Source organism: Pseudomonas sp. PDM28 (genome assembly GCF_019219115.1).
Lineage (GTDB): Bacteria > Pseudomonadota > Gammaproteobacteria > Pseudomonadales > Pseudomonadaceae > Aquipseudomonas > Aquipseudomonas laurylsulfatiphila.
Genome location: NZ_JAHUWG010000002.1, coordinates 1 through 230,686, shown reverse-complemented (window position 1 = coordinate 230,686; position 230,686 = coordinate 1). Strand labels below are relative to the sequence as shown.

General features: G+C 56.8%; 189 protein-coding genes and 8 pseudogenes (1 of these 197 cut by a window edge). 117 read left to right on the top strand and 80 right to left on the bottom strand.

Annotated features, from left to right (window positions below):
• Together KW841_RS04345 and KW841_RS04340 are read left to right on the top strand one after the other, a co-directional pair.
• A protein-coding gene (locus KW841_RS04345; protein ID WP_218474560.1) for an MFS transporter crosses the window boundary here: on the top strand, positions 1-442 show its end. Its footprint begins 686 nt before the window's first position; only the last 442 of its 1,128 coding nucleotides appear in the window; its start codon lies beyond the left edge, outside the window; it ends in the stop codon at positions 440-442.
• A 61-nt stretch (positions 443-503) separates the two neighbouring features.
• Positions 504-1,598, top strand: a complete 1,095-nt coding sequence (locus KW841_RS04340; protein ID WP_218474557.1) for a LacI family DNA-binding transcriptional regulator — start codon at positions 504-506, stop codon at positions 1,596-1,598.
• Between the two features lie 67 nt (positions 1,599-1,665).
• On the opposite strand, the gene KW841_RS04335 is transcribed toward KW841_RS04340, so the two are convergent.
• Genes KW841_RS04335 through KW841_RS04325 form a run of 3 tightly spaced genes read right to left on the bottom strand, consistent with a single transcriptional unit; the run spans position 1,666 to position 5,803 of the window.
• Positions 1,666-3,276 carry an FAD-dependent oxidoreductase gene (locus tag KW841_RS04335; RefSeq protein WP_218473870.1) on the bottom strand — a complete coding sequence of 537 codons (1,611 nt, stop codon included), beginning with the start codon at positions 3,274-3,276 and terminating at the stop codon, positions 1,666-1,668.
• Positions 3,277-3,293: 17 nt separating this feature from the next.
• Complete coding sequence (locus tag KW841_RS04330) at positions 3,294-5,081, bottom strand: thiamine pyrophosphate-binding protein (protein ID WP_218473868.1); 1,788 nt, start codon at positions 5,079-5,081, stop codon at positions 3,294-3,296.
• On the bottom strand, positions 5,078-5,803 hold the full coding sequence (locus KW841_RS04325) for a ThuA domain-containing protein (RefSeq protein WP_218473866.1): 726 nt from the start codon (positions 5,801-5,803) through the stop codon (positions 5,078-5,080). Before KW841_RS04325 ends, KW841_RS04330 begins: the two co-directional genes overlap by 4 nt.
• Before the next feature lie 397 nt (positions 5,804-6,200).
• On the opposite strand from KW841_RS04325, the gene hisD reads away from it, so the two are divergent.
• Complete coding sequence (hisD, locus tag KW841_RS04320; protein ID WP_102699585.1) at positions 6,201-7,484, top strand: histidinol dehydrogenase; 1,284 nt, start codon at positions 6,201-6,203, stop codon at positions 7,482-7,484.
• Between the two features lie 501 nt (positions 7,485-7,985).
• Here the strand turns inward: hisD and KW841_RS04315 are convergent.
• The 5 genes from KW841_RS04315 to KW841_RS04295 all read right to left on the bottom strand — a co-directional run bounded on the left by KW841_RS04315 (position 7,986) and on the right by KW841_RS04295 (position 13,827).
• Positions 7,986-9,581, bottom strand: coding sequence for a GMC family oxidoreductase (locus KW841_RS04315; RefSeq protein ID WP_218473863.1), 1,596 nt, complete (start codon positions 9,579-9,581; stop codon positions 7,986-7,988).
• Positions 9,582-9,708: 127 nt separating this feature from the next.
• Positions 9,709-10,788 carry an ABC transporter ATP-binding protein gene (locus tag KW841_RS04310; RefSeq protein ID WP_007974792.1) on the bottom strand — a complete coding sequence of 360 codons (1,080 nt, stop codon included), beginning with the start codon at positions 10,786-10,788 and terminating at the stop codon, positions 9,709-9,711.
• 5 nt (positions 10,789-10,793) lie between these two features.
• Positions 10,794-11,585 carry an ABC transporter permease gene (locus tag KW841_RS04305; protein ID WP_007974790.1) on the bottom strand — a complete coding sequence of 264 codons (792 nt, stop codon included), beginning with the start codon at positions 11,583-11,585 and terminating at the stop codon, positions 10,794-10,796.
• Between the two features lie 28 nt (positions 11,586-11,613).
• Complete coding sequence (locus KW841_RS04300; protein ID WP_218473861.1) at positions 11,614-12,549, bottom strand: ABC transporter permease; 936 nt, start codon at positions 12,547-12,549, stop codon at positions 11,614-11,616.
• Between the two features lie 117 nt (positions 12,550-12,666).
• The gene (locus tag KW841_RS04295; protein ID WP_007974786.1) at positions 12,667-13,827 is read right to left on the bottom strand and encodes a PotD/PotF family extracellular solute-binding protein; all 1,161 of its coding nucleotides are present in this window, start codon (positions 13,825-13,827) and stop codon (positions 12,667-12,669) included.
• A gap of 565 nt (positions 13,828-14,392) precedes the next feature.
• On the opposite strand from KW841_RS04295, the gene KW841_RS04290 reads away from it, so the two are divergent.
• Positions 14,393-15,529 carry a thiamine pyrophosphate-dependent enzyme gene (locus KW841_RS04290; protein ID WP_256357702.1) on the top strand — a complete coding sequence of 379 codons (1,137 nt, stop codon included), beginning with the start codon at positions 14,393-14,395 and terminating at the stop codon, positions 15,527-15,529.
• Positions 15,530-15,625: 96 nt separating this feature from the next.
• On the opposite strand, the gene KW841_RS04285 is transcribed toward KW841_RS04290, so the two are convergent.
• The gene (locus KW841_RS04285) at positions 15,626-16,492 is read right to left on the bottom strand and encodes a helix-turn-helix domain-containing protein (RefSeq protein ID WP_218473859.1); all 867 of its coding nucleotides are present in this window, start codon (positions 16,490-16,492) and stop codon (positions 15,626-15,628) included.
• Positions 16,493-17,036: 544 nt separating this feature from the next.
• Here KW841_RS04285 and KW841_RS04280 point away from each other — a divergent pair.
• From KW841_RS04280 to KW841_RS04260, 5 genes are all read left to right on the top strand, one after another.
• Positions 17,037-18,206 (top strand): Gfo/Idh/MocA family protein, encoded by a 1,170-nt coding sequence (locus KW841_RS04280; protein WP_218473857.1) that lies wholly within the window; start codon positions 17,037-17,039, stop codon positions 18,204-18,206.
• Between the two features lie 210 nt (positions 18,207-18,416).
• Entirely contained in the window at positions 18,417-19,307 is an 891-nt protein-coding gene (locus KW841_RS04275) for a glycoside hydrolase family 3 N-terminal domain-containing protein (RefSeq protein WP_256357701.1), read from the top strand.
• Positions 19,308-19,519: 212 nt separating this feature from the next.
• Positions 19,520-20,404, top strand: a complete 885-nt coding sequence (locus KW841_RS04270; protein ID WP_218473852.1) for a sugar phosphate isomerase/epimerase — start codon at positions 19,520-19,522, stop codon at positions 20,402-20,404.
• A 153-nt stretch (positions 20,405-20,557) separates the two neighbouring features.
• Positions 20,558-22,144: a GMC family oxidoreductase gene (locus tag KW841_RS04265; RefSeq protein WP_218473850.1), complete on the top strand. Its 1,587-nt coding sequence runs from the start codon at positions 20,558-20,560 to the stop codon at positions 22,142-22,144.
• 424 nt (positions 22,145-22,568) lie between these two features.
• Positions 22,569-23,477, top strand: coding sequence for a LysR substrate-binding domain-containing protein (locus tag KW841_RS04260; RefSeq protein WP_218473848.1), 909 nt, complete (start codon positions 22,569-22,571; stop codon positions 23,475-23,477).
• Between the two features lie 100 nt (positions 23,478-23,577).
• Here the strand turns inward: KW841_RS04260 and KW841_RS04255 are convergent, their stop codons facing one another.
• Entirely contained in the window at positions 23,578-25,278 is a 1,701-nt protein-coding gene (locus KW841_RS04255; protein ID WP_218473846.1) for a BCCT family transporter, read from the bottom strand.
• A gap of 406 nt (positions 25,279-25,684) precedes the next feature.
• Between KW841_RS04255 and KW841_RS04250 the strand changes: the two genes are divergently transcribed.
• The 7 genes and pseudogenes from KW841_RS04250 (at position 25,685) to KW841_RS04225 (ending at position 32,609) form a co-directional block, all read left to right on the top strand.
• On the top strand, positions 25,685-26,875 hold the full coding sequence (locus KW841_RS04250; RefSeq protein WP_218473843.1) for an aromatic ring-hydroxylating dioxygenase subunit alpha: 1,191 nt from the start codon (positions 25,685-25,687) through the stop codon (positions 26,873-26,875).
• A 10-nt stretch (positions 26,876-26,885) separates the two neighbouring features.
• Positions 26,886-28,331, top strand: a complete 1,446-nt coding sequence (locus KW841_RS04245) for an aldehyde dehydrogenase family protein (protein WP_218473841.1) — start codon at positions 26,886-26,888, stop codon at positions 28,329-28,331.
• A 12-nt stretch (positions 28,332-28,343) separates the two neighbouring features.
• A pseudogene (locus tag KW841_RS29570) lies at positions 28,344-28,505 on the top strand (rubredoxin); the annotation flags it as partial.
• Entirely contained in the window at positions 28,494-29,729 is a 1,236-nt protein-coding gene (locus KW841_RS04240; RefSeq protein ID WP_371319496.1) for an FAD-dependent oxidoreductase, read from the top strand. The pseudogene KW841_RS29570 and the gene KW841_RS04240, both read left to right, overlap by 12 nt.
• Positions 29,730-29,739: 10 nt before the next feature.
• The gene (locus KW841_RS04235; RefSeq protein WP_256357700.1) at positions 29,740-31,068 is read left to right on the top strand and encodes an FAD-binding oxidoreductase; all 1,329 of its coding nucleotides are present in this window, start codon (positions 29,740-29,742) and stop codon (positions 31,066-31,068) included.
• Positions 31,065-31,436 carry an ethanolamine utilization protein EutQ gene (locus KW841_RS04230; RefSeq protein ID WP_218473837.1) on the top strand — a complete coding sequence of 124 codons (372 nt, stop codon included), beginning with the start codon at positions 31,065-31,067 and terminating at the stop codon, positions 31,434-31,436. Before KW841_RS04235 ends, KW841_RS04230 begins: the two co-directional genes overlap by 4 nt.
• Positions 31,437-31,451: 15 nt before the next feature.
• Positions 31,452-32,609: an MFS transporter gene (locus KW841_RS04225; protein ID WP_218473835.1), complete on the top strand. Its 1,158-nt coding sequence runs from the start codon at positions 31,452-31,454 to the stop codon at positions 32,607-32,609.
• A 266-nt stretch (positions 32,610-32,875) separates the two neighbouring features.
• Here the strand turns inward: KW841_RS04225 and KW841_RS04220 are convergent, their stop codons facing one another.
• The gene (locus tag KW841_RS04220) at positions 32,876-33,352 is read right to left on the bottom strand and encodes a hemerythrin domain-containing protein (protein ID WP_218473833.1); all 477 of its coding nucleotides are present in this window, start codon (positions 33,350-33,352) and stop codon (positions 32,876-32,878) included.
• 398 nt (positions 33,353-33,750) lie between these two features.
• On the opposite strand from KW841_RS04220, the gene KW841_RS04215 reads away from it, so the two are divergent.
• Positions 33,751-34,725: a quinone oxidoreductase gene (locus KW841_RS04215; protein WP_218474550.1), complete on the top strand. Its 975-nt coding sequence runs from the start codon at positions 33,751-33,753 to the stop codon at positions 34,723-34,725.
• Positions 34,722-35,648: a LysR family transcriptional regulator gene (locus KW841_RS04210; RefSeq protein WP_218473831.1), complete on the top strand. Its 927-nt coding sequence runs from the start codon at positions 34,722-34,724 to the stop codon at positions 35,646-35,648. Before KW841_RS04215 ends, KW841_RS04210 begins: the two co-directional genes overlap by 4 nt.
• A gap of 179 nt (positions 35,649-35,827) precedes the next feature.
• Here the strand turns inward: KW841_RS04210 and KW841_RS04200 are convergent, their stop codons facing one another.
• The 5 genes from KW841_RS04200 to KW841_RS04180 all read right to left on the bottom strand — a co-directional run bounded on the left by KW841_RS04200 (position 35,828) and on the right by KW841_RS04180 (position 41,261).
• Entirely contained in the window at positions 35,828-36,736 is a 909-nt protein-coding gene (locus KW841_RS04200) for an AraC family transcriptional regulator (RefSeq protein WP_218473829.1), read from the bottom strand.
• 122 nt (positions 36,737-36,858) lie between these two features.
• Complete coding sequence (locus tag KW841_RS04195; protein ID WP_218473827.1) at positions 36,859-37,122, bottom strand: hypothetical protein; 264 nt, start codon at positions 37,120-37,122, stop codon at positions 36,859-36,861.
• Positions 37,123-37,540: 418 nt separating this feature from the next.
• Entirely contained in the window at positions 37,541-38,956 is a 1,416-nt protein-coding gene (locus KW841_RS04190; protein ID WP_218473825.1) for an amino acid permease, read from the bottom strand.
• Between the two features lie 164 nt (positions 38,957-39,120).
• Entirely contained in the window at positions 39,121-40,176 is a 1,056-nt protein-coding gene (locus tag KW841_RS04185) for an ornithine cyclodeaminase (protein ID WP_218473822.1), read from the bottom strand.
• A gap of 50 nt (positions 40,177-40,226) precedes the next feature.
• Positions 40,227-41,261 (bottom strand): histone deacetylase family protein, encoded by a 1,035-nt coding sequence (locus KW841_RS04180; protein WP_218473820.1) that lies wholly within the window; start codon positions 41,259-41,261, stop codon positions 40,227-40,229.
• A 119-nt stretch (positions 41,262-41,380) separates the two neighbouring features.
• Between KW841_RS04180 and KW841_RS04175 the strand changes: the two genes are divergently transcribed.
• From KW841_RS04175 to KW841_RS04135, 9 genes and pseudogenes are all read left to right on the top strand, one after another.
• Positions 41,381-41,881, top strand: a complete 501-nt coding sequence (locus tag KW841_RS04175; RefSeq protein ID WP_007974741.1) for an Lrp/AsnC family transcriptional regulator — start codon at positions 41,381-41,383, stop codon at positions 41,879-41,881.
• 236 nt (positions 41,882-42,117) lie between these two features.
• Positions 42,118-43,386, top strand: coding sequence for a cystathionine gamma-synthase family protein (locus tag KW841_RS04170; RefSeq protein WP_218473818.1), 1,269 nt, complete (start codon positions 42,118-42,120; stop codon positions 43,384-43,386).
• 136 nt (positions 43,387-43,522) lie between these two features.
• Entirely contained in the window at positions 43,523-44,959 is a 1,437-nt protein-coding gene (locus KW841_RS04165; RefSeq protein WP_218473816.1) for an amino acid permease, read from the top strand.
• A gap of 51 nt (positions 44,960-45,010) precedes the next feature.
• Positions 45,011-45,901, top strand: coding sequence for a LysR substrate-binding domain-containing protein (locus KW841_RS04160; RefSeq protein WP_218473813.1), 891 nt, complete (start codon positions 45,011-45,013; stop codon positions 45,899-45,901).
• Between the two features lie 18 nt (positions 45,902-45,919).
• Positions 45,920-47,308, top strand: a complete 1,389-nt coding sequence (gene thrC / locus KW841_RS04155) for a threonine synthase (RefSeq protein ID WP_218474547.1) — start codon at positions 45,920-45,922, stop codon at positions 47,306-47,308.
• Positions 47,305-47,742, top strand: coding sequence for an Lrp/AsnC family transcriptional regulator (locus KW841_RS04150; RefSeq protein WP_104448105.1), 438 nt, complete (start codon positions 47,305-47,307; stop codon positions 47,740-47,742). Before thrC ends, KW841_RS04150 begins: the two co-directional genes overlap by 4 nt.
• A 115-nt stretch (positions 47,743-47,857) precedes the next feature.
• Entirely contained in the window at positions 47,858-48,898 is a 1,041-nt protein-coding gene (locus KW841_RS04145; protein ID WP_218473811.1) for a homoserine dehydrogenase, read from the top strand.
• A 12-nt stretch (positions 48,899-48,910) separates the two neighbouring features.
• Complete coding sequence (locus tag KW841_RS04140) at positions 48,911-50,329, top strand: aldehyde dehydrogenase family protein (RefSeq protein ID WP_218473809.1); 1,419 nt, start codon at positions 48,911-48,913, stop codon at positions 50,327-50,329.
• Between the two features lie 200 nt (positions 50,330-50,529).
• Positions 50,530-51,029 (top strand): annotated as a pseudogene (locus tag KW841_RS04135) (LysR substrate-binding domain-containing protein); the annotation flags it as partial.
• Positions 51,030-51,070: 41 nt separating this feature from the next.
• Here KW841_RS04135 and KW841_RS04130 read toward each other — a convergent pair.
• Together KW841_RS04130 and KW841_RS04125 are read right to left on the bottom strand one after the other, a co-directional pair.
• On the bottom strand, positions 51,071-52,729 hold the full coding sequence (locus KW841_RS04130; RefSeq protein WP_218473806.1) for an arylsulfatase: 1,659 nt from the start codon (positions 52,727-52,729) through the stop codon (positions 51,071-51,073).
• 223 nt (positions 52,730-52,952) lie between these two features.
• Positions 52,953-54,032 (bottom strand): HAD family phosphatase, encoded by a 1,080-nt coding sequence (locus tag KW841_RS04125; protein ID WP_007971549.1) that lies wholly within the window; start codon positions 54,030-54,032, stop codon positions 52,953-52,955.
• 264 nt (positions 54,033-54,296) lie between these two features.
• Between KW841_RS04125 and KW841_RS04120 the strand changes: the two genes are divergently transcribed.
• Positions 54,297-54,743: a hypothetical protein gene (locus tag KW841_RS04120; RefSeq protein WP_218473803.1), complete on the top strand. Its 447-nt coding sequence runs from the start codon at positions 54,297-54,299 to the stop codon at positions 54,741-54,743.
• An 88-nt stretch (positions 54,744-54,831) separates the two neighbouring features.
• On the opposite strand, the gene menE is transcribed toward KW841_RS04120, so the two are convergent.
• Together menE and KW841_RS04110 are read right to left on the bottom strand one after the other, a co-directional pair.
• Positions 54,832-56,334 (bottom strand): o-succinylbenzoate--CoA ligase, encoded by a 1,503-nt coding sequence (gene menE, locus KW841_RS04115; protein WP_218473801.1) that lies wholly within the window; start codon positions 56,332-56,334, stop codon positions 54,832-54,834.
• Between the two features lie 32 nt (positions 56,335-56,366).
• Complete coding sequence (locus KW841_RS04110) at positions 56,367-58,031, bottom strand: isovaleryl-CoA dehydrogenase (protein ID WP_218473799.1); 1,665 nt, start codon at positions 58,029-58,031, stop codon at positions 56,367-56,369.
• Positions 58,032-58,159: 128 nt separating this feature from the next.
• Between KW841_RS04110 and KW841_RS04105 the strand changes: the two genes are divergently transcribed.
• From KW841_RS04105 to KW841_RS04070, 8 genes are all read left to right on the top strand, one after another.
• The gene (locus tag KW841_RS04105; RefSeq protein ID WP_256357699.1) at positions 58,160-58,975 is read left to right on the top strand and encodes a PaaX family transcriptional regulator C-terminal domain-containing protein; all 816 of its coding nucleotides are present in this window, start codon (positions 58,160-58,162) and stop codon (positions 58,973-58,975) included.
• A gap of 244 nt (positions 58,976-59,219) precedes the next feature.
• Positions 59,220-59,708 carry an Lrp/AsnC family transcriptional regulator gene (locus tag KW841_RS04100; protein ID WP_102675000.1) on the top strand — a complete coding sequence of 163 codons (489 nt, stop codon included), beginning with the start codon at positions 59,220-59,222 and terminating at the stop codon, positions 59,706-59,708.
• A 135-nt stretch (positions 59,709-59,843) separates the two neighbouring features.
• Positions 59,844-60,383, top strand: coding sequence for a peptidylprolyl isomerase (locus tag KW841_RS04095; RefSeq protein ID WP_218473794.1), 540 nt, complete (start codon positions 59,844-59,846; stop codon positions 60,381-60,383).
• The gene (locus KW841_RS04090) at positions 60,383-62,155 is read left to right on the top strand and encodes an aminopeptidase P family protein (RefSeq protein ID WP_256357698.1); all 1,773 of its coding nucleotides are present in this window, start codon (positions 60,383-60,385) and stop codon (positions 62,153-62,155) included. Before KW841_RS04095 ends, KW841_RS04090 begins: the two co-directional genes overlap by 1 nt.
• Positions 62,156-62,315: 160 nt before the next feature.
• Positions 62,316-63,605 carry a cytosine permease gene (locus KW841_RS04085; RefSeq protein WP_218473790.1) on the top strand — a complete coding sequence of 430 codons (1,290 nt, stop codon included), beginning with the start codon at positions 62,316-62,318 and terminating at the stop codon, positions 63,603-63,605.
• A gap of 169 nt (positions 63,606-63,774) precedes the next feature.
• Positions 63,775-64,488: a TorF family putative porin gene (locus tag KW841_RS04080; protein ID WP_218473788.1), complete on the top strand. Its 714-nt coding sequence runs from the start codon at positions 63,775-63,777 to the stop codon at positions 64,486-64,488.
• 56 nt (positions 64,489-64,544) lie between these two features.
• Positions 64,545-66,596 (top strand): hydantoinase/oxoprolinase family protein, encoded by a 2,052-nt coding sequence (locus tag KW841_RS04075; protein ID WP_218473786.1) that lies wholly within the window; start codon positions 64,545-64,547, stop codon positions 66,594-66,596.
• Positions 66,593-68,275: a hydantoinase B/oxoprolinase family protein gene (locus KW841_RS04070; protein ID WP_218473784.1), complete on the top strand. Its 1,683-nt coding sequence runs from the start codon at positions 66,593-66,595 to the stop codon at positions 68,273-68,275. The genes KW841_RS04075 and KW841_RS04070 overlap by 4 nt, the downstream gene beginning before the upstream one ends.
• Before the next feature lie 177 nt (positions 68,276-68,452).
• Here KW841_RS04070 and KW841_RS04065 read toward each other — a convergent pair whose 3' ends face one another.
• From KW841_RS04065 to KW841_RS04050, 4 genes are all read right to left on the bottom strand, one after another.
• Positions 68,453-69,451 carry an NADP-dependent oxidoreductase gene (locus KW841_RS04065; protein WP_218473782.1) on the bottom strand — a complete coding sequence of 333 codons (999 nt, stop codon included), beginning with the start codon at positions 69,449-69,451 and terminating at the stop codon, positions 68,453-68,455.
• A gap of 76 nt (positions 69,452-69,527) precedes the next feature.
• Positions 69,528-70,397, bottom strand: a complete 870-nt coding sequence (locus KW841_RS04060) for an alpha/beta fold hydrolase (RefSeq protein WP_218473780.1) — start codon at positions 70,395-70,397, stop codon at positions 69,528-69,530.
• 103 nt (positions 70,398-70,500) lie between these two features.
• The gene (locus KW841_RS04055; RefSeq protein ID WP_218473778.1) at positions 70,501-71,289 is read right to left on the bottom strand and encodes an SDR family oxidoreductase; all 789 of its coding nucleotides are present in this window, start codon (positions 71,287-71,289) and stop codon (positions 70,501-70,503) included.
• Between the two features lie 52 nt (positions 71,290-71,341).
• On the bottom strand, positions 71,342-72,442 hold the full coding sequence (locus KW841_RS04050; protein WP_218473776.1) for an alkene reductase: 1,101 nt from the start codon (positions 72,440-72,442) through the stop codon (positions 71,342-71,344).
• A 167-nt stretch (positions 72,443-72,609) separates the two neighbouring features.
• On the opposite strand from KW841_RS04050, the gene KW841_RS04045 reads away from it, so the two are divergent.
• The 7 genes and pseudogenes from KW841_RS04045 (at position 72,610) to KW841_RS04020 (ending at position 80,810) form a co-directional block, all read left to right on the top strand.
• Positions 72,610-73,218, top strand: coding sequence for a TetR/AcrR family transcriptional regulator (locus tag KW841_RS04045; protein ID WP_218473774.1), 609 nt, complete (start codon positions 72,610-72,612; stop codon positions 73,216-73,218).
• 156 nt (positions 73,219-73,374) lie between these two features.
• A complete protein-coding gene (locus tag KW841_RS04040; protein WP_218473772.1) occupies positions 73,375-74,592 on the top strand; it encodes a DUF3422 domain-containing protein in 1,218 nt (405 codons plus the stop codon).
• A 654-nt stretch (positions 74,593-75,246) separates the two neighbouring features.
• Positions 75,247-75,687 (top strand): CBS domain-containing protein, encoded by a 441-nt coding sequence (locus KW841_RS04035; RefSeq protein ID WP_007971558.1) that lies wholly within the window; start codon positions 75,247-75,249, stop codon positions 75,685-75,687.
• A gap of 94 nt (positions 75,688-75,781) precedes the next feature.
• Positions 75,782-76,309, top strand: a pseudogene (locus KW841_RS29985) (MCP four helix bundle domain-containing protein); the annotation flags it as partial.
• A 30-nt stretch (positions 76,310-76,339) separates the two neighbouring features.
• Positions 76,340-77,401, top strand: a complete 1,062-nt coding sequence (locus KW841_RS04030; protein WP_371319495.1) for a methyl-accepting chemotaxis protein — start codon at positions 76,340-76,342, stop codon at positions 77,399-77,401.
• Between the two features lie 324 nt (positions 77,402-77,725).
• A complete protein-coding gene (locus KW841_RS04025; protein WP_218473767.1) occupies positions 77,726-79,447 on the top strand; it encodes a type I secretion system permease/ATPase in 1,722 nt (573 codons plus the stop codon).
• Complete coding sequence (locus KW841_RS04020; RefSeq protein WP_218473765.1) at positions 79,440-80,810, top strand: HlyD family type I secretion periplasmic adaptor subunit; 1,371 nt, start codon at positions 79,440-79,442, stop codon at positions 80,808-80,810. The genes KW841_RS04025 and KW841_RS04020 overlap by 8 nt, the downstream gene beginning before the upstream one ends.
• Before the next feature lie 96 nt (positions 80,811-80,906).
• Here KW841_RS04020 and KW841_RS04015 read toward each other — a convergent pair whose 3' ends face one another.
• The 5 genes from KW841_RS04015 to KW841_RS03995 form a co-directional block, all read right to left on the bottom strand.
• On the bottom strand, positions 80,907-86,522 hold the full coding sequence (locus KW841_RS04015; RefSeq protein ID WP_218473763.1) for a putative Ig domain-containing protein: 5,616 nt from the start codon (positions 86,520-86,522) through the stop codon (positions 80,907-80,909).
• A 211-nt stretch (positions 86,523-86,733) separates the two neighbouring features.
• Positions 86,734-87,189 (bottom strand): YeeE/YedE family protein, encoded by a 456-nt coding sequence (locus KW841_RS04010; RefSeq protein WP_218473761.1) that lies wholly within the window; start codon positions 87,187-87,189, stop codon positions 86,734-86,736.
• A 2-nt stretch (positions 87,190-87,191) separates the two neighbouring features.
• Positions 87,192-87,626 carry a YeeE/YedE family protein gene (locus KW841_RS04005; RefSeq protein WP_218473759.1) on the bottom strand — a complete coding sequence of 145 codons (435 nt, stop codon included), beginning with the start codon at positions 87,624-87,626 and terminating at the stop codon, positions 87,192-87,194.
• Between the two features lie 51 nt (positions 87,627-87,677).
• Positions 87,678-88,076, bottom strand: a complete 399-nt coding sequence (locus KW841_RS04000) for a hypothetical protein (RefSeq protein ID WP_218473756.1) — start codon at positions 88,074-88,076, stop codon at positions 87,678-87,680.
• Positions 88,077-88,175: 99 nt separating this feature from the next.
• A complete protein-coding gene (locus KW841_RS03995; protein WP_218473754.1) occupies positions 88,176-88,571 on the bottom strand; it encodes a hypothetical protein in 396 nt (131 codons plus the stop codon).
• Positions 88,572-88,877: 306 nt separating this feature from the next.
• Here KW841_RS03995 and KW841_RS29565 point away from each other — a divergent pair.
• A pseudogene (locus KW841_RS29565) lies at positions 88,878-89,012 on the top strand (transcriptional regulator); the annotation flags it as partial.
• 182 nt (positions 89,013-89,194) lie between these two features.
• Here the strand turns inward: KW841_RS29565 and dapF are convergent.
• The 10 genes from dapF to KW841_RS03945 form a co-directional block, all read right to left on the bottom strand.
• Positions 89,195-90,013 carry a diaminopimelate epimerase gene (gene dapF / locus KW841_RS03990; RefSeq protein WP_218473751.1) on the bottom strand — a complete coding sequence of 273 codons (819 nt, stop codon included), beginning with the start codon at positions 90,011-90,013 and terminating at the stop codon, positions 89,195-89,197.
• Positions 90,014-90,483: 470 nt separating this feature from the next.
• Positions 90,484-91,629 carry an XdhC/CoxI family protein gene (locus KW841_RS03985; protein ID WP_218473749.1) on the bottom strand — a complete coding sequence of 382 codons (1,146 nt, stop codon included), beginning with the start codon at positions 91,627-91,629 and terminating at the stop codon, positions 90,484-90,486.
• An 82-nt stretch (positions 91,630-91,711) separates the two neighbouring features.
• Positions 91,712-93,100 (bottom strand): amidohydrolase family protein, encoded by a 1,389-nt coding sequence (locus tag KW841_RS03980; RefSeq protein WP_218473746.1) that lies wholly within the window; start codon positions 93,098-93,100, stop codon positions 91,712-91,714.
• Between the two features lie 12 nt (positions 93,101-93,112).
• On the bottom strand, positions 93,113-94,474 hold the full coding sequence (locus tag KW841_RS03975) for a nucleobase:cation symporter-2 family protein (RefSeq protein WP_218473744.1): 1,362 nt from the start codon (positions 94,472-94,474) through the stop codon (positions 93,113-93,115).
• A gap of 161 nt (positions 94,475-94,635) precedes the next feature.
• Positions 94,636-95,682: a GTP-binding protein gene (locus KW841_RS03970; RefSeq protein WP_218473743.1), complete on the bottom strand. Its 1,047-nt coding sequence runs from the start codon at positions 95,680-95,682 to the stop codon at positions 94,636-94,638.
• 74 nt (positions 95,683-95,756) lie between these two features.
• Positions 95,757-96,404, bottom strand: a complete 648-nt coding sequence (locus tag KW841_RS03965) for a UbiX family flavin prenyltransferase (RefSeq protein WP_218473741.1) — start codon at positions 96,402-96,404, stop codon at positions 95,757-95,759.
• Positions 96,401-97,786, bottom strand: a complete 1,386-nt coding sequence (locus KW841_RS03960; RefSeq protein ID WP_218473739.1) for a UbiD family decarboxylase — start codon at positions 97,784-97,786, stop codon at positions 96,401-96,403. Before KW841_RS03960 ends, KW841_RS03965 begins: the two co-directional genes overlap by 4 nt.
• A 141-nt stretch (positions 97,787-97,927) precedes the next feature.
• Complete coding sequence (locus KW841_RS03955) at positions 97,928-98,833, bottom strand: amidohydrolase family protein (RefSeq protein ID WP_218473737.1); 906 nt, start codon at positions 98,831-98,833, stop codon at positions 97,928-97,930.
• A gap of 4 nt (positions 98,834-98,837) precedes the next feature.
• On the bottom strand, positions 98,838-99,767 hold the full coding sequence (locus KW841_RS03950) for an amidohydrolase family protein (RefSeq protein ID WP_090183042.1): 930 nt from the start codon (positions 99,765-99,767) through the stop codon (positions 98,838-98,840).
• Between the two features lie 332 nt (positions 99,768-100,099).
• Positions 100,100-100,990, bottom strand: coding sequence for a LysR substrate-binding domain-containing protein (locus tag KW841_RS03945; protein WP_218473736.1), 891 nt, complete (start codon positions 100,988-100,990; stop codon positions 100,100-100,102).
• A 118-nt stretch (positions 100,991-101,108) separates the two neighbouring features.
• Between KW841_RS03945 and KW841_RS03940 the strand changes: the two genes are divergently transcribed.
• Genes KW841_RS03940 through KW841_RS03930 form a run of 3 tightly spaced genes read left to right on the top strand, consistent with a single transcriptional unit; the run spans position 101,109 to position 104,673 of the window.
• A complete protein-coding gene (locus KW841_RS03940) occupies positions 101,109-101,573 on the top strand; it encodes a (2Fe-2S)-binding protein (RefSeq protein WP_218473734.1) in 465 nt (154 codons plus the stop codon).
• Positions 101,573-103,777: a xanthine dehydrogenase family protein molybdopterin-binding subunit gene (locus KW841_RS03935; RefSeq protein WP_218473732.1), complete on the top strand. Its 2,205-nt coding sequence runs from the start codon at positions 101,573-101,575 to the stop codon at positions 103,775-103,777. Before KW841_RS03940 ends, KW841_RS03935 begins: the two co-directional genes overlap by 1 nt.
• Before the next feature lie 5 nt (positions 103,778-103,782).
• Positions 103,783-104,673: a LysR substrate-binding domain-containing protein gene (locus KW841_RS03930; protein ID WP_218473731.1), complete on the top strand. Its 891-nt coding sequence runs from the start codon at positions 103,783-103,785 to the stop codon at positions 104,671-104,673.
• A gap of 891 nt (positions 104,674-105,564) precedes the next feature.
• On the opposite strand, the gene KW841_RS03925 is transcribed toward KW841_RS03930, so the two are convergent.
• The 4 genes from KW841_RS03925 to KW841_RS03910 all read right to left on the bottom strand — a co-directional run bounded on the left by KW841_RS03925 (position 105,565) and on the right by KW841_RS03910 (position 110,631).
• The gene (locus tag KW841_RS03925) at positions 105,565-106,113 is read right to left on the bottom strand and encodes a hypothetical protein (RefSeq protein WP_218473729.1); all 549 of its coding nucleotides are present in this window, start codon (positions 106,111-106,113) and stop codon (positions 105,565-105,567) included.
• Positions 106,114-107,057: 944 nt separating this feature from the next.
• Positions 107,058-107,894, bottom strand: coding sequence for a hypothetical protein (locus KW841_RS03920; protein WP_218473727.1), 837 nt, complete (start codon positions 107,892-107,894; stop codon positions 107,058-107,060).
• 6 nt (positions 107,895-107,900) lie between these two features.
• A complete protein-coding gene (locus tag KW841_RS03915) occupies positions 107,901-108,710 on the bottom strand; it encodes a TniB family NTP-binding protein (protein ID WP_218473725.1) in 810 nt (269 codons plus the stop codon).
• A 73-nt stretch (positions 108,711-108,783) separates the two neighbouring features.
• A complete protein-coding gene (locus KW841_RS03910) occupies positions 108,784-110,631 on the bottom strand; it encodes a Mu transposase C-terminal domain-containing protein (RefSeq protein ID WP_218473724.1) in 1,848 nt (615 codons plus the stop codon).
• A gap of 293 nt (positions 110,632-110,924) precedes the next feature.
• Here KW841_RS03910 and KW841_RS03905 point away from each other — a divergent pair, with 293 nt between their 5' ends.
• Complete coding sequence (locus tag KW841_RS03905; RefSeq protein ID WP_218473722.1) at positions 110,925-111,803, top strand: hypothetical protein; 879 nt, start codon at positions 110,925-110,927, stop codon at positions 111,801-111,803.
• Here KW841_RS03905 and KW841_RS03900 read toward each other — a convergent pair.
• From KW841_RS03900 to KW841_RS03890, 3 genes and pseudogenes are all read right to left on the bottom strand, one after another.
• Positions 111,800-112,246 (bottom strand): DNA-binding protein, encoded by a 447-nt coding sequence (locus tag KW841_RS03900; protein WP_218473720.1) that lies wholly within the window; start codon positions 112,244-112,246, stop codon positions 111,800-111,802. The genes KW841_RS03905 and KW841_RS03900 overlap by 4 nt on opposite strands.
• A 500-nt stretch (positions 112,247-112,746) precedes the next feature.
• Positions 112,747-113,114: pseudogene (locus KW841_RS03895) on the bottom strand (integrase); the annotation flags it as partial.
• 371 nt (positions 113,115-113,485) lie between these two features.
• Positions 113,486-114,016, bottom strand: coding sequence for a nuclear transport factor 2 family protein (locus KW841_RS03890; protein WP_218473718.1), 531 nt, complete (start codon positions 114,014-114,016; stop codon positions 113,486-113,488).
• Positions 114,017-114,347: 331 nt separating this feature from the next.
• On the opposite strand from KW841_RS03890, the gene KW841_RS03885 reads away from it, so the two are divergent.
• The 5 genes from KW841_RS03885 to KW841_RS03865 all read left to right on the top strand — a co-directional run bounded on the left by KW841_RS03885 (position 114,348) and on the right by KW841_RS03865 (position 118,653).
• Positions 114,348-115,127, top strand: coding sequence for an SDR family oxidoreductase (locus KW841_RS03885; RefSeq protein ID WP_218473716.1), 780 nt, complete (start codon positions 114,348-114,350; stop codon positions 115,125-115,127).
• A 99-nt stretch (positions 115,128-115,226) separates the two neighbouring features.
• Complete coding sequence (locus KW841_RS03880; protein WP_218473714.1) at positions 115,227-116,426, top strand: acetyl-CoA C-acyltransferase; 1,200 nt, start codon at positions 115,227-115,229, stop codon at positions 116,424-116,426.
• A 5-nt stretch (positions 116,427-116,431) separates the two neighbouring features.
• A complete protein-coding gene (locus tag KW841_RS03875; protein ID WP_218473712.1) occupies positions 116,432-116,959 on the top strand; it encodes a MaoC family dehydratase N-terminal domain-containing protein in 528 nt (175 codons plus the stop codon).
• Positions 116,956-117,378, top strand: a complete 423-nt coding sequence (locus KW841_RS03870; protein WP_218473710.1) for a MaoC/PaaZ C-terminal domain-containing protein — start codon at positions 116,956-116,958, stop codon at positions 117,376-117,378. Before KW841_RS03875 ends, KW841_RS03870 begins: the two co-directional genes overlap by 4 nt.
• 66 nt (positions 117,379-117,444) lie before the next feature.
• The gene (locus tag KW841_RS03865; RefSeq protein WP_218473708.1) at positions 117,445-118,653 is read left to right on the top strand and encodes an MFS transporter; all 1,209 of its coding nucleotides are present in this window, start codon (positions 117,445-117,447) and stop codon (positions 118,651-118,653) included.
• Between the two features lie 56 nt (positions 118,654-118,709).
• Here the strand turns inward: KW841_RS03865 and KW841_RS03860 are convergent, their stop codons facing one another.
• Together KW841_RS03860 and KW841_RS03855 are read right to left on the bottom strand one after the other, a co-directional pair.
• Complete coding sequence (locus tag KW841_RS03860; RefSeq protein ID WP_218473706.1) at positions 118,710-119,654, bottom strand: alpha/beta hydrolase; 945 nt, start codon at positions 119,652-119,654, stop codon at positions 118,710-118,712.
• A gap of 29 nt (positions 119,655-119,683) precedes the next feature.
• The gene (locus KW841_RS03855) at positions 119,684-120,484 is read right to left on the bottom strand and encodes an SDR family oxidoreductase (protein ID WP_218473705.1); all 801 of its coding nucleotides are present in this window, start codon (positions 120,482-120,484) and stop codon (positions 119,684-119,686) included.
• Positions 120,485-120,708: 224 nt separating this feature from the next.
• Between KW841_RS03855 and KW841_RS03850 the strand changes: the two genes are divergently transcribed.
• The 34 genes and pseudogenes from KW841_RS03850 (at position 120,709) to KW841_RS03690 (ending at position 157,716) form a co-directional block, all read left to right on the top strand.
• Positions 120,709-121,827: a Rieske 2Fe-2S domain-containing protein gene (locus tag KW841_RS03850; RefSeq protein ID WP_218473703.1), complete on the top strand. Its 1,119-nt coding sequence runs from the start codon at positions 120,709-120,711 to the stop codon at positions 121,825-121,827.
• A gap of 194 nt (positions 121,828-122,021) precedes the next feature.
• Complete coding sequence (locus KW841_RS03845) at positions 122,022-123,224, top strand: acyl-CoA dehydrogenase family protein (RefSeq protein WP_218473701.1); 1,203 nt, start codon at positions 122,022-122,024, stop codon at positions 123,222-123,224.
• Positions 123,225-123,275: 51 nt separating this feature from the next.
• Positions 123,276-124,985, top strand: a complete 1,710-nt coding sequence (locus KW841_RS03840; RefSeq protein ID WP_218473699.1) for an FAD-dependent oxidoreductase — start codon at positions 123,276-123,278, stop codon at positions 124,983-124,985.
• Positions 124,978-125,832, top strand: a complete 855-nt coding sequence (locus KW841_RS03835) for an SDR family NAD(P)-dependent oxidoreductase (RefSeq protein ID WP_218473697.1) — start codon at positions 124,978-124,980, stop codon at positions 125,830-125,832. Before KW841_RS03840 ends, KW841_RS03835 begins: the two co-directional genes overlap by 8 nt.
• Positions 125,833-126,030: 198 nt before the next feature.
• Positions 126,031-126,768: a glucose 1-dehydrogenase gene (locus KW841_RS03830; protein WP_218473695.1), complete on the top strand. Its 738-nt coding sequence runs from the start codon at positions 126,031-126,033 to the stop codon at positions 126,766-126,768.
• 17 nt (positions 126,769-126,785) lie between these two features.
• Entirely contained in the window at positions 126,786-127,817 is a 1,032-nt protein-coding gene (locus KW841_RS03825) for a ferredoxin--NADP reductase (protein WP_218473693.1), read from the top strand.
• A 37-nt stretch (positions 127,818-127,854) separates the two neighbouring features.
• Entirely contained in the window at positions 127,855-129,429 is a 1,575-nt protein-coding gene (locus tag KW841_RS03820) for a FadD3 family acyl-CoA ligase (protein ID WP_218473691.1), read from the top strand.
• 258 nt (positions 129,430-129,687) lie between these two features.
• Positions 129,688-130,596 (top strand): VOC family protein, encoded by a 909-nt coding sequence (locus KW841_RS03815; RefSeq protein WP_218473688.1) that lies wholly within the window; start codon positions 129,688-129,690, stop codon positions 130,594-130,596.
• Positions 130,597-130,604: 8 nt separating this feature from the next.
• The gene (locus tag KW841_RS03810; protein ID WP_218473686.1) at positions 130,605-131,480 is read left to right on the top strand and encodes a CoA transferase subunit A; all 876 of its coding nucleotides are present in this window, start codon (positions 130,605-130,607) and stop codon (positions 131,478-131,480) included.
• A 31-nt stretch (positions 131,481-131,511) separates the two neighbouring features.
• The gene (locus tag KW841_RS03805; protein ID WP_218473683.1) at positions 131,512-132,321 is read left to right on the top strand and encodes a CoA-transferase subunit beta; all 810 of its coding nucleotides are present in this window, start codon (positions 131,512-131,514) and stop codon (positions 132,319-132,321) included.
• Positions 132,322-132,348: 27 nt separating this feature from the next.
• Positions 132,349-133,254 (top strand): enoyl-CoA hydratase, encoded by a 906-nt coding sequence (locus KW841_RS03800; protein ID WP_218473681.1) that lies wholly within the window; start codon positions 132,349-132,351, stop codon positions 133,252-133,254.
• Positions 133,251-134,342 (top strand): nitronate monooxygenase family protein, encoded by a 1,092-nt coding sequence (locus KW841_RS03795; protein ID WP_218473679.1) that lies wholly within the window; start codon positions 133,251-133,253, stop codon positions 134,340-134,342. The genes KW841_RS03800 and KW841_RS03795 overlap by 4 nt, the downstream gene beginning before the upstream one ends.
• Positions 134,339-135,109, top strand: coding sequence for an enoyl-CoA hydratase family protein (locus KW841_RS03790; protein WP_218473677.1), 771 nt, complete (start codon positions 134,339-134,341; stop codon positions 135,107-135,109). Before KW841_RS03795 ends, KW841_RS03790 begins: the two co-directional genes overlap by 4 nt.
• A gap of 15 nt (positions 135,110-135,124) precedes the next feature.
• Positions 135,125-136,288, top strand: coding sequence for an acyl-CoA dehydrogenase (locus KW841_RS03785; RefSeq protein ID WP_218473675.1), 1,164 nt, complete (start codon positions 135,125-135,127; stop codon positions 136,286-136,288).
• Between the two features lie 10 nt (positions 136,289-136,298).
• Positions 136,299-137,363: an acyl-CoA dehydrogenase family protein gene (locus KW841_RS03780; RefSeq protein WP_218473673.1), complete on the top strand. Its 1,065-nt coding sequence runs from the start codon at positions 136,299-136,301 to the stop codon at positions 137,361-137,363.
• Between the two features lie 8 nt (positions 137,364-137,371).
• Positions 137,372-138,526 (top strand): acetyl-CoA C-acetyltransferase, encoded by a 1,155-nt coding sequence (locus tag KW841_RS03775; RefSeq protein ID WP_218473671.1) that lies wholly within the window; start codon positions 137,372-137,374, stop codon positions 138,524-138,526.
• Positions 138,527-138,537: 11 nt separating this feature from the next.
• A complete protein-coding gene (locus tag KW841_RS03770) occupies positions 138,538-139,416 on the top strand; it encodes an SDR family oxidoreductase (RefSeq protein ID WP_218473668.1) in 879 nt (292 codons plus the stop codon).
• A pseudogene (locus tag KW841_RS29560) lies at positions 139,413-140,537 on the top strand (acyl-CoA dehydrogenase family protein); the annotation flags it as partial. The gene KW841_RS03770 and the pseudogene KW841_RS29560, both read left to right, overlap by 4 nt.
• A gap of 12 nt (positions 140,538-140,549) precedes the next feature.
• A complete protein-coding gene (locus KW841_RS29555; RefSeq protein ID WP_371319494.1) occupies positions 140,550-141,764 on the top strand; it encodes an acyl-CoA dehydrogenase family protein in 1,215 nt (404 codons plus the stop codon).
• A gap of 17 nt (positions 141,765-141,781) precedes the next feature.
• Positions 141,782-142,567, top strand: a complete 786-nt coding sequence (locus KW841_RS03760; RefSeq protein ID WP_218473663.1) for an SDR family oxidoreductase — start codon at positions 141,782-141,784, stop codon at positions 142,565-142,567.
• A 10-nt stretch (positions 142,568-142,577) separates the two neighbouring features.
• Positions 142,578-143,036: a MaoC family dehydratase gene (locus KW841_RS03755; RefSeq protein WP_218473660.1), complete on the top strand. Its 459-nt coding sequence runs from the start codon at positions 142,578-142,580 to the stop codon at positions 143,034-143,036.
• 17 nt (positions 143,037-143,053) lie between these two features.
• Positions 143,054-143,443, top strand: a complete 390-nt coding sequence (locus KW841_RS03750; RefSeq protein ID WP_218473657.1) for a nuclear transport factor 2 family protein — start codon at positions 143,054-143,056, stop codon at positions 143,441-143,443.
• 63 nt (positions 143,444-143,506) lie between these two features.
• A complete protein-coding gene (locus tag KW841_RS03745) occupies positions 143,507-143,962 on the top strand; it encodes a nuclear transport factor 2 family protein (RefSeq protein WP_218473654.1) in 456 nt (151 codons plus the stop codon).
• Between the two features lie 117 nt (positions 143,963-144,079).
• A complete protein-coding gene (locus tag KW841_RS03740) occupies positions 144,080-145,150 on the top strand; it encodes a YCF48-related protein (protein WP_218473651.1) in 1,071 nt (356 codons plus the stop codon).
• Between the two features lie 58 nt (positions 145,151-145,208).
• On the top strand, positions 145,209-147,545 hold the full coding sequence (locus tag KW841_RS03735) for an RND family transporter (RefSeq protein ID WP_218474544.1): 2,337 nt from the start codon (positions 145,209-145,211) through the stop codon (positions 147,543-147,545).
• An 88-nt stretch (positions 147,546-147,633) separates the two neighbouring features.
• Positions 147,634-148,755 carry a Re/Si-specific NAD(P)(+) transhydrogenase subunit alpha gene (locus KW841_RS03730; RefSeq protein WP_218473648.1) on the top strand — a complete coding sequence of 374 codons (1,122 nt, stop codon included), beginning with the start codon at positions 147,634-147,636 and terminating at the stop codon, positions 148,753-148,755.
• A gap of 15 nt (positions 148,756-148,770) precedes the next feature.
• Complete coding sequence (locus KW841_RS03725) at positions 148,771-149,124, top strand: NAD(P) transhydrogenase subunit alpha (protein ID WP_218473646.1); 354 nt, start codon at positions 148,771-148,773, stop codon at positions 149,122-149,124.
• On the top strand, positions 149,121-150,557 hold the full coding sequence (locus tag KW841_RS03720) for an NAD(P)(+) transhydrogenase (Re/Si-specific) subunit beta (RefSeq protein ID WP_218473644.1): 1,437 nt from the start codon (positions 149,121-149,123) through the stop codon (positions 150,555-150,557). The genes KW841_RS03725 and KW841_RS03720 overlap by 4 nt, the downstream gene beginning before the upstream one ends.
• 240 nt (positions 150,558-150,797) lie before the next feature.
• Positions 150,798-151,952 (top strand): LLM class flavin-dependent oxidoreductase, encoded by a 1,155-nt coding sequence (locus tag KW841_RS03715; protein ID WP_218473642.1) that lies wholly within the window; start codon positions 150,798-150,800, stop codon positions 151,950-151,952.
• Between the two features lie 290 nt (positions 151,953-152,242).
• On the top strand, positions 152,243-153,790 hold the full coding sequence (locus tag KW841_RS03710) for a DUF1302 domain-containing protein (protein ID WP_218473641.1): 1,548 nt from the start codon (positions 152,243-152,245) through the stop codon (positions 153,788-153,790).
• Between the two features lie 24 nt (positions 153,791-153,814).
• Entirely contained in the window at positions 153,815-155,212 is a 1,398-nt protein-coding gene (locus tag KW841_RS03705; protein ID WP_218473639.1) for a DUF1329 domain-containing protein, read from the top strand.
• A gap of 77 nt (positions 155,213-155,289) precedes the next feature.
• Positions 155,290-156,057: an SDR family NAD(P)-dependent oxidoreductase gene (locus tag KW841_RS03700; RefSeq protein ID WP_218473637.1), complete on the top strand. Its 768-nt coding sequence runs from the start codon at positions 155,290-155,292 to the stop codon at positions 156,055-156,057.
• 28 nt (positions 156,058-156,085) lie between these two features.
• A complete protein-coding gene (locus KW841_RS03695) occupies positions 156,086-156,490 on the top strand; it encodes a nuclear transport factor 2 family protein (protein WP_218473635.1) in 405 nt (134 codons plus the stop codon).
• Complete coding sequence (locus KW841_RS03690; RefSeq protein ID WP_218473632.1) at positions 156,487-157,716, top strand: MFS transporter; 1,230 nt, start codon at positions 156,487-156,489, stop codon at positions 157,714-157,716. Before KW841_RS03695 ends, KW841_RS03690 begins: the two co-directional genes overlap by 4 nt.
• Position 157,717: 1 nt before the next feature.
• On the opposite strand, the gene KW841_RS03685 is transcribed toward KW841_RS03690, so the two are convergent.
• Positions 157,718-158,596 carry a VOC family protein gene (locus KW841_RS03685; protein ID WP_218473629.1) on the bottom strand — a complete coding sequence of 293 codons (879 nt, stop codon included), beginning with the start codon at positions 158,594-158,596 and terminating at the stop codon, positions 157,718-157,720.
• Positions 158,597-158,899: 303 nt separating this feature from the next.
• Between KW841_RS03685 and cysD the strand changes: the two genes are divergently transcribed.
• From cysD to KW841_RS03645, 8 genes are all read left to right on the top strand, one after another.
• Complete coding sequence (gene cysD / locus KW841_RS03680) at positions 158,900-159,859, top strand: sulfate adenylyltransferase subunit CysD (protein ID WP_218473626.1); 960 nt, start codon at positions 158,900-158,902, stop codon at positions 159,857-159,859.
• Positions 159,859-161,763, top strand: coding sequence for a sulfate adenylyltransferase subunit CysN (gene cysN / locus KW841_RS03675; RefSeq protein ID WP_218473623.1), 1,905 nt, complete (start codon positions 159,859-159,861; stop codon positions 161,761-161,763). Before cysD ends, cysN begins: the two co-directional genes overlap by 1 nt.
• A gap of 79 nt (positions 161,764-161,842) precedes the next feature.
• Positions 161,843-162,574, top strand: coding sequence for an SDR family NAD(P)-dependent oxidoreductase (locus KW841_RS03670; RefSeq protein ID WP_218473621.1), 732 nt, complete (start codon positions 161,843-161,845; stop codon positions 162,572-162,574).
• 67 nt (positions 162,575-162,641) lie between these two features.
• Positions 162,642-163,397 (top strand): SDR family NAD(P)-dependent oxidoreductase, encoded by a 756-nt coding sequence (locus KW841_RS03665; RefSeq protein ID WP_218473619.1) that lies wholly within the window; start codon positions 162,642-162,644, stop codon positions 163,395-163,397.
• Positions 163,398-163,440: 43 nt separating this feature from the next.
• A complete protein-coding gene (locus KW841_RS03660) occupies positions 163,441-165,591 on the top strand; it encodes an FAD-dependent oxidoreductase (protein ID WP_218473617.1) in 2,151 nt (716 codons plus the stop codon).
• A gap of 29 nt (positions 165,592-165,620) precedes the next feature.
• Positions 165,621-166,103: a nuclear transport factor 2 family protein gene (locus KW841_RS03655; protein ID WP_218473614.1), complete on the top strand. Its 483-nt coding sequence runs from the start codon at positions 165,621-165,623 to the stop codon at positions 166,101-166,103.
• Positions 166,100-166,564 (top strand): nuclear transport factor 2 family protein, encoded by a 465-nt coding sequence (locus KW841_RS03650; protein WP_218473611.1) that lies wholly within the window; start codon positions 166,100-166,102, stop codon positions 166,562-166,564. Before KW841_RS03655 ends, KW841_RS03650 begins: the two co-directional genes overlap by 4 nt.
• A gap of 69 nt (positions 166,565-166,633) precedes the next feature.
• Positions 166,634-168,013: an FAD/NAD(P)-binding protein gene (locus KW841_RS03645; RefSeq protein WP_218473609.1), complete on the top strand. Its 1,380-nt coding sequence runs from the start codon at positions 166,634-166,636 to the stop codon at positions 168,011-168,013.
• A gap of 69 nt (positions 168,014-168,082) precedes the next feature.
• Here KW841_RS03645 and KW841_RS29980 read toward each other — a convergent pair whose 3' ends face one another.
• Positions 168,083-168,943 carry a methyl-accepting chemotaxis protein gene (locus KW841_RS29980; RefSeq protein WP_371319493.1) on the bottom strand — a complete coding sequence of 287 codons (861 nt, stop codon included), beginning with the start codon at positions 168,941-168,943 and terminating at the stop codon, positions 168,083-168,085.
• Positions 168,941-169,126, bottom strand: a pseudogene (locus KW841_RS29975) (HAMP domain-containing protein); the annotation flags it as partial. The gene KW841_RS29980 and the pseudogene KW841_RS29975, both read right to left, overlap by 3 nt.
• Before the next feature lie 1,224 nt (positions 169,127-170,350).
• On the opposite strand from KW841_RS29975, the gene KW841_RS03635 reads away from it, so the two are divergent.
• From KW841_RS03635 to KW841_RS03625, 3 genes and pseudogenes are all read left to right on the top strand, one after another.
• Entirely contained in the window at positions 170,351-171,913 is a 1,563-nt protein-coding gene (locus KW841_RS03635; RefSeq protein WP_218473604.1) for a DUF1302 domain-containing protein, read from the top strand.
• A gap of 21 nt (positions 171,914-171,934) precedes the next feature.
• Positions 171,935-173,323, top strand: a complete 1,389-nt coding sequence (locus KW841_RS03630) for a DUF1329 domain-containing protein (protein ID WP_218473602.1) — start codon at positions 171,935-171,937, stop codon at positions 173,321-173,323.
• A 338-nt stretch (positions 173,324-173,661) separates the two neighbouring features.
• A pseudogene (locus KW841_RS03625) lies at positions 173,662-173,941 on the top strand (transposase domain-containing protein); the annotation flags it as partial.
• A 609-nt stretch (positions 173,942-174,550) separates the two neighbouring features.
• On the opposite strand, the gene KW841_RS03620 reads toward KW841_RS03625, so the two are convergent.
• From KW841_RS03620 to KW841_RS03610, 3 genes are read right to left on the bottom strand one after another with little or no spacing between them, the layout of a single operon-like run.
• On the bottom strand, positions 174,551-176,506 hold the full coding sequence (locus tag KW841_RS03620; protein WP_218473600.1) for a pyrroloquinoline quinone-dependent dehydrogenase: 1,956 nt from the start codon (positions 176,504-176,506) through the stop codon (positions 174,551-174,553).
• A gap of 22 nt (positions 176,507-176,528) precedes the next feature.
• Entirely contained in the window at positions 176,529-177,503 is a 975-nt protein-coding gene (locus KW841_RS03615) for a flavin reductase (protein WP_218473598.1), read from the bottom strand.
• Positions 177,504-177,560: 57 nt separating this feature from the next.
• A complete protein-coding gene (locus tag KW841_RS03610) occupies positions 177,561-177,908 on the bottom strand; it encodes a VOC family protein (protein ID WP_218473596.1) in 348 nt (115 codons plus the stop codon).
• A 289-nt stretch (positions 177,909-178,197) separates the two neighbouring features.
• Between KW841_RS03610 and KW841_RS03605 the strand changes: the two genes are divergently transcribed.
• A complete protein-coding gene (locus KW841_RS03605) occupies positions 178,198-179,436 on the top strand; it encodes a helix-turn-helix transcriptional regulator (protein ID WP_218473593.1) in 1,239 nt (412 codons plus the stop codon).
• Positions 179,437-179,465: 29 nt separating this feature from the next.
• On the opposite strand, the gene KW841_RS03600 is transcribed toward KW841_RS03605, so the two are convergent.
• The 13 genes from KW841_RS03600 to KW841_RS03540 form a co-directional block, all read right to left on the bottom strand.
• Positions 179,466-180,428, bottom strand: a complete 963-nt coding sequence (locus tag KW841_RS03600) for an acetyltransferase (RefSeq protein WP_218473591.1) — start codon at positions 180,426-180,428, stop codon at positions 179,466-179,468.
• Positions 180,429-180,450: 22 nt separating this feature from the next.
• Positions 180,451-180,921, bottom strand: a complete 471-nt coding sequence (locus tag KW841_RS03595) for an SRPBCC domain-containing protein (RefSeq protein ID WP_218473589.1) — start codon at positions 180,919-180,921, stop codon at positions 180,451-180,453.
• A gap of 18 nt (positions 180,922-180,939) precedes the next feature.
• Positions 180,940-181,734, bottom strand: a complete 795-nt coding sequence (locus tag KW841_RS03590) for an SDR family oxidoreductase (protein ID WP_218473586.1) — start codon at positions 181,732-181,734, stop codon at positions 180,940-180,942.
• A gap of 21 nt (positions 181,735-181,755) precedes the next feature.
• On the bottom strand, positions 181,756-182,943 hold the full coding sequence (locus tag KW841_RS03585) for a sulfotransferase (protein WP_218473583.1): 1,188 nt from the start codon (positions 182,941-182,943) through the stop codon (positions 181,756-181,758).
• A 3-nt stretch (positions 182,944-182,946) separates the two neighbouring features.
• Entirely contained in the window at positions 182,947-184,107 is a 1,161-nt protein-coding gene (locus tag KW841_RS03580) for a DUF1214 domain-containing protein (RefSeq protein WP_256357695.1), read from the bottom strand.
• A 202-nt stretch (positions 184,108-184,309) separates the two neighbouring features.
• On the bottom strand, positions 184,310-185,359 hold the full coding sequence (gene dmpG, locus KW841_RS03575; protein WP_218473581.1) for a 4-hydroxy-2-oxovalerate aldolase: 1,050 nt from the start codon (positions 185,357-185,359) through the stop codon (positions 184,310-184,312).
• 1 nt (position 185,360) lies between these two features.
• The gene (locus KW841_RS03570) at positions 185,361-186,281 is read right to left on the bottom strand and encodes an acetaldehyde dehydrogenase (acetylating) (protein ID WP_218473578.1); all 921 of its coding nucleotides are present in this window, start codon (positions 186,279-186,281) and stop codon (positions 185,361-185,363) included.
• Positions 186,282-186,315: 34 nt separating this feature from the next.
• A complete protein-coding gene (locus KW841_RS03565) occupies positions 186,316-187,104 on the bottom strand; it encodes a fumarylacetoacetate hydrolase family protein (protein ID WP_218473575.1) in 789 nt (262 codons plus the stop codon).
• A gap of 10 nt (positions 187,105-187,114) precedes the next feature.
• On the bottom strand, positions 187,115-187,933 hold the full coding sequence (locus KW841_RS03560; RefSeq protein ID WP_218473573.1) for an alpha/beta fold hydrolase: 819 nt from the start codon (positions 187,931-187,933) through the stop codon (positions 187,115-187,117).
• A 115-nt stretch (positions 187,934-188,048) separates the two neighbouring features.
• Positions 188,049-188,834: an enoyl-CoA hydratase/isomerase family protein gene (locus tag KW841_RS03555; RefSeq protein ID WP_218473571.1), complete on the bottom strand. Its 786-nt coding sequence runs from the start codon at positions 188,832-188,834 to the stop codon at positions 188,049-188,051.
• Positions 188,831-190,105: an acyl-CoA dehydrogenase family protein gene (locus KW841_RS03550; RefSeq protein WP_218473569.1), complete on the bottom strand. Its 1,275-nt coding sequence runs from the start codon at positions 190,103-190,105 to the stop codon at positions 188,831-188,833. Before KW841_RS03550 ends, KW841_RS03555 begins: the two co-directional genes overlap by 4 nt.
• A 17-nt stretch (positions 190,106-190,122) precedes the next feature.
• On the bottom strand, positions 190,123-191,163 hold the full coding sequence (locus tag KW841_RS03545; RefSeq protein ID WP_218473567.1) for a phosphotransferase family protein: 1,041 nt from the start codon (positions 191,161-191,163) through the stop codon (positions 190,123-190,125).
• A 26-nt stretch (positions 191,164-191,189) separates the two neighbouring features.
• Complete coding sequence (locus KW841_RS03540) at positions 191,190-191,840, bottom strand: TetR/AcrR family transcriptional regulator (RefSeq protein WP_218473565.1); 651 nt, start codon at positions 191,838-191,840, stop codon at positions 191,190-191,192.
• A 358-nt stretch (positions 191,841-192,198) separates the two neighbouring features.
• Here KW841_RS03540 and KW841_RS03535 point away from each other — a divergent pair, with 358 nt between their 5' ends.
• From KW841_RS03535 to KW841_RS03515, 5 genes are all read left to right on the top strand, one after another.
• A complete protein-coding gene (locus tag KW841_RS03535; RefSeq protein WP_218473563.1) occupies positions 192,199-193,821 on the top strand; it encodes a class I adenylate-forming enzyme family protein in 1,623 nt (540 codons plus the stop codon).
• A complete protein-coding gene (locus tag KW841_RS03530; RefSeq protein ID WP_218473561.1) occupies positions 193,821-194,891 on the top strand; it encodes a zinc-binding dehydrogenase in 1,071 nt (356 codons plus the stop codon). Before KW841_RS03535 ends, KW841_RS03530 begins: the two co-directional genes overlap by 1 nt.
• Positions 194,892-194,943: 52 nt before the next feature.
• Positions 194,944-196,692, top strand: coding sequence for a thiamine pyrophosphate-binding protein (locus KW841_RS03525; RefSeq protein WP_218473559.1), 1,749 nt, complete (start codon positions 194,944-194,946; stop codon positions 196,690-196,692).
• A gap of 64 nt (positions 196,693-196,756) precedes the next feature.
• Positions 196,757-198,208 carry a DHA2 family efflux MFS transporter permease subunit gene (locus KW841_RS03520; protein ID WP_218473557.1) on the top strand — a complete coding sequence of 484 codons (1,452 nt, stop codon included), beginning with the start codon at positions 196,757-196,759 and terminating at the stop codon, positions 198,206-198,208.
• A gap of 48 nt (positions 198,209-198,256) precedes the next feature.
• The gene (locus KW841_RS03515; protein WP_256357694.1) at positions 198,257-199,747 is read left to right on the top strand and encodes an aldehyde dehydrogenase; all 1,491 of its coding nucleotides are present in this window, start codon (positions 198,257-198,259) and stop codon (positions 199,745-199,747) included.
• A 73-nt stretch (positions 199,748-199,820) separates the two neighbouring features.
• Here KW841_RS03515 and KW841_RS03510 read toward each other — a convergent pair whose 3' ends face one another.
• From KW841_RS03510 to KW841_RS03490, 5 genes are all read right to left on the bottom strand, one after another.
• Positions 199,821-200,489 carry a TetR/AcrR family transcriptional regulator gene (locus KW841_RS03510; RefSeq protein ID WP_218473555.1) on the bottom strand — a complete coding sequence of 223 codons (669 nt, stop codon included), beginning with the start codon at positions 200,487-200,489 and terminating at the stop codon, positions 199,821-199,823.
• Positions 200,434-201,285 carry a 3-hydroxybutyryl-CoA dehydrogenase gene (locus KW841_RS03505; RefSeq protein ID WP_218474535.1) on the bottom strand — a complete coding sequence of 284 codons (852 nt, stop codon included), beginning with the start codon at positions 201,283-201,285 and terminating at the stop codon, positions 200,434-200,436. Before KW841_RS03505 ends, KW841_RS03510 begins: the two co-directional genes overlap by 56 nt.
• Positions 201,286-201,307: 22 nt before the next feature.
• The gene (locus KW841_RS03500; RefSeq protein ID WP_218473553.1) at positions 201,308-202,492 is read right to left on the bottom strand and encodes an acetyl-CoA C-acyltransferase family protein; all 1,185 of its coding nucleotides are present in this window, start codon (positions 202,490-202,492) and stop codon (positions 201,308-201,310) included.
• 95 nt (positions 202,493-202,587) lie between these two features.
• Positions 202,588-203,364, bottom strand: coding sequence for an enoyl-CoA hydratase (locus KW841_RS03495; RefSeq protein WP_218473550.1), 777 nt, complete (start codon positions 203,362-203,364; stop codon positions 202,588-202,590).
• A 741-nt stretch (positions 203,365-204,105) separates the two neighbouring features.
• The gene (locus tag KW841_RS03490; RefSeq protein ID WP_218473548.1) at positions 204,106-205,053 is read right to left on the bottom strand and encodes a site-specific integrase; all 948 of its coding nucleotides are present in this window, start codon (positions 205,051-205,053) and stop codon (positions 204,106-204,108) included.
• 180 nt (positions 205,054-205,233) lie between these two features.
• On the opposite strand from KW841_RS03490, the gene KW841_RS03485 reads away from it, so the two are divergent.
• Positions 205,234-206,241 carry a DNA-binding protein gene (locus KW841_RS03485; RefSeq protein ID WP_218473546.1) on the top strand — a complete coding sequence of 336 codons (1,008 nt, stop codon included), beginning with the start codon at positions 205,234-205,236 and terminating at the stop codon, positions 206,239-206,241.
• Between the two features lie 483 nt (positions 206,242-206,724).
• On the opposite strand, the gene KW841_RS03480 is transcribed toward KW841_RS03485, so the two are convergent.
• Positions 206,725-207,057, bottom strand: a complete 333-nt coding sequence (locus KW841_RS03480) for a hypothetical protein (protein ID WP_074876652.1) — start codon at positions 207,055-207,057, stop codon at positions 206,725-206,727.
• 482 nt (positions 207,058-207,539) lie between these two features.
• On the opposite strand from KW841_RS03480, the gene KW841_RS03475 reads away from it, so the two are divergent.
• The 4 genes from KW841_RS03475 (at position 207,540) to KW841_RS03460 (ending at position 215,035) form a co-directional block, all read left to right on the top strand.
• Entirely contained in the window at positions 207,540-210,155 is a 2,616-nt protein-coding gene (locus KW841_RS03475; protein WP_218473543.1) for an AAA family ATPase, read from the top strand.
• Between the two features lie 211 nt (positions 210,156-210,366).
• The gene (locus KW841_RS03470; protein WP_074876656.1) at positions 210,367-213,297 is read left to right on the top strand and encodes a DEAD/DEAH box helicase; all 2,931 of its coding nucleotides are present in this window, start codon (positions 210,367-210,369) and stop codon (positions 213,295-213,297) included.
• A gap of 500 nt (positions 213,298-213,797) precedes the next feature.
• Positions 213,798-213,938 carry a hypothetical protein gene (locus KW841_RS03465; RefSeq protein ID WP_159439168.1) on the top strand — a complete coding sequence of 47 codons (141 nt, stop codon included), beginning with the start codon at positions 213,798-213,800 and terminating at the stop codon, positions 213,936-213,938.
• Between the two features lie 284 nt (positions 213,939-214,222).
• On the top strand, positions 214,223-215,035 hold the full coding sequence (locus KW841_RS03460; protein ID WP_074876658.1) for an inositol monophosphatase family protein: 813 nt from the start codon (positions 214,223-214,225) through the stop codon (positions 215,033-215,035).
• A 165-nt stretch (positions 215,036-215,200) separates the two neighbouring features.
• Here the strand turns inward: KW841_RS03460 and KW841_RS03455 are convergent, their stop codons facing one another.
• From KW841_RS03455 to KW841_RS03445, 4 genes are all read right to left on the bottom strand, one after another.
• Positions 215,201-215,698 (bottom strand): antitoxin Xre/MbcA/ParS toxin-binding domain-containing protein, encoded by a 498-nt coding sequence (locus tag KW841_RS03455; RefSeq protein WP_315903115.1) that lies wholly within the window; start codon positions 215,696-215,698, stop codon positions 215,201-215,203.
• 55 nt (positions 215,699-215,753) lie between these two features.
• Positions 215,754-215,978: a BPSL0761 family protein gene (locus KW841_RS29550; protein WP_305729864.1), complete on the bottom strand. Its 225-nt coding sequence runs from the start codon at positions 215,976-215,978 to the stop codon at positions 215,754-215,756.
• Positions 215,979-215,983: 5 nt separating this feature from the next.
• Positions 215,984-216,625 (bottom strand): DUF6088 family protein, encoded by a 642-nt coding sequence (locus KW841_RS03450; protein WP_222586637.1) that lies wholly within the window; start codon positions 216,623-216,625, stop codon positions 215,984-215,986.
• Positions 216,626-216,693: 68 nt separating this feature from the next.
• A complete protein-coding gene (locus tag KW841_RS03445; RefSeq protein WP_218473541.1) occupies positions 216,694-217,128 on the bottom strand; it encodes a hypothetical protein in 435 nt (144 codons plus the stop codon).
• A gap of 90 nt (positions 217,129-217,218) precedes the next feature.
• Here KW841_RS03445 and KW841_RS03440 point away from each other — a divergent pair, with 90 nt between their 5' ends.
• Positions 217,219-217,500 (top strand): helix-turn-helix domain-containing protein, encoded by a 282-nt coding sequence (locus tag KW841_RS03440; RefSeq protein ID WP_074876666.1) that lies wholly within the window; start codon positions 217,219-217,221, stop codon positions 217,498-217,500.
• Between the two features lie 524 nt (positions 217,501-218,024).
• Here KW841_RS03440 and KW841_RS03435 read toward each other — a convergent pair.
• Positions 218,025-219,317 carry a site-specific integrase gene (locus tag KW841_RS03435; protein WP_174553770.1) on the bottom strand — a complete coding sequence of 431 codons (1,293 nt, stop codon included), beginning with the start codon at positions 219,315-219,317 and terminating at the stop codon, positions 218,025-218,027.
• Between the two features lie 856 nt (positions 219,318-220,173).
• Between KW841_RS03435 and KW841_RS03430 the strand changes: the two genes are divergently transcribed.
• Positions 220,174-220,779 carry a class I SAM-dependent methyltransferase gene (locus KW841_RS03430; RefSeq protein ID WP_218473539.1) on the top strand — a complete coding sequence of 202 codons (606 nt, stop codon included), beginning with the start codon at positions 220,174-220,176 and terminating at the stop codon, positions 220,777-220,779.
• Positions 220,780-221,108: 329 nt separating this feature from the next.
• On the opposite strand, the gene KW841_RS03425 is transcribed toward KW841_RS03430, so the two are convergent.
• The gene (locus KW841_RS03425; protein ID WP_218473536.1) at positions 221,109-223,010 is read right to left on the bottom strand and encodes a potassium transporter Kup; all 1,902 of its coding nucleotides are present in this window, start codon (positions 223,008-223,010) and stop codon (positions 221,109-221,111) included.
• 182 nt (positions 223,011-223,192) lie between these two features.
• Complete coding sequence (locus tag KW841_RS03420; RefSeq protein WP_218473534.1) at positions 223,193-224,068, bottom strand: LysR substrate-binding domain-containing protein; 876 nt, start codon at positions 224,066-224,068, stop codon at positions 223,193-223,195.
• A 123-nt stretch (positions 224,069-224,191) separates the two neighbouring features.
• On the opposite strand from KW841_RS03420, the gene KW841_RS03415 reads away from it, so the two are divergent.
• The 6 genes from KW841_RS03415 to KW841_RS03390 form a co-directional block, all read left to right on the top strand.
• The gene (locus KW841_RS03415) at positions 224,192-224,542 is read left to right on the top strand and encodes a RidA family protein (protein ID WP_218473532.1); all 351 of its coding nucleotides are present in this window, start codon (positions 224,192-224,194) and stop codon (positions 224,540-224,542) included.
• A 47-nt stretch (positions 224,543-224,589) separates the two neighbouring features.
• Entirely contained in the window at positions 224,590-225,981 is a 1,392-nt protein-coding gene (locus KW841_RS03410; protein ID WP_218473530.1) for an FAD-dependent oxidoreductase, read from the top strand.
• A 253-nt stretch (positions 225,982-226,234) separates the two neighbouring features.
• Positions 226,235-227,401: a 2-aminoethylphosphonate--pyruvate transaminase gene (locus KW841_RS03405; RefSeq protein WP_095966204.1), complete on the top strand. Its 1,167-nt coding sequence runs from the start codon at positions 226,235-226,237 to the stop codon at positions 227,399-227,401.
• A gap of 272 nt (positions 227,402-227,673) precedes the next feature.
• Complete coding sequence (locus KW841_RS03400) at positions 227,674-229,014, top strand: MFS transporter (protein WP_218473528.1); 1,341 nt, start codon at positions 227,674-227,676, stop codon at positions 229,012-229,014.
• A 39-nt stretch (positions 229,015-229,053) separates the two neighbouring features.
• Positions 229,054-229,881: a phosphonoacetaldehyde hydrolase gene (gene phnX, locus KW841_RS03395; RefSeq protein WP_218473526.1), complete on the top strand. Its 828-nt coding sequence runs from the start codon at positions 229,054-229,056 to the stop codon at positions 229,879-229,881.
• A 75-nt stretch (positions 229,882-229,956) separates the two neighbouring features.
• On the top strand, positions 229,957-230,686 hold a 730-nt coding region (locus tag KW841_RS03390), incomplete at its 3' end, for an aldehyde dehydrogenase family protein (protein WP_218473524.1).

Below are 230,686 nucleotides of genomic sequence, written 5' to 3'. Positions count from 1 at the left end.
CGGGCTGGGTTACGCAGTGTTTGCGGTGATGATGGCGCTGGGCCGATTGAATGGTGACCGGATACTGCTGAAACTGGGGCCACGGGTGGTGCTCATTGGCGGCGGGCTCGTGGTCATGTTGGGGTTCGCGATGGTGGTGTTGGCGAATGACTGGCTGTTGAACCTGGTGGGGTTTGCGGTGATTGGCACAGGTCTGGCCAACATCGCTCCGGTTTACCTGTCGCTGGCAGGTGCCCAAAAGACGATGCCTGGTGAACTGGCCATTGCCGCCGCGACCAGTCTGGGCTACCTCGGCATTTTGATGGGGCCGGCAGCCATTGGCTTCGTCGCCCATGCAAGCAGCCTGCCCTTGGCGTTGCTCGCTGTTGCCGCGTTGATGATCGCGATCATTTTCAGTGCCACTCGACTGGTTCCGAAGGTTTCACCTCAACGGTTACACTGAGTGCATGGCGTTTTTTTTCACTGACCTCTCACGAGGTTTCAAAAAGGTTGGGAAGCAAGCGATGGCATCCGTTTCAATGAAAGATGTAGCACTGGCGGCGGGGGTGTCCCAGCCCGCGGTGTCTTACGCTTACAATCGCCCATCCAAACTGTCCGAGGCCCAGCGTGAGCATATCCTTGCCGTAGCGGCGTCACTGGGTTACCCGGGACCCAATGTGCTTGGGCGTAGCCTTCGATCAGGCAAGATCGGGGCGATCGGGTTGATGATGATGGACAAGTTGTCCCTGGCGTTCGCCGACCCTTGCACTGTTGCCCTGCTGCGAGGGATCAGCGAGGTAGGGGAACTGGAGAACGTCGCGCTGACGTTGTTCCCGCTCAACAACAACCGTTTTGTCGGCCGGACACAGGCAGCGAATCACGGCAGCCTTGCGCTGCGCGGGTTGGTCGATGGCTTGATTATCTCGACCTTGCCCGATGACCACCCGGCCGTGCTGGCCGTGGTGAAACAGAACATTCCGTTTGTGGTGATCGATTCGCCGTTGGTGGAAGGTTCTTTTTTTGTCGGGATTGATGACCGGGGTGCCGCACGTGCGCAGATGCGTCACTTGCTGGATCTGGGGCATCGCAAGATAGGGGTCATCATTGACCGTCTTAACCCGGACGGATACCGCGGCCCCATCGACCGGCACCGTTTCAAGAGTGCAAGTGAGCGTATCGTCAGGGAGCGGCTGACCGGCTACGTGGAAGAGGCAAGGGCAGCCGGCCTGGCATTCGAGGATTTGAGCATCATAGAGGCCGGCGGGCTTGACTCGACGTCCGGGCAAACCGCTGCCTTTACCTTGCTGACATCCAGCGACGTCACGGCGGTGGTGGCCTGTTCGGACGTCATGGCGATCGCTTGCATGAAAACCGCCCATGCGCTCAATCGCGAGGTTCCACAAACCCTTTCGGTGATTGGCTTCGACGATATTCCCGAGGCGGTGCAACTGGGCCTGACCACCATTGGCCAACCCATCGTCGAGAAAGGTGTCTACGCGGCAAGGCTTTTGACCGAGCAGTTGAATGCACCGGCCGATACTCCGCTGGAACCTGAACAGAAGATATTCGCCACCAAATTGATCGTGCGCAGTTCGACGCTCAAGGTGCAGGACGTTTAACGCCAATCGATGAACAAGGCTGCGGTGACCCAGCGCGACCGCAGCCTTCGGCTTCATGTCATGCCATTCATTGCACCAGTTGCTTGAAGTTCGCCGCGACCCGCAGGGCGTTGGCGGCGATGGTGAGTGCCGGATTGACCGCGGCCGATGACGGAAAGAAAGAACTGTCGACCACCCAGACATTGTCCAGGTCATGCATCTTGCAATTGAGGTCCAGCACGCTCGACACCGGGTCCTTACCCATGACCGCCGTACCGCATTGATGCGAGTTGGTGGCAATGCCCATGCGTGCTTTGAGGATCAGCGGGTAGCCTGCCGCCCGCATGACCTGGCTGGTCCTGGTCACCAGGCCTTCATGGGCTTTCAGGTTATTGGGTTTCCAATGGACCTTGATCGCACCGCGTTGCGCGTCATACGTGACCCGGTTTTCCCGGGTTGGCAGGTCCTCCGATGTCAGGTACAGGTCGACGCTGTGATCGGTGATGTAGCGCGAGGCGAACTTCGGCAGCCACGGACGCATGGAGGTGATCATGGGTTCGCGGATTTTTCCCAGCATCTGCACGTTACCCAAGGGAAACGAGTTGTGCGCACTGGCGCTGTACCAGTCGTTGATGGCCAGGGTCTTCTGGAAGATCACCTTGTTTTTGCGTCGAGGGTCGATCGCCAGCATGAACGTGCTGTTGTGCACCATGTAGTTGCGACCCACTTGCCCTGAACTGTTGCCCAGGCCTTCGGGGTGCTGTTCGTTTGCCGACTTGAGCAACAGCGCGGCGCTGTTTACCGCCCCGCAGGCCAGCACGAAGCGCTTGGCACGCAGCGTCACTGCGCGACCATCGATCAGGCCGTGGGCTTGAGTGACTGTCCGCCCGTCTGCAGCAGTTTTCAGTTGCTGGATCGTGGTGCGGGTCAACAGCCTGACGGTTGCACTGCGCAAGGCGGGCCTTAATGCGCAAACCTCGGCGTCAGCCTTGGCGTCCAGCAGGCAAGGGTAACCGTCGCACGTTGAGCACAGTACGCAGCCACCGCCATTGCCATAGTCCACGGCCGCAGGCATCACGAAAGGCTTGAGCCCGGACCGGCGCATGCTCTGCTCCAGGGAAGCCAGGGCAGGGTCATGTTTGAGCGCCGGTTGTGGGTAGGGGCCTGAGCGCCAGGGTTCGCTGGGATCGACGCCTGCCTGGCCATGTACCCGGTAGAGTTTTTCCGCCTCGGCGTACCAGGGTTCCAGATCCGCATAGCTGATCGGCCAGGCCGGAGAGACGCCTTCGGCGTGCTGGATTTCGGCAAAGTCTTCTTCGCGAAACCGCGGCAGCATCGCGCCATAGAATTTGGTGTTTCCGCCGACGTAATAAAATACGCCGGGCGAAAAGGGTTGGTTTGACTCGTCCAGCCATTGCTCGGCATTGCGATAACGGCCTTGCCCGAAGACGGATTCGGTGCTCCAGTTCTGTATTTCTCGTGGCAGAAAATCACCGCGCTCGACGATCACAACGTCCAGCCCGCTATCTCGCAGCGCATGGGCAAAGGTCGAACCACCCATGCCCGAGCCGATAATCACCACATCACAATTGATATTGCCATCTGCATCAGGTGTCACCACGTCGAGGGCGCGCGGTTCGCGCGACGCCCCCGATTGTGGATTCAGCTCTGCATGATGCGAAATCAATGCATCACTCATTTGAGCCGCTCCAGTACTTATAGGTGTTGTTCGGAGTTCCGGATTTCCCAGTACTCGTCCTGACGTTCGTCAGTGATGTATTCGGGAATCGGGAAGTCCCACCACCCCGGTACCCAAGGGCCAGCAGCGTCGCGGTCAGTCGGGATTTCGATCAACACCGGAGCGTTCAAGTCCAGGGCTTCCTGCAGGATCGGCTCGAGGTCTTCCGGGCGCTCCACACGATAGGACTTCAGGCCAAAGGCTTCGCCCACCGCTTTGAAGTCCGGGCTATAGGGCGTGCCGTCCGGATGGTTGAACTCGGTGCCGATATGGCGGCTGGTTTGCTTGCGCTGGCCACCGCGAATCGACATGTACCCGGCGTTGTTCTGGATCATGAACACGACCGGAATATTGTTGGTCACGCAGATCGCAATTTCCTGCGACGTCATCAGGAAGTCACCGTCGCCCAGAATGCAGACCACCGGCTGGTTCGGCGCAGCCAGTTTGGCACCGATGGCGGCAGGCACGGCCCAACCCATGGAGGAGAACCCGCCGGAGGTCAGGTGAGTGCGAGGGGTGTAGACCGGGAAGGTCTGCTTGACCGCGCCCTGGGTGTTGCCGGAGCCGACCACCACGATGGTGTCCCGCGGGAAAATCTTGCGCAGCGCGCCCAATGGACGTTGCGAGGTGAACGGGAAGCGGTCGGAGTCACGACGACCGGCCAGCTTGCTTTCCCATTCGTCCTGATAGCCGCGCAGATCGCTGAGGTACTCTTCGCGATCGACAGTCTGACCTTTCAGACCCTCAACGATATGGGCCAGCGCGTGCTTGGCGTCGGCACAGATTCCGACCGTAACGGGGTAGTTCTTGCCGATTTCGTGCGGGTCGATGTCGATGTGGATCAACTTCGACGGCGGAATGGCGAAGGTCACGCCCTTGGCATAACTGGACGACGACCAGTCGGTGAAACGGCAACCTACGGCGATGATCACATCGGCCGTCGAGGCCACTTTGTTGCCGCACATCGTGCCAGTCTGGCCGACGCTGCCGGCGAACAACGGGTGGTCTTCCGGGAAGCCGCTTTTGCCGTTCCAGGTGGTGACCACCGGAATTTGCCAGGCCTCGGCCAAGGCGAGCACTTCAGCGCTGGCTTCGCCCGTGATGACACCGCCACCGATGACCAGCACCGGGCGTTTGCAGGATTGCAATTCTTCAACGGCGCGAGCAGTGGCCGCCGGATCCGGGAAGCATTTGCCGATCGGCGTACGTTCTTCCAGGGCGTGGAGGGTCACTTCCGCGGCCTCGGCCTGGACGTCCATCGGGATTTCCAGATGGACCGGACCTGGGCGACCGGTGACCATCGAGCTCCAGGCCCGATGCATCATGAACGGCAACTCTTCAACGCGCGTCGCGACCCAGTGCCGCTTGGTCACGGCCTCGGCGATTTTAGGGAAGTCGTTGTCGGTGTAGCGTTCCAGTTCCTGCAGCAGACCGTGGCCACGCATGTGCGTGGGTGGCCCGCCAGTGATCAGCATCAGGCTGGTGGAGTCGGTGAACGCGGTGGCCATGCCGATCACGGTGTTGGCGGCCCCGGCGCCGATGGAGGTTACCGCAGCCATCGGCTTTCCGGCCACGCGGTAGTAACCATCTGCCAGATGCACGGCGCTCTGTTCGTGGAAGACCTGGATGAACTTGAGTTTCGAGTCTTCTTCGAGGAAGGCGTCGGTGAGTGTCCAGATGCCGTGGCCGGGAATGCCGGCGACATACTCGACGCCGTAGTTTTTCAGGGTTTGTGCCACGATCTGGCTGCCGGTCAATTTGCTCATGACAGGACTCCTTGGGTTGATGAAAGCGGGGTGGATGCGGTGGTTTTGCCTTGATTTTCAGCTCGCCCGCGCGTAGCCCAGTTCAGGCCTTGCTTGGTCAGGCGGCGAATATTCGGGTCGGCGAGGTTGCTGGTGTCGTGTCCGATCGAGTGATAGAACACGCGTCCCTGGCCCCACTGGCGAACCCAGGCGACCGGGCTGCGATGGCCCTTGATCCACGGGAACGGGTTGCCGTCGAAGGTGGTTTCGGCGAGCACATGGATGTTCGGGTCGACCTGCATGTAGTACTGCTCGGAACGCACCTCGAAATCCTCGACGCCTTGAGTGACTTCGTGGGTGCGGTCGATGACGTTGACCTGGTACGGATGGGGAAAGCCTTCGCCCATCGGATGCTCGAGAAAGGAACCGCCCAGTACCCAGTGGTACTTGAGGCTTGCGCGAAAGGCCGCGCCCGCACCGTGCCAACCCACCAGGCCGGTGCCGCTTTCGATCGCTTTGAGCAGGCGATTTTCCTGCGAAGCGGTCAGCGTTTCAGTGGTGACCGCGTTGTTCCAGCCGATCACGATCAGGTCATAACCGGTCAAATCCCTGTCCAATGTGAAGATGTCTGTCGACTCTTCAACGTCGAAATCCAGTTCCTGGAAAACGGTCCGGGCCCACCCGGCGATTTCATAGGGGAAATGGCCGGGCCAGCCACCGTATAGATACAAGACTCGACTCACGGTTGGTCACCTCTTAGGTTGGGTGTGATTATTAGGTTATACGTATAACCGCTTATTTAAGCTATCACTCAAAACCGTACTGTCAATGCCTTGATCGGATTTTTAATGAAATGACCCAGTAGAATAGGAGTGGCGTCGAGATAGCGTGCATTGCTACAGGCTGCGGAACAGTTTTGCTCACCTCGTTTTTGAGAATAAAAGGTTATACGAATAAGTGTGATTGCCCGTGGCAGAGGGGCGGGGCTGTCAGGAGTGCTTCAACTTTGCGTCTGTGCTGCGTCAGATCGCGTCAGCAATAAGACGGCTGCGAAATTGCCCGGAGCAGGGGGGGTGAGAAAAGATGTTTGCCAATGCTGAGTGCATGTTGCGTGCATCAAGAACCACCTGGAGCATATTGATGATTCGTTATCTGAAAAAAAGTAAGCCCGTCGAAGCCCAAGCCGAAATCGCTTTGCAAGTGCGCGATACGGTCGAGCAGATCATTGCCAATGTCGCCAAGAACGGCGATGCAGCCGTTCGGGAGTATTCGAAGAAATTTGATAAGTGGGAGCCTGCGACCTTCCGCCTGACCGACGAAGAAATCGCCGCGTGCGTTGCCAGTCTTTCGGAACAGGAAATCGGCGACATCAAGTTTGCGCAGGCACAGGTCCGTCGGTTTGCCGAGGTACAGAAAGCCTCGATGCACGATGTCGAAGTCGAAACCCTCCCGGGTGTGATCCTTGGGCATCGCAACATTCCGGTGAACTCGGTGGGCTGCTACATCCCCGGAGGCAAATATCCGTTGCTGGCATCGGCACACATGAGTGTCCTGACGGCTAAAGTCGCGGGCGTGAAGCGGGTGGTTGCAGCCGCGCCGCCCTTCGACGGCAAGCCTCATCCGGCCATCGTGACGGCCATGTACCTCGCCGGCGCCGATGAAATCTATTGTGTCGGCGGCGTTCAGGCGATTGCTGCCCTGGCGTTGGGGACCGATGACTTCAAGCCGGTCGATATGATCGTCGGGCCTGGCAACGCATTTGTCGCCGAAGCCAAGCGCCAGCTGTTCGGCAAAATCGGCATCGACTTGATTGCCGGCCCGACCGAAACACTGGTGATAGCCGATGACAGTTCCGACGTAGAAATCATTGCCGCAGACTTGCTGGGCCAGGCCGAGCACGGCGTCAACTCGCCAGCGGTGTTTTTGACCAACAGTGCCGAACTGGCAGAAACCCTGCCGGCGGAAATCGAGCGTCAACTGGCCATTCTGTCGACCGCACCCGTCGCCTCCGTCGCCTGGCGTGACTATGGCGAGATCATCCTGTGCGACACCGTGGATGAACTGGTCCAGGAAGCCGACCGCATTGCCTCCGAACACGTCCAGGTCATGACCCGAGACCCGTTGTACTTCCTGGAGCATATGACCAACTACGGCGCGCTGTTCCTCGGGCAGCGGACCAATGTCTCCTACGGCGACAAGGTGATCGGCACCAACCACACATTGCCGACCACCGGGACTGCGCGTTACACCGGCGGCCTGTGGGTGGGCAAGTTCATCAAGACCTGCACCTATCAGCGTGTCCTGACTGATGAAGCCTCTGTGCTGGTCGGCGAGTACTGCTCCCGCCTGTGCGGCATGGAAGGTTTTGCCGGGCACAAGGAACAGGCGGATATCCGCATTCGCCGTTACAAGCAGGCTGTCTGATTTCTCCCGTTTATAGAGCGCAACCTTTGTCGGCGTGACAGCGCTCTTTTTTGAACATCGAACCGGCGGATCTCACCAGGCCGCTTGGTTAGTTGCAGCACTTGGCAAGCGGGTAGCGGGAGAAAGGGTCGTTTCTCGGTACTGCTGGTCACTCTTACCGCTTTTCCAAGTGTTTTCGGCTCCCCAATTGGGGGGCTTTTTTTTATTTTTCATGGAATCCTGGGAAACACGTGCACCACCAAGGTCGAGTGTTAGCTCGCCTCGCGGTGCTGTTGCGGTGCACGCCCCTCAAGAGGCAGAGCGCAGGATCTGCGCCGTCGGCAGCCCGGCATGGATGCCGGGATGGCCAATGGCGGAGCGATCTGATCCCGCGACACAGCGTTGAACGACGGGACGAAATGGGCGTGCTAGCGGGTTGATTCAATCGATTCTACGGGTCTGAGCCACCGGCAGGAAATTGGCCGCGATGGCGTCGACTGTGCCGCCATCGCGCCCAGGCTCCTACAGAGACTGATCAGCACGCTGAATGTGATCAGCCGCTTTTTCGCCGATCATGATTGCCAGTGCATTGGTGTTGCTGGAGCACAAGCTCGGCGCGATGGAGTTGTCGGCGATCCGCAGACCATCGATCCCGTGTACACGCAGATCGTTGTTCACCACCGCCATGGCGTCCGTACCCATCTTGCAGGTGCCTACCGGATGCAGTGCAGCGTGGGCGTGTCGGCGCACGAATCGCCGATAGTCATCACCTGTGCGTAACGGTTCTGCGGGCACATGCTCGCGCTGAATGTGGCCGGCCAATGCGGCCTGGGACATGATGTGCCGACCAAACTCGGTGGCCTGGGCCATGCACTCCACATCGAGCGGGTCGGTCAGGTAGTTGGGCTCGATGCGGGGCAAGTCCATGGGATCTGCGCTGTGCAGTTGCAGGAAACCGCTTGAACGGGGGCGGGTCTGACACACATTCAAGGTGCATCCGTTGCCACCAGGGACGGAACCTACACCGTCCTCGACCCCAGCCCCGGCCATGAAACAGTACTGGGCGTCCGCACGATTTTCGGCCAGGGAAGTACGCCAGAACGCGCCACCTTCGACCACGTTGGAGGTTACCGGGCCTTGCCGAAACAATGCGTACTGCGAGCCGGCGGCGATCTTCCAGTGAGGTTTTTTGTACTTGTCGTAGCTCAATGGGCGACGCAATTCATTGATCAGCGACACTTCGATGTGGTCCTGCAGATTCTGCCCGACCCCTGGCAGGTCATGGATTACCTTGACGCCTTTGTCGTGCAGGTGACTGGCCGGCCCGATACCCGACAGCATCAACAACTTTGGCGTGTTGATTGCCCCGGCACTGACAATCACTTCACGATCGGCCCTCAAGACATGGCGACGGTTTTTCTCAAGGTACTCAACGCCCGTGGCGCGACCGTTCTCGACCAGGATTCGCAAGACCCGGCAGTGGGTTCTCACCGTCAGATTGGGGCGCCGGCGCGCCGGCTTCAAATAGGCGACCGAGGTGCTCGATCGCAAGCCGTTGCGGGCATTGATTTGATACAACCCGCAACCGTCCTGCACACCGGAGTTGAAATCGGCATTGTAGGCCAACCCTGCCTGCTGGCAGGCCTGTAGCCAGAGTTTGGTCAAAGGATGGGTAAATCGTTGATCGCAGACACCGAGCGGGCCATCGGTGCCATGGGCGTCGTTGCTGAAGCGGTCATTGCTTTCGCATTTCTTGAAAAACGGTAGTACGTCCTTGTAGGCCCAACCCCGGGCACCGCCATCGGCCCAACTGTCGTAGTCGGCAGGTTGCCCGCGCAAGTACACCATGGCGTTGACTGAACTCCCACCGCCGAGCACCCGGGCTTGCACCATGGTCGGATTCGGCGCGCCGATATAACCGGCTGGGGGCTCCCAGGGGTAGCGTTCAACCAGATTTCCCTGGCTGGTTTTATAGAATCCCACCGGGAGATGGATAAACGGATGGGTGTCCCTCGGCCCTTCTTCCAGCAGCACGACTGACGCTTGGGTATCTTCGCTCAGGCGCGCGGCAATGACGCATCCGGCTGACCCACCCCCGACCACGATATATTGGACCATTATTGTTCACCGTGCAGGTCAAAAAAAACGCCGGATCAGGCTCTTGGTGAAGAGCTGATCCAGCGTTGAGGCTACTGTCAGACCCTGCGCGAAATGCCGCAGGGATCGTCGTTCAACCGAAAGCTGTTCAGGCAGGTATCACCACGAAACTGTCCGGTTTACAGGTCAGGGCGACATCCGCCCCGGGCGGCAGCGTGAGGCTGCCGGGGGTGGGCAACTGCTGGCATTTGAGGTCGAGGGTACCGCCGGCTACGGCGACACGGTAAATGACCCGGTTGCCGATAAACGACGTGTCTTTGACTTTCCCGGCAAAGGCCCCGTTGGCCAGCGGGTTGCCCAGTGCAGGCTCAAGGCCGATGGTTTCGGGACGGATCGAGACATTGACCGGTCCGGCACTCAGGCTGTTCTTGGCCGTGTGTGCGTAGCGTCCGAACGGTAGCTCGACATAACCACTGCTGGTATCACCCAGTCCATAGGTGCCGTTGACGATATTGGTGTCGCCGAAAAATTTCGCGGCGAACAACGTGCGCGGCGACCAGTACATCTCTTGTGGTCCACCGATCTGCTCGATGCCACCCTTGTTCAGCAGCACCACCCGGTCGGAGAGGATCATCGCTTCGTCCTGGTCATGGGTGACGTAAACGAAAGTGGTCGAGGTCTCTTCGTGGATCCGTTTGATCTCGTTGAGCATGTGGTGGCGAATCTTCAGGTCCAGTGCCGCCAGCGGCTCGTCGAGCAACAGCACGGCGGGGCGGTTGACCAGGGCTCGAGCCAGGGCGACGCGTTGTGCCTGGCCGCCACTGAGCTCGGAGATCCAGCGATTCTTGAAGTTTTCCAGTTGCACCAGCTCCAGTGCCTTGGTCACTTCGCGCTTGATTTCGTCCCGCGGTTTCTTTTTCAGACGCAACCCGAAAGCCACGTTGTCGAAGACATCGAGATGCGGGAACAGGGCGTACTTCTGAAACACCATGTTGACGGGGCGATGTTCCGGCGCCAGCGCCGTGGAGTCCTTGCCGTCGATCACGACTTTGCCGGTGGTCGGCTCTTCGAAGCCCGCGATGATGCGCATCAGTGTGGTTTTGCCACAGCCACTGGGACCCAGCAAAGTCAGGATTTCGTTGCGCTTTACGGTCAGGTCGACTTTGCCCAGGGCAGTCAGATTGCCGTAGCTCTTGGATATTCCGGTCAGTTCGATACTGTTGGTCATGGCGATTACTCTGCAGTTTCTGCACGTTCAAGTTCGAGACGACGACGGCGCAGGGTCATGACCAGGCCGGCAATGACAATGATGGCAATGGTCACGACCAGCATGAACACCGAGGCGGCATTGATGGTTGGGCTGACGGCGCGGCGCATCATCGAAAGAATCATGAGTGGCAACGTGGTGTCGCTGCCGGTGACGAATACGGTGATCAGGAATTCGTCCAGGGAGAGGGCAATCGCCAGGATCGCCGCACCCGCAATCGTCGGGCCGATAATGGGCAGCGTCACCAGCCAGAACGCCTTGAGCGGTGACGCGCCCAAGTCACGTGCAGCTTCTTCGAACGACAGATCGAAGTACTCAAGACGTGAGCGTACGGACTCGACGAAGAATGGAAAGGTGAACAATGTATGGCCGATGATCACCGTCAGCAGTGATCGTGGCAGGCCAATCAGCGAGAAGAAAATCACCAGTGCAATTCCCAGGAATAAACCGGGCAAGGCGATGGGGGCGAAGTTCATGAAGGCAAAGACGGATTTGAACCGGCCCTTCATGCGCATCAGCGCCAGGGCCGAGAACGTTCCCAGCAAGGTGGTCAGAATGGCCGAGCCCGCGGCGACGATTGCGCTGTTGGTCAAAGCCGTCATGAAGTCCGAACTGCTGAACAGCGCCTCGTACCATTGGGTCGAGAAGCCCTCGAACGGGAATGACAGCGAGGCCGACGAATGAAAGCTGAACAGCGCGATGATCGCGATGGGCGCATAAAGAAACAGCATGTAGACGTAAGTGAAGAGCCTGATCATGGCGAGTTACCTTTTTTATGGGCGGTCATCAGTCGTGGTAACGCTTGCCGGGTGCCAGGTTTGCAGCCCGCAACACTCCCAGCAACAGCGCATAGACCAGCATGAAAACCAGCAGCAGCAAGTACGCCATCGCAGCCCCCAGTGGCCAGTTACCGACCGAGCGAAACTGATTGGCGATCACCAGGCCTGTGGTCATGGCGTCTCGGCCGCCCAAGAGCTGGGGCGTGACGTAGTCGCTGGCGGCAAGGACGAAGGTGAACATGAACGAGCTGACGATGCTCTTGTGGGCCATCGGCACGATCACCCGCCACAAGATGGTGGCGCCGCCGGCACCCAGATCCGCAGCAGCTTCCAGATAGTCCCTCTTGATATCGCGCAAACCCGACACCAGTAGCAGCAGGGTGAAGGGCAGCATAATGTGCACCAGGGTCAACACCACTGCGAACTTGCTGAAGACCAGCCATTCCAGCGGCTGATCGATCAGCCCCATGTGCATCAGCGTGGAATTGATCACACCGTTGGTGCCCAGGATCGAGCGCCAGGCGTAAACCCGCACCAGGTAGCTGGAGAACCAGGAGACCAGGGCCAGGTACAGCACGGCATTGGAGCGCGTGCGGTAAACAATGTAGTAGGCGACCGGGGCGCTGATGACCGTCGACAGCACCGCGGTCCAGAAGCCATTCTGCAAGGCGATCCATAGCGAGTCGTAGAACCCGGTGGCACTCAATGCCTTGGCGTAGTTGGCCAGGGTTGCCGCAGGTTCCATGCTGAAGGTCTTGGCGGTCCAGAAACTCGCGACCAGGAGCAGCAGCGACGGAATGAGGAAGAACACCACCAGGAAGAACAGCGGAGGCGACGCCAGCAAATACCCGCTGAGGGTTTTCTTGTCGATTTTCACGTGTTTGCCAGCCTTTGAATCCCTGTCATCGAGGAGGATGGGCTCGCTGTTGTTGACTACGTTCATGATTATTGTGCCTTTGCTTTTTGTTTCGATAACGAGCAGAGGAGTGAGTGCCCGCAAGCACCCGCTCTCTCGTACACACTCAAGCCGTTCTTTCACCTCACCGGATAGCCGAGGTGGTTAGAACGAGCCTTTGAAGTTCGCCCACTGATCGATCCATTCAGCATAGGTCACGTACTTGTCGGAGCTCAGGGGCGGCTGGCCGTAGAGCTTCGACTTCTCGAAAAAGCTGTCCAGGTTCGCGTAGTCGAAGGTGTTTCTCAGCTCTTCGGGGAGTAGCGGCACAGCCTTGCTGTTGACCACGCCAGAGAACATCGTGGTTGCCATTTTCGCCTGGGTATCGGCCTCGAGCGTCTTGTTGATGAACTCCAGCGCGAGCGGTACGTCCTTGGCGGTCTTGGGTATGAACAGGGCGTCACACCAGAGGGCAGCACCTTCCTTGGGCACTGATAGTTCTGTGACTACGCCGCGCTTCTTGGTCTCGCTTGGGGTGTTGGCCGACGCCGAAAATACCGCGTCGACTTCGCCCGAGACCAACAGCGAAACCGCATCGCCCGAGGAGGCAGCAAAGACTCGGCATTGATCACGATACGGTTTGAGTTTTTCGAAGGCGTCGTCGAATTCGGCGCGGGTCAGGTTAGGGAACTTGTCCCCGTAACCGGCAATGATCGCGATGAGTGACCAGTTGGAAGTGCCGTCATCGACAAAGGTCAGCCGGCCCTTCAATTTCGGGTCGAGCAGGTCTTTGTACTCGGTGGGTTTCTTCACGTTCTTAGGGTTGTAGACGATGGTGTTCATGCCCCACAACAGCGGGATGCCCCATTGTTTGCCATCCCAGTACCAGCGGCTGCCTTTATAGAAAAGCGGGACGGTATTTTCGGCGGAGTAGTTGGGGATCTTTGAGGTATCGATCGCCTTGAGCAGGCCCATTTCCTGATAGATGGTCTCGTAGCCCAGTGCGTACATGGTCAGGTCAAGCTGGACGGGGTCGGAGCCGGCCAGCCGCGCGGTGATGTCGTCCTGGTTGCTGGCATAGCTGGAACGTACGGTAATGCCACGTTGTTTGCGCCATTCGGCCAGCTCCGCATCACCGGTTTCACCTTCCCACCCAAGAATCTCCAAATGGCCGGAGGACGCGGCAAATGCACTGGGTACGAACGAACTGATGTACAACCCCGCGGCAGATGCAGCAGCCCCCAGCATAAAGGTGCGCCGGTTCAGGCTGATCGAATCCAGCTTGATGCCAGTTGATCCATAACCCGTCTCTCTTTCTTTTTTCATTTTGAGTTCCTGCCTAGGGTGGTTGTTTGCTAACAATTGGCGACCTGCATTGGCGTGGGCGCGGCGGGTTTAGCCGGACACGTCCCTATGCATGCGGTCATGTAAATCGGCAGAGTTATGGCCAGCATTGTTTCCATGCAGCTGGGGAGGTTGTGGCGCGGTGCTGCCTGGTAAACAGGGCATTGCGCAGTTGGCCTCCACTGGTCCGATCGACTCTTCCTTGGCTGGTGGCGCGCCACTTTCCCTGGATATCAAGGTGAAGCCTTCACGTGGCACGCCCAGCGCTTGATAGGCTCGGCTTGTTGTTTTCATGGATCGAGTATTGGCCTGGCGAGCAGGGCACTCAATTTCGCAGCCCCTTTAAAAGCGACGCACTCTGACGCATCAAAGTGACCTAATCGGCGCAGCAGGCTACTGATAACGATAGCCCCGCCAAAGCGGGGGATGGGCGGCATTCACCTGCGTCAATGTGCGTCTCTTTTGCGGGGGGTGCGAAATTGAGCGGTGTTCGTTCCAGGCGAATACTCCGATGAAGGTCTTGAGACGACGCAAGGTGCATCCGCCCTTGCGCCAGCGTCTATTCGATGGGAGTTTTTCTGTGAAGCTCACGGGTGGTCAGATTGTTGCGAAAGCGCTGAAAGCGAACGGTGTCGATTATGTTGCCGGCATGCCGGGTGATGGTTCGTGGGCCTTGGTGGAAGCATTGCTGAACACTGGCTCCGACATCCCGTTCATTCATGTCATACAGGAGCAAAGTGCAGTCCATCTTGCCGACGGCTACTTTCGTGCCTGCGGTCGTCCGATGGCTGTTCTCCTGCCGGCTCCGTTGGGTCTTTCGAAAGCCTTGGGCGGGATCGCGGTTGCTTTGGTGGATCGCTCGGCCATGCTGGTGATCAGTGGGGGGAACCCCGATCGCGGCGATGACCGGCCTGAATTCGCCGCCACTGGCATCACAAAAGAGCATGTGCGGGTTTCGGCGATTGAACAATTGCCACAGACCCTGCGTCAGGCCTTCGACACGATGTTCAGTGGTCGCATCGGCCCTGTAAGCCTGGACATCCCGGCGGCTGTTCAGAGCGCCTCGGTTGACGCCAGTTTGTCACCTGCGACCTTGCGAGCGAACAGCGCCAGCGACATCCCGCCTCTGATGGTTCACCGACCTATGGCGGAGTTGAGATCGGGCCTGGAAGAGGATGCGATTCTGATGGTCGGGACGCAGAGTCTCCAGGAAATAGTCGGCGAGATGTTTCCGGATTATCAGCACCGAGGTCATTTTTGCACCGCTGGCGTCGGTGCGGTGGGTTGGGCAGTTCCGGCAGCCATTGGCGCGAAGCTCGCCATGCCGGCACGTCAAGTGGTGTGTGCCGTAAGTGACGGGGATTTTTTGCAGTCGATGCAGGAGATGGCGGTGTGCGTGATGCACAGTCTTCCCGTGGTGTTTCTGGTGTTCAACAACAGCGGGCCTGAGTCGTTGAGCGATGTGCAGGTTTCGCTTGCGGGGCAGCATCGGGCCGGGGAATTCAATTTGCCGGACGGCAAGCCTTACTCGCCTGACTTCGCGGGCATCGCCAGAAACTTTGGTCTTGAAGCGTGGAGAGTCGAGCATGCTTCGCAACTCAATCCAGCCTTCATCAAGGCACTGAACAGCAAGGGGCCTTCGTTGGTGGAAATTATTACTGCGCGCAGTTCGCGTGAAACCTGATTAAACCTTCATGAGTGTAGTCACGCCATCCTGCGCCGCTGTCGACGCCCCGCCGATCATCGACGGGCACATCGACGGGACCGCCTTTCAACCGTCTTAATCCTGACCGCCCCAGACGATAGTGGCGTTATCGCCCGTCATGTATTCGCGCACTTCCAGCGGTAATGACTGATCGCTGGGAAGCACAGCGGTTGCATTGCGCAGGTGCTGTTTACGGATCTTGCCTTTGTCCACCAGCCCCAAGGCCATTCGGGTAGAGAAGGGCTGGCGGAAAGAAGACGACGCCACCCCGGTGACCAATCCGTAGAGAAAGCGGATCGGCCGGCGATGCTGCGGCGTGAGAATCGAAAACGTCATTTCGTTACGTTGCTTGCCCTCGAAATCGACCATGAACAGGCGATCACCCAGCAGCAGGCAGAAACCGTGATAAGTGAACGAGTAGCCGATCTTTCCGCTGCCATCGAGCAAGGGGAAGCGTTCTACGGTGACGTACTGGACCATTGAGTCGGTCCGGTACAGGCAGGTGACCGAACGCAGGATGCGGCCTTTATAGATGGACGAGTTGTGGTACCGGTAATAGACGCCCAGATAGTCTTCAAGCAGATCCGCCGACTGCTTCGCCAGGGGCAGGAAATGATTGAATTGCGCCGAGGCCCGCAAGTCTGTCGGTAGTTCGTTTTCGTAGCCCTCATAAAATTTCTTGAACTCGGCGGGCGGCCGGAAAAGGTCTTCGGCCTCCATCATGAAATACCGGCCGATCTTCTGCAGGATTTTCTGTGAGGGTACGTGCTGACCCACCAGGTACTTGTTGAACTGCTGGCGATTGACATCAACTTTGCGGCACATGTCTGCAACCGAGCGGCAAGACTCGACCAGCGTACTCAGGTTCTTTTGCACGTTGGCTTGCAAGTCGCTGCGAACCTGTTGTCGCTCAGGGTGCGAGGTGGCAGAACTTAACGACATGGGGGGCGAATCTCCTCGGCTGGGCATTTTTTATCTCGATGTAGGCCTGGGGTTAAGTGCAGAAGGTTATATAGGTTATAAATCAGTTATTGAAATAATCGGTCGTATAACTTCGTGCCAGCTTAAATACTTGAATTATCAGCGATTTAATTAAGCATGTTCCATGCCCGCTCAGGGTATTTAAGTTCAACCCGTCAATATCAGTCAATGCGTCAGATTGTAAGCGCTTGGCGGCGTGTCCCTGTACTGGCCGGCGGGAAAAGCCGCACCTCTGGGTGCCCAGGATGATGTGTCAGAACCACCATTGGGTACGCGCAAGCCCGATAAGTAACACTTCACCCGGCCCTCGGTAACAGATATTGGCCGTCGGCTTTGAAAGGGCACTCCAGATGACAAACAAAACCCCGGCTTGCCTGTGCAATGGCGAGTGCTTCAGTCCGCGTCATGTATCGATAGTGTGCGAAATGGTGCAAAGAAAGTTCGCCATCGATACTTCACTCCGCGCATTCGCAAAGTCAGTGTCAATTATTGGAGTCTTTAAGCGATGGCAAGGTTAACCGGCGACATTCCAGGGCAAAGGCGATTCAAGGTGGGCATGGTTGGCGGCGGGCAGGGCGCTTACTTCGCCAGCTATCACCGGGCGGCCATGCGTCTTTGCAATCGCTTCGAGATCATTGCCGGTGCCTTCTCCTCGGATGCCGACAAATGCCTAGAGGCGGGCGAGGCACTTGGCCTCCAGCCAGATCGGACTTACCTGTCATTCGAGGACATGGCCGCTGCCGAGTCACGTCGACCCGATCCCATAGAGGCGGTCGTCATCGTCACGCCCAACCACCTGCACTTTGAACCTTGCCGGTTGTTTCTGCGGGCGGGAATCCCGGTCATTTGCGACAAGCCGTTGGTCAACAGCACCGAGGAAGCCATTGAGTTGGCGAGTATTGCCGATCAGCACGATACGTTCTTCGCGCTGACCTATACCTATCAAGGCTATCCCATGGTCAGGGATGCCCGCAGCCGTATACAGGCCGGGGAGCTTGGCGACATTCGCTTCATGTATGTCGAGTATCTGCTGGAGTGGTTGGCGCCGGGTGTCTCGACGTTGAGCAAAAGCCTTGCCTGGCGTGGTGATCCAGAGAAGGCCGGCCCGACCGGTGTCGTGGGGGATATCGGCACACATGCCTTCAACATGCTTGAGTTTCTGTGCGGGCGTCGCTGCACAAGCCTGAATGCCAAGTTGACCACGGTCGTACCCGGCTGGGGACTGGACGATACCTGTGTGGTGCAACTGGAGTATGAAGGCGGCGTGGACGGTTTGCTGTGGGCCAGTTTCGCGGCACCCGGCCACCGTAATGGTCTGCGCTTCAAGATCATCGGCAGCAAGGCGTCGATCGAATGGTGCCAGGAGACTCCGGAAACGCTCCGGTTTTCGCCAATTGACGGCGCAGAGCGAATCTACCACCGAGGCCAGAGCGACAATGCCGCCCAGACGCTGAACTTCAGCAGTTTGCCCGCCGGCAATACCGAGGGTTACCTGGAAGCGCTTGCCGTTCTCTATGCCGACTTCGCCGAGGCACTCGGTGCCGGCGCAGGTTGGCGCACCGCGACCAGCATCCCGCTACCCGACATCCATGAAGGCGTGCGCGGCGTCGGCCTGTCCCTGGCGTGCGTCGAGTCGAGCCGACGGCGCGCCTGGGTGCCTTTTCCACACAACTGACACCTGCACGCTTCTAAAAAACGAGCGCTCTGCTCAACACTACGGAACTGAGGAAAATCGATGTCTGGCGAACTCCATAGAGCTGCATATTCGGTACTGCTTCCCGCGTTCGGGGATTTGCACCTGGACGATAACGTCCGACGTTATCTGAGCCGAGGTGGCGTTTCCCTTTTGCTGGGAGAGACACGGGAGGAGTACGTGGGCAGAGCCATGAGCGAGGTGCGAAAGAGTGCGGAAACCCAGGCAGACTTCGTCAACATCGCGCGGCAAGCGGCGTCATTGGCTGGGGCGCCAGTACTGATTGCGGTGGACCAGGAACTCGGCGGCATCGAACGCCTTCATCAATTGGTTCCTGCCATTGCGTCGAGAGCGCAGCTCAAGGCGCTGAGTTCGCAGGATATCGAACAGCGATGCTTCGAGATGGCCCAGGCGGCACGAAGCCTGGGGGTTAACCTGTTTCTGGCACCGATTGTCGACGTGGTGACCGGCGCCAATCCATGGCTACTCAATCGACACCTGGGCGCCGACCCGGTCGAGGTCAGCCGGGTTTCCTGTGCCTTTATCCGCGGGGTTCAACGGGCCGGCGTGATTGCGACGGCCAAGCATTTTCCTGGCCATTACGTCACTGAAGAGGACCCGGCGATTGCCCAAGCCACGGTTCCCGGGCCACTGGAGTTGCTGCATGACAACCTTGAGGTCTTCAAGGAAGTCATTGCCACTGGTGTCAAAGCGGTGATGCCGGGCCCCGCGGTGTTTGCGGCGCTCGACCCGGAACATTCGGCCTCCACCTCGTCAACAGTCATCGGCATTTTGCGCGACACCCTTGGTTTCGAAGGCTTGATCATTTCCGATGACCTCGATGCGGTGTCCATCCTCCGGGGAAATTCCATCACGGACACAGCCGTTGCGTCACTGTCGGCAGGCGCGCATCTATTGCTGGTGTCGAGTGAATCCGGCCTTGATGCCATCGCCGAGGCGATTGTTGCGGCCGTCCATGAGGGTGTACTGGACCGCGGGGCGCTATTGGCAGCCGCGTTCAAGGTTCGGGCGTTGGCCAATGCAACAACCGACCAGAACGCTTCGAGCCAGGACAAGTCCTGAACACAAATGAAAGCGAGGCATTGAGCGTGCTGTTTCCAGTGTTGCTTGATCTGGTCATCAGGCCTAGGCCAACCGGCTTTCAAACGCTTGAGTGGTCGACAATCGGAACCTGACGCATTGACTGCGTCAGTTTGCGCCGCATTTTGCGTAGCTGCGAAATCTCTACCTGAATCCGATCGCTCTACAATGAATGACAACGGTAGGAGCGTCATATGCAAACCCAAAACAATATCCTGGCCCTGCATTCCACAGTTGCAAAGCACTCGACCCTGGCGATGGACATCGACATCGCAAAGACCGTGGGTTTCGATGCGCTGGAGATCAACAGCGCAAAACTGGAAGCTTGGCTGCAGGCCGGTTACACCGAAGCGGAACTGAAAAACCTGCTCAAGGACGTGCCTGTCACAGGCATTGGTTACCTGAGGGATATCGAGCGCCAGGGAGCCGAACGCGATGACTTGCTGAAAGAGGCTGAGCGACTTTTTCAATTGGCCAACCTGGCAGGTGCAAAAGGTGTACAGGTTCTCACCGGGCCAATCAATGTTCAGGCCGTGATCGATTTTCAGCATCATGGCAAGAGCACGTATTACTCCGGCTTGCTGGGTTTTGATGAAGCGACTCAGTATGACTTGACTGCCAAGAACCTCGCCTTGCTGGCTGACCTGGCAAAGCAGTATGACGTGCTTCTTTATCTTGAAGCGCTGTCCTGGACCCCCTTGAACAGCCTGGACCATCAACTTCAGCTGATTGATCGCACCGAGCGCGATAACGTCAAGATCGTCATCGACTACTGGCATTGCTTTACCTCAGGCGTGAAACCGCAAGACATTGCCAGGATGAACAAAGACGTGATCTACGGCGTGCATGTTTGTGACTCGCTGCCGTTCGAAGGTGGCATTGCGAACGAAGCAATCCTCAGGGATGTGCCAACGGGAAGCGGGGTCTTGAACCTTGCCGAGTGGACTGCCGCAGTGAAGGCAACCGGGTACCAGGGCTGGTGGAGTTGTGAGTTGTTTTGCAAGAAGCAGCAACAACAGAACAGCTACGAAGTCGCCAAAGAGTTGAAGTCACTATTGACCCGGCTTGTGGGTCGATAAACAACTTTTTCGACAAGATCCAAAAATACTTTTTCAAGTTTGATTTCGGCCTGCTCGTCATTGAGCAGGGGCAAGTCAACGCTTGCCAGTCTCTATTGGTTGCCACTGCTCCCGGCAGCCTTGTTCTCAATACTAAAAAGATCTGAGGTCGTAATGGTGGATTTTATCGTAATCGGAGGCGGATCGACAGGTTGCACCGTGGCTTCGAGGCTGAGCGAAGACGCAACAGCTTCCGTCGTCCTTTTCGAAGAGGGACCGCGCGATCGCAACCCCTATATCCATATTCCCGGCGCCTACTACAAGACTGCGCAAGGCCCGCTGCTCAAACGCTATGCATGGGAGCCTACCGAAGATCAACGCCGGACCGAGACGCCGACGATGGTCCAGGCCAGCGTGCTGGGAGGCGGAAGTTCGGTCAATGCGATGATCTACATCCGCGGTGTCCCGGCCGACTACGATGGTTGGGCGGAGCAGGGCGCCACCGGCTGGTCCTACAATGATGTACTCCCATACTTCAAAAAGGCCGAAGACAACGAGCGCTTCTGCAATGAAGCCCACGGCGTTGGTGGGCCGCTGGGCGTTTCTGATCCGATCAATGTCCATCCATTGACCAAAGTATGGCTTCGCGCTTGCCAGCAGCACGGATTGCCGTACAACGAAGATTTCAATTCGGGCAAGCCTGAGGGGTGCGGGCTGTATCAAATCACCGCCAAAAACGGCTTTCGCAGCAGTGCCGCAGTGGCGTACCTTGCACCCGCCAAATCGCGCAAGAACCTGACGGTGAAGACGGGGTGTCGCGTCATCCGTATCTTGACGCAAGGCAGCAAAGCCATTGGTGTTGAATACATAGAAAAGGGCGTGCGCCATGTAATGCACGCCGACAAGGAAATCATTTTATCGTCCGGCGCCATCAACTCGCCGCGACTGTTGATGTTGTCCGGTATTGGTCCGGCCGCACAGTTGGATAAACATGGCATCAAAGTGATCAAAGACTTGCCCGGTGTCGGCCAGAACCTTCAGGACCATATTGAAGTGTCTCTGGTGTATGAACTGACGGGCCCGCATAGCTACGACAAGTACAAGAAGCCGCTTTGGAAAATGATGGCCGGTTTGCAATACGCGTTGTTCAGACAAGGTCCGGCGGCGTCAAACCTGATCGAAGGCGGGGCCTTCTGGTGGGGTGACAAGGCGGCAACCCATCCCGATATCCAGTACTTCATGGTGGTGGGTGCAGGCATCGAGGAGGGCGTTGACTCTGTTCCCGGTGGCAATGGATGCACGCTGAACCTGGGGCAGATACGTCCACGGTCCAGAGGCTATGTCGAGCTCTATTCAGCCGACCCGATGTCACCTCCGCGGATCGTGCCTAACTATTTCTCCGACCCTTACGATATTGAAAGCCTGGTGGATGGTTGCCTGGTGGGTGAGCAAATCATGTCCCAGGCCGCCTTCAAACCCTTCATTGCCAGGCGGCATGTGCCGGACGCAGCGGTCCGGTCCCGGGAAGAGATGAAAAAATTCTGTCACGAAGAAGCGCACGCCGCGCTGCACCCGTCCGGCACTTGCCGCATGGGAGTGGATGAGCTTTCGGTAGTGGGCCCGGATCTCCGGGTGCATGGCATGGAAGGGTTGCGCGTTGCCGACGCATCGGTCATGCCCACGCTGATCTCGGGTAACCCTAATTCGGTGTGCATCATGATCGGCGAAAAGGCCGCGGATATGATCAAAAACGGACACTAAGCTGGCACGCCGCAAAGCGTGGCAGTCATGGGGCAACCATTGCTTGCTGTGCTTTGCGGGGGCGGGTCTAGCTGCCGAGCAACCACAGCAAGAACGAAACTCCCATCGCGAAAAGCAGAACCCCTCCGCAAATGCCTGCCTGGCGTTCGAGGGGGGATGCCTTTGCAGCGCGAGGGGGCTCGAGACAATCAACAGGGCGGACGCGAACTCTGGTCAGTTGGGCTGTTGCATAAAACAAGCTGTGCATGGCGTGTACCCCTTGGGTCGTTTTTGCTCAATCGAAGGTACAAATCCCCCCCGACCTCTACGAAGCGAAAAAACACAGCGTAAATATAGCGGTCTACGCATAAAACCTGCGCCTGACCGCGTGCGAATCACTAGAATGGCGATTCGGTAAAAACAAGAATATGTGGGTGTAAACGCCTTGAAAATTCAGCCTCTTCCGCCCCTCAACAGCTTGATTGCCTTTGAGGCTGCAGCCCGCCACTTGAGTTTTACGTTCGCTGCCAAAGAGCTGAATGTCACGCAGGGCGCGATCAGTCGGCAGGTTCGATTGCTGGAGGATTATCTCGGCAAGACATTGTTCGAGAGAACAACCCGTACCATCAACCTCACGCCGACCGGTGCCCAGTACCACGAGACGGTTCGCGACTGTCTGCAGAGTCTGGCTCGGTCCACGGGGGAAATCCGGCAATGGCGCGGGGATCAGCAGGTGACCGTTGCCACCAGCACGGCCATGGCATCGCTCTGGCTTTTACCCAAGGTTGCCGAGTTTCAACGCCAGCATGAAGAGATCGATCTACGGATCATTGCGATCGATCATGTGAAGGACTACGCCAAGCTCGATTGCGATCTGGCGATGTATTACTGCAGTGCCTCACCGAAAGGCCTGGACGTTACGCCGCTGTTCTCGGAAGAGATTTTCATGGTGTGCAGTCCGTCGTACCTGGCCAAGCATCCCCAACTGTCTTCGATTGAAGGGCTGACTTCCTGCACCTGGCTATGGCTTGAGGATTCCCAGCGGGACTGGATCGGCTGGCCGGAATGGTTCAAGCGCCTGGAGCGTGCTCCCGTTGCCCCGAAACACCGGATCAACATCAATAGCTACAGCATGCTGATCCAGTCGGCCATCAGCGGGCAGGGTGTGGCTCTGGCCTGGAATAATCTGGTCGACGAACCACTGAGCACAGGCGCGCTGGTTCGACCAAACGATCTGGTACTGCAGACAAACGCCCAGTTTTGTTTGCTGGAACCACTCAGTACCCGTGGCCCACGACACAGTGTGAAGCTGTTTCGCGACTGGCTGATGGGACTCCCTTCCGTCCAGGGATAAGGCAAGGTCCAGAAAAGAAAAACGCCGTCAGCGGTTGGCTGACGGCGTTTTTCATTCAGTAGCCGCCGTGGCCTGTCTCCACAGGCCACTGCGGCTGGTTTCAGCTGGCTTTTCTGGCGGTCAGCAAGGATTCCCCGGGACCGTCCTGCAAGGGGCCGCCACGTTGCGAGAACGCTTCCCGGGCGTGCTCCGGAATGGGCAGGCGAGCGGGAGGCAAGTGAGGCAGGTCGCCGAAGGGTTCCGCCCGCAGGCTGCGAATCAGTGTGTAGCTCATGACCATCATCAGGATTGCAATGGGCAGGCCTGCGGCGATACTCGCCATCTGAATGGCCTTGAGCCCTCCCGCCAGCAGCAGTCCCGCCGCGACACCACCTTCCAGCACACACCAGAGCAACCTGATCCAGTTGGGTGGATTGGTGCTTCCCATCGCGTTCAGCGTACAGAGGACCTGGGTTCCTGCATCGGCCGTGGTCACGAAGTGCACGGCGAGCAGCAGGCAAACGAAGATGGAGAGCGCGCCACCGATCAAGGGGCCGTCCAGTTTTCCGAGCAGGGTAAACATGGCCGCCGTGGGTTCCTTCTTGGTCGCCAGCAGAATCGTGCCGCCTTCGAAGGTGGCCTGTTCCTGAACCTGCTCAGTGGCTGCGGCTGCTTTCTGGAACTGCTGGCGTTCGGTTTGCTCGCTCTTCAACGCGGCGCCACCGAAGACGGACATCCACAGGATGGTGACCAGGGTAGGCACCACCAAAGCACCGACGATGAGCTCGCGAATGGTCCGCCCCTTGGAAATCCGTGCGATGAACAGCCCCACGAATGGCCCCCAGGTCATCCACCATGGCCAATAGAAGGCGGTCCACCAGTTTTGCCATTGGGTGTCTTTCTGCGTGTCCATCCAAAGGCTCAAACCGACCAGGTTCTGGACATAGTCCCCGGTGGATTCGAACATGAGGTTAAGGATGTAACGGGTCGGCCCGATCACCAGAACAATCAGCATCAACAGGATCGACATGTACATGTTGAGTGTCGAAATCCGTTTCATTCCCTTGGACAGGCCAGCCAGGAGTGAGATGGAGGCGATGATCGTGACCACCAGGATGATCGAAAGCTGCAGGCCGATACTGACCGGAACGCCAAACACCTGGTGCAGGCCGGTGTTGATTTGCGCAACGCCCAGACCGAGGGATTGGGACACGCCGAAGGCGGTAATCGCCACGCCCATGATATCCACGACATGCCCGATCCAGCCGTAGATTCGGTCGCCAATCAGTGGGTAGAGCAGGGACCGAAGCGCCAGGGGCAGACCCTTGCGATAGGCGAAGTACGCCAGGCTCAGGCCGATCAAGGTGAAGATCGCCCATGGATGCAGGCCCCAGTGGAACAGGGTTATACGCATGGCCATGCTCGCAGCCTCATCCGTCAACCCCTTGGAGAACGGGTTGTCGGCGTAGTGCAGCATGGGTTCGGCGACCGACCAGAAAATCAGGCCGATGCCCATGCCCGCACTGAACAGCATGGCGATCCAGGAACCAAAACTGAATTCTGGCTGGTCGTCGTGGGCGCCCAGTTTCAGGGTGCCGAACCGGCTGACGGAAATGTACAGCAGCAGGCACAGCACAGCGCTCAGCAGTGCCAGGTAGTACCACTTGAAGTTGGTCAGGATGAAGGTCGACGCGGTTTCAAACGCTTTGGCTGCCTGCTCGTTCATGAACGCACAGAACAGCACAAACAGGACCACGGTTGTGATCGAAGCCAAGGTTACATTCGGGTTGAGACCTTTGAGAAGGCCCGATTCTGCACGCATTTTTTTCCCCTTTTATTATTGTTCAAGGGTTGAGGGTTTCGCCGGGTGAGGGGAAGGGCGGTCATTGGCGGATGCCAACGGCCGGTCATCGACTCCTCAGGGTGATCTCGAGGCAGGCTCGGGATGTGGCAACAAAATGGTGGAGACAGGGGCCGCCGACAACTCATTTATCCTCATCAATATATGACTTCTGATCATTAATTCCGAGGCGCGTAAAAACACTAAAAACCCCATCTTTTACTGAACCGTATCAGCAAAGCATGCCGAGCATATTGATGATCAATAGTCATTAATGCGTGCAACAAAAATCGTTTGTCGAGGCTTCCTCTTCTTGCCGAAACTCGCCGTCATGCAGCAGGCCAGACCTGCCGTGCATTTCCTTTCGTGCCAGCAAGAGAAAACAATAATGACTTCCACGACCGCGACCCGCCTCATCCCGACACACACCCTTGAGACTGTCCTGGCTCCGATCCACGAGGCCCATGGCCTGACCAATGAGTTTTATACCGAGCAACGTTATTTCGACCTGGAGCGCGATCACGTGCTCGGTCGCAATTGGGCGTGCGTCGGTTTCGCCAGCGACCTGCCGGGCAACAGCTACGTCAAGCCGGTGGACTTCATGGGGCTGCCCCTGTTGCTGATGCGTAACCGCGAAGGCCTGGTCCAGGTGTTCCACAACGTGTGCAGTCACCGTGGCGTGAAGCTGGTGCAGCAGGCGGGTGAAGTGCAGGGCGTGATTCGTTGCCCCTACCACTCCTGGACCTACGATCTGAACGGTGGCCTCAAAGGCACGCCCCATGTCGGCGGCATCAATCAGCACAAGGACGAGCGCTTCGCTTGCGAGAAGCATGGCCTGAAAGCCTTGCGCAGTGCGATCTGGATGGACATGGTGTTCATCAACCTGTCGGCTGACGCGCCGGACCTGCAAGAGCAGCTCGCGCCGCTCACCGAGCGCTGGACCCAATTCCTCGGCACCGACGGCATGGACCTGCTGCGCCGCGAGCCCAACAGTGGTGCGGTTAGCATCGAGGTCAACTGCAACTGGAAACTGGCGGTGGAAAACTACTGCGAGGCTTACCACTTGCCATGGGTGCACCCGAGCCTGAACAGCTATTCGCGCCTGGAAGACCACTACAACATCATCTTCGATCAGTTCGCCGGCCAGGGCAGCCATGCCTATAACCTGTCCGACGTCGCCGGCACTCACTTGCCCATGTTCCCGTCCTGGCCACGGGATCGCCTGCGCACCGCAGAATACGTAGCGTTCTTCCCCAACGTCTTGCTGGGCATTCAGGCCGACCATGCTTTCGCCATGATGCTGGAGCCGATTGCCCCCGGAAAAACCGTCGAACACCTGCGTCTTTTCTACGTCGGCGACGAGGCCCTCGATGACCGTTTCGAAGCGGCGCGTGACGCTGTGATGCAGTCCTGGCGCGTGGTGTTTGCCGAGGACATCGCTTCTGTCGAAGGCATGCAGAAGGGCCGTCACTCTCCCGGCTATGGCGGTGGTGCATTCTCCCCGGAAATGGATTTGCCGACGCATTTCTTCCACCAGTGGGCGGCGCGTCAGCTGCTCGACTGCGCCGAGAGCGTGTGAGGAGATGAGCATGCATTCGATCCAACCGCACTGGCTGAATTTCATCGACGGCACCTGGACCGACAGTGAGCAGCACATTACCGTCAACAACCCCGGTACGGCGGAACCTGTCGCCACTATCGCCCAGGCTGGAGTGGCCGACGCAGAGCGCGCGCTGCAAGCGGCGCGACGCTGTGCCGACAGTGGTGAGCTGACCCGCGCGCGCCCTGCGCAACGGGTGACCTGGCTGCTGGAGATCGCCGCGCAGATTCGCGCGGTGACTGAAGAGGGCGCGTGGGTCCTGTGTCAGGAAAATGGAAAGAGCCTGCGCGATGCCCGTGACGAATTCGTCGAGGCCGCGCGTTACTTCGAGTATTACGCCGGCATGGCCGACAAGATCGAAGGCACATCCATTCCCCTGGGCAACGGCTACATGGACTTCACGGTCTACGACCCGATGGGTGTTTCGCTGCAGATCGTGCCGTGGAATTTTCCGGTGTCCATCTGCGCCCGTTCGCTGGCGCCGGCCCTGGCGGCCGGTAACGCGGTGGTGATCAAGTCGCCGGAGATTTCGCCGCTGGGACTGTGTGTGCTGTTGCAGGCCATCGAACGTGCGGGCTTGCCACGGGGGGCGGTCAATCTGATCTGTGGCCGCGGCCGGGAAGTGGGGGCGTACATGGCCGGGCATCGTGAGGTCGACCAGATTGTCTTCACCGGCTCTGTCGCCACGGGGCAGAGCATCCTGCGGGCCGCCGCCGAGCACGCGACTCCCAGCGTCATGGAACTGGGTGGCAAGTCTGCTGCGCTGGTGTTCCCCGATGCCGATCGTGAGCAACTGCTGGCCAGCGTGCGCAACGGCATCTTCTTCAATGCCGGTCAGGTGTGCTCGGCGATGTCGCGCCTGCTGGTGCATCGTTCGCTGTATGACGAGGTGGTCGCTGATGTGGTGGCAATGGCCGAGAGCCTGAGCATCGGCCTTGGCCAGGACAACCCGGACCTGACGCCGGTGATTTGCGCCAGTCAGCTTCAGGGCATCGAGGCCATCTGCCGGCGTGCCGAGGAGGAGGGGGCCGTGGTCGCCACCGGCGGTGAGGCGATCAGCGGGCTGCGGGGGCATTTCATGGCGCCGACGGTGTTCCGCGACGTCACCGCGCACATGGATATTGCCCAGACCGAAGTCTTCGGCCCGGTCCTGGCGGTCATTGCCTTCGATACCGAGGAGGAGGCCATTCGCATTGCCAATGGCACCGAATTCGGCCTGGTCGCCGGTGTGTTCACTCAAGACCTCAATCGCGCCCTGCGTTGTGCGCGGCGACTGTGTGCGGGGCAGGTTTTCATCAACGAGTGGTACGCCGGCGGCATCGAAACGCCGTTTGGCGGCGTAGGACTCTCCGGTTTCGGCCGGGAAAAAGGCCAGGAAGCGCTCTACAGCTACGTCAGGACCAAGAACCTGGCCGTGCGCATCTCGGGCGAGTGAGGAGGCATCAGCATGAAAAAGTGGCTCTGCATTATCTGTGGCCTGATTTATGACGAAGCCCTGGGTTGGCCCGACGACGGCATCGCTGCCGGAACCCGCTGGGAAGATGTGCCGCAAGACTGGCTGTGCCCCGAGTGCAAGGTCGGCAAGTCCGATTTCGAGATGATCGAAATCAGCGAGCCGGTCAAGGTCGCGACCGTTGCCCCGGTTGTTGTGAAGCAGGCCATGGCTGACGTTTCACCGGCCCAGCCAGTGGTCATCATCGGCAGCGGACATGCCGGCTACGGCCTGGCTCAGGCGCTGCGCAAAGCCAACCCGCAACTCGATGTCCGGGTACTGACCCAGGACTGTGGGCATCTCTATTCCAAGCCGGCGCTGTCCATCGCGCTGGCCCAAGGTCGCAGCGCCGCGGGCCTGGCGACGGAAAGCCCGATGGCGCTGGAACAGCGATTGGGCATCCGGATTCATAGCCACTGCCGGGTGGAGCGAATCGACGTTGTGGCGCGACGACTTCATACCAATCTGGGCGAGATGCAGTACGGCCAGCTGGTATTGGCCAGCGGGGCTTCGCCGCTGCGCCTGCCCATCGAGGGCTGTGCCGATGCATTGCTGAGCGTCAACAACCTGCAGGATTACCGAGCGTTCCGTGAGCGCCTCGACGGTGTGCGCAGCGTTGCGGTGCTGGGGGACGGATTGATTGGCTGTGAGTTCGCCAACGACCTGGCGAGCAGCGGCTATCAGGTTCGGGTTATCGGTCTCGGCAAATGGCCGATGGAGCGCCTGTTGCCGGAACCGGCAGGCCTGCAACTGCAACAGGCGTTGTCCGGTCTTGGCGTGCAATGGCATTTGCGCACGACCTTGCAACGTATCGAACAGGGCGCGAACGGCTATCGGCTGGAACTGGCCGATGGTCAGCACTTCGATGCGGATCTGGTGGTGTCGGCGGTCGGCCTGCGGCCTAACGTGGAGCTGGCGCAAGCCGCGGGCCTTGAGTGCGGGCGAGGCATCAAGGTGGATGCGCACCTGCAGACTTCGCAAAGCGGTATCTATGCCTTGGGCGATTGCATCGAGGTGAATGGGCAACTGCTGCCTTACCTCGCTCCGATCAATGAGGGCATACGCGCCCTGGCCAGGACTTTGTCCGGGCAGCCGACGCCAGTGAGCTATCCACTTGCGCCTGTGACGGTGAAGACACCGGCGGCCCCTTTGTGTTTGCTCCCGCCACCCGTCGATTGTGCGGGGCAATGGCACTGCGACGCGACCGGGGACGGACTCAGCGCTGCCTTCCGTGACAACGATGGCGCCTTGCGCGGCTTCGTCCTGCTCGGGCGGCAAGCCCAACAAAAACGCAATGCCTGGCTGCAGAACTGCCAGGACACCCCACAGCATGTGGCTTGAGAATTGACCCATGAACAGTATCGTTAACCTGCCTCATGATGACCACAGTTGTGGCTGGTACGCCGCACTGCCCGAACCGCGTCCGGCCAAGCGCCTGACCGGTGAACAAAAGGCCGATTACGTGGTGATCGGTGCCGGCTTCGCCGGTCTCGCCGCTGCACGCCGGTTGGCTGAGCACATGCCACAGTCGCGCATTCTCCTGGTCGATGCCCAGCGTGTCGGTTATGGGGCATCAGGGCGTAACTCCGGTTTCGTCATCGATCTGCCGCACAAGTTTGCCCTGGAGCATCCTGACCCACAGCACAAGCAACGCCTGCTGGGGCTTAACCGCGCGGCCATCGATCAACTGCAAACCCTGATCGGTCGCCACACCATCGATTGTCAGTGGTCCCATGCCGGCAAGTACCAAGGGGCGGTGGGTGATCGTGGCCTGGCCTACCTCGACCATTTCGAGAAACTGATGGCCGACCTGGGCGAGCCTTATCGCCAGGTGGAACGCCAGGAACTGGCCGGTGTACTCGGGACCGACTACTACAGTCGCGCCATCTTCACCCCCGGTTGCTACCTCATGCAGCCGGCGGCACTGGTGCGCGGCCTGGGCGCGTCACTGCCACAGAACGTTGAAGTCCTCGAAGAATCGCCTATCCAGCGCCTGGAGAAGGACGCCGGCGGGAACTGGATCCTGGTCGGTAAAGAGGGTTTGATCCGCACGCCGAAAGTGCTGCTGGGTACCAGCATCTTCACCCAGGAGTTTGGTTACTTGCGCAATCGGCTGCTGCCGGTGATGACGTTTGCCAGTTGGACGCGCCCGCTCACCGACGCCGAGATGGCCTCTGTTGGCGTTCAGGCCGACTGGGGGCTGACACCGGCCGACCACGCCGGCACCACGGTGAGAATGACCCAGGATCGTCGTCTCATCATCCGCAATACCTACAAGCACGTGCCACGCTATGGGCGCAGCATCAATGATTCGATCCGCCTCAAAGTCCGAGAGGATCATTGCGCGGCTTTTCACGCCCGTTATCCGCAGCTTGCCCATGTTCCCTTCACACACACCTGGGGCGGGGTCTACGCGATCTCGCGCAACTTCACCAACTTCTTCGGCAAGCTCGACGACGGCGTTTTCGCGACGGCTTGTGACAACGGGGTAGGGGCTGCATGGGGCACCATCTCCGGGACATTGCTGGCGGATAAAGTGGTGGGCGCCGACTCTCAGCGTCTGGATGACATCCAGTCCGTGACGGGCATGCCTTCGCGCAATCCGCCGGAACCGTTCCTGGGGCTGGGCGTGCGTTCACGTATCCGTTGGGCGGCGTGGAACAGCAGGAGCGAGCTATGACCCAGGCGCCTGCTGACAGAAAGCCGGTGATGCTGGTCGACCACCGGGACCTGGATTTTGTGCATCGCGGCGGCCCCCCGGGGGGCGCCAGCGTTGCCCGTGCCCTGAGCAATGACGTGTCGCCTCATCTGGGGATTGGCTTTGCGCGCTGGGAAGGCGCGGAGGTCGCCTGGACCTTGCTCTATGACGAAGTCATTTTCGTCATTGAAGGTTGTTTCGAACTGAGAGCGAACGGTGAACTGTACCGGGTGACGCCAGGGCAATTGCTCTGGATACCCGAAGGCACCGAGCTCGTCTATGGCGGACACGCACTGTTTGGCTATGTCGTGCATCCCGGAGACTGGAAGCAACGTCACGGCCTCGTCTGATCGGGAAAACTGAGCATGTTTGCGCTGACCAAGGTATTTGCAACGATTTACGCTGCAGCTCTGCTTATGCAGTTGGGGTCCAGCCTGCTGATGACGTATCTGGCCTTGCGCCTGGACGCCGCCGGCGTCGCAGAGTTCTGGGGCGGTGCGCTCATGGCGGCCAATGCGCTGGGAATGGTACTCGGGGGGCGGATCGGGTACTGGCTGATTGGCCGGATCTCGCATGTGCGGGCCTTCGTGGTCAGTGCGGGGGTGATTGTCACGGCGGTACTCAGCCACCAATTGAGCGACTCGCTGACGCTATGGCTGGCGCTGAGGTTCGTGGTCGGTGTAGCGATGATGTGCCAACTGATGGTCATCGAAAGCTGGCTCAACGACTGTGCGCCGGGTGATCGTCGTGGCGGCGCCATGTCGCTGTACATGGTGGCCAGCTACGTGGGGATGATGCTGGGACAACTGCTGCTGGGCCTGGGCAATGGGCTCGACACCCTGGTGTTGTCCGGTGTGGCCATCGCCTTTGCCATCGGCCTGGTGCCGATGGCCATGCACCGGGGCATGCAGCCCAGTCCGATCAGCCAGGACCGAGTCAGCTTCATGCGATATGTCCGTCGTCTGCCGCAGTCGTTGGGCACTGTCCTGGCGTCGGGATTGCTCAATGGCTGCTTCTATGGATTGACCCCGATCTTCGCGGCGCAATCGGGTTTCACCCCTGCACAGGTTGGCCAGTTCATGGCCCTGAGCATTGCGGCCGGACTGTTTGCGCAATTGCCGCTGGGCAAGCTGTCGGACCGTTTTTCCCGCGTTGGCCTGATTCGCCTGACTGCCGTCCTGCTTTGCATCGCTTACCTGCCCTTGGCCTTTTTGCAGGCACCGGGACAGGGCTGGGTCATGCTGGCGGGCGCCGTCATAGGTTTCCTGCAGTTCTGCCTGTACCCATTGGGCGTTGTTCATGCCAATGACAATCTGGAGCCCCAACTGCGTGTATCGGTGGCTGGGGTGTTATTGGTGACGTTCGGTATCGGCGCAACCATCGGGCCATTGGTGGCAGGCGCATTGATGGAGCATTTGGGACGGCAAGCCCTTTATCTGTTTGCCATTGGCGTGGCGGCGCTGGTTGCTTGCCTGGTCAGTGACAGGCAACGCGTTCCAGTGGCTGTCGTGCAAGTACCGTGAGGGGGAGGTGAACGGCGATTGTTCATTGAGGATCTCCCAACCCTGCCGTTGGATAAACAGGCAAAGCCCGGCTGTACCGTAATACTGTTCAGTTAAGCGAGAATGAACCACTGTAGGAGCGAGCTTGCTCGCGATGGTCGTTAACGATGCCGCGTGTTTACTGACTAAACGCGGCGCTCTTTAGTCCATCGCGAGCAAGCTCGCTCCTACAGAATCCTTAACTGAACAGCATTACGACTGTACCGGGCTTTGTGTCCGGGCAGGCGTCAGGCTGCCATATGGGTTGCAGCCCATTGCTTTTTGCAACTGGCTTTCATCACCTCCATTTGCTCGCCGAGGTCGTCGAGCCTGGATTTTCCCAATAGCTTTTTCGCCTGAGGAAACATTTCGGTTTCCTCCTCTTCAATGTGGTGCTCAAGCAGCTCTTTGACGACCTTCACTCGCCCGGCAAATTCCGGTGTGCCGGGATCTGTCTGCTTCAGATCCGGTAATACCAGCGAGTCGACGGTGCGATGTTCTTCCTTCGCTTCGAAGTACAAGACGTCCTGTTCCTTGGTCCCTGCCGCCTTGAAGGCTGGGTAGAGGATTTCTTCTTCCAGTTTGGTATGGATGGAAATCTCCATCTCCAGCTTATCCAGGAGGTCCGTGCGTTTCTTGATCGCTTTATCAGTCGACTCGCTTAATTGAGCAAGAATGGTTTTCACGGTTTGATGATCGGCTTTCAGAAGGTCAATCGCGTTCATGTTGGCTGCCTCAGCTAGCGTGGAATTGAGCCTCAACGGGGTGTGGCATTGAGGCGTCCCGGTAGCTATCGCATTTCCTGTGCCAAGGGCATCGGCCAGCCAATACGCCGGTAAACAAGGACTTGCGATCCGTGTTCATCAACCGGGGCGTGCAGTCTGCAAGAAAGGGCGATTTGAGCATTGCAGATAGCAGAGGTGATTCACTGTAGGGGCGGGTGCGAAAGGTAGAGCGGTCTGATGAAACCGGACACCACGCAGTTACGCGTAGTATCTGTGACGTTATTGCTGCAAGCTGTGCATTAATGACCTGCAATCAACCTACCTTGTTCGTCAGGGGATCAGTACTCACACTGGCGGCACTTGTGTGAAGGCAGCTTCCGATTGAAGGGGAAATGACCATGGTCTCTGTGATTCGATTCAACCAGTCTGGCAATCCTGAAGTACTGAATCTGGAGTCACTGAGCGAGCAATCGCCAGGACCCGGCGAAGTCTGGCTTGAGCAGGCAGCCATTGGGGTCAACTTCCTCGACGTGACTCAACGCAAGGGCGCGGTGCCCGTTGCGTTGCCATCCGGACTGGGGTTGGAGGGCGCTGGGCGTGTTACCGTTGTGGGTGCGGGTGTCAGCAACGTGCGAGTTGGAGATCGCGTCGCTTATGCCACCGGACCTGTTGGCTCCTATGCTTCGGCCCGGCTTTTTCCGGCTGAGCGGCTGGTCAGGATTCCGGATGCATTGTCGTTTGCTGATGCAGCAGCCGTCATGTTCAAGGGCATCACTGCGCAGTACCTGTTGAAGGCCACCTATCCCGTGGGGCAGGGCACAACCATACTTCTCTACGGTGTAGCGGGTGGGCTGGGGGAAATCATGGTGCCGTGGGCCAAGCACTTGGGTGCGACGGTAATCGGCGTCGTATCAAAGCCGGCCAGTGTCGAAAAAGCTCAAGCGTTGGGCTGCGATGAAGTCCTGGTGTTTGACGCTGACAACCTGGCATCGCAGGTCGCTCGTTTCACCGAGGGCAGAAAGGTCGACGTTGTCTATGACCCCATAGGGCGCGCTTCCTTCCAGGCTTCTCTGGACTGTCTGCGACCACGGGGTCTGATGGTGTCGTTTGGCGCTTCCTCCGGGGCGCCTTCAGCCGTGGAGCTGTCCACGCTCAACGCCAAAGGCTCGCTGTTCCTGACACGTCCTTCGTTGGCCGCCCATACGGCGAGCGCCTCTGAGTACCAGGAGCGCGCACAGGATGTGTTGGCCGCCATAGGTGCGGGTATCATCAAGCCCCGGATCTGGGCAAGCTACTCGCTGGCTGACGCAGCGCTGGCACATGCCGACCTGGAGTCGGGGCGTTCATCGGGAGCGATCATTCTAAAACCATGAATATTGATGTTCTGACCAGTCAGTCCAGTGACGAGATCGCTGCGTTTCTGGCCGTTGCTTCGCAAGGCTCGTTTGTCGGTGCGGGTCGGCTATTGCAGCGACACCCGACGGTCGTCTCGAAACGACTCGCCGCCATGGAAAAGCGCCTCGGCGTTCGGCTCGTGGAGCGCTCAACCCGGCAGGTGCGAATCACTGAAGCCGGTGCCCAACTGGAGCAACGCCTTCGCTCTGCCATCGAGCTGATGAATGAAGCGCAGCAGCAAGCGGCGAAGGGCGCCAGCGAAGTTCGAGGTACTTTGCGCCTTGCATTACCGGCAGCGATGGGACGGCGTTGGCTAGGTCCGATGCTGCCGGAGTTTCTCGAGCTTTATCCTCATGTCTCGATCCTCGCAGATTACAGTGAGCGTCTGGTGGACATCATTGATGAGGGTTTTGACGCTGCCATACGGATCGGCGAGTTGGAAGACAGCCGGTTGATCGCCAAAAAGCTGAGCGACCATCGCCGGATTCTGTGCGCTTCGCCGGCTTACATCCGAAAGCACGGAATGCCCCAAACGCCACAGGATCTGATCAAGCACAATTGCCTGCGCTTCAGTGGCCTTGCGTCTTTTCCGCAGTGGCGACTCCATCGCGGCAACGAACTTCAGACGATTACACCGAAAGGCAACCTGACAGCCAATGACAGTGAATCCTTGCTGGCGGCCGCCCGTGCTAATGCGGGAATACTAGGGGCCGGTGACTGGTTGATGAGTCGTGATATCGTGGCCGGAAGGTTGCTGCGTGTCCTTGCGGATTGGCAATTGGACACTGCCGGTGGGGTCTATCTGGTCAGGCCATCGGCCAAATTCCCCACGGCCGTGGTGGTTGCCTTCAAACAATGGATCGAATCAAGGTTTGTTCCTGCACCGCCGTGGGGTATTTGAATCGGCTGTAGCGGTGCATATCGTACTCGGACCTCCAGGCCCGGCCTTACAGCGAAGCGTTGAGTTCGTCGATCAGGCTTTCACGATGTTTCAACGCTGAAACGGACGCCTCGCCCAGCTTGCTGGCAACGGCACTCAACAACGCCTGCGCCAGCAACATGTGGATTGCACGCCAACGATCAAGCAAAACTCCGCAGTTTTGCTAAATCTCGCGTCGGTGATGAGCCGAATTGACGACTGTATTCGCGACTGAACTGCGATGGGCTTGCATATCCGACTTGAAATCCAGCGGTTGCGACGTCAAGGCCTTCAGCGATCATGAGGCGTCGCGCTTCGTGTAGACGAAGTTGCTTCTGATATTGCAGAGGGCTCATGGCCGTTATGGATTTGAACCTGTGGTGGAGCGTCGAGGTGCTCAGATTGACGAGTTTCGCCAGCGAATCGATTTGAAGGGGTTTTGAGTAGTTTCCGTTAAGCCACTCAATTGCTCGTGTTACGCGATGCGCCTGGCTGTCGACGATCGCAATCTCGTGCAGCCTCTGGCCCTGTTGGCCACGCAAGAGTCGATAGAATATTTCTCGAATGGCTAACGGCGCCAGGGTGGGAATATCCTCCGGGCTTTCCAGCAGTCTCACGAGGCGGAGCATTGCGTCGAGTAACGACGTGTCTATTTTATCGAGGAAAAGACCACGGGTTTGCGCACCACTGGGCACGCCGATCGGACTTGCATCGGCGATCAGTTGCGTAATTTCGCAGGGATCAATATCCAGGCGGATGCATAGGTATGGCTCCTCTGGAGAAGCTTCAATCACTTGCCCCGCTAAAGGCAGCGTCACGGAAACGACGAGATAATTCAGCGGATCATAGACGTAACCTTCATCACGCAGTCGCACCTCTTTACGACCTTGAACAACAATACATAGACCTGGTTTATGGATTGTGTGAATCGCATCTGTAGGAACATCACTTCTGATGAAGTGAAGCGGGGGCACTGCCGTCTCGAATACACCATATTCGGGCGCAAAACGTTGAATGATGGACGCCAGCTCGGTTCGACGTTTCGTAATTTCGGCATCGGACTGGATCAAGGGAAACTCCTCAAGAGTTGATCACGCGTGGCGAGAGTCGGGGCGTTTTTTCGGCAGTACAGCTTTATTAAATATCAAAAAGCCCAGCTATTGCTGGGCTTTTTGACGGTTTTGATTATGTGTTAGCCAACTTGTTGCATTCCTGGTGTGCGATCCGAGCCACCTTCGGCAACGCGCATCCCTGGGGTACGATCCGAGCCGCCTTCGGCAACGCGCTTCCCAAGGATACGGTCAGAACCATCCTGGGCAACGAAGGGTCGCATTGCCTCTTTGCATTGCTGAGCTTCGTTCACTGGCGGCCTGGCGGTCGTGCTTTCCAGCGCAAATACGCTCAGGCTAAGCGCTGTGAGGGTAGCGAAAACGAAGATTTTTTTTGAAGTTTTCATGGCAATGACTCCGGTAATTTGAGTGTCTGGTACCGGTAGGTCAGGGCAACGTTTTTTGCACTGAGTTCCGGTTGCAGGCGAGGTGTTCTCTCTGCCTGTGTCCAGACTACGGTGCCGCTGTTTTTTACGTTATTCGGTTCCTGTGAGCTTTTTGCACAATCCTGCACCGTGATACCGGAGCAACTAATTTTTTAGCTGTAGATGCGTTCGTAGCAGCCAATTGCCTGGTGCGTGATTCACATCATGATGAGCAGTGACGTCGGTGAGCAGACACGACTTGCCTAAAGCTCCCGCAGAGCAGGCCGTCAGTGTTACTTGACGGCCTGCGTTTGCATTTCTCTGACTGCAGGTGCTCAACCAATGGCGCCTGGGTCAAACGCGTTTCATTGCATTGGCACGTCAAGGCACCAACTGAACATCAACTGTATTGACTTGCCGAACCCGCGGACAGTTTGTGCTTCCTGGAATGGGTCAAACGGTAGGCAATTGCCAACCAGATGAACCACCCCGGCATGACCATCAAAGCGATACGGGTGTCAGGTCTGAGTGCCAGCAGGCAAAGAACAAAGCCCAGGAACGCCAGGGAGAACCAGGCCATCGGTACGCCGCCAGGCATCTTGTAGGCCGATTGCGCATGCAGGTCGGGCCGGCTTTTGCGATAGGCAATGTACGATGCGAGGATGGTTGACCAGGTGAAAATCACCAGGATCGCCGACACTGTAGAGACGATCGTGAACGCGGTCATGACTTGCGGGACGATGAACAGCAACAACACACCCACCAACATCAGCAGCGTAGTGAACGCCAGGCTCAGCAGCGGCACGCTATTGCCCGACAACCGTCGAAAAATCCCTGGCGCATTGTCGTGACTGGCCAGTCCGAACAGCATGCGGCTGGATGAAAACACGCCACTGTTGGCCGATGAGGCGGCAGACGTCAGCACTACAAAGTTGACGATACCTGCTGCCGCGGGAAACCCCGCAACCAGAAACAGTTCGACGAAGGGGCTCTTGTTGGGCGAAACCTGTTGCCAGGAAGTCACTGCAATGATGCAGGCCAGCGCCAGTACATAAAACAGGATGATTCTCAGCGGAATCGAGTTGATGGCTTTAGGCAGGGTCTTCTCGGGGGAACGGGTTTCGGCGGCGGCAGTGCCGATCAGCTCGGTGCCGGCAAATGAGAAGATTGCCATCTGGAAACCGGCGAAGAAACCTAACAGGCCGTTGGGGAAGGCTGCCTGTTTATCCAGCAGGTGGTTCAGGGATGCAGTGACGCCATTGGGTGAGACGAAGGAACTGGCAATCATCACCATGCTGACGCCGATCAGGGTGACGACAGCAATGATCTTGATGATCGCGAACCAGAACTCCACTTCACCGAAAAGCCTGACGGTCAGTACGTTCAAGGCGAACAGCGTCAGTAGCATGCCAATGGCCGGTATCCAGGCGGGTACATCGGGGAACCAGTACTGAAAGAATCCGCCGACCACGACGGCGTCGCCCACCACCGCGACGCTCCAGCTCAGCCAGTATGACCAGCCGAGGAAGAACGCCGCTCGCGGACCAAGGTAGGCACCGGCAAAGTCCGCGAAGCTTTTGAAGTTCAAGTTGGAGAGCAACAGTTCGCCCATGGCGCGCATGACGAAGTAAACGAACAGGCCGATGATCATGTAGATGAGGATGATCGACGTGCCGGAGAGGGCGATGATCTTCCCGGAGCCCATGAACAGGCCTGTCCCGATGGCGCCTCCCATGGCCATTAACTGAATGTGACGATTGCTGAGGGTGCGCTGCAGCGCGGGCTGTTCAGGCAGCCCGGACGGAATCGATTTCATTACAAAACCTCTTGATTTTATGTTTTTGAGTTTTGGCAGAAAAGTGGGTGTCGAGGGTTCTTGTTTGGGATGCAACGGCTAGTGACGGTGCTGGTTTGCGGGTGGCAGGGTGGGCAGGGGGCGAGCCTCCGGGCTACTTGCACAGGGGCACCCCCTTTGGGTTATCAGCGGACTGTGCGCAGCCGCGAAGGTGCGATGGCCGGCGACTGATCGAGCAACTGGTAGAGATTTTTTATGTTGGCCGGTGTCGGCACGAGGTGGATGCGCTCGCCGATGGCATGCTCGCGCGCCAGGTCGTGCACGTAGCGCAGTGACGAAAAGTCTTCCAGGGCAAAACCCACCGAATCGAAAACGGTGACCTGTGCGTCGCTCTCGCGCCCCGGTACTTCGCCCTGAACAATCCGGAAGAACTCGACGACGGGAAAGTCGGCCTCCAGTTGTTGAATATCGCCTTCAATCCGGGTCTGAGGTTCAAACTCAACGATGACCCGGGCATTGCGCAGGATGTCGGCGTGCAGTTCGGTTTTCCCCGGGCAGTCACCGCCGACGGCATTGATATGCATGCCGGGCTCGATCATCTCGGGCGTCAGGATCGTTGCGTAGGCTTTGTCTGCGGTGACGGTGGTGACGATATGCGCGCCCTTGACCGCTTCCTGCACCGAACTGGCCAGGATCACCTCGATATCCGGGAATGCGGACAGGTTGTGTTTCAACTTGAGCGAGGCGTCACGGTCGATATCGAATATGCGCAGTTCCTTGATGGACAGCATTTCATGGAAGGCGAGGGCCTGAAATTCGCTCTGGGCGCCATTGCCGATGATTGCCATGATGCTTGCATCCGGGCGCGCCAGGGACTTCGCGACCAAGGCAGAGGTAGCGGCGGTGCGCACTGCGGTGGTCAGCGTCAGTTCACTGAGCAGGGTTGGATAGCCACTGTGGACATCGGCCAGGACACCGAAGGCCATGACCGTCAGCAAGTTGCTTTGACCGTTTTCCGGGTGACCATTGACGTATTTGAACGAGTACTGCTGACCATCATCGGTCGGCATCAACTCGATCACACCGTCGGCCGAGTGGTTGGCGGTGCGCGGCGACTTGTCAAACTGTGCCCAGCGTGAATAGTCAGCTTCGATGTAAACGGCCATCTCGCGGATTGCCCGACGGATTCCCACGTTGGCGAACAAGCGTGCGGCATGGTCGACGTCTATAAAAAGAGTCATGTTGTTATTCTCCGGTTAAGTAATGGCGACGTTGTGGGGCAGGGGATGACTCAGGCGCGCTTGCTCTCGTAACCATGCAGCACGTTGACCGCATTGATCCCGATTTCATCGACCATATAGCCACCCTCCATCACGAACAGGGTCGGGCAGCCCACACCCGCGATCAGCTCGCCGATGCCGATGAAGTCTTCGCTTTCCAGCAGGAAGTGGCTGATGGGGTCGTCCTTGAACGTGTCGACGCCCAGTGAAATGACCAGCACCTCAGGGGCGAACTGCTGAAGTTTTTTGCAGGCGTGGAGCAGGGCGTTGCAGTAGCTTTCCCAGGTGGTGTTCTTCGGCAGCGGATAGTTCAGGTTGTAACCTTCGCCGTGCCCCGCGCCGACTTCGTGGCTGTAGCCCGAGTAGTACGGATAGGACACCGCAGGTTCGCCGTGCAGCGAGACAAACATGACGTCGCTGCGCCCGTAGAAAATGTTCTGCGTGCCGTTGCCGTGATGAAAGTCGACGTCCAGTACCGCAACACGCCGGGCGCCCTGGGTAATGGCCTGCTGTGCGGCAATGGCGGCGTTGTTCAGATAGCAGTAGCCGCCCATGTACTCACGCGCGGCGTGATGGCCGGGCGGGCGGCACAGGGCGAAGGCACTGTCGTGGCCTTCATCGATCAGCGCGAGACCGGTGAGGGCGATATCGGCACTGGTTTTTACCGCTTGCCAGGTCGTGGCGGTAATGGGCGAGCCGGCATCCATGGCATAGAAACCGAGCTTGCCGTCGATGAACGTCGGCACTTGTTCGCTGGCCAGATCCCGAACCGGCCATACCAGTGGCAGGGCATCATGAGTACGTCCGGTTGCACACCATTCTGTCCAGGCGTTTTCCAGAAAGCTGACGTAGCGCTCGCTGTGTGCGTTGACGTAACACGAGCGGTCAAACACACGCGGTTCGACGATCTGGCCAAGACCGACCTGCTTGACCCGACTATGGACAGTGTCGGCTCGGCTGGGCTGTTCGAAGGACGGCTTGAGCACGCCATCTTTCAATTCGGTACCGTGGTGCAAGCGGTGAGAATCACTGAAAACTGTAAACATTCTGCGCATCCGTTATTGTGAACCAGTGCAAATATTCTGTTCTGGCCGGGATGCGATTTCTTTGCTTTGTTTTCGCGGTTCTGCAGATTGTTCGGGCGTTTTTACTCAGGAATGGCGTAATGCAGAAAAAATCATCCAAACGCATCAGTCTCGACGAGACCGACCTGGCGATACTCACGTTGTTGCAGGAAGATGCGAGCATTTCCAACGCCGAGCTCAGCGAGCGCTTGTCGTTGAGCCTGACGCCTTGCTGGCGACGGCGTAAAAGAATGGAGGAAGCGGGTGTCATCAAGGGCTATCAGGCCAACCTCGATCGACGCATGCTGGGACTGGACATCATGGCGTTCGTGCACATCCGTTTTTCCACCCATGCCGATCACGCTCCGGACGCCTTTGAAGCCGTGATCGCGCAACTGCCCGAAGTGCTGTCCTGTCACAAGATCACTGGTGATTCCGATTACGTGCTGCAAGTGCTGGCAGAGGATCTTGATAGCTACAGTGACTTTATCGAGCAGGTGCTGAGGCGTCAGGTGGGTATTGCGTCAATTCAGTCCAGCCTGGCTTTACGCGAGGTCAAGACCAGCAGCCGAATTGCGATACCCAAGTTGAGCAAGGACTGAAAGGGAAGGGGGAAATTGTACTTCTTGTTGCCTGGGTAGGGGGCTTGCAAGTCCTTGCAGGTCATCTCCTGGCCTTGGTACGGCACACCCAAGCTCGTGATACCTCGCCGCTAGCCATTAAAAAAAGCACCCCTTACTCCCAGATATCATGATTTTTCACCAGCTTGAGCCTTCCTTATAGTCCTCCCAAGCCCACTTGGAACACGGTCGTGTTTCCCTTGATGCGAGACAATTTAATGGAAAACAAGAAACGCGCCGTCCAGGCTTCAGAGGTTGGGATGGGGACTCGAGTCGTATGGGGAGGAGAGCAGGTTCAACATCCGTACAATGCGACCCAGACCCCCATCGTGGTCAGTGCCGCCTATGGCTATGACGATATCGATAAGTGGTATGACGTGGCATTGGGAAAGGAGCCGGGCTTCATTTACAGCCGGATGAGCAATCCCACTGTCTCTGTCCTGGAAGATAAACTCTGTGAGCTCGAAAACGCGGAGTCGGCTGTCGCTTTCAGTACCGGAATGGCCGCAATCAGCGGTGTGCTACACACCTTCCTGTCCTATGGGCAGCGCGTGATATCTACACGTGACAGCTACGGTGGCACGAACAAGATCTTTGAGGAGTTTCTTCCACGCATGGGTGTGGACGTAACCCTTTGCGATACGCTCGACACTGTGGCGCTTGAGCAGGAGATTGCGAAAGGCTGCAACGTCCTGTACCTGGAAACACCCACGAACCCAACGCTGAAAATCGTTGATATTCGGCGCCTTGTGGCCGCGGCGAAGCGAGTGGGTGCTTTGGTGGTTGCGGACAATACATTCGCGACGCCGCTGAATCAGAATCCGCTCGCTCTAGGTGTTGATGTGGTTGTGCACAGCGCGACCAAATTCCTGTCCGGTCATGGTGATGTACTCGGTGGCGTGGTGTGCGGCGCTGAGCATTTGATGTCTCAAGTTCGCCATTACCGCGAAATCAATGGTGCCTCGCTGGATCCTTTTTCGGCGTATCTGATTATCCGGGGCATCAAGACTCTGGCCCTGCGTCTTCGCCAGCAACAGGCGAGCGCACAACTTTTGGCCGAGTACCTCTGCACCGAACCGCTGGTCGAGTCGGTGAATTATCCGGGGTTGCCTCAACATCCAGGTCATGACATCGCTCGTTCGCAAATGAACGGGTTCGGCGCCATCGTCAGCTTCGTGCTCAAAGGAGGAATGGATACCGTGACTCGTTTGCTGCCGCTGCTCAGATATGCGCATCGGGCGGGTAATCTGGGCGCTGTCGAGACCATTTATGGGCCGGCACGGACGACCAGTCACGTGGAAAATACCTTGGAAGAGCGTCAGGCACTTGGCATTTCCGAAGGTTTGGTTCGAGTGTCCGTAGGTATTGAGGACTCAGCAGATTTATTGGCTGATCTAAAACAAGCCTTCGCTTTAGTGCGAAGTAAACAAGGTGATGCAAACTTTCACGCTGACAGTGCCCAACGTTTCATTGAAGTAGAAGCCTGAATACGGGCAGGACTTTCGATATTCATCTTAAGCCCTTCATGAAGAATGAAAATAATAAAATCCAGCGACGACAAAATTGTACTGCCCAACAGCCGGTTACAAGGTGTTTGTCCGAACATTTCATGAGAATAAAACTATGTCCACGCATATCGAAGATAATCAGCCTGATCCAAACTCGCGTTTCAAAAAGGAAATGCAAACACGCCACATCGTGATGTTGGCACTGGGCGGTGTGATCGGTACGGGATTATTCCTGACCTCTGGATACACGGTTAATCAGGCAGGGCCGCTCGGTGCGGTGATCGCTTACATCATCGGTGCGGTGATGGTGTATCTGGTCATGGTCTGTCTCGGTGAGTTGGCTGTGCAGATGCCGGAAACCGGATCGTTCAGTAGCTACGCAACGCGATACCTGGGCCCAGGCACAGGCTATACAGTGGCCTGGCTTTACTGGCTCACATGGGCAGTAGCGATCGGATCAGAATTTACCGCGGCGGGCATACTGATGGTTCGGTGGTTTCCTGACACACCGGTCTGGATCTGGAGTGCGCTGTTTGCCCTTGCAGTCTTCATCAGCAATGTCGTCTCTGTCCGGTTGTTTGCGGAGACTGAATTTTGGCTTTCGCTGATTAAGGTTCTGACCGTTATCACCTTCATTGCGATCGGCGGAGCGGCAATATTCGGACTTTTGCAAGTACAGAGTTTGCAGGGGGCGGGACTTTCCAACTTCACACGTGAAGGGCTGTTCCCCACCGGGTTCCTGCCCATTGCCATGACCCTCCTGGCGGTATCCTTCGCATTTTCCGGAACCGAGCTGATCGGCATTGCGGCAGGTGAAGCACAGGATCCACAAACCAGCGTGCCCAAGGCTATCCGCACGACAGTGGTACGTTTGGCGCTGTTCTTCGTGGGGACAATTTTCGTCCTTGCGACGTTACTGCCACGGGAGCAAGCGGGGCTCGTAGAAAGTCCATTCGTCATGGTGTTTGAGCTGATTGGCATTCCTTACTCTGCCGACATCATGAACTTCGTCATTCTCACGGCACTGATTTCCGCCGCTAACTCGGGGTTGTATGCAGCCTCGCGCATGCTGTGGACATTGAGCGATCAAGGGCATATGCCAAAGCGCTACGCCAGGCTTTCCAGTCGGGGCACACCGGTGAACGCCATCGTGCTTAGCATGGCGGGTGCAGCGGCTTCTCTGCTCAGCAGTGTGTTTGCCCCTGACACGGTTTACTTGGCCCTGGTGTCCATTTCCGGTCTGGCGGTCGTCGTCGTGTGGATGAGCATTGCTGCAAGCCAGATCGCGTTCCGTCGCCAATACGTCGCTAATGGCGGGCGAGTTGAAGACCTGCATTTCCGTGTGCGCGGCTATCCATGGGTGCCGATCGGTGCACTGTTGTGTTGTCTGCTGGCCTGTGTGGGTATCGCTTTTGATCCTGAGCAGCGTGTGGCGCTTTACTTCGGTCTGCCCTTTATCGCGTGGTGTTATTTCGTTTACTGGATCACCCGAAACAAGAGGGCCGAGCGGTTGGCTTTGGCCGCAGCTGCTCAATCCTCTGGCACCGCGTGAATTTCTCAGGCAATGATTGAGCATAGATAAAGTCCTGATGAGGTTGCGCCGATGAGTCAAAAGTCACTACCCCCCTTGAACTGGTTGAGGGCGTTCGAAGTATCGGCGCGTTATCTGAACTTTACCCACGCGGCGCAAGAGCTCCATCTGACGCAAGGGGCTGTGAGTCAGCAGATCCGTCAGTTGGAAAGTCACCTCGGGGTGGCGCTGTTCAAGCGCTTGCCCCGAGGGCTTGGCTTGACCGAGGAAGGGCAGTCGTACCTGCCTGTTGTCCAAGACGCGATCAGTCGCCTTGCCGTCGGCACCAACGAGATTTTCGGCCAGCACAATCGAAGACATTTGAAGGTGCGTGGCAGCCTTTCCTTTCTTCACTATTGGTTGGCCCCCCGGCTCGCAGATTTTTGTCGGGAGTATCCCCAGATTGATATTCGATATATCAGCAATATCTGGGTGAAAGAACCGGACGGCGAGGATGACCTGGAGATTCGCTGGGGATGCGGTGAGTGGTCGGGTTTGCACGCTCAGCGATTGACCTGGGACATCCTTCAGCCTGTTTGCTCCCCACAGCTCATGGCCAGCTCACCCATACATGAGCCACGCGACTTGATGAACCATTCCCTGCTTCACGTGTTGGGTTACGAAGAAGGTTGGGGTTACTGGTTAAAGCGAGTGGGTGCAGACGACGTCGACTATTCCCGTGGCCTTCAGTTCGACACGCTGATTTCCACGATCCGCATGGCTGAATTGGGGCAGGGCGTTGCGCTGGCACGGTCTTCGGTGGTCGAGGATTTGCTCAAGAGCGGGCAATTGGTTGCGCCATTCAGTAACCGAATCGAGGCCAGCGAATCTTTTTATCTGGTGCACGAACAGAGCGAAGCGCTATCGCCTGATGCCGCAAATTTTTCTACCTGGCTGGTGGCTCAAGCCCATCGCCTTTTGTAATACCGATTGGGAGTGGTCATGGATTATGTAAGCACACGCGGCGGTGAGATGCGGGCGGATTTTCGCAGTGTGGTTCTGTCGGGGCTCGCCGAAAACGGTGGTCTCTATGTCCCAGCCAGTTTGCCGGTATTCACTGAGAAACAGATTGCCAGCTGGTCGTGGCTGCCGTTCGATGAGTTGGTTTGGCGAGTGATTTCGCCTTTTGTTGGCTCTTCCATAGACGAAAGTACCCTGCGTGGCTTGCTCAGTGACAGCTATCGACAATTCAAGCACCGCGCCATTACGCCGCTTGAGCAGATAGGGCATAACGAGTGGATACTCCAGCTGTTTCATGGCCCGACCCGTTCTTCCAAGGATTTCGCCGCGCAATTGCAGTCGCGCCTGGTCGAGCATTTTCTTAAGGAGGTCGGTAAAGAAGCGTTGGTGGTGGGGGCAACTAACGGTGATACGGGCCTTGCTGCGCTTGAAGCCTTTACTGACTGCCCGTTCGCCCGCATGGCGATACTGTATCCGCGCGATGGTCTTGCGCCTGAGCAACTCAGTGCCTTGCAGGCAGCCGACCCGCAGCGAGTCCAGCTGTTTGCGGTTGACGGTAATTTCGATGATTGCCAGCTGCTGGTCTCCCGACTCTTGCGTGAGTGGCCGTTGGACGCCGTGATGCCGATCTGTTTCAACTCGACCAATTGGATCGGCGTCCTGGCCCAGATCGTTTTTTACTTCCACGCGGCCTTGCAACTGGGCGGTGGCTCGCGTCCCGTTGGCTTTAGCGTTCCAGCGGCCAGCTCGGCCGAGATCTACGCCGGCTACATTGCGCAGAAAATGGGATTACCCATCAATCAGGTGATCATTTCGACCAACAGCAATGATGCCCTGCACCAGTTTTTTCATTGCAATCGCTACTCCACCCGGATGACTGATCGAACAGTATCGCCGGCGATGGACTTCTCGTTGTTTTCCAACCTGGAGCGGTTTATCTGGGAGATTTACGAGCACGATGCCGGCTCGACAAAAGCGCTGATGGAGCATTTTGAAGGTTGCGGAGAAATGAGCATCGGCAACCAGCAATGGCTGCGTGCTCGCGTACTCTTCGATTCCTATGCGGTAGACGAATCCCAGGTGCGTGATGAGGTCGTCGAACTGTTCCGCGAGACGGGCTCGGCCATCGATCCTCACACCGCTGTTGGGGTACTGGCGGGCAGGCTTCATCGACGCAGCCTGGGCGCGCCGATGGTCACCTTCGGGCAAATTGCGCCGGCCAAGTCGGCGGCGCTGTTGGCCGAGCTGGGCGTCTGGCATGCAAGCGTTCCGACGACCGTCGAGGTGCTCGCGCAACCACCGTACCTGGCCAAGGGCGATCTGGACGGGCTGTGCCAGGCGCTTTGTCTGGCGCAGCAGAGGCCTGTATGAAACGCATTCTGGATCCGTTGGATGAACGCATACTGGCCGAACTGACCGCCAATGCGCGAATAGCCCATATCGAACTGGGTGCCAAGATCAACTTGTCGCGCAATGCGGTGCGCCAGCGCATCGAGCGTCTTGAGCGCGACGGTGCGATCCAGGGCTATACGGTGCTTCTCGGTGAGTCGCGGCGGCCTGCGTCGCTTATCAGTGCGGTGATCTTCGTCTACCGCTACGACCGCATGCGTGGCGAAGCCGTATTGGCTGCGCTGCGCTCCATTCCCGAAGTCGTGCAATGTGAAGTACTCAGTGGTGAGTTCGATTTAATGCTGCGCGTGAATGCCGCCACACCGGAGCGTGTCCATCTTGTGTGGAAGGAAATCGCGGCCATGCCAGGGGTGGAAAACACCGTGACCTCGTTTGTCCTTTCTGCAGTGTTTTAAAGAAAATGAGCTTGGGCAAAATGCCCAATTAATAGAGCAGACTGCCATATTCAACTGCCAAAGCCCGGCTCTTAGGATGTTCCTGTCGAACAACATCAATAAAGGAACAGCTTTCATGACTGAGTACAAAATTGCCTTGGTAGGGTTTGGTGGCGTGAACCGTGGCTTCGCCCAGTTGGTCGCCGATCGTAATGCCCAGTGGAAAGAGTCCCTGGGCTTCACTATTAAAATTGTCGGTGTCACCGATCTGTTCCTCGGCTCCATCGTTGCCAAAGACGGTCTGGATGCAAAGCAGTTGGTCGCGCTACCGATCGAGAAAGGCGCACTCGCTCAACTGCCCGGCGGCAATGCCGAGGCCTTCAACGAAACCGTGATCAAGCATTCCGGTGCCGACATCATCGCCGAGGCCACCTTCACCAATCCGGTGGATGGCGAGCCCGCCACGACCTTTTGCCGCTGGGCCCTGGAAAGTGGCATTCATGTAGTGACCACCAATAAGGGCCCAATTGCGCTGCACGGTGCCGAACTCAAGGCATTGGCTCGTCGCAACCAGGTCGCTTTCGAGTACGAGGGGGCGGTGATGAGTGGCACGCCCGTGATTCGTCTGGCCAAGCAGGCCTTGGCGGGTGCCAACGTACAGGGCTTCGAAGGCATCCTGAACGGCACTTCCAACTATGTGCTCAGCCAAATGAAAGACGGCCTGGCGTTCAACGATGCCGTCGTACAGGCGCAACAACTCGGTTACGCCGAGGCAGATCCAACCGCCGATGTGGAAGGGTTTGACGTACGCCTCAAGGTGGTCATCCTGGCCAACGAACTTCTGAATGCACGACTGAATGTCAGTGACGTAGCCTGTTCAGGCATCAGCAATATCAGCGCGCAGGATATCGCTCAGGCAAGTGCCAATGGGGAGAGCTGGAAACTGATTGGCTCAGCCGATCGTGAAGCCGATGGTTCGGTTCGAGCGAGTGTCGAGGCCCGGCTGCTGCCGAATTCGCATCCCCTGGCGGGTATTGCCGGCGCCACGAATGCAGTGTCGTTCAATACCGAGTTGCTGGGAGCTGTCACGGTGTCCGGGCCTGGGGCAGGGCGTATCGAGACGGCCTTCGCATTGCTGTCGGACATCGTCGCCATCCACACCGCCCACGGCAAATAACAGGAGATAGTCATGAGCGTATCCAGCATGGCCAGTATCCAGCTTGTTGAAGCCAAACAGATTGATGTGTTCAGTCCATTCGATGGTCGCTTGGTAGGGAGTGTCCCTTGCCTTGATGCCGCTGCAGTTCCTGGCTTGCTGGAACGCGCGCGAATCGGCGTTCGCGAGAGCGCGGCAATGCCTCGTCACCAACGTGCGCGCATTCTTGAGGATGCCGCTCGAAGTGTGGAGCTTGAGTCTGATGCATTCGCCAGGTTGATTGTTGCAGAGGCGGGAAAAACGCTGCGGCAAGCAGAGAAGGAAGTGAAGCGTTGCGTGAACACGTTGAAGTTATCGGCGGAGGAGGCGCGTCGTAACGCCGGGGAAGTGATTCCATTCGGGGCCTATGAAGGATCGGAATCGCGTCAAGGTTGGTTCACGCGGGAACCCTTGGGACTTATCGTCGCAATCACGCCCTATAACGATCCGCTGAATCTGGTCGCCCATAAACTCGGCCCGGCAATCGCCGGTGGCAATGCGGTGATTTTGAAACCTTCGGAACTCGCGCCGTTGTCTGCACTCAAGCTCGTCGAGTGCCTGGTGAAAGCGGGTCTTCCACCCTCTGTGATTACCCCGGCTACGGGTGGCATCGACTTGGGTAAAGCATTGGTGGAGGTTCGCGAAGTTCGGATGATTTCCTTTACGGGTGGTTTTGCAACAGGAGAGGCCATCGCTCGTAGTGCCGGGTTGAAGAAGCTGGCAATGGATCTCGGAGGAAATGCCCCGGTTCTCGTGCTTGAAGATTGTGATATGGAACCGACCGTGGAGTCTTGCGTGTCGGGTGCCTTCTGGGCAGCAGGGCAGAATTGCATCGGTACGCAGCGCATCCTTATCCATAGTTCAATTTATGAGGACTTCCGTGAGCGTTTTGTCAGCCAAACGCGCGCCTTGGTAGTGGGTGATCCTCACCAACGAGCAACGGATGTAGGCCCGATGATTACCGAGCAGGCGGCACGTCGTACCGAGCAATTGGTAAATGAAGCGCTGGCCGAGGGGGCGGTTCTGCTGTGTGGGCACCATCGCCAAGGGGGAAGCTATGCGCCGACCGTGCTTGAGCACGTGAGCCATGGCAGTACGATTTGGCAGCAGGAAGTCTTCGCGCCGGTGGTTATCCTGGAGCCTTTTGACCATTTGGAAGACGCCATTGCTCTGGCCAACGCAACAGAGTACAGCTTGCACGCCGGTCTTTTCACACGTGACATTTCCAAGGCTTTGAAACTGGCGCGTCAGATTGAAGCGGGGGGCGTGATGATCAACGACTCTTCCGATTATCGTTTCGATGCCATGCCTTTCGGTGGTTTCAAGTACGGAAGTCTGGGGCGCGAAGGTGTTCGATTTGCGTATGAAGACATGACGCAGCCTAAAGTGGTTTGCATCAGTGAGTTGGATTGAACCTGCGAAGTACATTGCCATCGGCTCACATCGGGTGGACGCTTTTTCTGAAGCCCGATGTCCCCCGGTGCTAAAAAATGGAAGTGCATCGGACGAACTTGGCATGGCGCCGCGAGCGTTGAGTCTTGGCTGACCAAGTGATTTTGGTTTACGTACAAAAGGGCCTGAGAGGGCCCTTTTTGTTGCCCGGGTTTCATTCGGAGCCGAGCTTGCATGTGCGGCTGTTTCATCGCAGCACACGCAGCATCATGCTGACGGCCGAGGGGACCCTGTTCCTTGAGCGCTGCCGCCGCGTCCTCAGTGAAGTCACCGCAGCAGAGTCCGAGCTGTCAGGCCTGGCTGGCAGTCCACGTGGACGTCTTCGGGTGGGCACGCCTGCACTCGGCGACCTTATGATGCCGGCTTTTGAGGGGTTTATGGAGCGGTATCCGGAAGTCGAACTGGATATCCATTTTTGTGACCGCATGGTCGATGTGATCGGGGAGGGGTTCGACGCGGTGATACGCACCGGCGAGCAAACCGATATTCGCTTGACCGCGCGCCGCCTGGGTTCTTGCGCACATGTTCTGGTGGCGTCGTCGACGTATCTCAAGCGGCATGGTGTACCCACTTATCCGCGTGAACTGGAACGCCATTCATGTCTGCTGCAAAATTCCCCGCGACCGGAAAGCTGGAGCGTTGGCCGCTGCGGCTCGAAACGTGGCGACCTCTGCTGAGGCCGCCATTTTTCAGGTGAATTGATCAGTTACCGTTTGGCAACGACAGGTTGATGCCTTCCTTCTTCAGGGCATCACGCACATATTGGAATTTCTGGTACTGCGACAGCTCGATCGGTCCGTCATAGCCCATGCTTTGCAGTTTGCGTGGCGGGTAATCAATGTACGTTTTCATCAGTTTCATGATCGCTGCCGAGATCGGCACCATGGTCCAGGTACGCTCGGTAAAGTTGTTCATGAAGAGGTCATAGCGCTCTTGCGGGTCTTGCCACAAGTCAAAGACCTGCGGCACGGTGGCCACGTATTTCTGTGCGCCTTTCCAACCCAGGTTCGAGTCCACGGCGAGACCGCCCGTTTGGGCGCCATCGTCGCCGCGCAGGTTGAATACCGCTTTGTAGTTCCCGACACGGGCCGCACCTGGGGACAGTTCATTCTCGGTAAAGTAGAACCACTCCTTGCGCGGCGAAGGGGCGCTACCGGTGAGTACTGGCGTCATGTCGTAGCTGTCGAAGATGATCGGCTGCCCCTCGCGATCTTTCTCCGGCAGCTTCACGCCAGCCACAGAGGCGAACGTCGCCATCAAGTCCAGGCCACCGAGCATCTCGTGGTTTTTCGTGTCCGGCTTGATCTTGTCTGGCCAGACGGCAATGGCCGGTACCCGGTTACCGCCCTCACGCACCGTGCCCTTGGTGCCGCGGAACGGGGTATAGCCGGCGTCCGGATAAACGTCCTGCCAGGCCCCGTTGTCAGTGGTGTAAACCACCAAGGTGTTCTTATCCAGGCCCAGCGCCTTGAGCTTGTCCATGATGCGGCCGATGTGGGTATCGAGTTCGACGATGGAGTCGGCGTATTTGGATTTGGACATGGACTTATGAATGAACTCCGGGGCCGGCATATTCGGCTGGTGGACTTTCATGAAGTTGACGTTGATGAAAAACGGCTTGTCGGATTTGGCCGCCGTGTCGAGAAACTCAAGGGCAGCTTTTTCGACATAGTTATCAAAGAACGGAATGCCGACCACCCCGGGTTTGCCGTCCACGACGGGTGTGTCCACGTACTGGCCATTGATCTTGAACTCTTCAACCGGTTTTTCGCCGGCCTTGCCGGACAACGCGCCTTTGGTCACCTTCTGGAACATCTCGCGGGTTTCCGGATCCATGTCGGGGAACCACGTTGGGTCCGCGTAGGTATAGGCATTGAGGTGATACAGGCCGACGTACTTCATCACGTCATAACCCTGGGCATTGGGCAGCGCATAGTCGGCTTCGCCCAAATGCCATTTGCCGGTGAAGTAGGTGTCATAGCCGCCGGTCTTCAACACGGATGCCAGCGTCCATTCGGCGGCTGGCAAACCACCGCCCTGACCTTGAAACGCCACGGTGGTCATGCCGCTGCGATTGGGGATGCGCCCGGTTTGCATGGCCGCCCGACCAGGCGTGCAGCTCGGCTGCGCATAGAAGGAGTAGAAAGTGACACCTTCTGCCGCCAACTCATCGATCTTGGGCGTTGGCATGCCGCGCCCGATCCCGCCTCCGTACGGACCCAGATCGCCATAGCCGGTGTCATCGGAAACGATGAACAGGATATTGGTTTTTTCTGTTTGAGCGGCGTGGGCAAGCCCGTTCAATGACAACAGTGCAGCAAACACGACAGACAACTTGAAACGATCCGATAGCTTATCCATGCCAGCAACCTCGTTGTTTCATGATGTTGGCCGGTGATGAGTGCACAACTGCATTGACCCACGTGCTTTGACCACCGAGCAATTAGCCCAGGTACTGCTTACAGATCATGACTTCTGTTGTTGCATGCCCCTGTAAGGAGTAAGGCGCACGAAGGAGTCTAGTGCGGCTTTTACGGCTCAGCGGGGTATTTGCTCATACGTTGAATTCACCTGCAGCGGTGTTTCACTCGAATGCAAATACCTTCTTCCAGTCCTTTTTCATGCTGATGACCGTCCAGCCATCTCGCTTTGCCTGGTCATAGAGGGGTTGCGTAAAAGTGCCTACCTTGGTCTCCGGCAATGCTTGAGCCGGGCCATAGGCATATTCGCGCTCGGCGTCGTCGTGCAGCACCAGCATCACCAGCCGCGCGCCTTGGCCGGCCTTGGTGTATTCCAGCATCTGCTTGTCGCCGGTGGAGTTGCCGAAGGCCGCGTTTGGCTGACGGCCCGTCATCAGATAAATGTTCTCTGGCTTGCCGGCATCGTTGTCGTTGAGCACTACTTTGGGTTGCTTGATCAACTGCGGTTTACCGCTCTTGTCGTAGACATACTCGGTTGCGCCAGCACTCCCGACGACCTGTTCCGCAGGCACGCCATAGATCTCCTCGGAATAGGCGCGAACGAAGTCCTGACCACCCCCGGTCACAATGTAGGTCTTGTAGCCATTGTCACGCAGGTACTGCATGACTTCTTTCATCGGCTGATACGTCAGTTCGGTGAAAGGACGCTTCCAGCGAGGGTCGCGGGCTTCGGCCAGCCATGCACGAACTTGCTGCTTGAACTCATCCGTAGGCATGCCGCTGAGGGTCACCATGGCGATTTTCAGGTAGTCATCGAGGGTCAGTTTTGCCATGGCGGCGCGGTCGCCCGACAGTACCGTCTTGAAGGGTTCGGCGCTGGCCAACTCCGGTTTTGCCTTGACCACCTCAGGAACGCGACTCAGGCAATAAAACAGTTGGCTATACGCAGGATGTTCGACCCATAACGTGCCGTCCTGGTCGAAGGTCGCGATGCGTTCGGCTGGCGAAACGAACTGGCTACCCCCTTGCTGGGTGGTCGCCTTGACGAATTCCACGATGGCTTGCTTGGCCGGCCCGTCATTCCAGGATGCCAAAGGGTCAGCCGCGAACACCGCCGTCGACGCGATCAGGCTCAGCCCGAGTACGACGAGGGGCGCGCCATGGTGGCGTTCAACGTGCGAGCAAAGGCGGGTCGTAGTGACTGCGGAGTTCCAGGTACGCTGCGCCAGGATCATGAGGTTCATGAAGTTCACCTACGGTGGATGGATTAATCATTGGCGGTTACATGGCTGCTCACTCTGGCGATGACTACAGCAGTCAGTTCGCAAACCAGTGTAGTGGGTTTGGGAATAATTGTTGTTTCTGCACTCGGATCGAGACATTGCTCAATGCAGGAGCGGCACGGGATGGGGCATGTCTGAGAAGTACATTCCGGGGGAGTGCAACATGAGCTAATCAGCTATACACAATATTCCACCCAGCACTTCTTCAACCGATCGAGGTTGTCAATGAATTACACCATCCCACTGACAGCGCTACTGGTCACAGTAAGTCTCTCGGGCTGTACCCGTTCATCCACCCAGTCGGTGACGCTTCCCCTGAAAGCCACCGAGCAGAATGCCGGCCAGATCGCCAATACGACGCTGACCGACGTGGACAACGAAAGTAATTTCAACTTCTATATCTCTGGCGTCCCGACAGGAACCACCATGCCGTTGCGCATTTACACGTTCGTCAACAGAGGCAACTGCCACCAGCCAGGGCCGGTGGCTTACGAGATGAATGACAGGATTACCACTCAGCGTAGTGCTCAGACAGGTTGGAGGTTTGAGCGAGTTGCTCCGGTTTCTGTGTCGGATCTGTTGTCCGGTCAATATTCCGTTGTCGTGCGCACGACACCTGAGGATGGCAGCGTCGATCTTTTTTGCGGGGATATCGCACAAGCGGCTCGCTGAACGTTTTCGCTGATCGGTAAGCCAAGCGTCGCCAACGCGATTGCCGCGTGAGCAAGTGCCGCTGATGTTCAGCGGCACTTGCTTGGGCTCATGCAAGCAGCTGTCGCTTCAGAACCTTGCCCACCGAACTGCGGGGCAGGGTGTCAATCATCTGCACCGACTTCACGCACTTGAAACCAGCCAGACGCAGGCGGCAGGCCTCGATGATCGCGGCCTCACTGGTAGCGCCTGGCGACGCGGCAACGACGAAGGCTACTGGCACCTCGCCCCATCGCGCATCAGGCTGACCGACGACGGCGACCTCGGCGACACCTGGCAACGAGGCAATAACCGCCTCCAGTTCTGCCGGGTAGATGTTCTCGCCACCGCTGATGATCATGTCCTTCAGGCGATCCACAACGTGGAGAAATCCATGCTCGTCAATGCGGCCGATGTCACCGGTTCTGTACCAACCTTGGTGAATAGCTGCCTGGGAGGCTTGCGGATTACGCCAGTAGCCGGAAAACATCATCGGCCCACGACACCAGACTTCGCCGTCCAGGCCGGGGGCCAGTGGCTCCAGGCTGGACGGATCGACGATTCTGACCTCACCAAACATCAGCACCTTGCCGTGGGAGTGGGCATGGGCGAGGCCCATTTCCTGGGTCCAAAAGGTCACCGCGCCACAAAACTCGGTAATGCCGTACACCTGCTGCACCTTCACGCCGATGGCCAGGCAGTCTTCGATTAGCCTGAGGGGAACTGCCGAGGCGCCGCAGGTCACGGAAACCAGGCTGCTGCTATCGACTTCCTGTTTTTTCGCCAGGGTCAACAATGCCTGAAGCATCACTGGCACGGTCATCAGGCTGGTGATGCGCTCGCGAGCGATCACCTCCCAGACTTCTGTGGGGTCGAAGTCAGGCAGCAGCACCGTGGTGCAACCTTTGAACACGTTGGTCAGCATGGGTGAAAGTCCGCCGATATGGAACATCGGGGCGATCAGTAGAAAACGGTGGTCCTGATTCCACTCCAGCGTGGCGCTGTTGCTTTGCGCGGTCCAGATCAATGCAGCGTGGGAGAGCAAAGCGCCCTTGGGTTTTCCGGTAGTGCCCGAGGTGTACATGATCACCGCAGGGGCATCACCGCCGCGGCCCAGCAACAGCGGTGCGTCCAGGCTGGTATCGGCAGTGATGCGCTCGTAGGCGCCTGGCGCTTGTCCGGTACCTTTGTTGATCAGGGTCAGACCTGGAAGGTCAGCTACCAATTGCCGGACGGTGGGTGCGAACGCGTCCTCGAACAGCAGCGCTGCCGGTTCGCTGTCGGCCAGGATGTAGCTCAGCTCGGGCGCCTGAAGGCGCCAGTTGAGTACCACCAACGTGGCGCCGGCCTTCGCTACGGCAAACAGCGCGCAGGCGAGAAACTCGCTGTTCTTTGAATAGACCGCCACGCGATCGTCTTCGGCCACGCCCTGTGCAACCAGATAATTGGCCAGGCGATTACAGCGTGCGTCGAACTGGGCGAAGGTCCATCTTCCCGTGGGTGAAACCAGCGCTTCTCGGTCTGGCGTCAAGTCGGCGCGCTGTGCCAGCAACCGTCCTAAATGTACGCTCATGGCGTTCTCCTTTTTTATTGTTATGGCCAAATTCAGAGACGGGGCATGGCGCGCTCGATCAAGGTGCTCAGCGGTGCATTGGAATCGAGGCTGCCAAAGGCGAATCCACACTCGTTGCCCAGGCGTGCCCGGCAGAAGATGTCGGCAATCTCGTTATTGCCTGACTTGAGCAGCAGCCCGGCCTGGATTGCCAGCGCGGTGCGCTCCACCACCAGACGGCTGCGGGCCTCGAGGTTGCCAATGTCCTGGAATGCGTTGTGCAGCCACTGCAGGTGGCTGTCATACAGCGGGTGCAGGCCTGCGGCGCTCTGCAGTTCGGCAAACAAGGCCTCACTGACTGCCGGGTCTTTGTGCAATGAGCGCAGCACATCCAGGCATTGCACGTTACCGCTGCCTTCCCAGATGGAATTCAAAGGTGCCTGGCGGTACAGGCGCGGCAGGATGTTTTCTTCGACAAAGCCAATCCCGCCCAGACATTCCTGGGCCTCGTTGACGAACGCCGGGGTGCGTTTGCAAATCCAGTACTTGCCGATGGCCGTGGCGATACGAGCGAAGGCCGCTTCCTGCGGATCGTTCGGCGAGGCATCCACGGCGCGGGCGATGCGCATCGTGAAGGCCACGGCGGCCTCACTCTCCAGCGCCAGGTCGGCCAGCACGTTACGCATCAGCGGTTGTTCGATCAGCACATGGCCGAAGGCATGTCGTTGGCTGACGTGGTTAAGCGCTTGCACCAGGGCCTGGCGCATCAGTGCCGAAGAGGCGATCACGCAGTCCAGACGGGTCAGCGCGACCATCTCCAGAATGGTCGCCACCCCGCGACCTTCAGCACCGACCAGATAGGCCGTGGCGCCCTGGAACTCCACTTCGGAGGACGCATTGCTCCAGTCGCCCAACTTGTCTTTGAGGCGCTGGATGCGCACGGCATTGAGCGAGCCATCGGGCAGGATTCTCGGCATCAGAAAACAGCTCACGCGCCCATCGAGCTGCGCAAGTACCAGGTGCGCATCGCACATGGGGGCAGAGAAGAAGAACTTGTGACCGACCAGTTTGAAGCTGCCATCGGCCTGAGGGTGGGCCTGGGTGGTATTGCTGCGTACATCCGAGCCACCCTGTTTTTCGGTCATGCCCATGCCCATGGTGCAGGCGCGTTTTTGCTCGACGGGTAGGGGACGTGGGTCGTAGTCCCGGGCGGTCAGTTTGGGGATCCAGATTTTTGCCAGCTCAGGGGTGTTCAACAGCGCCGGAATGGCGGCGTGGGTCATGGTCAACGGGCAGCAGGTGCCTGCATCTGCCTGGCCATTGAGATACAACAAGGCCGCGCGCACCACATGGGCTCCGGGTTGCCCCGAGTGGTTCCACGAAAAACTGTGTACCTCGCCGCGCATCGCGTTGAGCATCAGCTGGTGATAGGCGGGATGGAACTGCACCTCATCAATGCGCCGGCCATAGCGATCGAAGGCATGGAGCACGGGTTTGTTGCGATTGGCCAGCTCGCCCAGCTCCATTTGCTCGCCGCCACTCATGGCGCCATGGGCCGATAACTGTGCCTGTGCCCAGTCGCCGCCGTTCACTCGCACCGCTTCGCGCAGTGGGACATCACTGTCCCAGGCGTTGTAAGCTGGCAACGGCTGCGGCTGATTGAAAACTTCGTGGGTTGAAAACGGGGTGTCGAGCTTTGGCTGGATTGCGGCAGACATGAGCGGGTTTCTCCGTGATAGGTCCGGAGAAAATTACACTCAATGTATTTTTTATGTCAATCACTGTAATTTACGATCATTCATCAGGTGCGTGCCGAATCGTGCCTGGAAGGGAGGACTGTTTCTTGTTGGAACCCGCTTCAGACGAGCTCGAAAACCCGACGCCAACGCCGCGTCAGTTGATCCTCAAATTGCTCCTGGTTGTCGAAGGTGGTGAGCTGGATGTCACCAGCGCCGTGCGCGCCTGCGCTTTGTTCGGTCTGTCTGCGAACAACACACGCGTTGCCCTTGCCCGGTTGCAGAGCGCCGAACTGATCGAAACTGTCGTGCGCGGCGCCTACCGTCTTGGCCAGGCCGGCAGAGCGCTGGGCGAAGAGATAGGCGCCTGGCGTCAGGCCGAAACGCGTCTGCGCGAGTGGGATGGCAGCTGGGTGGTGGCGCTTACGGCGGCCCTGGGCCGCAGCGATCGCAAAGCATTGCGTGCCCGAGAGCGCGCATTCGGATTGGTGGGCTTGCGCGAACTGGATGACGGGTTGTTTATCCGCCCTGATAACCTGGTCGGCGGAGTGACGCACACACGCGAACGTCTGCTGTCACTGGGCGTGGAAAACTCGACGGCGGTGTTCCAGGCGCAGCAGTTCGATCCGCAGCGAGACGCCCGGGCCCGTTTGCTGTGGGACGCCAGTGAGTTGCAGAAAACCTACAGCGACGGCCAACGCACGCTGCAGGCGTCGATGGCGCGCTTGGCCGGCATGCCGATTGAGGACGCTGCCCGTGAGTCGTATGTGCTGGGGGACCAGGCCATGCGCCAGATCGTGTTCGATCCGATGCTTCCTGAGCCTTTGGTGGACTCCGCGCACCGTCGTTCCTTCCGCGAGCTGGTCAAGCGATATGACGATGTCGGCCACCAGATCTGGCGCGACTTTCTCGCCCAGGGTAGATGAAACCCGGACGATGGTTTCGTTTGCCGGCTGCAGCGATGGCAGGTCGACAAACACGCTTCGGACGGTGTCCCGATCAAGGCAGGCCGTTGCAACACCTGAGGAGAAAACGCTGTGCTCCACTTGATCGGTGATCAATACTCTTGAGCGATGGACTTGCGGAGGGTGCCAATGATGACGCGACTGATGGCGGGGCACCTGCATTCCCTGGATCCTGGGGGTGATGGTTGATTGGTATAGAGGCGACATGAAAAAAGTAAAGTTGGATCGTATCAACCGGGCAATCCTCGAAAACCTGCAAAGCAATGCTCGTATCAGCAATCTGGAGTTGGCCGAGAAGATTAATCTCTCCCCCAGCGCCTGCCTGCAAAGGACCAAGGCACTGGAGGATGCCGGCTACATTCGCGCCTACATGGCCTCGATCGACATCGATGCGATCTGTATCAATGTCATGGCCTATGTCATGTTCAGCCTGCGCGATCATGCGGGGCATCTGCGTGTTCAGTTCGAGCGCTTCATTGCCAAGCGTCGCGAACTGGTCGACTGCCTGAAGGTCGATGGCGAGTTCGACTACATTGCCCTGGCCACCTGTTCCACCGTGACCGATTTCAACACGCTCTGTGAGCAGCTGCTGGATGAAAACCCCAACATCCTGAAAATCAGCAGCAACATCATTCTCGACAAAACCAAGTGGTTTGCCGGCTACCCACTAGAGAATCTGATTTGGCGGGAGTGACGGCGAGCGACCTGCACAATCTGCGGTAAATGCCCGCGCATCCCGCAGCAAGTGCAATGCACACGGGCTATCTCAATCTTTTGCATCGCCGTCTTTGCGGACAATACTGGTTTTATCCTGAGGGAGAGAACAGCCATGTCTGCATCTGCGTACGTCACCCTGGAAACGGCACTGGGGGCCTTTACACTCGAGCTGTTTGGTCAGCAGGCACCGCTGACCACCGCAAATTTCCTGGCCTACGTGGACAGTGGTCGCTATGACGGCAGCAGCATTTTCCGCATCGTCAATCCGTCCAATCAGCAACCGGAAGATCCTGTTCGCATCAGTGTCGTGCACGGGGGGACGCGCCCCCTGGCAGCCAATAACTTGCCCATGATCGAACTCGAAAGCACTCTGCAGACCGGTTTGAGCCATCGACATGGCACTGTGTCATTGGGTCGTGACGAGGCCAACACTGCCGAAGGTGATTTTTTTATCTGCATCGGCGATCAGCCGCACTTCGATCATGGTGGCGCTCGCCATCCGGATGGCCTGGGCTTTGCGGCGTTCGGGCAAGTCTGCGCGGGCATGGAGGTGGTTGAGGCAATCTGGAGCAGTGCCGGGGCGCAGGAATACTTGCCGCCCGAGGCCGAGATCGCCATCGTGCGAGCCTATCGTCAGCGGCGAGGTGTGTGATGGGGCGCTCTGAGAATGTAAGGGCGGTAATGGCCACGCGTCGATACGATGCGTTTTTGCTTCCCCGCAGCGATGCTTACCTCAACGAAGACCTGGCCCCGGCTGACGAAGCCTTGTACTGGCTGACGGGTTTCAGTGGCAGCGCAGGGCTGGCGGTACTGACACAAGAACGCGCCGCGCTGCTGGTCGATGGTCGCTATACCGAGCAGGCCTGCCAGGAATGCCCTCAGTTCGAGACCTTGATGCTGGACGACAGCAGCCTGTTCAGTTGGCTGCGCGGACAGTTGCAAGCCGGCGCAACCATCGTCTGCGATTCCAGGCTGCATAGCGTCGATGAGTGCGCGCGCTGGCAGGTCATGGCGACGCAATCGGGATTCAACTGGCACGAGTCCCTGGACAATCCGGTGCTTGAATGCTGGCGCAATCGCCCGGCGGCGCCGAACAGCCCGGTGCTTGCCTGGGGGCTGCAACATGCCGGTATGGCTGCACAAGACAAGCTCGAACACCTCACTGCCAGCTTGCGCGCTTCGCAATGCGATGCCTTGTGGCTGCCCGCGCCGGATATGTTGGCGTGGCTGTTGAACGTGCGCGGTCAGGATATCGATATCGCACCATTGCCGTTCAGCAACGCCCTGTTGTACGTCGATGGCCGACTTGACTGGTTCATCGACGCCGACCGCCTGCAACTGCCTCAGGGCTGGCTGCCCACTGCGGTGTCCGTGCGTTCACCCCAATGCCTGGATCAAGCCATCGCCGAACTGCATGGCCAACGGATCTGGGTTGATCGCCGTCTGTGCACCGCGGCTGTCTATCGTCAATTCGAGTCCGCCGATTGTGTCTTTTTTGAGGCACCTAATCCTCTGCTGTTACAACGGGCCTGCAAGCAACCCGCCGAGTTGCGTGGCAGTCGTGAAGCACATCGTATCGATGGCCTGGCCCTGTGCCGGTTCCTGTATGAGTTCCACTGCCAATGCGAGCGGTTTCTCGGACAAAGCGAATTGTCGATCGTCGAATCTCTTGAGGGCTGGCGTTCTCGGCATCCCGATTATCAAGGCGCGAGTTTCGAGACCATCGCCGCCACCGGTGCCAATGGCGCTCAGCCCCATTACTTGCCCAAGCCTGGGCGGGTGGCAAAACTCAAGCACGGTGAGTTGCTGCTGATCGATTCCGGTGGCCAATATCCCCAGGGCACGACCGACGTGACCCGGGTGCTGGCCTGCAGCCCCCCGACCGCGCGCCAGCGTTACCTTTACACCACCGTATTGCGTGCCCATATCGCACTGGCTGGTTGCATGTTCCCCAGTGGAACCAGTGGTCAGCAACTGGACAGCGTTGCGCGGCAGGTGATGTGGCGCGAAGGCTTGGACTACGCCCATGGCACCGGACACGGGGTTGGTAGCTATCTTCATGTGCACGAGGGGCCCCACAGAATTGCCCCCCACGCCAGCGCGGTGCCACTGCAAGCAGGGATGGTGTCATCGATCGAGCCGGGTGTTTACCTGCCCAATGAACTTGGCATTCGTATCGAGAACCTCTATGAGGTGGTTGAGGTCGAGGCGCATCCGGGGTTCCTGGGGTTTCAAGTCCTCACCCTGGTGCCGTTTGCCATTGAACTGATCGAACATGGACTACTGAGTCAGGCCGAAGCGCAGTGGCTCGATGAGTATCATCGGACTGTTCGGGGGGCATTGGCGCCCTCACTGGAACCGGACGTCGCAGCATGGTTGATGCGGCAAACACTACCGAACAACATGCAGTTTCGTGCTGAATAACCGTTGAATGTTTTTCCTGGCCCCTGCAAAAGCGCAGTTAGATTTCAGCGGGGCTGGCAACATGTTTCCAGCGTTCGCGAGCGCCTCAAAACAATTCTAATAGTCGGTTTGCCTCCTGCTTCATAGTGGGAGAGCAGGCGTTGCCAGTATAGAGGCGAGCATGAACAGTACAGAAAACGTGATTCCCGACGGGTACGATCGCAGACCCGTGCCCCAGTCCGAAACGGTTTCCGGAACCGGCCTGGCATTGATTACCTTTGGGATAGGGATGACTTTGCCTGTGTTCTGGCTGGGTGCCGACGTGACCCGGAAAACAGGATTCTCGACGGCCTCGCTGATTTTCATCGGAGTCTGTGCCGTGCTCGGTTTACTCTGCGCATTGACCGCGATGGTGGGTGTGCGGACTCGACTAAGTACCTACATGATTCTGCAGTTTTCCTTTGGCCGGCATGGCGCCAAGTTGATCAACCTGACCATGGCGGTGACCTTACTGGGGTTCTATGCCGCCACGGCGGATATCTTCGGCAGCACAGTGGCCAGCGCGTTGCAAAGCTCCTGGGGCATTGTCACGCCTGCATGGTTGCACAGTGTGTGGGGCAGCATCCTGATGACATTGATGGCCATCTACGGGCTGCGAGGCCTGGATCGGCTGTCGATTTACTCGGTGCCGCTTATGGCGCTGTTCATGCTGTTTGCATTGTACCTGGGCTTGCAGCGCGCAGCGCCCGGCCAACTGGGCGGGTTCCCGGGCTCGGGTGACAGCCTGGCACTGGCCATCGCCAGTACCATTGGCATGGTGATTTTGACACCGGTATTGATGCCTGATTTCACCCGGTACGCACGCACTGAAAAAGATGCCTTGATTGCCATTCTTGGAATGGCCGCTGGTTTTCCGTTTGTGCTTATCGTCGGTGGCTTGTTGTCGATCATCACCGACCAAAGCGAAATCATGCTGATCATGGCAAGCCTGGGTGTACTGCTGCCGGCCTTGGCCGTACTGGTGTTCTCCACCTGGATCACCAACACCGCGAATTTGTATTCCGCGACGCTCACGCTGGCGACTGTCAGCCGGACCGTGAGCTGGAAGCTGACAGTGGGCGGGAGCGTGCTGGCAACTGGCCTGGCTGTAGGTGGGTTCATGACGCATTTCCTGGATTTCGTCATGGCCTTGAGCATCGTGATCCCGCCATTGGCGAGTATCTATGTCACGGACTTCTTTGTGGTACGCCAACAACGCTATGACATCGATGCACTGAAACAGTCCTGCGCATTTGGCTGGCCGGCACTGATCAGTTGGGCGCTGGCCAGCGCAGTCGCCTGGATGACGTCCTTTGAAGGCTGGACGCTGACATCGCAACCCACATTGGACTCACTACTGGTCGCCCTCGTCGCGTACCTGGTGCTCCACCGATTGCACCCTGTTTCGACGATAGTGCCGTCGCACTCGTAAACCGATAACTCCCCATCTAGCGCGTTGACCCGGGTTTTACCCGGAGGGCGAAGCCATGCCTGTTTTTAGTAAAGCGAACACGACAAACGTGTGTTCGACAGGCTGGCTCGTCTTTTTTCTGCCAACCGCAACGCCCATAAAAAGCTTTAGAAGTTCAGGAGCAGTTTTAATGAATATCATCCGACTCATCGTGATGGCCGCACTCGGGTTCAGTTGCGCAGCCCATGCGCAGGTGTCAAGCACATTGGCCTTGACCTCCGAGTATCAGGTTCGTGGTATCGGTTACTCCGGCAACGATCCGGCATTGAGCATGAGCCTGGACTGGGCCGGCGAGAGCGGCTTGTTTGTCGGCGCCTGGGCGACCAATACCGACAGCTACGAAAGTGGCAACGCCTATGACGACGGCGCGAACATCGAGATCGACTTTTACGGTGGCTATAACGGCCAACTGGAAAACGGATTGCGTTATGGCGTGATCGGTTACTACTACACGTTCCCTTCAACCAACTACAACATCAACTATCCGGAAATTGGATTCAGTCTCGGCTACGGCAACTTCAATACGTATTTCTACTATTCCAACGACATGATCAGTACGTCCCAGTCGTCCCAGTACGTGGCGGCCGATTACACCTTCAATCTGCCGTTGCAAGTCGATCTGACGTTCCTGGTCGGGCACTCCTTTGGTGAGTACTTTCGCCAGCCGGATCTGACAGGCGCCCATGAATACTCGAACTGGGAAGTCGCACTCAAGCGCAGTTTCGGCCCGGTCAATACAAAGCTGAGCTGGGTCGACACCGACTTGTCGGGTCGCTACTACAACAGTGGCGAGTATTTGCGTAATGACGGACGCCTGATCTTCACCGTTTCCCACACTTTTTGAATTATCAGCCGGCGGCCCTGCGGCTGGCCGGCTTTTACGTGACTGCCGGAGGACTTATGACAATCCGTGTGGCTACCGATATCGGTGGCACTTTTACTGACCTGGTTTACCTGGAAAACGGTGTGATCAATGCGGTCAAGGCCGACACTACACCGCCGAACTTTGAACAGGGACTGCTCAATGCGGTCGCCAAAAGCGGCGTCAGTTACGCCGACATCGAGTTTTTCGCCCATGGCTCGACCGTGGTGATCAACACGCTGACCGAACGCAAGGGCGTCAAAACCGCCTTGCTGACCACCCGCGGATTTCGCGATGTGCTGGAGATCGCCCGGGGCAATACGCCGGATATTTTCAATACCTACTACCGCAAGCCGCCGCCTTTCGTTGCGCGTCATCTGCGTCTGGAAATCTGTGAGCGCCTGAATTATCGCGGTGAAGTCGTCACCCCACTGAACCTTGAGAACCTGCCAGCCATACTCGACACCTTGCGCGGGGAGGGCGTCGAAGCGATCGCCATCTGCCTGCTGCATGCTTATTGCAATCCTGTGCATGAACAGCAATTGATGGCTGCCGTGCAGGCGTTGTGGCCACAAGTGGCGGTCATCGCTTCGCATCAGGTCAGCCGTGCGCTGCGTGAATATGAGCGCACCAATACCACCGTGTTGTCGGCTTACGTGATGCCGGCTACCCGAGACTATCTGGATAATCTGTCGAAGCACCTGACAGATAAAGGGCTGCAATCGGCGCCCTTTATCATGAAGTCCAACGGCGGTATTTCCCCGGTCAATGCGGCCAAGCAGGATCCGATCAGCCTGGTGGAGTCCGGGCCGGTTGGCGGCATCCTCGGGGCGCAGGCCTATGGTCAGTTGATCGGGGAAAACCAGTTGCTGGCGCTGGATATCGGCGGCACAACGGCCAAGTGTTCTTTGATCCATGACGGCAAGGTGGACATCAGCAACGACTACGTGATCGAAAAAACGGCGATCAGTGCCGGTTATCCGATCATGACAGCTGTCGTGGACATCGTTGAAATCGGCAATGGCGGTGGCAGCCTGGCCTGGGTCGATGCGGCGGGCAGCCTGCGTGTGGGGCCGCAAAGTGCAGGCTCCACGCCAGGCCCGGTCGCATATGGACGCGGTGGGCTGGCACCCACAACCACCGATGCCAACCTCTACACTGGCCGGATCAATCCTGATGACTTCGCCGGCGGCGAAATCACACCCGATGTTGCGGGAGTGGAGAGGGCTTTTGCACAGTTGGGAGAACAGATTGGCGTGTCGTCCAAGCTATTGGCTCATGGTGTGTTGCAGATCGCCAACGCCAACATGGTCAACGCGCTCAAACTGATTTCGGTCAATCGTGGCCATGATCCTCGCGACTTCGCGCTCATGGCCTTCGGTGGCGGTGGCGCACTTCACGCCACTGCACTGGCCGCTGAGCTGGGGATTCCGAAAGTCATCATTCCGCCATTCGCCGGGGTATTTTCTGCCTGGGGCATGCTGATGCTCGACTCTCGTCGCGACTACATTCAGACACACCTGCAAATGCTCGATGACGAAGGACTACCTGGCCTGACCAGGGCTTTTGCCAGTCTTCAGGCCACTGCCGAAACACAATTTGCCGACGACGGTATGTCGCGCGAAAAGCTCCGTTTCGAATGGCACATCGACGCGCGCTATATCGGCCAGGAACACACGGTAAAAGTCGCCCTCGATGAACTGCAACTGTCGTCGATACTCGAGCGCTTTCACACGCAGCACGAGCAGGCCTACACCTTCCGGCTGGAGTTACCGATCGAGGTCGTAAACCTCCATCTGGTGGCATTTGGCGAAGTACCCAAATCGCCCATGGCGCCCATCGGTGTGAGTACTTCGACGACCGCCGAAGTTGCGTTGAGTGGGCGCCGCTGGGTCGAGTTCGAGCCTGAACAACCTATCAATACGCCCCTGTACCAACGCTCGGCACTGCTCAGCGGTATGCGGATCGATGGCCCGGCGATTATCGAAGAGGCGACTACCACGACCGTCATTCGTCCGGCCGATCGGCTTGAAGTTGACCCGTACGGTGGCCTTCATATCCATATCAACGTCCAAGAGGTTTCGGCATGAGCAACGCCAACCCATTTACCCGCGAAATCATTAAGAACGCCCTGGTTGCTATTGGCGAAGAGATGTTCATTGCCCTCAAACGCACCAGCATGAGCCCGATCATTTATGAAGCACTGGATTACGGCATTGGCCTGACTGATGCGACAGGACAGTTGATCTCCCAAGGCAACGGCATTCCTGGGTTTATTGGCACACTCGATGGCGCCGTGCGCAGTGTGATGGAGAAATTCCCGCTGACCGATATTTTGCCGGGCGACATGTTCATCACCAATGACCCTTACGGCGGAGGTGGCACGCATCTTTCGGATGTGTCGATGATCATGCCGGTTTTCCATAAGGAGCGCCTGATCGCCTGGACGGCCAACAAGGCGCACTGGACGGAGGTGGGTGGCAAGGATCCTGGCAGTTTCAGCTCCGATGCCTCGGAGATTTACCAGGAAGGCTTGCAGTTTCCTACCGTACGCATCTATGACCGTGGACGGATCAATCAAGCCGTGGTGGACATCATTGCTGCCAACGTGCGCCTGCCAGACATGACGCTGGGTGACCTGCATGCCTGCGCAGCTGCGTTGCGCGTTGGGGAGCGGCGGCTGTTGTCGATCGTGGCCAAGTATGGCGAGGAAACCACCCTGGATGCCATCGAGCGGTTGCTCGAGCACGGCGAGGCGATGACGCTGGCGGCGTTTGCAAGCCTGCCCAAGGGTGTTTTTTATGCCGAGGACGTTATCGACGAGGATGGCCTGGGCAACGGGCCATTCACGGTGAAGGTCAAAGTCGAGATCGCTGAGGGTCGCTTCGTGGCCGATTTCACTGGGTCAAGCCTGCAAGCGCAAGGGCCGATCAACAATACCTTGTGCGGTCTGCAATCAGCGGTACGCGAAGTGTTCATGGGCGTTGTGCGACCTGGTATTGCGGCCAATGCCGGGTGTTTCCGTCCAATCGAAGTGATCTGCCCACCGGGCACCATCTGCACGGCTCAGCGTCCGGCACCGGTGTCTGCTTACTTCGAGTCAATGGTAGCGGCGGCCGATGTGATACGTCGCGCATTGGCTCAAGTGCTGCCGGATCGCTTGATCGCAGGGCAGCTCGGTTCCGTGTGCTCAATGGTATTGAATGGGCGCAACTCCATTACCAACGATGAGTACCTTATGGTTCAGCCATTGGTTGGCGGCTGGGGCGCCGGGCATGACAAGGACGGAGAGAGCGGTCAGTTCTGTGTGGGCAATGGTGAAACCAGCAATATTCCCGTCGAGTTGACCGAGCGTTGTTATGAAGTATTAGTCGAGCGCTATGGTTTTCATCACGAAGAGGGTGGTGCGGGGCGTTACTGCGGTGGAAGAGGGGTGATGCTCGATTACAGGATCCTGTCGCCCAAAGCCTGGGTGTCGACATTCTTCGGGCGCGGGATCACCCCGCCGTGGGGCATTGATGGAGGTCACGAAGGCTCGTGCAATTATGCCGAAGTCATTCGCGAACGGGGGCCAACCGAGCGCTTCAGTCGAGCCAATCGCGTGGCGCTTGAAAAAGGCGATTTGCTGCGTCTGGTCACTGCCAACGGCGGTGGTTGGGGGCCGGCAAAAGCCCGCAGCCTGGACGCTATCCAGGATGATATAAAAAACCAATACATTTCAGTCGAACAGGCCCGGCGCGACTATCCCGAGCAGATGTCCCTGGCATAGCTGAGCTGAAGCATGCGAGTAACAGAACCGACACCGGAATCGGTGTGAGAAGTGCCTGCCAGGGACGGCAGGGCTTCGCTACTGTCGATCCGGGGGTATGTCACCCGACCTGTCCCGGTACGGCTTCAAGGATCCGAGCGGTTCGTGCGTGGGGGGTGGCGATGCCATGGTCTGGAGTCATATGAGCTTGACGACCACCTTGCCTTTGGCTCTGCCCCGTTCGACATGGCTCAATGCCTCAGCCGTTGACTCGAAAGGGAAAGCTCGGTCGATCACAGGCGTGATAACTCCGGACTCGACAAGCGCAGTGATTTTCTCCAATTGAGCACCGCTCGCACGCATGAACACGAACGCATATCTGACGTCCTTTTTGCGGGCTTTTCTGCGTATGCCGCTGCTTAACAGACGCATTACCCAACCCAATCCCCAGAACAGCTTTTGTTCTTTTGCGAACTCTGCCGTTGGTGGCCCAGAGATGGAGATAAGCTGGCCACCAGGCTTGAGAATGCTGAGTGATTTTTCAAGCTCTACAGGGCCGAGGCTGTTCAACACGACATCGTAGTCGCGCAAGACGTTTTCGAAATTTTGCTGTTTGTAGTCGATGACGACGTCGGCTCCTAACGCCTTGACCCAATCCACGTTATTTGTGCTGGTCGTCGTGGCAACGAATGCCCCCAGATGCTTTGCAAGCTGGATGGCAATTGTGCCGACACCACCGGAACCGGCTTGGATAAAGACTTTTTGCCCCTTTTTCAACCGGGCTGTTTCAACCAGCACCTGCCAGGCGGTCAACGCAACCAAGGGAAGAGAAGCCGCTTGCTCCATAGTGAGATTTTTGGGTTTGAGCGCGAGGGCACTTTGCTCCACCGCAATCAGCTCGGCGAAGGTGCCAATGCGCGATTCAGGTGGGCGTGCATAGACTTCGTCACCCGGCTTGAAGTGGTGTACGCCCGACCCCACGCGAACCACAACGCCAGCCAGGTCATTACCCATAATCAACGGGAATGAATACGGCAGGATCAGCTTGAATTCACCTTTGGCAATCTTCGAATCCAGGACATTGACGCTGCTGGCATGCACTTTAACCAGGACGTCGTTGATTCCAGGTTCAGGTTCCGCTACCTCGCCAATACGTCCATGACGCTTGCCGTAACGGTCGATCAAGAAAGCTTTCATGATTCAGTTCTCATGGTTTCAATGGGATGGCAGCATGCGCAACCCAGCGTGCTGTTTTAAGGTGAGCCGAAGGTGCTCAGCCATTCAAGAATGCCGTCGCTCTCGTCACGAAATCAGCGTGATATTGGAAGATCCCGCCATGACCCGCATCCTGGTAAATGATCAGTTGTGAATTTGGAATACGGTTTGCCAGCTCGGCAGAGTTCACAGTGGGAACCATGATGTCGTTATCACCGTTTACGATCAGCGTGGGTATCTGGATATGACCGAGATCCTGTGGCGGTTGCCGGCCCCAGGCGTGAATCGCCTTCAGTTGCCGCATGAAGGCGCCAGGCGCTGGTTTTTTGTCGCGGTCTTTATCACGCTCCTTCAGGCGAACTAAAAAATCCCTGGCAGCTTTTCGCCCATTGGCCGTAGCGGTGAAGAAGAGGTAAAACTTTGGGTCGCGCAATGTCAGGAGCCCCTTGAGCATCAACGGCCACGATACTGACCACACCTTGTCGATACCTTGGCCGCCCGCCGGCCCGGTACCGGTCAGAATGAGTTTGCGCACCAGCTCTGGGGCTCTCAACGCAATGTCCTGTGCGACGAACCCACCCAATGAAAAACCCAGCAGGTCGACTTTGTCCAATCCCAGAGCGCGGATCAGGGCGATGGTATCGTTCGCCATCTCGCTGACGGTCAAAGGGGCGTTTCCACCAGAGGCGCCGATTCCCCGATAGTCAGTGGCAATGATTCGCCGGGTGCGGGCAAGTCCATCGACGATGCGTGGGTCGAAGTTATCCAGGACTGCGCCCCAATGATTCAACAGAACGAGCGGTAACCCGTCTCTCGGCCCCAAGTCCCGGTAGGCAAATACTGTTCCTTCGACAGTTACACGCTGGTTCGCGGCGCAGACGAACTGCGCTGGCAATCCAAGGTCACGATTTGTGGCTTCAACGATCATGTGCACACCGTGCCCTGATGAGGGGTGGATGAGTGAGTGCAAGAAAATCTGCAGCAAGCGCCTTTACATCCAGGAATGCGTATCAGCGCTTGCAGCGTGACAATCACGCCTGCGCTTGATAACGCTCGGCGACTACAGACTGGCGAATCTCTGAAAGCAAACCTTGGCGGGCAGCCTGCAGAGCATCCCAACGGGCAGCGTCTTGTAACGGCGGAATGGTCACCGGCTCGCGACGATCAAAACCGACCAGTGCAGCATCGACCAGCTCGTCCACGCCCATCACTTCGCTCAGGGTATTGATATCGATGCCCGCACGCTCCCAGATTTCCGTGCGGGTGGCCGCTGGGAGAACAGCTTGCACATAGACGCCTTTTGGCGAGAGCTCAAGGCTCAGACCCTGCGACAGAAACAGGACAAACGCCTTGGTCGCGCCGTATACGCTCATCCCGAACTCCGGTGCCAGTCCCACGACCGAGCCAATGTTGATAATCGCGCCATTACCGGCTTGTGCCAGGCGTGGAGCGATTGCGCTGGCGAGTCGCACCAGTGCGGTGGTGTTGAGCGCGACCAGGTTTGCAACGCTGTCTGTGGATTGCTCTACGAAGCTGCCGGATTGGGCGGCTCCCGCATTATTCACAAGGATGCCGATATTGGCGTCACCACGCAGGCGGGCTTCGACAGTCGTCAAATCACTGGCTTGAGTCAGGTCAGCCTGGATAACGTCAATGGAAACGTCATATTTATTACGCAACCGGGAGGAAAGTGCGTCCAACCGGTTTTTGTCTCGGGCAACCAACACCAGGTTGTGCCCGCGTTGGGCGAAGCGCTCGGCGTAAGTGGCGCCAATGCCAGTCGAGGCGCCGGTGATGAGTACGGTTTCAGGGAGGCTCATAATTGGATGCTCTTGAATGGTTGTCGATAAGCAATTCAGTTTTTACGACTGTTCAGCCCTGCGCGGAGCTGGACTCGGCAAGCGTCGGATAGTCGATGTAGCCCGCTGCACCGCCGCCATACAGCGTCGTTGGATCAAATGCGGATAAAGGCGCATCAGCCATGAGTCGCTCTGCCAGATCAGGGTTGCCAACAAACGGACGCCCGAAAGCAATGAGGTCGGCTTTGTCTTCTTTCAGTGCCGAGGTAGCCAGATTCAGGTCGTAGCCATTGTTGGCGATGTAGGTGTTTTTGAAGCGTCGGCGCAGGGAGCCAAAATCGAAAGGGGCGACGTCGCGCGGCCCACCCGTGGCACCTTCAACCACATGCAGGTAAACCAGGCCAAAGGCATCGAGCTGATCGACCACGTAGTCAAATTGCTGCTGCGGATCACTGCTTGAAACGCCGTTGGCAGGTGACACTGGGGAAATACGAACGCCCGTTCGATCCGCACCGATCTCGTCCACCACTGCAGCACTGACTTCGAGCAGCAAGCGAGCACGGTTTTCAACCGAGCCACCATAGGCATCAGTGCGAATGTTGGAGCCGTCCTTGAGGAACTGATCCAGCAAATAGCCGTTTGCGCCGTGGATCTCTACGCCATCAAACCCCGCAGCGATGGCGTTTTTCGCCGCTTGGCGAAAATCATTGACGATCCCGGGAATCTCGCTGATATCAAGTGCTCGCGGTTCTGAAACGTCCACGAAGCTATTATTGACGAACACCTTGGTCGCGGGACGGAGGGCGGAAGGTGCTACCGGAACGGCACTGTTCTCCTGAAGGTCAACGTGCGATACGCGTCCGACATGCCACAACTGCAGGAAAATTCGTCCGCCTTTTGCGTGGACGGCATCGGTGACCTTGCGCCAGCCATCGATCTGCGCCTGCGTGTAAATACCGGGCGTATCCTGGTAGCCCTGTCCCTGCTGCGAGATCTGCGAGGCTTCGGAGATCAACAGGCCTGTCGAGGCTCTCTGGCTGTAATAGGTTGCAGCGAATTCGCTTGGGACGAGGCCTGCTCCCGCACGGTTACGCGTCAGCGGAGCCATCACGATTCTGTTGGAAAGTGTCAGCGAACCGAGCGTGTACGGCTCAAACAACGTCTTATCGTTCATTTCGTTTCCATACTCGTTGATTAGTGGAGGCGACATGCGCCGTGCCAGGGAATATTCGCGTCGGCACATTTATGATGTCGATCACACTCAAAACTGTCAACGCTTTTGATTATGATCGACATCAGAGTATGATGAGGGCATTGCTTTGAGATACAGAGGCGCAGGAAATGAAGATCACCAAGGCGCAATCACTCGCCAATAGAGCTCACATCGTTGAAACGGCTTCAGAGCTGTTTCGCGAGCGTGGCTACGATGGCGTGGGGGTGGCGGAACTCATGGCAGCAGCCGGGTTTACGCAAGGCGGTTTCTATAAGCACTTCGGCTCCAAGGCTGATTTGATGGCTGAAGCGGCAGCGAACAGTCTTTCGCATTCGCTGACCAGTTCCGAAGGTCTCGACGTTGCTGAGTTCATCGATTTGTATGTGTCGAGGGATCACCGAGACGGCAGGGGCAGCGGTTGCACCATGGCGGCCCTTTGTGGAGACGCTGCGCGTCAATCAGATGAGTTGAAAGCCACCTTTGCCAGCGGGGTAGAAAGCACGCTGGCAGCGCTCGAAGAAAAGTACAAAGCGAGGCAAGACGCACCGCAGGATGGGGTGAGGGCAAAAATGATCGACATGCTGGCGCATGCAATCGGTGCGGTTATGTTGTCGCGCGCCTGCCCGGATGATTCTTCTCTGGCTGATGAAATACTCGAGGTTTGCCACGCTGAAATAATTGCGTCATTGCCGTTGTCGCCAGTCAGCCAGGGCGCTGATCGCGGATTCGATGGCTGATTCAAGGGTATTGGTTTGTCACCCGGCCGTGACTCATGAGTTCGCCAAACTGTCCCACCCTCAACAGCCATCGATAATGCCCCGAAAGATTCGGCATCTGGCTCGGGTGGGCATTCATCGCAAGCGGCAAAAACAACTCCAACATGGCCATACAACATGCACCCGTTACGACAAAGCCTGCACAACGAACTACACGCGCGCCCGTCACTGTATTTCGATGAGCCGGCCCATGTGTTTCATCTGGCCTTCCTCGGCAGCGATCAGGCGTGCAATGCATTCCTTGAACAATGCTGCCTTGGCACCCTCGACCTGAATGCCGCCCAAGGCATTACCCAACTCGATGGCCATGCACTGAAATGGGAGCGCCATGCCGAGTTTTTCACCCTGACACTGGTGGTCACTTCATCCTCTGACGACTTGTCCTGGACAACGCTGCCCGAGGTGCTGGCGTCAAAGGTCGAAGTGCATTTGCCGGCCCTGATCAACTCGGTGCAGATTGTCGTGCGCGGTGAAACCGGCCTGGATCTGGCCCGGTACGGCTTCAAGGATCCGAGCGGTTCGTGCGTGGGGGGTGGCGATGCCATGGTCTGGAGTGATTTTCGCCTGAGCGAGGAGGGCAACAACCACATGTTGTTCGTCAACCGGCGCCTGAATGCCTACCGCCAGGGCCGGATGATACGTCGCCTGCTGGAAATCGAGACCTACAGGATGATGGCCTCGTTATCCTTGACCATGGCCAAGGACTTGAGCGCGCAGCTCGATGTTTTCGACAAGACCCTGGTCACCCTGTCCGAACGCAACGCCGACCCGCACGGCAGTAATGCGAAAGCCCTGCTTGCGGACATTTCCAACCTTTCTGCGCAAGTGGTGAGCAGCGCTGCGAAAACCCGGCACCGCTTCAGTGCCACGCAAGCCTATGCGCAATTGGTGTTCGAACGCTTGGGTGAGCTGCGCGAAAGTCACGTAGGTGATTGCCAACGCCTGGGCGTATTTATCGAGCGCCGCTTCAAGCCTACCGTCAGATACTGCACCGCCACCGAACAGCGCCTGGAGCACCTGGCCGAAAGCGTGGCCAATCTGGGCGATCTGTTACAAGCACGGGTTCAGGTCGAAATGGAGGAACAGAACTCGGAAATCCTGAAAAGCCTGAATGCCCGCGCCGATGCCCAGATCAAGATCCAGCGCGCAGTGGAGGGGCTGTCGATCATTGCCATTACCTACTACCTGCTCAGTTTGCTCAAGCTGGGTTACTCAGGGGTGCACCTGCTTGGCGTTGAGGTGTCCCCGCGAGAGGCCATGCTGGTCATGGCACCGCTCGCGATCGGTATTCTTGCGTTGATTGTGCTGCGTATCAGGAAAGTCAAAGAGCATTGAGGTGGTGGCCTGCGATGTCGTTTCAGTGCCTTTTCCACTTGCACATGGCGGCCGCCGGCAAAGGGGTGAAACTAATTGCAGGTGTAGCAGGCTTGCCAGGCACCCACCGTGGGTACATCCAGTTGGCGATAAACCAGTCCTCTGCCTCCGTCCTGACTTTGAACTCATGAGCACTAGCATTGTGGAGTCAGCAGGACATGCACTGTTGTAAAGCGCTGCGCTTAACAAAGTGCACCAGTCGGAAGCGACGCGGTGGGCTTTCGCCTCCTTTAGCCCAGCTCATCGATTGGCTGACCTTGGCAATTCGCTTTCTCGGGATGCCTGCTCACGCCACAGAAACCCGCCTGGATCGCAGCTACCGTTATAACCACCTATAGCTCGGGAGACTGGACTTGCGCATAGGATGAAGTGTCTGTGCTGCCGGCTGGCACAAAGGCTGCAAGAACTACATCAGGTTTACCTACTGCATATTCCTCTGGACTCCTCCTCGGTCAACGATGATCGATGTACTGAACAGGCCATGAATAAGGTTGGTACCTCAGACAGGAATCTCAGGCTTTAACACTGCAAAAGAACAGGCAAAGGCGCCTGGAACCGAAGGGTTTCAGGCGTTTTTTTTGCGTTTTTTATCCGTAATTATCTTCGGAGCCGTTCATGAAAACAGCCGCACAATTGCTGAAACTGAAGGTCACGCAAAACCAGCAGGTACATAGCATCGCGCCAGATCAGATGGTGTACGAAGCGCTGAAGATGATGGCTGAAAAGAATGTAGGTGCTCTACCCGTGATAGAGGATGGGCAGGTGGTAGGTGTTATCAGCGAACGCGACTATGCGCGCAAGGTCGTTCTACAGGGGCGATCTTCGGTCGGTACTCCAGTCCGGGTCATCATGAGCGCGCCCGTCGTTACGGCAGACAGTCAACAGAGCATCGAGCGTTGCATGATGGTTATGACCGACAGTCATCTGCGTCATTTACCGGTGGTGGAAGGTGATCAACTGATTGGCCTCCTGTCGATTGGCGATCTGGTGAAAGAGGCCATCGTCGAGCAGGCCGACCTGATCCGGCAACTGGAACACTATATCCGTGGACACTGAAACGACCAAGGCAAGGTGGATGCAGGGCGCATAGGCACATGCAGTATTCCAATGTGCTGCCCGTCGGGCGGGTATTAATCAGGGAGCATTTGATATGGCCAAGTTAAGCACGGCACGACGTATTGCTATTGGATTTGCAATTGCGCCGTTGGTATTGATCGGTCTGACGTTCTACGCGCTGCACGATCTGGCAACGCTCAAGGAACAGGCAATGGTGATCGTCAAACAGGACTGGCCGAAAATTGACCCGATCCTGGTCATTGCCACAGGTGTACGGGACAACGCCAGGAACACCAGGGATTTGCTGATCGACAAGGAGAATCAGCAAGCGCAAAAGGCCATCGACTCCACTAAAAAACGCATCAGCCAGGCACTTGAAACCCTAGAGCCGTTGCTCGATTCAGCGGATGGCAAGGCCGCCTATGCTGCCCTGAAACAGAACCGGGAAGCCTACGTCTCTGCGTTTACCCAAGTGCAGGTGTTGATCAGGCAAGGCGCATTTGATGCCGCGATGGCGCAGCTGAAGCAGCACGTCGTCCCCGCAGAACAGCAGGTTTACAAAAGCCTTGATTCCTTGATGGTGCTGCAAGGGCAGATCTTTGCCGATCGCGAAAAGTCGGCACAGGCACTGTACAACGATGCGCGACTGAACATGTTGGGTTTGCTTGTGTTCTGTCTGCTCTCAGTAATCGTCGTTGCAGTCATCGTGACGCGTAGTGTCACTCGACCTTTGGGTGGAGAGCCCATAGTTGCTGCGCAGGTCTTGCGTCAAATCGCCCAAGGCGATCTGACGATTCAAGTGCCCTTGAATGCGAGTGCTGACGATAGCGTAATGATGAACATGCACCAGATGCAGCAAAGCTTGAATGCGATGGTGAAGCACATCGCGGCGGCGGTCGAACGGGTGTCCAGTTCGTCCGAAGAGCTGAGCGCGGTCAGTAGCCAGACCAGCAGCAGCTTGCAGCTGCAGGGTCTGGAGATCGCGCAGGCTGCGGCAGCGGTCAATCAGATGACGGCGGCCATCGACGAGGTCGCACGCAATGCAGTCAGCACCAGCGAGGCGTCGCGGGTGTCTGAACAAACCGCGCAACGCGGCCGTGAGCAAGTTCAAGAAACAGTTTCCTCGATAGGCGCGCTGGCGGACGGCATGACCGATACCTCAGAGCGTATCGGGCAATTGGCCAAGGGCGTGCAAGAGATCAGCTCGGTGCTTGACGTGATTCGCAGCATCGCAGAGCAAACCAATTTGTTGGCCCTCAACGCGGCGATTGAAGCAGCTCGCGCCGGAGATGCTGGTCGTGGATTCGCGGTGGTCGCCGATGAGGTGCGAGCACTGGCCCATCGCACTCAGCTGTCGACTCAGGAAATCGAACAGATGATCGGCAATATTCGGCTCGATACCGTGCAGGCTGTTAACGCCATGCATAGCAGCCGTCACCTGGTGCACTCGACCCTCGAAGTCGCGCAACGCTCCGGCGAGGCACTGGAAGAAATTGCCTGTTCGATCTCGCAGATCAATGAGCGCAACCTGCTGATCGCCAGTGCCACAGAGGAACAGGCCCTGGTGGCGCGTGAGGTAGATCGAAATCTGGTAGGGATTCGTAACGTATCCGACCAGGTCTCAGTGGGGGGCCAGCAAACCCAGTTAGCAAGTTTGGAGTTGGCGCAGATGGCAGGAGCACTGAACGAGACGGTAGCGCGCTTTAGAGTGTGAGCTTGCACGTTTTGTCCGCGACCCGCGAAGAACTGTATTGCTCTGGCGCGGGAAGGCATTGCCCGGCAGCCCGGTCACCCTTGCCATGGCGGCGCGCAATGCGAACTTGCCGTTTTACAACATACCCGTCCGTCACCCACTTGAAAGCCCGATCTGCATAACCGGCACTAACCCGAGGCCGCGTTGTCAGTTATTGGCGCCTGTAGCGACGAGGACCGTCTCTGATAGCGGCACGTCAGAGTGCATTTGGTGTTTCTCCCCTTGGGCAAACGCTCGCGATGGATTGCGTCCTGGACCGACTCTTTCTTAAGCGAGCAATCTTCTATGGGTTTTTTTCTCGATCCGCGTCATGACATTGACGCCGCGTTATTAAGCTACCGCCGGGTGTTTTGGTCGTTGGCGCTGTTCAGTGGCGTGATTAACCTGTTGGTGCTGGTGCCGTCGCTCTACATGATGCAGGTGTACGACCGGGTCCTTACCAGTCGTAACGAAACCACTTTGTTCATGCTTACTTTGATTGCGCTGGGGTTGTTCATGTTCAGCGCCTTGATCGAGTGGGTTCGTGGCGCGGTGATGATTCGCATGAGCGCGGGGCTCGACGAAGCCTTGGGCGAGCGGCTTTTCGACGCCGCTTTCGCCCGCAGCCTTCGCGAGCACGATGCCAACCCGGCCCAGGTGCTCACCGATCTGGCGACACTGCGGCAGCTGATCACCGGCCAGGGCCTGATTGCCTTGCTCGATGCGCCATGGTTGCCGATCTTTTTGCTGATAGCGTTCATCTTTCACCCATGGTTTGGCGTGCTGACGCTGGTTCTGGCCCTGATACTGGTCGGCCTGGCTCTGTGGGGGGAATGGGCGACTCGAACACGCCTGGACGAAGCCAATCGACTGGGTGTGCAGTCGTCGATTTATCTCAACAGCACGTTCCACAATGCCGAAGTCATCCAGGCCCTGGGCATGCTCGGGCCATTGCGTCAGCGCTGGAGCCTGCTGCAGCAGCGCATCGTAGCGGCCCAGGCCCATGCCAGTGACCGTAGCGCGCGCATCACGTCGATGACTCGTTTCGTACGCATTTGCGGGCAATCGCTGGCCCTGGGGCTCGGCGCGCTGTTGGTGCTCGAAGGCCAATTGTCGGCGGGCATGATGATCGCCATGTCGCTGCTATTGGGGCGCGCCCTGGCCCCCGTGGAAATCGCCATCGGCTCGTGGAAGCAATTCAACTCCGGCCGCCAGAGTTACCAGCGCCTCAGCCAACTCCTTGTCCGGCATCCAGGCGAGCGCCTGCGCATGCCGTTGCCGCCGCCCACCGGCGCGGTGCATGTGGAGCAGTTGTATGTCGGCCCGCCCGGTGCCTCGCAACCGATCCTGCGGGGGATCAATTTCAATTTGGTCAAAGGTGACGTGCTCGGCGTTGTCGGGCCCAGCGCCAGTGGAAAGTCAACACTGGCCAGGGCGCTGGTCGGGGTCTGGCCAGCCATGGGCGGGTCGGTGCGCCTCGATAACGCCGAGATCAGCCAATGGTCTCACGACGCCTTGGGCCCGCACCTGGGCTACTTGCCGCAGGACATAGAGCTGTTCGACGGCACGGTGGCCGACAATATTGCCCGCTTCGGTGAGCAGGACGCTCACAAGATCATCGTGGCGGGGCGTCATGCTGGCATACACGAGATCATCCTGAGGCTCCCCAAAGGTTACGACACGCCGTTGGGCCCCGGCGGGCTGGGATTGTCCGGGGGACAGAAACAGCGCCTCGGCCTGGCCCGTGCACTCTATGGACTCCCTTCGCTGATCGTGCTCGATGAGCCGAACTCCAATCTCGATGAAGCCGGAGAGCTGGCGCTGGTCCAGGCGATCGGTGCGCTCAAGACCGCTGGCAGCACCGTGGTGCTGATTACGCACCGGCCTAGTGTACTGGCGGTGGTTGACCACATCCTCGTGCTCAAGGACGGCACTCAACAAGCATTCGGTCCACGGGACCGGGTGCTCAAGGCATTGCTTGCGGGGCCGAGACCGGCAGCGATCAAGGAGGCTGGCGAAGATGCATGATCTGACCCCAGGCACACAGATGTACAGCGAACAACGACCGAGCGTACGTGATAAGCCCATGCTGCCAGGTGCCAATACCGACGCGGGCAGCGCGGCAAGATATGGCGTGGGCTTCCTGGCCCTGGCACTGGGTGGCTTCCTGCTCTGGGCCTGCCTGGCGCCGCTCGATCAGGGTGTCGTAGGCAGTGGCACCGTAGTAGTAGCGGGCGAACGCAAAGCGGTGCAGTCGTTGGTCGGTGGCGTGGTGGAAAAACTGCTGGTCAGTGATGGCGACCGCGTCACCCAAGGCCAGTTGCTGGTGCAACTCAACACGGTGCAAGCGCAGTCACAACTGGACGTGACCCGGGGCAAATTGCTTAATGATCGCAGCGTCGAGGCTCGCTTGATTGCCGAGCGCCTGGGCACCGCCGAGATCCAATGGCCCCCTGACTTGCTGGAACACGCTGAAGAGCCGCGGCTCAAGGCAGCCATGGCCTTGCAGAGCCAGTTATTTGCGACCCGGCGTGCAGAATTGGCCAGTCGCTTGCAGATCATCGAACACGAAACCGCCGCATTGCAGCAGCAACTGATCGGATATGAAGGCGTCAAGCGCAACTACGAAACGCAGATGCGCTTCCAGCAGCAGGAGCTGGAAGGCCTGCGTGTTTTGGCACATGAGGGCTATGTCCCGCGCAACAAGCTCTTCGAGGCCGAGCGCAACGCCGCCCAATTGGCCGGGCAGATTGCCTCCGTGATAGGTGATGCCGGCAGGACTCGCCAGTCGATCAATGAAGGTCGGGTCAAGGCCTTGCAGGCGCAGCAGGAGTTTCGCCGCGATGCCGAAATCCAGCTCAGTGAAGTCTCCGCCGAGGCGTCAGCTTTTGCCGATCAGATCAGTGCCTTTGAGTTTGAAGTCGAAAACGGTACGATCCGCGCGCCGGTGTCCGGACAGGTCATGGACGTGAACATTCATACGATTGGCGGCGTTGCCCAGGCCGGACAAACCCTGATGCAGGTGGTGCCGTTGGATGCGCCGATGGCGATCACCGCGCGTTTCGAGCCGTTGATGGCCAACAAGTTGCGTCCGGGGTTGCCGGTGCACGTGCACTTCACTGCGCTGCAACGGGTGGATACCCCGACTGTCACCGGGACGGTGACTACGGTGTCGGCGGACCAGTTGATCGATGAACAGACTCACCAGCCGTACTTTTCCGCCAAGGTCGAAATTCCCGCAGATACCGTTGTGTCGCTACAGGCCGCCGGCCTGCCGGTGCGGCCGGGCATGCTTGCCGATGTCACGGTGGTCACGGGCGAGCGTACCTTGATGAACTACCTGATGAAACCTTTGCGCGAACGCTTGCTCGCAGCCTTCAAAGAGGAATGAGCGGCTATCCTCGTCACTGTAGGAGCGAGCTTGCTCCTACAGAATCCTTAAACGTTAGGAGCGGGCAGGCCTGCTTTCAGCGATTATGGCCTGGACTCAGGCGGTGAAATCGCTGGCGTGCAACTCCTTGACGCCCAGCAGTGCGAATTCGAACTCGGGGGTGGCGTCGGCGTCGACACTGCCGTAGAGAATGCCTTCGGCAAAGCGCACTTGGCCGGTGGCGTTGGCAGGGTCGAAAGCGTTGCTGCCGATGAAGGTGAAGGCATCGACAGTGCCGGTCAACGGGTTGGCGTCCAGGCCGGAGAAGTCCAGATGATCGCCTTCGATGCTCTTGAAACCGTTGAGCACATCACGCGAAGCACCGACGCCCATGTCCGACAGCGCACCAAATGCGTAGGTATCCGCGCCAGTGCCACCGGTGAGATTGTCGGTGCCTGCACCGCCGATCAACCGATCATCGCCGGAACCACCCACGAGCGTGTCATTGCCTGCACCGCCGTTCAGGACGTTCGCGGCGCTGTTGCCCGACAGACTGTCTGCGTAGCCACTTCCCGTCAGGTTTTCGAAGAATTTCAAGGTGTCGAGCCCCGATCCCCCGGTGTTTTGTTGCACTGAGGTCGAGAGGTTGGCGGTGACACCGGACAGAGCGCGTTCAAAAGACACGGTGTCATTTCCCTCGCGCCCGTCCAGCACGTTGTTGCCGGCTGCGGCGAACAGCGTGTTGTCCAACGCGTTGCCCGTGCCATTGGCGGCGCCCGGACTCTCGATGTACAGATTCTCGACATTCGTGCCCAGGGTATAGGTCCCCAGACTGCTGCGCACACTGTCGATCCCTCCAGGCAACACGTTGCCCTGGGTCTCGATCACGCTGTCGTTGGCGTTGTCGACATAGTAAGTGTCGTTGCCATCACCACCACTCATGCTGTCGGCCTCTGCGCCACCATTGAGCACGTTGGCGGCGGCATTGCCGGTGATGAAGTTGCGCAGCGCGTTACCGCTGCCGTCGATATCCGAGACACCGGTGAGCACGAGGTTCTCGAGATTGGCGCCCAGGGTCCAGCTGACTGATGCCTGCACCGTATCGATCTGCGAGGCCGAGGGGTTGGTTTCCACCACGCTGTCGGACGCGTTGTCGACCAGATAGATGTCGTTGCCATCACCACCGGTCATGGAGTCGGCGCCCAAGTCGCCATCCAGTGTGTCATTGCCCGAACTGCCCACCAGGGTATCGGCCTGGTCAGTGCCGGAGATCATGCCGCCCTGGTTCTGAGCGTTGTCGAAAATGTCCTGAACACTATTGTTGTCGTCCGGGTTGCCTTGAAAGCCAAGGTCTGTGGCGATGTAGTCGGCCAGGCGCTGGCCGACGATTTCCGCCGATTCCTCGTGCAGGTGCCAGACGTCATCGGGATACACCAGCGAATCGACTTCGTAGCGCAAGGGCAGGTCGGTGTAGTCCACCGCCAGCTTGACGTCGGCGCGTTCGGTGGCGATGGCTTCCTGGACGGCGCGAACATAGCCTACGCCCTCGACGATGGAGGCGATCTTTTCTTCGGAATAGCCCCGGGCACGTGCCGCATCCTCCTGATAGTGGCCGGTTTCCATGATGTACACGTTGAAGTTGCCGAACTGGGCATGCAGGTAATCGAACACCTTCAGGGTGGCGTCCTTGTAGGCAGCGGCCGCCGCGGTTTTGTCCGTGGCACGCGCGATCTCCTGGGCAGCTTCCTCGCCCTGGCCCCAAATGATGCCCATGGTGACGTTATCGATCGATTGCAGTTCGGCGAGCTGGTCCCCCAGCAACGCGACGGCACGCAACAGTGCAGGTCCTGGTTGGTTGGTGTCAGTCAACCACCAGCACAACTTGAGCTCTTCGGCGCTCAGGGTCGACAGGCCGTTGACCGTGCTACCTCCCACCGCGATGTCGATGCCGTTGCCGTCGGCATCGGTGAACTGGCTGCGTACGTCATAGGGGGTGTAGCGGTCCAGGTCTTTGACCAGCATCGAGGTGCCAGACTGATCGTCATCCTCTGTCATGCGCAGCAGGCGCGCATTGGATTGACCGAGCGTGGGCAGGTAGAGAATGTCCTGTTGGGCGCGCTCGCCAAACACGAAGTCGCTGGCGGTGAGGGTGTTGAGGTAGTTGCCGTTGAGAGCGATTTCAAAACGGTTGCCATTGGCATCCGCGTCGGCGGATTTGATGTAGGTCTTGTCGCCGGCCGCGTTGAGGGTCATGTACAGCGTGTGATTGCTGCCATCGCCGAGACCGAGAAAGCCCAGGCCCGACACATCGATCTTGTCGACGCCAGCAGTGAAGTCATAAATCGTGTCGGTGGCAGTGATGCCGCCGACGTCGTAATCGCGGTAACTGTCGAGCGCGTTGGTGTAGCGGAAGGTGTCCGCCCCATCGCCGCCATACAGCGAGTCGCGTCCGGCACCACCGTCGATGATGTCTGCTCCGGTGCCAGCCTTGATCGTGTCATTGCCACCTTTGCCCAGGATCAGGTCAGCACCTGCCGTGCCGTTGAGCGTATCGGCATTATCTGTGCCGGCGAGGGTACTGGCTGGCGCATCAGCCACCGTCAGGGCGAAGCTGTCGCTGACCGAGGCACCTGAAGGATCGGTGGCCTTGACCAGTACGCTGTAGTTTCCGGCCGCAGTGCTGATCGGCGTGCCGCTGAACGTCAGGCTGGTGGCATTGAAGCTCAGCCATGTGGGCAGAGCGCTTCCGTCGGCGAGGGTCGCGGTATAGACCAACGCATCCTGGTCGGCATCGGTGAAACTGTCATGGGGCACGGTGTAATTGAACGGCGTGCTTTCGGTGGCGTTCTGGTCGAGCAGGAGAATGGCCACCACTGGCGCCACATTGCTTGAAGTGTTCTGGTCGGCGAAGACAAAATGACTCGCCGTCAGGCTGCTCACCAGATTGCCCGCCATCGACAACTCAAAGCGATTGCCGTTGGCGTCGACGGTGAGATCCTTGAGGTAAGTACGGTTGGTCGACGCACTGTAGGTCAGTTGCAGCGTACCGTTCAGACCATTGCCCAGCGCCGTGTAGCCGAGTGCCGAGACATCGATCTTGTCGGCGGTCACATCGAAATCGAGGATTTGGTCGCTGACGCTCGTGGAACTGGTGCGATAACTGTCGAGTTTCGAGGTATAGCGGAACACATCGGCCCCCGCGCCGCCGGTGAGCTTGTCCACCCCGGTGCCACCGATCAGGATGTCGTTGCCCGCGCCACCATTGAGCGTGTCGTTACCTGCGCCACCTTGCAGTTGCTCGTTGGCTGCGGTGCCAGTGAGCGTGTCGTTGTTCGGGGTGCCATTGATCACCGTGGGGCCCGCGGGTACGTCCTGCACGGCGAGGGTGAAGCTGTCGCTGACGGTGGCGTTGCTGCCATCGGTGGCGGTGACCTGGATGGAGTAAGTGCCCGACGCGGTGTCGCTGGGTGTGCCACTGAACGTACGAGTGGCGGCATCGAATGTCAGCCAACCGGGCAGGGCGCTGCCATTGGCCAGCTTGGCGGTGTAGCTGAGGCTGTCGTTATCCGGATCGGTGAAGCTGGTGGCCGGGACCACGTAACTGAACGCTGTACTTTCGGTCGCGTTCTGATCCGGCAGCGGCGTGGCCAGCACCGGCGCCTGGTTGGTTGGTGACGACGTGGCGAAGACGAAGTTGGCGCTGGTCAGTTTGTCGAGGTAGTTGCCGGCCAGCGTCACCTCAAAACGATTGCCATTGGCGTCGGCAGTCAAGGACTTGATGTAAGTCTTGGTGCCGGTGCTGTTGAGCACAAGGTACACGGTGTTGTTCTTGCCATCCCCCAGGCCGGTAAATCCGATGGCCGACAGGTCGATCTTGTCGTTGCTGACATCGAAGTCGGTGATCAGGTCGCTAAGGTTGGCTCCGCCGGTGTTGTAGTTGCGGTAACTGTCCAGACGATTGGAGAACACAAAAGTGTCCGCCCCGGCGCCACCGGTGAGGCTGTCCATCCCGGCGCCGCCGTCGAGCTTGTCGTCGCCCGCGCCGCCACTGAGATTGTCGTTTCCTGCGAGGCCGAGCAGGGTGTCGGCCGAATCACTGCCCAGCAATGTGTCACTGGCGCTGGTGCCGGTGACCACCCGATTGAAAATGAAGTTGCTGGCGGTCAGGGTGCTGGCGAGGTTGCCCGAGAGAATCAACTCGAAGCGATTGCCGCTGGCGTCGGCATCGTAGTCCTTGATGTAGGTGCGGTCGTTGCTGGCGCTGTAGCTGACCTGCAGGGTGCCACCACGGCCATTACCCAGGCCGGTGAAGCCCAGGTCGGCCAGGTCGATCTTGTCCTGGGTGACGTCGAAGTCGGTCACGGTGTCATCGAAGCTTGCGGTTGCATTGCGGTAGCTGTCGGACTGAGCGGCGAAACGGAACGTATCGGCGCCGGTACCACCGGTGAGTTTGTCGATGCCCGCACCGCCCACCAGAATGTCGCCACCGGCCCCGCCATTGATCGTATCGTTGCCGGCCCCGCCGTAGAAAATCTCGCTTTCGGCGCTGCCCAAAAGGGTGTCGTTGCCAGCCGTACCCTGCACAGTGGTCATGGGCACCGTGTCGCTGACGTAGCTGCCGTCACCATAGATCAACGTGACACCATTGCTGGTGTGACTGATGGTATTGCCGATGATGGCATTGCGATCCGTGCCGTTTTCATTGCGTTCTGCAACACCGTAGGTCGAGAGGTTGCTGCCGCTGATGATGTTGCCCTGGATGATGTTGTCGCTGCCGTTGAAGTACTTGCCTGACACGCCCAGGGTGTCGTCGTAGGACTGGATGATGATTTCCGGTACGGGGCTGCCCAGTGAATTGTTGTGGAGCGTGTTGTCGGTGATTTCAACGTGGTTACTGCCATAGATGCGAACCCCGGCGCTGGCATTGTCGTGAATATCGACGCCGCTGACAGTCACCTCGCTGGACATCTTGATCAGCACCCCTTCGGCGCCGTTGCCGTACACCTCGCCACCGGTGATGGTTATGTTGCTGGGGGAGGGGATGTCCTCGCTGCCGCGCTGCACGACGATGCCATTACCGCCGTTGTTGTAGGCAATGTTATTGGTCAGGGTGAAGTCGTGGGTACTGGTAACGACGTTGAAACCGTGCCGGTCGTTGTCGTAGGCGATGTTGTTTTCAAAGGTACTGTCGCTCAGGAAATCAGCGACGAAGCCGTCCAGGCCATTGCCGTGGGACACGCTGTTCTTGATGACCATGTTGACGGTCTGCTCGTGGGGGTCGAAACCGTACCCGGAGCAATCCTTGATTTCGACACTGTCGAGGGTGACGTTGGAGTCGTAGCCTTCTACGCCGGGAATGAAGCCGTTGAACCAACCGTCGATCTTGCCCGTTGTGTTGTCACGATTGCCATCAATGGTGAGGTTGCTGACACCAAAGTCGTGGGTTTCTTCGCCATAAGCGGAGCGAATAACCCCCGTGATCTTGGTATCCGAACCGTCAGCCACTTTGACGTTGGTGACGCCCATGCCGTCGCCGTACAGGTAGACGTTGCTCTTGAGCATCAGGCATCCGTCAGAGGGCTCCGCGCCTGCGGAAACGATATAGGTCCCGGTCGGCATGTACACCTGGCCACCGCCAGCGACAGCCGCGGCATCAATCGCACTCTGTATCGCGGCCGTGTCGTCGGTAATCCCATCGCCTTTAGCGCCAAAACTTTGTACGTTGAAAATCATTAACTTATCTCCGTATCAGTCTAAATAGCGGCGCACGCCAATATTCCATCGACGAACAGCTTGTTAGGACTCGGAGGTGGGCTAAAGTTGTGACCGCATATCGGAAGCACGTCAAAAAACAGATATTACTGATCAGCGGTCTGAACGATCTTTTATGGAAACAACTTTATTTTGACTCTAACCGTGGACAGTGCGTCCTCCCAGGTAAAACTCAGGTGGCTTTACCCACGGAAATTGGAGGCGACGACCCACGACGGTTTTGTCGCTCAAACCATTCGAATAGCGCCATGCCGGCCAGCATGGCCACGACAAACACCGCACCCTTGAAAATGCCCGAGCCCAACAGCACCAGAGCGGGGCCCGGGCAAATCCCGGCCAATCCCCAACCGAACCCAAATAGCAGGCTGCCGATGATCAGGCGTCGGTCGAAGTGTCGAGCTGTGGGCAGATTCATCGGCAAGCCAAGCAGTGATCGCGTTCGCTTTCTTGCCACCCGAAAGCCCAGGGTAGCCACGGCAATGGCACCGGCCATGACGAATGCCAGCGAGGGATCCCACACCCCGGTCAGGTCCAGGAACCCCAGCACTTTGGCGGGGTTTGTCATGCCTGAAACCAGCAAACCGACCCCAAATATGAGCCCGCAAATCCAGGCGAAGAAGAGTGCCATGATCAATTCCCTCCCAGAAGGTGGCGAACCACAAAGACGGTGGCAAACCCGGCACTCATGAACACTGCAGTCGCCACCCCTGAACGCGGCGACAAGCGCGAAAGGCCGCAGACGCCGTGACCGCTGGTGCAGCCAGCCCCATAGCGTGTGCCAATGCCGACCAACATCCCGGCGACAATCAATAGCGGATAACCAGCATCGATCTGCAACGTAGGCAGTGGTGCATTCAGGCGGTAAAGCAGCGGAGCCATGAGCAGCCCCAGTACAAATGCTATGCGCCACGCGACATCACCAGCCAACGGGCGCAGTAAACCGCCGACAATGCCACTGATGCCGGCGATGCGCCCATTAAACAGCACGAACAGGGTAGCGGCAGTGCCTATCAACAGGCCGCCAATCAGAGCGCTCAGCGGTGTGAAATGGTTCAGATCGATCATGGCGACCACCTATCGTAAACCGTCGCTACATTGTCTACAGGCTTGTGCGCGTCACTTGCTCATCGGCATGTTCATCATGCTCGATTGCTGATCCATCATTTTCATCATCATGTTCATCATTCCCATCTCCATGCCGTCTTTGTTGCCGTCCATGCCCATGCCATGACAGTTCTTATGCATCATGGCCATGCTGTCCTTCATCGTCTTCATGCTCTCCTGCATGGCGGCGTGTCGCTCGGCAGGGGTCTTGGCTGCGACTGCCTTGTCGTGTGCAGCCTGCATTTTTTGCATTTGCTCGGTCATGACATTGTTTGGCATCGGCGTAGCTGTTTTGCTCGTCTGGCCGGACGCGGTCTGCCCTTGCTCAGGGTGATGCTCGTCGACTGCCGAGGCGATGAGTGGGCTGCTGGTCAGCAGGGTGGCGAGGATAATTTTCAGTGAGGCATGCATGGCAATCTCCAAAGGGTGATGACAACTCAGGTAACACCAGGCCGCACCAGGTTGGCGCAGTCGGACAATGCGCCGAAGATCGGCGCGCAAAAGGTCGGATTAATCGTTGAAACGGACGAAAATCAGGCGGGCAGGTGGTCTGGCCGGTACAGGGCGCCGTAATGCAAGAAAGGCAAAAGCGGAGGGATTGGCGGGAAACAAAATCAGCAACGCAGGGATCAGTAACAGAAACGTCCAACTGAACAGATCAAATGTTTGAAGATGGAGCGAAGGACTTACAGCTATCGCCGCATCGGCGCAGTGCTGAAGGCAGCCCAGGGCATGGGCTTCGTGGCTCTCATGATCTTGCGCAGTGTTCAGTGAGACATGTGTTGTAGCCGGATTATGGCTTGGCTGTGCCAGACATCCCTGGGTCGCTGCCACACCAAACGCTAACAACCACAGCACGATGGCGAGGCATATGAACGTTGGTTGACGATGGCGAAACCAGAACATGGAGAATCTCCGGTACTGATTAGCGGGTTTGATTTTTCAACATACAGCACATCGAAGTGTCACGGTTGATCCACGTCAATTTATGCCGCCGGGTGTCGGCTCTTGTGATGTGGTGAAATGTAAGGTCTACGTTGACCATTTCAAAATAACATCTGATTTAACAAGTGGGCGATGTCAGATGTTCATAAGTGGCTCGCGGGCCCGAGATTACAGACTCAATGTTCTCGGAATTAACTCGCCTGTTCATCGATTTATGTTCATAGCGCCAGTTTCCACGACATTCCTAGTCACGCCTCCCCGAACTCTCACGGTTACAGCCTCCGCAATATCGTCGCCATCCTGGATCCTCAGTCCGTTACCCGCCGTATCCCTGCAGCCGCAGAGACCAAAGGCACCCGGAAGGCTCGCTCCGTTAAGGTGTACAAAAACCCGCATTCCGGTGGTAGGTAGCTCGTTTATCGTGGTATCTCTGGCGAGCAGCTCCATAGAAGTAAGACTTCGCGAGACGTGTGGCAACCGCTTTAGGACGCTTACTGTCCGTCACGACATGCAGAAATCGGCCAAAACCTGCCCGTCACCAACACCTTCAATCGCCCATGAATTGAACTGCTCGATACCTGCAGCTACACAACCTGTAGCTGAGTGTCGGTGATGATTCCCGAGAAAACCGATTCTACCGGCCCAATAAGAACAACCGGCCCCACACCATCCCATTCAACCGTGACGGTTCCGCCATCACATTCCACTTCAACGGAGTGGTCCAGCAGGCCACGGCGTATTCCATTGACCACGGCACCACAGCAGCAGGAACCAGAACCCAGCGGAATACCACCCCAGCGCTCCCAAATACGCAGGCGAATGCGCGTTCGGTCGATGATCTGTACGAAATGCACGTTCGTCCGGAGGGGAAACAGGGGATCGGTTTCTATGGCCGGCCCGATTGTCGCCACATCGACCGCCGCCAGATCTTCCACAAAGTAGGTGCAGTGCGGATTTCCCATGTTGCAAGCGGCCGGGTCACCCGCCAGTGGCAGAGCAGCCGTAGCCAACTCGCGAGTCAGGGGGATGTCCAACCAACCGAAACGTGGTTCTCCCATGCTGACGGAAATGACACCAGTGGACATTCGTTCGCAAGTCAAAAGACCGCGGCTGGTTCGCAGCCCTATCGAAGTCGCGTTCGACTCGCGCATCAATCGGTCTGCGGCACCCCGGGTTGCGCTGCCACAGACATCCAGCGTGGAGCCGTCGGCATTCCAGAATTCCAGTCGCGCATCGGCATCGTCGCAATCAAGCACCACCGCCAGTTGATTAAACCCGATGCCCCGGTTGCGATCACCCATTCGACGAGCGAGCGCACTGGTCACCGGATTGGCCATCTTGCGTGCGTCAACAATGACGAAGTCATCGCCATTGGCGTGCATCTTGTGAAAAGGCAGGGGCATGAATAAGTCCTGGCGATGGGGAATGAGATGGATGATGTTTAATGGGATCGAGTTCTATTGGAAGCCCTTTGTCAAGTTGGATGAGTCTAGCCTGATCAGCGCTTTTCAGAACTAGGCGCTCGATATCTTGAAGGGACGCGAGCAACGATTGCCGGCCCACTGAGCGAGCGGCGGCTGTTGGCCGTTTACTGCCCGTTAACACAGGCAGCTTTTGACCGATCGGTGCCTATCGCGAGGGGCAGCAAACCCTTTACGGTCGTTCACTACTGGCAGTTACCAGCCATCGTCCATGACGACTGGCTCCCGTTGCGCGGACCACAGTGTGACCAGGGCGAGCAAGCTCAACAGCGGCCAGATATACGAATGTAATCGCACTGACTACAGCGTTGGAAAGGCGGGTGAGCCGGATCTTCATCATGCGCAAACCGGACAAGTTGGCGGTGCTGGAGGTGTTGTTGTACGTGCAATAGTCAAACGACTACCCGACCGTGCAGATTTTCACTGACCTGCAAATCCGCCTGATGAATCGGCTTGCGCCGATGCCTGAGCATCCCGCCTTGACGCTGATTCATCACCGCCGTCATCTCCGCCAGTATCGACAGCGCCACGTTCTCCGGAGCATCGCCCCCCAGGTCGAGGCCCATAGGGAAATGCAGGGCGCACGTCCCCTGACCGATCTCCGCAAGCAAGCGCTGCGTACGCTCCTTCGGACCGAGCTGGCCGAGGTAGGCGGGAGAGGTCTGCAACAGTTGCCCGAGCCAATGCCGGTCCTGGCGATAGCTGTGGGTCATCACGGTGACGGCGGCGCCATCGGTCAGGGGGCGCAGGTCGAATGGGTTGTCGAGGCTGGCAAAGATTACGGCATCGGCCTGGGGGAAGCGTTCGGGGCGGGCGAAGTGGCTGCGACTGTCGATGACACTGACATGCCAGTTCAGCAGTTTGGCCATGCGTACCAGCGGCTGGGCGTCGTGGCCGGCACCGAAGATTACCAGACGCGGCGGCGGCGCGATGTATTCGAAGAATACTTCGACTTCGCCACGGGCGTCGGTGTAGAGGCGTATCGATGATTTTTTCTGCGCCAGTGTCTTGCGCAAATCGTGGCGAATCGCAATTTTCAGCGGTAGATTGCGCAGGGTTCCATCGGTGTCGGATAGCAGGCGGTCTCCGACCCGCGCCGAGGCATTGCGAGACGTGCCAATCACCGTGGCCATGGCGGCCGGCTGTTGGCTGTCGCGCACCCGGCGCAACAGTTCGATAACGGGTGACGAGGATGTCGCGTGCAGGCGTTCGAGCAAGACGAACACCGTGCCGTTGCATCCCAAACCGAAGGTCAACGAGCTTTGCTCATCGTCTTCGTCCTCAGTGGCGCCCGTGCTGTAGCGGCGCACCACGGGTTCGCCGGAGTCGGTCAGCCACCAGGCTTTTTTCGCCAGGTCCTGCTCCAGGCAACCGCCGCTGACGGTGCCGATGGTGCGACCGTGCAGGGGAATGAGCATGCGCGCGCCGGATCGGCGATAGGCCGAGCCTTCGACCTTGACCACGGTGGCGAGGATGGTTTCTTCGCCCGCCTGGGCGGCGGAGTCGATGGCTTGTAGAAGATCATTGAGGCCAGACATGGCAGTAAATCCTGAGCATCATGGAGATCCCTGTGGAAGCGAGCTTGCTCACTCCCACAGGAGTAAAGGTGTGGCAGGTCGGTCAGTCGTTCACATTCATCAACTGCCGGACCCCGTCCCACGCCTCGGCCCGCATCCGCTGCATATCCAGCCCCGGAATCACACCGTTATCGACCACCACCCGGCCACCGACCAGGCTGTACTTCACCCTAATCGGCTCGCCCGCTACCACGGGCGCCACGGCAATGTCGTGGAAGCCGAAGTAGCGCGGATGGTCGAGGCCATAGATCACCAGGTCCGCCGCCTGACCGATCTCAAGTGTGCCGATCGCACCCAACCCCAACACCTGTGCGCCACCCGCCGTGCCCCAGTGAATGACATCTTCGGCGGTGGTGGCCGAGGCGCCTTGCTCCGCGCGGTGTATCAGCCACGCCGTGTTTACCTCGCCAACCATGCTCCCGGATTCGTTGGACGCCACACCGTCGACGCCGAGGGATATTGGCACCCCGGCCTCGAACATCTGCGGTACCGGCGCCACGCCGCTGCCGAGGCGCGCATTGCTCACCGGGCAGTGGGAAATACCGGTGCCGGTTTGTGCAAGCATGCGGATTTCACCCGGTTGCAGGTGCACCGCGTGGGCGAACCACACGTCCGGGCCGAGCCATTCGTGTTCGGCAACGAACTCCACCGGCAGGCAGTTGTATTTCTCGTGGCAGAAGTTGACGTAGTTCCGGGTTTCCGACAGGTGCGTGTGCAGGCGCAAGCCGAGGCCCCGGGCGGTGTGGGCCAGTTCCCGCAGCAGCGTCGGCGGCAGGGAAAAAGTCGGTGTGGTCGGCGCGACGACCACCCGGCGCAAGGCGTCCGGGGTGTCCTGGTGATAACGGGATTTCAGTCGTTCGATGTCACCGACCATCTGGTCCAGGGTTTCCGGTTGCAGCGCGGTTTTCGAGAACCCCGGATGCGCGCTGGCCGACTCCAGCGCTCCGCCCCGGCACAGCACGAATCGCAGGCCGAATTCCTCGGCCATGTCGAACAGCAGGTCACCGGTCTCGGTGGTGCCGTTGGCATGGTAGAGGTAATGGTGATCGGCGCAGGTGGTCACCCCCGACAATAGCAACTCGACCATGCCCAGTTGTGCGGCGATCCGCGCCAGTTGCGGCGTGAAGCGGTTGAGGCGCGGGTAGGGTACGCTGGCCAGCCAGCCTTGCAGGTCCTGGTTCAAGCCTTCGGGGACGGCTTTAAGCAGGTTCTGGAACAGGTGATGGTGGGTGTTGATCCAGCCCGGATACACCACCGAGTGGCGCGCATCGATCACCCGCTCGCCGGGTTGCGCTTCAAGGCCGGCGGCCATTTCGGCGATGCGCCCGTTGACGATGCGGATATCCACGGCGCCGGCCCGAGCCCGTGGGCCGCGCAGGCCGGTCATGACCGCCAGCGGGTTCTTGATCAGGATGTTTTGCAGTTGAGTCATGGTCGGCTCCAGTCAGAGGCTGTGGGTGGCGGATTTGCTGGCGGCGGCATCAGGCACGCTGACACCGTTAAGGGTGGCGTTGAGCAACACCGACACGAGGCAAGCGATGACCACGCTGCTGTGCAGGAAAGGCTGCGACCACTCGGGCAATTGCTTGAACAGGGCGGGGGCCAGCACCGGCACCAGGGCGGCGGCGATGGTGAAGCCGACGATCAGCACGTTGTAGCGATTGCGCTCGTAGTCGACCTTGGACAGGGTCTGGATCCCCGCCGCCGCGACCACGCCGAACATGGCGATCCCGGCACCGCCGAGGGCTGCGGTCGGCATCGAGGCGATGATCGCGCCGGCCTTGGGCACCAGCGCTACCGTGCACATCAGCAGGCCGCTGATGGCGACGACCCAGCGACTTCGCACGCCGGTGAGGATCACCAGCCCGACGTTCTCCATGAAGGCAATGAACGGAAATGCCGCAAACATCCCGGCGATGGTGCTGGCCAGGCCGTTGGCGCGCAGGCCGTTGATCACCTGTTTTTCTTCCACCGGTTTGTCGACGATGTCACCGATGGCCACGAACAGCCCCATGGACTCGACCATCTGCACGATCATCACCACCACCATGGTGGCGATAGGGATCAGGCTGAAGGTCGGCAGGCCGAAGTAGAACGGGTAGGGCACGGTGAGCCATGGCGACTCCTGCACGCTGTGAAAACTGCCCATACCCAGCCCGTAGGCCAGCGCAGCACCCACCAGCATGCCCACCAGTACCGCCATATTGCGCAGCATCGGGCTGCCGTAGCGGTTGACCAGCAGGATGCTGAGCAACACCACCGCCGCAACAGCCAGGTACGTCGGCGCGCCGAAGTCGCTGGCATGCCGTCCGCCGCCGACCCACTCATAGGCAATCGGAAACAGCTGCAAGCCGATCACGGTGACGATGCAACCGGTGACCACCGGTGGAAAAAAGCGCCGCAGTCGACCCACGAACGGCGCCATCAGCATGGTAAAAACCCCCGCGCCGATCACCGCGCCGCAGACCCCGGCGAAACCGACTTCCGGATTGCTGCCGATGGCAATCACCGGCCCCACGCTGCTAAACGCCACGCCCTGCAGGATCGGTAGGCGCACGCCGAATTTCCAGAAACCGACGGTTTGCAGCAGGGTGGCGATGCCGGAGCAGAACAGCGTGGTGCTGATCAGCACCACCGTGTCGGCCTGGGACATCTTCAAGGCGCTGGCGACAATCAACGGCACCGCGATGGCGCCGATGTATGAGACGGCCATGTGCTGCAGGCCGAGGGTAAGCATTTGCCGTACCGGCAGAATCCGGTCGACGGGGTGGATGGTGGGCGTTGCAGGGGTATTGGCTGACGACATGGGGAATCACCTCTTGCTGTTGTTATTCGGTAGAGAGGGGTATTCGTTCTGATGCCGACCGCAGGAGCACCATTGCTCCCACAGGTTTCATGGTGTCCTGACTGTCTGGCACCCGTCATTCATGTGCCCGGAACCGCCATCCACCGGCTCCGATGCCTTTTTCAGCTTGCCAGGCAGGCGGCAAAGCCCTGGTTCAGGGCTGCGCGGTCCAGGTCGCGGCCGATGAACACAATCTTGCTGGAGCGCGGTTCGTTGCCCCAGGACGTCGATGCACGGAACTCCACCAGGCTATGCACTCCTTGCAGGACATAGCGCTGGTCCTGATCGGCCACCGCGAGCACGCCTTTCATGCGGTACAGGTTGTTGGCCTGTTCTATGCGCAGCTTTGTGATCCAGCGGTGGAAGTCGCCCAGGTTGACCGCGCCATCCACGGCGATGCCTACCGACGACACGCTTGGGTCGTGGTCATGATCCGGGCCGTCATGATCGTGATGATGCTCATCGGCGTGATGGTCGTGCTCGGCACCGATCTCCATGAGTTTTTGAGTGGACTCGAAGGCACCGATGCCGAGGATTTTCGACAAGTCGATCTCGGCGTAGCTGGAGGTCACCAGATCCGCCGTGGCGTTCAGGCCCCGGATCTTGTCGGTCAGGGACGCCACGTCGGCGGCGCTGACCAGATCGATCTTGTTGATGACGATGCGGTCGGCGCAGACGATCTGGTCCACCGCCTGGTTGTCTACACCATCGAGCTGCAGGTCTTCCAGATGCTGAGCGATGTGCTTGGCATCAACCATGGTGACGATGGCATCGAGTTCTACTTCATCGGCAATCGGATCGTTGATGAAAAAACTTTGTGCCACCGGATACGGGTCGGCCAGGCCGCTGGTTTCGATCAGGATATGGTCGAGCCGCACCGGGCGCGCCACGAGTTCACGGACGATACGCACCAGGTCTTCGCGGACCTCGGCGGTGCAGCACACGCAGCCGTTGACCATCTCATAGATTTCTTCGGTTTCGGAACTGAGCACCAGGTCGCCGTCGATGCCAACTTCGCCGAATTCGTTCTCGATCACGGCGATCTTGCGGCCGTGGTTTTCCCTGAGGATGTAGTTGAGCAGGGTGGTTTTACCGGCGCCGAGGAAGCCTGTGAGGATGGTCACCGGGATTTTGGTGTTCGGGGTCGGGGCGTTGAATGGAGTGTTCATGTGATGCTCCTTGATGACTGAATGGTCGGAGTGCTTTCAACTGTGGGAGCGAGCTTGCTCGCGATGGGGCCATATCAGCCGGCATTGATGCCGACTGACCCACCGCTATTGCGAGCAAGCTCGCTCCCAGATGTTTTGTACTTGGCTGGAGGCTTGTCGGGTTCTCCCCAGCGCAACGCGGTCCCGGCGTCGAGGCCGAACAGGTCGAGGATACGGCCGAGGCTGTGATCGACCATTTGCGCAAGGTCTTGCGGGCGGGCGTAAAAGGCCGGGACGGGCGGGGCGATGATCCCGCCCATCTCGGTGACGGCGGTCATGTTGCGCAGGTGGGCGAGGGTCAACGGGGTTTCCCGCGCCATCAGCACCAGGGTGCGACGCTCCTTGAGGGTGACGTCGGCTGCGCGACCGATCAGGCCCGATGAGGTGCCGGTGGCGATTTCCGCCAGGGTGCGCATGGAACAGGGCGCAACCACCATGCCCAGGCAGCGGAACGAACCGCTGGCGATCCCGGCGGCCACGTCGTCGGTGCGGTGGTAATGGCTGGCCAGTGCGGTGACGTCGGCCAGTTTGTAGTCGGTTTCGTGGGCCATGGTCAGCAATGCGGCGCGGCTGATGACCAGGTGGCTTTCGATGTCCAGTTGGGCGAGCAATTGCAGCAGGCGCACGCCGTAGATGAAACCCGATGCACCGCTGATGCCGACCACCATGCGCTGGCGGTTCATGATTGCAGGCCTGCGAGCAGTTGGCGGGCACGCTCGACCACGTCCTGGTCCAACTGCGCCTTGATCCCGTCGAAGCCTGAACCGCGAGTGGCGTCCAGGCCCATGCGCGAGGTGGTGCCGTTGATGGAGGACGACGGGTCCAGCGGGCTGCCGGGCAAGCCGTCGATGACGAAGATGTCCTGGTGCGGCTGGAAATGCGTGGCCAGCGCCCAGAGCACCTGGCTGTCGTCGCTGATGTCGATGTCGCTGTCCACCGCGATCACGGTTTTCAGGTACGGGTCCCAACCGAGCAGCGCGAGCATTATCTGCCGCGCTTCGCCGTCGCGGCTCTGGTCCAGGGCGACGTAGCAGTGAAAATGGGTGCCGGAATTGGGGTAGTGAACGGCGGTGACGGCCGGAAAGCGTGCCTTGAGTTTCTCGCTCATCTCCGCTTCCCGCGGCAGCCGCGCCAGGGTCAGGTGTTCGGCGTAGCGCCCGCCAACCACGTCCAGCAGCCAGGCATCCTTGCGCCGCATCAGGGTGTCGACCCGCAGCACATTGTTGGTCGAGCGATCCGAGGAGTACCCGCTGAACTCACCGAACGGGCCTTCTTCGGCATAGGCTGTCGGATCAATGGCGCCTTCCAGGACAAACTCCGCAAAGGCCGGAACGCCGATGCCGTAGCGCGGGGTTTTCACCAGATCCAGCGGCGCACCGAACAAACCGCCCGCCACCTCGCGCTCATCGCTGCCGAACGGCAAGCGTGCCGCCGCGGCGAGCATGAACAGCGGGTGTGCGCCGACCACCATGGCCACGCGTAATTCTTCGCCGCGCTCCCGGGCGGTTTGCAGCATGCGCCACAGGTGACCACGTGAGTGCAGGCTGGTGGCGAGGGTCTGTCGGGCATGGCGCATCGAGCGGTGATAGCTCATGTTGGCGATACCGGTGACCGGATCTTCGGCAATGATGATCGCGTTGGTGATATAGGGGCCGCGATCACTGTCGAAATGCTTGAGCATCGGCAGCAGTGCGAGGTCCACGGCTTCGCCCTCGAAGATTTCATCGAGCACCGGACCGGTTTCCACGTAGTGTGGGGCGATGGGGTTGTTGGCGCGTTTTTGGAACGTCTCGTGCAATTGCGCCGGGGCAACGCCGAACATCCGGGCGATGCGGGTGCGGGAGGCGAACAGGTTGGTGGCTACCGGCAAACCGAAGTTGCCGACTTTTTCGCAGATCAGCAGCGGATCGCGGCCCTGGGTGGCCAGGGTATCGACCAGGGCGGTGACGTCCTGATCGGCTGAAAGGGACTGCCGGACGGTGAGCACATCGTCCGGGTATTGCCGGCGATAGGCGTCTAGAAAGTCGTGAAAATCCTGGGTATCGCCGAGTGTGGAGAGGGTCATGGTTTCACCTCATGAAAAGCAGTGCTGTGCGTACCTGTGGGAGCGGGCTTGCTCGCGAAAGCGGTGGATCAGTCACCATCGTTGTTGAATGACACTGCGCTTTCGCGAGCAAGCCCGCTCCCACAAGGGTTATGCGTGAACCTAGAGGTACGTCGTGGTCAGACGAAGGTCCGCCTCGATCAGGTCCTTGGGAGGTGGCGTCGGTTCGATGCCGCACAACCGGGCGATGTTGTTGCCCAGGTAGTCCTCAAGGTGATCCTCATCGATGCCCAGGCCTTGCGGCGCCGGCGAGCACAACACTTCCAATTCACGCAGCCACATGCCCGGTTCGTTCGGTGGCGAGTCGGTGCCGAATACGATCTTGTTGCGCGGCAGATCCTTGGCGAACTCGACGATCCGCGACTGGAAGCACCAGCCGGATTCGCAGTACACGTTCGGCGTGTCCATGGCCATCCAGAACGCTTCGAACGAGTAGTTGCCGCCAGTCTGGATACCGAAGTGACCGATGATGAAATTGACCATCGGGAACTCACGGATAATCGGGTAGAACATCGTCGGGATGGTATACGGACCGTCCCCGGTGTGGATCAGCACCACGATGTTGTACTTGGCGCAGACTTTCATCGCCGGACGCAGCCAGTCCAGCGCCCGGTCCGGACGATAGCCATGCATGTTGGCGTGCAGCTTGAGCATCTTGAAACCGTATTCCTTGATATGGAATTCCAGCTCGGCCGCACCGTTTTCCGGGCCCCAGCGCGGGTTGAAGTTGAAGTTGCCGATGAAGCGATCCGGGTACTTCACGCACAGTTCGGCGACATAGGACATGTAGTCGCGCACGCCCTCGCGACCCCGGCGGTTGCCGTCGCGATAACCGGTGTTGCCCGGTGGCGGCTGGATGAAGCCCATGTCGATGCGGCGCGGCTTGCCGTTGATCATGTACGGGCCGTCCATCAGCTTGAGCATGCGCTCGCCGGTGAAGGGTTCGCCGGTGTGGCGCCAGGCCTCGTCGACCAGATTGGTGGGGTGCAGATGGGTATCGATAATCATCGGTTCAGCTCCTGGCCAGTTGCGTGGTGACGGGGCGCTTGAGCTGCGCCTCTGCTTCGGAAACGGAACGGGGCGGTGGGGTCGGTTCGAGGCCGATCATTCGTGCGGTGTTGTTGCCCAGGTACTCCTCCAGGGTGTCCTCATCGAGGTTCAAACCCTGCGGCGGCTCGTGGCACAACACTTCGAGCAGACGCAGCCACATGCCCGGCTCATTCGGCGGGGTGTCGGTACCGAAGAGGATTTTGTGGGTCGGCAGGACCTTGGCGAACTCGACGATCCGCGATTGCAGGCACCAGCCCGATTCGCAGTAGACGTTGGGCAACTCCATCGCCCACTGCATCGGTTCGAACACGTAGACGCCACCGGTCTGTACGCCGAAGTGGGCCATGATGAAATCGACGTTGGGGAACTCCTTGATCATCGGCACCCATTCCGACGGGATGCTGTAGGGCCCGTCGCCGGTGTGCAGCTTGACCGGGATGCCCAGCTCGGCGCATTTCTCGAAGGCCGGGCGTACCCAGTCCAGGGCGCGGTCCGGACGGTAGGCGTGCATGTTGGCCTGCATCTGCACCATCTTGAAGCCATGTTCCTTGACGTAGCGCTCGATCGCCTCGACGCCGTTTTCCACGCCGCAGCGCGGGTTGTAGACGAAGCAGCCGATGAAGCGGTCCGGGTAGGTCTGGACCATTTTCAGGGTGTAGGCCATGTAGGCGTCGATGGACTCGCGACCGGTCAGGTCGCCGTCGGTCCAGGTGTAGATGGTGTTGCCCTGGGGGGGCTGGATGAAGGCTTTGTCGATGCGGCGAGGTTTGCCGTTGACCATGTACGGGCCATCCATCATCTCCAGTAGACGCTCGCCGGTGAACGGGTCACCGTCATGCCTCCAGGCGAGGTCCACGAGATCCGTGGGATAGCAGCTGATATCGATGATCATTGAAGTCGATCTCCTGATAGCGGGGTAGGGAACCTTGCGGTTCACAGCAGCCACGTCCCGGGCAATCGGCCATTTCTATGCGCAAAGACTCACGCATTCCTCGCCTGGTCGCATCCGGCTCGGGACGCTGGCTGCTTGGGGGGAAGTATTGGAAGGGGGTGTCGGGTTCGTACAATATTAATTGGGCGAGGGGGTGATATGTGTTGGATATGGCTTTGTATTGACTGGGCGGGCCTCATCGCGAGCAAGCTCGCTCCCACAGGTTTTTGTGGTGTGACAGAGATCGGGTTGACACCTCTGTCCCTGTGGGAGCGAGCCTGCTCGCGAAGGCGTCAGTGCTGTGTAAGCAATGCCAACTGCTTGACCGCCTCAACCACCGGCGCCACTCGCTCGGCCTGCCCCGGTGGCCACACCGCGTACAGGTTGTAATGCGCTGCAATCTGCGCATCGTTCAACGCCACCAACCGCCCGCTGCGCAATGCGTCCGCCGCCAGCAATCCGCGCACCAGTCCTGCGCCGACTCCTGCTTCGGCAGCCGCGATCAGATTGGCCGCGTTATCAAACACCACCCGCGCCGGTGGCTCGTTGGGCTCCTTGCCAACGGCATCCAGCCACGGAATCCACGAGCGCCGCGTGTACCCCAAAAGCGGCAGTTCAAGGATCTGCGCCGGACTCAACGGCAGTTGCAAACCATGGCGCTCAAGCAGCGCAGGTGACGCCACCGCCATCACCCGATCCCCGCAGATTTGCGTCATCTCGCAGTCTTCCCATTCGCCATAACCGTAGCGCAAGGCCAGGTTCACGCGCTCGAACGCGCTGCGATCCGAGCGCGGCATCGACAGCAGCACCACCTCATGATCGGGCAACAGATCCAGCAACTGCGGCAAGCGCGGGTTGAGCCAGCTCTGGGCCAACTCACTGTCGACATCCAGGGTCAGGCGTTGCGCTACGCTGCGGTTTTTCACCGAAGACAGCGCCCGGTCGATCTGCGCCAATCCGTCGGACAGCACACTGGCGAACAGTTGCCCGGCGTCGGTGAGGTTGCTGCCACCGCCTTCGCGCACGAACAGCGGCTGGCCGATGAAGTCTTCAAGGGCTCGGATTTGCTGACTGATGGCGCTGTGGGTCAGGTCCAGTTTGCGTGCCGCGCTGGAAAAACTGCCGCTGCGGGCCGCCTGGATGAACGCACTCATGGACTGCACCGACGGGTATCGCTTGTACATGCTGTTAGTCCTACTTACACAGGATGGCAGAAATCGTCGCTGGCCCGATTTTCCCAAGGCTTCCAATAATCGGTCACCAGGCCTGCACAAAGACGGGCCGCTCTCTTGGAGCCTGACAATGATCGAATTCACGGTAAACGGCGAACGACGCGAGCTGGCGGAGACATCGCCCTCCATGCCCTTGTTATGGGTGTTGCGTGACCACTTGAAACTCACCGGCACCAAGTTCGGCTGCGGCATGGGCCTGTGCGGTGCCTGCACCGTACACCTGGACGGTGTCGCGGTGCGCTCCTGCCAGCTGCCGGTCGCCGCCGTGGCGGGGCACAGCATCACCACCATCGAAGGCTTGTCACCGACTGAGCAGCATCCGCTGCAACTGGCCTGGGTTGCCGAAGATGTGCCGCAATGCGGTTACTGTCAATCGGGGCAGATCATGTCCGCCGCCGCGTTGCTCAATACAGGTGCCGCGGTGACCGACGACTCGATCCGCAATGCCATGTCCGGCAACCTGTGCCGCTGCGGTACTTACGGGCGGATCACCAAAGCGATCAAGCGCGCGGCCAACGCGCCGAAGGAGGCGTGATGACGATCTCCCCGATGGATGTTTCGCGGCGTGTGTTTCTCAAGCAAAGCGCAACCGTAACCTGCGGTCTGGCCATTGCCTTTTACCTGCCTTCGAGCCTGGCCGCGACTGACCCGCAAGCCCCGGCAACCGCCGCTGAGTTCGAACCCAACGCTTGGGTGAGAATCCTGCCTGACGGCACGGTGAAACTGGTGGTGCACAAGCACGACTCCGGTACCGGAACGCACACGGCCTTGGCCGCCTGCGTGGCCGAGGAACTGGACGTCAACCCGATGACCGTGCAGGTGATCTCGCCGGAAGACCCGTTCTTCGAAACCTACATTCACCCGGTCTGGAAAGTCTTCTCCACCGGCGGCAGCACCAGCGTCTCGCTGGAATACGACCGCCTGCGCATGGCCGGTGCCACGGCCCGGGCGTTGCTGATCGCGGCGGCTGCCAAACAGTGGAAAGTCAGCCCCGACAGCTGCAACACTGAAGAAGGCCGTGTGGTTCATGGGGCGAGCAAACGCAGCCTCGGCTACGGCGAACTGGTGGGCGTCGCCGCGCATCTGCCGGCCCCGAGCAAGGTTTCGCTCAAGGATCCGGCGCAGTTCAAGTACATCGGCAAGCTGCGGCACAAGCGCGATGCCCAGGCCAAGGTCTGCGGACGCTTCAAATACAGCATCGATGTAGTGCTGCCGGACATGCTGGTGGCGGTGATTCAGCGCGCTCCCGTACTGGGGGCGAGCGTTGTGTCGGTGGACAGCGCGGCTGCGTTGCAGGTGCCGGGCGTGCACAAGGTGATCAAGGTGCCGGGGCGTCCCGATGTGCTCGGCGGCAACGTCGAAGGCGTGGCGGTATTGGCGCGCAGCTACTGGGCCGCGCACCAGGGGCGCGAATTGCTCAAGGTTCAGTGGAGCGACTCGCCGCTGGCGGGTTTCGACAGTGATGAACTGGCCAAGGCCCAGGCTGCGGCGCTGGACGACAACGGCGCACAACGGGTGTCCGCGATGGCGGTGGGTGATGTGAACGCACAATGGCCGGGTGCCGCGAAGCTGCTCGAAGCCGATTACCGCATGCCCTACAAGGTGCAGAACCCGCTTGAGCCAATCTGCATCACCGCGCAGGTCAAGGACAACGCCATCACCTATTGGGGCGGGGTGCAGGTGCCGTCATCGGCGCTGGAAGCGGCGCAAGTCATATGCAAGTTCACCAAGGACAAAGTCATCATCAACGAACTGGTGTCCGGCGGCAGCTTCGGAGCGCGGGAGGCCAAATACTGGTTGTTCGAAGTGGCCTACCTGGCACAGCAAGCCAGGGTACCGGTGAAACTGATGAACAGCCGCGAAGACGAAATGCGCTCCTTGTTCATGCACCCGGCCACGCTGCACCGGACCAAAGGTGCACTGGATGCGCAGGGCCGCTTGACCGCGATGCAGCTTGACGCGGTGTCGCCGGCCTCGCCGGAGCAGTGGGAGCCGGGCTATTTCGAGCGCCCCGACAAAATGGACTACAGCACCACGGAAGCCATCACCGCGTGGGATTTCGCCTATCGTCCGGCCAACCTCGACCTGACCTGGGTCAGGCACGAAAGTCAGGTGCCCAGCGGCTGGTATCGCTCGGTGAGTTTCATTCCCAACGTGTTCGCCGTCGAAAGCTTCATGGATGAACTGGCCCATGCCGCCGGGCAAGACCCGCTGGCCTTCCGTCTGGCCAACATGCAGGACCGGTCACGGCATGTCGCTGTTTTGAAAAGCGCCGCCGAACGCGCCGGCTGGGGTCAGCCGCTGCCCGAAGGCACGGCGCTGGGAATCGCCACCAATCAGGGTTACACCAGTTTCATCGCGGTGGTCGCGCGCCTGTCGCAAAAGGAAGGCGTGATCAAGGTCGAGAAGCTCACCTGCGTGGTCGATTGTGGCCTGACGGTGTCGCCCGGCGGCGTTGAAGAGCAGATCTACGGCGGCTTGATGTGGGGGCTCGGCCACGCGTTGTTCGACCGGATGGACATCAAACAGGGCAGGGTGGTACAGAGCAACTTCCACGATTACCGGGTGACGCGCATGTCGGATATGCCGGCGGTGGACATCCTGCTGGTCGACGGCGATCCGGCCAAGCCCGGTGGCGTCGGCGAACTGGGCAGCCCGTCGGTGGCCCCGGCCATTGCCAATGCCTTGTTCAGCCTGACTGGTGTGCGCCAGCGCTCAACACCACTGAACCTGGGATAACGTGCATGGACTTGCGCTTGCTGAGGTACTTCATGGCCCTGGCCGAAGAGCTGCATTTCGGCCGGGCCGCCAACCGATTGCATATCTGCCAGCCACCCCTGAGCCAGCAGATTCGTCTGCTGGAGGAGGAACTGGGCACGCCGTTGTTCGAACGCAGCCATCACCGGGTCGAATTGACCGCCGCCGGGCAGATGCTCAAGGAACAGGCGCCACTGGTGTTCGAACAACTCAACCGCGCGCTGGACCTGACGCGCCAGACCGGCCGTGGCCAGTTGGGCGAACTGGAAATCGGCATGATCAGCTCGGTGATGGTCGGGGTGCTGCCACGGGCCTTGCACCTGTTTCGCGAGCGTTATCCGCAAGTGAACTGGCGTCTGCATGAAATGACCCCGGCAGCGCAGGTCAAGGCGCTCAAGGAAAAACGCATCGACGCCTGCGTGTTCCGGGTCGGCTATGACGACCCGCAGTTGCGCAATGAACTGCTGATCTACGAACCGATCCGGGTGGTCATGCCAGTCGATCATCCGTTGGCAAAGCGTGAAACCCTGGCGCCGTCGGATCTGGCTCAGCAGCCGTTCGTCGCCTTGGAATTGAAGCAATCCCGGTTCGCCGATTTTCTCTTCCAGTGCTGCATCCAGGCCGGGTTCACCCCGCAGATCCGCCAGCAGGTGATCGAGGTGCAAACCTTGCTCAGCCTGGTGCGGGCCGGTTTCGGCGTGGCGTTGCTGCCGGCCTCCATCGAGCAATTGGCTCCGGCGGGCCTGGTATTCCGGCGCCTGACCCCGGCGTTGCCGGAGGTGCCGCTGTACGTCACGTACCGTGCGGATGACGATTCGCCGGTGCTCAAGCTGTTTCTCGATACGTTGCGTGAGCTGGTGTTACAGGACGCTAGGTAACCGTTGTACCCGTAGGAGCTCGTTCACCTGCATTGTGCGGGCATCGACATCGGTAGCAAGAGACGGTTGCGCGCAGCCTGCATGGTAGCTGGCGGCAGGAACATCTTCATGCGCTTGAGCAAGAAGTGCGCTGCGCAACGCAGTAAATTTGCGAAATGGGTAAACACCATTTAGCGATTCGCAAGCACACGATGCTGGGCGCCTATACGGCCGAAAGTGAAGAGCCAACTGTGACCGTCCGCCAATAACCGGAGTCCCTTAACTCATTGATTAATTAGCGTTTCCGTTTATTTTTTAGCGGTTTACCGGAAAATCAACAGAATATTCAGCCGTTTTTCCGAGTATTAAGTATGCGTACCGCGCCAACCATTAAAGCCACTATTGAATAGAAAAAGCGACACAGCATATTCTCCCCCGTGTGAAGAGGTGGATCAGACACACACAAAAGCACCGTCAGCGACCTCCAAAAAATGCCCGACGTCCGGATCTTGTTACTCACCGAGAACTTCAAAAAGCAACAGAGAAAAACCACCTGGTGCAGTTTTTACGCGTGGGCAGAAAACAACCGGCTACGTCGAGTACAGACGCAGCCAGTTAAATGTACAGGTGATCAATGAAGACACGCTGTTGGTTTGATTCTGTCGACGTGTGGGACGCGGATTGGGCGATATATGTGCAAGAGATGCTGAGCTCAATAGAGATTGTGTCGCAAGGTTATTCGACCAACATCTATCGCGTCGCTGGAAGGTTCAATTGACTAAATAGCGTTAGAAATAGACCAATGAAGAGATTAAAATCTAACATTCGTATTGTACGGATAGAACTGCCTCAAGAAGCCAAAGTGATAGAAGATCTTTATTGCTAGACTTTAATATTGGAATTTATCAATGGCTAATTTGACATGGCTGTAGGGGCATCGTTGCGCCTACAAATACTGAATAGGGTTTCCTCAGCGTTTGTTGAGATTGAGAGGTTATATTGTTTGATTTGGTTTTGAACCAATCTCATCGCTTGATTGGATGAAAATTTCCAAGGGCTTAGCAACGGACTAAGGTATTCGGGCGGAATATCTAATAATGCATCAAGGAAGTAATCCGAACCAATTGATAAATTTATTTTCAATGCGCTGTATTTTTTATGATCTATCACCATTTGTTTTGGTTGGTAAGGATCCCAAGGAGAACACCTGAAAAAATGGCTGTAACCCTTAGGGTTTTCCATCCATGTGTCAAGGACTTTTAGGTTTTCACGAATATGAATATTTAGTAAGCTGGCTGATTGCCTGCTGGGCCTGCTGTTAAGCAGGCTATAAGCAATTACGATTTTGTTTATGGTTGCGTAGAGAATATACACTTCTACACATGGAATGCCGAAGTTGTCTGTAATGACAAGGCCAAGGTTTAAATACTGAAGATTTATCTTATAAAAATTCTCAGCCATTTTTGAACCCGTCGATAAAATTTAGATACTGACTAGCGGTGATAAATGGTATTAGATCTATCAGTCGACGTAAAATACCAGAGTGCTCTAAGTCGACAAAAACATTACTGTGCTTACCTATGTCGTATGCGGACCATCCATATAACAATCCAAACTCATTCGAAATAAATGCTAATGTTTGCAAATCACGATCTGAATAAAACCCGATGATGCACCCTGTTAATATTAGCGCGCACATCCGTTCGAACGCCGAGCATGAAAATGGACCTATCATCATTAATGCGCGACCTCCAAAGTATTTAAACGCGCCGCGCTGGGGTGATGATCGCGAAAGAGTTCTACAAGCGAGCCCTCTCGGTTCGCCAGCGCAAAGAAATAACTCGATCAAAAATTTGAGTGCCTTTTGAGTCTTATGATCAGCAAACGTTGTTGATATTTCCAAGCTATTTATAAATTTCTGAAACTTAAGCGCAAGCAAAACAACAATTTGAAGATTTGGCTCATTTAGCCTGCACTTGTGAGTTTGAGTAAAATCGCTGGACAAAACATGGATGTGATAGCGGTCTCCATATGGTAGCTCGTTTAACAAGCACTTATGGATGTCACAAATAGGGTTGGCGAGATATCTCCATCTTTTTTTGTAAACAAGACATTGTTGATCGGCCAAAGAATCGACCAAGCACGCCTTGCATGCAAACTGAGTGGCAGAATATGGAATTATCCATTCAGAATGTGAACGGAAGTGATTCCAAATTTCTTTGGGGTTTGCATTAATTACATTGTGTACAGCTGTGGAGGTTAAAATTTCTTTGGAAAAGTCAGGGTCCTGACTCGGGTAGCACTTAAGCTTGGATCTAGTAAGGGCCTGTATACTTTCGACAGAGATGCAGCGGTGCGAAAGCTTTATTTCGCATCTGTTAATCCATGATGTGAAAGACTCATCATTAACTGGATTCAATACTGAATAAATATGCATTGTTCTGAAGTGTAGCCTTTAAGGGTGGAAATTCATTCGATAGTGGAGCCTGGGCGGGGCCAGTAAGCAGTGCGTGTATGGCATGTTCCTTTAGAAGGTAAAACAGATTTCCAGTGTTACCTGAACATAGTTTGAAAATGGTTTCAGCATGGGATCTGAGATCAATATTTATTGTATGCTTTTCAGAGAGAGTATTTTCAAGGATCCCCATAAAAGATGAAAAACCTACGCCATTTTCCCATTCTTGTATGCAATGAATAGACGTCAGTATATCGTCAGTGCATGTTGCTCCATAAGCACGCTTCGTCGTGCCAATAATTATATTTATAGACATCGGTGTGCGCGCTAAACTTAGGCAGGCGTTTATCAATTGCTGCTTTTTTATCCGCGTAATTACACCCTCTAAAAAGTCATTTAGGATGATGCAGTCAATTTTAGCGTGACGAATTAAGTTTAATATGAAATATGGGATTATTTGATTTTTCGTAGATTGTAGTTTCGCTCCTTGGTAAGTGAATCCGTAATACTCTAGTAATGCTTCCCATGGATTATTTCCATCGCTGAAGGCGCGGGGACTAAGCACTGTTGTATTGATCGACCTACGGAGAAGGATGTCTTGGCACATTTTTGTCGCAGTTGAGACGCCACAGCCAGATTCTCCGAGGATAATATGTAATGAGCCTCTTCCAGTGTTTACCGAAAGCATTGAATCTATCGCAGCCACAACATTTTTTACTTGAGGAGTTGGTAAATTGAACTCCTCGTAAATTCGATTAATTTCATTTATTAGATGAGATTGAGGCATTGAATTTCATCGCTTTTTATGGCGCAATAGAGAAACTCCATATTTCGCAGCTAAAAATGGAGCATTATCTATAATGGGGAGAGTGATCTTTTCTAACCCTAACGATATAGCTTCGGCAGCGCATACCTGAATGATTTTTACCACGTTATCCATGACGCCATTCGCGTGCTTGAGTATTGCAGTAGCCAAATCTTGACTGTGCAAGAATGACGGAAGTTTTAATGGAAGAGTGCGTTCATACGCGGCAATAAATGCCCTAAAATCTTCATCCAATTTCCACTTTTCTAACGGCCATTGCAAGTAGCGCCTTTCTAATTGAGGGTCTAGACGGAGAGCTTCGCTGGCCTTGTCTACGCCAAAAGCAAAGACACAAAGATTGTATTGATCGCCGGACAAATTTTTTAGTAATGAAAGATTAATTTTCTGTTGCATTGTCGATAAGGTTACAGCGTCATGAATTTCATCAATGACAATCCCCTTGACATTATTTCGCTCGACGGTACGCGCAAATTCTTTGGAAGCATTATATCCGCTGTACTTTTTGGTTACCTCCATCCCGAATGCCTCCAATAGAAGCTCCCTGAGATTATAGTTATTCGGATTTTGCCTGAAGCTCATAAATACCAATTTTTCGGTTTGATTTTTATTTGATTCTTTTACGCGATTTATGATGCTTGTTTTTCCATAACCTCCGCTGCCCCATACCAACATACATGGTGCTTGAACCTTGTTTTCAGTCCGAAGCATAAAGTGCATGGCATTCATTATTGCTTGGGCGTTGGGGTATTCAATGAATACATCTTGCAGGCATATCATGAGTCGTTCTTCTGTGGAAAGGTCTAATAAGTGGCGTCTGGATTGACGTACGTGGCTTGTGTCTGTTGGTTGATTAGTCATTTTGGTCGAATAGTTGGGGGATTAATGAGAAGTTTACTTCCGGTTCCGAAGCGACTGAATCTTCGCAATTGCTAATATGGACATTCCACACGGCGTTAGGAATTCCATGCTTATTTCTGTCTCTGTGATGCATAACTCCCTCTTGGTGTGCTTTTGCTAATTTGGCACTGCGTGTGTCGCGCTGGCTATTTTTTACCAATGCATTATTGGTCCGAATCTGCCTGAGTGCGTCGTCATCAGTTACTGTGCCGACTGGTATCTGCTTATTGAACTCACGGTCGCAGCGGTAGTCTTCGTAACTTGAAAACTCACTAACTAAAGACACTTGCGGAACTCGCACATACACCCCTTCGATATTGACCCATACTACGGTCAAATCAAACGGATCGAACTTTACAATTACCTTGCCTCTTCCTTGGACTCGATTTAATTTTGGCGTGTAATATCGCCTAGTATTGAGTGTTATTCCATTGTTTCTCACGGGTTTTATTTTTTCTGGTAAGAAATCCAAATAGAGCGTTTGCGGATTTACGACCAATTCGGGCGTAGTTATTTGCTTTTCGCGAAATGCCTGTTCCCATGCATCTTTTGGGGATTTTTTTAACTGAGAATGAACAGTGCCGTGATAGATAAGCACTTGTCCTGCGAACCAGGTGCAAAACTCCTTAAAAGTTAAAGCAGAATGTTTTTCACTGTCATAGTCACCGCGCTGCTGTGTGTTGGAGAAGGTAGTTCCTGGTAGAAAATGCACTGCAGAGGTCATGAAAGTCCCGATCAAACGTTCAATATGACCGCCCATATGCTTTTTGCCAATGATTCGCCACTCGGGATTTATTTTATATTTGCGCAATGTAGCTTCAAGTATCGGAGATCGAAATTCAGATGCGTTATCCATCAACAATCTTTCGGGAAAACCAAAGTATGGATAATGATTTGATTCACTAGCTAACTGAAAATAACCATTGCTTTTAGGGAGGATTGCCATTCCCATTGCTTGCTGAACAGAGATAAGTGAAGGAGCAAACATTGTCAGGTAATAACCTAGGATGACGCGCGTGTGCACGTCTATAATTACTGTGAGCCAAGGTCTTCCTATAACTTGCGTGCGATCATGTTCTGCGCGAAGTATTAAATCTACTCGTGTGTGGTCCATTTGTGCTACTTGAAGAGGGCGGTCTGTAAAGACGATTCCAGGGCGAGATTGATAGATCTGATTCGTCGCATCACTGCCGTGCTTTTTTAGAAATGTTTCTTTTTCATCTATGCTCTTGATTATTTTTTTTACAGTTGCAAGACTTGGGCACATCAACCCAAGTGCATGGCATGCACTTTGTACTTGCCGCCATACATTTGCGTACGAAGCTGATTTTCCGTGATAGTGTTTGTCATAGCATTCTTTAATGACGTGTATAGTTTCAATATCAGTTCGCATACTGCCTGGTTGAGGGCCGGGATTATTTTTTATTAGTGTGACGGGGCCTAAGTCTGGGCTGTACCTTTTAACGAGTTCATAGAATGCGCTTTTTTTTACGCCTAACAATGCCGCGGCGTCTTTTGCTGTACGTAATTTATTAATAAATAATTCAATAACGGATGACCTTTCGCCCGCTAGTATCATTTGCGAGGCGCTGCGTTCCGTTATGTGAGTTACGTTACGTTTATTGTATTCAGCGCTGTGGCGAGATTGTGGGATAGGTTGGATATTCGCGAGATCGACTACTGATACTGTCCCAATACCATATTCAGTGACCGTAACGGTTCCCTGCGATCCTACCTCCATTACTACGGATAACTTACCATTGGCCACCACAAGGTGACCGCACTCAATTGCGATCCTCAAAAATATCTCCCTTTAGGGCCTTTACCTTTCAAGTTGATGCTCGGCACTAAATGTGTACGGTACGGTCTGTATTCACCGCACCATTGATACCGGTCCCGTCGGCGAAATACTATCGATCGACCGTGCATGATTCCTAGGGTCTAACAAAAAAATGACTCTCATGTCCGAACTCAATAAATACAGGGGTTTGAAGCACGAAAAAGTTTGTGCATTGGCGACGTGAAGAAAGCCTTGATTCGGTACGGTGGATTGCAGAATGATACTCACGCATTTTATGAGGAAGTGGCATTCAAATGGGGCGTAAGAACAAAACACTGTTGCAGACGCTGAAAGCAGCGGTCTTAGCTGAAAGACTTACAGAACTTGCGGGCATCCAACCCAATGGTTATCAATTGTCACGTTGGTATGAACGGAGACTAGGACTTGCCCATGGTTCGCAAGAGAAGCGCTCATGGGACATGTTTTTAAAAGGCCAAATGCCTCAGCATGACAAACTGGCGATAATTATCGATTTAGAGCCGAAATTGCGCGACTTATTGAACCATCCATTCTGGATGATTATGGACGAATCAAGTGCTCACCTTGATATTCACCAAGTGCTCCAGAAGGAGGTATATCCAGCAAATAAATTATATTTGAAAGTTCTTTGGGATGACTTGAGCTTGATGCCTGTACTGGATCGCATCACGTTCCTAGTGGCCATGATAATTTCTCCAAAATCATACGAAATATGGACTGCATACATCACCGATTGGCTAGCTGAGAGCTATGCTCAGCTTATTTTAGAGTCGTTATGGAAGCCCTTCGCTGATTTTTTATTGGAAGTAGTGATGGTGCGGTGTGAAAGCAATCAAGCGTTTTCCCCTACACGATTATGTTCATCTATCAGTGCGGAAAAACTTCAATCGTGGAGCATTGTCTCTGAGGATTATGGGACGTACCAATCCGGCCAGGCTCCCACAGCATGGGCGGCGTGGTGCAGCGCCATCTGGCGCCTCAATTGGTCCGAGCGAGAATTATTTATGAAATATATAAATAATCGCGCCGCATTCCGTTCCGGCGACAAAACATCTCCTGAAAAGAAAATTTATAAACGAGTGCGCGACCTACGATACAAACTCCTACAAAAAAGTCCGAAGCTAACAATCTGCGTTTTAGATCGCTATGTTTAAATTTTTGCCGTGACATTCAATGCATCTATGACCTGTCGTTGAAAATATTTTAATGAGCTAAGTTCATTTTTTACCTTAATATTTTCTTGTTTCAGGTCTGCAATTATTTTGCAGAGCTCGTCTATTAGTTCTGGGTATTCCTTGGTAGTGCCATATTTGTGCAATATTTTTAGCAGGCGAGCGAAATCGTTGTGCTGACTCCATAGACTCGATGAATCCTGAGATTGGAATTGACCATTGTTTATCTCCTCGTTAGATTTAGAGCGTTCCGCGGATTGATTTAGTTCTTTAGATTTTAAAGCTCGTAGGTGTTTAACTATCGTGGTTTTTGAACCGTGATTACCCATTTCTGTACGAACCGCTTCCAGCGTCGCTTTTACACCTTTTTTTTCCAAACTTATTAATGCCCGTTTAACTAAGGCTTCGCTAATAATGGGCTTCATGACCTAATCCACTACAAAATTATAAAAGCAGCTTATCATATGCGCATTTCTGCGCGAGTGGGAATCGATATCCGGGCTGCGTTGATCCCTAGCGTCGTGATAACTAAATTTGCATCTGGTCCAGTTCTGGGTGATGGCTAATGTAATGCATTTTTAGCTGTTGCTGATGGAGTAGTGTAACGCGCATGTTTCAGATTACAGTATCTCCTCTCTTTTTAGGTTCCTCCGTTAACAGGCGTACCCCACGCATGACTGGAATCACCTCTAAGCAGATGAAGCCCTGATCTCGTTTCGAGGCAGCTGTTAACAAATGTACGCTCTTTGATTTGAGGCGCGTAATAGTCATCTCGCGTTTGGGTTTCACCCGTGAGGATCTTAATAGTCACCTTTCAGAGCTAAATGCTAGCAGCCTCGTGCCCAACAGAAGACTCTAGCTGGCAACCTTTCCGCGCTTGCGAACGCCCTAGGCATTTAGAAATCTGTCAGAGATGTTATCGGTGTCGATGCGATTTACCGAGCACTGAAAGACGATGGCTGACCGTGTTGAACGCCAGCGACCCCAACCTGGCCTTGACCCGGGCGGTGACGAGTGCCGCGTCGATTGACGGGGGTAGCAGGAGCGCCCAGCCGCCGTCGGCCAGCGGCCGCGCCAGATGGTCAACGACAAACTGAATCGCCACCGCCGGCGGCAGCGGCGCGTTGCCCAATGCCTGGCCATAACGCAGTTGCAGCCAGGCCGAGCAAATAGGTGAGGGCGCTGCGGTAACTGCGCACGGTGTTGGCCGCGGTGCCGGCGGTGATAAAGGCCGCCGCCGCTTCCTGGGCATTGAGTGCGAGGAAATGTGGGGTCGAGCGGGGTTTCGTCGATCTAGGCCAACTGGTCGGTAATATTGAGTACGGTCATCGGACTGAAATTTCCGTCTTCGGAAATAACGTCGGATAACATTCCATTATCAGACCTAATATCCTCGTAGGTTGACCACCTTGGAATAAGGGGTTGATCAAATCCGTCAGCACACCACCGATATCCTAACGCGATTCAGCGAGATTTCACGTCAAACCCCAAGTCAGGCGGCCAACGGAGAGCACCTCTCTGGCCATTTAGCTGCCCTACACGCTGATCGGAGGCACGTTCGTCGGTACCATCATGACGCTGGTGTTCCTGCTAGCGATGTACTCCATCTGGGTTCAAGATGCATCCTGACAATACGGGTCAAGCTGAACCAGCCGAGCATTAATTTATGACTTGACGAAATTATCGTCTGTCGCCTTTGGGCCGATACCGCCGTTAATGTAGAGATCGAAGTTTTCCACAGTTTGGCCGGAGACAGCCTTGTCCAGCCGATGTTTTATAAGCCACCTGCCATTCACGCGGTGATAAGTAACATCATAGTAACCCGCAGCACTTCGCTGTCCGTTATAGTTGGCGTTAGGCCTGAACAAACCAATCCACTGAAAATGCAACCGACTATAAGCCCTGTCACCGATGAGTTGAATTCGGGGAAGATGCATGAAGTGCAGCCCCTTGTAGAATGCGTCGATGTCCCGGCAAAAGGCTGAGAGTTTTGCGCTTCCGGTGATGATCTGGCGTTTTTGGGCACCGACGGGGGCCAAGTCGAGCACGCCATCACTTGTGAAGAGCGCTGCCCAGCCATCACCATCACCGGCATCCCAACTCCGTGCATATTCTGCCTCAAGATCTATGATTGCCAGACGGGCTTCAACCTCTGCGAGACGCACTTCAAGGGCCGCTAACGTTTGGTCTTTCATTGTATTTCAGCTCCAGGCGTTTTCAGGGGCGTCGATACGATTGGTGGGTTGGCAACTACGGGGCCAGAACTCCAAGTCATGCGACTGTTCCTTAATATTGTATTTTCGTTCGAATCTACTCCAGAGGTCTGGCAGCCGTCCTGGTCCAAACGGAGGTTGGAAGCGACACCTTCGCTCGCGCCTGGCTTCTCGTGCATTCAGAGAGATCTACGCAATGCCGATCGTTGCGCTGCGTTGTCAAACGCTCTCTATCGTCTCTTCAGACTAAGACGCCCATCTGTTTGACCTTTAGGATCAGATCCAAAGGCCAATTCCAGAGAGAGCGTCGGGTATGACTGTCGAACGAGATTTCACCAATAAAGTGGTGTTGGTTACAGGTGGCACCAAAGGAATTGGCTTCGGGATAGCAGAGTGCTTCCTGAAGGCCGGCGCCACGGTGCTGGTGTGCGGACGCAATTCTCCACTGACATTGCCGGGCGTAGAGGGGCGGTCGGCGGATTTTTTTCCTGCAGATATTCGTGAGAGCGCCGATCTGGACAGACTCTTCTCCCATATCCATGAGCGTTATGGCCGGCTGGATGTGTTGGTTAAAAATGCCGGCGGTACCCCTTATTCTCTTGCCGCCAGCGGTTCAGCCCGTTTCCACGAGTCGTTGATCAGCCTGAACCTGACCGCACCATTGCTTACTGCATTGCGGGCGAATGCCCTTATGCAGGATCAGGACACGGGAGGAGTCATTCTGTTCATCGGCAGCGTGGGCGCTTACTCGGCCAGGCCGGGTAGTGCTACCTATGCGGCGGCCAAGGCTGGCGTGCTCAGTTTGACCAAATCCTTGGCGGTGGAGTGGGCCCCCAAAGTCCGGGTGGTCTGCGTCAGCCCCGGGCTGGTACAAACCGAGCAGTCTCATTTGCATTATGGCGATGATGACGGCCTCGCTGCGGTGTCCGCTACCGTGCCACTTGGACGTATGGCACAACCTTCGGATATCGGTGAAGCCTGCTTATTCATGGCTTCTTCGCAGGCGGCGTACATCAGTGGGGTAGACCTGCTGGTCCATGGCGGGGGCGAGCGCCCTGCGTTTCTCAATGCGGCGAGTGTGAACAACGAATGAATCCCCGGCCTTTGCTCTAGTCCTGATGGACGATGAGTCAGCTTGTTCTCTCGGCCAGCATCTGGCCAGGTTCTACTTCTTCAGAATAGGAAATGACAAATGACACAGGCGGTCATCGTATCCGTAGCGCGCACGGCAATGGGCAAGGCCTATCGAGGGGCTTTCAATGACACTGAAGCGCCAGTACTCGGTGGTCATGTAGTACGTGCAGTGGTCGAACGGGCAGGTATCGAATCGTCCGAGGTCGATGATGTGGTCATTGGCGTAGCGGCTCAGCAGGGGACTCAGGGCTACAATCTGGGTCGGTTGTGCGCTTACACGGGCGGCCTGCCTGACTCTGTGCCTGGCATGGCGGTGGACCGGATGTGCGCATCGGGATTGATGAGCATCGCAACGGTCGCCAAGGGCATCATGTGTGGTGAACTGAACATTGCAGTGGCCGGTGGTCTGGAGTCAATTTCGCTGATCCAGAACAAACACAAAAATACTTATCGGCTCCAGTCCAAAGCTGTGCTGGAGGTCGCGCCCAGCGCATACATCCAGATGATTGAAACCGCTGAAATCGTCGCGAAGAAATATGCGATCCCGCGTGCCTTACAAGATGAGTATTCCCTGCAAAGCCAGCAACGTATCGCAGCGGCTCAACGTGATGGGCTATTTGGCGATGAAATCGTACCGATCACCACGGCCAAGCAACTGTTCGACAAAGAAGGCAACAGCCTTGGCCATGAACTGGTCACTCTGACCCAGGATGAATGCAATCGGGCCGATACAACACTCGAGAGCCTGGCGAACCTGAATCCGGTCTGGAAGGGGGGCAATTGGATCGCTGAAGGCCAGCACATAACCGCAGGCAATGCCTCGCAACTGTCCGACGGAGCTGCCGCCAGTTTGCTAATGAGTGCGTCTGAAGCAAAGCGCCGCGGATTACAACCTCTGGGAGCTTACCTCGGCCTTGCGGTGGCTGGCTGTAAACCCGAAGAAATGGGCATCGGTCCGGTTTATGCAATTCCCAAACTACTCAAGCAGCACGGGTTAACGGTTAAGGATATTGGGTTGTGGGAGATCAACGAGGCATTCGCCTGTCAGGTGATTTACAGCCGCGATCAGTTGGGCATTCCTCAGGACAGGTTGAACGTCAACGGCGGAGCTATTGCCATTGGCCACCCCTTTGGAATGAGTGGTACGCGGATGGTCAACCACGCCTTGCTCGAAGGCCGGCGTCGTGGCGTTAAATACGTGGTTGTGGCCATGTGTATCGGCGGTGGCATGGGTGCCGCCGGACTTTTCGAGGTGTAATGAGCGTGAACGCCCCGACCGGTGATTGGTTATCTCGGATTCAAGCACGCCTCGATCAACCTTATGCTCGGGTATTGGCGTGTGATCCGGTGAATTCGAGCATGATTCGCCACTGGTGCGAGGCTCACGGCATCAATGACCCACGCTATGGGGTCGACGCGGGTGGATGCAGTGATGATAAGTCATTGGCTCCACCGAGTATGTTGCAAGTCTGGCTTCAGCCGGGCCCTACAGGCTGGCGTCCGGAAGGCTCGGCACAAGTGGATGCGACGGAAATTATCCGGCTGTTCAGTGAGGGAGGTTATACCGGTCTGGTCGGCGTCAATGTTGATCAGGAGTTTGTTCGATACCTTCGCACGGGGGAGCAGCTTCACAGCGTCAGTACCCTTGTGTTGGTGAGTGATCGTAAAACCACAGGGCTGGGTGACGGATACTTTTTCACTGTGCGCCAGGATGTGTTTACTCAGGCCGATGAAAAGGTTGCAGTGCTGCACTTTCGCCAGTTGTGCTATTTGCCGAAGGAGTCGTCATGAGCGGTGCTCCGACTTTGCATTTTGAGGATATTGGGGTCGGCCAATCGTTGCCAACATTGCGGGCGGAGGTGACGACCAGCAGCATCGTTGTCAGCGCCATGGCCACCCGCGATTTTCATCCGATTCACCATGATCTCGACAAGGTCCGTGAGTTGGGGCATTCAGAGCTTTTCTTGAATATCTTTGCCAGTAATGCCTATGCCGAGCGCTTCGTCAGTCAATGGGCAGGTTCCGAGGCGCGCCTGAGTAAAATGAGCATTCGACTAGGTGCTCCGTGTTATGCAGGCAATACGTTGCGCATTGAGGGTACTGTCAGCGACTTGGGGGGCGCGCCAATGCGCTGGGTTGAAGTAGAGATCCGCGCCTACGCGAATGAAATCGTGCATGCCAGTGGCGTGGTTAGGCTGGAGTGGCCTTGAGTGGTTATTTTCTGCCGGCAAATGTAGTGTCCGATTCTCAAATAAGAATAAGCAGAGGTTGACCTGATGAACGATGGCAGTACGGCGGCCGTTATAGGCCCCAACGAAAACGCCAAAGCGTGTGTGGTTGTGGCCGGCCCTGCGCTGGTTTCATTGATCCCTATGGCGGCGGCGCCCGCGCTACCGGCCATGGCGGTACAGTTTGCCGCGGAGGGTGACGGGGCACTCTTTGCGCAGTTGGTGATGACGATTCCCGCGGTCATGGTCATTCTCGCCGCTCCTCTCATGGGCTATCTCGCTGAGCGAATTGGGCGTCGACTGGTATTGCTCAGTTGTCTGTTGCTGTTCACCCTTTCAGGCGCTTCTGTGATGTTGTTGAGCGATCCCTGGTTGCTGATGGGCTCACGATTATTGTTGGGAGTTGCTGGCGGTGGGTTGCTAACCATTTCATTTGCATTGGCGGGGGATTTCCAAGGACACCTTCGTGAGCGCGTACTCGGTTTTGCCGGGGCGGGCGCGGCGCTGATGGCTATAGTCGCGATGGTCGCTGGCGGGCATCTGGTGGATTTATTGGGGTGGCGAGGGCCTTTCGTACTCTATTTGTTAGGTTTGCCTGTGGTGCTTTTAGGCTGGTTTGTAGTGGCTAGACATCGGGCTGTAGAACGTGTTTTTAGTGACGTCAGGTTTCCGATAGGCAGCCTTTGGCCGCTTTATTTGCTGACCATTATTTTGACCATCGGCCTATTCATGCCGGGTATTCAGGGACCGTTTCTACTGGAGGCAGATGGAGTCGAGAGCGCGACGACTCGAGGTCTGGTGCTATCAACATACTCACTGGTGGCTGCGATTGCCGCTGGCAGTTTCGGTTACTTACGCCGTCGTATAGAGCCAAGAGCGGTATTGGTACTCACGGCGCTCGCTCTGGGTATCGGCAGCCTGGTTATGGCCACAGCTCACGGAGTCTTCGGATTGATCCTGGGTTGTGTGATTACCGGGATTGGGGCGGGTCTGGTGGAGCCGATTACGGTATCAATGATTTTGTCCCGAGCGCCGGAACCCGTTCGGGCACGGGCTGTTGGGTTGCTCTTGAGTGCGGTGTTCCTCGGGCAGTTCCTTAACCCATTGGCAGTGGGCCCTCTGCGGACTCTTTACAGTATCCATGGTGCATTTTTCGGTGTCGGCCTGATCTTCATTGGTCTGGCGATCATGCTTTGGTTGGTCAAACGCAAGCACGCAGATAGCTCTGTGCCTGTGCCTTCCAATAGCGAGCTTTGAGCGCTGAGTCAGCGATCCTCAAATGCCCCAGCCCGGTGTACAGGCTGGGGCATTCTTCATTGTGCTCTTTTGAAGGCAAGTTGCAGGGCAGTCGCTGCCACGCTCAAGGCCTCGTCAGCCGCGTCGATGACCCCGAGCATGCTGGCGAAACCGTGGATTTGCCCCTCCCACCGATGAAGGCGAGTAATGACGCCTGCCGCCCTCAGTGCTTTGGCATATGCCTCGCCCTCGTTGCACAAGGGGTCATACTCGGCGGTGATCACGGTGGCTGGCGCAACTGAAGGAGAAAGGGTGGCGCGTAGTGGAGAGGCGCGTGGGTCGTTCGCCGCGGATTGATCAGGCAGATACTGTTTCCAGTACCACTGCATCATTTCAGTCGTAAGGAAATAATCTTCACCACGTGTCCGGTACGAGGGGCTGTCGAAGCGGCAGTCGGTTACCGGATACAGCAGTACTTGATGGCAGAGTGTCGGAGCGGCGTTTTGTGCGTCGATGTTGGCGATCACCGTGGCCAGATTACCTCCTGCACTGTCACCGGCGATGGCTATGCGACTTGGGTCGCCACCGAGTGAGGCGGCGTTCGTGATGATCCAGTTCAGCGCGGCAAGGCTGTCATCCAAGGCAGCGGGAAATTTCGCTTCTGGCGCCAGGCGATAGTCGACCGACACAACCAGACTTGCTGCCCGATTAGCCAGACAACGGCAGACGTTGTCGTGCATCTGTGGCGAGCCGAAGACAAAGCCACCACCGTGCAGATAAAGGGTAATGGGTAGCGGACTTTCAGCGTCGGGGTAGTACAGGCGCAGGCGCAGTCGGCCAGCGGGGCCTTCGATACTGAGGTCTTCAATACGTCGCACCTCATCGCCGAGACTGAAGGGTGATTCGCCTTCGGGCATTTGGGTCAAGGCAGCACGGATCTGGGCGCCGTCCATGCTGTAGTCCATCGGTGGCATCAAGGCCAGTAACTCCAGGGCGGCCTTGGCTTGTGGGTGAAGTGGCATGAGTCTGCTCCTGTTCGTTGTGGAGGTAATCAATCGTGCTTGGTGCTCGCCAGGATGCGCTGTAGTCGGCGTTCGGCCGCTGTGCGAACTTCCTGTTGGGGGAAAATCCAGAACTGCTGCGCTTCGATCCCGGCGAGCACTTTTTCAGCCAGAGCTTCAGGGGACATGGCTTGGCTGATCAAATCACGTAAATGCGCATTCAGTTCCCCACTGTGGACAGAGCCGTTGTCATTCAGATTTCGGGCGATACATGTGTTGATTGCTGCAGGGCAGACCACCGAGATGGTGATGGGATGTTCTGTAGCTGCCATTTCCGCAGCCAGGCACTCGCTCAGAGCGATCACGCCATGCTTGGACACGGTATAGGGCGCCACCCAGGCACCGCTCGTAAGTCCGGCCAGTGAAGCAATGTTCACTACATGGGCGCCGCCTGTTTGTTTGAGCAGGCGCGGGATAAAGGCATGTATGGCATGAATCACGCTCCACAGATTGATGTCCAGCACACGCTTCCATTCTTGTACATCGAGTTCCCAGCTGGCTCCGCTGCTCAACACGCCAGCATTATTGATCAGGAGGTCGACGCGGCCGAACTGTTCGAATGCCCTGATGGCCAGGTTCTCCACGGCCGCGGACTCTGCGACATCCGTTTCGACAGACATGGCCGTGACGCCCAGCGCGCTCACCTCAGCGTGAATCTGCTCCAGCCCCGCCAAATTGATATCCGCCAGTACCAGGTTGTAGCCGCGCTTGGCCAGTGCAAGTGCCAGGCCTTTGCCGATACCGCTGGCCGCGCCGGTCACGACAGCGACCGAGTCTTTGCGAATGCGCATGGGGAGCGTGCTCCAAGTCTGAAATAAATACCGTTCTAGCGTAGGAGCGTTTGCGCAGCATCGTCCGCACGGACTAACCGGTAACTCGTCCAAATGGGGTATGTGCTGATTGGAGGTGGCGCCTAACGTGAGCACAACCTGAGCGCGATGCGTGCCTGACGTGCGCGCTTTATGTGGTCCGGCTGAATTGGCGTCAACGTGCGCCACGCTTTGAGGAGAGAGAAATGGCACTGGGACACAAGATCGAGACACAAGCGATCCCGGAACGTTACGCCCGTGGTTGGCATTGTCTGGGGTTAGCGCAGGATTACAAAGACGGCAAGCCACATAAGCTCGATGTGTTTGGCACCAAGCTGGTAGCCTTTCAGGGTGAAGACGGCAATGTGCATATACTCGATGCGTACTGCATTCACATGGGCGCCGATCTGAGTATGGGAGAAGTGCAAGGCAACTCTGTCGTTTGCCCTTTCCATCACTGGAGTTGGGGGGCAGATGGCAAATGCAACAGCATTCCTTACTGCAAACGAATTCCGCCAAGAGCCAAGACCAAAACCTGGCCGACGCGTGAGCAAAATCTACTGTTGTTCGTCTACAACGACCCGGAGGGCAATCCACCGCCGCCAGAAGTCGAGATTCCGCGCATTGATGCCTGTTTCTCTGATGAGTGGACGGATTGGAGCGTCAAGTATTGGCTGTTCAATACCAACTGCCGCGAGCTGGTCGATAACTTGGCGGATGAAGGTCACTTTGGTGCGGTCCACCATGCTCCCAATGATTATTTTGCCAACATCTTTGAAGGGCACAAGGCCAGTCAAATCACCATCGGTGGCAGTGAAACGCTAACAGAGGGGGGGTTGAGTACCTACAACACCTATTTCGGACCGGCTTACCACATCACCCATATGATCGCGGAACAAGGCGGAATGGCCATTGAGTCGATCCTGTTGAACTCGCATGTGCCAAGGGATCTGAACAGCTTTCATCAGCGTTTTGGTGTGATCGTCAAGCGCGTGCCAGGAATGTCGGACGCCGAGAACGAGGCATTGGCTGAAGCGTACTCGAAGGCAGTATTCGATGCCTTCGCCCAGGACCAAGTGATTTGGGATAACAAGGTGCGGATCGACAATCCAATGCTTTGTGAGAGCGACGGCCCGATTTATCAGTTACGCAAGTGGTACTCGCAGTTCTACACCGACGTCGCAGATCTGCCGGCAGATGTGTGTGAGCGCAAGATCTTCGAAACCGTTACCAAAGTCGATTCGCCGGCGATGCACCACGTCTTCGAGCAGGAAGATTCCGGGGAGCAATGTTCCACACCGCTACAGGCTGGTCGCACGGCTTGAGTTGACAGGCGCAAGGCGGGTGGAGGGCGGACCGGGATGATCTTGGTTCGCCCTTTTTTACGTCAGTGAGATGCCTGTCGAAGCGCGGGCATTAGTCTTTTTGGACGATGCCTGGGGTCGGTGTGAATGGAAGGATAGAGTGAAAGGCACACAGTCTCTGGTGTGACCATCAAGCTTTTATAGGGAGAAAATGCATGTCCATTCAGTCCTTACCCAAGACGGCGATCCCGAGTGAGTTTGACCTCGTACAGCGTGCTCGCGCGATGGTGCCGCAGTTGCTTGAGCGTGCAGAACAGGCCGAGCGAGACGGTAAGGTCCCTGATGAAACGGTCAGTGAAATGCAGGAAGCCGGTTTCTTTCGTGTTTTGCAGCCCAAGCGTTATGGCGGATATGAAATGTCCCCGACGACCTTCTACAAGGTGCAAATGACGTTGGCTGAGGGCTGCATGTCGACCGCCTGGATCTACGGCGTGTTGGGGGTCCATCCCTGGCAGATGGCCTTGTTCGATGAGCGTGCCCAGGACGACGTTTGGGGGAGGGACACTTCCACTCTGGTGGGCTCGACTTACATGCCCGTCGGTAAAGTCACGCCGGCAGAGAAGGGGTTTCGTTTGAGCGGGCGTTGGAGTTTCTCCAGCGGTTGCGAGCATGTTGAATGGGTTTTTCTAGGGGGAATGGTTCCTCCCGGCACCGAGGGTGGTACGCCGGAATACCGCACTTTTCTATTGCCAAAAAGCGACTTCAAGATCGTTCGCAACTGGAATACCTTCGGTCTTAAGGGCACCGGGAGTCATGACATTGTGGTCGAGGATGTTTTCGTTCCAGAGTATCGAACCCATCGCACCCGTGACGATTCAGTAGCGGCCCGTCCAGGCTTGGCCATCAATGATGCGCCGCTGTACCTGTTGCCATTTGCACAGGTGTTTGTGCGTGCAGTGTCATCTTCCTGTATCGGTGGTCTGCAGGGCGCGCTGAATGCTTTTCGAGCGAGTGCCGCAGTGCAAGTCAGCCGCAATTTCCTCGGTGCGACCGCCAATGATCCATCGGCTCAACTGGTGGCCAGCGAAGCGGCTTCAGCGGTTGATCAGCTCAAAACGACATTGTTTCGCAATTTCGAGGCGCTAATGAGCGCTGCTCAAAAGGGTGAGCCGGCCCCTATCGAAGACCGATTGTTGTATCGCTTTCAATCGTCTCAGGCACCGGAAATTTGCGCGCATCATGTCAGTCGTCTACTCAAAGCATGTGGCGGTTCCGGACTTTATCAAAGCCATCCCGTGGTGCGCTATTTCCTCGATATTCATGCGGGGCGAGCGCACGTTGCCAACTATGCGGACCCCGTGGGGCGCAACTTTGGTGGGGTGCTCTGTGGTCTTGAGAATAAAGACACTACTGTTTAAACGCCTCTGGGCATCTTTCAGTCCCGCCGATAATAACGACAAGATCAGGCCATGAACGCGATAGCAAACCGGGAAGAAACATACGATGTGGTGGTGGTCGGGACCGGCGCGGGCGCGATGCTGACAGCTGCGCGAGCCCATGACTTGGGGTTGTCGGTACTGGTAATTGAAAAGACCGACAAATACGGCGGTACGTCCGCAGTGTCGGGTGGGGGGATCTGGATTCCCAATAACGACCACATCGCAGCCAGCGGTGGCACCGACTGCTCGGAAGATGCAATAAAATATCTGCTTGCTGCGGCCAAGGGCGAAGTGGCCCCGGAGCGTATTCGTGCCTATGTCGAGCAGGCGCCACTGATGTTGCGCTATGCGGAAGAAAAGACGCGCATGCGTTATCGAGCCGTGCCCAATTACGCCGATTATTATCAGGATCTGCCTGGGGCCAAACTTGGCTACCGGACCCTCGATCCGTTGGCATTCGATGGTCGCTCCCTCGGTTCGCTATTATCCCGGTTGCGTGAAACTTCCCCCACCATGCTGATATTCGGTCGAATGGGCATGACCACGTTCGAAGCCATGACCCTGTTGGCCCGGGTGCCCGGCTGGAAGAAGCTTGCGTTCAAGCTGGGCTGCAAATACTGGCTGGACTTGCCTGGACGGTTCCGTAGCAAACGCGATCGTCGGTTGACCATGGGCAACGCGCTGGTGGGCTCGCTTCTGCGCTCGTTGCTGGATCGCAAGATTGCAATCTGGTTGAACACACCATTGAAAAGCGTGTGCGAAGAGAGCGGCCGTGTCGTCGGCGTGAAGGTGACTCATCAGGGGCGGGAGCTGTTCATTCGTGCCCGCAAGGGCGTTGTACTGGCTGCCGGTGGTTTTGAACGCAATCAGCAAATGCGTGAGCAGTACTTGCCCAAGCCCACTCAAACGGGATGGACTGCCGCGCCACCCTGCAACACTGGAGATGCGATTCTGGCCGGACAACAGTTGGGGGCTGCGGTAGATCTGATGCAGCATGCCTGGTGGACGCCTACCGTACATGTGCCGGGCGAGGAGAAACAACGCGGCCTGTTTTCCGAGCGCGCCTTGCCAGGATGCATAGTGGTCAATCGACTGGGCAAGCGCTTTGCCAACGAAGCGCAGGACTACCTGGACTTCGTCCTGGCGATGTATGAAGACCATGCCAGGACAAAAGCCAATCTACCGGCCTGGATGATTTTCGACGCTAATTTCCGGCGCAAATACAACGCAGGTCCGTTGGTCTCTGCTTCGGTCATGCCTGATGCGCTGCTGCCACGTGACTGGATGGGCAATGTGTTTTTTCGCGGTCAAACCCTTGAATCCCTCGCCAGCGCCATTGGTGTCGACGCAGCGGGTCTGACGGACAGCGTACAGCGCATCAATCGCTACGCGGCCACGGGTATCGATACGGATTTTGCGAAGGGCGGTAACCAGTATGACTTGTTCTATGGCGACCCTACCGTCAAGCCTAATCCGTGTCTTGGACCGATCCTCAAACCACCGTTCTACGCACTGAAACTCGACGCGGGAGAGATCGGAACCAAAGGTGGCCTGGTGACCGATGAGTTCGCTCGGGTGTTGAACGAGTCCGGGCAGCCTATCGTCGGGCTCTATGCCACCGGCAATACATCAGCCTCAGTAACCGGGCCTTCTTATCCGGGGGCGGGCGCCACGCTTGGACCCGCGTTGACATTCGGTTTCATCGCCGCCAACCATCTTGCGGGAGAGAAAAATGCTTGAAGGAAAAATCTGCTTAGTTACGGGTGCGAGTCGAGGCGTTGGCCGTGGCGTAGCACTCGCGCTCGGCGCCGCGGGCGCTACGGTCTACGTGACTGGACGCAGTGTACGAGAAGGTGATGCGCCTTTACCCGGCACAGTTTATCGCACCGCTGAAGATATCGATCAGGCAGGCGGACAGGGCATCGCCGTGGTCTGTGATCATGCCGACGATGCTCAGGTCCAGGCCTTGTTCGAGCGGGTTCAGCGTGAGCAGGGACGGCTCGATATTCTGGTCAACTGCGCCATCGCCATTCCCACAGAGCTGACGGATATCGCGCCGTTCTGGAAGAAGCCGCTGGCAATGACCGCGTTATTCGGGGTCGGTATGCATTCGGTGTATGTCGCCTGTTATCACGCGGCGCCCTTGCTGCTGGAAACCCAGGGGTTGATCGTCAATATTTCTTCCGCTGGCGGACGTTGCTATATGCATGGCCCGGCTTATGGCGGTGCAAAAGCTGCGACCGACAAAATGTCCCATGACATGGCTCACGACTTTCGCGCATTTGGAGTCAGTGTTGTGTCTCTGTGGCCGGGGCTGGTCAAAACCGAGCGGACCTTGGCTGTCTGTGCGGCGGAGCCGGAGAAGTACGGCGACTGGCTGGCCATGGGCGAAACGCCGGAGTTTCTTGGGCGGGTAGTGGCGGCGTTGTATCTTGATAGCGAGCGACAGGCGCGCTCAGGAAAAGTCTTCTATGCCGCCGAATTGGCAGTGGATTACGGCGTGCAGGATGAGGGCGGCATACAGCCTCCATCCCATCGTGCGTTCCTCGGTGATCCTCCTGAGTTCTCTTCGGCAGTGGTGGAGTAGCACGCAATTTTTTTGATCATTGCTCCCCTTCACAAACTGATCATGGCGCCCCGTAAAAGGGGCGTTTTTTTTGCGGCAAAGATTTAAAGCGCTGGCGATAGTCCTATTGGACGATGAGTCCAGACGCATTGAATCCGAGAATCCAGACATCCCAGAACCAATTACAAAAAAGTAAGGGGCGCGCTTTTGAAGACTCGCATGCAAGACAAGGTGGTGTTGATCACCGGCGCAGCCAGTGGTGTAGGCCAAGCGGCCGCGCAAGCACTGGTGGAGCAGGGAGCCCGCGTGGTAGTCGCCGATGTTGATGAGCACAATGGTCGTGAAACCGCTCAACGCTTGGGCGAGGCTGCACTGTTCGTACGCTTGAACATCGCTGATGAGTACGATTGGGAACAGGCTATGGCCGTGACTTATGCGCATTTCGGACGCCTGGACGCGGTCGTCAATAATGCCGGTATTTTGCCGATGGACGATATCGAGCAGACCAGTCTGCAAGAGTGGCGGCGAACACTTTCGATCAACGCCGACGGGACTTTCCTTGGCTGCAAATACGCCATTCAGGCTCTGCGTGAGAAGGGTGGGGCAATCGTCAACCTCGCTTCCACCGCCGCTGTCGCAGGTCACCCTGGCATGTGCGCTTACTCGGCTTCCAAGGGGGCCGTGGCTGCTCTGACACGTAATGTGGCCGTGCATTGCCGCAATCATGGCTATCGAATCCGTTGCAATACGATCATTCCCGGCGGGATCCGCACAGCGATGACGGCTGCCATCTGGAGCGGGAATGACGACCTCAGCTTTGCTGACAATCCCAAGTCGCCTTTCTGTGAGCCAGAGGATGTAGCCAATCTGATTGTGTTCCTCGTCTCGGATGAATCGCGATACATCAATGGTGCTGAAATGCGAGTCGATAATGCATTTCTGGTGGCGCTCGGTTGAGCAGGAGATCTTGAAACATGAGCGGCCCGGTTTATCACACCCTTCGTATCCGAACCGTCATTGAAGAAACGCTGGACGCCAAGTCCCTCGTGTTCGATGTTCCGCTGTCGTTGGCTGACACCTTTCGCTATCGGCCGGGGCAGTTCCTCACATTGCGTTTACCCGTTGGCGAGCGGCACTTGCCCCGTTGTTACTCTCTGGCCAGTTCGCCCTTGGTCGACGGCGCAATGCGGGTTACCGTCAAGCGCGTTCGCGACGGGCGGGGCTCCAATTGGGTCTGCGATAACCTGAACGCCGGTGATGAGTTGCAGGTGCTGCCACCTGCTGGCGTATTTACGCCGAAATCCTTCGAAGGCGACTTCTTGCTCTTTGGTGGGGGCAGTGGCATCACCCCAGTGCTGTCGATCCTGCGCTCGGTGTTGGTGGCGGGTACGGGACGGATCTGTCTGATCTATGCCAATCGCGATGAAGCCTCGATCATCTTCCGTGATGAGTTGAAAACCCTTGCTGCCGCCCACCCATCACGCCTGCAAGTCCTGCATTGGCTGGACTCGGTTCAGGGTATTCCTTCGGTCGCCCAACTTGCGGAACTGGCCCGGCCGTGGCGCCAGGCCAATTGTTTTATCTGCGGTCCAGGGCCTTTCATGGATGCGTCGGTCGAGGCGCTGCACGGTCTGGAGATTCCCCAGGCACGGATTCATGTCGAGCGCTTCGTGTCCTTGCCTGAAGAAGGGGCTGAGGTCGTGCCGATTCAAGGCGATGGCCCGGTCAAGGAAGTGCGTCTTGACGTCACGCTCGATGGAGAGCGTCACCAATTGACCTGCACCAATCAGGAATCCCTGCTCGACGCCATGCTGCGCGCTGGTATTGATGCGCCTTATTCCTGTCGCGCAGGTGCCTGTGCCACCTGCATGTGCACGTTGGTGAGCGGAAAAGTGAATTTACGCGTGAATGATGTGTTGGACAAAAACGAGCTGGCTGAAGGCTGGACGTTGGCATGCCAAGCGGTCGCCGACAGCGATCACATCACTTTGCGCTTCCCGGATTGATCGTGCCGGGCTGTCTTAACACTGAGGTTTATTGAACATGGCGTCGAATACTCTGACAATCCCTCGCATGCTGGCGCACTCGGCGCAGCGCCACGGTGAACGTATCGCTATCGAGGAAAACGGTGTTGCGATCACGTATGCGCAGTTACATCGCAACGCCTTGAAAGTCGCCGCGGGACTTATCGCCCTGGGCGTTGAGCCCGGTGACCGAGTGGCTATCTGGGCGCCCAACGGCAGCCAGTGGATCGTCGCGGCGCTGGGTATTCATTGCGCAGGTGCGGCGTTGGTGCCGGTCAACACCCGCATGAAAGGCAGTGAAGCCGGTTATGTGTTGGCCTCCAGTGGTGCGCGCGTCCTGTTCAGTGCCGGGCAGTTTCTCGGCAGTCACTATCCTGAGTTGCTGGCTGAACATCGTCCCTCCTCATTGGCGCAGATCGTCGTCCTCAATGACGCACGTCCCGTCGAACTGAGCTGGGAAAACTTTCTCGACAAGGCGCAGGAGATTGATGATGCCGTGGCGTTCCAGCGTGCGGCAGCGGTGACTCCGGACATGCTCAGCGATGTGATGTTCACCTCTGGCACTACGGGTAACCCCAAAGGCGTCATGACCGCACATGGGCAGAACCTGAAAGCTATCGACGGCTGGGCCCAGGCCATGGGTTTGTGCGCAGAAGACCGCTATTTGATCGTCAATCCGTTTTTTCATGCCATGGGTTACAAGGCGGGCTGGTTAGCAGCCTTGATGCACGGCGCGACAATCCTGCCGCAACAGGTTTTTGATACGACGGCCGTATTGAAAGCCATTGAGCGTGACCGCATCAGCGTATTACCTGGACCGCCCACGGTGTTCCATAGCTTGTTGGCCGACCCTGCGTTGGCGACGACTGATCTATCAAGCTTGCGCGCAACCATTACCGGTTCGACCACCATTCCCCCCAGCCTGATTGAGCGCATGCGTAACGAGTTGGGTTTCAAGGTCGTGCTAACCGGTTACGGTCTGACGGAATCCTGCGGGTTTGCCACGTTGACCTCTCGAGATGATTCGCCACAGGTGGTCGCTCATAGTTGTGGCCGAGCGATGCCGGGCGTTGAGCTGAGGATTGTTGACGAGCACGACCGGGAGGTTGAGCCAGGAACGGCGGGTGAGGTGCTGATTCGTGGCTACAACGTCATGCAGGGTTATTTTTCCGACGATGCCGCTACTCGTGAGGTGGTGGACACCGAGGGTTGGCTGCACACAGGAGATATCGGTTTGCTTGATGAGGCGGGCTGTTTGCGCATCACGGATCGACTTAAGGACATGTACATAGTGGGTGGCTTCAACTGTTACCCGGCAGAGATCGAACGTTTGATCGCTGCTCACTCAGCCGTCGCTCAAGTGGCGATAGTCGGTGTCCTGGATGATCGTATGGGGGAGGTTGGGCGAGCCTTTGTGGTGTTACGTCCGGGTGCGTTGATGAATGGCGAGGAGTTCATTGCCTGGTGCCGTACGAACATGTCGAACTATAAAGTGCCGCGCTACGTCGATTTCGTTGACAGCCTGCCCACTAACCCCAGCGGTAAAGTCCTCAAACGTGAGCTGAGGTCGGTGGCGCTGGCGCAGGTTTCCTGAACGGGAAGCGAGCGTAGCGATTAATGAAAAGGGAACCGATCGGTTCCCTTTTCACGCTTTGCCTGGCGCATCGGCCACACAATAATCCTGTCTGTCAGCATGCGCATCGAATCCTCTCCAGCAGGGTTCGAGGGGGCGTCGAACCGCCGATCTTCGCGGGTTTTTGATTATCGAATCGATAGTCTCAATGGACGATGTTTGATCCCGCTATCCGTCTGAGAATCCTCATCAGGTAATCGAAATTTCTGAGAGGCACTCATGATCGATATCAGAGGACTGGCCTACGTGGTCGCGGAGTCGACCGACATTGCCCGTTGGAAACGTTACGGCGAACAGGTAATGGGCTGCATGTCGACACCGACAGCGGCAGGTGGCGTCTATCTCAAGCTCGACGAGCGTCCCTATCGCTATGTCATAACCCCTGGAGAGCGTGATTGTTACTTCGCGTCCGGGTGGGAAGTGGCCGATCAACAGGCATTTGACAAGGCCGTTGTCGAGCTGGAGGCCGCTGGTGTCAATCCGCGTAAGGCAACCGCGGTTGAGCTGGTTTCACGCATGTTTCAAGACATGGTCTGGTTCCTTGACCCTTCTGGTAATCGTCATGAAGTGGTCTGGGGGATCAAGTCCGACTTCAAATTGTTCGACTCGCCGGTCGGCATCCCGAAGTTCATCACCGGAGCGATGGGGCTAGGGCATACCGTGTTGCCTGCTGCGAAATTCGATGCCACCTGGGCTTTTTTCCGCGATGTGATGGGCTTCGGTTTGTCCGATATCTACAACCATCAGGCAGGTCCTGATGCACCGGTCCAGCGATTGCACTTCACCCATTGCAACAACGGTCGTCAGCACAGCTTGGCGTTGTTTGAAGCTGAGGCTCCGTCTGGCTGCATTCATGTCATGGCCGAAGTCGATTCGATGACAGAAGTCGGACGGGCCATGGATCGTTGCAAGGCGCAGGGGTTCAAGCTTCTGGCGAGCCTGGGTCAACACGTCAATGACGAAATGGTTTCCTTCTACATGGAAACCCCCGGAGGTTTCGCGTTGGAGTACGGCTATGGCGGGTTGGTCGTGGACTGGAACCAGCACTCGGTCTTTGAAGCCACTGCGATCAGCTATTGGGGGCATGACTGGAGTCTCGGTCTCGCCACTGCACACCTGGATAAATGAGGCTCACGATGAATAAAGAACTCAGCGCAAAGGATGTCGTCGCTCGACTGCGTGACGGCATGACCGTCGGTATCGGTGGTTGGGGGCCGCGTCGCAAGCCCATGGCGATCGTTCGTGAACTGCTGCGCTCGGACCTCAAAGATCTGACGATCGTCAGCTACGGTGGGCCAGAAGTGGGAATGCTTTGTGCCGCGGGCAAGGTCAGAAAACTGATTTTCGGCTTCGTCACACTCGACGCCATTCCGCTGGAGCCTTACTTCCGTAAAGCCCGTGAAGCCGGTGAGTTACAGGTCATGGAACTGGACGAAGGGATGTTCGAGTGGGGCTTGCGTGCTGCAGGTATGCGTATGTCTTTCCTGCCGACCCGCTGCGGTTTGGGCACCGATGTGCTTGACCGCAATCCTGATCTACGCACGGTGCGTTCGCCTTATGACGACGGCGAGGTTTATGTCGCCATGCCGGCCTTGAATCTCGACGTGGCGCTGATTCATGTCAATGAATCGGACCGCTTGGGTAACACCTTGGTCAAGGGGGGGGATCCGCTTTTTGATCACCTGTTCGCCCGTGCCGCCAAAGAGTGCTACGTCAGCACGGAAGTCCTGCATGACTGCTTCGGTCTTGCTCCGGAGATGGCCCGCCTGAATTTTTTCGAACGTTACCTGGTCACTGGCGTGGTGCACGCACCTTTTGGCGCACACCCCACCTACAGTGGCCCCGATTACGGCTGGGATCTGGAGCACTTGAAGCGTTATTGCGCCAGTGCCACCCAGGAAAATGGCTGGCAAGGCTACGTCGATGAATTCATTGCCTGCAGTGAAGCCGAGTACCTGAGCAAGGTTGGAGGCGCCGAGCGCGTCAGCAAATTGCCTTTGCCGATTTTCTAGCTTTCGCAGCCTAAAGATAAGGACAACCGTCATGACTCAAGCCTCTACTGCCGCCACCGACTACAGCCTCGCTGAGCTGTTGATTATTGCTGCCAGCGAAGCCTGGCGTGGCAATGGTGAAATTCTGGCGTCCGGGATCGGTGTGGTGCCACGCCTGGGGGCCAGCCTGGCCAAGCTCACTCATTCGCCCGAGCTTTTGATGACCGACAGTGAAAGCTTTCTGGTCGAGGAGCCGATTCCCCTTGGTCCGCGTGGCGATTACCAGCCCAAGTATTCCGGCTACATGTCTTTCGACCGAGTGTTCGAATGCGTTTGGGGCGGTCGGCGGCACGCGATGATCGGTCCGACTCAGATTGATCGCTATGGTCAGACGAACCTGTCACTGGTTGGTGATTACATCAAACCTAAAACTGCCGTTCTGGGCGTTCGCGGTCTGCCGGGCAATAGCATCAACCACGCCAACTCGTTATTCGTGCCTAACCACAGCGTGCGGGTTTTCGTCGGCGCCGAGGTCGATATGGTCTCCGGTGCCGGATACAACCCGGAGCGTTGGCCTGATGGCTCACGCAATGATTTTGTCGATCTGCGATTGATCATTACCGATCTATGCGTCATGGATTTCGGTGGACCCGATCATGGAATTCGAGTGGTTTCCTTGCATCCCGGTGTGACCTTTGAACAGGTTCAGAGTGCCACCGGTTTCAGCCTGCTAAAGGCTGACGAGATCCTGACGACTCCGGGACCGAGCGAAGAACAGCTGGAAATCATTCGCCGCCTCGATCCGCACAACTTGCGAGCAAGTGTGATCAAGAACAATCCGCCTGGTGTACGCACCGCCTGAAGCCGCTGCAAGAACGGGGAGCACCATATGGCTGAACAACAAGAAACAGGCGTCGACAGTGCGCAAGAGGTGGTCCTGTACACCGTGCAGGATGGCATCGCGACAGTGACGATGAACCGCCCCGAGTTCAACAATGCGCAGAACTCGAAGATGACCTATGCACTGGACGCTGCCTTTCGCCGCGCGGTGGATGATGACGAGGTCAAGGTCATCATCCTGCGTGGCAGTGGCAAACACTTTTCTGCCGGCCATGACATCGGCACGCCAGGACGAGACATCAATCAGAGTTTTGATCGCGCATCGCTGTGGTACGACCATGTGAACAAGCCAGGTGGCGAGTTTCTTTATGTGCGTGAGCAAGAGGTGTATCTGGGCATGTGCCGACGCTGGCGCGATCTGCCCAAACCGACCATTGCCATGGTCCAGGGTGCCTGTGTAGCCGGTGGTCTGATGCTGGCCTGGGTTTGCGACATGATTGTTGCCAGTGACGATGCGTTCTTCTCCGATCCAGTTGTGCGCATGGGAATTCCGGGCGTCGAGTACTTTGCCCATGCTTTTGAGTTGAACCCACGCATTGCCAAGGAGTTTCTGTTTCTCGGTGAGCGTATGAGCGCCGAGCGGGCCTACCAGATGGGCATGGTCAACCGCATTGCCAGTCGGGAGAACCTCGAGGAAGAGACTTACAGCATCGCTCAACGGATCGGCAAGATGCCTCGCATGGGGCTGGCCTTGACCAAACAGGCGATCAATCACATCGAAGACCTGCAAGGCAAGCGGGCCGGCATGGATGCTGCGTTTGCCTGGCACCATTTTGCCCATGCTCACAATGAGTTGATCTCCGGTGACAAATTGGGCGGTTACGACGCCAAAGCCATGGCTGATTCGCAGCGCACTCCAGGTGAAGTCCGTTCCGGCGAGGCGCAAAACAAATGACCCTGAGCCTGCATACACCGATCTGTGACCTGCTGGGTTGCCGCTATCCGGTTATTCAAACCGCGATGGGCTGGGTGGCGGACGCGCGGCTGGTGGCGGCAGTCGGCAATGCAGGCGGTTTTGGCTTTCTGGCAGCCGCGACCCTGCCAGCGGACCGGTTGGAGGCGGAGATTCGTCAGGTGCTGGCGCTTACTGATCAGCCGTTCGGAATCAATTTTCACATGTTCCAGGCGAATGCCGAGCAAGTTCTGGCCTTGATCGTCAAATACCGTTTACGCGCAGCAAGTTATGGGCGAGGTGCGGATCGTCAGAGCATTGATCGTTTGAAGCAGGCAGGGGTGATTTGCATACCTACTGTGGGTGCCGTAAGGCATGCGCGTAAAGCCGTCGAGTTGGGTGCTGACGCCTTGGTCATCCAGGGTTCCGAAGGCGGTGGGCATACCGGTGTCGTGCCTACCAGCATGCTCCTGCCAATGGTGCTTGATGCGGTGAATGTACCGGTTCTGGCGGCCGGCGGACTGCACGATGGTCGGGGGCTGGCAGCGGCCTTGGCGTGTGGTGCTCAGGGGATAGCAATGGGCACACGCTTTTTGCTGACTGAGGAATCACCCGTGCCGGCCACCACGCTGGAACGCTATTTGAGTGTTAGAGATCCAGCCAGTATTCGCGTTTCCCTGGCGGTAGACGGCTTGCCGCAACGGATGATCGACAACCCGACACTACAGCGTTTGGAGCGGTCGGGCGTGGTACGTCAAACCTGGCAAGCCTTGCGCAGTGCCTGGTATTACAAACAGCAGGCCGGTCTGAACCTTTTCCAATTGTTGCGCGTCGCGCTGAGTACCTGGCGGGCTGACAGCGAGCTCTCGCTGAGTATGGCCGCCCGCGCCGCCAACGCCCCACAACTGATTCGCCTGGCATTGAGTGACGGACGCCCCGACGACGGCGTGCTACCCAGTGGCCAGGTGGCTGCCAACATCGATCGACTACAGAACTGTGCACAGGTTATCGAAACAATCGTTGTCCAGGCCAGTCAACGGCTACTGGCTCTTCAGACCTGGATGGCAACGACTCCAGAGGTAAAGATATGACTCAAGGATTTCATAGCTCGATAGAAGACGGTGTCGCGGAGTTGGTCATCGATCATCCCCCGGTCAATGCCCTCGACAGCGCGGGCTGGTTCGCCCTGGCTTTGGCGATTGATGCTCTCGGTGCACGAAGCGACGTTCATGTGATTGTGATTCGAGCTGAAGGTCGAGGTTTCTGCGCAGGTGTCGACATCAAAGAGCTGGCGACCTATCCGGAGCGCATTGTTGCAGTCAACGCAGGCAACTACGAAACCTTCAGGGCGGTGCACCGCTGTCCGGTGCCCGTGATTGCGGCGGTGCACGGCTTCGTTCTGGGTGGGGGCATCGGCATCGCCGGTGCGGCAGACATCGTCATCGGTGCCGAGTGCGCAACGTTCGGTGTACCGGAAGTTGATCGTGGCGCAATGGGTGGCGGGGCGCATTTGCAGCGTCTATTCCCGGTACAGAAAGTGCGCCACATGTACTTTACCGGAGAAAAAATCACTGCCGCCGAGGCCTATCGCCTTGGTGCGCTAGAGCAGGTTGTACCGCGCGCGCAGCTACGGGAAACCGCGCTGGCCGTCGCGCGCAAGATCGCTTCCAAAAGCCCGGCAATGATTCGCTTGGCCAAAGAGGCATTGAATGGTGTCGAAGACGGGAACCTGGAGGACAAGTATCGCTGGGAGCAGGGTTTTACGCTTCAGGCCTATCTGAATGCCGACTCCGCCGAAACCCGCCAGGCCTTCGTCGAGAAGCGCCAGGCGAGCTTTATTCCACACAGCGCGGATTGACCAGGAGAGCCTTTGATGAAACTCGAATATACCGACCAGCAACAGGCGTTCCGTCAGGAAGTCCGCAATTGGCTGGCAGTGCATGTACCCAAGCGACCTTTGGACAGTTTCGACTCGGCGGAGGGCTTCGAACAGCATCGCGAATGGGAGCGAACGCTGGCAACCGGCAACTGGAGCATGGTGACCTGGCCCAAGGAGCTGGGCGGTCGCGCTTGCGATCTGATTGAGTGGTTGATCTTCGAAGAAGAATACTGGCGCGCCGGTGCGCCAATGCGGGTTAACCAGAACGGAATTTTCCTGCTCGGCCCAACGTTGATGGATTTCGGCACACCCGAACAGAAGCAGCGTTTCCTGCCCATGATGGCCAGCGGTGAAAGCATTTGGGCTCAAGGCTGGTCGGAACCAAATGCTGGCTCGGACATGGCGGCCATTCGTGCCAAAGCGACCCGTGATGGTGATCACTATGTGCTTAACGGTCAGAAAACCTGGTCGACCCGAGCGGTTTGGGCTGACTGGTTGTTCGGGATGTTCCGTAGCGACCCGAACTCGCAGCGTCATCATGGCTTGAGTTTTCTTCTGGTGCCGTTGGATTCGCCAGGCATCACGGTTCGTCCGATCCGTCAGCTCAACGGGCTGCCCGGTTTTGCCGAAGTGTTCTTCGATGATGTACGGGTTCCGGTTGAAAACCGGTTGAGTGAGGAGGGTGCGGGTTGGCAGGTGGCGATGTCCACGGCCGGTTTCGAGCGCGGTTTGATGCTGCGCTCACCCGCGCGGTTCCAGGCGACCGCCAAAGCGCTGGTGCAGCTGTATCTGGCGAACCGGGCTTCGGCCGACCAGGATCCATCGGTCCGTGAGGCGGTAGTCAGTGCCTGGATGCAAGCAGAGGCCTACGCACTCGCGACCTATCGCACCGCCAGCAGCCTGATTGCCGGTGGGCATATCGGCGCTGAGTCCAGCACCAACAAAATCTTTTGGTCCGAGCTTGATCAGCGTATGCACGAGACGGCCATGCAAATACTCGGTGCGCGCGCAGAGCTGTTGCCGCACTCACCTGCGGCCCAAGACGTTGGCACTTGGCTGGAGGGGTTCATGTTCGCCCAAGCCGGGCCTATCTACGCTGGCACCAACGAGATCCAGCGCAACATTATTGCCGAGCGCATGCTCGGTATGCCTCGCTGAGGAGACGTCCATGGACTTTAAATTTACAGCGGATCAGATTCTGTTTCGCGACACCATGCGGCGATTCTTTCTGGTCGAAGCCGCCCCTGAAATGCTTCGCGAGCTCTGGGAAACTGAAGCTGGTCGGTCCCCGCAGTTGCGCCGCAAGATTGCCGAACAGGGCTTGACTGCGCTGTCGGTCGGTGAGGCCTATGGTGGGCTGGGATGTGGCGATGTTGACTGGGCGTTGATGATGCCCGAACTCGGCTACTTTGCGATCCCCGACTCGTTGGCGGGTACCGCCTACCTGGCGGCAGCCATGCTCAGTGCCTTGCCGGATGAGTCGCCGATCAAGCAGGAATGGTTGCCACGTGTTGCTGAGGGTAGCGCAAGGATTGCCGTGGGTCACCCGATCAACCCATTGGTGGCTGACGCGCACCTTTGTGACTTGCTGCTATTAGCCCATGAAGGTGAGGTCCATGCGTTGCATCGTGACGAGGTGAAACTGGAGCGCAATTTGAGCGTCGATTTATCACGGCGCCTGTCCCAAGTGAGCTGGACACCGAGCGACAGCAGCCGTATTGCCGATGCCCAGAGCGGGCAACTGATCTGGACCGACACCCTTGAGCGTGGTGCCTTGGCCACCAGTGGGCAGCTATTGGGCCTGGCCAAACGCATGCTTGACCTCTCCATCGATTACACCGCCGAGCGCAAGCAATTCGGTAAGCCGATTGGCAGTTTTCAGGCGGTCAAGCACCACTTGGCAAACGTCGCTGTGCTGATCGAGTTCGCCAAGCCAGTGTTCTATCGCGCGGCCTATGCCGTCGAGCACCAACTCCCTAACCGTGAAATCTATGTATCCCACGCCAAGTTGGCGGCGGGCGAGGCCGCGTTGCTTGCCGCGAAGATGGGGATTCAGGTTCATGGGGCCATGGGGTACACCTGGGAAGTCGACCTGCAAATTTTCATGAAGCGCGCTTGGGCCTTGGTGGGGTCCTGGGGCGATCGTGGCTTTCACAAAGCCCGGGTTGCCGAGTTCGTACTCGGTAACGTCGACCAGCTTGGTCCGGGCAATACCTTTAACTTGAATGAATGAGGTCCAGCATGGCGCAAGCCTATATCGTCGATGCACTGCGTACGCCGACCGGTAAACGTCGCGGCTCGTTGTCCGAGGTTCATCCTGCTGACCTGGGGGCACACGTTTTAAAAACCTTGGTCGAACGCAATAATATTCCTGCCGAAGACTACGAAGATGTGATCTTCGGTTGCGTGGATGCGGTCGGTCCCAACGCAGGGGTTATTAGCCGCACTTCCTGGTTGGCGGCCGGTTTGCCTGACCATGTGCCAGGGACGGTGATCGACCGCGCCTGCGGCTCCTCACAGCAGGCCCTGCATTTTGCCGCGCAAGCCGTAATGAGCGGCACCCAGGATGTGATTGCGGTGGGCGGCGTGCAGAACATGAGCATGGTTCCGATTGCCTATGCCATGACCGCCGCGAACCCCTTGGGTTTTACCGACCCGTTCTCGGGCAGCAAGGGCTGGAAAGCGCGTTACGGCGATCAGCCAGTCAATCAGTTTTATGCGGCGCAGATTATCGCCGAGAAATGGAAACTGACCCGCGAAGACATGGAGCGATTCTCTCTGGAGAGCCATGAGCGGGCGTTAAGGGCTATCAAGGAAGGGCGCTTCGAGCGCGAGATCGTCGGCCTTAATGGTTTTTCCATCGACGAGACACCACGTGTCAGTAGTCTGGAAAAAATGGCCACGCTGGAGCCAGTCGATCCGGCTTACCCGATGATCACTGCCGCGGTGTCCAGCCAGACCTGTGATGCGGCCGCCGCTCTGCTGGTGGTTTCCGAGGCGGCGCTCAAACGTTACAACCTGACGCCCCGTGCACGGATCGAGCACATCAGCGTGCGTGCCGATGATCCGATCTGGCACCTGACTGCGCCGATTCCAGCCACCGCTGCCGCTTTGAAAAAGGCGGGCCTGCGCTTGGAAGACATCGATCTGGTAGAGATCAATGAAGCCTTCGCTTCCGTGGTCCAGGCCTGGCTCAAAGAGACTGGCTATCCCCATGAACGAACCAACGTCAATGGCGGGGCTATAGGTCTAGGTCATCCGCTGGGCGCCAGTGGCGCACGCTTGATGACAACCTTGCTGCATGAGCTGGAACGCACCGGTGGCCGTTATGGCTTGCAGACAATGTGCGAGGGTGGCGGCCAAGCCAACGTCACCATCATCGAACGACTTGGGTGAGGGATTTGAAAATGGGTATTTGTGCTAACAGAACAGTAATTATCACCGGCGCCGGTGGTGGTCTTGGGCGTGCTTATGCGTTGGCCTTCGCCGCCGAAGGCGCGAATGTGGTGGTCAACGACATTCGTCGTGAGGCTGCCGAGGCGGTGGTCGCCGATATCGTCGCCGCCGGTGGGCAGGCACTGGCCAACGATGACGACATTACCCGTCTCGACCACGCTCACGCGATCGTCGAGAAGGCCGTGGCACATTTTGGTGAAGTGCATGTACTGGTCAACAACGCCGGCAACCTGCGCGACCGGATGTTTGTCAGCCTGAGCGAAGATGACTGGGACGAGGTCATGCGCGTCCACCTCAAGGGTCACTTTTGCTTAGCCAATACCTTGGCCAAACGCTGGCGCGATAAGGCCAAGGCGGGCGAACTTGTCGATGCACGGATAATCAACACCAGCTCCGGTGCCGGGCTGCAAGGTTCGGTCGGACAATCCAATTACGCCACCGCCAAAGCTGGCATTTGTGCGCTGACACTGGTGCAGTCGGCAGAGTTGATCCGCTATGGCATCACCTCTAATGCCCTGGCGCCAGCCGCGCGTACCAGCATGACCGAGTCGGCAATGCCCGATGTAGTGAAAAAACCCAGTGACGACAGCTTCGATTTTTGGGATCCCGCCAACGTCGCGCCGCTGGTGGTCTGGCTAGGCAGTGAACAGTCTCGACACATCAACGGGCGGGTCTTCGAGGCTTCCGGTGGCAAGCTGTCGCTGGCCGATGGCTGGCGCCTTGGCCCACAGCGCGATAAAGCGGCGCGCTGGCTGCCGGCTGAAATTGCAGAAGTAGTCGATGCACTGGTTGCTGAAGCGGTACCTCCACAAAAGGTGTACGGGGCATGAGTGCCGGTATGGATTTTTCCCTCAACGACGATCAGCGGATGATCGCTGAAGCCGCCGAAAGCTTCATGGCCGAGGCCTGTCCGTCATCTTCGGTGCGTGAGGCCATGGAAAGCCCGACTGGCTACGACGCCGCGCTGTGGAAGCAGATTGCTGAAGACATGGGCTGGTGCGCCACGCATATTCCTGAAAGCCAGGGCGGACTGGGATTATCGTGGGTCGAGTTGACCCTGATTTTCGAACAGATGGGACGACGTCTGCTGCCATCGCCGTTTTTCGCCACAGTGGGCCTGGCTGCGACGACATTGCTCGAAGCGGTGGACGAGTCCACACGTGCTGCTTATCTGGAGAAAATTGCCGCCGGGCAGTTGCGGGCGACCGTGGCATTAGCAGGCAAAGGCTTATCCTGGTGCGCCGAATCGCCTGGTGCCACGGCTCAGGCCTGCGCTGAGGGCTATCGTCTGCAAGGGCGATTCCGACACGTCCCGGATGGCGCCAGCGCCGAGCTTTTTTTGTTGCCTGCGCGGCTGGAAAACGGTGAGTTGGCGTTGTTCGCGGTTGCTGCCGACCTCCAGGGGATCGAGCGGCAGGAACACGTCGGTGTCGATCTGACGCGACGCGTGGCTGAGGTTATTTTGACCGACGTTACGGTTGGAAACGTCTGCAAACTGGCCGCAGGTCCACAACTGGATGACCGCTTGCAACGTGTGCAGGCCCTGGCAACGCTGGTGCTCGCCGCCGAGCAGCTGGGTGGTGCGCAACAGTGCCTAGACTTGACACTGGCCTATGCCGCTGAACGGGTGCAGTTTGGTCGTCCGATCAATGCATTTCAGGCGGTCAAACACCGCTGTGCGGAAATGATGGTGAAGATCGAGGCGACACGTTCTGCCGTCGGTGGCTGTGCTCGCGTTGCAGCCACTGTGCCTGGGACCGCCGAGTTGCTGCGCGAGGCGGCCTGCGTCAAGAGCTTCGCCAGCGAGACCTTCTATTTTTGCGCTCAAGAAGCGATTCAGTTGCACGGCGGCGTGGGGTTCACTTGGGAATACGATCCGCAGCTGTATTTCAAACGTGCCCAGGCGAGTGCTCATTGGTTTGGCGATGTCGACGCGTCCCGCGAAGCGATTGCTAGCTGGCTGATCACGGGCGGCGAAGCCGAGCGGGAAACGCCTGAAGAGGCGGATGAAGCGCTAGCCTTTCGCGCAGAGATTTCGCAGTGGATGGGGGAGCATTTAACGGGTCGCTTCGCTTGTCTGAAGCATCGCGGTGGCGCCGGAGACGAGGATGCCTATCCAGAGCTGCGTAAGGAGTGGGAGCAGGAACTGGCCAAAGGCGGTTGGACCTGCGTCGGCTGGCCGAAGGAGTACGGCGGCCGAGGCCTCAGTGTGGCGCAGCAGATTATTTTTCACGAGGAATACGCTCGCGCAGGTGGTCCGGGCAATATCGGACATTTGGGTGAAACGCTGCTCGGTCCCACTGTGATTGCCTTTGGCAGCGAAGCACAGAAACAACAGTTTCTACCGGGAATCGTGGCAGGTACCGAGTATTGGTGTCAGGGGTATTCCGAACCCAGTGCCGGCTCAGACCTGGCCAATGTACAGACCCGTGCACGCCTTGACCCGGTGACCGGTGAATGGGTGCTGCACGGTCAAAAAGTCTGGACCTCTCTGGCACACGAATCGCAATGGATTTTTGTCGTGGCCCGTTGTGAGCCCGAGTCTCGTGGGCATCACGGGCTGATCTTTTTACTGGTTAAGCTGGATCAGCCGGGTGTCGATGTTCGCGGGATCAAGCAGATCACCGGCACCTGTGAATTCAACGAAGTGTTCTTCGATGGTGCCCGCTGTCCGGCACAGAATGTTATTGGTCAACCCGGCGAGGGCTGGAAGATCGCCATGGCCTTGCTTGGATTTGAGCGCGGGCTGTCCTGGATCGGCATGCAGATGCATTTTGCGCATCAGCTCGAGCTGGTCTGTAAAGCAGCCCGGGATACCGGCAGCGCCGACAACCCCTTGATTCGTGCGCGTATCGGCCAGGCCTGGATGGGCCTCAAGGTTATGCACTACAACACCTTGCGCACGCTCAGCGGCGGGGATGACGGCAGCCTTTCCCGAGAGGGTTACATCATCAAGTACTACTGGTCCAACTGGCACCGCGATCTGGGCAAGTTGGCCATGGATGCATTAGGTATCGAAGGCGATATCTATGTCGATGACTTCTCTCGAACCCGACTACAACAAGTGTTCCTCTTCAGTCGTTCGGACACCATCGTCGCGGGTACCAACGAGATTCAGCTCAATATTATTGCCGAACGTGCCTTGGGTATGCCCAAAGAAGCACGACCGACGCGCTAGCTCAACAGGAGTCACGCATGATTAATGTTCCTGCATATGTTCCCGGCCATGATCTGCTCAAGGGCAAGTCCGCGCTGGTTACCGCTGCCGCTGGCGGTGGTATTGGCTATTCCACTGCGCAACGATTTGCCGAGGAGGGTGTGCGCGCGTTGATGCTTTCTGACGTGCACCCGCGTCGCCTTGAAGAGGCGGTAGCCCGTTTGCGTGAGGAAACCGGACTCGACGCGATTTACGGCCAAGTCTGCGACGTGACACAAGAAGATCAAGTTCAGGCCTTGGTTGCCGAGGCTGAGGCGTGTCTGGGCGGCACCGATATCCTGTTCAACAACGCAGGTCTGGGCGGGCAAAAACGCATCATTGAAATGAGCGATGAGGAATGGCTGCGGGTGATCGATGTATCGCTCAACGGTACGTTCCGCATGACCCGCGCGATGCTCAAGGTCATGCAACCGCGTGGCCATGGTGCAATCATCAATAACGCCTCGGTGCTGGGCTGGCGCGCTCAGAAAGAGCAGGCGCACTATGCGGCGGCCAAGGCCGGGGTCATGGCCCTGACGCGCTGCAGTGCGTTGGAAGCGGCCGAATACGGCATCCGCATCAATGCAATATCTCCGAGCATTGCCATGCATGCGTTCCTGAAAAAGACAGCGGATGAAAACCTGCTTTCAGCTTTATCCGCCAACGAAGCCTTTGGGCGCCCCGCGGAAGTCTGGGAGATGGCCAATATTGCAGTTTTCCTGGCCAGTGAATATGCGTCCTATCTCGTAGGAGAAGTCATTTCTGCCAGTAGTCAACGGGCTTGAGGGTGGGCACATGGTGAGCATCTACAACAATGCCGACGAAGTACTCGCCGCCGTTGGCACTTCTCTTGGTGTGACCGAGTGGCTGAATATCGATCAGGCTCGGGTAACGGGGTTCGCCGAGGCGACCAATGATCATCAATGGATTCATGTCGATGCCGAGCGGGCCAAGGAGGGACCGTTTGGCGCAACCATTGCCCATGGGTATTTGACGTTGGCCCTGGCCGGCAGCTACTTCCTTTCGCAACTTATCGATGTGCGAATGCGGATGGGCGTCAATTACGGTACCGATCGTGTCCGCTTTCCTGCACCAGTGCCCGTCGGGGCGTCTATTCGGGGGAGAGGAGAGATCATCAAGGCAGAGGTTGTGGCTGGAGGAGTGCAGGCAACTGTGCGGGTCACAGTGGAGATTCAAGGGGCTGAGCGACCGGCCTGCATCGTCGACACAATCAGTCGTTACTACTTCGATTGATTCAACGGAGTCATCCAATGCTTAGCACCGTACGTATGAAGTCAATTTTTCAGCATTATATTGACGGCTTTGAGCGTGCTGATGCTCAGGCAGTCATCGCACTCTTCGCTGAAGACGCAAGTATCGAAGATCCAGTTGGATCGGAAGCTCATGTTGGCAGAGCAGCTATCATCGATTTCTACAACAAAACCATTGCAGCAGAAACAATTGTGAAGGTTCGAGGACCGATCCGAGGTGCTCCTCATGGTAACGCGCTAGCCGTTGTCCTGGAGACATTGGAACCCACTGCAAAAGGTCTTGAGGTCTATTCGAGAATTGACGTGTTTCGGTTCGATGATTCGGAAAAAATAATTTCACGACAATCTTTTTACGGGCCTGATGATTTGTTACTGGTCACGCCTGGTTAGTTCTATCGATAACTGCATTGCCCCCTCATTCGGAGGCGCACTTTTCTATGAGGTTTGAACACCGTGGATGCGACTGACTACTTTGAAATCCAGAATCTGATTTATGAATATGCGGCGCGTCTGGATCAAGGTGATCTTGATGGTGTTGGCAGGCTGTTCGCACACGCGGATGTTCATATTCCAGGGCGCAGTGCTCCGGTGAGCAACGACCCTAAGCTGTTGTCCGAACTGTTCAGGGACTTTGTTCGCCTGTATGACGGTAAACCGCGTACCCGGCATATGATGAGCAATGTGCAGATCCGCCCCAATGGTACGAATCGGGCCAAGGCCAATGTCTATGTGGTGGTGTTTCAACAGACCGCTGAACTGCCACTGCAGCCGATCATTGGCGGTGATTATGTCGATCGGTTCGAGAAGGTCGATAACGTCTGGCGGTTTTCCGAACGGATCATCGCCAATGATTTGTACGGGGACCTGAGTGCCCATGGAAAGTACACCTACGCTCCAGGCGGAGCATAAAGTCATCAGCGACTACTCCGGATGGACGATGCAGGCGCAGGCTCTGCACGGCACATTCCAGTAAGCCTTTGATGCAGTGATCCGTGACTGCTCGGCCATGCTAAATCAGGAGGAGTCATGAATCAGCAGTCAACAATAATCAACAATGAATCTGCTACGCGAACGGCCCATCGGCAGCCGCCGTCAGGTCTGCGCTCCACCGAAGCAGGACGGCATCGGGTCTGGGGAGGTTTGGCCATGGCGCTGCTGGTGGCTATCGGCACGGTTGCTTCCTTTCTGCCTCGGCCCAGCCCGCATTTCCCTGCTACCTCAGTGCAGCCGCAGCGCATGCTGATCAATAGTGCCACGCAGGTTGATGCGCAAATTGTTGCAGCCGGGGAATTGGGACATCTTTTCTTCAGTGTGGATGCAGGCAAGACCTGGCAGGACGCTAAAGTCGAGCCGCAACGTGGCTCGACCCTGACAAGGGTTTTCTTCCCGAGCCCGACACTCGGTTTTGCGGTCGGTCACGACAACTGGATTTTACGGACTGAGGACGGTGGCAAGACTTGGCAGGAGGCCAACTTCGCGGGTGAAAACTCAGAAGTATTGCTCGATGTCTGGGGTAAAGCGCAGGGGCCGTTATTTGCTATAGGCAGTTTTGGCAGTTTTCTCACCTCTACAGATAAGGGTAAATCCTGGGCGCCACGCGATACGGCGCTGGGTGACCGACATTTGTATGCGCTGTCCGGAGCCGGTGAGACACATCTGATGCTGGTAGGGGAGAGTGGATTGGTCGCGAGGTCTTCTGATCAGGGTACGACCTGGACTCGCTTGCCGGAGTTCTACAAAGGTTCGTTTTTCGGTCTGGTCGCGCTTTCCCCTGATACCTGGCTGGTGTACGGCATGCGTGGCAAGGTCTACCGCACTCAGGATTTCGGTGAGACTTGGAAGGAAATCGAATCGGGCACTACCGCTGCGCTTTACGGTGGAACTCAGACTCGGGAAGGCAACGTTGTTCTGGTGGGTGAGGGCGGTGTGGTCACTGTCTCGGAAGATCACGGCCAGACATTTAAGCGCACGCACGCTGGAGGTGGCCAAAGTCTCTCGAGTGTCAGTGAGGCTACTGATGCAAGACTGATATTTGTCGGCCCGGCGGGTATCACGCAGCAGGCACAACAGCCTGTGCAACGCAAAGCCGTCGAATGAGGAACGCGTCGTGAATAACAAGAAATCCATCTTCGTCGATCGTTGTGCCGATCTATTGATGGCGCACCGCCGCTGGTTGTTCGTGCTGTTCGTGCTGCTGACATTGGTGTTTGCCGGCACGGCCACACGCATCAAGCTGGACCCTGGTTTCTATAAAATGATCCCGCTGCAACATCCCTACATGCAGACATTCGTCGATTATTTGAAGGTGTTTCCCGGGGCAAATCGGGTCTTGGTCAATCTTCGCTGGAAAGGTGAGGGTGACATCTACAACAAGCAATTTCTGCAAGCCTTGCGCGAAGCTACCGATGAGGTGTTTTTCATTCCCGGAGTGGACCGCACACGGGTCTCGTCACTGTTTACCCCTGATACGCGCTTTATCGAAGTGACAGAAGAGGGTTTTTACGGTGATGTGGTGGTTCCGTCGCGCTTTGGCGGAACCGACGAGGACCTTGCGGTGGTACGGCGCAACGTGGCGCGCTCTGGTGTCATTGGACGCCTGGTCCAGATAGATCTGAAGGGTGCCCTGATTCGCGCCGATCTGCAGGAACTCAATCCGCAAACCGGCGAGAAGGTCGATTACGAAAAAGTCGCAGCCGCGCTGGAAAAAGTTCGAGCCAAATTCAGCAGCGATCAGCTCGACGTCAATATCATCGGTTTTCCGGTATTGATCGGTGAGATTATCAACGGTTTGGTTGGGGTGATTGCGTTTTTTGGAGTTGCATTCGCGATCACTGCAATCTTGCTGTTTTTCTATTGCCGATCATTTCGCCTGACCTTGCTGACCCTGGCGGTAGCGCTGCTGCCCGTCATCTGGCTGTTGGGTTTGTTGCCGCTGCTCGGCTATGGCATCGACCCACTGTCTATTCTGGTGCCGTTTTTGATTTTCTCCATAGGCGTCTCCCATGCGGTGCAGATGACCAATGCCTGGAAGCAGTCGGTACTGGGCGGTGCTGACTCACTGTCCGCCGCGCATTCGGCGTTCCGTCGACTGTTTATTCCCGGGGCGTTGGCCCTGCTGACCAACGCACTGGGCTTCGCGGTCATCATGCGAATTCAGATCGATAGCGTGCGTGAGCTGGGCATTACCGCGTGCCTGGGCGTTTTATTGATGATCATCACCAATAAAATGATGTTGCCGATACTGCTTTCCAGAATGCGTCTGGAGAGTTCTGCCCGGAACGTCAAGACCGATCCGGTCGGTCGTCATCCTGTTTGGTGGAAACTTTCGGCGGTGACGCGGCCTGGGCCGGCCATGATTGTTTTCGTGGTTTGGCTGGCGTTGCTGGTGGTGGGGACGCTGGAGTCGCGCCACCTCACGGTGGGTGATATCGGTAGCGGCGCCCCAGAGCTGCGGACCGACTCACGTTATAACCAGGACAATGAGGCCATAGTCAGCCACTACGCTATCGGTGTCGACGTACTGACAGTGGTAGTCGAAGCCAAGGGGTTCGAGGGGGATGCCTGTCTTTATTATTCGGTGATGAATAACGTCGATCGTTTTGAAATGTTCTTACGCGGCGTCTACGGCGTGCAGTCGGTGGTCAGCGTGCCGGACTTGGCCAAGGTCGGTATTGCTGCCAACAACGAAGGTAACCCGCGTTGGGCGGCGCTACCGCGTAGCAGTCAGGCGTTGCAGCAGGGATCTGCAGCCTATAACCCTGACCTGGGCTTGAATACAGACAGCTGCACTGCGATGCAGGTATTGATCTACACCAAAGATCACCAGGGTGTGACGCTTGATCACTTGACCAGGGAAATCAAACGCTACATTGCTGAGCAGCCGACTGAGGGGGTTGAGTTTCGGGTCGATCAGTCGTTCCGTCTGGCGGGTGGCAACGCTGGCGTAATGGCCGCCACCAACGAAGCGGTCGAGCAAGCGGAAGTGACCATGCTGGCCTCAATCTTCGGTGCGATTACACTCCTTTGTCTATTGACCTTCCGCTCCTGGAAGGCGGTGCTGTGCATCATCATGCCGTTGGCGATTGTCTCGATCCTGTGCAATGCGCTGATGGCGCAGTTGGGGATCGGCCTGAAAGTCGCGACGCTGCCGGTCATCGCGTTGGGTGTCGGCGTAGGGGTGGATTACGGGATCTATCTCTATGAATGCATCAAGCATCATCTCGACGAAGGGGATGACTTGCGCTCTGCCTTTTACGAAGCAATGCGTCAGCGGGGGACGGCTGCGGTGTTCACTGCCGTGACTATGTCGGTCGGTGTCGGCACCTGGGCATTCTCCGCGCTGAAGTTTCAGGCCGACATGGGTATTTTGCTGGCCTTCATGTTCCTGGTGAACATGTTCGGCGCGGTGCTCTTGCTGCCGGCATTTGCCAGTTGGCTAAACGTCGGAGCCAAGGCTGAAACCAAATTCAACGCTCCGGTTTCCGTCAAGTAAAACAACACTTTTTGGTTGTACATCGCATCGACAACTTTGTTGTCGATGCGCCTTTGTGCCCTCTATTTAACATTCAGTCGAGGACGTTATGCATATCGCAATACCGAGGGAGACACTCACCGGTGAAACACGGGTTGCTGCAACCCCGGAAACCATCAAGAAGCTGGTCGGCCAGGGTCATAAGGTCACTGTGCAAAGCGGCGCCGGCATTCACGCCAGCGTTATTGACAGTGCCTATGAAGCGGCTGGCGCAACCATTGGCAGCGCCAACGATGCGTTTGGTGCCGAACTGATTCTCAAGGTGGTCGCCCCCAGCGACAGCGAGCTGACGCTGATTAAAAGCGGCACCGTTGTGGTGGGTATGCTCAACCCGTTTAGCAATGAAACCATTGCCAAGCTGGCTGAGTGCGGCATTACCGCTTTCGCACTGGAGGCTGCACCACGCACCTCCCGCGCCCAGAGCCTGGACGTGCTGTCCTCGCAAGCCAACATCGCCGGCTATAAAGCCGTGCTGCTGGCCGCGCACTACTATCCACGCTTCATGCCGATGCTGATGACCGCGGCGGGCACCGTGAAAGCGGCGCGTGTGCTGATTCTCGGCGCTGGCGTAGCGGGGTTGCAGGCCATCGCCACGGCGAAACGCCTGGGTGCGGTGATCGAAGCCTCTGACGTGCGTCCTGCGGTGAAAGAGCAGATCGAATCCCTCGGCGCCAAGTTCGTCGACGTGCCTTACGAGACCGATGAAGAGCGTGAGTGCGCCGTCGGGGTCGGCGGTTACGCCCGCCCAATGCCGGCCAGCTGGATGCAGCGCCAGGCCGCGGCCGTACACGAACGCGCCAAACAGGCTGACATTGTCATCACCACCGCGCTGATCCCAGGCCGCAAGGCGCCGACGTTATTGAGCGCCGAAACCGTGGCGCAGATGAAGCCAGGATCCGTGGTCATCGACCTCGCCGCGGCTCAGGGCGGTAACTGCCCGCTGACCGTCGCCGATCAGGTGGTCATCGAGAATGGCGTGACCATTTGCGGTCCGACTAACCTGGCCGGCGTGGTCGCGGCAGACGCTTCGGCACTGTACGCCCGCAACCTGCTGGACTTCCTGAAGCTGGTCTTTAACAAGGAAGGCCAGTTTGAGATCAACCTCGAAGACGACATCGTCGCCGCGTGCCTGATGTGCCGCGACGGCCAAGTCATCCGCAAAAACGCCTAAGCAAGGACTCAGACGATGGAAGAGCTTATCTCCCCCGGTATCTACAACCTGATCATCTTCGTGCTGGCGATTTATGTCGGCTACCACGTGGTCTGGAACGTGACCCCTGCACTGCACACGCCGCTGATGGCCGTGACCAACGCCATCTCGGCGATTGTCATCGTCGGCGCCATGCTGGCGGCGGCGCTGACCGTGACGCCACTGGGCAAGACCATGGGCACCCTGGCGGTGGCTCTGGCGGCGGTGAACGTATTTGGTGGCTTCCTGGTCACCCGGCGGATGCTGGAAATGTTCAAGAAAAAAGCCGCGCCGGCAAAAGCTACTGCAGTAAAGTCAGCAACAGGTAAGGTAGAGGTGCAAAACGCATGAGCATGAACCTGGTTACCTCCCTGTATTTGTTCGCGTCGGTCTGCTTCATCCAGGCGCTCAAGGGCTTGTCGCATCCCACCACGTCGCGTCGTGGCAACCTGTACGGCATGCTCGGTATGGCGTTGGCGATCCTCACCACGGTCGGCCTGATCTACAAGCTGGGTTCCGAGCTGGCCCATGACGGGATCGTCTACGTCATCGTCGGCCTGCTGATCGGCGGCACGGCCGGTTCAATCATGGCCAAGCGCGTTGAAATGACCAAAATGCCGGAACTGGTCGCTTTCATGCACAGCATGATCGGTATGGCCGCGGTGTTTATTGCCATCGCGGCGGTGGTCGAGCCGCAATCGCTGGGCATCGTCAAGCAACTGGGTGATTCCATTCCTGCCGGTAACCGCCTGGAGCTGTTCCTCGGCGCGGCCATCGGTGCAATCACCTTCTCCGGTTCGGTGATTGCCTTCGGCAAGCTGTCGGGCAAGTACAAGTTCCGTCTGTTCCAAGGCGCTCCGGTACAGTTCACTGGCCAGCACAAGCTCAACCTGCTGCTGGGTTTGGCGACGCTGGCACTCGGCATCACCTTCATGTTCACCGGCAACCTCAGCGCTTTTGCGCTGATGCTGGCCCTGGCCTTCGTGCTGGGCGTGCTGATCATTATCCCGATCGGCGGCGCCGACATGCCGGTGGTGGTGTCGATGCTCAACAGCTACTCCGGTTGGGCGGCGGCAGGGATTGGCTTCTCGCTGAACAACTCGATGCTGATCATTGCCGGCTCCCTGGTGGGCTCAAGCGGTGCGATCCTCTCGTACATCATGTGCAAGGCGATGAACCGTTCGTTCTTCAACGTACTGCTCGGCGGTTTCGGCAACACCGCGGATGCGGCTGGCCCTACTGGTTCGAAAGAAGCCCGTCCGGTGAAATCCGGCTCCGCTGATGACGCGACCTTCCTGCTGACCAACGCCGACACCGTGATCATCGTTCCGGGCTACGGCCTGGCGGTAGCGCGGGCGCAGCACGCGCTCAAAGAGCTGACCGAGAAGCTGACCCACCGCGGCGTGACCGTGAAGTACGCGATCCACCCGGTCGCCGGTCGGATGCCCGGCCACATGAACGTATTGCTGGCCGAGGCCGAAGTACCTTACGACCAGGTGTTCGAGATGGAAGACATCAACTCCGAGTTTGGCCAGGCCGACGTGGTGCTGGTGTTGGGCGCCAACGACGTAGTCAACCCGGCGGCGAAGAACGATCCGAAATCGCCAATTGCCGGCATGCCGATTCTCGAAGCGTTCAAAGCCAAGACCATCATCGTCAACAAGCGCTCGATGGCCAGCGGCTATGCCGGTCTGGATAACGAATTGTTCTACCTCGACAAAACCATGATGGTCTTCGGTGACGCCAAGAAAGTCATCGAAGACATGGTCAAAGCCGTCGAGTAAAGCCTCCACCAGTACCTCTGCCGCCCGCTGGCGCAATGCCGGTCGGGCGAGCTACCGCTTGGCAAAAAATGACCCGCTGTTCGCTATTAATCCCTAAACATCAAATCGCCCAAGTTGACTACTCCAGTCAGACGATGCGCGAAAGATTTAACTCTATCCATACTTAGTGCAACTTCTGAGCGACGACCACACAAAGCGGTTGCGACGCTACAGGTAGAGCCCAGCGATAAGGAGAAAACCATGAAGTTTTCGTTAATTTATGAAGCACAAACCACAGACTCTTCACGCGAAGGTGACCGTAAGGTATTCGACGATACCGTTGAGCAAGTCGTACTGGCGGATAAGCTCGGTTTCGATGTGGTATGGGCGGTAGAACACACTGCCCTGAGCAACTACTCGCATTCGAGCGCACCTGAAACGTTGTTGGCATTTCTCGCTGGCAAGACTGAACGCATTGGTATTGGTCACGGCGTGGTGTGCTTGCCTCCGGCGATGAACCACCCAGTAAAAATCGCTGAACGAATCTCTACGCTCGACCTGTTATCCAAAGGGCGAGTGCATTTCGGTATGGGTAAAGGTGGAACGCAGCAAGAGGCGGGCACCTTTGGTTACGACCTGGCCAAGCTGCAGCCGCAAATCGACGAAATGATGTACTTGATCCCGAAAATGTTTGTTCAGGATGAGATCGAACATGACGGCGAATTCGTCAAGATTCCACGTCGCCCTATCCATCCAAAGCCTTACCAATACCCGCATCCTCCGATGTATATGGCCTGTACCAATGCGACCAGTCTGGCGACCGCGGGGGGGCGTGGTCTTGGCGCTCTAGTCCTTGGGTTTGGTGGTCCTGATGAGGTCGCGAAAAAGAATGCAACTTACCGAGAGGCATTTGCCAATCGCAAAGCTGAAGATCAGGTGGGCTTCCGCCCGACCGAGCATTTGGCGGCCCTTTGCCCGGCTATCGTCATGCAGGACGGACAGGCAGCCCGCAAGATCGGGATACGTGGGCAGCGCTACTTCCTCGAGTCTTTGGCTCACTGGTACACGGGAGGGGAGAAGCCTGATCCATCGAAGTGGGATGAGGATGTAACCACCACGGGTAGCGGGCAAGCTGTACTCAATACTTCGTGGGGATCCGAAAAAGTATCAGTGGACTTCAGTGATCCGTCCCTTGAGTTGCTCAACCCCAATCATGCCTATGGCACAGTTGCCGACTGTATCGGTTACGTTCAGCGGCTTGTGGATGCCGGCGCGGATGAAATTCTGTTCATTTGCCAGATGGGGACTATCCCGCAGGAGGCTCAACTGGAGACCATTCGTAATATCGGCGAGCATGTCATCCCTTATTTTCGCGATGCACTGGTCAAAGGCCGGGAGGCCGCTGTAGAGGCCTGATCGAGGGCGTGTGGGCGTTGCTCCGACAGGAGCAGCGTCGCTTTGCGGGGTAGTGTGTTCGAGAGGCGTGCGGATAAATTTGAGGTATTTTCCGGCCTCGTCCAAATGAAGGATGTGAGGGGGATTCTGCAAAGCAATAGTAACGGCACCTGCTGATAAGGAAGCGCTCACCGTCCTGAATACAGGTCGAGACGCATCACTCACAGGGGCTTTGCCGGCAGTAGTGAAATGGCTGGCAAGCGTTCCAGGGCGAACAATAAATTCAATACTGTCCCGGAGGCGAAACTGAAATGAACGCTCGAAATTGCAAGGCGAACGCTGGCAGTCCACGGCTGCTTTTAAAGCTGAATATGGTGACGTGCGCCTTTGTCGCAATGGGAGTGTCCTCAGCGCATGCGGGGAACTTCCAATTTGGTGACGGCATCAATGTCGATTACCTCACGACCGTCAATTATGGCTTGAATGTCCGTGCTGAAAAACAATCGAATGACCTGATCAATAACAACATCAACGGCGATGACGGTGATCGCAATTTCAAGCGAGGGAGCATTGTCAACAATCGCATCAGTGCCATCGGTGAAATGAATATTTCCAAGGATGGCACTGGCGTAATGCTGCGTGGCTCGACCTTTTACGATTTTGCTTACAACACCTCGAACGACAACAACTCGCCGGACACGATCAACAAGTTTGGTCCGGTTGACCACTTTTCCTCCCAGGCCGAGGATCGCAGCGGATCGCGTAGTCGCCTCCTTGATGCTTATGCCTATACAGGGGGCGCTGTAGGAGATAGTAGCTTCTACGATCTGCGAGTCGGTAATCAGGTGGTAGCGTGGGGTGAGAGTCTGTTCATCTCCGGGATTTCTGCAGTGCAGGGGCCGGTGGATGCGACCAAAGCCAACGTGCCAGGAACCGAAGTCAAGGAAATACTGCTACCGGAAAGTCAGATCGCCGGGAGCTTTTCCTTCAATGACTGGACGTTGCTAAGCTATTACCAGTTCAAGAGTCACCCGTACGAACTGTCGCCAGTGGGTGATTACTTCTCCACCACCGATGTGGTGGGTGCTGGTGCACGATATATCCGTTTCTCTGAGGGTGATCTGGCCAGCGTGGGCAAGCTCGCGCGGACCAGCGACGAAGATGCGCGTGACAGCGGGCAGTGGGGCCTTGGTGTGCGTTATATGCTGACACCGAACACCCAAGTGGGCGTTTATCGGCTGCGTTACCACGACCGACTGCCGAGTGTTCTGATTAACCCGACTGCAGGTACTTACACCGTCAAATACTTTGAAGACATTGATCTGACAGGGGCCAGTGTCTCCACCCGTATTGGTGATTGGCAGGTGTCGGGCGAGGTCAGTTACAAGGATGGCTTGCCGCTCGCCAGCACCACTGTTGGCGTCTCTCGTGGTTCTGCCAGCCAAGCGCAGATCTCGACCATCAGGACCTGGGGCGCGAGTTGGCTTGCCCCGCAAACCACGCTGGTGGCTGAAGTCGGCGCCTTGCACGTCAATGACATAGACCAAGGCAAACTGGCGGGAGATCGTAACGCCCAGATGGGCCAAATGACGGCGACCATGACTTATCCCGACGTCTTCAGTGGTTGGGACATGTCGGTTCCGGTCAGCTATGGCCGACAGTTCAATCAGTCTTCAGTGGGGACCTTCGGGTTCGGCGGCGATGGTGATTCGCGCGCCAGCATCGGCGCCAAATTCAAATACCTGAGTAACCTGGAAGTCGGGCTGACGTACAACGCCTTCCTCGGTTCGCCAGACCCGGTGGAACGTCCTCTGGCCGATAGAGACTTTGTCTCCTTCAACATCAAATACGACCTGTAACAAGACAAGAACAGGAGATTTACGATGACGATTAATGTTCTTCGTACTGCAGTGGTCGCTGTTGGTTTGAGTTTTGCGTTGGCGCAACCGGCCTGGGCGAAAGTGTCCGCTGATGAAGCCGCCAAGTTGAAGGGTGACCTGACGTGTGTCGGGGCCGAGAAAAAAGGCAATGCCGACGGATCGATTCCAGCGTTTTCCGGTAAGTGGCTGGGTGTTCCACCTCAACTCAAGTTCCCCGGGACGGGCCACTACTGGCCTGATCCGTATGCAGATGAAAAACCCCAGTTCACCATTACTGCACAGAATATGGCGCAGTATGCGGACAACCTGACTGCTGGCCAGCAAGCGCTGCTGAAAAAATACCCGGATACCTTCAAGATCCCGGTCTACGCCAGTCATCGTGATTTCCGTTATCCGGACTGGGTGTGCGCGACAGCCGAAAAGAACGCGACGCAAGCAGAAATGGTCGACAACGGCGAGGGGTTCGTCGCAACCACTGGAGCACCTCCGTTCCCGATTCCAAAGACCGGGCTGGAACTGTTCTGGAACTTCAACAACACCTCTTTGCAACCCTGGACCGAGTCCTCGGTCCAGCAGCAAGCCGTGGTTTATCCGGACGGTAACACCGCATGGGGTGAGGTGGACATGCGCTGTCTGTCCCCACGAGGCGAGCCGACCGTGCGAAGGAGTACTGATTCTAATGAACAACCTTACGGAGGCGTGAACTCCTGGTGCTTCGTCAAAACCATTCTTCCGCAGCGCGATAAAGGCTCGGTGTTGGTGGCGGGCGACTACTTCAACTACGCCAAGCGCCCTCGGGATGCTTATCAATACAACCCTGGCACCCGCCGTGTGCGCCAGTTACCTTCTTTCGGTTTTGATATGCCCCAAGGGCCGGGTGGTTTCCGCACGGTGGACGACGATCACTTGTTCAACGGTTCGCCAGAGCGGTATGACTGGAAAATCGCGGGCAAGCGTGAAATCTACATTCCCTGGAACAGTTATCGTGTCCACCAAAGCGACGTGACCACGGATGAGTTGCTCAAGAATAAAGGTCATATCAACACCGACAAAATGCGCTTTGAGAAGCATCGTGTCTGGGTACTCGAAGGCAATCTCAAACCCGGCTTTCGGCATCAGTATGCCAAGCGTGTGATTTACGTTGATGAGGACACTTGGGCGGGGGTGACGGCGGACGAGTATGACAGCCGTGGTCAACTCTGGCGTACGGTGCTGACCAACTGGCTATACGCCTATGAGATCCAGGGCTACTACTACGGCGTGGTGGGGCATCATGACCTGATCTCCGGTGCTTACCTGGTCGACCGCATGACCATGGGCCGTGGTGCGCCAAAACTCAACGAGGGGGGGATGACTCCAGCCATGTTCACGCCTGAGGCGGCTGCTCGCGCCGGTCGTTAACGACCGTTTGCCGAACAGTTAACCAGAGAATGCCCCGGCCAGTCCGGGGCATTTGCATCATGGGAGCGTCATCAGTGATGAATCGTATCGACTGGCCGGATTTGAACTTCGATTATCGTGGTCGACATGTATTGGTAACAGGTGGCACCAGTGGTATCGGTGCCGTGATCGCTGCGGCTTACCACAGCGCAGGCGCGCAGGTGTATGTGACCGGAACGCGTACGGCAGCGGCCGACTATCCACAGGATCTGAGCGGCTACCGCTATCTGCCACTCAATGTGCTTGATAACGATCAAATAGAACACGTCGCGTGTGCCTTGCCGCAACTCGACATCTTGGTGCATTGCGCTGGGGTGGCCCTGTCCGGTGATGGTGGCAATGAGTTCGAACCCGATACTTTCGAGCGTGCCTTGCAGATCAATCTGTCGAGCTTCTATCGCATGGCCCTGGCTGTGCAGCCGAAGCTGACAGTGAGTTCGTTCCCGGGAGGCGCGAGCGTGATCAGCATTGCCTCTATGACATCGTTCTTTGGCAATCCTGTCGTCCCTGGTTATGGCGCGGCCAAGGCAGGGCTGGTGCAGCTGAGCAAAACACTGGCCATCGCCTGGGCCGGGCAGGGGATCCGGGTCAATGCAGTAGCGGCGGGCCTGACCGAGACCCGCATGACGGCAAAACACATCGCCAATGATCAAGCGCTTGAGCCGGTCATGCAGCGTACGCCGCTCAAGCGAGTCGCCCAGCCGGGGGACATCGCCGGTGCCGTTCTTTTTCTGACCAGCTCCGCTGCCGCATTCATCACAGGGCAAACGCTGCCGGTCGATGGCGGATATTCGGTGGTGGGATAGATCATCCAACGATTCTTAGGAGCCAGTCATGGCCAAGGTTATTCCAAGTGTCGAGCATATTCGTCAGATGTTCGAGCGTTATGCTTTTTGCCTGAGTGAAGGAGACGTTGAGGGTGTCGTTTCATTGTTTGCTCCAGAGGCGTTATTAGAGGATCCAATAGGAACCGAATATCGTGGACATGCTGCGATCCGCGATTTTTTTCAACGCAGCTTCAGTGGTGTCGGAGGGCGCATCCGCTTCGAGCCTGAAGGACAAGTTCGCATTCACAACGAGCACGCCGCCTGTGCCTTTACGGCGATCTGTGATCGTGTCGATCCACCCTTTGAGGTCGATACGCTGGACATCGCTCGTTTCGATGAGCTAGGACGGTTTGGCTCGTTGGTTGCGATCTGGAGTCAAGCCAACGTGCGCACGGGAGGGGCTCTGAAATGAGCAGCGCCACGATCCAATCGCATCCTGCCGGGCATCTGCGTTGGGCGATGCCCGTATTGCTGGCCAGTTCACCGGCAATGGCATTGTTGTACACCGCCGTTAGTCCGGTACTGCCGGAGCTGGCTGACTATCTGGGTGGAGATCCTGGGCAGGCGGCATTGATGGCGCAGCTGGTGATGATGGTTCCGAGCATCGGTTTGATGGTTGGCGGCCCGCTGACCGGCTGGTTGGTCGACCGGCTGGGGGCGAGATTTTTACTGATTGCCTGTGCCGGAATCTATGCGCTTACCGGGTCGGCAGGTCTGTATATTGACAGCGCCTGGAGTTTATTGCTAACTCGCTTTTTTCTGGGGATGGCGGCGGCGGGATTGGGTACGTCCACGCTGGTATTGATTGGCGAAAGCTTCGATGCCCAGGCTCGGAATCGAATCGTGGGCTATCAGTCGGCGTGCGGCGCGCTGATGGGCTTGTTGTCGATGCTATTGGCCGGATACCTAGGCCAATTGGCTGGCTGGAGACTGCCCTTTAGCTTCTACTTGCTCGGTGTGCCGCTGCTGGTGTTGTCCGTGCTGGCGATCCCCAAGCGCGGTCCAGCCCCTGTCGCCGTGGACTATAAGGTGAGAGAAAAGGGCTCGATCCGCAGTCTGATCCCACTGTATCTGGGCTTCATCCCATTGTTCGCTGCCGTATTTACCAGCAGTACGCAAACCTCGTTTCTGCTGGCGGACAGTGGAGTGTCCAAGCCAACGATCCTCGCACTGGTACTTGCAATGTCAGCGCTTGCCAACACGCTGGGAGCCACTGTGTACGGATCTCTGCGGAGCCGGTTGGGCAGTCGTCGCGTGTTTTTTCTCGGGCTTATTGCGCTTTCGATCGGGCATGTGGTGTTGGGCTTGTCCAGTGGTGCATGGGTAGCCGGTCTAGGGTGTGCGCTGACGGGCCTGGGAGCCGGGATTCTGACTCCGCATCTTGTCAATCTGGTGCTGGACCGGGCCAGCGAAAGCCAGCGTGGACGAGCCGTTGGCGTCATGTACAGCGCTCTGTTCTTTGGCAGCTTTCTCAATCCACTGCTCATGGCGCCTTTAGCCGCATTGTTTGGGCGTCATACGGCGGTGTTGGGGATTGGCATACTGCTGACGATTGTTGCGTTGCTCATTCTGTTGCGGCGTGAACGGCCTGATCAGTCATCGACGGCTGCTGCCGAGCTGCCGTCTTCGTCAGGCTGAATCACGATGAGTACGGCTGACGCCTGAGTATTTCCAGGCGGACGCCGTTCGGGTCACTACAGGACAAGCCGCATAGACCGCGTTGGTCCTGTGCGCGAAAGTGGACGATACCGCCTCTTGCCTCGATAGCCTCGGCAGCTGTGGCAAGGTCGGTGGCAGACAACATCAGAAAGTTAAAACCGTAACTGTTCAATGGTGCCCGAGTCAGTGCACCGACACAGAGTGGATGATCAATTTTGAGCAGTTCGAGTGTGTCGCCTTGGGCGTTTCGGACCATCTGCGCACTGAGCCGGACGTCGTCCAGTTCATTGATGGTGTCCAGCCACTCGCTTTGCAAATCGAAACGTTCGGCTTTGGCAAAGTTGAGTTGCGAATAGAAGTCCTCGGCAGACTCAATTGCTGAAGTACACATCCCTGAATGCGAGAAGCGGTCATTTTCTTCCGGGCGATGCATGAGTTCGATACGTATCCCATTCGGGTCGGTGGCATACATCATGGTGACCTGCGCCTCGGAAAAAAACGCACGGGTGTGCGGGTAGATCTTGCCTCCCGCTGCATCAATCCGTTCAGCACTGCGCGAAATATCGGCCACCCAGAATGCCAGGTGCGTCAGGCCGTATTGATTGTTAGGGCGTCGTTCCAGTGAGCCCGAGGATTGTGGGTTCGCGAGTTCAAGCAGGGTCAAATCGACACCTTGAGCGTTGCGGACGCTTTGAAGACGGCCCCGCGCATTGTGGAGTTCGCCGCTTCCTGGAAGGCAGGCCAGGTCCAGCGTGTGCGGTGAGCGTTGCGGCGTAAAACCCAAGGCGTCTTCATAGAAACGCACTGATCGATTGAGGTCATGGACGCACAAGCCTCTGGCCTTGAACTGAATATTCATCGCTTCTCTCTTCATTGATCAGTGCTGTGGATGAGTACCTTGCCGGTTGACATATCCGCTTCCCGCGCGCGTCGAAGATCCTCCTTTTTTATTTGTCGGCCATCGTCCGCTTGGACTAACAAAACAACGTTCAACCTATCGCTGCCTACCCGATGCAATCTCGCTCAAAAGTAGTCCGGACGGACGATGGATGACGCGCTCCATTGCCGTAATTTCAATTCAAAGGCCTGTCGCCGACGAGCCGCTCAAGCGGTCGTTACGGGGATTGGTGTGAGTAGAAATCAGCCAGGAGAGAGCTCGGGCATGAACGTCGAAAATAGAGAACCATTGGCCGAGCATTCGCAAGCGCGTGTGCTCCCAAGCGCAACACTGACTCACTTGCAGCGTCTCGAAGCCGAAAGCATCGATATCATGCGCGAAGCGGTATCGGACAGTGAAAACCCGGTGATGATGTACTCCATCGGCAAAGACAGTTCAGTGATGCTGCATTTGGCAATGAAGGCGTTTTATCCATCCAAGCCGCCGTTCCAGTTCCTTCACGTGGACACCACGTGGAAGTTCCGCGAGATGATCGAGTTCCGCGACAAGACCGCGCAAAGGCTGGGCATGGATCTGTTGGTGCATATCAATCCGGAAGGGGTGGAGAAGAACATCAATCCTTTTGATCACGGCTCTTCGCTGCACACCGACATCTGGAAAACCCAAGGTCTCAAGCAGGCGCTGGACAAGTACGGCTTTGATGCGGCGTTCGGTGGCGCACGCCGCGACGAAGAGAAATCACGCGCCAAGGAACGCATCTTCTCGTTCCGCTCGGCCCAGCATCGCTGGGATCCGAAAATGCAGCGACCAGAGCTTTGGCGGTTGTACAACTCTCGCAAAAACAAGGGCGAGAGCATTCGGGTATTCCCTCTGTCGAACTGGACCGAACTGGATATCTGGCAATACATCTATCTGGAAAACATCGAGCTGGTACCGCTGTACTTCGCCAAAGAGCGTCCTGTTGTCGAGCGCGACGGTACGCTGATCATGGTCGATGACGAGCGCATGCCGTTGCTTCCAGGCGAAACGCCGATGATGAAAAGTGTGCGCTTCCGCACCTTGGGTTGCTACCCCCTGACCGGCGCTGTCGAGAGTACTGCTTCGACGTTGCCGGAAATTATTCAGGAAATGCTCCTGGCTAAAACCTCCGAGCGCCAGGGTCGCATGATCGACCATGACTCAAGCGGCTCGATGGAGAAGAAAAAACAAGAGGGGTACTTCTAATGGCACACGTTTCCGATTTGATTGGCGAGGATATCGAACAGTATCTGCACGCCCACCAGCACAAGAGTTTGCTGCGTTTCATTACCTGCGGCAGTGTCGATGACGGTAAAAGTACCCTGATCGGACGCTTGCTTTATGAATCGAAGATGCTCTTTGAAGACCAACTTTCTGCACTGGAAGCTGATTCCAAGAAAGTCGGTACCCAAGGGGGTGATCTGGACTTCGCATTGTTGGTCGATGGCTTGGCCGCCGAGCGCGAGCAGGGCATCACCATCGATGTGGCTTACCGGTTTTTCTCCACCGACCGCCGCAAATTCATCGTCGCCGATACCCCGGGTCACGAGCAATACACCCGTAACATGGTGACCGGTGCTTCGACCGCCGATGTGGCGGTCATCCTGATCGACGCCCGCCGTGGTGTGCTGACTCAGAGCCGTCGCCATAGCTATCTGGTTTCGCTGATCGGTATCCGGCATGTGGTGCTGGCAATCAATAAACTCGATATGGTCGATTATTCAAAAGCACGATACGACGAGATCGTCGCTGAGTACCGCACATTCGCGCAGCAGATTGGTATCGAACAGTTCCAGGCCATTCCGATGTCGGCACTCAAAGGTGACAACATCATCGACAAGAGCCCTAATACGCCTTGGTACGACGGCCCGACACTGATGGAGTACCTGGAAACCGTCGAAATCGACAATGATCTGTTGATTCGTGGTCCTTTCCGTATGCCTGTGCAATGGGTCAACCGTCCGAACCTGGATTTCCGTGGTTTTTCGGGGCGTATCCTCGGCGGTGCGATCAAACCGGGCGACCGGGTGCGTGTCCTGCCATCCGGGCGTGAGAGTACGGTCAAACGTATCGTCACTTACACCGGTGACCTACCGATTGCTGTGGCGGGACAGTCGATCACCTTGACCTTGGCGGATGAAGTCGATATTAGCCGTGGCGATGCCATCGTTACGGTCGATGCACCGGCATCGGTGGCGGATCAGTTTGAAGCCAATCTGGTCTGGATGAGTGATGAGGCATTGGTGCCTGGGCGTCAGTACCTGATGAAAATCGGCGCCAAGACCGTGACCATGACCATTGCCGCGCCCAAGTACAAGGTCAATGTAAACACCCTTGAACACTTGGCGGCCAAGACCCTGGAGCTCAACGAAATCGGTGTGTGCAATCTCAGCTTGGATCAGGCCGTGGCGTTTGACCCCTACACCGAAAACCGTGACATGGGCAGTTTCATCATCATCGATCGGGCCAGCAACACTACGGTCGCTGCGGGGATGTTGCACTTCGCCTTGCGCCGTTCGCAGAATATTCACTGGCAGGCCATCGAGGTCAACAAAGCCGCGCATGCGAAACTTAAAGGGCAGCGTCCCGCGGTAGTCTGGTTTACCGGTTTGTCCGGTGCCGGCAAGTCGACCATCGCCAACTTCGTGGAAAAACGACTGCATGCATTGGGTCGCCACACGTATCTGCTGGACGGCGACAACGTGCGTCACGGTTTGAACAAAGATCTTGGTTTCACCGAAGCGGATCGAGTGGAGAACATCCGTCGAGTCGCCGAAGTGTCGAAGCTGATGCTTGATGCCGGTTTGATCACCCTGGTTTCGTTCATCTCACCGTTCCGTACCGAACGTGATATGGCCCGCAGCCTGATGCAGGAGGGCGAGTTCTGCGAAGTGTTCGTCGACACGCCGTTGGGAGTGGCCGAAGAGCGTGATCCGAAAGGTTTGTACAAAAAAGCACGGCGTGGCGATCTGAAAAACTTCACGGGTATCGACTCGCCGTATGAAGCGCCAGAGAATCCTGAGTTGCGTATCGACACCACCTCGCTATCGCCCGAAGATGCGGCGGAGCGTATTGTCGAACACCTACGCACCATGGGCATCCTGACCTGAGTGCGTCGAGCCTGAAACTGCCTGGAAAAGTCTTCGGACCTATCTGGGCAGTGTCGATCACGCAGATGGAGAATTGTGGATGAGCGGAATCGTCTTCGACTTTAGCCAGTTGAATGTCATCGTCACCGGCGGTACCAGCGGCATCGGTCTGGCAACCGCCAGGTCGTTTCTGGCTGCCGGTGCAAGGGTGACTATTACCGGACAACGTGCGGCGCTTAGTGAGTATCCGGACGTGGATCTGAGTGGTCTTGATTACCACTGCCTGCAGCTGGATGACAAAGGCTCAATTGCGGACTTTGCAGGTTCGGTCAAGTCTGTTGACATCTTGATCAATAACGCAGGGCATATCATGCCCGACGCTGATTTTGCCCAGGCCGTTCAAGTCAATCTGAATGCAGTCTACGAGTTGAGCGCCGCGTTGCGTCACACGCTGACCAAAAGCCTGCTTGCAGGGGGAGCCAGCATCATCAATATCGCCTCGATGATGTCCTATTTTGGCAGTCCGCACCTGCCAGGCTATGGCGCCGCCAAGGCCGGGGTCGTGCAACTGACGAAAACCCTTGCAGTGGCCTGGGCGAAGGAAAATATCCGGGTCAACGCGATTGCTGCAGGCTCAGTGCCGACCAGCATGACAGCGACCTACGCGGACAATCCTTACTGGGCCAAGGTGGTCAGTGACAAAACTCCCTTGGGACGCTGGGCTACGCCGCAGGAGATGGCCGAGCCGATCATGTTTCTCTGTTCACCTTCGGCCAGTTACATCACCGGTCATACCTTGGTGGTCGACGGTGGTTATTCGGTAATCGATTGATCCAACCCGGACGCGTCAGGGACACAGAGCTGCAAGCTGGCCATAACAATAAAATGAGGAGCAAGACATGCAACGTTTCAACGGGAAAGTAGCGCTTGTGACCGGTGCAGCCTCCGGTATTGGTCGTGCCAGCGCAATCCGCCTGGCACAAGAAGGCGCAAAACTGCTGCTGGCAGACATCAACGCAGCGGGGCTTGAGTCTGTCGCCGCACAGGTGCGAGAAGCTCATGGAACCGAGGTCGCCTGTTTTACCTTTGACGCCACTGACATGCAAAGCTGCCGGGAAATGGTTGCACTGGCGGTGGCACATTTCGACCGCCTCGATGTGCTGTGCAACATCGCAGGCATTGCCGGTGGTTGGCACTTCACGCAGATGACCGACACCCAATGGCGGAGGATGCTGACTATTAACCTGGACAGCGTGTTTGCTATTTCCCAAGCGGCGATTCCGGCCCTGATTGCCAGTAAAGGCAATATCGTCAATATGGCTTCAGCCTCGGCTAAACAAGGCCAGGCTTATCTGGCGGCCTATTGTGCTTCCAAGGCTGCGGTGGTTGCGTTGACCACAAGTATCGCTGTCGAGTTTGCCGCTGATGGTGTGCGGGCAAATGCGATTTGTCCGGGCGGGGTGAACACCAACATCCATGCCACCATCCAGTTCCCGAAAGATATCGATCAGAATTTGATGGCCAAGCTGTATCCACTGTCAGCCATTGCCGAGCCCGAGGAAATCGCTGCCGCTGTCGCTTACCTGGCCTCTGATGAAGCGCGCTATGTCACCGGCATCGACTTCTCCATCGATGGCGGGCAGACCATGTCCTGAATGGGCATTCATCCGCGATAGCCGATCAGAAAGATAAAAAAAAATGGAGTCCATCAGTATGTCCAGTGGCTTTAGCCATCTCATGTCCCCAGGGTCGATCGGATCCATGGCCCTGCGCAATCGGATCATCATGTCGCCGATGGGGTCGAACCTGGCAGAGCCTGAAGGCTTCTGTGGCGAGCGCATCGTGCGTTATTACGAAGCGCGTGCCAAAGGCGGCGCAGCAATGGTCATCATGGGGTCCACAGGCGTGGCGTGGCCGCGTGGCTCAGGTAATCAGATGCAGGTGGCGATTTCTGAGGACCATTTCATTCCAGGGCTTAAGGCTGTGGCCGACGCGGTGCATGCTCACGGCGGAAAGATAGCCATGCAGTTGCAACATGCCGGAGCCATTGCGGTGAATGAGCCATTGCGCGGGTTGCCGTTGCTGGTGCCATCGATACCGACAGATAAGGCGTTTGACTGGCCCGTCGATCTGACCCCGGAAGAAAACAAGGAGATGTTCGAAGCCTTTTTCAAACCCGGTGTGGTGATCAGTCATCAGGTGGCCACTGAAGAAGATCTGGAATGGGTAATCGACTGTTTCGCCCAAGCCGCGCGTCGAGCCAAGGCTGCTGGTATGGACGGTGTTGAGATCCACGCAGGACATGGCTACTTGCTGTCCGGTTTTTTATCTCCTTCGAGTAACAAGCGCGATGACCGCTGGGGCGGCTCATTGGAAAATCGCGCACGGCTGTTGATCGAGGTCATCAAGCGGATCAAGAGTATCGTGGGCGCAGAGTACCCGGTGTGGTTCCGTCTCGATTCTCAAGAGTTCCTGATGGATGACGGTATCACCCTGGAAGATGCAGTAGCAGTGGCCCGACTTGGCGAGCAGGCTGGCGCCGATGCGATCCATGTGACGGCGAACGCAGATAAAAGTAAGGGCATCAGTTTCACAGAAGGCCATGCCACTCATTTTCCAGGCTACTTCGTAAAAAATGCCGAGGCGATCAAGTCCGCGGTCAACATTCCAGTGATTTGCCCAGGGCGCATTGAGCCGGAAGTCGGTGATCGGTTGATCGGTGAAGGCAAGTTGGACTTTATCACCATGGCGCGCAAGCTCCTGGCCGACCCTGAGTTACCGAACAAACTCGCAATCAATCGTCCGGAATTGGTTCGTCCGTGCATCTATTGCTACACCTGCATCAGCCAGATATTTCTGGGTAGCAACGTGCGCTGTGCGGTCAATGCGCAGACGGGCTATGAAAATACAGCGCCCATCATGCCCATCGAGGGCCCGCGCAAGCGAATACTAGTGGTTGGTGGTGGGCCGGCCGGTATGGAAGTGGCGCGAGTCGCGGCCTTGCGTGGTCACGAGGTACAGTTGTATGAGGCATCCAAACGTCTTGGCGGAACGGTGTTTTTCTCGTCCATTGTATATCCGGAAAACGGCAAACTCATTGAGTACCTTGCCCGGCAGATGATCGAACTCAAAGTGTCGGTGCATTTGAACTGCACCGTCACCCCTGAGTTGGTCAGGCAGATGCAACCGGATGCTGTGGTGGTCGCGACAGGCGCCACGCGCAGCTTGATCGATTTACCCGGATCCAAGTTGCCCCACGTATTCAGCGGCGATGAAATGCGCTCCATGGTGACTGGCCAGTACGGTCCTGAACTCGCCCGCAAGCTGCCAGCCTATGTTCGCTTGCTGATCACTACCGGCAGGACTCTGGGCTTTCTCACTAACGCGGCAACCATCAGCCATATGAGCGAGTACTGGCTACCGCTTGGCAAACATGTGGTGATTTACGGCGGCGGGTTGGTGGGTGTCGAACTGGCCGAGTTCCTCGCCGAGCGTGGACGCAAGGTTACTGTCATCGAGCCAGGCGTCAGCTTCGGTAAAGAGCTGATGATGGTTCGCCGCTGGCGCCTGATGGACACCCTTCGCAAGCTGAAAGTAACGCTTCTGTCTTCCAGTGATCTGCTTGAGATCAAAACTGATCGGGTGGTTTACCGCACGGCCACCGGACAGGTGCAATCGCGTAAGGCCGATACCGTCATCATGGCGCTGGGAGCCAAACCGAGCGGAGAAAAGCTGTCCAGGAGCCTTGAAGCCGAGTGTGCTCACGTGCACTGCATCGGTGATGCTCAGGAGCTGGGTTATATCGAGGGTGCGATCCGGACGGGCAACGCCGTTGGCCGCGCGCTCTGAGATTTTTGCCAATGTTTGGGAGTTGAACGATGAACATCTCGCCTTCAAGCGATCAAGCCGTTCGCGATAAAAATAAAGCGTTGTTCGTACGCATGCTGGGTCATCTTGGACGAAAGGAATTTGACGAGTTCGAGGCTTGCCTTGCGTCGGATATGGTTCAGGAATGGCCTTATCGTCCTGTGCCGAACATGCCCTCGAGCCTGGTTGGTAATCGCGCATTACGTACACTGATCGAGCGGGGCACGGCGCCTTTTGATCCTTATGCGTATGAGATCGAATCGATACATGATTTGCTCGATCCCAATACGCTGATCGCCGAATACAGCTCCCACACTTTTTACCATCCCACCAACAAACCTTATTCGAACACCTATCTGAGTATTTTCCGGTTTGTTGACGACAAGATCGTGTACTGGCGCGAGTACGTAAACCCGCTGGTCATCAAGGAGGCCTTGCTCGACGATTTCACCAAGCCTGTTTCGGCAGATCCGGACATGGGTGAGCCGCAATGAACGTGGCGGATACCCTGGACCAACTGCTGTCTATTGAGCTGATCAAGCGCCTGAAAGCCAGTTATTTCCGGTGTGTTGATAGCCAGGATTGGTTGGCACTCGCTGATTTGTTTACGCAAGACGCACGCTTTGACATGCGCGATGCGAGCGGGCTCCAGCATGACCCCAAGGCCTTGTGCGAGGGCCGAGCGAATATCATCGCCTATTTGCGTGAGGCATTGGCCGGAGTGACCACAATGCACCATGGGCATATGCCTGAGATCGAGATGATCAGTCAGGACTCGGCGGTTGGTATCTGGGCGATGGAAGATGTTTTGCACTGGTCTGAAGAGTCGGACTCGCCGCTGAGATTCCTGCAGGGTTATGGCCACTACCACGACGAATATCGACGTGTCGCCGGGCGCTGGCAGCTCCATTCATGCCGTATCAGTCGACTGTTCGTAGAATCTCAGGAGCGCTGAGTTCGACTTGGGTCAGCTGCCCTGGATAGTTTGAACATTTATGTCCGGTCACAACTGTGGAGCCCTCCCATGCAGACTATCGTTATCATCGGCGCGGGTTTCAGTGGTACGGCCACGGCGGTGCAGCTTCTGCGACAAAGTCCAATCGGCCTGCGTATCGTGATGGTCAACCGCTCTGTAGGCATGGCCAGGGGCATCGCCTATGGAACCAATAGCCCGCATCATTGGTTAAATGTTCCTGCAGGCAACATGAGTGCGCTGGCCGATGATCCGCAAGATTTTCTGCGCTACTGCCAGAAATGTGATGCCTCGATCGGCGCTGCGGATTTCGTCTCGCGCAAGTGTTACGGCGATTATCTGGCTGCGCTTCTGAACAGCGCCCGGGGGCAATGTCGCTCGGGAAGTACATTGACCTGTCTGGCAGGAGAAGCCTTGGCGTTACGACCACGCCAACAGGGTGCTCAGGTCGAGTTGTCCGATGGCCGGTTGATCGAAGCCGCGCATGTGGTACTGGCATTCGGGCACTTTGCGCCACTTGACCCCAAAGGAATTGATACGGATCTGGACTCTGGTCGTTATCAACGCGATCCGTGGGCAGCCGAGGGGCTGGTATCAAACTTTGTTAATCAACCTGTGCTCTTATTGGGTAGCGGTCTGACCGCAATGGATGTTGCGCTGAGTCTTGAGCGTCAAACGCCTCACGCACCCATTTATTTGTTGTCACGCCGAGGGCTGTTACCGCTGCCGCATCGTGCGGGCCCGGTGAATACTCAAGTGTGTGATGAGCTGGTCCAGAGAATGCTGGAAGGACCCGCGACGGTGCGTTGCTACATGCAAGAGATTCGGCGCCAGGTTCGTTTGGGGGAGGGGGATGGGGTCAATTGGCGGGATGTGTTTGTAATGTTGCGCCCTCATACCGCAACGCTGTGGCAGCGTCTTGCGGCAACTGAGCGCAGACGATTTCTGCGTCATGCCCAGGCGTATTGGGACATCCATCGTCATCGGGTGGCTCCGAGTGCTTTTCAAGCATTTCAATCGGCGGTGGCTGATGGTCGGCTCAAGCCTATGGCGGGACGCATCAAAACGCTTGAATCCTGTGAGCATGGGTTACGTATAGGTATTCAGCTGCGCGGGAGTCATCAGCTCACATATATCAATGTGGCCCAACTGATTAATTGCACTGGGCCCAACTCAGACCTGCGACGTGTCGATGACCGATTGATCAAACAATTGCAAGCAGATGGCCTGATCAGTATCGATCCGGATGGAATGGGTTTGCGTGTTGATACAAGCCTTGCGGTGAAAGATCGAGAGGGTAGATCACTTCCATGGTTGAGCTATGTAGGCCCGATGCTCAAGGCCGACTATTGGGAGGCGACGGCGGTTCCTGAGCTACGCCAACATGCTTGGCAATTGGCTCGAAAATTGATTGCTGGCGCAGCGCAGTAGTACCTTGCGGGGTGAGGTCTCGCACGGTGATGCGCTAAGCCATCGGTACCCCAGGAAGCCTCCTGGGGCTCAGATTTGGAATTGCTTTAGCAATCCTTGAAGTTCCCCACCCAAGATTGCGAGACGAGCGCTCGATATTGCGGTCTTTTCGCTGGTGGACGCGCTTTTCTCCCCAATGTCACGTACCTGGACCATGCTGGTGCTGATCGATTTGGCAGCCGCGGTTTGCTCCTCGCCTGAGGCGGCGATCTGTTGATTCATCTGTTTGATGATGGAGACCGACTGCGTAATGCGTCCCAGGGCCGAACTGGCCTGGCCGGCGAGGTTGACGGTGCTTTGCGTCAGTTTACGACTGCTTTCCATTTCGACGACTGCCTGCTGCGCCATCCGCTGGAGAGTAGTGATCAATGTCTCGATCTCTTGCGTCGAGCTCTGGGTGCGCCTGGCCAAAGCGCGAACCTCGTCCGCCACCACAGCAAATCCTCGGCCCTGGTCGCCGGCCCTAGCGGCTTCAATCGCGGCATTCAACGCCAGCAGGTTGGTTTGTTCGGCAACACTTCGAATGACTTCCAGCACTGTGTTGATCTGGGCGCTTTCCTGGTGCAGTTGCTGGACGGCCTGAGCGGAGTGTTCGATCCCTGTAGACAAATGATCAATTTGTGCGACGGCTTCGCGCACGACCCGATCACCATGACGGGCCTCTTCATCCGCCTCATAGGCGGCTCGAGAGGCGTTTTCGGCGTTGATGGCGACCTCTTGAACGGTGAGACTCATCTGTTGGATGGCTGAGGCGGCGTGCTCGGTTTCTGTTTTTTGTATCAACACCCCCTCACGTGTTTGCGCGGTGATGCTTGAAAGAGCTTCGGATGCATTGGCGATTTGACCTACGCCTGTACCAATTTTCCCAATCAGATTCCTTAGACTGAGCATCATGTCTTGCATGGCCGTCAACAGCTGCCCAAGTTCATCGGTGCGCTCAACTTTCAGATTTTGTCGCAGATCGCCCGCAGCGACCTTTTGGGCGAACGCGACCGTTTGCAGCAGGGGAGTAACAATCAGCCTGGAAATGATCACGGTGGCGCAGATACCTAGCGCAATTGCAAAGGCCGTCATTGCGCCAAGTAATACAAAAACTTGCTGGCTATCGGTACGCATGGTTTGTTCTTCTGTTACCAAGGCCTCTTCGCTCAGCGCGGTGACAGTCTGTGCCCGTTCAATCAGCCTGGCTTCGATGGCCTTGCTATCCAGACGCGTCTGATGGTAGTTCTCAAAGGTTTGCTGATAGCGAAACAGCGCTTCCAGGGCGCCGTTGAGTGCATGCATCTGCTCCTCACCCAGCCATACCGAGAGGTTGCGCGCCTGAGCTTGAAGCTCATCGTTGACCTGTCCCCAGGTGTCCAAGGCCTCTTGTGTCCCATCGATGATATAGAGGCTTTCATTGCTGCGCAGGTCGAGCATGTACTTACTCAATTTTGAGGCGCTCTCGGCCAAAGACAGAGGGTCACCGCCACGCAGTATGTCTTTGGCCAATTGTTCGTCGCGGGCGGCGTTATACATGTCTTGTTCAATGACTTCGAACTGCCGGCGTGCATCATTGGCATCTTCTGAGATGACGTTACGCGCAGTTTGAGCCTTGGCCACTTGCTCAACGTAGTCTTGGAATTGTTGCCGGTAAATGACAACAGCATCAGTCATTTTTTTTAGATTCGGATCCGGTGGACCCGCTACGTCCAGGTTTTTGATCTGAAGGGTCGCCTTGTCAAGGCGAGCGTTTACCTCCCGCACCGATTCCGCATTCCGAGTCAGAACGAAATCTTTTTCAGCTTGGCGTGTTTGCAAAATTTGGGTATTGACTTGAGTAAGCAACACCGCCCGTGTGTGCTTCTGAATGATAGCGTTGACTGCATATAAACCGGTGATGGCGACGGTTAACGTCAATCCAAGCACCATACCAAATCCAAGAATCAGCTTTTTACCTACAGCCAAGTTGGCGCAGGCACGAGAGGCAACAAGTAGCATCTGAATGTTCCTTATTATTCTAAAGATATGAGCTTCGTTAGCGTTTCTGCTGAATCCAAAAAAAGGGTGGCTTCCTATGGAGCCTGCAATAGCATCAGTCAAGTTAACATTACCCCATCATTAAATTATCGGTTGTTGCTTTGGTGTGCCTCGTCCATATGGACTAGCCGGTCGCGCGTATTTTTACTTTCAGGAATAGTCCGAATAGACGATGTTCGAGAGAGTGGCAAAACTTAGGTTACTGGAGAGTAGGAGGGAATACTCGCAGTAGGTAGATACCGCGCGTTGCGATCAACAACAATAAGAGGACGCAGCAAAATGAAGATTTCACCAAGGGTTCTCGGCAAACTGGCCCGGGTGCCGATGTCGGCAGCATTCGTTTCTCTGGCCTTGCCAAATATTAGCTGTTTTGCGGGTGAAACAATCAATTTTGACAATGGCGCGAGCATGGATTACACGCTGACGGCCAACTACGGTATCGGAGTTCGCGCGGAGAAGCAGTCCAGGAGAATTCTTAACCAGCTTAACGCAGACGATTCCGATCGAAATTTCGATCGAGGTAGTCTGACCACCAATCGCCTGAGTTTATTGATCGAATCCGATCTGCATAAGGATAATTATGGGTTGTTCTTGCGTGGCAGTACTTTCTATGACGCAGTCTATAAAGGATCAACTGATAATAAGTCGCAAAGCACATTGAACCATGATGGTGACGCCGACGAGTTCAGTTCAGAGACTCGCAAGTGGGACGGCAGCCGTACCGTCGTGCTTGATGCTTACACTTATGGGGCCTGGGACCTGGGGGGCGAAAGTAAACTCAGTGCGAAACTGGGCAAACATTTGGTTGCTTGGGGTGAAAACGTGTTTTTCCCGGGCATTTCGGGCGGACAGAACGGCGCAGATGCCTCAAAGAGTAACATTCCAGGGGTTGAAACCAAGGATGTTCTACTGGGTGCAGAGGCTCTCTCCAGTCAATGGAACATCACTCAGGATTGGTCTCTGGTGGGCTATTCGCAGTTCCGTTTCCGTCCGACAGAATTGTCGCCGACGGGCGACTATCTGTTCTCCACAGACGTAATTGGTCCGGGTTCGGAGAAGTTGTTCTTCGCGCCCGGTGTCGCCATTCCGCGCACGTCAACGGACGATGCACGTGATTCCGGCCAGTGGGGCATTGGCACTCGGTATCGAGTAACACCTTCGACGGAACTTGGCCTCTATCATATTAACTACCACGCCAAAACACCTTCTGTCGTTTTCGATCCTTCTGGCAGCTCATACCATGTGAAGTACTTTGAAGATATCAAAGCCACCGCCATGAGTATTTCCACGCGCTTGGGGGATTACAGTCTGGGCGGGGAGGTCGGCTACTATCAAGGGTTGCCAGTTCAAGTTAATACAGCCGGTTTGCCGCAACAAGTCCGCGGCGATGCGGTGCAAGCACAAGCCAATATATATGGATCGTTCGGACCTAACTTTATGTCTGATCAAGTGATCGTGCTGGCGGAAGTTATAGGCCAGAAACTGCTTGATCTTGATAGTAATCCGTATGGGGCGAGTACCAAAAATACTAGCCTGGCGTCTTCTACTCGTACAGGTTGGGGTTATTCGTTTGCCTATATCAACCGATACCTGGGTGTCTTCGACGGTTGGGATCTGACCGTTCCAATCGCTTGGAATCAAGGGGTGAAAGGCAGCGGAGTCATACAAAGCAGTGGTCTTCTTAATGAGGGTGACAAACGTCTGAGTGTCGGCTCCAGTTTGATTTATCTGGATAATCTCGAAATTGGCGTTAAATACAATATGTTCTTCGGTGATGCCAATGATCCGAGTCAGTTGGCTGATCGGGACTTTGTCACGCTTAACGCAAAATACAGTTTCTGAACGGTATAAGAGGGTATAAAAATGTTCAGTAAATACTATGCAGGTGCAGCCGCAGCCGCAGCCGCTTGTACCTTGGCGATGACCTGTCTTGTCAGCGTACCAGCGTGGGCCAAGGTCTCTGCTGAAGAGGCCGCCAAGCTAGGCAATCAACTGACCTGCCAAGGTGCTGAGAAGGCCGGAAACGCTGAGGGTACGATTCCTGAGTACTCAGGCAAGTGGCTTGGCAAACCTTCAGGTCTTGCTTATGCCGGGACCGGCACACCCTACACCGACCCTTATGCGGATGAAAAACCGCTTTATGTCATCACAGCCAGCAACATGGAGCAGTACGCGGCTAAATTGACCGATGGCCAAAAAGCGCTGCTGAAAAAATACCCGGACACCTTCAATCTCCCGATCTATAAAACGCATAGAGACTGGGCTTATCCGCAATGGATTTGTGATGTCTCGAAAAAGAATGCTGTTACGGCCGAACTCGTCGATGACGGGTTGGGTATAAAGGCAACTAATGGCAGTTCTCCATTTCCTATTCCCAAAAGCGGCCTGGAACTCGTATGGAATATGACGGTGCCTGCAGCGTCACCTCGAGAGGTGGGAACATTCGATACGGCGGTTGTGAACCCGAGTGGCGGAATTTCCTGGGCGCGTGAGTTTCACAAGATCGTACTCAGCAAGGCCGACCCCAAGAATCGAGTGGAAACGACGGGATCTGCGGCCTGGAGTTATGGCGAGAAGCTCGTGCCTCAGCGCGACAAAGGGACCCTGACGTACGCCCGGGTTCCCTATAACTACAAATCGGATTTTCTTGATGTCTGGCAGTACAGCCCAGGCACTCGCCGTGTCCGTCAATTGCCTAACTACGGATTTGACCAGCCCGGCCCCGGGGGATACACCACCTTGGACGAGGGACAGATCTTCAATGGTTCTCCCGAGCGTTACAACTGGAAGCTGATCGGCAAGCGTGAAATTTATGTTCCTTACAACACCTATAAATTGCTGGACCCGAAGCTCAAGTACGCAGACTTGCTGAAAAACAAAGGACATATCAGTCCGGAGTACACGCGATTCGAACTGCATCGGGTCTGGGTCGTTGAAGCCGAGCTAAAACCTGGATTCCGTCATCTGTATCCCAAACGAGTCATGTACATCGATGAGGATACTTGGGTACCGTTGCTGGGTGATAACTACGATGCCCGAGGTCAATTCTGGCGCACAGTCATGAATCATATGGTGTACGCCTTTGATGCTCAAACCAGTTGGCCGCATTTGGCTGTGTACCACGACCTGGTGTCGGGATCTTATATTGCCGATCGCCTGACGACCGAGCAGAAACCTGTCACGTTGGTGGATGACGGCAGCCTCAAGGAAGAGCAATTCTCTCCCGATATGTTGCGCGGGGCAGGGCGCTAATAAACCAGAGGTTATCCATTGGTAACAGATAAGGCTCTCCAGCTAATGGAGGGCCTTTTTTGGCTGTGCGCCAGGCATGGTGCGTTGCACGCAAGTGCTACTGGCCTGACGGTGTTGGCTCACTGTAATGGCGGCGCGCGGGCTCCAGCTGCGCGATCACACTGCTTTAACGGCTGCCATTAGCCTATCGGTCTATCGCCGCGAATTGTCTGGCTTGGCAAAATCGACACCGTGACTTCGCTCCCCCATCCCGACTACCTGTTCCCCTGAACAACTGCGCGCTCTGGCAGCGCAGTTGATGCAGCGTGTCGATACGCTCGACCAACAAGTGGATACGCCTGAAACGCTGGGAAGCGCTGTCCCGCTACCTCAATGACGGGGGTTTACCCATTGATAATTAGTGGGCGCAGAGCCAGATCCGGCCGTGGGCGCCTGGTGGTAAGAACTCGCTCTGTGCAATCTCGTTACGTAGCGGCAAATGGGCGGCGGCGATCATGAGCTTGGTCCAGTCTGCGCGGCTCAACGGGGCATGATCCGTACGTGTATCCGAAGGATGTTCGCATGCGCCTGCTGACGCGGCGGGCGAGTGAAATCGACCAGGTGCTGCCGCATAGGTGACAACCGGTTCAGTTACGCAAGGCGGACTGCTCTCGCCGTTGTAGTCGAATACGTCGTCTATCCGTATGGATGACAGTCGAGATCATAGAGGAATGCAGGAGGTCAAGCGCGGATCAATAAGCAGGTCAATGCCCATTGCACTGCCTGTTTATAGGATTGCAAGACATCAACGGGCTGGAGCCGTTGTGTTATTGGGCAGGTGCCCCTTCATTATGTGAAAGGGCATTTGCTGGATGATGGATCGTATCGAGCCAGAACTTGTGATTCATTCACTGCCAGACGATCAACGAAAAATACTTGTCAAATTGATTTGTGAGGGCGCAACACAGAGCTGACCTGGGCCTGGGGCGGTGTAATTGCACATCGCGTAGTTGTTGGGGTGAGGGTTTATCCGCGATTCGAGGACCGTCAACGTCATCGCCACTGCAGTGATCGATAGCAAAACGACGAACATGTTCTCAATTCTTATTTTTGTTTTCATGCTGACTCCAGTCTGCAAACGCAATCGTGAAGGTTTTTAGTGGAGCGCCCTGTCTATCCTGTATCGATTAGAAATTGCTCCATCTACAGGCTACGTGGGCGCGTATTTCCTGGAATCGTCTAAATGGACTACTCGTTCAAAGGTTCTGGGTTTGGTAGCGCGTAGGCGATTATGTAATCGCCCAAAGTGGTTCCCATATGGGCATGCCCGCCAGCGGCAATAATCACGTACTGGCGTCCATCATGTGATGAGACATAGCTCATCGGCGTGGCTTGGCCACCCGCGGGAAGGCGGGCCTTCCAGAGTTCTTTGCCTGTTTTAGTCTCGAAGGCGCGTAAATAGTTGTCGGTGGTTGCACCAATGAAAACCAGGCCGCTGGCCGTCACTATCGAGCCACCCTGATTCGGCATCCCCAGTTTCAGGGCAATACCGAGCGGGGCGTTGTCCTGGGTCGTGCCCAGGGGGATCTCCCACAGCCGTTGTTTGGTTTTCAGGTCAATGGCCGTCAACACCCCCCACGGTGGTGGGGTGCAAGGGATGCCTAACGCAGAAAGGAAAGGAGTGTTCTGCACTGCGTACGGGGTGCCGTATGACGGGTTGTACTGGGCCACACCGGCTTTTTCCTGTCGATCGGACTCGTCACGGGGGATGAGCTTGACGATGGAGGCGATTCGGTTGGTGTTGGCGATCAGGATCTGACGCTGCTCGTCCACTGCAACGCTGCCCCAACTGCTGGCGCCCAGGTTGCTGGGGTAATTTACGGTACCTTGCAGTGATGGCGGAGTGAAGATGCCTTCGTGGCGGTAGCGACGGAACTCGCGCAGGCACAAATAGCGGTCGATGGGTGTCAACCCCCAGATATCCTCTTCCGTCAGCACGGTGGGATGCAGGGACGGCATGTCGCTCGAGAACGGCTGAGTGGGTGAAGCTTGGTCGCCGGGTGCAGGGCCGCCGGGTACCGGGCGCTCACTCACGTTGCTGAGTGGGGTACCCGTGCGACGGTCGAGGACGAACAGTTGGCCAGTCTTAGTGGTCTGGATGAGTGCGGGGGTCCCGTTGAGCTCAGTCAGTACCGGCTGGGAAGCCACGTCATAGTCCCACAAGTCATGATGAACGGTCTGAAACGCCCAGCGGACCTTACCAGTGCTCACTTCCAGTGCGACTACCGAACTGCTGTAGCGTTCCTCGCTCGGACTGCGCTCTCCACCGAAATAGTCAGGCGAACGGTTGCCGGTCGGGATGTAGACCAAACCCAGTTGTGGGTCTGCACTGAACACCGACCAAGCATTGGCCGAGCCTCGGGTGTATGTATTTGCACTCTGATCGGCTTCAATGGCGCCGGAGTCCCAAGACCAGAGCGGCTTGCCTGTACGGGCATCAAAAGCCCGGACCACTCCGCTTGGTACATCGGTTGACTGGTTATCAAGTACCAGACCGCCGACCATCACGCTGTCACCTACTACAGTGGGGGGGGAGGTGACGCTATAAAAGCCTGGCTTAATGTTACCTAGGTGTTCTAGTAGTGACACGGTGCCATTGACGCCGAAATCGGTGCAGGGTTTACCGGTTTGGGCATTCAGTGCCAGCAACCGTCCATCCAGCGTGGCCGCTAGAATTCGCGTCGGACAGGCCAAGGGAGAATCATTGACGGAATTGGCGGGAGCATCGGCGTGGTAAGCCACGCCTCGGCAGGTCACTAGATAATGTCCTGAGGTATTGCTCTGCGGATCGAACCGCCAGCGCTCTTTGCCGCTGTCGGCATCGAGGGCGATGATGACGTTGTGCGGTGTGCAAAAATACAGGCTGTTATCGACTTTCAGCGGTGTGGCTTCAAATGCCGGCAAGTTCTTTGCGTCCTGCGTTGCCAGATCGCCTGTACGGTAAGTCCAGGCTACTTGCAGATTTTGCACATTTTGCGGTCCGATCTGTGTGGCCGGTACAAAGCGCGTACCAGACTGCGTTCGACCGTAATGAGGCCATTGGTCATTCGCGGGTATTTCGGCAAGCGCCATGCCAGCAAACGGCAGCAATAGGCCGGCGACAGCCCGGCGACGAGGCGCCGTCAGCTTGAAAAAAAGGTGCATGCAAGGCATCCAGTTCTTGAAGTTATTTGGCTTCGGTACCGTCATCCCAAGGGTGGGCAAGGCCTGGATCGGTTTGAATAATCAGCTGTTTGAGCAAGTTTTTCAGGGAGACGGTTTCCCAATAGCCGAAGCGGTCGAGTACGTCCGCCTCCAGCGCCTTGGCCGCAGCGATAATGCGTAAGGTTGAGTCGCGGCCTACTTCTGTGAGGTAACAGGTAGTGCCATCGAGTCGCACGAAGCCCTTATCGCGCAGGCCTTGCAAAACTTGCTCGTTGGCCTCGAAGCCGGTGTACGAAAACAGACTGTTGAGTTTTTCAAGGCTTCGCCCGTCTTTCACGCTGAGCACACTCAGGAAAAAGTACTCGGTGTCGTTCAGGCCATAACTCAGCGCGTGTTGGCGGATCTGGCTGTAGAACTGGAAGTGTGCACGTGCGAGCAGGTAGCCAATGAAATCCTCGCTGAAGCTTGAGTCCACATCGGCTCCGGGCGCCATCGACAAGGTTGCGCTTTTACGGGTAGCGACGGCGTATTTCCCTGCCTGAAACACCAGCGGCGCAACAGGTTGGTGGTCGAACTCGATCACTTCACCGACGAAAATAATGTGATCGCCGCCTTCATACATAAAGGAAGTCTTGCACTGCATGCGGGTGCAACAGCCGTTAAGCAGAGGCACGCCGCCCAGTCCGAGGTCTATATCGACGCCGCTGAACTTGTCGTCACCACTTTTGGCGAAACGGTTCGACAAGGCTTCCTGTTCGGCCGAGAGAATGTGTACAGCCCAGTATTCGCTGGTTTCGAAGGCCTCTAGATTGCGAGAACTCTTGGCCAGACTCCACAGTACCATCGGTGGATCCAGTGAGACTGAATTGAAACTGTTGGCAGTGATGCCGACCGGAGTGCCATCCGGCGCGCTGGCGGTGATGATGGTGACGCCGGTGGTGAAGGTGCCGAGAGCGTTGCGAAATTCGCGTGGATCGAACTGGGTTTTAGCGTTCATGGTGGGCCTCACGGATCTTGTTTTTGTCAAAAGTGATGGGCGCAGAGGAGGGCTCGTTCAATTGGCCAGTTTTTGCGTGATAACCAACTGAAATGCGCTATTCAATGGTTCGAGGACGGCGCGCCACTCATGGGGGCCTTTCTCTATCGGGTGCACGACCAGGATGTCGTCTGCAATCAGTCGATCAACGACAACCTCGATATCTCGCTCGACCTGGATAATCAAGGCTGGTTTATCAATGATGCGTTCGGCGTCGCTGGCAAGAGTGAGACTCAAAGGGGATGATTCAAAGGCGGCGTAGCGGTCGGCATCACGGAATTTCAGCGCCAGTCCCAGGATGTCCTGAAGCAGGTGCAACGTTGAATCCAGGTTTGCGACGGGCAGTAAGAGGGCATTGAGCTTCATGGCACTAACTCCAGCGGTGATGACCCTAGCCTACGGAGTCCCCCCTCTGGATTTCATCGTCCGATGAGACTAGCCGGCGAGTCCTTTGCCGGTTTTCCGCCGTTTTAGGCAGATGAGCACCGACATCGTCCAAATGAACGATTGCCGCACCGTCCAGGACGCCTTAATTTCAATTAGCATTCCGCAGACTTTGTAGGATTTGATGAGGTAGGATCGTAAGAAATAACCTTGACGTTGCGTCATCACTGGAAGTGTCGAGCTCCACAATAAAAATAAGCGGGAGAAAAGCATGAGACTCGTTTGGCCTGAACCTGTATCGCACAGCGATGTTTGTCATCCCACCTGTGAACCTGCCGACATGAGCGAACAACAAGAGGGGGCTGCCAGCCCTGACGTTTTTTCACGCAGCCGTATGGCCCCGGCAAAGTTCAATGAGCTAATTTCGCTAATTTATGAAGGTCCCCTGGAGACCTTGCCTTGGGCGAGTTCACTCAGTCTTTTGCGCGACCTTCTGGATGCAAATTGGGTCACGTTGATCTTGCGTCCTGCCTCGGAAAGAAATGATGCGTTGATTATCAATGCCGGCCCCAAAGGCCCGTTTATGGAGCAAGGCAAATTTTCCAGCCGTACCGCTTTTACTCTTGATCCCTTTGTGGGCTTACCGCCAGACAAGGTTCTGACGGTGGAGGAGATGATCGGTGCCGGCGATTGGCATACCAGCGACTTCTATAAGCAGTTTGTAGAGCCCTACGATATACGTTATCTGTTGGGGTTCGATATCTATACCAAAGATGGTTCTGAGTGCCGTTTCCGTGTCTGTCGCAGCCACGCGTCGCAGCCGTTTTCCGATCGGGATCGTGCGGTGTGCGAGGCTCTGTTGCCACATCTGAAGCGCTCCATTGAACTCCACTCCCGACTGGATCACATAGAGTCGGAACGCCGCCTGTATGCCGGTGCTGTGGATCGCATGATGCTGGGTACTGTGGTGTTCGATGAGACCGGCACCATCATGAAAACCAACAAAGTGGCCGATGAAATTCTTCGCGCGCATGACGGTATCCACATGTCGAACGGGACACTGGAGACCAAGTATTCGACTGAAAATCGCGCTCTTCAACAATTTATTCGGCAGGCACTGGAAAACGCCACCCATCTTCCGCAAGCGATGTCGATCACCCGACCATCGGGATTGGCCAAATATGGCGTGGCAATACGCTCGGTACCTCTGAGCGAGTGGTCGGAAGGACGACATCGGCCAGCGGTTATGGTGTTTTTGCGCGATCCAGAGCACAAATCCCAGGCTTCGCCGGACGTGATTCAGTCGCTGTTCGAATTGACCCCGGCCGAAGCGGCTCTGGCGCTGTTGCTGGCTGATGGCATGACGCTGGAAGAGGCAGCGGATGATCTCAATATTCGTAAGAACACAGCGCGAGCGCATCTACGCTCGATTTTTTCCAAGACTGGGGTTACCCGTCAAACAGCTCTGGTGCGTCTGCTGTTGGGCAGTATTACACCCAACAACGATTGAGCCGGATCAGTCGATAGAAAAACGGCCTCTCAAGAGGCCGTAAAACGTGTTTGGAAAAGGTCGGCAAAGCGATCGAACTCAACGTGTGGTAAATCGTTGATGCCGGCTGCCCCGCGTCGACCTCCACCTGTGGGGAACTCTCTACAGAACTCATCAGCACCCAGACTACTATTGGCGGGTACCCGGACGCTAACGGTGAAACCGCCTTTGGATTTTGGCGACAAAATGGCGATGGCGTGCCCAGGTTGAGCCAGCATCAGCTCGTTGGCCAACACGCCAATTGCCCGACGAGCCCAGGCTGCGTCCGGTAGCATGACAATCGACGTCGTCGGCCCCTGCCGCACTGGCTGTAGCTGACGGGCTTGCTCCATATCGGCCTCATACCCGGCGCTTAATGCTGCAAATGCCTTTGAGTTGTGGACGAACTCAAGTGGATCGCCATAGGGGCGCATCTCTTGAGCCAGCAATGCAGGATCGAAGTGCAAGTCTTCGATACTCTCACCGTAGGCGTTGTAGTTCAGGTAGATGCCTAGCTTTTCCAGGGTCGCTCGAGCGGTGGCGTCGAAGCCGGCCGCAATCGCCATTGCGTTGGCTACCTTTGGCAGGCTGTCACCGTATGCAGCCGTGATGGCCCATGCGCGATAAGCGCCTTCCAGATGACGGTCAACTAAAATGCTGGTGCATACGTCGCCCGCTGTGTCGATGTGTGATGTGAAACGTTCATGGTCTGGTTGTTCACCCGCGAAGTGGTGATCGAAGTACCGAACGCGAACACCGTTGTCGAGCAGCCTGGTCAGACCTGCACGATTGGTATCCAGGGAAATGTCTAATGCAACCACCTCGTCACCGACGCCGGCCTGGACTCGATCCAGCAGCTTGATGTCGCGTTTGACCCCCGTTATCAGTTGCGCTTCCTGCGGATCGGCAAGGCGCAATTGCTGGAGCGCACAGAGCCCATCTGCATCACCATTGAAGGCATAAACCACACTCATCCGAAAATCCTCAACGGTTATCCTACTTGCCGGCGGCATGCAATGCTTCGGCGTGCTGTTTCAGGCCATTGGCCACGGCATCGAAATTCTGTTTCACCCAAGGCCCGAAGGTCTGCATGATGTTGTCAGCATTGAGCCCCAGGAAAATGTCGGTGGTGAAATACCGGCAGCGTTCGGTGCCCAGGCTTTCGATGTACTGGTCGCGACGGGCAGCATCCTTGGAGTCCGCATTCGGTCGTTGCTCCCAGGACAGCAATTGGTTGGGCTCGTACGCAACCAGGTGCTCCACCACGCAAAAACGCGCCCCGGGTTTGGCTGGGTCGGGGATGTATAGATTGACCGGGGCGCCCAGTTGCAAGCTTGACTCGACGGCTACAGTGAAGGGATTCCATCGGTGGTATTGAGGGAGATCCACCAGAATATCCCAGACCAGTTCGGCAGGCGCGTCGATCTCGACCACCACGGATGTGACAATATTTTTTGCCTTACTCATAGGTTCAGCTCCAGTGATTCAGGGCGCCATGAATTCGCCGCCATTGATGTCGAGCCAGGCGCCAGTGATGGCCTTGGCGTAGTCGGATACCAGAAACAGCGCGCCCTTGGCGCAGTCGTCGTCGGTCGGGATATGTCCCATGGGAATATTGACCGACACCGCCGAAACCTGCTCTTGCACGCTAATGCCCTGTTCTTGCTCAATGTGCTGCATGTATTGCTCAACCGGTGTACCCCACATCCAGCCCATGGCCGCCGTGTTGACCCGCACGCCGAACGGCGCATATTCCTGCGCCAGATACTTCACTGCAGTGGCCAAGGCACCTTTCGACGCGGCGTAGCCACCTTGGCCAACCAATGGTTTGCGGGTCACCAGTGAATTAATCATTACCATGGCGCCACCACCTTGGAGTTTCATCTGTTTAGCAGCCTCCAGTGCGAGATTCATCGTGCCGAAGACATTGGTCTGGAAAATCTCTTGCCAGCCTTCAGTGCCGGCGTTTTGCAAATTATCCATGACATTGCCGGGGTTATAGGCGCTGTTGACCAGACAATCCAGCTGACCGAAATGCGCCACCGTCTTTTCTATCAGGTTGCGACACTGGCCGGGATCGAGAATGTCGGTCGGCACTTTGAGTACTTCACAAGGTAGCTGCAAAGCATCGATGCGGGCTTGCGCATCATCCAGTTTGGCCATGCCTCGCGCCGCCAGTACGACGCCGCGCGCGCCTGCTCGCGCAGCCTCAATGGCCAGTTTTACGCCAAGACCTGGACCTATCCCTGAAATGACTACGACTTTGTTCTGCAGAATCATGTTGACAGTCCTTGACGATGGTTACGCGCTCTTCTCCAGGCGCGGGAGGATGTGGCGCGCGCGGTAGGCGGCGAAGTCTTGTTCGAGCTGTTCCTTGGTCAACCCCATCTTCTCAAGGGAGTACTCATGTGCGGCCCGTTTATCCCGGCTGCTGGAGGACAACCATTGCTGCATCAGTTGCTCGACTTCCGGCGTCAGCTCGACACCGATGAAGGGATAGATGAGCTTGATGACTTCCAGAGGGCGAGCGACGGCGTCCAGATACCAGACGTCGAGAAAGCGGTCCTTGGGTTGGTTGTCGCGCACGGAAAGGGCATCACGCAGACCTTTGGCGAATTTCGCTGACCAGATGCTTGCCGCTTTTTTCGGGTCGGCCTTGTCGCTGTAGACTCCCCAGATGGTGTAAGCGAAGCTGCTCATCGAAGGAATGGTTTCCAGCGGATCACGGTGCGTCTGAATGACTTTTACACCCGGGAATACCTTGAACAGCGTGTCCATGGCGTGAGTGTGGTGCGGTGCCTTCATGACCCAACGTTGTGCCACTTCCCCGCGTTGACGCTTTTGCCATTGCAAGAATTGCAGCTGTTTTTTCAAGTACACATAGGCTGGGGTTTGATCCTGACGACCGAGCCAATCGGTGTAGTCGGGGACGTTGGCATAGGCGTACATGGCACTCAGGAACGAGTGCTCCATTAGCACGACTTCTTCATCGCACAACTCGGCATCCAATGGATGCATGGTCAGCAATTCCGGCATGGCCTCGATCATCATCTTGACCTCAGCCTTGCCCAGGGCAATCCGCGGGTCCGGTTTGCCGGCCTCGGCAGTGGCCAGTGGTGCCGGATAGCGGACTTCCCACCAGGCTGGCGTGTAAAAGCGCGGATCCCGCGCCAGAACCCGATGCAGCATGGTAGTGCCGGTGCGCGGCAGACCCACGATGACTACTGGATCTGCAATCGTCTCATTCAGAATCTCAGGGTGTCGCTGCACATAGTTTTCCAGCACCAGACGCGAGCCCAAGCTTTCGACCAGGCGTTCGGCGAACATTTGGCTGCCGATAATGGACAGCTGGCCGTCTTTTTTAATCGAGGCCAGCAGCACGTCCAGACCTTCACGAAAACTCGGGTCGCCGAAATCATTCAGGCCGTTATTGCGATTAATCGCCTCGGCGAGCAGGGCCTCGGCGTCAAGCGGGGGGGTAGTGGTCATGTTCTAGAGTCCTAGTGGCAATTCGTTGAGCTTCACCACGTACGTTCTGGGGTGAACCTGTTCTTTTGAGCCTATCCAGCGAAAGCACATCGTGCCGTCGTCATGGCCTGCGGTTTCCAGCCAATTTGAGGTGCCCGGATCACGATGAGCGATCACCAGGGTGACGCTGCCGTCAGGGTTTGGCTTGGCGGAGTGTTGATTGAGTGAAATTCGGAAGTAGCGATAGTCCAGCGACTCCATCCAGTAGTTGTTGACCTGAATGTTCCAGTATTCGCAGTTCGGGATACGGTCGAGATGAATCACCAGCGCTTCGTCTTCAGCCAGTTGCCAGCGCGAGTGGTAGTAGAAGATGTTTGGGTCGCCACCAACGGATTGGCAGAGCGTTTGGTCGGCAGGGGGCAATTGATTGATATGCCCCTCGTAGCTTTGCGCCCAATTGGCAAAGGTGGTCGCAGTGTTTTCGACAAAATGGGCGGCTTGAACCAGATTGTTGCGCAGCTTCCCCGGGTTGATCGGGAAGGGTTTGCCGTCGGCGTCGATACGCTCGATCTTCAGTTGGGCAGGTTTCTCATTGGCCCGATCAAGGAACACCTGGCGTATCAACAATTGAATGCTGTCGGGAGCGATTTTCAGCCAGTTGCCCGGTTGCGGGTGTTGGCTGATGACTAGCTCGAAACTTCCGTCTTGCGCGAACGTCAGGCTGTTGCTGTCGATGAAACCACCGGGTTCTAGCTTGCCTGACTTGTCGTAGCCGCCGCGCTTGGTGCTGAAGTTAATCGAGGCGGCCGATCCACGCAGTCCACTGACCCGATAGGTGTACTGACCATTAATGCGTGCAGCCAGATACCCCATGTCCGGATTGTCCGCGCCGATTTTCGCGGTCTCGTGGGAGGGCACCATAAAGGTCGGGAATTGCTCGTCACCGCCTTCGACAAACATCTCAAGACCGATGCGTGCCAAGCGGCTCAGATAACGCATACCTTCTGCTTGGTTAAAGTCGTCTTGAGGCGCCTCCTGGCGTTGCAGCTGCAGACCTGCGCGCTTGAGAGTGTCGCAGTACAGTTCCCAAGTGCGAATGTTTTCACTCTTTGCCTCTGTCAGGTCTACCACACGGGCTTCCTCGATCTGGTTGGTATGTCCGCAGAGTAGAAAACCTGTCAACAATGCTCATCGTCCTTTCGGACTAACTATCCGCACGGGTGTCGCGGATTGTTTGCCAGGCGCATGGCAACCCGGAGAGTGTTCTGAGTGACACCGCGGTTGGTGGTGTTCGCAGCGGTGTGAGGCAGGGAGGAGGGGTACAGGAACGGAGAAAAGACGGACTCAGCGCCTGCGTGGGGGCGCCGAGTCCGGAGGGAGGGACGTGTCAGGCGCTTTTGGCGATGGCTTGTGCTTTGTCGCGGGCACGGGCCATGTCCATGGCGGTGTCCTCGATCATGTCTTCCTGACCGCCGACCATGCCGCGAGCGCCCAACTCGACCAGAATATCCCGGGCGCTGACACCGTATTTGGCTTCGGCGCGCTTGGCGAACAGCAGGAAAGACGAGTAAACCCCGGCATAGCCCAACGTCAATGAGTCGCGGTCGATGCGTACCATGTGATCCATCATTGGCAGTACGATGTCTTCGGCAACGTCCATGATTTTGTAAAGATCGACACCGGTTTCGATGCCCATCCGATTGCACACGGCAACGAACACCTCTAGCGGTGTATTGCCCGCTCCGGCGCCCAGGCCATTGGTCGAACCGTCTATACGTACTGCGCCAGCTTCGATGGCGGCCAGAGAGTTGGCAATACCCATCGCCATGTTGTGGTGGCCGTGGAAGCCGATTTCGGTTTCCGGTTTAAGCGCCGCACGCAGTGCGCCAATACGCTCGGTCACGTCCCCAGGAAGCATGTAACCGGCTGAGTCGGTGGCATAAATGCAGTTGGCGCCATAGGACTCCATCAGCTTGGCCTGGGCAACCAACTGCTCGCCGGAGACCATGTGCGCCATCATGAGAAAGCCCACGGTGTCCATTTCCAGTTTTCGAGCCAATGCGATGTGTTGTTCCGAGACGTCGGCCTCGGTGCAGTGTGTGGCAATGCGGATTGTATGTACGCCCAGATCCTTGGCCATGCGCAGGTGATCGACCGTACCAATACCCGGCAGCAGCAGGGCTGATGCCTTGGAGTGTTTAAGTTCGCCAATCACCGCGCTCAGGTATTGCTCGTCTGTATGGGCCGGGAAACCGTAATTCACCGACGCACCGCCCAGGCCGTCGCCATGGGTGACTTCCAGCAGCGGCATGCCGGCATCGTCCAGGCCGCGAGCGACCGCACGCATTTGTTCAAGGCTGATCTGGTGACGCTTGGGGTGCATGCCGTCGCGCAGAGTGTTGTCGTGCAGAATGATTTTCTTGCCTTGCAGGTTCATGTCAGGCCTCCAGCGCGGTCTGGGGTTCGAGGTTCAAGTTACCGTTGAGGATTTCCTCTGCGAACATCTCTGCAGTTCGGGCTGCGGCGGCAGTCATGATGTCCAGGTTTCCGGCGTACTTGGGCAGGTAATCCCCCAGACCCTCGACCTCCATGAAAATCGACACGCGATTGCCATCGAATACCGGGCCGTTCTTGAGGCGGTAACCGGGCACGTACTTTTGCACGTCGGCGATCATGGCATTCACCGAAGCGATAATTGCCGCTTGATCAGGTTCGGACTCAGTCAAGCAGTGGATGGTGTCACGCATCATCATGGGCGGTTCTGCCGGGTTGATGACGATGATCGCCTTGCCTTGTTTTGCGCCTCCGACACGTTCGATGGCGCCGGCAGTGGTACGGGTGAATTCATCGATATTCTTGCGGGTGCCCGGGCCGACTGAACGAGAGGAAACGGTCGCGACAATTTCACCATAGGCAACCGGTTGTACCCGTGAAACCGCGGCGACCATCGGGATAGTCGCTTGGCCGCCGCAAGTCACCATGTTCACGTTCATTTGCCGCTGTCCGACCTGTTCGCGCAGGTTGACCGGTGGCACGCAATACGGTCCGATCGCGGCCGGGGTGAGGTCGATCATTAACACGCCAAGCGCATTGAGCTTTCGCGAGTTTTCGGCGTGCACGTAGGCTGACGTGGCATCGAAAGCGATCTGAATACCGTCCTCGATCACATGGGGCAATAGCCCGTCTACGCCGCGGTCCGTGACCTTCATGCCCATCTCGCGAGCACGCGCCAGACCTTCGGATGTGGGATCGATACCCACCATCCAGACGGGTTCGAGCACAGGGCTGCGGCTTAGTTTGTAGAGCAGATCGGTGCCGATGTTGCCTGGGCCGATCACTGCACATCTGATTTTTTTCATGTTGCACCTCCTGAAACGTGATGGGGGGCGGTCATCAGTCGATGAAACTGACCGAAGCTGCGCCTAATCCTTCAATGGTGAGCTCGAATCTGTCACCGGCGCTGGCAGGCACCAGCGGTGCGAGAGCTCCGGACAAAATGATTTCCCCGGCACGGAATGGAATGCCGAAGCGTCCCAGGGTGTTGGCCAGCCAGGCCACAGCCTCCGCTGGATGGCCCTGGACTGCGCTACCCAGTCCAGAACCCGCGGCGAGTCCATTGCGCAACACGTCGAGACGGACGCTGGCCAGGTCTAATTCGCGAGGTGCGGTGCGCTTATCGCCGAGCACGAAAACACCGCACGAAGCGTTGTCTGCGACCGTGTCCTGGATGCGGATTTTCCAGTCGGTGATCCGTGAGTCGACTATTTCGAAGCACGGAAGTACCCATTCGGTGGCATCCAATATGTCTTCACGAGTGACGTTGCCGTGAAGGTCTTCTTTGAGGATGAAGGCGATCTCGCCCTCTGCCCGCGGCTGGATCAGGCCGGATTTACTCAGACTGATGCAGGCTCCGTTTGGGTAGTGCATTGCGTCGGTCAGAAACCCAAAGTCCGGTTGATGCACATCCAGCATGTCCTGCACGGCTTTGCTGGTGACGCCGATCTTTTTGCCGACCAATTGTTCGCCGGCGGCGATACGGCGTTGCAGCATGTGCAAGGAAATGTGGTAGGCGTCGTCGATGCTGATCTCGGGGTGGTGCGTGGTCAGCGGTGAGAGTGTCTTGCGCGCACGCAGCGCGGCATACAACTCGTCACCCAATTCACTGATGAGGTGCTGGTCCATGGAGAATCCCTTAGCCGTTTTGCAAGAAGTCGAGGCAGGTCCGATTGAACAGGTCGCGATGCTCGACCATGACCCAATGCCCGCAGCGGTTGACAAGGACAAAGCGTGCATCCTGGCAATGCGCCAGGATTTTGTGCGCGCCTTGGGCTGGGCAGAATTTATCGTCGCTGCCCCAAAAACCAAGCACCGGGCAGGTGATTTCAGCCAGGCGCTCACTCATATTGGGAACGCGCATGGTCGAGAGCACGCTTTTGGGTTGAAGCGCGCAGATCGGGACGCGCTGATCAAGCAACTCTTCGGTGATCAGCGATGAGTCATAGACAAGAATGGAGAGCAGGCGGCGCATGCCTTCACGGTCCAGTGCCCCATCGGCGAAGTCGCGCATCATTTTCTGGATGCCTTCCATCTGGAAGTACACCTCGCGCTCCTCCAGCCCGCCCGGTCCCATCAGGATCAGCTTGCTTACCGCCTCAGGAAAGTCGAGCGCATATTTGATTGCAATCGCGCCACCCAGTGAATTGCCAATCAGTACGCAGCGCTGCACATCCAGTGTCTGCAGGAACTCATGCAAGGCACTGACGAAGAAGTCCAGCACATAGTCGACGTCTTCAGGTTTGGACGACAAGCCATAACCCGGGAGATCGGGAACCAGCGTCCGATAACCGTGCTCATTGAACCATGGGTAATTGCCCTGGAAATTGCTATAGCCGCTGGCGCCCGGACCGCTACCGTGAATGAACACCAACGTGTCACCCTGACCGTCGTCCTGATAGTGGATATCCAGACCGCTGGGTATGCGTATTTGTTTGGCCGATGGAATAGGAGTCATCTGGGGCGCCATAGGTTAGTCCGTTGGTAGCGTGTGACAACTCATGATCGAGTGGTCATTTCAGCTTCAACGATATCTTCAATGTGCGCCCGGGTTGAGGCATCGTCTGTTCAGACTAAGAGCCGAGATAGTGGGCTTTTTCCTTCGTGAAGAACGCTTCTATTCCGCGACCGAAATCCTCGGTTTGAGTGCACGCGCAAAATCCTTCACGCTCGGCGTCCAGTTGCTCCTCAAGGCTACGTTGAAAGGCGTTTCGCAGCAGCCGTTTGGTTTGCCCTAGCGCGAATGTCGGGCCCTGTGCCAGGCGATTGGCCAAGCGTTCGGTTTCAACCTGGAGCTGATCCGCGGCAACCTTTTTTCCGATCAAACCCAGACGCAATGCTTCGTCGGCATCGAACGGCTCACTGAGCAGAAGCAGTTCCATTGCTTTATGCAGGCCGACCAGCCTTGGCAGATGCCACGAGGCTGATGCATCAGGGCTGGTGCCGATCGAGGCATAAGCCAGGTTGAAGCGCGTGCCCTGCGCGGCCAGAACAAAATCACAGGCCAACGCGATGCTGACGCCAGCGCCTGCGACGGCGCCATGTACGCTGGCAATCACCGGTTGTGACAGTCCGGTCATGATTGCCAGCGCCTCATGTAAGGGTTCAATCAGTGCCTGGGCATTTTCCAGCGGGTTTTCTCGCAGGCTGGCAAGATCACCCCCAGCGATGAACGCACGGCCGGCGCCCTTGAGGATAACGACACGAATATTGCTAGAGGCAGCGATGGTCCGCATGGCGTTGCGAAACGCCAGAGCCATGGGGACGTTAATTGCATTCAGTGCCGCAGGGCGATCAAAAAGAAGGTGAGCAACCGGACCGTCCAGGGTCAACGTCAATGGTGCATCCTCACTGTTCATTGCTGATCTCCTGCGAGGGGATGGGACGGTAAATTCGGGGTGAAGTAGGCTGCGCAGGCCGCGCCTCGGGTTTTGGCCTTATCTAGTTCATCCTTGGCGACGGTGCGCAGATGCACCTCGTCCGGGCCGTCAATGAAGTGCAGCGCGCGCCCCCAGGTCCAGAGGAATGCGAGCGGGGTATCGGCGGTCATGCCCATTGCACCAAATACCTGAATGGCACGATCCAGCACGCGGGTTTGGAGGCGTGCGGCGACCAGTTTGATGGCCGAGACATCGACGCGGGCACTGTTATTGCCCAAACGATCGATAGTGTCCGCCGCGCGCAGCACCAGGAGGCGTGCCTGATCGATCTCGACTCGCGACTCGGCAATCCAGTCACGCACATTGGAGAAATCTGCCAGGTGACGACCGAAAGCTTTGCGCTCCAGAGCGCGGGTGCACATCAATTCAAGCGCCAGTTCGCACTGACCAATGGTGCGCATGCAATGATGAATGCGTCCCGGTCCCAGACGTGCCTGGGCGAGGGAAAAGCCGCCGCCTTCCTTGCCCAGCAGGTGATCAAGGGGAACACGAACGTTGCTGAGCAATACTTCGCAATGCCCCTCTACGGCATAGTGATGCATGAGCGGCACGTTGCGCACGATCTGGACGCCGGGAGTGTCCATTGGTACAAGGATCATCGAGTGGTTTTGATGGCTGCTGCTTTCATCGGCATTGCGGCCCAATACGATCATCAATTTGCAGTTCGGGTGCAGAGCGCCTGTTGTGAACCATTTGCGCCCGTTGATCACATACTGCTCACCGTCGCGCTCAATGCGCGTGGCGATGTTGGTGGCATCAGAGGAAGCGACATCCGGCTCGGTCATGGCGAAACAGGAGCGAATGTCACCTTCCAGCAGCGGCTTGAGCCAACGCTGGTATTGCTCGGGGCTGGCCGCGAGGTGCAACAGTTCCATATTGCCGGAGTCTGGCGCATTGCAGTTGAACACCTCGGCAGCCCAAGGCAGTCTGCCCATGATTTCCGACAGCGGCGCGTATTCGAGATTGCTTAGCCGGGTGCCTGGCTCGTCCGATCGCAGGGCTGGCAGAAACAGGTTCCATAGCCCTTCGTCCTTGGCGAGAGCTTTAAGGTCATTGATCAGCTCGAGTGGGTAAATACCTTGTTCAGCCTGGTGATGCCATTGGATGTTGGCCGGCAGCAAGTAATTATCGTAGAACGCTTGAAGGCGTTGTTGCAGTTGAACGACGTGGGGCGGATATTCAAAGTTCATGGGCGGGTCTCGACTGGTCAAATGACAATGGCGTTATCGAGCAGCTCAAGGCCGCGTCGGGCGAAAACTTTTCCCAAGGGGCCGACACTTGCGGCGTTCTCCGAAGCTGCGCTGCCGGACCGTGCCCGAGCTGCTATGCCTTCGAAAATCACCGCCAGGCGAAACAGCGCGAAAGCGAAGTGAAAGGTTTCGGCCCCTCGATTGCGTTGGGTGGCGTGGTAGTACTGCTGCAAATACTCTGCTTGCGAAGGTATGCCCAGTGTCCGCAGATCCAGGCCGCGGATGCCGCCATACTCAGACGGCAAGGTGTGCCAGGCGATGCAGTTGTAAGCCAGATCGGCAAGTGGGTGGCCGAGGGTTGAAAGCTCCCAGTCGAGCACGCCGGTGACTCGCGGTTCGGTGGGGTGAAACATCAGGTTACCCAGTCGGAAATCGCCATGGCATATCGTGGTTTCATCGTCTTGGGGTAAATTGACGCGTAGCCAGGCCAGCAGGTTGTCAAGCTCGGGATTATCGTGCTGGTTAGCCATTTCCCATTGCGTACCCCAGCGCGCCAACTGTCTGGAAAAGTAATTGCCTTCTCGGCCATAGTCAGAAAGACCGATCGCCTGCCAGTCAACTTGATGCAGCTCTGCTAGCGTCCGGGCCATGGATTCATACATGGCTCTGCGATCGTCGGGTGATACCCCGGGCAGGCTATATTCCGGAAAAACGCGCCCCTGGAGTCTTTCCATTAAATAGAAGGGCGTTCCGACGATGTCGGGTTCTGCGTGATACAGAACTGTCTTTGGCACTGGGACCCGGGACTGCGCAAGTGCGGTCATGACCCGGTATTCACGATCAACCGCGTGAGCCGATGGCAGGATCTCGCCACTTGGTTTTTTGCGAAGTACCAGTTCGCGATTGTCAAAGGTGACAAAGAACGTCGGGTTGGACTGGCCACCACCGATGCGCTCAAGGCGCATATTCCCTTGCAGCCCGCTGATCGTGTCCTTGAGGAAGGCCTGGAGCTGTTCGGGATGAAATTCGGTAATGTTTGAGGTCTTTTTTTTTGTCATTGTAAGCACTTCTCGGTGGGACTGGATCAGTTGACACCGCTGCTGGGGGTCGATCTGCAATTGAGCCCGTTCATCAGCAAGTCGATGCATTGGTTAGCGATGTCTTCGGCCCTGAGGGGGCCCTTGGGGTCATACCAACGGGCAATCCAGCTCAACGCACCGGCGATGGTGAAGGCTGCGATTTTTGGATCGCAGGGCATCAAGACCCCGTCGGCTATACCTTGCTGAATCAGGCTGCGGAACTTGAGATCGATGCGACTCTTGAGTCGTCGCAGTTTGCGGCGACTTTTCAAAGGCAAGGGGTCTTCACCGACGCGAATCAAGCACATACCGAAATCCATCGTCACGATCTCGGCGTACTTGCGCATCACGGCGATCAGGTTTTCCTTTGAATCGCTACCACTCTGAATTGCTTCGTTCGAGGCGTTCTCTAACATCTCCAGACCGATACGTACGCATTCGAAGAGGATTTCATCCTTGTTCTTCACGTAGTAATACACCGTTGGCTTGCTCACATTCAGCCGCTCAGCCACTTCGTCAAGGGAAGTGGCATGAAAGCCTTTCTCGTTAAACAACTCGGCTGCCGTGCGTAGTACAGCATCGCGTTTGTTTTCTCGCTCGGTCAGGCGGTCCTGCTTCTTTGCCCACGGTGAGCGATTGTCGATGGTGTTCGTCATGGAAATCCCTGATCAAACGAGTTGCGGCTGAATGACATCGTTGCCCGAAAGCCACTCGACCCAAGAGGTCGCATCCGTGCTTTCAAGGAAATAGCTTACTCGCGAGTAGGGGGCTTCAAGAATAGTCTGAACAGACGATGCGGTCGGATGATGGAGGGGCGAACACTTATAGCAACTGCGGTGCTGGCGCTCGATTTTTCCAAGGCTATTGCTCGATCTATACGCCGCGATAATCCAAAAAAACAAGAAAATGCGAGGTCTGTGATGAAGGCCAGTTTGTGCCTTGTAACGCTCGAAAATGGGTCAGCGAAGCCCACGGGCTGCCTCGCCACCATGGAGCAAGAGGAGCCGCAGCGTCATGAGTGCTGAACGAGTTGTCAAGTCTTCGCCTGATTGCGCATTTGAGGCGCATTTTACCGATGCCTTGCAGATGTTCGATGCCGCCCGCGACAAGGCTCCACAGGCCGCTGCCGTGCATTATTTCGACACGACGCTTAGCTACGCCCAACTGGATCGGGATGCCAATGCGTTGGCGGCATTCTGGCAGGAGCAAGGTGTGGTCGCTGGAGATCGTGTCGGGTTGTTCCTGCAAAATGTGCCGCAGTTTGTGATTGGCTTGATTGCCAGTTGGAAGCTGGGGGCAATTGCTGTGAGCATCAACCCGATGAACCGGGCTCGAGAGCTCTCGTTATTGCTTGAGGATAGTCAGGCCAGAGTGTTGATGTGCCATGACTACCTCTACCATGAGGTGGTGTCTCAGCTTGACCATCGTCCCGACAACTTGCTGTTGATTGTTGCGGGTGATCATGAACTTCAGAACCGCAATGATCCGCGTATTTTCGGAGTGCCCTCGGCACCCGCGGGCGAAGGCTTTTTCCTGCGCGACATTACTGCGGCGTGGGCCGATGCCAAGTCGGTTCGTACACGGATCAAGAGCAGTGACATTGCCACTATTGTGTACACCTCGGGAACCACCGGTCTACCCAAGGGGGTTGAACATAGTCATGCGAGTTATGCCTTTAACAGCGAGGCTTTTCGCAGCTGGGCTGCTCTGGATGATGGTGTGCCGATCCTGGCGATGGCTCCCCTGTTTCACGTCACCGGACTGATTCTGCATATCGGCGTCGCCTTTGCCTGCTCCGCTCCTCTTGTGCTGACTGCTCGCTTTCATCCTGAGGTTTTTGCCGAAGCCGTGCAGACATATCAGGCTGCATTCACTATCGGTGCCATCACCGCGTTCATTGCACTGCTTAATGCTGACAAGGTTCGTCCAGAACAGCTTGCGTCACTGAAAAAAATCTACTCAGGTGGCGCGCCCATTCCTGAAGCAGTGGTCATTGCTTTCCGGCAAAAATTTGGGCACGACATCCGAGCGGTCTATGGACTGACTGAAACCACTTCTGTGGCAACGGCAGTGCCTCATGATCGATTGGCAGTGTGTAACGAAGAGGGCGTGTTGTCGGTTGGATTACCCATTCATGCTACCCACCTGCGTATTGCCAATGAGCAGGGCCAGGCACTACCGACGGGCAGCATCGGGGAGATTTTGATTCGTGGCCCCCAGGTTATGCGTGGCTACTGGCAACGTCCTGAGGCGACTTGCGAAGTCATGAGTGATGGTTTTTTGCGTAGCGGCGATGTTGGGTATCTGGACGCTGAGGGTTGGCTTTTCCTCGTTGATCGGATGAAGGACGTCATCATCGCCTCCGGCTTTAAAGTCTGGCCACGAGAAGTAGAGGACGTTCTTTACGGCCATCCTGACGTGCGTGAAGTCGCTGTAGTTGGAGTGAAAGATGACTATCGCGGAGAGAGCGTAAAAGCCGTCGTTAGCCTGAAGGCGGGCGCCCAGGTCACACCTGAACAACTTATTGTTTTCTGTAAATCACGCATGGCTGCCTATAAATACCCACGGCAAATCGAGATTCGCGACGATTTACCCAAAACCACCAGTGGAAAAATCATGCGTAAGGAATTGCGCTGATGGGCACGCCATATCCAACTTTTAGAAGGGATGAGTCCATGAAAGCAGCCGTTTTTCACGACCCTGGGCATATAGAAATGAATGCGCGGGCGACAGTGCCGCAAGTCGCACCTGGCGAAGTGTTGATACGCGTGGAGGCCTGCGGCATTTGCGGCAGTGACCTGCATATGTTCCGCACCGACGCCCATCGCAAGCAACTGGTGCGTGTCGACCCTGAAGGGCTGGAGATTCCTGGGCATGAATTCAGTGGGGTGATCACTGCGGTTGGGGAGGGGGTGGTCGATTACAGCATTGGTGAGCGTGTGGTAGGTGTGGGAATGGGGGGAATGGCTGACTTGGTGCCCGTGCCTGTCAATCCGTTTCAGCTGGTGCGCATTCCCGAGAATGTTTCTTTCGCTGCTGCGGCGACCACCGAACCCTTGGCCGATGGCCTGCAAATGATCCGCAAGGCCAACCTGAAATCGGGCGACAACGTTGTAGTTTTCGGGGTGGGCATTATCGGTCTCGGGGTGATTCAGGCGCTCAAAGTGCTGGAAGTCGACGTCGGGAAAATTGTCGCCATCGATGTGTCTGATGAGCGCCTGGCTATGGCCTTGGAGATCGGGGCGACCGATACGATCAATCCCCGACACCAGGACCTGCTCACCGCGGCCAAAGCCATCTGTGGCTTTCTGCCAATCACTTATCCCGAGATAGAGCCCACAGATATCAGTGTTGTCTTCGAGTGTGCCGGGTACCTGAAACACATGACCGGGCCGGCACCTCTGGAGTCGGCCCTGCGCATGGCACGTCCGGGCGACGGCAGGGTCATCTGCTTTGGCGCCTACGAGGACCGGTTGAACATCGACATGATGCCGATGATTAACAAGCAAATCAGTCTGTTTGGCTCCAATGGTTACGCGGCCGAAGAGCTGGAACTGGCCTTGCAGTTGATGTCTGAAGGCAAGCTTGACCGTGAACGTTTGATCTCCCATCAGTTTGCACTTGCCGACGTCAGCCAGGCCTTTGAGGTCCAAGGCAGCGGGCAAGCGATCAAGGTCATGCTGCTGCCCAATCGAGAGACGCTTTGAGCCTGATTCAATCGCGTTTCACAGTACACATAACAATAAATGGAGAGAGACGATGGCCCTGCAATCGCTAGGTGAACGTATCGCTGACCTGTTAGTTGCCGAAGGCATAGACAAGTTTTTTTCACTGCCAGAAGTCACTTTCGGCAAGTTGCATCATGCACTGCATGATCGTGGTGTCCCATTGATCGCTCCCCACCATGAAACTGCCAGCGGCTTCATGGCTGAGGCCTATGCCGCGTTCACAGGCAATATTTCAGTGGTGGGCGCCAACTGTGGCCCCGGCGTGATCAATCTATATTCGGCCATCGCCAACTCATGGGAGGAGCACCTTCCTGTGTTGTACATCGGTTCCGAACGCACGTCGTTGGCGCGTAATTCTCCCCGTCGCTCGAAATTCCAGTGCCCACCGAGCATTGAAGTGGTCAGACCCATGACCAAGTTTGCCGCAGTGCTGGAGAATCCGATGGAGGCCGATGAACTCTTTCATGAGGCTTTCCGGCAATTGCGATCCGGTACTCCGGGTCCGGTCTACATTGGTCTGCCCTTTGATATGTTGTTGGAAGATCGCGATTTCGGTGAGCTAGTGCCTCCGCAGCATTATCGGCCGACGACATTCGAGGAAACTGTCAGCGACGCGCAGATCGAAAGAGTCGCATCGATGTTGGTTCAGGCCAAATCGCCTTTGCTGGTTGGCGGTGCCGGGATTCGTAACTCGGGTTCCCAAGCGCTGTTCGATGAGCTGGTGCAAACACTGCAAGCACCCGTAATTCTCACTGCATCCGGCCGTGGGGTGTTGGCGGATACACATCCGTATGTGTTTGATCTGGGTCTTGAACCAGCGGCAAGCATCAGCCGCGATGCGGACATAATTTTCGCGATCGGAACCCCCATCGGTGAGAAGTTGGGTTTTGGCGGTTACGCCTATTCAAATGAGCAGAAGGGCTTTCCGAATTATTTCGGTAAACAAGGGACTCAGCGTTGGATTCAGCTAGATCTAGACCCACATAACATTGGTCGCAATCGTCCGGTGGAGGTTGGCCTGGCGGGTGACATGCGGCAGATTTTGCCGCGGTTGATCGCTGCGCTGCGTCGCCATCAGCCACTTCAGCACAACGCCCAAGTGGAGCGCTGGCAAGCCGAGCGGCAAAGCCGTTATGCCGATTTCTGTGCTCAGGTCGCGACCATCTCGAGCACGCCGATTCATCCGGGGCGCGCAGTGCTCGAAGTCCAAAAGACCCTGCCTGAAGACGTTGTCCTGATCAGGGACGGTGGGGCATTCAGTATCTGGATGCACAACTATATCCAGCATTCGCTGGGTGGGTTCATGTTTGCCGGCAAGCTGGGCAATCTGGGGACAGGCCTGCCTTACGCGCTGGGTGCGTCACTGGCCGAAGCGAATGCTGACAAGCGTGTCTGCCTGATCACCGGAGATGGTGCTTTCGGCTTCTACCCGATGGAGTTTGAAACGGCGGTTCGTTATCAATTGCCGATCGTCATTGTGGTGGGTTACGACCAAGGCTGGTCTCTGGAGGTGCCTTACTACATGCATGTCTGCGGACGCACCTTCGAGGTCGATCACGCCTTTGTCCGTCTGGATGACATGGCCCGAGCCATGGGTGGACATGGCGAATTCTGTGAAACCGCTGAACAAATCGCTCCGGCCATGGAGCGGGCTTTTGCCAGCGGAAAACCGGCCATCGTCCAGGTGGTGATAGATCGCGAGGTAAATGCCTACCAAATGCCCAATACCCATCTCTGGACACGCTGGCACGCTGACAAAGCGGTCTACAGCGACGAGTGATTGCAAGCATACGTAGCGCCGCTCTGTGCGGTGCTGCGGCCAACCGTTTGAGCAGGGCATCCCCATGAGTACTCAGGATACGCAACAACTCACTCGAAACTATCGTTGGATGTCCAGCATCACTGTGCTGCTGGGCACCATTGCCTTGGGGTTTTCCGCGACCATGGTGATGGTGGCTTTGCCGGAGATGATGGCCGCCTTCAATGTTGGTCAAGAGGTCATTCAGTGGCTTGCAACTGGCTTTCAGGTCACTGCAACCACCTCAATTCTGGCCACTGGATGGCTTACGGGGCGATTTGGTCTGCGGCGTGTTTACGTATTTACCCTGTTGCTGTTCGTCGGTGTTTCGCTGCTAGGCGCTATGAGCTGGAATGCGCAGGTGGCCATTTTTGCTCGCGTCATGCAGGGCATTGCGATGGGACTGGTCCCTGCGGTGGCACTGATCACTATTGCCCGAGTGTTCCCGCCACAAGCCGTAGGGATGGCCATGGGAGTCTTTGGTGTCGGCGCGGTGCTGGCGCCTGCCATTGGCCCTGCAGTTGGCGGTGTATTGCTGGGGCCATTTGGTTGGCCTGTGATTTTCCTGTTTCCGCTGCTGTTCTGCTTACCTGCGCTGTTACTGGCGTTCAAGTATGTACCCGAGGCGGACCCAACCATCGTTCACGGTCGATTTGATTGGCTGGGAATGTTGCTGCTGACAGTCTTCATTTTCGCTCTGCTGAACATTACCGGGTTAGGCCTGAGCAAAGGATGGACAACCTGGCAGACGTTGGGATGCCTGGCACTGACGCTGGTCAGTCTGGTCTGGCTGGTGTTCTGGCAACTGCGCTGCAAGGCCCCACTGGTCGAACTCAGTCTGTTTCGTAACCCACGCTTTTGGGCCGTGTTTCTGGTGGCGGTACCTTATGGGTTCTGTCTATACGGCACGAGCTATTTAATCCCGTATTTCCTTCAAAGTGCCGCGGGTTACTCGCCGGCAGATTCCGGCGCAATGCAGGTTCCGGGGGGCATTATTCTTGTGCTGGTCATTTTCAGCGCGGGTGCCTTATGCGACAAGCTCAGCGCCCGAACGGTGACCATCGGTGGTTTGTTTTTGTTTGCGCTAGCGAGCATCGGCTTCACCTTTACAACTGCTGTGACCGGTTTCTGGGTGGTTGCCGCTTGGTTCACGCTTAGCCGTGTGGCGATGGGGATGCTGATTCCCTCTACCACTGTCGCCGCCATTCAGTCGGTTCCGCCTGCGTTGCTGCCTTATGCCTCTACCACCATGAACTTTTTCATGCAGTTGGGCGGGGCGATCGGAATCAATGTGTTGGCGATCCTTTACCAATGGCGGCTGGAAGGGCATGCCATAACCAATGCTTCGACGGCAGCGTTTGAAGCCTTTCATGAGTGCTTCTGGTTGGCGGCATTGTTGATGCTGTGTGCGCTGCTGCCGGCGGTATTCATTCGCAAGTCCCCCCGGATCGAGCCGGCAGCCGGTTCTGATGCAAGCAAGATTCCCTCTTGTCCCTGAACAACAAATTGGGGAAACACACCCCGAAAATGAAATGGGAGTTTGTCGATGAACGCACATACGAATGAAACCGCTCTCAAGGCGGCCTTGGCGATGCCCCGTGAGTTACTGATCAATGGGGAATGGCGGGCAGCAGTCGATGGTCGGACTGCTGCGATCCATGACCCTGCAACCGGCCAGGAGATCGCACAGATTTCTCACGCCGGCGAAAAGGATGTGGACGCAGCGGTGCGCGCAGCCCAAGCCGCCTTGAGCAGCACTCACTGGCGCGATATCACTCCGGCAGTCCGTGAGCGGATGATCTTGCGTTTTGCTGATTTGATCGAGGAGAACGCCGATCTATTGGCAGGTCTGGAGACGCTCAATAACGGCAAGCTGTTGGCTAACTCCCGAGGCTTCGACGTGCTCGCCGGTGCACAGTGGGTACGTTACATGGCCGGCTGGGCGACCAAGATCGAAGGTTTGGCGCTGGATGTCTCGGCGTCTGCTCCAGGGACCCGTTTCCAGGCAATCGTCAAACGCCAGCCGGCGGGCGTAGTGGCGGCCATTGTGCCTTGGAACTATCCATTGTTAATGGCGATCTGGAAGATCGCGCCAGCGCTGGCCACCGGTTGTACCTTGGTGCTGAAACCTTCTGAAGAGACACCTTTGACCGCATTAAAGCTGGCTGAATTGGCGTTGCAGGCGGGCATTCCCCCAGGTGTTTTCAATGTCATTACCGGCGATGGTGCAACGGGTGCCGCTCTGGTCCGCCATCCCGGTGTGAATAAAGTCGCGTTTACCGGATCCACCGAGGTCGGTCGGATAATTGGTCAGCAATGCGGGCATGACATAAAACGAGTGTCACTGGAATTGGGCGGTAAAAGCCCGGTCATTGTTCTGGACGATGTTGATGTGCAAGCCGTGATTGCCGGCGCCAGTAGCGCGATTTTTTATGATCAAGGGCAGGTCTGCACCGCGGGCTCGCGTTTGTATGTGCACAAGAAACACTTCGATGAAGTTGTCGATGGGGTTGCCCAGGCGGCGAAGAACTTGCGCCTGGGATCAGGCTTCGATCCGCAGAGCCAAATTGGCCCGTTGATTTCAGCCAAGCAACGCCAGCGAGTGTTGGGGCTGATCGAGACGGGTGAGCGCGAGGGCGCTGATTTGCTGGCGGGAGGTGCGGCGCCGGAGGGAGCTGGATACTTCGTCCAGCCCACAGTGTTTGCTCATACCTCGGGTAAGCCACTGACTCTGGTTAGGGAAGAAGTGTTCGGTCCAGTACTTGTGGCCCAGCCTTTCGATGACATAGAGGAAGTGATTCGTCAGGCCAACGATACCCCCTACGGTCTGGCAGCCAGTGTCTGGACGCGCGATATCAGTAACGCGTTACGGATTGCCGAGCGAATCGAGGCTGGGACGGTCTGGATCAACACCCATCTGCCGTCGGATCCGAACATCCCGTTTGGTGGTTTCAAACAGTCAGGGATAGGTCGCGAAAACGGCCGCGCAGCCATTGAGGCTTACACCGAAACCAAGTCGATCGTCATCGCCTATTGAGGCTATGTATGTCCCAAGCTTGAGGGTGTACAGCGTACACCCTCAATTGTTTGATGGGCCGTGGGGGCAGGGTTCAGGCGGTCCTTTGCATCCCGAGTGCCCAGGCAATTGAACCCTGTGCGGTCTCAAGCATCAGCTTCATGCGTTCGGTTTTAGACAGCGGAGTACGTTCAAGCCACGCCGGGATATTGTTCAAAATAGACACCATGCTTTGAACCGCAGCCTTCAAGTTGGGGGAGTACGATCCGGTCTCTGCAAGCAACGTCAGAAAGTACCCTTCATAACGTTGGCGCAGCTGCTGGATCCGCTCCTGATGTTGAGTGCAGAGATTGCGCGATTCATGCTCGGCCACTTGGAAGTACGCCCCTTTTTGCTCATGTAGGGCAATATGTGCCTGCAGCAGCGCATTCAGTTTTGCTGTGCCGTTTTTGTTCCTGCTTAATTGGCGCTGTGCATTGACCAGCAGCGTTTCGTAAAGCTCTTCGATGACTTCGAATAGAAGGCTTTCCTTGCTTTCGAAGTGGTTGTAAAGCGATCCAGCATGGATTCCGAGATGGGCTGCCAACTCGCGCATGCTCACCTGACCGAACCCCCTGATGGCGAAAAGCTCTACCGCTTTTTGACGTGCCTGAAGCTGACGTGTCAGGGTAGAAGGCAAACTTTCGACGCTTGCCAAGGACTGCCGCTCAGTCATAGCGGTAAAACCCTTGCCCGACTTTGCGACCCAGATGCCGCGCAGCAACCATTTCCTTGAGCAATGGAGCAGGGCGGTACTTGGGGTCACCGAAGCCGTCATGGAACGAATCAAGCACCGCCAGCAACGTATCGAGACCGATCAAGTCGGCCAGTGCCAGCGGGCCGATCGGTTGGTTGCAGCCCAGTTTCATGCCAGTGTCGATATCTTCCGCACTGGCCAGGCCTTCCTGCAGTGCGAAAATGGCTTCATTGATCATGGGCACCAGAATGCGATTGACTGCAAAGCCGGGGCTGTTTTTGGCCGTAATCGGCGTTTTGCCAATTTCTTTGGCGAAGGCCAACGTACGGGCATGGGTTGCATCGGAGGTTTGCAGGCCGCGAATCAACTCCACCAGTTCCATCATCGGCACCGGGTTGAAAAAGTGCAGGCCAATAAAACGCTCAGGATGGCTGACCGCTGCCGCCAGTTGGGTAATGGACAGCGATGACGTGTTACTGGCAATGATGCTTGTGGCATCGACCTGCTGGTCGATCTGTTGAAGGATGCGCAACTTCAGGTCAAGGTTTTCGGTGGCGGCTTCGATAATCAGGCTTGCGTCAGACAATGCGGAATAGTCCGTTGTCGTATGGATCCTGGTTAAAGCATTATCCTTCGATTCTTGCGTCAAAGTACCTTTGCGAACCTGGCGTTCCAGATTAGTCGCGAGGGTTTTAAGGCCTCGTGCCAATGCCTCATCGCTGACATCCACCAAAGTTACCTGCAGGCCTGCGATAGCGCACACCTGCGCGATTCCATTGCCCATGGTGCCTGCACCAATCACAGCTATTCGTTGCTTATTCATAGAATTTTCCATTGAGTCAATGTCAAACGCGCTCGAAGATCGCAGCGATCCCTTGTCCACCACCAATGCACATCGTCACCAATGCATAGCGCCCCTGGATGCGATGCAGTTCATGAATGGCCTTAGTCGTGATGATGGCGCCGGTGGCGCCCACTGGATGTCCGAGCGAAATGCCAGAGCCATTGGGATTGACCTTTGCCGGATCCAGGTCCAGCTCACGTGTCACAGCACAAGCCTGGGCCGCAAACGCTTCGTTTGATTCAATGACATCCAGATCGGCTACCGTCAAACCGGCGCGTGCCAATGCCTGGCGTGTGGCAGGGATCGGGCCGAGCCCCATCAGTTGCGGGTCGACCCCGGCATGGGCATACGCCACAAGGCGGGCGAGGGGACGCAGGTTGCTGTTCTGGATCGCCGCACCGGTTGCCAGCACCAACGCTGAGGCACCATCATTTAAGCCTGAAGCGTTGCCCGCAGTAACGGTGCCATCTTTCCTGAAAGCTGGATTCATTTTTGCCAACTGTTCTAGAGAGGTATTGCTGCGGACATATTCATCCACTTCAAAGCGCTCGATGCCTTTACGGCTGGTAATCTCAACGGGCACGATTTGGCTCAGGAAGTGCCCATTGGCAATCGCTGCGCCCGCGCGTTGCTGGCTATGTAGCGCCAGAGCGTCTTGCATTTCCCGGCTGATGCCATATCGCTCTGCAATATTTTCAGCCGTAATGCCCATATGGATGCCGTATAGAGGGTCATGCAAAATGCCGAGCATGTAGTCAATGGCTTCAAGATTGCCCAGCCGTCCGCCCCAACGTGCGCCCGGCAGCATGTAAGGGCCGCGACTCATGGATTCGACGCCACCGGCAACGGCGATTTCTGCATCACCCAGCATCAGCGACTGAGCCGCGCTAATAATCGCTTGCAGGCCAGAGCCGCATAGCCGGTTGACATTGAACGCTGGAGTTTCCTGTGGAATGCCTGCATTGAGGGCCGCGATACGCGACACGTAGGCATCTTTGGGTTCGGTTGGAATGACGTTACCCATCACCACGTGACCGATCTGTTGCGCATCACAGCCGCTCCGCATCACCGCGGTTTTTACCGCCGTAGTTGCAAGTTGCGATAGCGGCACATCTTTGAGCGAACCACCGAAGGTCCCAATAGGCGTTCTTACGGCGCTGAGAACAAAAACATCAGACGAGGACATGGTATCTCCGAGGGGTTTTTAGGTCTTCCCAAGCGGGCACACAGGTACTGGCAAGTGCCGCGAACATGATCCGCCAGGGCGTGGAATTCATTGATTCAGCGGTCCTTGAAGACCGGCTTTCTCTTTTCGATAAACGCCTGCATGCCTTCCTTCTGATCTTCAGAGGCGAATGTCGAGTGAAACAGGCGGCGTTCGAAGCGCACGCCTTCGGCGAGACTGGTCTCGAACGCGCGATTGACTGCTTCTTTGGCCATCATGTTGATGGGGGCCGACTGCTGGCAGATACCTGCGGCTATCTTGAGTGTCTCTTCAAGCAATTGGGCTGCGGGCACCAGTCGGCTCACTAGACCACAGCGTTCGGCCTCTTCGGCATCCATCATGCGTCCGGTCAGGATCATGTCCATGGCCTTGGATTTACCGATAAAGCGAGCCAATCGCTGAGTGCCGCCACCGCCGGGAATGGTGCCAATGGTTATTTCCGGCTGGCCGAATTTTGCCGTGTCGGCTGCGACGATGAAGTCACACATCATTGCAAACTCACAGCCGCCTCCTAACGCATATCCGGATACTGCAGCGACTGTGGGTTTACGAAAGGTCGCCAAACGATCCCAAGTGGCGGTTATGAAGTCGGTTTTGTAGACCTCCATGTAAGACAAATTTTTCATGGACTTGATATCGGCACCGGCGGCAAAGGCTTTTGCATTGCCAGTCAAGACAACGGCACCCACCTGTTCATCGACTTCCAAAAGATCAAGAATCTGACAAAGTTCGTCGGTTAATTCCGGGGACAATGCGTTGAGTGCCTGCGGGCGGTTGAGGGTGATCAGGGCAACTTTGCCGTGCATTTCCAGCAGGAGGTTGGCGTAGGTCATGGTAGTAGTCTCTTTGATTAGCTCTAGAGTGTGTTAACAAGGCAAATAAAATTTGTGCGATCCGTGGAGCCGACCATTGCTGACGGAATAACGCGTTCTCTCGCAGACGTTGGCCTCCACGACTGCTCCGCTAATGTGTTCGCCTGAGTACCCTCAGGCGACATCAAGCCCAACAATCGGCGCTGTCAGGGTAGTGGGTGGCGATTTGCATTGGTTTTATAGCGGTTGCAAGAGTAATGTTATGGAGTTTTTGTGTAATCGTCTGAATGGACTAGTGACTGACGCTTTATTCGTTTATGGTGATGTTTTGGTTGTATGGTTTACGGAAGTGGTTTGAAGTTATTGCTGATTTCGGCGCGTTGCGGAATTTTTTGTTTCAGTGCTTTATTAAGTTGGAATCTATCAGTGGCTCGCCTTGAACTTCACCGTTATTTACTAAGCGGAAGGAAAGTCCAAAAGCTTTAGCGATTATTCAACTTTCTTTGCTACCAATGACCTGAACTTTGAACAGGCTCGCCAAGAAGCGGAAGCGCCCGACTAGTTTTGTTTGGCATTAGCCCGCGAGATTTCGAGTTTTGATAGATTCCAAGATGGCGGATCTCAAAACCACCTAATGAGTTTGCGGACTCCTGGAGCGCCATGGGCAATCCGCTTTTCACTAAGAGCATGAAGGTGCATCCACAGGTGTTTACGTGCGCAAGCTGCTTCGGAAAATTTATCATTTATCCCGTAAGCATCTTCTTAAAGAAGATCCATTTTTGGTGGTGCCGCTCGAATCGCGAGCCCGCCAAACGAGGAACCCGCATCTACGTAGCGCAGAGCTGATTTGATGTCCTTCCAACCGACGTAACTCATCAGTGATTTGATATCCCAGCCATTCGCAGATGCCCAGGTCGCGAATCCGCGGCGCATGGAGTGGCTGCTGTACATATCCGCCGGGACACCAGCTTGCTTAAAAATGCGGCGGAGTAGCGGGATCAAGCTGTTGGGGTTAATTCCGCCCTCACCGAGATTCCCCCAGCGATCCACTTTTCTGAACACGGGCCCGCGGGCAATGCCGGCAACGGTGATCCAGTTGATGTAAGCGTGGGCGGGGCAGAGCTTCTTTAGAGCGGGAGTGTGGAACGTCGTCCCTAAGTGTTGCCGATCGCCTTTTGTATGCGGCAGATAAAACGTGATGCCGGCGCTGGCCTCCGCCTGAGTGTGTTCGACCTGCAGGCGAGCCAGTTCGTCACTTCGGAAACCCCGCCAGAATCCAATCAGAATCAGAGCAATGTCTCGTCGATGCCTGATCACGCTTTTGTAGTCATCGCGTTCAGCAGCCAGGGCCGCCTCTCGCTCAAGCCAACTCACCGCTTGTTCAAGGTGAAGTAGAAGGAGAGGGGCGGCCTGTTTCTCTTGGGTCGGATGCAGTGTCCGGATGCCCTTGATCATCTGCTTAACGGTCGGTGTCTTCGTCGGATCCGGGAAGCCCTGCGTGATGTGCCACTGAGCCAGTGCGGCCAAGCGTTGCTTTAGCGTGCTGATGGCGTGCTTGTCCGCGTACTCGGCGAGGTAACGCACGATGCCATCCCCGGTCGCCGGCAAGAAACCACCCCAGGTCACTTCGAAGTGTTCCACCGCCGCGCGGTAGCTGCGCCGGGTGTTTTCCCGGGTGCCGGCCTGCAGGTAACGATCCGCCTTGTTCATCTCGACCCTTCTACACGAAACGTACCTTTTCCGGCGATGGAAAAGGCCAAAATCAGTTCTATGATGCGATAACGCTCGATTATTTTATCAAAGAATCACCCTTATATTGTTCTTTTATAGCAGGAAAGTGATATGTATATACGTGGTATGTAAAACAGTACGAAATCGTAGGAGAGAAAAATGGCACGCGGCGGAATTAACAAGGCGATTGTCCATAAAGCCCGGGAATCGCTGCTTGCTCGGGGAGAGAATCCGAGCATCGACGCCGTGCGCATCGAGTTGGGAAATACCGGCTCAAAAACCACTATTCACCGTTATTTGAAGGAAATAGAAGATTTTGACCCCCGGCCGCGAGCCTCTAGAGAGCGGCTGAGTGATGAATTAACCGAGCTTGTTGCCGGCCTCTTAGAGCGAATGACGGAGGAGGGCGGCGAAGCTCTTGCATACGCCCAGGCGCGCTTCGACGAGCAGCGTAGCGAGCTCGAGCAAAAGCTCGACGGCTTGAGTGCCGAACTCACCTCATTGCAGCGTGAAGTGGATAGTCAGAAAGGGGCGTTAGCGCTTCAAGCGGATGAGTTGCAGATTTGTCAGACAAGCCTGCAAGCCGAGCTCACCCGCAATGCTCGCTTGAGCCAAAGCTGTGCTGACCTAGGGGTACGGGTGCATGAGAAAGACGAGCAGATTCGCTCGCTGGAAGAAAAGCACTCGCATGCTCGTGACGCACTTGAGCACTACCGATCGGCCGTAAAGGATCAGCGCGACCAAGAGCAACGTCGTCACGAAGGGCAGGTGCAGCAAGTTCAGGTTGAGCTGCGACAGCTGCAGCAAACGTTGATGCTCAAGCAGGATGAGCTGACTCGACTGAACAGAGATAATGAGCGCCTACTGAGTGAGGCTCGCCAGCAGAGTAAAGTGGTCGCGACGCAGGAAGACGCGGCGCTTCGATTGACCGGTGAGATTACTGCAATGAAGACAGCTGCTGCCAAGGCAGTCGGAGCGAAGGAAGCGTTTCAAGAGCAGCTCGGTACGTCGCGCGCCGAATCTAAGCGACTAGAGGAGGACCTGGCACAGGCAAGCGCGCAATTGGCCGAAGCCCAAAGACTGTCGGAACAATATTCTGCGGAGCTCACTCAGTTGCGGCAAGCCACGGCTCATCCAAACACTGACAATGAAAGCTCCCCACGATAAGGGAAGAGGAGAGCTAACTTGATCAAGTTTGACATGGTGTATAGCATTTTTGTGGCAAGCCCTTCTGACCTCAAACATGCGCATGAGCGCCTGAACCAGATGGTTACCTCGGGCCATTATTCGGGGCCAGTGAAGCGTGCTGGGCGACTGAAGTCTCCAGCGAAGAAGGTGGCGCCCAAAATGGACACGGGGGAGCCTCATGTGTATCAGGGGTGAAGTAACGCCGCTGTGAGCTTCTAGAGATTGTTTTATGTTGCATACCAAAAACACTTCCGCGTTCGCTTGCACAACGCTGTAGCTGTAAACGATCTTCGGATATCAGCGGCGGCAATCGGGGATAAACTGCCGGCATCGACAGACCGTACTAGGTCGATTCCCATCAATGACATCAGGCCTGGATCCCCCATCCTAAAGAGATCGTTCGAGTCATTCGCCAAGTGAAAAGCGTTCCACACCTTGCCCGCAAGCCTTGGGAAAGTTCTCTTACATTGACTTGATCGAAACCACTTCCACAAATCGGAATTTTTTCTTGGCTGCCCTCGTAGCTTCTTGCTCGGCTAAAATGGTACTTAACGTATCGGCCTCATGAACCATCTCGTGCGTCTCGCCTTCAAATTCATTGCCCACTCGAAGTGTGACTCTCAGCCTGGGTGTAAATGTTTTCGCGACTTTCTTTTTCTCGGCCACTTTTGCTGGTTGTCTGATCACGATATCCGAGACGGGCTTCTGCGCTGGGGATTCACTGGATTGCGGAGCTTGCTCGCTACCACCGAACAGCGCGCGGCGCATTTCTTCTTCAGTTAAATCTGGATTCATGCCAATTCTCAAGAGGGGGAGGTTATGAGCAGCGAGTGCATTCTATCAGCATGGCGAGTTTGTCCAGTCGATAGTCCCACCTACTCAGATCCAATTGGGTAATGACACGGACTTGCCCACCCATTTGCATTCGATTTGACCCGTCATTTGCATCGGATTTGACCAGCACAATTCTTGGACATGACCGGCAGAGAACGGCCAATAACTGTCCTTCGCGGAGTCCGGTTTCGGGTCGGAAACTGCCGCTTGAGAGAACCACCGACGTGCTCGCCAAATGGGATCTTGGTATCTCGCACTTGCTCTACCTACGCATTGAGAGCAGCTGATTCTTTGTGTGCGGAAGCAGGACCACTATGCCATACAGTCAGGTTGTCAAAAGGCGACGGAGTCGCGGGCGTCGTCATCCAGACTCAGAGCTCGCCGGCCACCAGGTAGCGACTGGTGCACTATCCTTACAACCTCACGGACTTAGAGGTTAAAGCATGACTATATACGAGGAAGTGCTGGTTTGGTCGGAAAGGCTGCCGCCGTGGCGCAGCGACGCCTTGCGCCGTTTGTGTGTCCAGGGTGACTGGATTGATCAGGATCTTGTCGAAATTCTCGATCTCGCTAAGCAACACCATGGTGTGCGAAGCGCATTTCTGCCGGTTCTTCAGCCTGTCCTATTCGCCGCAGACCATTTTCCCGCCGAGGCGAATCGGGACCACACCGTCGTATTGCAGTCCCTGCATTCACTTACTAACGTGGGGAAGATCCCGAACAGTCAGGCTCTGAACTTCCAGCCGCATGGTCTCACCATCGTGTACGGCGGAAACGGCACGGGGAAGTCCGGTTACGCACGGGTGCTGAAGCAGGCGTGCCGTGCTCGGAGCCCAGGTGCTGTCTACGCCAATGCTTACGCTGCGGATTACCAGCAACTCATACCAAGCGCTGCTATTGACTTCGCGCTGGACGGCGCTGCCGAACAGACAACCTGGAGCAGTCATCGCGATAACATACCGCAGCCAGAACTCCGGGGCATTTCCGTTTTCGATGGCGACTGCGCTCGGCATTACCTCCAGTCACGAGAAGCTGCCAACTTTCAGCCATCTGCTCTGACTTATCTCCAGCAGTTGGCGAATGGACTCAATCAGGCTCTGCGCCCCGCGCTACAGGCTGAGATCACGGGCCTTGCAACAGACACGACACCGTTCACTGTCATTCCGTCCGACACCGATGCCGGACGGGCGGTGCATCCGATTGGCCCAACCACTGATCTGACGCGAGCGCTTGAATTGGCTACGCTCGCCGATGATGAGCAGGCAGAGCGTCTACGACTTCCGCAGGAAATCAGCGAAGCGGACCCAACTGCCCAGGCCTCGCTACTTGACCATGCTGCAACGCGGGTCGATGAATTGGCCAGCCTCATCGCTGTGGTGGCCAGCGTAGTGTCTAATGAGGCTATCGATGCCAAGCACCAGGTACATCGAGCCGTCGTTGAGGCTGAGACAGCTGAACGTGCAGCGTCCGCCATGTTGCAGGCAGGAGATGCTACACAGCTACTTCCTGGAACGGGGCAAGGTCCTTGGGCGTTGCTATTCAACGCTGCTCGTGAGTACTCGTCCAGCACTGCATATTCAGGACAGGCCTTCCCGGTCACCTATGACGATGCAGTCTGTGTACTTTGCCAACAAAAGCTCAGTCCTGAAGCGCAGGACCGCTTGCAGCGATTCGATCACTACATTCGAGACCGGGCGGCGGAGACTGCTCAGGCTGCACGCAACGCTTGGCAGCAGATCGTTCGAGAAGTCGGTCCCGCAAGTGTCGACTTCACAGTTGCCCCTAACATGCTGGAGAGCCTGAGGGCGCGTGTGCCAGCGCTTCCGGACGACATCCAGACCTTTCAGAATGACTTGGTCGCCCGACTTCAGTGGCTCAAAAGTGCGGTGGCTACTGGGGTATGGCAGGACTGTCCTGGGTATCGTGGTGCGAATCCGGTGGCGTCGATCACTCAGGTTGCGGAAGTACTTCGCGTAGAAGCGGGCCGCCTGCGCGCAAACATGGACGCAGAGGCCTTAGCGGCCAAGAAGCTACGGTTGAAAGAGCTGGAAGCGCGGCAGCTACTTTCCGAGCATATCGAAGGCATAGCACGGGTGATTGAAAACCTGGCCCACAGGGCTCGGCTCCAGAATTGCCTAAATGACATTGCAGCCACACGGCCGATGAGCGTGCTGGCTGGCCAACTGACTCGGACTTACATCAGTGAGGCTCTGGCTGGACGCATGAACGAGGAGCTCACTAGGCTGGAGCTTAGGCACGTTGAAGCTGGAGTCAGCTCAGCCGGTGAGGCCGGGGCAGTTCGCCTGGGAATTCAGCTGTTGGACTGCCAGCTTGCCCCGCACCAAGTGTTGAGCGAGGCAGAGCAGCGTATGTGTGCGCTTGCCTACTTCTTCGCTGAGCTTCACCAGTCGGGATCGACTTCCGGAATCGTTTTCGACGACCCGGTCTCAAGCCTCGACCACAGCCATCGAACCGCCGTCGCGCAACGAATTGTCGAAGAGTCCGCCAACCGGCAAGTCATTGTATTCACCCACGACGCTGTATTCTTTGGTGAACTGTTAACGCTCTGCCAAGATGCGGGTCTGGCACCTGAAGTGAGGTCGATCAGCTACCGGGCGGAAGGCCCTGGCTACGTCGATGCCGGTTTGCCGTATGACATGCGCCGGCACCGCGAGCGCATCGCGCAACACCGTCGTGACCAGCAGCAAATTGCAGCAACCTTCAACAGCCCTCCCGGAGACACTGAGCGGTATGCGATCCGTAATGCATACAGTGATCTTCGCGTGACGATCGAAATCGGTATCGAGGACACGATACTCAACGAAACTGTTGTCCGGTTCCGCGATGGAATTTCAGTAGGTCGGCTTAACGGCGTGATGGCTGTGCTGGAGCAGGAATTCCGTGAAGTGCAACGCCTGCACGACCGATGCTGCCGCAATGTGAGCGCGCATTCACATGCGGCCGGCCAGCAGCGTCCCGTAACACATCCTGATGAGTTGCTTGGGGATATTGAGGCCGTGAACACGTTGTTTACGCGTATCCGAAGCCGAAGGGGCTGAGTCGGCCGTTACGTTAGCATCTTTGCAGTGCCTGACAACCTCCGGCGCGAGGCTGCTTACGGCAAAAGCGGGCACGACAGTTCGGCCATCCCGCGTGGGGCTCGACTCGTTTTGTCCATATCTCTAATGGTTAAGGTCATGGAAAAAATAGGGGCGTGCTACCATATAGCCATCTTTTCCCAAGAAGTTTTTCTGCCTCTAGGTATTCGCCATGGACGATGTAGTCATAACGCATTTGGATGTGTACCAGAGCTGGCAAAACCATCTCTTCAATTTCAGTATCGACGATCCCAAGACGAACGCACCCGGGCTGCGCAAGCCGCAACTGGCTGCGCTTTACGCCACCTTGGGGCACCTGGTGATTGATCCTTCTTCGACCGCCACGGTGGTAATGCCGACCGGTACAGGGAAGACTGACACCATGCTCGCACTAATCATCGCTGCGAGGATGGCCAGAACCTTGATCCTGGTTCCCTCGGATGCCCTCAGAACACAGTTGGTGGGCAAGTGCACGGAGATGAAGACACTCCGCACCGTGGGGGCGGTATCGGACATAGCGCGCAACCCCATTGTTGCAGCCATCGATTCGAAGCTGTCTCAGGCACAGGTTGCAGAATTAGCTACTGCCAACATCATTGTGGCCACCCCCCAGGCCCTATTGCTATTTGAAGACGCTGCCTTGGGGGCGCTGGTGAACACGTGCAGCCACCTGATGATCGATGAGGCTCACCATGTGGTGGCAGCGAGCTGGAACCGAATCAAAACCGCCTTCAGCGGCAAACCTTGTATTCAGTTCACAGCGACGCCATTCCGGGAGGATGGTCTGGCTCTGGCCGGCAAGATCATCTACAACTACCCGCTCAGGGATGCGCAGCTTGATGGCTATTTCAAAGGCATCGAGTTCCATCCGGTACGAGAATACAACCTCAAGCTGTCTGACCAGGCCATCGCAGACAAGGCGGTTGAGCTGCTCCGGGCTGACCTCAAGGATGGGTACAACCATTTGATGATGGTGCGAGCCAAGTCGCACAAGCGGGCGACAGACCTGTTTGAGATTTATAAGCAGCACGTCGACCTAACGCCAGTCCTGATTCACAGCAAGGTGCCGAACCAAGCCAGAGTGATGGCGGAGATCGTCGAGAAGAAGCACCGGATCATCGTCTGCGTCGACATGCTTGGGGAAGGCTTCGATCTGCCTGAGCTCAAAATCGCCGCAATTCATGATCAACATCAAAGCCCCGCGGTGACGCTCCAGTTCATTGGTCGGTTGACGAGGGTTGATGCCGCCCTTGGTGATGCCAAGTTCGTGGCGAACATCGCTAATCAGAAAACCGACCACCAGATGGCAGAACTCTACAAGGAGAGTGCTGACTGGGGTGCAGTCATTCGCAACGTGAGCGAGCAAAAGGTAGGTCGGGAAATTGAGAGGGCGGACTTCAACGAGCAGTTTGCTGACGGTGACGATGCCCAAGTGATTTTTGGGCTGAACCCGAACCCCAAGATCAGCGCCGTGGCGTATCACGTCTCCTCTAAAGACTGGACACCACAGCGTGCGCAGGGTCTGGATGGACGCAGGGAAACACTGCAGTACATCTCGATCAATGATCAGGCCGATACCGTCATTGCCGTGACTCGGCGAGAGACTATGGTTGGGTGGGCTCAGACCGAAGAAATCGTCGATACCAATTGGAATCTGTACATTGCTTTCTATAACAAGGCGCAGAAAACCCTGTTCATTCACACCTCAGGTGACGATACCCAGGCAACTCGCTTTCTCAACTTGGTAGCCAAAGACCCTCGTCGCATCAATGGTGAGCCGACCTTCCGTGCGCTCCACGACATCAAGCTGATGAAGCTGCAGAACGTTGGCCTGTCCCGCGCCCGGAAAGACCTGCGATTCACGATGCACGTGGGGCGCGATATCAACCAGGTGATTAGCGACATCGAGAAAGGTAATGCGACAAAGTCCAACATCTTCGCCACCGGTTTTGAGGATGGAGAACGAACCACTGTGGGCTGCTCGCACAAGGGCAAGATTTGGGAGATGAACTCCTCTCCAATCAACTACTGGGTCGAGTGGTGCAAGCGCATGTCAGTCAAACTCAACGACAACACCATCGACCCTGCTGACGTACTCAAAAATGTCATGCGCGTTGACCAAATCAAGGACAGATGGCCAGAAGGCCTGTTCTACGCCGACTGGCCTGTGTCGATCGCGATCGAAAACGAGCAAAGGATCTCGCTATATTTTCAGGGAGAGACTTTCAACCTTCTCGACGTCGAGCTTGGTAAGCCTGAGTACAGTGGAGTGCGGACGCTGGAGATCCCCGTCCTTGTCGTGGGTAACGAAGGCGAAGAACGTCGCCTCACTACCATCGCCATCAAGTTGTTGGAGGACGGATACAAGACCTCCTGCCCAGGTGTGAAGATCCTTTACCCCCACGAAATGCCACTGGACTCCTACCTGGATGCAGAGCCGCTTGTTTTGCTCAAGGTCGACGGTTCCATGGTGCAAGGCAACTACCGTCAGTACTCGCTCAACAGCATGGATGTAAAATTGCCTGCCGGTTTGCTCGAGCCTTGGGATTGGGGAACGACGAAAATCCATCAAGAGTCCATGCGTGCAGACCGACGTAAGGACTCAGTACAAGGCTTCACCTTTGACAAGATCGCTGATGACTACTCCATAGTCTTCAACGATGACGGCAAAGGCGAAATTGCTGATCTCGTGGCAATTCGGGAAAACAAGGACGCCATTTACGTCGACCTTTACCATTGCAAATTCTGCCCCGTGACGGACGCCCCCGGGGCCCGCGTCGCCGACGTATATGAAGTATGCGGTCAGGCGTCGAGATCGGTGAAATGGCTGTACACGGACGATAAGTTCTTCAACCGACTGATGGATCGTTATCAGCAATCACTGCTGAAGGACTTCGACAGAATCCTGAAGGGCACGCCTCAGCAGTTGGAGATACTGCGCAACAAATGCCACGACCATGAGCTGATCTTCAAATTTGTGATCGTCCAACCCGCAATATCAGCGAAGAAGGTGTCGAAGGAACAGTTGGCCGTCTTGGGAACGAGCTACTCATACATCAAGAGTATCTCGGGCTCGGACATCAAGGTCATTGTCAGCCCTTAATTAAATTGCACCAGCGGAATTGCAGATGATTCCGCTGATGTCATGCTGTGATCTGCGGTTCCGATAAGCGACCGTCAGCTTCTGGCCGTTCACTGCCGTTCATGTTGGCTAAGCGTGTGGGTCAAGTCAGATCCAAATGGCTGGTCAGGTCGATTGCAAATGAGTGGTCGAGTCAGAGCAGTTGCCCAGATATCAGCAGATTGGAAAAGTCCTCCCTCAACCAGCGGTGATTTGATCTATCTGAAACGATCATCCGAATTCATTGCTAGTTGTCCAACCGCCTACGCGATAACCCGCTTGCCACCAAACATTTCATTGAGCGAGTTCCTAGGATTCTACGCACAACTACAGATTTATCTCGATAGCGCCTGGAAATCCAGGTGTAATCGGCCTGCGAGCGCTGTGTCACCCCCCATGTGTTGGGTGGCGCCGTCAGTGCGCTGAGGTAGCAGAATGGAATAACAGGCTACTCTGTCTAAAATCTGGTCAGGGGATCGGCCATGCGCACCACTTACAGCAAAAGCCAAGCTCGCCGCCGTATGCTGGTGCTGGTTGCGCAGGGGCAGACGTTCGTCATCACCCAGAAAGGAAAAGCGGCTTTTCTGCTAGTACAGGTCGAAGCAACAGGGCGTACAGATTGAAAAACCTGACTCGCCAATCCTTAACCCAAAACGGACAGCGTCTTAATGGCAGCGAAATCCCTTCACAGCGCGTAGGTTTATCAACCATCAACAGTCATTGCGGGCGTAGATTGAGTGCGAAGTCCATCGAATCCTGCGGGAAGAGGCAGAAGGGTAAACACAGATTTTGAAAAGCGATGTTTCCAGTTTGGCTGACAGTTTATTAGACGACTAAGGGGCAATTCGCGTCGCCTTATAGTCGAGACCACTGCATTACCTCACCCAACCATAGGGCGTCCCATTTCGTGCGAACCCCAAACCTTGAAAAACTGCTCAGTCAGACCCTTGAGGTCGTTATTCGTGCCGGGCAACTACTAATTGCCGAGTGGGCGAGAGTTGACGGACCTCGGGGTCAAGGTGACAAGGCCGCCGTAGACGAAGAAATCGAACAGTTCTTACATCAGCATCTACTGAAGCTGCTTCCTTGCGACTTCTGGGGAGAAGAGACCGGACATCTTCTGACCGGCCATCCGTGGTGCTGGGTAGTTGACCCGAACGACGGGACCGCAGATTTTCTCAAGGGGCTCAAAGGCTCATCCCTTTCCATCGGTCTATTGCACAAACAGTCGCCGGTATTAGGTGTTGTGTATGCCCCCGTCACCGTTGAGGGAACGCCTGATTGCATTGCTTGGGCAGAAGGGATGGCCGAGGTGAACCGCAATGGACAGTCGGTCACGTCACGGCTTACGACCAAAACGCTGTCGAGCGACGAGTTCGTGATGGTCAGTGCCGCCGCAATCAATAAGCCTGAACTTAATAGCGAGCTCTGCAGCCCCAGCACTTTTGTAGCAATGCCATCCATTGCCTACAGGCTCGCCAAAGTCGCCGCCGGGGAGGGGGTCTGTGGCGTCTCTCTTTATCCGGTTTCAGCACATGACGTTGTCGCGGGCCACGCACTCTTGATAGGAGCGGGCGGCGTTTTATTTGATGAGCGAGGCGAAGTGATTACCTACGTTACCGAAGCCAATATGCAAACGGTTTCACAACGGTGCTTCGGTGGTTCAGTGGCCGCGTGCCGGGTCTTGCTGGCTCGTGAATGGGATCTTATTTTCACTTAATACCCAACCAACCCGCTGCCCAACTTATTCGAGCAACTGGTATCGTTTGTATTTGACCGATTCAACTGTACACAGCCCGCAAGAGCCCAACCGAAAACCTCTCTAATGAAATCTCCTAAAACCCAGGCGTCGATTAGCGGAACGCTTACGCTCCGAATTTTGAATCTAGGCAGGACCTCCCCATTCCAGCGCTTGAAGTACCCGACGAACCTGCTTGCCTCCAATCTCAGTGCCACAGAGCAGTACTGGCGTATCTCCGCCGAGGGCTTTGTTTGGCTTCGACATCCAGCACGCGGCCATATTTCTATTTTGGAACACCTGTTCAGCCAAATGGCAGACCACGGCAACACGATCTAGCCGTTCTGAAGCGACGGAGTTGAGGGGCTTTTGCTCACGGCTACGTCGCTTGAACGTGGAGATTGACGTGTTGAGGAGTATCTCTAAGCTATGCCCCTGGAGGTCAAAAGCTATGCAAACCACCTGGAAAAGCTCAGCGGAAAACCCTGCTTTGATCTGGAGCAATCGCTCTGAGTCCTTCAGTAAAACGCGATTGGCGCTGAAATCCGAGAATGCGGCGATAGCGGCATCACGCAATTCGCCTTTCTTGTTTAGCTGACGCCGAGCGGTCGTTGGGGTATTCATTGTTTCAGTATGGATGAGCAACGGGAAACCTGGATGGAGCCTTCCGGGAAGGGGGCGGCGAACCGTCACCAAAAAATCATCGCGCAATTGTAGAGCTGAATACGGGCCCCGAAGCTCCGAAAGGCAAAGTGTCGCTATGTTCCTCTATTCGTCCCGCCAAAGCCACGTCATCTCGAGTTGGAAAGTGCCGTAACAAAAACTTGGCATCACGTCTTACCCGATCTGGAAGCGAATTATCTCGGCATAGCTCAACTAAAAATTCGCGAGTCTGCACCACCGCGCGGGAACGCTCGTCTGGCATCGTCATTATTCATCTCCATGAGGACGGATGCGACGCTCCGCTACAGCCTGCTGAGTTGGCCATGAAATAGCATGACGAAGTGCGGCCTGCATCCAGGTAGGAATCTCACAGTCCGCGATTTTCTTGAATTCAGACGGAGCCATTTTAGCTTTGATACTAGCTATGACCGTATCGCTCACGCCATTTTTGCCTAAGTAGAAGAGGGCGCAAAGCGCTAATCCGACGATCGTGCCAGCATGCTGTAGTTTTTGAGAGGCAACGTGGAGCAAACGTATGCGCTTCGCCCCAACTTTCACCTCGCGGCTAGCGCCACTCGTATAATAAACCGGTCTGATCTGCATCTGAGTGCTCAATCCGAAATACCTGACAGCCTCTGCACCATGTACCTGAATAATTTCACGATTATGACTAGCGATTGCTCCTAGGACTGACTTAGTACTTGGTCGCACATAACCAGTGAAGTGGCTCAGCTTTGGTCGCATGTAAATACCACGACTCAGTCGCTCCAGCTCACCTGATGCAGCAAGGCGAGATAAGGCTTTGGCCACAGCCCCTGGCGAACCTAAATTAGCAAAGCGATTGATACTGAAAGGCTGCGCTTTCGGGGTGTACTTGAGGCGTTTGACGATATTGGCGGTAACAGACATGACACACCAGTCTTGAGCGTTTGAGGCGGTGCTGCGACGATTTAGGCATAGCAGCCTTATGGTCGATGTCAGTCGCGCTTTTTTTTGACTGCTGGGAATAGAACCCTAACGCTTTTTAGGTTCACCTCGGTGTTCACCCCCAAGTGCGTGTAGGTGCGATCAGAAACCTTGAACAGCGGAACCCGTTCCCCCTGTGGATTAATCGCCTCACTTGCCTCAAGGAGCGGCTCCATTTTCCAATGACCGGTTTCATTTACGAAACCAGGGGTGACGTACTGAATGGATCGCACCCGAAATGACTCATGTTGGACCTTGAGAATGTCTTTCAGTGCCTCAAATGAGGACACCATGAGCATTTCCCCAACGAATTCCTTACCATATCGAACGTGTGCTTCAAGGTAAAACCAAGGGATCATTACCGTCTGCCGCATGAACGGACGCCCCAGAAAATCAGCATTGAAAAGGCTGGAAATAATAGTCGGCCCTTCATGATCCGTGTTCATCGCTGGTACCTCAGCATCTCGAATGAACAATATATGTTGTAGTCATATATTGCGCAATGTCGCCTTATCGTTCCTTTTGTGAGAAGCAAAATGGAACTGAAAGAAGCATTTGGGGCGACGCTCCGACAGGCTCGCCTTCGGAAAGGCCTGACTCAGGAGCATTTTTCGTTGGTAAGCAGCCGCACAAATGTCAGTTTGCTTGAGCGTGGAGGGACCAGCCCGACGCTTGTAAAGCTCGAGGAGTTGTGCAGCGTTTTGGGAGTTCATCCCGTCAGCCTGGTAACGGCGTGCTATATGCGAAAGGAAAACATCACGGATCTCAAAGCGTTTCTAGCTCAAGTGCGAAAGGATCTGGAAGCCATCGACTCTTGAAAAGCCATTGATCAAAGGCTCAGTGGCTCACCTAATTTTGGTGAAGCAAGAAAAAGAAAAGGTCAATTTGTTCGTGATGGGAAGCTAGAAGGTGTTAAGCGACTCATCGCAACGAAAGACGCATTGCCTCGATAATCTGGATTTTGCGGATGCAGGCGTAAAGCTGAAATGCGCCGGACCAACAGCCAGTCGCGTTGCACGCAATCAGCCGAGGCGCATCAACTCATACAACGTTCGTAAGGGTGCTGCGGGATCAAGTTTCGCACGCTCTGACCCGAGAGCTGGAGCTCGTACAAATTGCGAAAAGTTTCAGATTTGCAGATTTCTTTGCACGACAGTTTCAAATTTACCTTTCATAAGGGGAGCGTTACCGGCATTTCTGATGGAAAAGTTTCAAATTCATGAAGTCACAAGCCCGATAAACCGGAATTTCAGAGGCAACGCTGAACCTGTAATGCGCCGGTGCCGAATCCAAATCGAAGGAGCAGGGCAGGGATGAGCTCATGAACAAAAAAGCCTTTAGGCTATCTGCGCATTTTGAGCTCTTTGACTGAGCGAGCTCTTTGCTCATCAAGGCTGTTGTAGTAAGTATTTTGTGTGGTGCTAAGGCTGTTATGACGCAAATCCGCTTGTAGGTCTTTCATGTCACGAAGTGGCGCGTCAAACGTAGCCGCGGTATGGCGAAGCCAGTGCAGAGACGCTGAGCGAAGCTGGTCGATTTCATCCTCACTCCAACCTTCACACTGCATACGTTGCAGTGCCCGATCAAACACCGTTTGAAGAAGCGATCGTATGTGTCGATCCGACAGTCCGCCGCGTCCTTTGAGCGTCGCAATCAACGGTGTTTTTTCTTGTGGTGAGGGAAGAGGAGACAGTTCCAATGATCGGCGATAACGCACTAGATACTCCTGGATATACTCGTCCCGGACACTGATCTTGGCCCCTTTGTTGCCTTTGCCGACGACGTGAAACCACCAGTTACCCGTCGTGTCTCGTCGAATGTCTCCCATAGTCGGCCGCCAGTTATCACGGCCGACCAGATCAGACACTCGGAGGTACATTGCGAACAGCGTGGCCAGCACAAACAGCGTGCGCTCGTGGCGAGCGTCTTCGTCAGCCATCTGTTCTGCCGTGTCGATTACAAAACTCCACTGAAGCTCAGTGAGCGATCGGGACGCGACGTCCTGTATGTTCCGCTGTTTGTAAATCGACTTCTGTTTGATGGCCCGGAACGGATTAGCCTCTGTAAGGCCTTCATCCATCGCGTGTTGAAAGAAACTACCGCAGACAGCGAAGACCTGAGCCACCGAGCCTTGGGCCATATGGTAAGGACGTGAGGAGAGTTCACTGATCGCCTCATTCCCAAGCTTGCGTTCCCGTTTTGAAACGGTGTAACAGAAAGGCCTCCAATCAGAATTCACGACGTACTCATCTGACTCAAAACGCTTCCGGCCGCCGACGCGCTTGAACCTGGACTTGACTACAGGACCAACCCAGTCCGCCGGCGGGTTAAGACAAAACTCCATAAATTGCTCCGCATCAGTGCGGCGAAGCTCCAACAGCGGTTTCCGCGCCACAATCAGCGACCAGAGCAACAGGCGCTCGACATGTGTCCTGAAAGAATTGAAGGTGGACTGGTTGCCGGCGTACGATTTCAAAAAACTCCGCACGACCAAGTAGCTGTCAACGGCGTGACAATTATCCTCGAAACTCTTGAGATATTGCTGGACGGCTGCACGCTCATTATTAAGTTGGAGAAAGTTGAGCTCGTGGAAGCACTCGAAGGTATCAAACAGCGGTTGAGGGATGCGTGACATGAATGGACCAATACGGTACTGGAATGGCATTAGCTTGGACGGCTAAGCGGAGTTATGCAATATCCGGGTCTGACAGTTATCGGATATTACACCACACCTAATCCTTCTCTCCGCCTCGGGTATGACGCACACCATGTCCACGATGAAGGTAAGTAGAAGCTGACGACAAATTCAATGTTCTGCGCACATCAGAGATTTTAACACCTATCCGGAGGCATCCTCACTTCGAGTGCGGAAACCGTCGGCAAAACAGGTTCAACGATTCCTCGGACATCAATCGTGACGCTGGGATGTAAGATTATGAGCAGTCAGACAACGGAATGAACCTCAGCTATTGTCTGATTTGATGTAGTCATCGACCGGAAAGATGCAAACCATCGATATTTTTTAGAAGGCGTGTTCATACTGGGGGAAATTATTGAAAGGAGCGCACCTAAAGGGTTCCAGGGGAATAGGCACTGAAATGCATAAGTCTAAATCGCCGGAAAAACGACGGAAATCAGCCGGAAAAACGTATTTGGTCAACCAGAGTTGCATCAGTTGTGTCTAAACCCGAGAAATTTATGGGGCCGTTTCCGGAGAACAAGCCCTGGTTAGGGAATCACGACCTATGCAGAAAAATTTTTTCTTTTTAAAACAGATAGATAGGACGTAGGAGGAAATTCCGGCTAACCATAGTCGCTGACAAGCCAACCCCAAAAGTTACAAAAGGGACAGGCTGTGTAGGGATTCCAGATACGTGATTTAACATAATATACATTATGCGTACTAATAGATATTCCACACAGGGCGTCTCCAAGGTACATTTCAACCCCCAGCCACATCCCTCGACCACATCCCCTCAGGATTCTCCCTCATGCATGAAGCAGCCCATCAGATCATCGATCTCTACGAACGTCACGCTCAAACATGGGATCGCGTTCGCTCGCGGCGTCTGGTCGAACAATCCTGGCTGGATCGTTTTCGCCAGGCCATGCCGGTTGCGGCTGGTCATGTCCTCGACATTGGCTGTGGCTGTGCCGAACCCATGGCTGGTTACTTGATCGGCGCGGGACACGCTGTGTCTGGCATTGATTCGTCCATGGCGATGATCGCCTTGTGTCGGCAACGTTTTGCCCAGCACGATTGGCATGTTGCCGACATGCGCCAATTGGCGCTTGGACAGCGTTTCGCTGGCATTCTGGCGTGGGACAGTTTCTTTCACCTGACGCCTGAGGATCAGCGTCGAATGTTCCCGATTTTCCAGGCCCATGCCCAACCTGGTGCTGCGCTGATGTTTACCAGCGGAACGGCCCATGGCATTGCGTTGGGCAACTTCGAGGGTGAAACGCTTTATCATGCCAGCCTGGACCACGATGAATATGTTGCGTTGCTCGATGCCCATGGTTTTAGCGTCGTTGAGCAAACAACGGAAGATCCGACTTGTGGTGGGCATACGATCTGGTTGGCTGTTTTCGGTTAGAAACGTCCCTTTGCCCTGCTCGGCTATATAAGTAATTCTTATAACTAAACTAAACAGTCATTTAGTTGAGTTATATAATTGCGAGTCTGATCGTATTCGACCAGCGCGAGTACTCTCCTACCACCCCCCTCACCCTCCATGGCCCGAAAAATGGATTAATCCGATTACGACTAATGCCTAGTGCTTATCGTGATTAACCCCGGTGGAAAGTTCCGGCCCAGCAGCAATACTCCACTCTGTTTCGAGGCCGGCACCGATGTTCTGCATCCATCGGTGCCGGCAGATTGACGCGAAAGGACCGCAGGCCCAAAAGGCCATCCGATGACTCTTTACATCTCTACCTGTGTACCCAGTTCAATTACCCGATTCAGTGGCAACTTGAAGTACTTCAGATTGCTATTGGCATTTTTCAGCAAAAACGCGAACAGGCTTTCTCGCCAACGGGCCATACCGATGCGCTTGGTCGGGATCACCGTTTCCCGGCTGAGGAAATAGGTCGTTCGCATCGGACTGAAGTCCAGTTCAGTCAAATGACAGAGACTCAACGCCAAGGGCACATCAGGCTCCTCGATAAAACCAAAGTGCAGATTGACCCGGAAGAACCCTTCACCATAGGCCTCAACCTCGAACCGCCGATCAGCACTCACGCGAGGGCTGTCTTCAGACACTACTGTCAGCAATACCACTTGCTCATGCAAAACCTGGTTATGCAGCAGGTTGTGCAGCAGCGCATGAGGAACAGCATCGGTCCTGGCCGTCAGAAACACCGCCGTGCCTTGTACGCGATGGGGCGGTTGCGTACGGATACTGCTGATGAACAGCGGCAGTGGCAGCGCCGTTTCATCCAGCCGCTCGACAATAATCTTTCTGCCGCGCTTCCAGGTCGTCATCAAAATGAACAGACCAATCCCGGCGATCACCGGGAACGCACCGCCCTGGAATATCTTCGGCGCATTGGCCGCGAAATACAGACTGTCTACGAGCAAGAAGCCGAGCAGCATGGGAATGGCCAGCCAGCGCGGCGTTTTCCATAGGAGCAGGACGACTGCCGAAGACAGGATCGTGGTGATCAGCATGGTCCCCGTCACCGCGACACCATAGGCTGCGGCCAATGCACTGGACGACTCGAAACCGATGACCAGCAGGACAACACCGACCATCAATGCCCAGTTAACCGTGCCGATGTAAATCTGCCCCTGCTCCTGACTGGAGGTGTGCTGGATAAACATGCGCGGAATGTAACCCAACTGAATGGCCTGGCGAGTCAGTGAGAAAGCCCCGGAAATCACCGCTTGTGAAGCGATGATGGTGGCCAGTGTGGAAAGCGCGACCATTGGCAGCAGTGCCCAATCAGGCGCCAGCAAATAGAACGGGTTACGTACAGCCTCCGGGGCTCCCAGGATCAACGCGCCCTGGCCAAAGTAATTGAGCACCAAACCCGGCAGTACGAGCATGAACCACGCACGGGAAATCGGCTTTCGACCAAAGTGGCCCATGTCGGCATACAGCGCTTCAGCACCGGTCAATGCCAGCACGACAGCCCCCAGAATCGCCACACCCATTCCCGGATGAACCGCGAAGAAACGTACGGCCCAAACAGGGTTGAGCGCCTGCAAAACTTCCGGGCGCTGCAAAATCCCGTAGATCCCCAGCGCGCCCAACACCACGAACCACAGCACCATGACCGGACCAAACAGGATGCCGATTCGGGCCGTGCCATGTTTTTGTATCAAGAACAGCGCTACCAGTACGATCACTGATAGGGGCACAACCCAGTGCTCGATCCCGTCAAACGCCAGCTGTAGCCCTTCAACCGCAGAGAGCACCGAAATGGCGGGGGTAATCATGCTGTCCCCGTAAAAAAGTGCCGCACCAAACAGGCCGAGCAGTACCAGTACCTTACTCATGTGCGGATAAGGTGCTGCCGCGCGGCGGGCTAACGCCGTCAACGCCATGATGCCGCCTTCGCCCTGATTGTTGGCACGCAGGATGAACAACACGTATTTGATCGAGACCACCCAGATCAGCGACCAGAAGATCAACGACAGAATGCCCAGCACCCCGTCGTGATTGACCTGAACCCCGTAGTGGCCGGAAAAGACTTCTTTCAGCGTGTAGAGGGGGCTGGTGCCAATGTCCCCGTAGACCACACCAACGGCGGCGACGAGCAAGCCCGCTCCTGAGGTTTTGGATCGGGAATCTGCATGCACGCCGGTTACATTTTCACTCAAGGGTCGCTTCTCTCAAATTGCGGGGGAGACAGTTCACGCCATCCTTGGGCAATCCAGTGCCAGCGTCATTGGAAATGCAGACGCATGGATGGTCTGAAAAAACGCGGCCAGTATCGTTGGGGGCAAAACCGCCTACCGTAAAGAAAGCGTAAAAATTAAACGGCGCGATCGAACGATAAACCTCACTCGCCCAGCCCTTCTCGAACCATGTCGAAAAAGGTCGTCAAGATACGCCGCGAGCTTTGTGCGCGCAGGCACACCAATGTCTCGGTGAAATGCCGCTGACAGTCAACGATCGGCAAGCCGCGAACCCGTGAATCCGAGCCCAGCTCGGCGGCCGAGACGACCCCGACGCCCATGCCGATCGCCACCGCCTCGCGTGCGGCTTCACGCCCCTCCACTTCGATGGCCTTGCGGATGTGCAGGCCCGCCGCTGCCATCTCCTCCTCCAGGGATAAGCGCGTGACCGAGCCCTGCTCGCGCAGGACCATGGGCGTGTCGTGCAGGTCGGCCAGGCAGATGGACGCTCGTTGCGCCCAGGGATGGTCCTGGGCGACGAAAGCGAGCATGGGATCGCTGCGCAGATGCAGCGACATCAAGCGGTCGTCTTCGATGTCGCGCCCCAGCAGAGCGATGTCGGCCTGGTGACTGAATAACCGCTGCAGGACCTCATCGGTATTGGCGGTTTCGACCTTCACATCGATGCCGGGGTAACGGCTGCAGAAGCGTGAGACATAGGGCAGGACGTGCACCGGCGCATCCACGGCAAGGTTCAGGGTCCCGGTCGACAGGGTGCGGTAGTCCGTGAGCATGTCGTGGGCATCGACACTGATATCGAACAGGCGCTGGGTCAGGCCGAACAGCCGCTCGCCCACTTCCGTCAGGCGCACCAGGCGCTTGTCGCGGTAGAACACCATCACCCCGTAATAATCCTCGAGCTTGCGCACCTGGTCGGATACCGCAGGTTGCGACAGGCAGAGTTGCTCGGCCGCCCGGGTGAAGCTGCCATTCATGGCGACGGCGTGAAATGCCTTGAGTTGGGTATGGGAAATCGTCATTGGCGCACCTTGCTATAGGTTAAGCTTATTCGTTCATACGATAAATCGATTTTATTTATGAACAGTGAACTGCAAGCATGATTTTCACAAGTGCCGTCTCTCGTATCCCTCCAGGAATGCCCTATGGAAATTGAACGTTTCGCTACGACAAAACGCCGTTCGGACATGGTTCGCTACGACAACCATCTTTATATCGGTGGCCAGGTTGCCACGGACCTGCAGGGTGATATCCAGGCGCAGACCCGCGAGGTGTTGGCCGCTATCGAGCAACTTTTGCTCAGTGCCGGCAGCCACCGCGAGCGGGTGCTTTCGGTGCGCATCCTGCTCGCCCATCGCGAAGACTATGAAGGGCTGAACCGGGTCTGGGATGAGTTTTTCCCTGAAGGCCATGCCCCCACACGCGCTTGCACTCTGGCTGATCTGATCGACCCCGGTTGGCGCGTCGAAATGATCGTGGTCGCTGCCTGCGGCTGATCGTGCCCTCAACCCTGCCCTCGAACCGATCCAACGGAGATGACCCCATGCGCCCCTACTGGCTGGACCAGGCCCTGAAGAATCAACCCGCTGCGCCCTGCCCTGCGCTGCAACAGAACACCCGCGCCGACGTCTGCATCGTCGGCGGCGGCTATACCGGTCTGTGGACCGCCATCATGCTCAAGGAACAGAATCCCGAGCTGGACGTGGTCATCGTCGAAGCCGACATCTGCGGTGCCGGCGCCAGTGGGCGCAATGGCGGCTGCGCGCTGTCATGGTCGGCCAAGTACTTCACCCTGGAGCGCTTGTTCGGCGTCAAGGAGGCGATACGCCTGGTCAAGGAGTCGGAGCAGAGCATCTACGCCATCGGCACCTTTTGCGAAAAGTACGCGGTGGATGCCGATTACCGTCTCGACGGCACGCTCTATACGGCGACCAACCGTGCCCAGGTCGGCTCGACCGACGGGGTGATCGCGGCGCTGGAGCGCCATGGCATCAACTCTTTTGCCAAATGTGCGCTACCTGACGTGCAACGCATGGCCGGCTCGGCCCGGCACATCGAGGGCTGGTTCTCCCCGGCGGCTGCCAGTGTGCAACCGGGCAAGCTGGTCCGTGGGCTGCGCCGGGTGGCACTGGAACTGGGCGTACGGATTTACGAGGGCACGCCGATGACCGGCCTGGAAGAAGGCATGCCCGCCAGCGTCAATACGCCGAACGGCAAAGTGACCTGCGACCGGGTCGTGCTGGCGATGAACGCCTGGATGGCCCGCGCCTTTCCACAGTTCTCGCGTTCGGTGGCCATTGTCTCCAGCGACATGATCATCACCGAGCCGCGACCGGACTTGCTCGAGCGGATCGGCCTGACCAGCGGGGTCACCGTGCTCGACTCGCGGATTTTCGTGCACTACTACCACAACACCCCGGACGGCCGGATCATGCTCGGCAAAGGGGGCAACACCTTTGCCTACGGCGGTCGCATCCTGCCCGTGTTCGACCAGCCATCGCCCTACGCAGGGCTGTTGCGCAACACGTTGACAGAGTTCTTTCCGGACTTTGCCGACGTTGGTATCGCCGCCACCTGGAACGGCCCTTCCGATCGCTCGGTCACCGGCCTGCCTTTCTTCGGCTGCATGGGCGCGAGCGGCAACGTCTTCTATGGCTTCGGCTATTCCGGCAGCGGCGTGGGTCCGTGCCATATGGGTGGGCAGATCCTGTCGTCGCTGGTGCTCGGGGTGGACAACCCCTGGACGCGTTCGCCGCTGGTGCAAGGTCCGCTTGGGCATTTTCCGCCGGAGCCGGTCCGCTACCTGGGCTCATTGATGGTGCGTAACGCCATTCGCCGCAAGGAGCATGCTGAAGACCACAACCGACCTCCCCGTCGACTTGACGTGCGCCTGGCGAAATTTGCCGCGGCCGCCGGCAAGGCGGACAAGGGATAAGCGCACCGCCCCGAAGCGAAATTTCACGCTAACGAACAGAAAACCCCGCCCGGTCATGCACCGCGCGGGGTCTTTTCTGCTGTCTTTGAATGCCTGCTGCTGACGAACCCTCCAGGCTCAGGCCACGTGCCACCTCAGTTATAAGCTCAGCTTGTTTGTGACATGTGATAAATCGATTTCAGTTATTTCTTGCCAAATGTTTTTATCAACCCATGCATCACTCCCCACAAAAACAACACCGCCGGAGAAGATCATGACCAAAGCCGAATTCCCGACTACCCAGCCACTGGCAACCCCAGCTCTGGGTGAACCCTACCTGCTGACTCCAGGCCCGCTGACCACTTCCAAAGCCACCAAGGAAGCCATGCTGCGCGACTGGGGATCATGGGACGGTGCCTTCAATCAGGTCACCGCTGAAGTTCGCCAGAAACTGCTGAGCATGGCCGGCGTAGAGGATGACAGCTTCGCCTGCGTGCCACTGCAAGGCAGCGGCAGCTACTCGGTCGAGGCCGCCTTGGCCACCGCCATCCCGCGTGACGGCAAGGCCCTGGTGCTGATGAACGGCGCCTACGGTCAGCGCGCCACCAAGACCCTGGAGTACCTCGGTCGCGCGTTCATTACCCTGGACAAGGGCGATTACCTGCCGCCCCAGCCCGAAGAAGTGGACGCCCTGCTCAAGGCCAACCCTGACATCACCAACGTCTTCGTCGTCCATTGCGAAACCAGCTCCGGGATCCTCAACCCGCTGCGTGAAATCGCCGATGTCGTGAAGGCCCACGGCAAGAGCCTGATCATCGATGCCATGAGTTCCTTCGGTGCAGTGCCGCTGACGGTGAATGAAATAGCCTTCGACGTGGTGGTGTCCTCCGCCAACAAGTGTATCGAGGGTATCCCGGGCTTCGGTTTCGTGATCATCCGCCGTTCCGTGCTGGAAGCCGCCAAAGGCCGCGCCAACTCGCTGTCCCTTGATCTCTTCGAACAGTGGGCCTACATGGAACGCACCGGCCAATGGCGCTTCACACCACCGACCCACAGTGTGGTGGCGTTCCACAAGGCACTGGAACAGCACAGCGACGAAGGTGGCGTGCACGGCCGGTTGGCGCGCTACACCCGCAACCGCGATGTGCTGGTTGCCGGCATGCGTGAACTGGGTTTCAAGACGCTGCTGGAAGACCGTTGGCTGTCGCCGATCATCACCACGTTCTTCAGCCCTGAACATCCCAACTTCGATTTCACGCGCTTCTACGAAGAACTCAAGGCCCGGCAGTTCATCATCTACCCCGGCAAGTTGACCGTTGCCGAGAGTTTCCGCATCGGCTGCATCGGCCAGATCGACGAATACATCGTCCACCAGTTGCTCCGCGCAATCGCGGACAGCCTGGTCGCCATGGATGTGGACATGCTCAAGCCCGCGGCCTGATCGACCCCTTTAAAGGTCTCTGCCGATTCGAGCGAAGGTGCAATGGGTAGCGCCTTTGGGCAGGGATCTTTTTTTAAACCATGGATTCGATGACGTACCGCTCGGCAGCGCCGGGCAGGAGTCAGCGATCGCGTAATTCATGAATCAAAGCCTGATGCCATTCGCACGTGCATCGATCGATGTCGTGCGAATGGACAGACTTGTGCACCGAAAACAAAAACAAAAACCGACCAATTTGCGCTGTCTGGCACCACATACGGGATCAGTACACCATGAACAACACGACAAGCCCCCTCGCAACCGGCTGGAAATCCCTCCAGCGTTGGCGCGTGCAGATTTTCCTGATTACCTGGGTGGCGTATGCCGCCTTCTACTTCACCCGCAAAGCGTTCTCAGTCGCCAAGCTGGGTATTGGCGAAGACCCGAACTTCATGCTCGAAAAGGCCGTGATGGCCAACCTCGATGCGCTCTACCTGACGGCCTATGCCGTGGGCCAGTTCCTGTGGGGCAACTTCTCCGACCGTTTCGGCCCAAGGGTGGTGGTCCTCAGCGGCCTGGTCATTTCGGCGGCGGCGGCGCTCCTGATGGGGACCTACGCCACGCTACCGATCTTCGTCTCCTGCATGCTGGTCCAGGGTCTCGCCCAATCCACCGGTTGGTCGGGCTTGTGCAAGAACGTCGGGAGTTTCTTCAGTACCAGTGAGCGTGGCCGCGTCCTCGGTTACTGGAGCACCTCGTACGCCTTTGGCGGTCTGGTGGCCACGCCGTTTGCCGGCTGGTGGGCCTATCAGGCCTATCACGACTGGCGCATCGCGTTCATCAGCAGTGCCGTTGTCGTGCTGGTGGTGGCGGTGTTGTTCTATTTACTGCAACGCAACCGTCCGGAAGACGTAGGCCTGCCTGCTGTCGAAATCGAGATCGAACCGGTCAGCAACGTCGTGGTTCCCCGCGAAAGCATGTGGGCCGGCATTCGGACCGTGATGAAAAATCGCACCGTGCTGATTCTCGGCCTGGCCTATTTCATGCTCAAGCCCGCCCGCTACGCCATCCTGCTGTGGGGCCCGGTGATCATCTACGAACGCATGCCCGAAATCGGCAAGGTCGCGTCCGCCATCGTCCCCACCTCGTTTGAACTGGCAGGTCTGGTAGGCCCCATCCTCATCGGTATCGCATCGGACAAATACTTCGGCGCTCGTCGCATACCGGCCTGCGTGCTCAGCCTGGTGGTCCTCACTGTCTGCCTTGGGCTGTTCGTTCCCGCCATGCAAAGCGGCAGCCTGTACATGGTGGTCGGCCTGTTGTTCATGATGGGCCTGACGCTTTACGGGCCGGACTCGATGATCAGCGGCTCGGCGGCCATCGACTTCGGCAGCAAGGACGGGGCGGCCTCCGCCGCGGGCTTCGTCAACGGCTGTGGTTCGATCGGTGCGGTCCTTGGCGGCCTGCTGCCAGGTTACTTCGACACCATCACCGTGTTCCTGGTGTTCACCGGCGCCGCACTCCTGGCCAGCCTGATGCTGGTGCCCTTCTGGAACAGCCGGCCGAAAACACTGGAAAACCCGCTGCTGGTATCGACCCCGGTACAACCGGTCATTGTCGGCACCACGCCTTGAATTCGTACTACCCACTCACCTTTCCCTGGAGCAATCATCATGCAATACAAACAACCTTCCCAACTGCAAGCCGTGGTTCTGGACTGGGCGGGCACCGTCGTTGATTTCGGTTCCTTTGCCCCCACGCAGATTTTTGTCGAAGCCTTCGCCGAGTTTGGCGTAGCGGTCTCCCTGGCAGAAGCCCGGGGTCCGATGGGCATGGGCAAGTGGGACCACATCCGCACGTTGTGCAACGAGCCGCAGATCGCCGCACGTTATCAGGCAGCCTTCGGACGCCTGCCGACGGATGACGATGTCACTGCCCTTTATGAGCGCTTCATGCCCTTGCAGATCGAGAAGATCGCCCTGCACTCGGCGCTGATTCCAGGTGCGCTGGATACGATCGATGCCTTGCGCGACAAGGGTCTGAAAATCGGTTCGTGCTCGGGTTACCCGGCCGTGGTCATGGAGAAAGTCGTCGAGCTGGCACGCAAGAACGGCTACGTCGCCGACCACGTCGTGGCCACTGACGAAGTACCCAATGGCCGCCCGCACCCGGCCCAGGCCCTGGCCAACGTGATCGCTCTGGGCATCAGCGATGTGGCCGCCTGCGTCAAGGTCGACGACACCTGGCCTGGCATCCTTGAAGGCCGCAGTGCCGGTATGTGGACGGTCGCATTGACCTGCTCCGGCAACGCACTGGGGCTGACCTATGACCAGTTCAGGGACTTGCCTTCGGACAAGCTGGCCGAAGAGCGCGCCCGCATCACCCGGATGTTCGAAGGTTCGCGCCCGCACTACCTGATCGACACCATCGTCGATCTACCGGCCGTCATTGAAGACATCAATGCACGCCTGGCTCGTGGCGAAACCCCTCAGGACTCCTGACCCTGCACGGCTTGCGCACCTGACAGTGACCGTCCTGTGGGCGGTCACACCCCAAAACAACAAGAGAACCCGATCATGAACTACGCCCACCCAGGCACTCCCGGTGCCATCGTTTCCTTCAAGTCCCGCTACGGCAACTACATCGGCGGCGAGTTCGTCGCACCGGTCAAAGGTCAATACTTCACCACCACCTCGCCGGTGAATGGCCAACCGATTGCCGAATTCCCCCGCTCCACGGCCGAAGACATCGACAAGGCCCTGGATGCGGCCCATGCAGCTGCCGATGCCTGGGGCAAAACCTCGGTGCAGGACCGCTCCCTGGCGCTGCTGAAAATCGCCGACCGCATCGAGCAGAACCTCGAACTGCTGGCCGTCACCGAAACCTGGGACAACGGTAAGGCCGTGCGTGAAACGCTGAACGCCGACATCCCGCTGGCGGTGGACCACTTCCGCTACTACGCCGGTTGCATCCGCGCGCAGGAAGGCAGCTCAGCTGAAATCAACGAAAACACCGCGGCCTATCACTTCCATGAGCCGTTGGGCGTGGTCGGCCAGATCATTCCGTGGAACTTCCCGATCCTGATGGCAGCCTGGAAACTCGCCCCGGCCCTGGCTGCCGGCAACTGCGTGGTGCTCAAGCCTGCCGAGCAAACCCCGCTGGGCATCACCGTGCTGGTCGAACTGATCGGCGACCTGCTGCCACCGGGCGTGCTGAACATCGTGCAAGGCTTCGGCAAAGAAGCCGGCGAAGCCCTGGCCACCAGCAAACGCATCGCCAAGATTGCTTTCACCGGCTCGACCCCGG

What these genes read in the sequence shown, in the direction of transcription:
- KW841_RS04035 (WP_007971558.1), top strand. Translation starts at nt 75,247, where the DNA reads ATGAAAACAGCCGCACAATTGCTGAAACTGAAGGTCACGCAAAACCAG.
- KW841_RS03965 (WP_218473741.1), bottom strand. Translation starts at nt 96,404, where the DNA reads ATGAACCGCCAGCGCATGGTGGTCGGCATCAGCGGTGCATCGGGTTTC.
- KW841_RS04040 (WP_218473772.1), top strand. Translation starts at nt 73,375, where the DNA reads ATGCACCCGTTACGACAAAGCCTGCACAACGAACTACACGCGCGCCCG.
- KW841_RS04100 (WP_102675000.1), top strand. Translation starts at nt 59,220, where the DNA reads ATGAAAAAAGTAAAGTTGGATCGTATCAACCGGGCAATCCTCGAAAAC.
- KW841_RS04265 (WP_218473850.1), top strand. Translation starts at nt 20,558, where the DNA reads ATGGTGGATTTTATCGTAATCGGAGGCGGATCGACAGGTTGCACCGTG.
- KW841_RS03585 (WP_218473583.1), bottom strand. Translation starts at nt 182,943, where the DNA reads ATGACCACTACCCCCCCGCTTGACGCCGAGGCCCTGCTCGCCGAGGCG.
- KW841_RS04305 (WP_007974790.1), bottom strand. Translation starts at nt 11,585, where the DNA reads ATGATCAGGCTCTTCACTTACGTCTACATGCTGTTTCTTTATGCGCCC.
- phnX (WP_218473526.1), top strand. Translation starts at nt 229,054, where the DNA reads ATGCAATACAAACAACCTTCCCAACTGCAAGCCGTGGTTCTGGACTGG.
- KW841_RS04050 (WP_218473776.1), bottom strand. Translation starts at nt 72,442, where the DNA reads ATGAACGATAAGACGTTGTTTGAGCCGTACACGCTCGGTTCGCTGACA.
- KW841_RS04295 (WP_007974786.1), bottom strand. Translation starts at nt 13,827, where the DNA reads ATGAAAAAAGAAAGAGAGACGGGTTATGGATCAACTGGCATCAAGCTG.
- KW841_RS03890 (WP_218473718.1), bottom strand. Translation starts at nt 114,016, where the DNA reads ATGAAAGACCAAACGTTAGCGGCCCTTGAAGTGCGTCTCGCAGAGGTT.
- KW841_RS03975 (WP_218473744.1), bottom strand. Translation starts at nt 94,474, where the DNA reads ATGTCGTCAGCCAATACCCCTGCAACGCCCACCATCCACCCCGTCGAC.
- KW841_RS04020 (WP_218473765.1), top strand. Translation starts at nt 79,440, where the DNA reads ATGCATGATCTGACCCCAGGCACACAGATGTACAGCGAACAACGACCG.
- KW841_RS03535 (WP_218473563.1), top strand. Translation starts at nt 192,199, where the DNA reads ATGAGTGCTGAACGAGTTGTCAAGTCTTCGCCTGATTGCGCATTTGAG.
- KW841_RS04270 (WP_218473852.1), top strand. Translation starts at nt 19,520, where the DNA reads ATGCAAACCCAAAACAATATCCTGGCCCTGCATTCCACAGTTGCAAAG.
- KW841_RS03570 (WP_218473578.1), bottom strand. Translation starts at nt 186,281, where the DNA reads ATGAAAAAAATCAGATGTGCAGTGATCGGCCCAGGCAACATCGGCACC.
- KW841_RS03530 (WP_218473561.1), top strand. Translation starts at nt 193,821, where the DNA reads ATGGGCACGCCATATCCAACTTTTAGAAGGGATGAGTCCATGAAAGCA.
- KW841_RS03555 (WP_218473571.1), bottom strand. Translation starts at nt 188,834, where the DNA reads ATGAACAGTGAGGATGCACCATTGACGTTGACCCTGGACGGTCCGGTT.
- KW841_RS03565 (WP_218473575.1), bottom strand. Translation starts at nt 187,104, where the DNA reads ATGGACCAGCACCTCATCAGTGAATTGGGTGACGAGTTGTATGCCGCG.
- KW841_RS04150 (WP_104448105.1), top strand. Translation starts at nt 47,305, where the DNA reads ATGAAACGCATTCTGGATCCGTTGGATGAACGCATACTGGCCGAACTG.
- thrC (WP_218474547.1), top strand. Translation starts at nt 45,920, where the DNA reads ATGGATTATGTAAGCACACGCGGCGGTGAGATGCGGGCGGATTTTCGC.
- KW841_RS04065 (WP_218473782.1), bottom strand. Translation starts at nt 69,451, where the DNA reads ATGAAAGCTTTCTTGATCGACCGTTACGGCAAGCGTCATGGACGTATT.
- KW841_RS03605 (WP_218473593.1), top strand. Translation starts at nt 178,198, where the DNA reads ATGAGACTCGTTTGGCCTGAACCTGTATCGCACAGCGATGTTTGTCAT.
- KW841_RS03695 (WP_218473635.1), top strand. Translation starts at nt 156,086, where the DNA reads ATGGCCAAGGTTATTCCAAGTGTCGAGCATATTCGTCAGATGTTCGAG.
- KW841_RS03755 (WP_218473660.1), top strand. Translation starts at nt 142,578, where the DNA reads ATGGTGAGCATCTACAACAATGCCGACGAAGTACTCGCCGCCGTTGGC.
- KW841_RS04060 (WP_218473780.1), bottom strand. Translation starts at nt 70,397, where the DNA reads ATGATCGTTGAAGCCACAAATCGTGACCTTGGATTGCCAGCGCAGTTC.
- KW841_RS03855 (WP_218473705.1), bottom strand. Translation starts at nt 120,484, where the DNA reads ATGCGCATTCGCAAAGACTCGGTCGCTGTCGTGACCGGCGCGGCCAGC.
- KW841_RS03490 (WP_218473548.1), bottom strand. Translation starts at nt 205,053, where the DNA reads ATGAACAAGGCGGATCGTTACCTGCAGGCCGGCACCCGGGAAAACACC.
- KW841_RS03810 (WP_218473686.1), top strand. Translation starts at nt 130,605, where the DNA reads ATGAATAAAGAACTCAGCGCAAAGGATGTCGTCGCTCGACTGCGTGAC.
- KW841_RS04195 (WP_218473827.1), bottom strand. Translation starts at nt 37,122, where the DNA reads ATGAAAACTTCAAAAAAAATCTTCGTTTTCGCTACCCTCACAGCGCTT.
- KW841_RS03885 (WP_218473716.1), top strand. Translation starts at nt 114,348, where the DNA reads ATGACTGTCGAACGAGATTTCACCAATAAAGTGGTGTTGGTTACAGGT.
- KW841_RS03925 (WP_218473729.1), bottom strand. Translation starts at nt 106,113, where the DNA reads ATGGCTGAGAATTTTTATAAGATAAATCTTCAGTATTTAAACCTTGGC.
- KW841_RS03905 (WP_218473722.1), top strand. Translation starts at nt 110,925, where the DNA reads ATGGGGCGTAAGAACAAAACACTGTTGCAGACGCTGAAAGCAGCGGTC.
- KW841_RS03815 (WP_218473688.1), top strand. Translation starts at nt 129,688, where the DNA reads ATGATCGATATCAGAGGACTGGCCTACGTGGTCGCGGAGTCGACCGAC.
- KW841_RS04075 (WP_218473786.1), top strand. Translation starts at nt 64,545, where the DNA reads ATGACAATCCGTGTGGCTACCGATATCGGTGGCACTTTTACTGACCTG.
- KW841_RS04025 (WP_218473767.1), top strand. Translation starts at nt 77,726, where the DNA reads ATGGGTTTTTTTCTCGATCCGCGTCATGACATTGACGCCGCGTTATTA.
- KW841_RS03560 (WP_218473573.1), bottom strand. Translation starts at nt 187,933, where the DNA reads ATGACTCCTATTCCATCGGCCAAACAAATACGCATACCCAGCGGTCTG.
- KW841_RS03435 (WP_174553770.1), bottom strand. Translation starts at nt 219,317, where the DNA reads ATGTCACGCATCCCTCAACCGCTGTTTGATACCTTCGAGTGCTTCCAC.
- KW841_RS04045 (WP_218473774.1), top strand. Translation starts at nt 72,610, where the DNA reads ATGAAGATCACCAAGGCGCAATCACTCGCCAATAGAGCTCACATCGTT.
- KW841_RS03775 (WP_218473671.1), top strand. Translation starts at nt 137,372, where the DNA reads ATGGCGCAAGCCTATATCGTCGATGCACTGCGTACGCCGACCGGTAAA.
- KW841_RS04080 (WP_218473788.1), top strand. Translation starts at nt 63,775, where the DNA reads ATGAATATCATCCGACTCATCGTGATGGCCGCACTCGGGTTCAGTTGC.
- KW841_RS04085 (WP_218473790.1), top strand. Translation starts at nt 62,316, where the DNA reads ATGAACAGTACAGAAAACGTGATTCCCGACGGGTACGATCGCAGACCC.
- KW841_RS03595 (WP_218473589.1), bottom strand. Translation starts at nt 180,921, where the DNA reads ATGAGTAAGGCAAAAAATATTGTCACATCCGTGGTGGTCGAGATCGAC.
- KW841_RS03920 (WP_218473727.1), bottom strand. Translation starts at nt 107,894, where the DNA reads ATGCCTCAATCTCATCTAATAAATGAAATTAATCGAATTTACGAGGAG.
- KW841_RS04220 (WP_218473833.1), bottom strand. Translation starts at nt 33,352, where the DNA reads ATGAACGCGATTGACCTTCTGAAAGCCGATCATCAAACCGTGAAAACC.
- KW841_RS03660 (WP_218473617.1), top strand. Translation starts at nt 163,441, where the DNA reads ATGGAGTCCATCAGTATGTCCAGTGGCTTTAGCCATCTCATGTCCCCA.
- KW841_RS03780 (WP_218473673.1), top strand. Translation starts at nt 136,299, where the DNA reads ATGGACTTTAAATTTACAGCGGATCAGATTCTGTTTCGCGACACCATG.
- KW841_RS03590 (WP_218473586.1), bottom strand. Translation starts at nt 181,734, where the DNA reads ATGATTCTGCAGAACAAAGTCGTAGTCATTTCAGGGATAGGTCCAGGT.
- KW841_RS04005 (WP_218473759.1), bottom strand. Translation starts at nt 87,626, where the DNA reads ATGATCGATCTGAACCATTTCACACCGCTGAGCGCTCTGATTGGCGGC.
- KW841_RS03945 (WP_218473736.1), bottom strand. Translation starts at nt 100,990, where the DNA reads ATGTACAAGCGATACCCGTCGGTGCAGTCCATGAGTGCGTTCATCCAG.
- KW841_RS04170 (WP_218473818.1), top strand. Translation starts at nt 42,118, where the DNA reads ATGGAAAACAAGAAACGCGCCGTCCAGGCTTCAGAGGTTGGGATGGGG.
- KW841_RS03820 (WP_218473691.1), top strand. Translation starts at nt 127,855, where the DNA reads ATGGCGTCGAATACTCTGACAATCCCTCGCATGCTGGCGCACTCGGCG.
- KW841_RS03400 (WP_218473528.1), top strand. Translation starts at nt 227,674, where the DNA reads ATGAACAACACGACAAGCCCCCTCGCAACCGGCTGGAAATCCCTCCAG.
- KW841_RS03710 (WP_218473641.1), top strand. Translation starts at nt 152,243, where the DNA reads ATGAACGCTCGAAATTGCAAGGCGAACGCTGGCAGTCCACGGCTGCTT.
- KW841_RS03760 (WP_218473663.1), top strand. Translation starts at nt 141,782, where the DNA reads ATGATTAATGTTCCTGCATATGTTCCCGGCCATGATCTGCTCAAGGGC.
- KW841_RS03485 (WP_218473546.1), top strand. Translation starts at nt 205,234, where the DNA reads ATGGCACGCGGCGGAATTAACAAGGCGATTGTCCATAAAGCCCGGGAA.
- KW841_RS03860 (WP_218473706.1), bottom strand. Translation starts at nt 119,654, where the DNA reads ATGCCACTTCACCCACAAGCCAAGGCCGCCCTGGAGTTACTGGCCTTG.
- KW841_RS03415 (WP_218473532.1), top strand. Translation starts at nt 224,192, where the DNA reads ATGGAAATTGAACGTTTCGCTACGACAAAACGCCGTTCGGACATGGTT.
- KW841_RS04185 (WP_218473822.1), bottom strand. Translation starts at nt 40,176, where the DNA reads ATGACTCTTTTTATAGACGTCGACCATGCCGCACGCTTGTTCGCCAAC.
- KW841_RS03740 (WP_218473651.1), top strand. Translation starts at nt 144,080, where the DNA reads ATGAATCAGCAGTCAACAATAATCAACAATGAATCTGCTACGCGAACG.
- KW841_RS03450 (WP_222586637.1), bottom strand. Translation starts at nt 216,625, where the DNA reads ATGTCTGTTACCGCCAATATCGTCAAACGCCTCAAGTACACCCCGAAA.
- KW841_RS03940 (WP_218473734.1), top strand. Translation starts at nt 101,109, where the DNA reads ATGATCGAATTCACGGTAAACGGCGAACGACGCGAGCTGGCGGAGACA.
- KW841_RS03470 (WP_074876656.1), top strand. Translation starts at nt 210,367, where the DNA reads ATGGACGATGTAGTCATAACGCATTTGGATGTGTACCAGAGCTGGCAA.
- KW841_RS03805 (WP_218473683.1), top strand. Translation starts at nt 131,512, where the DNA reads ATGACTCAAGCCTCTACTGCCGCCACCGACTACAGCCTCGCTGAGCTG.
- KW841_RS04110 (WP_218473799.1), bottom strand. Translation starts at nt 58,031, where the DNA reads ATGTCTGCCGCAATCCAGCCAAAGCTCGACACCCCGTTTTCAACCCAC.
- KW841_RS03520 (WP_218473557.1), top strand. Translation starts at nt 196,757, where the DNA reads ATGAGTACTCAGGATACGCAACAACTCACTCGAAACTATCGTTGGATG.
- KW841_RS04030 (WP_371319495.1), top strand. Translation starts at nt 76,340, where the DNA reads ATGTTGGGTTTGCTTGTGTTCTGTCTGCTCTCAGTAATCGTCGTTGCA.
- KW841_RS03440 (WP_074876666.1), top strand. Translation starts at nt 217,219, where the DNA reads ATGGAACTGAAAGAAGCATTTGGGGCGACGCTCCGACAGGCTCGCCTT.
- KW841_RS03685 (WP_218473629.1), bottom strand. Translation starts at nt 158,596, where the DNA reads ATGAATATTCAGTTCAAGGCCAGAGGCTTGTGCGTCCATGACCTCAAT.
- KW841_RS04190 (WP_218473825.1), bottom strand. Translation starts at nt 38,956, where the DNA reads ATGAAATCGATTCCGTCCGGGCTGCCTGAACAGCCCGCGCTGCAGCGC.
- KW841_RS04335 (WP_218473870.1), bottom strand. Translation starts at nt 3,276, where the DNA reads ATGAGTGATGCATTGATTTCGCATCATGCAGAGCTGAATCCACAATCG.
- KW841_RS03980 (WP_218473746.1), bottom strand. Translation starts at nt 93,100, where the DNA reads ATGACTCAACTGCAAAACATCCTGATCAAGAACCCGCTGGCGGTCATG.
- KW841_RS03880 (WP_218473714.1), top strand. Translation starts at nt 115,227, where the DNA reads ATGACACAGGCGGTCATCGTATCCGTAGCGCGCACGGCAATGGGCAAG.
- KW841_RS03600 (WP_218473591.1), bottom strand. Translation starts at nt 180,428, where the DNA reads ATGAGTGTGGTTTATGCCTTCAATGGTGATGCAGATGGGCTCTGTGCG.
- KW841_RS04010 (WP_218473761.1), bottom strand. Translation starts at nt 87,189, where the DNA reads ATGGCACTCTTCTTCGCCTGGATTTGCGGGCTCATATTTGGGGTCGGT.
- KW841_RS03950 (WP_090183042.1), bottom strand. Translation starts at nt 99,767, where the DNA reads ATGATCATCGATATCAGCTGCTATCCCACGGATCTCGTGGACCTCGCC.
- KW841_RS04245 (WP_218473841.1), top strand. Translation starts at nt 26,886, where the DNA reads ATGCATTCGATCCAACCGCACTGGCTGAATTTCATCGACGGCACCTGG.
- KW841_RS03655 (WP_218473614.1), top strand. Translation starts at nt 165,621, where the DNA reads ATGAACATCTCGCCTTCAAGCGATCAAGCCGTTCGCGATAAAAATAAA.
- KW841_RS04160 (WP_218473813.1), top strand. Translation starts at nt 45,011, where the DNA reads ATGAGTCAAAAGTCACTACCCCCCTTGAACTGGTTGAGGGCGTTCGAA.
- KW841_RS03840 (WP_218473699.1), top strand. Translation starts at nt 123,276, where the DNA reads ATGAACGCGATAGCAAACCGGGAAGAAACATACGATGTGGTGGTGGTC.
- KW841_RS04250 (WP_218473843.1), top strand. Translation starts at nt 25,685, where the DNA reads ATGACTTCCACGACCGCGACCCGCCTCATCCCGACACACACCCTTGAG.
- KW841_RS04240 (WP_371319496.1), top strand. Translation starts at nt 28,494, where the DNA reads ATGATCGAAATCAGCGAGCCGGTCAAGGTCGCGACCGTTGCCCCGGTT.
- KW841_RS04275 (WP_256357701.1), top strand. Translation starts at nt 18,417, where the DNA reads ATGAGCGAGGTGCGAAAGAGTGCGGAAACCCAGGCAGACTTCGTCAAC.
- KW841_RS04120 (WP_218473803.1), top strand. Translation starts at nt 54,297, where the DNA reads ATGAATTACACCATCCCACTGACAGCGCTACTGGTCACAGTAAGTCTC.
- KW841_RS04165 (WP_218473816.1), top strand. Translation starts at nt 43,523, where the DNA reads ATGTCCACGCATATCGAAGATAATCAGCCTGATCCAAACTCGCGTTTC.
- KW841_RS03865 (WP_218473708.1), top strand. Translation starts at nt 117,445, where the DNA reads ATGAACGATGGCAGTACGGCGGCCGTTATAGGCCCCAACGAAAACGCC.
- KW841_RS04315 (WP_218473863.1), bottom strand. Translation starts at nt 9,581, where the DNA reads ATGGTCCAATATATCGTGGTCGGGGGTGGGTCAGCCGGATGCGTCATT.
- KW841_RS03790 (WP_218473677.1), top strand. Translation starts at nt 134,339, where the DNA reads ATGACTCAAGGATTTCATAGCTCGATAGAAGACGGTGTCGCGGAGTTG.
- KW841_RS03505 (WP_218474535.1), bottom strand. Translation starts at nt 201,285, where the DNA reads ATGAATAAGCAACGAATAGCTGTGATTGGTGCAGGCACCATGGGCAAT.
- KW841_RS03770 (WP_218473668.1), top strand. Translation starts at nt 138,538, where the DNA reads ATGGGTATTTGTGCTAACAGAACAGTAATTATCACCGGCGCCGGTGGT.
- KW841_RS03730 (WP_218473648.1), top strand. Translation starts at nt 147,634, where the DNA reads ATGCATATCGCAATACCGAGGGAGACACTCACCGGTGAAACACGGGTT.
- KW841_RS03430 (WP_218473539.1), top strand. Translation starts at nt 220,174, where the DNA reads ATGCATGAAGCAGCCCATCAGATCATCGATCTCTACGAACGTCACGCT.
- KW841_RS03550 (WP_218473569.1), bottom strand. Translation starts at nt 190,105, where the DNA reads ATGAACTTTGAATATCCGCCCCACGTCGTTCAACTGCAACAACGCCTT.
- menE (WP_218473801.1), bottom strand. Translation starts at nt 56,334, where the DNA reads ATGAGCGTACATTTAGGACGGTTGCTGGCACAGCGCGCCGACTTGACG.
- KW841_RS03735 (WP_218474544.1), top strand. Translation starts at nt 145,209, where the DNA reads ATGGCGCACCGCCGCTGGTTGTTCGTGCTGTTCGTGCTGCTGACATTG.
- KW841_RS03900 (WP_218473720.1), bottom strand. Translation starts at nt 112,246, where the DNA reads ATGAAGCCCATTATTAGCGAAGCCTTAGTTAAACGGGCATTAATAAGT.
- KW841_RS03750 (WP_218473657.1), top strand. Translation starts at nt 143,054, where the DNA reads ATGCTTAGCACCGTACGTATGAAGTCAATTTTTCAGCATTATATTGAC.
- KW841_RS03420 (WP_218473534.1), bottom strand. Translation starts at nt 224,068, where the DNA reads ATGACGATTTCCCATACCCAACTCAAGGCATTTCACGCCGTCGCCATG.
- KW841_RS03955 (WP_218473737.1), bottom strand. Translation starts at nt 98,833, where the DNA reads ATGATTATCGATACCCATCTGCACCCCACCAATCTGGTCGACGAGGCC.
- KW841_RS03500 (WP_218473553.1), bottom strand. Translation starts at nt 202,492, where the DNA reads ATGTCCTCGTCTGATGTTTTTGTTCTCAGCGCCGTAAGAACGCCTATT.
- KW841_RS04340 (WP_218474557.1), top strand. Translation starts at nt 504, where the DNA reads ATGGCATCCGTTTCAATGAAAGATGTAGCACTGGCGGCGGGGGTGTCC.
- KW841_RS04255 (WP_218473846.1), bottom strand. Translation starts at nt 25,278, where the DNA reads ATGCGTGCAGAATCGGGCCTTCTCAAAGGTCTCAACCCGAATGTAACC.
- KW841_RS04235 (WP_256357700.1), top strand. Translation starts at nt 29,740, where the DNA reads ATGAACAGTATCGTTAACCTGCCTCATGATGACCACAGTTGTGGCTGG.
- KW841_RS03930 (WP_218473731.1), top strand. Translation starts at nt 103,783, where the DNA reads ATGGACTTGCGCTTGCTGAGGTACTTCATGGCCCTGGCCGAAGAGCTG.
- KW841_RS03645 (WP_218473609.1), top strand. Translation starts at nt 166,634, where the DNA reads ATGCAGACTATCGTTATCATCGGCGCGGGTTTCAGTGGTACGGCCACG.
- KW841_RS03725 (WP_218473646.1), top strand. Translation starts at nt 148,771, where the DNA reads ATGGAAGAGCTTATCTCCCCCGGTATCTACAACCTGATCATCTTCGTG.
- KW841_RS03545 (WP_218473567.1), bottom strand. Translation starts at nt 191,163, where the DNA reads ATGACAAAAAAAAAGACCTCAAACATTACCGAATTTCATCCCGAACAG.
- KW841_RS03475 (WP_218473543.1), top strand. Translation starts at nt 207,540, where the DNA reads ATGACTATATACGAGGAAGTGCTGGTTTGGTCGGAAAGGCTGCCGCCG.
- KW841_RS03835 (WP_218473697.1), top strand. Translation starts at nt 124,978, where the DNA reads ATGCTTGAAGGAAAAATCTGCTTAGTTACGGGTGCGAGTCGAGGCGTT.
- KW841_RS04095 (WP_218473794.1), top strand. Translation starts at nt 59,844, where the DNA reads ATGTCTGCATCTGCGTACGTCACCCTGGAAACGGCACTGGGGGCCTTT.
- KW841_RS03935 (WP_218473732.1), top strand. Translation starts at nt 101,573, where the DNA reads ATGACGATCTCCCCGATGGATGTTTCGCGGCGTGTGTTTCTCAAGCAA.
- KW841_RS03690 (WP_218473632.1), top strand. Translation starts at nt 156,487, where the DNA reads ATGAGCAGCGCCACGATCCAATCGCATCCTGCCGGGCATCTGCGTTGG.
- dapF (WP_218473751.1), bottom strand. Translation starts at nt 90,013, where the DNA reads ATGCCCCTGCCTTTTCACAAGATGCACGCCAATGGCGATGACTTCGTC.
- KW841_RS04130 (WP_218473806.1), bottom strand. Translation starts at nt 52,729, where the DNA reads ATGGATAAGCTATCGGATCGTTTCAAGTTGTCTGTCGTGTTTGCTGCA.
- dmpG (WP_218473581.1), bottom strand. Translation starts at nt 185,359, where the DNA reads ATGAACCTGCAAGGCAAGAAAATCATTCTGCACGACAACACTCTGCGC.
- KW841_RS04070 (WP_218473784.1), top strand. Translation starts at nt 66,593, where the DNA reads ATGAGCAACGCCAACCCATTTACCCGCGAAATCATTAAGAACGCCCTG.
- cysN (WP_218473623.1), top strand. Translation starts at nt 159,859, where the DNA reads ATGGCACACGTTTCCGATTTGATTGGCGAGGATATCGAACAGTATCTG.
- KW841_RS03650 (WP_218473611.1), top strand. Translation starts at nt 166,100, where the DNA reads ATGAACGTGGCGGATACCCTGGACCAACTGCTGTCTATTGAGCTGATC.
- KW841_RS03970 (WP_218473743.1), bottom strand. Translation starts at nt 95,682, where the DNA reads ATGAACACTCCATTCAACGCCCCGACCCCGAACACCAAAATCCCGGTG.
- KW841_RS04180 (WP_218473820.1), bottom strand. Translation starts at nt 41,261, where the DNA reads ATGTTTACAGTTTTCAGTGATTCTCACCGCTTGCACCACGGTACCGAA.
- KW841_RS04145 (WP_218473811.1), top strand. Translation starts at nt 47,858, where the DNA reads ATGACTGAGTACAAAATTGCCTTGGTAGGGTTTGGTGGCGTGAACCGT.
- KW841_RS29980 (WP_371319493.1), bottom strand. Translation starts at nt 168,943, where the DNA reads ATGCTCAGTCTAAGGAATCTGATTGGGAAAATTGGTACAGGCGTAGGT.
- KW841_RS04310 (WP_007974792.1), bottom strand. Translation starts at nt 10,788, where the DNA reads ATGACCAACAGTATCGAACTGACCGGAATATCCAAGAGCTACGGCAAT.
- KW841_RS03635 (WP_218473604.1), top strand. Translation starts at nt 170,351, where the DNA reads ATGAAGATTTCACCAAGGGTTCTCGGCAAACTGGCCCGGGTGCCGATG.
- KW841_RS04280 (WP_218473857.1), top strand. Translation starts at nt 17,037, where the DNA reads ATGGCAAGGTTAACCGGCGACATTCCAGGGCAAAGGCGATTCAAGGTG.
- KW841_RS03870 (WP_218473710.1), top strand. Translation starts at nt 116,956, where the DNA reads ATGAGCGGTGCTCCGACTTTGCATTTTGAGGATATTGGGGTCGGCCAA.
- KW841_RS03495 (WP_218473550.1), bottom strand. Translation starts at nt 203,364, where the DNA reads ATGACCTACGCCAACCTCCTGCTGGAAATGCACGGCAAAGTTGCCCTG.
- KW841_RS03915 (WP_218473725.1), bottom strand. Translation starts at nt 108,710, where the DNA reads ATGATATGCCTGCAAGATGTATTCATTGAATACCCCAACGCCCAAGCA.
- hisD (WP_102699585.1), top strand. Translation starts at nt 6,201, where the DNA reads ATGATTCGTTATCTGAAAAAAAGTAAGCCCGTCGAAGCCCAAGCCGAA.
- KW841_RS04140 (WP_218473809.1), top strand. Translation starts at nt 48,911, where the DNA reads ATGAGCGTATCCAGCATGGCCAGTATCCAGCTTGTTGAAGCCAAACAG.
- KW841_RS03670 (WP_218473621.1), top strand. Translation starts at nt 161,843, where the DNA reads ATGAGCGGAATCGTCTTCGACTTTAGCCAGTTGAATGTCATCGTCACC.
- KW841_RS03630 (WP_218473602.1), top strand. Translation starts at nt 171,935, where the DNA reads ATGTTCAGTAAATACTATGCAGGTGCAGCCGCAGCCGCAGCCGCTTGT.
- KW841_RS04125 (WP_007971549.1), bottom strand. Translation starts at nt 54,032, where the DNA reads ATGAACCTCATGATCCTGGCGCAGCGTACCTGGAACTCCGCAGTCACT.
- KW841_RS03515 (WP_256357694.1), top strand. Translation starts at nt 198,257, where the DNA reads ATGAACGCACATACGAATGAAACCGCTCTCAAGGCGGCCTTGGCGATG.
- KW841_RS04175 (WP_007974741.1), top strand. Translation starts at nt 41,381, where the DNA reads ATGCAGAAAAAATCATCCAAACGCATCAGTCTCGACGAGACCGACCTG.
- KW841_RS04210 (WP_218473831.1), top strand. Translation starts at nt 34,722, where the DNA reads ATGAATATTGATGTTCTGACCAGTCAGTCCAGTGACGAGATCGCTGCG.
- KW841_RS03540 (WP_218473565.1), bottom strand. Translation starts at nt 191,840, where the DNA reads ATGACGAACACCATCGACAATCGCTCACCGTGGGCAAAGAAGCAGGAC.
- KW841_RS03620 (WP_218473600.1), bottom strand. Translation starts at nt 176,506, where the DNA reads ATGCACCTTTTTTTCAAGCTGACGGCGCCTCGTCGCCGGGCTGTCGCC.
- KW841_RS03850 (WP_218473703.1), top strand. Translation starts at nt 120,709, where the DNA reads ATGGCACTGGGACACAAGATCGAGACACAAGCGATCCCGGAACGTTAC.
- KW841_RS03845 (WP_218473701.1), top strand. Translation starts at nt 122,022, where the DNA reads ATGTCCATTCAGTCCTTACCCAAGACGGCGATCCCGAGTGAGTTTGAC.
- KW841_RS03525 (WP_218473559.1), top strand. Translation starts at nt 194,944, where the DNA reads ATGGCCCTGCAATCGCTAGGTGAACGTATCGCTGACCTGTTAGTTGCC.
- KW841_RS03615 (WP_218473598.1), bottom strand. Translation starts at nt 177,503, where the DNA reads ATGAACGCTAAAACCCAGTTCGATCCACGCGAATTTCGCAACGCTCTC.
- KW841_RS04285 (WP_218473859.1), bottom strand. Translation starts at nt 16,492, where the DNA reads ATGTCGTTAAGTTCTGCCACCTCGCACCCTGAGCGACAACAGGTTCGC.
- KW841_RS03720 (WP_218473644.1), top strand. Translation starts at nt 149,121, where the DNA reads ATGAGCATGAACCTGGTTACCTCCCTGTATTTGTTCGCGTCGGTCTGC.
- KW841_RS03410 (WP_218473530.1), top strand. Translation starts at nt 224,590, where the DNA reads ATGCGCCCCTACTGGCTGGACCAGGCCCTGAAGAATCAACCCGCTGCG.
- KW841_RS04090 (WP_256357698.1), top strand. Translation starts at nt 60,383, where the DNA reads ATGGGGCGCTCTGAGAATGTAAGGGCGGTAATGGCCACGCGTCGATAC.
- KW841_RS04015 (WP_218473763.1), bottom strand. Translation starts at nt 86,522, where the DNA reads ATGATTTTCAACGTACAAAGTTTTGGCGCTAAAGGCGATGGGATTACC.
- KW841_RS03480 (WP_074876652.1), bottom strand. Translation starts at nt 207,057, where the DNA reads ATGAATCCAGATTTAACTGAAGAAGAAATGCGCCGCGCGCTGTTCGGT.
- KW841_RS04230 (WP_218473837.1), top strand. Translation starts at nt 31,065, where the DNA reads ATGACCCAGGCGCCTGCTGACAGAAAGCCGGTGATGCTGGTCGACCAC.
- KW841_RS03995 (WP_218473754.1), bottom strand. Translation starts at nt 88,571, where the DNA reads ATGTTCTGGTTTCGCCATCGTCAACCAACGTTCATATGCCTCGCCATC.
- KW841_RS04225 (WP_218473835.1), top strand. Translation starts at nt 31,452, where the DNA reads ATGTTTGCGCTGACCAAGGTATTTGCAACGATTTACGCTGCAGCTCTG.
- KW841_RS04000 (WP_218473756.1), bottom strand. Translation starts at nt 88,076, where the DNA reads ATGCATGCCTCACTGAAAATTATCCTCGCCACCCTGCTGACCAGCAGC.
- KW841_RS03985 (WP_218473749.1), bottom strand. Translation starts at nt 91,629, where the DNA reads ATGTCTGGCCTCAATGATCTTCTACAAGCCATCGACTCCGCCGCCCAG.
- KW841_RS03830 (WP_218473695.1), top strand. Translation starts at nt 126,031, where the DNA reads ATGCAAGACAAGGTGGTGTTGATCACCGGCGCAGCCAGTGGTGTAGGC.
- KW841_RS04300 (WP_218473861.1), bottom strand. Translation starts at nt 12,549, where the DNA reads ATGAACGTAGTCAACAACAGCGAGCCCATCCTCCTCGATGACAGGGAT.
- KW841_RS03465 (WP_159439168.1), top strand. Translation starts at nt 213,798, where the DNA reads ATGCGCACCACTTACAGCAAAAGCCAAGCTCGCCGCCGTATGCTGGTG.
- KW841_RS29550 (WP_305729864.1), bottom strand. Translation starts at nt 215,978, where the DNA reads ATGCCAGACGAGCGTTCCCGCGCGGTGGTGCAGACTCGCGAATTTTTA.
- KW841_RS03700 (WP_218473637.1), top strand. Translation starts at nt 155,290, where the DNA reads ATGAATCGTATCGACTGGCCGGATTTGAACTTCGATTATCGTGGTCGA.
- KW841_RS04215 (WP_218474550.1), top strand. Translation starts at nt 33,751, where the DNA reads ATGGTCTCTGTGATTCGATTCAACCAGTCTGGCAATCCTGAAGTACTG.
- KW841_RS04055 (WP_218473778.1), bottom strand. Translation starts at nt 71,289, where the DNA reads ATGAGCCTCCCTGAAACCGTACTCATCACCGGCGCCTCGACTGGCATT.
- KW841_RS03665 (WP_218473619.1), top strand. Translation starts at nt 162,642, where the DNA reads ATGCAACGTTTCAACGGGAAAGTAGCGCTTGTGACCGGTGCAGCCTCC.
- KW841_RS03705 (WP_218473639.1), top strand. Translation starts at nt 153,815, where the DNA reads ATGACGATTAATGTTCTTCGTACTGCAGTGGTCGCTGTTGGTTTGAGT.
- KW841_RS03405 (WP_095966204.1), top strand. Translation starts at nt 226,235, where the DNA reads ATGACCAAAGCCGAATTCCCGACTACCCAGCCACTGGCAACCCCAGCT.
- KW841_RS03795 (WP_218473679.1), top strand. Translation starts at nt 133,251, where the DNA reads ATGACCCTGAGCCTGCATACACCGATCTGTGACCTGCTGGGTTGCCGC.
- KW841_RS04330 (WP_218473868.1), bottom strand. Translation starts at nt 5,081, where the DNA reads ATGAGCAAATTGACCGGCAGCCAGATCGTGGCACAAACCCTGAAAAAC.
- cysD (WP_218473626.1), top strand. Translation starts at nt 158,900, where the DNA reads ATGAACGTCGAAAATAGAGAACCATTGGCCGAGCATTCGCAAGCGCGT.
- KW841_RS03785 (WP_218473675.1), top strand. Translation starts at nt 135,125, where the DNA reads ATGAAACTCGAATATACCGACCAGCAACAGGCGTTCCGTCAGGAAGTC.
- KW841_RS03445 (WP_218473541.1), bottom strand. Translation starts at nt 217,128, where the DNA reads ATGAACACGGATCATGAAGGGCCGACTATTATTTCCAGCCTTTTCAAT.
- KW841_RS03800 (WP_218473681.1), top strand. Translation starts at nt 132,349, where the DNA reads ATGGCTGAACAACAAGAAACAGGCGTCGACAGTGCGCAAGAGGTGGTC.
- KW841_RS03825 (WP_218473693.1), top strand. Translation starts at nt 126,786, where the DNA reads ATGAGCGGCCCGGTTTATCACACCCTTCGTATCCGAACCGTCATTGAA.
- KW841_RS03960 (WP_218473739.1), bottom strand. Translation starts at nt 97,786, where the DNA reads ATGACCCTCTCCACACTCGGCGATACCCAGGATTTTCACGACTTTCTA.
- KW841_RS03610 (WP_218473596.1), bottom strand. Translation starts at nt 177,908, where the DNA reads ATGAAGCTCAATGCCCTCTTACTGCCCGTCGCAAACCTGGATTCAACG.
- KW841_RS03715 (WP_218473642.1), top strand. Translation starts at nt 150,798, where the DNA reads ATGAAGTTTTCGTTAATTTATGAAGCACAAACCACAGACTCTTCACGC.